Source organism: Streptomyces sp. TAA486, from assembly GCF_000426165.1.
In genome coordinates this window covers 1-175,063 of sequence record NZ_AUEV01000019.1, presented here as the reverse complement: position 1 = coordinate 175,063, position 175,063 = coordinate 1, and the positions used below count along the sequence as shown (strand labels likewise).

142 protein-coding genes and 4 pseudogenes are annotated in these 175,063 nt (G+C 69.8%); 82 read left to right on the top strand and 64 right to left on the bottom strand.

The window, feature by feature from the left end:
* The 6 genes and pseudogenes from I004_RS39645 to I004_RS37705 all read right to left on the bottom strand — a co-directional run.
* The coding region (locus I004_RS39645) for an ROK family protein (protein WP_037977701.1) at window positions 1-690 on the bottom strand (690 nt) is incomplete at its 3' end.
* 1,375 nt (window positions 691-2,065) lie between these two features.
* Window positions 2,066-2,377, bottom strand: a pseudogene (locus tag I004_RS38505) (IS1380 family transposase); the annotation flags it as partial.
* 118 nt (window positions 2,378-2,495) lie between these two features.
* The gene (locus I004_RS38500; protein ID WP_486580241.1) at window positions 2,496-3,281 is read right to left on the bottom strand and encodes a trans-aconitate 2-methyltransferase; all 786 of its coding nucleotides are present in this window, start codon (window positions 3,279-3,281) and stop codon (window positions 2,496-2,498) included.
* Entirely contained in the window at window positions 3,278-4,345 is a 1,068-nt protein-coding gene (locus tag I004_RS35895) for a PrpF domain-containing protein (RefSeq protein ID WP_051345400.1), read from the bottom strand. The genes I004_RS38500 and I004_RS35895 overlap by 4 nt, the downstream gene beginning before the upstream one ends.
* 347 nt (window positions 4,346-4,692) lie before the next feature.
* Window positions 4,693-5,553 (bottom strand): class I SAM-dependent methyltransferase, encoded by an 861-nt coding sequence (locus I004_RS0124940; protein ID WP_028437736.1) that lies wholly within the window; start codon window positions 5,551-5,553, stop codon window positions 4,693-4,695.
* A gap of 135 nt (window positions 5,554-5,688) precedes the next feature.
* Window positions 5,689-6,117, bottom strand: a complete 429-nt coding sequence (locus I004_RS37705; protein ID WP_028437735.1) for a VOC family protein — start codon at window positions 6,115-6,117, stop codon at window positions 5,689-5,691.
* 1,460 nt (window positions 6,118-7,577) lie between these two features.
* On the opposite strand from I004_RS37705, the pseudogene I004_RS40505 reads away from it, so the two are divergent.
* Window positions 7,578-7,794, top strand: a pseudogene (locus I004_RS40505) (nitroreductase family protein); the annotation flags it as partial.
* 573 nt (window positions 7,795-8,367) lie between these two features.
* On the opposite strand, the gene I004_RS0124930 reads toward I004_RS40505, so the two are convergent.
* Entirely contained in the window at window positions 8,368-9,324 is a 957-nt protein-coding gene (locus I004_RS0124930; RefSeq protein ID WP_028437734.1) for a chlorophyllase, read from the bottom strand.
* Between the two features lie 164 nt (window positions 9,325-9,488).
* On the opposite strand from I004_RS0124930, the gene I004_RS0124925 reads away from it, so the two are divergent.
* Entirely contained in the window at window positions 9,489-10,085 is a 597-nt protein-coding gene (locus I004_RS0124925; RefSeq protein WP_028437733.1) for a TetR family transcriptional regulator, read from the top strand.
* Window positions 10,086-10,686: 601 nt separating this feature from the next.
* Here I004_RS0124925 and I004_RS0124920 read toward each other — a convergent pair.
* Complete coding sequence (locus tag I004_RS0124920; RefSeq protein ID WP_028437732.1) at window positions 10,687-11,259, bottom strand: helix-turn-helix domain-containing protein; 573 nt, start codon at window positions 11,257-11,259, stop codon at window positions 10,687-10,689.
* Between the two features lie 65 nt (window positions 11,260-11,324).
* Here I004_RS0124920 and I004_RS0124915 point away from each other — a divergent pair, with 65 nt between their 5' ends.
* Both I004_RS0124915 and I004_RS0124910 read left to right on the top strand, forming a co-directional pair.
* Window positions 11,325-12,221, top strand: coding sequence for an NAD(P)/FAD-dependent oxidoreductase (locus I004_RS0124915; RefSeq protein WP_051345397.1), 897 nt, complete (start codon window positions 11,325-11,327; stop codon window positions 12,219-12,221).
* Window positions 12,221-12,877 carry a class I SAM-dependent methyltransferase gene (locus tag I004_RS0124910; protein ID WP_028437730.1) on the top strand — a complete coding sequence of 219 codons (657 nt, stop codon included), beginning with the start codon at window positions 12,221-12,223 and terminating at the stop codon, window positions 12,875-12,877. Before I004_RS0124915 ends, I004_RS0124910 begins: the two co-directional genes overlap by 1 nt.
* Window positions 12,878-14,328: 1,451 nt before the next feature.
* Here the strand turns inward: I004_RS0124910 and I004_RS0124895 are convergent.
* The 6 genes from I004_RS0124895 to I004_RS0124880 all read right to left on the bottom strand — a co-directional run bounded on the left by I004_RS0124895 (window position 14,329) and on the right by I004_RS0124880 (window position 19,339).
* Window positions 14,329-14,991 carry a hypothetical protein gene (locus I004_RS0124895; protein WP_158677090.1) on the bottom strand — a complete coding sequence of 221 codons (663 nt, stop codon included), beginning with the start codon at window positions 14,989-14,991 and terminating at the stop codon, window positions 14,329-14,331.
* A gap of 12 nt (window positions 14,992-15,003) precedes the next feature.
* Complete coding sequence (locus I004_RS39640) at window positions 15,004-15,702, bottom strand: hypothetical protein (protein ID WP_158677089.1); 699 nt, start codon at window positions 15,700-15,702, stop codon at window positions 15,004-15,006.
* A 2-nt stretch (window positions 15,703-15,704) separates the two neighbouring features.
* On the bottom strand, window positions 15,705-17,027 hold the full coding sequence (locus tag I004_RS39635; protein WP_158677088.1) for a putative T7SS-secreted protein: 1,323 nt from the start codon (window positions 17,025-17,027) through the stop codon (window positions 15,705-15,707).
* A gap of 2 nt (window positions 17,028-17,029) precedes the next feature.
* Entirely contained in the window at window positions 17,030-17,326 is a 297-nt protein-coding gene (locus tag I004_RS39630) for a WXG100 family type VII secretion target (RefSeq protein WP_158677087.1), read from the bottom strand.
* A 1,163-nt stretch (window positions 17,327-18,489) separates the two neighbouring features.
* Window positions 18,490-18,693 (bottom strand): hypothetical protein, encoded by a 204-nt coding sequence (locus I004_RS38490; RefSeq protein ID WP_078511779.1) that lies wholly within the window; start codon window positions 18,691-18,693, stop codon window positions 18,490-18,492.
* A gap of 175 nt (window positions 18,694-18,868) precedes the next feature.
* A complete protein-coding gene (locus tag I004_RS0124880) occupies window positions 18,869-19,339 on the bottom strand; it encodes a hypothetical protein (protein ID WP_028437725.1) in 471 nt (156 codons plus the stop codon).
* Window positions 19,340-20,050: 711 nt separating this feature from the next.
* Here I004_RS0124880 and I004_RS0124875 point away from each other — a divergent pair.
* Window positions 20,051-20,752 carry an HAD family acid phosphatase gene (locus I004_RS0124875; RefSeq protein ID WP_028437724.1) on the top strand — a complete coding sequence of 234 codons (702 nt, stop codon included), beginning with the start codon at window positions 20,051-20,053 and terminating at the stop codon, window positions 20,750-20,752.
* Window positions 20,753-20,825: 73 nt separating this feature from the next.
* Here I004_RS0124875 and I004_RS35885 read toward each other — a convergent pair whose 3' ends face one another.
* Window positions 20,826-21,068: a DUF805 domain-containing protein gene (locus tag I004_RS35885; protein ID WP_051345395.1), complete on the bottom strand. Its 243-nt coding sequence runs from the start codon at window positions 21,066-21,068 to the stop codon at window positions 20,826-20,828.
* Between the two features lie 410 nt (window positions 21,069-21,478).
* Here I004_RS35885 and I004_RS0124865 point away from each other — a divergent pair, with 410 nt between their 5' ends.
* Both I004_RS0124865 and I004_RS0124860 read left to right on the top strand, forming a co-directional pair.
* Complete coding sequence (locus I004_RS0124865) at window positions 21,479-22,099, top strand: L-threonylcarbamoyladenylate synthase (protein ID WP_028437723.1); 621 nt, start codon at window positions 21,479-21,481, stop codon at window positions 22,097-22,099.
* Between the two features lie 408 nt (window positions 22,100-22,507).
* Window positions 22,508-23,032 (top strand): MarR family transcriptional regulator, encoded by a 525-nt coding sequence (locus I004_RS0124860; RefSeq protein ID WP_028437722.1) that lies wholly within the window; start codon window positions 22,508-22,510, stop codon window positions 23,030-23,032.
* A 63-nt stretch (window positions 23,033-23,095) separates the two neighbouring features.
* Here I004_RS0124860 and I004_RS35880 read toward each other — a convergent pair whose 3' ends face one another.
* Complete coding sequence (locus tag I004_RS35880) at window positions 23,096-24,286, bottom strand: PP2C family protein-serine/threonine phosphatase (RefSeq protein ID WP_037977649.1); 1,191 nt, start codon at window positions 24,284-24,286, stop codon at window positions 23,096-23,098.
* A 318-nt stretch (window positions 24,287-24,604) separates the two neighbouring features.
* Between I004_RS35880 and I004_RS35875 the strand changes: the two genes are divergently transcribed.
* Window positions 24,605-25,474 (top strand): SigB/SigF/SigG family RNA polymerase sigma factor, encoded by an 870-nt coding sequence (locus I004_RS35875; protein ID WP_037977646.1) that lies wholly within the window; start codon window positions 24,605-24,607, stop codon window positions 25,472-25,474.
* A gap of 40 nt (window positions 25,475-25,514) precedes the next feature.
* Here I004_RS35875 and I004_RS0124845 read toward each other — a convergent pair whose 3' ends face one another.
* The 3 genes from I004_RS0124845 to I004_RS0124835 form a co-directional block, all read right to left on the bottom strand.
* Window positions 25,515-26,003, bottom strand: a complete 489-nt coding sequence (locus tag I004_RS0124845; protein WP_028437721.1) for an SRPBCC family protein — start codon at window positions 26,001-26,003, stop codon at window positions 25,515-25,517.
* Window positions 26,004-26,060: 57 nt separating this feature from the next.
* Window positions 26,061-26,678: a TetR/AcrR family transcriptional regulator gene (locus I004_RS35870; protein WP_037977644.1), complete on the bottom strand. Its 618-nt coding sequence runs from the start codon at window positions 26,676-26,678 to the stop codon at window positions 26,061-26,063.
* Window positions 26,679-26,858: 180 nt separating this feature from the next.
* The gene (locus tag I004_RS0124835) at window positions 26,859-27,737 is read right to left on the bottom strand and encodes an SAM-dependent methyltransferase (protein ID WP_028437720.1); all 879 of its coding nucleotides are present in this window, start codon (window positions 27,735-27,737) and stop codon (window positions 26,859-26,861) included.
* Between the two features lie 296 nt (window positions 27,738-28,033).
* Here I004_RS0124835 and I004_RS0124830 point away from each other — a divergent pair, with 296 nt between their 5' ends.
* From I004_RS0124830 to I004_RS0124775, 12 genes are all read left to right on the top strand, one after another.
* Entirely contained in the window at window positions 28,034-28,606 is a 573-nt protein-coding gene (locus I004_RS0124830) for a TIGR00730 family Rossman fold protein (protein WP_028437719.1), read from the top strand.
* A gap of 458 nt (window positions 28,607-29,064) precedes the next feature.
* Window positions 29,065-30,096 (top strand): 2,5-dihydroxypyridine 5,6-dioxygenase NicX family protein, encoded by a 1,032-nt coding sequence (locus I004_RS0124825; protein WP_028437718.1) that lies wholly within the window; start codon window positions 29,065-29,067, stop codon window positions 30,094-30,096.
* A 61-nt stretch (window positions 30,097-30,157) separates the two neighbouring features.
* Window positions 30,158-31,426 (top strand): FAD-dependent oxidoreductase, encoded by a 1,269-nt coding sequence (locus I004_RS0124820; RefSeq protein ID WP_028437717.1) that lies wholly within the window; start codon window positions 30,158-30,160, stop codon window positions 31,424-31,426.
* A 110-nt stretch (window positions 31,427-31,536) separates the two neighbouring features.
* Window positions 31,537-32,955, top strand: a complete 1,419-nt coding sequence (locus tag I004_RS0124815) for an MFS transporter (RefSeq protein ID WP_028437716.1) — start codon at window positions 31,537-31,539, stop codon at window positions 32,953-32,955.
* A gap of 128 nt (window positions 32,956-33,083) precedes the next feature.
* Window positions 33,084-33,956, top strand: coding sequence for an FAD binding domain-containing protein (locus I004_RS0124810; RefSeq protein ID WP_028437715.1), 873 nt, complete (start codon window positions 33,084-33,086; stop codon window positions 33,954-33,956).
* On the top strand, window positions 33,953-36,397 hold the full coding sequence (locus I004_RS0124805; RefSeq protein ID WP_078511775.1) for a xanthine dehydrogenase family protein molybdopterin-binding subunit: 2,445 nt from the start codon (window positions 33,953-33,955) through the stop codon (window positions 36,395-36,397). The genes I004_RS0124810 and I004_RS0124805 overlap by 4 nt, the downstream gene beginning before the upstream one ends.
* Window positions 36,394-36,987 carry a (2Fe-2S)-binding protein gene (locus I004_RS35865; RefSeq protein ID WP_051345394.1) on the top strand — a complete coding sequence of 198 codons (594 nt, stop codon included), beginning with the start codon at window positions 36,394-36,396 and terminating at the stop codon, window positions 36,985-36,987. The genes I004_RS0124805 and I004_RS35865 overlap by 4 nt, the downstream gene beginning before the upstream one ends.
* A gap of 37 nt (window positions 36,988-37,024) precedes the next feature.
* The gene (locus I004_RS0124795) at window positions 37,025-37,741 is read left to right on the top strand and encodes an SRPBCC family protein (RefSeq protein ID WP_028437713.1); all 717 of its coding nucleotides are present in this window, start codon (window positions 37,025-37,027) and stop codon (window positions 37,739-37,741) included.
* Window positions 37,738-38,430 (top strand): isochorismatase family protein, encoded by a 693-nt coding sequence (locus I004_RS0124790; RefSeq protein ID WP_486580229.1) that lies wholly within the window; start codon window positions 37,738-37,740, stop codon window positions 38,428-38,430. Before I004_RS0124795 ends, I004_RS0124790 begins: the two co-directional genes overlap by 4 nt.
* Before the next feature lie 71 nt (window positions 38,431-38,501).
* Complete coding sequence (locus tag I004_RS0124785; RefSeq protein WP_028437711.1) at window positions 38,502-39,356, top strand: alpha/beta fold hydrolase; 855 nt, start codon at window positions 38,502-38,504, stop codon at window positions 39,354-39,356.
* Window positions 39,357-39,428: 72 nt separating this feature from the next.
* A complete protein-coding gene (locus tag I004_RS0124780; protein ID WP_028437710.1) occupies window positions 39,429-39,911 on the top strand; it encodes a MarR family winged helix-turn-helix transcriptional regulator in 483 nt (160 codons plus the stop codon).
* A 170-nt stretch (window positions 39,912-40,081) separates the two neighbouring features.
* Complete coding sequence (locus I004_RS0124775; protein WP_028437709.1) at window positions 40,082-40,834, top strand: aspartate racemase/maleate isomerase family protein; 753 nt, start codon at window positions 40,082-40,084, stop codon at window positions 40,832-40,834.
* 91 nt (window positions 40,835-40,925) lie between these two features.
* On the opposite strand, the gene I004_RS0124770 is transcribed toward I004_RS0124775, so the two are convergent.
* From I004_RS0124770 to I004_RS38485, 7 genes are all read right to left on the bottom strand, one after another.
* On the bottom strand, window positions 40,926-42,104 hold the full coding sequence (locus tag I004_RS0124770) for an L-talarate/galactarate dehydratase (protein ID WP_028437708.1): 1,179 nt from the start codon (window positions 42,102-42,104) through the stop codon (window positions 40,926-40,928).
* Window positions 42,105-42,487: 383 nt separating this feature from the next.
* Entirely contained in the window at window positions 42,488-43,867 is a 1,380-nt protein-coding gene (locus I004_RS0124765) for a DUF6895 family protein (RefSeq protein ID WP_028437707.1), read from the bottom strand.
* Window positions 43,864-44,691 carry an ABC transporter permease gene (locus I004_RS35860; RefSeq protein WP_051345393.1) on the bottom strand — a complete coding sequence of 276 codons (828 nt, stop codon included), beginning with the start codon at window positions 44,689-44,691 and terminating at the stop codon, window positions 43,864-43,866. Before I004_RS35860 ends, I004_RS0124765 begins: the two co-directional genes overlap by 4 nt.
* Window positions 44,688-45,662, bottom strand: coding sequence for an ABC transporter ATP-binding protein (locus tag I004_RS0124755; protein WP_486580227.1), 975 nt, complete (start codon window positions 45,660-45,662; stop codon window positions 44,688-44,690). The genes I004_RS35860 and I004_RS0124755 overlap by 4 nt, the downstream gene beginning before the upstream one ends.
* A gap of 47 nt (window positions 45,663-45,709) precedes the next feature.
* Window positions 45,710-47,065, bottom strand: coding sequence for a lanthionine synthetase C family protein (locus tag I004_RS0124750; RefSeq protein ID WP_028437705.1), 1,356 nt, complete (start codon window positions 47,063-47,065; stop codon window positions 45,710-45,712).
* The gene (locus I004_RS0124745) at window positions 47,062-50,286 is read right to left on the bottom strand and encodes a lantibiotic dehydratase (protein ID WP_037977640.1); all 3,225 of its coding nucleotides are present in this window, start codon (window positions 50,284-50,286) and stop codon (window positions 47,062-47,064) included. The genes I004_RS0124750 and I004_RS0124745 overlap by 4 nt, the downstream gene beginning before the upstream one ends.
* A 98-nt stretch (window positions 50,287-50,384) precedes the next feature.
* Window positions 50,385-50,555 carry a gallidermin/nisin family lantibiotic gene (locus I004_RS38485; RefSeq protein WP_078511769.1) on the bottom strand — a complete coding sequence of 57 codons (171 nt, stop codon included), beginning with the start codon at window positions 50,553-50,555 and terminating at the stop codon, window positions 50,385-50,387.
* 232 nt (window positions 50,556-50,787) lie between these two features.
* Here I004_RS38485 and I004_RS0124735 point away from each other — a divergent pair, with 232 nt between their 5' ends.
* The 7 genes from I004_RS0124735 (at window position 50,788) to I004_RS40500 (ending at window position 56,382) form a co-directional block, all read left to right on the top strand.
* A complete protein-coding gene (locus I004_RS0124735) occupies window positions 50,788-51,345 on the top strand; it encodes a sigma-70 family RNA polymerase sigma factor (protein ID WP_028437703.1) in 558 nt (185 codons plus the stop codon).
* Window positions 51,342-52,244, top strand: a complete 903-nt coding sequence (locus I004_RS0124730) for a hypothetical protein (protein WP_028437702.1) — start codon at window positions 51,342-51,344, stop codon at window positions 52,242-52,244. Before I004_RS0124735 ends, I004_RS0124730 begins: the two co-directional genes overlap by 4 nt.
* A gap of 196 nt (window positions 52,245-52,440) precedes the next feature.
* Window positions 52,441-53,124: a hypothetical protein gene (locus I004_RS35855; RefSeq protein ID WP_199779458.1), complete on the top strand. Its 684-nt coding sequence runs from the start codon at window positions 52,441-52,443 to the stop codon at window positions 53,122-53,124.
* On the top strand, window positions 53,121-53,912 hold the full coding sequence (locus I004_RS0124720) for a hypothetical protein (RefSeq protein WP_028437701.1): 792 nt from the start codon (window positions 53,121-53,123) through the stop codon (window positions 53,910-53,912). Before I004_RS35855 ends, I004_RS0124720 begins: the two co-directional genes overlap by 4 nt.
* A complete protein-coding gene (locus tag I004_RS0124715; RefSeq protein ID WP_028437700.1) occupies window positions 53,909-54,811 on the top strand; it encodes an ATP-binding cassette domain-containing protein in 903 nt (300 codons plus the stop codon). The genes I004_RS0124720 and I004_RS0124715 overlap by 4 nt, the downstream gene beginning before the upstream one ends.
* 11 nt (window positions 54,812-54,822) lie before the next feature.
* Window positions 54,823-55,350, top strand: coding sequence for a DUF2511 domain-containing protein (locus tag I004_RS0124710; RefSeq protein ID WP_486580222.1), 528 nt, complete (start codon window positions 54,823-54,825; stop codon window positions 55,348-55,350).
* Window positions 55,351-55,443: 93 nt separating this feature from the next.
* Complete coding sequence (locus I004_RS40500; RefSeq protein ID WP_486580220.1) at window positions 55,444-56,382, top strand: hypothetical protein; 939 nt, start codon at window positions 55,444-55,446, stop codon at window positions 56,380-56,382.
* 118 nt (window positions 56,383-56,500) lie between these two features.
* On the opposite strand, the gene I004_RS0124700 is transcribed toward I004_RS40500, so the two are convergent.
* Both I004_RS0124700 and I004_RS0124695 read right to left on the bottom strand, forming a co-directional pair.
* Window positions 56,501-57,241, bottom strand: a complete 741-nt coding sequence (locus I004_RS0124700; RefSeq protein ID WP_051345391.1) for an ATP-binding cassette domain-containing protein — start codon at window positions 57,239-57,241, stop codon at window positions 56,501-56,503.
* A gap of 2 nt (window positions 57,242-57,243) precedes the next feature.
* Complete coding sequence (locus tag I004_RS0124695; protein WP_028437696.1) at window positions 57,244-58,047, bottom strand: ABC transporter permease; 804 nt, start codon at window positions 58,045-58,047, stop codon at window positions 57,244-57,246.
* A gap of 284 nt (window positions 58,048-58,331) precedes the next feature.
* Between I004_RS0124695 and I004_RS0124690 the strand changes: the two genes are divergently transcribed.
* The 5 genes from I004_RS0124690 to I004_RS0124670 all read left to right on the top strand — a co-directional run bounded on the left by I004_RS0124690 (window position 58,332) and on the right by I004_RS0124670 (window position 62,638).
* A complete protein-coding gene (locus I004_RS0124690; RefSeq protein ID WP_028437695.1) occupies window positions 58,332-58,640 on the top strand; it encodes a hypothetical protein in 309 nt (102 codons plus the stop codon).
* 105 nt (window positions 58,641-58,745) lie between these two features.
* A complete protein-coding gene (locus I004_RS0124685; protein ID WP_028437694.1) occupies window positions 58,746-58,970 on the top strand; it encodes a hypothetical protein in 225 nt (74 codons plus the stop codon).
* A 520-nt stretch (window positions 58,971-59,490) separates the two neighbouring features.
* Complete coding sequence (locus tag I004_RS0124680) at window positions 59,491-60,393, top strand: alpha-lytic protease prodomain-containing protein (RefSeq protein WP_028437693.1); 903 nt, start codon at window positions 59,491-59,493, stop codon at window positions 60,391-60,393.
* A gap of 251 nt (window positions 60,394-60,644) precedes the next feature.
* Window positions 60,645-62,078 (top strand): molybdopterin-dependent oxidoreductase, encoded by a 1,434-nt coding sequence (locus I004_RS0124675; protein ID WP_028437692.1) that lies wholly within the window; start codon window positions 60,645-60,647, stop codon window positions 62,076-62,078.
* Between the two features lie 68 nt (window positions 62,079-62,146).
* The gene (locus tag I004_RS0124670) at window positions 62,147-62,638 is read left to right on the top strand and encodes a hypothetical protein (RefSeq protein ID WP_028437691.1); all 492 of its coding nucleotides are present in this window, start codon (window positions 62,147-62,149) and stop codon (window positions 62,636-62,638) included.
* A gap of 19 nt (window positions 62,639-62,657) precedes the next feature.
* On the opposite strand, the gene I004_RS0124665 is transcribed toward I004_RS0124670, so the two are convergent.
* The gene (locus tag I004_RS0124665) at window positions 62,658-64,736 is read right to left on the bottom strand and encodes a hypothetical protein (protein WP_028437690.1); all 2,079 of its coding nucleotides are present in this window, start codon (window positions 64,734-64,736) and stop codon (window positions 62,658-62,660) included.
* Window positions 64,737-65,823: 1,087 nt separating this feature from the next.
* Here I004_RS0124665 and I004_RS0124660 point away from each other — a divergent pair.
* From I004_RS0124660 to I004_RS40495, 6 genes are all read left to right on the top strand, one after another.
* The gene (locus I004_RS0124660; RefSeq protein WP_028437689.1) at window positions 65,824-73,194 is read left to right on the top strand and encodes a type I polyketide synthase; all 7,371 of its coding nucleotides are present in this window, start codon (window positions 65,824-65,826) and stop codon (window positions 73,192-73,194) included.
* Between the two features lie 3 nt (window positions 73,195-73,197).
* Window positions 73,198-77,946: a type I polyketide synthase gene (locus tag I004_RS0124655; RefSeq protein ID WP_028437688.1), complete on the top strand. Its 4,749-nt coding sequence runs from the start codon at window positions 73,198-73,200 to the stop codon at window positions 77,944-77,946.
* Between the two features lie 92 nt (window positions 77,947-78,038).
* Window positions 78,039-78,293: a phosphopantetheine-binding protein gene (locus I004_RS35850; protein WP_051345406.1), complete on the top strand. Its 255-nt coding sequence runs from the start codon at window positions 78,039-78,041 to the stop codon at window positions 78,291-78,293.
* Between the two features lie 6 nt (window positions 78,294-78,299).
* Entirely contained in the window at window positions 78,300-79,136 is an 837-nt protein-coding gene (locus I004_RS0124645) for an alpha/beta fold hydrolase (protein ID WP_028437687.1), read from the top strand.
* Window positions 79,133-80,329, top strand: a complete 1,197-nt coding sequence (locus I004_RS0124640) for a glycosyltransferase (RefSeq protein ID WP_028437686.1) — start codon at window positions 79,133-79,135, stop codon at window positions 80,327-80,329. Before I004_RS0124645 ends, I004_RS0124640 begins: the two co-directional genes overlap by 4 nt.
* Before the next feature lie 33 nt (window positions 80,330-80,362).
* On the top strand, window positions 80,363-82,861 hold the full coding sequence (locus I004_RS40495; RefSeq protein ID WP_486580215.1) for an ABC transporter ATP-binding protein: 2,499 nt from the start codon (window positions 80,363-80,365) through the stop codon (window positions 82,859-82,861).
* Window positions 82,862-82,965: 104 nt separating this feature from the next.
* Here I004_RS40495 and I004_RS0124630 read toward each other — a convergent pair whose 3' ends face one another.
* Window positions 82,966-83,766: an SGNH/GDSL hydrolase family protein gene (locus tag I004_RS0124630; RefSeq protein WP_028437685.1), complete on the bottom strand. Its 801-nt coding sequence runs from the start codon at window positions 83,764-83,766 to the stop codon at window positions 82,966-82,968.
* 501 nt (window positions 83,767-84,267) lie between these two features.
* On the opposite strand from I004_RS0124630, the gene I004_RS0124625 reads away from it, so the two are divergent.
* From I004_RS0124625 to mmuM, 5 genes are all read left to right on the top strand, one after another.
* Window positions 84,268-85,527 carry a biotin transporter BioY gene (locus I004_RS0124625; RefSeq protein ID WP_028437684.1) on the top strand — a complete coding sequence of 420 codons (1,260 nt, stop codon included), beginning with the start codon at window positions 84,268-84,270 and terminating at the stop codon, window positions 85,525-85,527.
* Window positions 85,528-85,588: 61 nt separating this feature from the next.
* Window positions 85,589-85,924, top strand: a complete 336-nt coding sequence (locus I004_RS0124620) for a nucleotide pyrophosphohydrolase (RefSeq protein ID WP_037977673.1) — start codon at window positions 85,589-85,591, stop codon at window positions 85,922-85,924.
* 102 nt (window positions 85,925-86,026) lie between these two features.
* A complete protein-coding gene (locus I004_RS0124615) occupies window positions 86,027-86,500 on the top strand; it encodes a DUF6099 family protein (protein ID WP_486580212.1) in 474 nt (157 codons plus the stop codon).
* Window positions 86,501-86,546: 46 nt separating this feature from the next.
* Window positions 86,547-87,461, top strand: coding sequence for an LLM class F420-dependent oxidoreductase (locus I004_RS0124610; protein WP_028437681.1), 915 nt, complete (start codon window positions 86,547-86,549; stop codon window positions 87,459-87,461).
* The gene (mmuM, locus tag I004_RS0124605; RefSeq protein ID WP_028437680.1) at window positions 87,458-88,402 is read left to right on the top strand and encodes a homocysteine S-methyltransferase; all 945 of its coding nucleotides are present in this window, start codon (window positions 87,458-87,460) and stop codon (window positions 88,400-88,402) included. Before I004_RS0124610 ends, mmuM begins: the two co-directional genes overlap by 4 nt.
* 79 nt (window positions 88,403-88,481) lie before the next feature.
* Here the strand turns inward: mmuM and I004_RS0124600 are convergent, their stop codons facing one another.
* A complete protein-coding gene (locus I004_RS0124600) occupies window positions 88,482-90,260 on the bottom strand; it encodes a sugar-binding protein (RefSeq protein WP_486580210.1) in 1,779 nt (592 codons plus the stop codon).
* A 313-nt stretch (window positions 90,261-90,573) separates the two neighbouring features.
* On the opposite strand from I004_RS0124600, the gene I004_RS0124595 reads away from it, so the two are divergent.
* Both I004_RS0124595 and argF read left to right on the top strand, forming a co-directional pair.
* Complete coding sequence (locus I004_RS0124595) at window positions 90,574-91,806, top strand: arginine deiminase (RefSeq protein WP_028437678.1); 1,233 nt, start codon at window positions 90,574-90,576, stop codon at window positions 91,804-91,806.
* Window positions 91,807-91,913: 107 nt separating this feature from the next.
* Window positions 91,914-92,960: an ornithine carbamoyltransferase gene (argF, locus tag I004_RS35840; RefSeq protein ID WP_051345389.1), complete on the top strand. Its 1,047-nt coding sequence runs from the start codon at window positions 91,914-91,916 to the stop codon at window positions 92,958-92,960.
* A gap of 255 nt (window positions 92,961-93,215) precedes the next feature.
* On the opposite strand, the gene I004_RS0124585 is transcribed toward argF, so the two are convergent.
* The 3 genes from I004_RS0124585 to I004_RS0124575 all read right to left on the bottom strand — a co-directional run bounded on the left by I004_RS0124585 (window position 93,216) and on the right by I004_RS0124575 (window position 95,959).
* A complete protein-coding gene (locus I004_RS0124585; RefSeq protein ID WP_028437677.1) occupies window positions 93,216-94,502 on the bottom strand; it encodes a low temperature requirement protein A in 1,287 nt (428 codons plus the stop codon).
* Window positions 94,503-94,640: 138 nt separating this feature from the next.
* The gene (locus I004_RS0124580) at window positions 94,641-94,856 is read right to left on the bottom strand and encodes an EF-hand domain-containing protein (protein WP_486580247.1); all 216 of its coding nucleotides are present in this window, start codon (window positions 94,854-94,856) and stop codon (window positions 94,641-94,643) included.
* Window positions 94,857-95,134: 278 nt separating this feature from the next.
* Window positions 95,135-95,959: a sulfite exporter TauE/SafE family protein gene (locus tag I004_RS0124575; protein ID WP_486580207.1), complete on the bottom strand. Its 825-nt coding sequence runs from the start codon at window positions 95,957-95,959 to the stop codon at window positions 95,135-95,137.
* Between the two features lie 139 nt (window positions 95,960-96,098).
* Between I004_RS0124575 and I004_RS0124570 the strand changes: the two genes are divergently transcribed.
* Both I004_RS0124570 and I004_RS0124565 read left to right on the top strand, forming a co-directional pair.
* Complete coding sequence (locus tag I004_RS0124570) at window positions 96,099-96,926, top strand: enoyl-CoA hydratase family protein (protein WP_028437674.1); 828 nt, start codon at window positions 96,099-96,101, stop codon at window positions 96,924-96,926.
* Between the two features lie 38 nt (window positions 96,927-96,964).
* Window positions 96,965-99,253, top strand: a complete 2,289-nt coding sequence (locus I004_RS0124565; protein WP_028437673.1) for a bifunctional salicylyl-CoA 5-hydroxylase/oxidoreductase — start codon at window positions 96,965-96,967, stop codon at window positions 99,251-99,253.
* A 54-nt stretch (window positions 99,254-99,307) separates the two neighbouring features.
* On the opposite strand, the gene I004_RS0124560 is transcribed toward I004_RS0124565, so the two are convergent.
* From I004_RS0124560 to I004_RS35835, 3 genes are all read right to left on the bottom strand, one after another.
* Window positions 99,308-99,538: a DUF3099 domain-containing protein gene (locus tag I004_RS0124560; RefSeq protein ID WP_028437672.1), complete on the bottom strand. Its 231-nt coding sequence runs from the start codon at window positions 99,536-99,538 to the stop codon at window positions 99,308-99,310.
* A gap of 68 nt (window positions 99,539-99,606) precedes the next feature.
* A complete protein-coding gene (locus I004_RS0124555; protein ID WP_028437671.1) occupies window positions 99,607-100,437 on the bottom strand; it encodes a PaaX family transcriptional regulator C-terminal domain-containing protein in 831 nt (276 codons plus the stop codon).
* A gap of 9 nt (window positions 100,438-100,446) precedes the next feature.
* On the bottom strand, window positions 100,447-102,165 hold the full coding sequence (locus I004_RS35835) for an AMP-binding protein (protein WP_051345388.1): 1,719 nt from the start codon (window positions 102,163-102,165) through the stop codon (window positions 100,447-100,449).
* A 141-nt stretch (window positions 102,166-102,306) separates the two neighbouring features.
* Between I004_RS35835 and I004_RS0124545 the strand changes: the two genes are divergently transcribed.
* From I004_RS0124545 to I004_RS0124525, 5 genes are all read left to right on the top strand, one after another.
* A complete protein-coding gene (locus I004_RS0124545; RefSeq protein WP_028437670.1) occupies window positions 102,307-103,443 on the top strand; it encodes an acyl-CoA dehydrogenase family protein in 1,137 nt (378 codons plus the stop codon).
* Complete coding sequence (locus I004_RS0124540) at window positions 103,440-103,865, top strand: RidA family protein (RefSeq protein ID WP_028437669.1); 426 nt, start codon at window positions 103,440-103,442, stop codon at window positions 103,863-103,865. Before I004_RS0124545 ends, I004_RS0124540 begins: the two co-directional genes overlap by 4 nt.
* Window positions 103,866-104,183: 318 nt before the next feature.
* Window positions 104,184-104,681 (top strand): NUDIX domain-containing protein, encoded by a 498-nt coding sequence (locus I004_RS38475; protein ID WP_199779460.1) that lies wholly within the window; start codon window positions 104,184-104,186, stop codon window positions 104,679-104,681.
* A 395-nt stretch (window positions 104,682-105,076) separates the two neighbouring features.
* Window positions 105,077-106,039, top strand: coding sequence for a class A beta-lactamase (gene bla, locus I004_RS0124530; RefSeq protein WP_051345387.1), 963 nt, complete (start codon window positions 105,077-105,079; stop codon window positions 106,037-106,039).
* Window positions 106,040-106,156: 117 nt separating this feature from the next.
* Window positions 106,157-106,654 carry a hypothetical protein gene (locus I004_RS0124525; protein WP_486580203.1) on the top strand — a complete coding sequence of 166 codons (498 nt, stop codon included), beginning with the start codon at window positions 106,157-106,159 and terminating at the stop codon, window positions 106,652-106,654.
* A 27-nt stretch (window positions 106,655-106,681) separates the two neighbouring features.
* Here the strand turns inward: I004_RS0124525 and I004_RS0124520 are convergent, their stop codons facing one another.
* The 4 genes from I004_RS0124520 to I004_RS35830 all read right to left on the bottom strand — a co-directional run bounded on the left by I004_RS0124520 (window position 106,682) and on the right by I004_RS35830 (window position 109,961).
* Entirely contained in the window at window positions 106,682-107,500 is an 819-nt protein-coding gene (locus I004_RS0124520; protein WP_028437665.1) for an isocitrate lyase/PEP mutase family protein, read from the bottom strand.
* Entirely contained in the window at window positions 107,497-108,225 is a 729-nt protein-coding gene (locus I004_RS0124515; RefSeq protein ID WP_028437664.1) for a winged helix-turn-helix domain-containing protein, read from the bottom strand. Before I004_RS0124515 ends, I004_RS0124520 begins: the two co-directional genes overlap by 4 nt.
* Before the next feature lie 100 nt (window positions 108,226-108,325).
* Entirely contained in the window at window positions 108,326-109,180 is an 855-nt protein-coding gene (locus tag I004_RS0124510; protein ID WP_028437663.1) for a cache domain-containing protein, read from the bottom strand.
* Window positions 109,116-109,961 (bottom strand): GntR family transcriptional regulator, encoded by an 846-nt coding sequence (locus tag I004_RS35830; protein ID WP_106965434.1) that lies wholly within the window; start codon window positions 109,959-109,961, stop codon window positions 109,116-109,118. The genes I004_RS0124510 and I004_RS35830 overlap by 65 nt, the downstream gene beginning before the upstream one ends.
* 114 nt (window positions 109,962-110,075) lie before the next feature.
* On the opposite strand from I004_RS35830, the gene I004_RS0124500 reads away from it, so the two are divergent.
* The 4 genes from I004_RS0124500 to I004_RS0124485 all read left to right on the top strand — a co-directional run bounded on the left by I004_RS0124500 (window position 110,076) and on the right by I004_RS0124485 (window position 114,165).
* The gene (locus tag I004_RS0124500; protein ID WP_028437662.1) at window positions 110,076-111,116 is read left to right on the top strand and encodes an ABC transporter ATP-binding protein; all 1,041 of its coding nucleotides are present in this window, start codon (window positions 110,076-110,078) and stop codon (window positions 111,114-111,116) included.
* 86 nt (window positions 111,117-111,202) lie between these two features.
* Window positions 111,203-112,399: an ABC transporter substrate-binding protein gene (locus tag I004_RS0124495; RefSeq protein ID WP_028437661.1), complete on the top strand. Its 1,197-nt coding sequence runs from the start codon at window positions 111,203-111,205 to the stop codon at window positions 112,397-112,399.
* 10 nt (window positions 112,400-112,409) lie between these two features.
* On the top strand, window positions 112,410-113,297 hold the full coding sequence (locus I004_RS0124490; RefSeq protein ID WP_028437660.1) for an ABC transporter permease: 888 nt from the start codon (window positions 112,410-112,412) through the stop codon (window positions 113,295-113,297).
* Window positions 113,298-113,349: 52 nt separating this feature from the next.
* Complete coding sequence (locus I004_RS0124485; protein WP_028437659.1) at window positions 113,350-114,165, top strand: ABC transporter permease; 816 nt, start codon at window positions 113,350-113,352, stop codon at window positions 114,163-114,165.
* 123 nt (window positions 114,166-114,288) lie between these two features.
* Here the strand turns inward: I004_RS0124485 and I004_RS0124480 are convergent, their stop codons facing one another.
* From I004_RS0124480 to I004_RS0124465, 4 genes are all read right to left on the bottom strand, one after another.
* The gene (locus tag I004_RS0124480) at window positions 114,289-115,080 is read right to left on the bottom strand and encodes a hypothetical protein (RefSeq protein WP_028437658.1); all 792 of its coding nucleotides are present in this window, start codon (window positions 115,078-115,080) and stop codon (window positions 114,289-114,291) included.
* Between the two features lie 130 nt (window positions 115,081-115,210).
* Complete coding sequence (locus tag I004_RS0124475) at window positions 115,211-115,444, bottom strand: hypothetical protein (RefSeq protein WP_028437657.1); 234 nt, start codon at window positions 115,442-115,444, stop codon at window positions 115,211-115,213.
* 94 nt (window positions 115,445-115,538) lie between these two features.
* Entirely contained in the window at window positions 115,539-116,861 is a 1,323-nt protein-coding gene (locus tag I004_RS39925) for a hypothetical protein (protein WP_051345403.1), read from the bottom strand.
* Between the two features lie 42 nt (window positions 116,862-116,903).
* The gene (locus I004_RS0124465; protein WP_028437655.1) at window positions 116,904-118,388 is read right to left on the bottom strand and encodes a cytosine permease; all 1,485 of its coding nucleotides are present in this window, start codon (window positions 118,386-118,388) and stop codon (window positions 116,904-116,906) included.
* 823 nt (window positions 118,389-119,211) lie between these two features.
* Here I004_RS0124465 and I004_RS0124455 point away from each other — a divergent pair.
* Entirely contained in the window at window positions 119,212-121,236 is a 2,025-nt protein-coding gene (locus I004_RS0124455) for a CocE/NonD family hydrolase (RefSeq protein ID WP_028437653.1), read from the top strand.
* A 261-nt stretch (window positions 121,237-121,497) separates the two neighbouring features.
* On the top strand, window positions 121,498-121,776 hold the full coding sequence (locus I004_RS35825; protein WP_051345385.1) for a DUF5133 domain-containing protein: 279 nt from the start codon (window positions 121,498-121,500) through the stop codon (window positions 121,774-121,776).
* 153 nt (window positions 121,777-121,929) lie between these two features.
* On the opposite strand, the gene I004_RS0124445 is transcribed toward I004_RS35825, so the two are convergent.
* From I004_RS0124445 to I004_RS0124430, 4 genes are read right to left on the bottom strand one after another with little or no spacing between them, the layout of a single operon-like run.
* Entirely contained in the window at window positions 121,930-122,715 is a 786-nt protein-coding gene (locus tag I004_RS0124445) for an enoyl-CoA hydratase-related protein (RefSeq protein WP_028437652.1), read from the bottom strand.
* Window positions 122,639-124,837 (bottom strand): acetate--CoA ligase family protein, encoded by a 2,199-nt coding sequence (locus I004_RS35820; protein ID WP_078511760.1) that lies wholly within the window; start codon window positions 124,835-124,837, stop codon window positions 122,639-122,641. The genes I004_RS0124445 and I004_RS35820 overlap by 77 nt, the downstream gene beginning before the upstream one ends.
* Window positions 124,837-126,021 (bottom strand): acyl-CoA dehydrogenase family protein, encoded by a 1,185-nt coding sequence (locus I004_RS0124435; protein ID WP_028437651.1) that lies wholly within the window; start codon window positions 126,019-126,021, stop codon window positions 124,837-124,839. Before I004_RS0124435 ends, I004_RS35820 begins: the two co-directional genes overlap by 1 nt.
* A gap of 12 nt (window positions 126,022-126,033) precedes the next feature.
* The gene (locus I004_RS0124430; RefSeq protein ID WP_028437650.1) at window positions 126,034-126,597 is read right to left on the bottom strand and encodes a thioesterase family protein; all 564 of its coding nucleotides are present in this window, start codon (window positions 126,595-126,597) and stop codon (window positions 126,034-126,036) included.
* A 171-nt stretch (window positions 126,598-126,768) separates the two neighbouring features.
* Here I004_RS0124430 and I004_RS0124425 point away from each other — a divergent pair, with 171 nt between their 5' ends.
* Entirely contained in the window at window positions 126,769-127,581 is an 813-nt protein-coding gene (locus I004_RS0124425; RefSeq protein WP_028437649.1) for an IclR family transcriptional regulator, read from the top strand.
* A 167-nt stretch (window positions 127,582-127,748) separates the two neighbouring features.
* Here the strand turns inward: I004_RS0124425 and I004_RS0124420 are convergent, their stop codons facing one another.
* Complete coding sequence (locus I004_RS0124420; RefSeq protein WP_028437648.1) at window positions 127,749-129,278, bottom strand: UDP-N-acetylglucosamine 1-carboxyvinyltransferase; 1,530 nt, start codon at window positions 129,276-129,278, stop codon at window positions 127,749-127,751.
* Between the two features lie 406 nt (window positions 129,279-129,684).
* Here I004_RS0124420 and I004_RS0124415 point away from each other — a divergent pair, with 406 nt between their 5' ends.
* The 11 genes from I004_RS0124415 (at window position 129,685) to I004_RS0124365 (ending at window position 146,126) form a co-directional block, all read left to right on the top strand.
* On the top strand, window positions 129,685-132,498 hold the full coding sequence (locus I004_RS0124415; RefSeq protein ID WP_028437647.1) for an aconitate hydratase: 2,814 nt from the start codon (window positions 129,685-129,687) through the stop codon (window positions 132,496-132,498).
* A gap of 365 nt (window positions 132,499-132,863) precedes the next feature.
* A complete protein-coding gene (ngcE, locus tag I004_RS0124410) occupies window positions 132,864-134,288 on the top strand; it encodes an N-acetylglucosamine/diacetylchitobiose ABC transporter substrate-binding protein (protein WP_028437646.1) in 1,425 nt (474 codons plus the stop codon).
* Between the two features lie 50 nt (window positions 134,289-134,338).
* Window positions 134,339-135,262, top strand: coding sequence for a carbohydrate ABC transporter permease (locus tag I004_RS0124405; protein WP_028437645.1), 924 nt, complete (start codon window positions 134,339-134,341; stop codon window positions 135,260-135,262).
* A complete protein-coding gene (locus tag I004_RS0124400) occupies window positions 135,262-136,197 on the top strand; it encodes a carbohydrate ABC transporter permease (RefSeq protein ID WP_028437644.1) in 936 nt (311 codons plus the stop codon). The genes I004_RS0124405 and I004_RS0124400 overlap by 1 nt, the downstream gene beginning before the upstream one ends.
* 259 nt (window positions 136,198-136,456) lie before the next feature.
* On the top strand, window positions 136,457-137,710 hold the full coding sequence (locus I004_RS35815) for an ROK family transcriptional regulator (RefSeq protein WP_051345402.1): 1,254 nt from the start codon (window positions 136,457-136,459) through the stop codon (window positions 137,708-137,710).
* Window positions 137,711-137,922: 212 nt separating this feature from the next.
* Window positions 137,923-139,017 carry a substrate-binding domain-containing protein gene (locus tag I004_RS0124390; RefSeq protein ID WP_028437643.1) on the top strand — a complete coding sequence of 365 codons (1,095 nt, stop codon included), beginning with the start codon at window positions 137,923-137,925 and terminating at the stop codon, window positions 139,015-139,017.
* Between the two features lie 121 nt (window positions 139,018-139,138).
* Window positions 139,139-139,906: an ATP-binding cassette domain-containing protein gene (locus I004_RS0124385; RefSeq protein WP_486580244.1), complete on the top strand. Its 768-nt coding sequence runs from the start codon at window positions 139,139-139,141 to the stop codon at window positions 139,904-139,906.
* Window positions 139,903-141,216: an ABC transporter permease subunit gene (locus I004_RS35810; protein WP_051345384.1), complete on the top strand. Its 1,314-nt coding sequence runs from the start codon at window positions 139,903-139,905 to the stop codon at window positions 141,214-141,216. The genes I004_RS0124385 and I004_RS35810 overlap by 4 nt, the downstream gene beginning before the upstream one ends.
* A 738-nt stretch (window positions 141,217-141,954) precedes the next feature.
* Complete coding sequence (dxs, locus tag I004_RS0124375; protein ID WP_028437641.1) at window positions 141,955-143,865, top strand: 1-deoxy-D-xylulose-5-phosphate synthase; 1,911 nt, start codon at window positions 141,955-141,957, stop codon at window positions 143,863-143,865.
* A 147-nt stretch (window positions 143,866-144,012) separates the two neighbouring features.
* On the top strand, window positions 144,013-145,530 hold the full coding sequence (locus I004_RS0124370; RefSeq protein WP_078511757.1) for a glycosyltransferase family 39 protein: 1,518 nt from the start codon (window positions 144,013-144,015) through the stop codon (window positions 145,528-145,530).
* Between the two features lie 125 nt (window positions 145,531-145,655).
* Window positions 145,656-146,126, top strand: a complete 471-nt coding sequence (locus I004_RS0124365) for a pyridoxamine 5'-phosphate oxidase family protein (protein ID WP_028437639.1) — start codon at window positions 145,656-145,658, stop codon at window positions 146,124-146,126.
* A 141-nt stretch (window positions 146,127-146,267) separates the two neighbouring features.
* On the opposite strand, the gene I004_RS0124360 is transcribed toward I004_RS0124365, so the two are convergent.
* The 6 genes from I004_RS0124360 to I004_RS0124335 all read right to left on the bottom strand — a co-directional run bounded on the left by I004_RS0124360 (window position 146,268) and on the right by I004_RS0124335 (window position 153,253).
* A complete protein-coding gene (locus tag I004_RS0124360; RefSeq protein ID WP_028437638.1) occupies window positions 146,268-148,400 on the bottom strand; it encodes a 3-hydroxyacyl-CoA dehydrogenase NAD-binding domain-containing protein in 2,133 nt (710 codons plus the stop codon).
* Window positions 148,397-149,617 carry a thiolase family protein gene (locus I004_RS0124355; RefSeq protein WP_028437637.1) on the bottom strand — a complete coding sequence of 407 codons (1,221 nt, stop codon included), beginning with the start codon at window positions 149,615-149,617 and terminating at the stop codon, window positions 148,397-148,399. Before I004_RS0124355 ends, I004_RS0124360 begins: the two co-directional genes overlap by 4 nt.
* Before the next feature lie 182 nt (window positions 149,618-149,799).
* Entirely contained in the window at window positions 149,800-150,126 is a 327-nt protein-coding gene (locus I004_RS0124350; protein WP_028437636.1) for a hypothetical protein, read from the bottom strand.
* A gap of 55 nt (window positions 150,127-150,181) precedes the next feature.
* Window positions 150,182-151,459: a ribonuclease D gene (locus I004_RS0124345; RefSeq protein WP_037977627.1), complete on the bottom strand. Its 1,278-nt coding sequence runs from the start codon at window positions 151,457-151,459 to the stop codon at window positions 150,182-150,184.
* A 205-nt stretch (window positions 151,460-151,664) separates the two neighbouring features.
* Window positions 151,665-152,339 carry a response regulator transcription factor gene (locus I004_RS0124340; protein ID WP_028433019.1) on the bottom strand — a complete coding sequence of 225 codons (675 nt, stop codon included), beginning with the start codon at window positions 152,337-152,339 and terminating at the stop codon, window positions 151,665-151,667.
* 245 nt (window positions 152,340-152,584) lie between these two features.
* Entirely contained in the window at window positions 152,585-153,253 is a 669-nt protein-coding gene (locus tag I004_RS0124335) for a DUF3000 domain-containing protein (protein ID WP_028437634.1), read from the bottom strand.
* Between the two features lie 266 nt (window positions 153,254-153,519).
* Between I004_RS0124335 and hemE the strand changes: the two genes are divergently transcribed.
* Window positions 153,520-154,584 carry a uroporphyrinogen decarboxylase gene (hemE, locus tag I004_RS0124330; protein WP_028437633.1) on the top strand — a complete coding sequence of 355 codons (1,065 nt, stop codon included), beginning with the start codon at window positions 153,520-153,522 and terminating at the stop codon, window positions 154,582-154,584.
* A gap of 46 nt (window positions 154,585-154,630) precedes the next feature.
* Here hemE and I004_RS0124325 read toward each other — a convergent pair whose 3' ends face one another.
* A complete protein-coding gene (locus I004_RS0124325) occupies window positions 154,631-156,052 on the bottom strand; it encodes an FAD-dependent oxidoreductase (protein WP_028437632.1) in 1,422 nt (473 codons plus the stop codon).
* A 100-nt stretch (window positions 156,053-156,152) separates the two neighbouring features.
* Here I004_RS0124325 and hemG point away from each other — a divergent pair, with 100 nt between their 5' ends.
* Both hemG and hemQ read left to right on the top strand, forming a co-directional pair.
* Window positions 156,153-157,589: a protoporphyrinogen oxidase gene (hemG, locus tag I004_RS0124320; protein WP_028437631.1), complete on the top strand. Its 1,437-nt coding sequence runs from the start codon at window positions 156,153-156,155 to the stop codon at window positions 157,587-157,589.
* A gap of 4 nt (window positions 157,590-157,593) precedes the next feature.
* Window positions 157,594-158,325: a hydrogen peroxide-dependent heme synthase gene (gene hemQ / locus I004_RS0124315; RefSeq protein ID WP_028437630.1), complete on the top strand. Its 732-nt coding sequence runs from the start codon at window positions 157,594-157,596 to the stop codon at window positions 158,323-158,325.
* A gap of 127 nt (window positions 158,326-158,452) precedes the next feature.
* On the opposite strand, the gene I004_RS0124310 is transcribed toward hemQ, so the two are convergent.
* On the bottom strand, window positions 158,453-159,391 hold the full coding sequence (locus tag I004_RS0124310; RefSeq protein ID WP_028437629.1) for a helix-turn-helix domain-containing protein: 939 nt from the start codon (window positions 159,389-159,391) through the stop codon (window positions 158,453-158,455).
* 195 nt (window positions 159,392-159,586) lie between these two features.
* Between I004_RS0124310 and I004_RS0124305 the strand changes: the two genes are divergently transcribed.
* Window positions 159,587-159,748, top strand: coding sequence for a hypothetical protein (locus tag I004_RS0124305; protein WP_158677086.1), 162 nt, complete (start codon window positions 159,587-159,589; stop codon window positions 159,746-159,748).
* Window positions 159,745-160,185, top strand: coding sequence for a DUF6010 family protein (locus I004_RS0124300; RefSeq protein ID WP_028437627.1), 441 nt, complete (start codon window positions 159,745-159,747; stop codon window positions 160,183-160,185). The genes I004_RS0124305 and I004_RS0124300 overlap by 4 nt, the downstream gene beginning before the upstream one ends.
* Window positions 160,186-160,222: 37 nt before the next feature.
* On the opposite strand, the gene I004_RS0124295 is transcribed toward I004_RS0124300, so the two are convergent.
* The 3 genes and pseudogenes from I004_RS0124295 to I004_RS0124285 form a co-directional block, all read right to left on the bottom strand.
* Entirely contained in the window at window positions 160,223-161,803 is a 1,581-nt protein-coding gene (locus I004_RS0124295) for an alpha/beta hydrolase (RefSeq protein WP_028437626.1), read from the bottom strand.
* Window positions 161,804-162,101: 298 nt separating this feature from the next.
* Window positions 162,102-163,416: pseudogene (locus I004_RS38465) on the bottom strand (MbnB/TglH/ChrH family RiPP precursor modification enzyme).
* A gap of 130 nt (window positions 163,417-163,546) precedes the next feature.
* Entirely contained in the window at window positions 163,547-164,293 is a 747-nt protein-coding gene (locus I004_RS0124285) for a peptidyl-tRNA hydrolase (RefSeq protein ID WP_486580192.1), read from the bottom strand.
* A gap of 245 nt (window positions 164,294-164,538) precedes the next feature.
* On the opposite strand from I004_RS0124285, the gene I004_RS0124280 reads away from it, so the two are divergent.
* From I004_RS0124280 to I004_RS0124270, 3 genes are read left to right on the top strand one after another with little or no spacing between them, the layout of a single operon-like run.
* On the top strand, window positions 164,539-165,066 hold the full coding sequence (locus I004_RS0124280; RefSeq protein WP_051345381.1) for a (2Fe-2S)-binding protein: 528 nt from the start codon (window positions 164,539-164,541) through the stop codon (window positions 165,064-165,066).
* Complete coding sequence (locus tag I004_RS0124275; RefSeq protein WP_028437623.1) at window positions 165,053-166,042, top strand: FAD binding domain-containing protein; 990 nt, start codon at window positions 165,053-165,055, stop codon at window positions 166,040-166,042. Before I004_RS0124280 ends, I004_RS0124275 begins: the two co-directional genes overlap by 14 nt.
* Complete coding sequence (locus I004_RS0124270; protein WP_028437622.1) at window positions 166,039-168,246, top strand: xanthine dehydrogenase family protein molybdopterin-binding subunit; 2,208 nt, start codon at window positions 166,039-166,041, stop codon at window positions 168,244-168,246. The genes I004_RS0124275 and I004_RS0124270 overlap by 4 nt, the downstream gene beginning before the upstream one ends.
* Window positions 168,247-168,373: 127 nt before the next feature.
* On the opposite strand, the gene I004_RS0124265 is transcribed toward I004_RS0124270, so the two are convergent.
* Complete coding sequence (locus I004_RS0124265) at window positions 168,374-169,744, bottom strand: alkaline phosphatase PhoX (protein ID WP_037977623.1); 1,371 nt, start codon at window positions 169,742-169,744, stop codon at window positions 168,374-168,376.
* 143 nt (window positions 169,745-169,887) lie between these two features.
* Window positions 169,888-171,054: a cell division protein ZapE gene (gene zapE / locus I004_RS0124260; protein WP_028437620.1), complete on the bottom strand. Its 1,167-nt coding sequence runs from the start codon at window positions 171,052-171,054 to the stop codon at window positions 169,888-169,890.
* Between the two features lie 112 nt (window positions 171,055-171,166).
* On the opposite strand from zapE, the gene I004_RS0124255 reads away from it, so the two are divergent.
* From I004_RS0124255 to msrB, 4 genes are all read left to right on the top strand, one after another.
* Window positions 171,167-171,967, top strand: coding sequence for a pyrimidine reductase family protein (locus I004_RS0124255; RefSeq protein WP_028437619.1), 801 nt, complete (start codon window positions 171,167-171,169; stop codon window positions 171,965-171,967).
* A 116-nt stretch (window positions 171,968-172,083) separates the two neighbouring features.
* Window positions 172,084-172,551, top strand: a complete 468-nt coding sequence (locus I004_RS0124250; RefSeq protein ID WP_028437618.1) for a hypothetical protein — start codon at window positions 172,084-172,086, stop codon at window positions 172,549-172,551.
* 243 nt (window positions 172,552-172,794) lie between these two features.
* Entirely contained in the window at window positions 172,795-174,204 is a 1,410-nt protein-coding gene (murC, locus tag I004_RS0124245) for a UDP-N-acetylmuramate--L-alanine ligase (protein ID WP_028437617.1), read from the top strand.
* Between the two features lie 45 nt (window positions 174,205-174,249).
* A complete protein-coding gene (gene msrB, locus I004_RS0124240) occupies window positions 174,250-174,657 on the top strand; it encodes a peptide-methionine (R)-S-oxide reductase MsrB (protein ID WP_028437616.1) in 408 nt (135 codons plus the stop codon).
* 64 nt (window positions 174,658-174,721) lie between these two features.
* On the opposite strand, the pseudogene I004_RS35795 reads toward msrB, so the two are convergent.
* Window positions 174,722-175,063 (bottom strand): annotated as a pseudogene (locus I004_RS35795) (transcription termination factor Rho); the annotation flags it as partial.

The window sequence follows — 175,063 nt, the reverse complement described above, 5'->3', positions numbered from 1 at the left end:
CAGTGCGCCGCCGACCACGAGACCACCGCCCACGGTGCGCGAGAGTTGCAGGTACAGCACATCACTCTCCCCGGCGGCGGCGCCCCACTCCCACTCGGCCAGGGTCGCCAGTCGTGTGCTGCTGTCGAGGAGGACCTTGGCCCCGAACCGTTCTTGCACCAGTGCCGAGATCGCCGCGTGCCCGTCGGTGTCCGGGCCTCCGGAACCGGACGTGGCCACTGGCCCCATCATTCCGACTCCGATCCGGCTGAGCGCTCCCGGACCCAGGCTGCGGCCCCTCAGCGACTCCACCAGCCGGTAGGCGATGCCGACACGGTCCCTCCATGACAGGTCCGGCGGGTGCGACTGGCTGGCTGTTCCGATGATCTCGTCGACCAGGCCTACGGCCACCCGCACTGCCTGTTGGGAGAAGTCGATCCCGAGCACCTGACTGGTTTGCGGATTCAGCGCCAGTTCTTCTACTGGGCGACCGCGTTTCCGTTCGGTCGACGGTGGGACCGACACTTCGATCACGCCGTCGGCGATAAGCGAAGCGACGACGTCATACAACGTCGTTCGGGAGAGTCCGGTCATGGCAATCAACTGGCTTCGCCTCAGTGAGCCGTGCCGGCTCAGCAGCCGAATCACGAGTTCGTGGTTTTCCTTGCGAGGCCTCTGCAAGAGGTTCTCTCGACGTTGTGTGGCAATCATGACAGCTGGAGTTCCTCCGTCTCGTTCTGATCTCTCAGCTACCGGCTCCGGCTTGATGAGTCCTTGCACTGCGCCTTTCGATGCACAGCGATGCCCCTGGTCACAGGCATGTCAGCCGTCAGCGGGACCTCACCGTACTGCGGGGATGAAGAGGAACGGAGGACTTAACGTCGCCCTGGGAAGCCGGGTATGCGCTGGAACCGGAGGCGTCTGTACGGGAGTTGGCCCCTGCGGTGCGAATGGCCACGCCGGGGACCATCGCATTTCGCGCACAGTAGCCGTGAGTAAACGAAGAGTTGAGCCGGGGAATCACTGCCGCTCAGCTGCTCGAGGTGCGCTCTGGGGTGGCTCATTCCTTTGTGCCGACCAGTCTTGAGGAAGACTCGGAAGGGAGGGTCAGATCTCTGAAAGTCCGTGTGCGGTGTTATCGGAAATAACTTCGTAACCAGTGTCACGACTCTGCTACGGCAAGCCGACTAGTACGGACCTACTTTCCAATCACCATTGCGCCGAGACGCGGGGCCCGCGACCGCCCCTGCGACGGGCCCCTGACGTCCAACTCACCTGCAAAGTAGGTGTGATCGTGGCCTTGCGGGATCCAGCTGGCCGAGATACCCCATGTCTGAGGGATCCGGGTATGGCAGGCGTTGCACTGCCAGAGAACGCCTCTTCCAGGCGGATGCGGAAACGGTGAAAATCGCACATGCCGCCTGCTTCGGCCGGGTGGTCGTTCCGGTGCTCGCCCCGCGGCCGGATGTCAAGGTCACGAGTCCCTGCCCGCACCCGCAGAACTCTCCGGACATCAAGGCCGGACCCCCTGCTTGCCGGAGGAGAGCACCGGGAGCGGGTGCCGCGGTCGAGCACGAATCCGCAGAACGTCCGGTGCCGCGCGTGCAGAACGTCTCCGTGCCGTTGGAGGGTGACGGCGCGGGTGTAGCCGTGGATCTCGGACGGTCAGCGGCGCCGTGCGGGCGTCGTCGGCGCCGCGGCGGGTGCGGGAGGGTGATGGGCCTGAAGAGCGGCTGCGCGGCGGGCCTTTCGGGCGGCTGCCCGTGCGCCGTTAAGGCGCTGCTGGTGGGCTTCGGCGAGGGCTTCGCCCTGGGGACCGCTGCGTTCCTGCCTCACTGATGGGGATCTCTGAAAGCGGCCAGGTGTGCTCGACCTCCCCACTTGGTTGCCCGCTGGACGAGGTGAACGGATTCGCCCGCCAGTTGAGGGTTCGGACCGCTCCTCCCCGTCAAGGGCGCCTACGGCGTCGCTGCGCGATGGTCTTCCCCCACCCTGGACGGCTCGTCCCGGCCCAAGTTGCTGGCTGGCTGTCGGGCGAACCCGGCGGTGCGACGCTCCGCCCCAGGTCAGCAGCCCATGGGTGGGGAATCTCAGTGCGGGCGCCGGGATGCGGCCGTTCTTCGCGGACGATCAGCCGGATGCCCTTGGCCAGCCCTGGAGGATGTCCGCCGGCCAGTTCGGCGACCAAGGCTCCCCCTCACGGACCTCGCCGCTGGCCGGAGTCCAGGCCAACACGGGGATCTTGAAGACGTGGCTGTGGATGGCCTCGGTGATCACCATGCCGACCGAGTAGGAGAGCCAGCGCCCCCTCTGGGCGCCAGGCCACGAACCCATGCGTGCCGCCGGCGGAGTCGGTGCGGATGAGCGCCTGCCGCCCTCGCCGGTACATCTTCGGCAGAGACCCCGCCCACCCGACAACTTGACAGTGCCCCTCAGAACACCGGCAGCCACCAGGCGGTCGTGGGCTCTCGTCGTCGGACAGCACGACCGGCACGACGTGTCTCGCTCCGAGGTGCTCAGATGATTCGTGCCACAGCGAAGATCCGACGGTATGGCAACCACGTCGTGCCATCAGCACGGGGCGGATACGCGGCACGTAGCTCAGGTGCCAGTTGACTCTGGAAGCGCGCCCAGCATCCGTCGTCGAGCGCCGCGCGGACACGGCTCAATACGCTGCCGCAAAGCCACTGCAGCACGGGATCTCTGCCTGAGAGGCGATGCAGGTGGGTGGTTTCCCAGGTGTCCACCTCGCATCCGGCGTCGGCCAGAATGTCTGCGTAGCCGTTCGGTTCCAGTACGGCATTCGGCGGGAGAAGCACGTCAGACAGCATTTCCTGCCACTCGGGGGATTCAGCGAGTTTCCTCGGAAGGGCGTGTGACAGTGCGGAGAAATTGCCCGGCACCTGTACTGCGAGCCATGCACCGGAAGGTAGGGCAGCCGCCCATTTGACGAGTAGCTGCGGGTGCTCTGGAGCCCAGTGCAGCACGGAGTTGCTAATGACAACGTCAGTATCCGATTCAGGGCTCCAGTGGCGTAGGTCAGCCAGCTGAGCGTCGATGCCCTGTGCACGGGCGGCGGCGACCATCGCGGGTGAAGAATCCAGAGCGGTCAGCTTGGCCCGGGGCCACCGCTGGAGGAGTGCCGAGGTGACGTTTCCTGGACCGCAACCGAGGTCGACGACATGCCGGGGCTCGGCTACGTTGATCCGGCACAACATCTCGTGGAATGGTCGCGTGCGTTGCTGGGCGAAGATGAGGTATGTATTTGGGTCCCACATTGAAACTTCCTTGGTGTAATTCACGTTCCGTGGGGTGGCATCTTCAATTGCTCCGCGCGTCTGTCAGGCTGCCGGAGAACTCCCGCCAAGCCGGACAGAAACAACTCTTCTCCCAGAGCGCCGTAATAAATGACACTCTTATCGTCGATACTGGTCCATGACAGTACGTCGTCATGGCTTGTGCCAGAAACGGATGCTCTGACCGTGGTCGTTCCTCCCGGTGTGTCGATCACGAGGTATTCGGGGGAAAGACCGGCGCGTTGGGCCAATTCATGTGCGATGGTGCCTTCGATCGCCGCGGCTGCAGCCAGACACGCGCCGCCGGTGGCGGCCAGGCTGGGATGCCAATGGGGCACCGACAGCGCACGGATCGCCAGACGCTCTTGCTTGAACTGGCCCAGCAACGCGATCTTGGGGAAGGCCCCATCGGTGCGCCAACCGAGATGACGGGCGCCGACGACACGGAGATCGGTCACCCACTCGAACAGCAACGGATCATCGGAGAAAAACCGGTCGCTAGTCGATATCCCGAGCTCAGCCGCGTCAATGAAGATGTATGGGTTTCCAGCGGAGACCAGCGAGGCGGATATGTCGCCGGATCCGGTTGCCAGGCGCACTCTTGCCTGTCCTGTCATGAGCAATGTCCGCAGCGGGACCGGATGGGGCTGGGTGAAATGCATAGTGAACTTTGCGGTGGTGCGGGTGCTCTCCTCCGTCTCGCAGACGATGTGGTCTGCGGTGTTGAGCACGTTGATTCGTATTCGGGTGGCGGGAGCAAGCGGGGGAAGCCAACCAAGCTGGACAGCCGTCATGATGGAGGAAAGGATCGAGTGCCCGCAGTTGCCTTGAACGTCGAATCGGTCGCCAGGAAGAACTTGGACGAACTGGTAGTCGAGGTCGAACCACGGATGCTCCGAGGGTGCGATGAGGGCGATTTTCATGACCTCGTCCCTCCCGGTATCGACCAGCGCTGAGCGTATTTCGCTCAGTGCGATGAGCAAGTCCTTCTCATCGCATGGCTGGATCCGGCGGTCCACCACGAGAGTCGGGCACGGGGCGCCCAGGGCATAGGCGAGATGGCCGATCATTCCAGCCCTCCCTTCATGATTCCTGCCATGTCGGCGCTGAACCGACAGCGATGCACCGACTGACCAGTAGACGCAAGATCATCAATGAACATACCCTTATTGTGTGGCGGTCCTCTCGACTACTAGGCGTATCTCGCGCGGAACCACGCGGCCGGTGTTCTCCCTTATGAAACCTGTATTTCCACGCCCGGCGAACTCCGGAATTTCCGGTCAGGAGCACTCCTTACTCACATGAGCACCTCGAACAGCACGGTTGTTCATCCCCCGAGCCATTGCCGAGCACGCCGGCGCAGTGCCTGCTCCGCCGCTTGCCAACATGTCGCCGTGGGGCCGGAGGTCTTCGAGGCTCAGGCGAGCCGCCGTGCGACGGTCAACCGCCGCTCCGTACCGTTGGACACCGGTCCGCGCCCGTGCCGGACGGCGAAGTCGTCAGGGGCTACGGCCGTGACCGTCCAGCCGTGCTCAGCGAACCAGTCGCCCGGAGCGGGACCGTCCTCGTGCACGAGAGCGTCGATGTCGACGCCCCCAAGCTTCGGGAAGAACGTGACCGAGCCGACGTGGCTGTCCAGCGCGACCTGACTTCCCGGTGAAGACAGCTCGTCGATCATCCTGAGCAGCTGCTCCTTGGCACTGGCAGGCAAGTACCGCAGCACCCCTTCGACCAGCCAGGCAGTGGGTCGCGAGCGGTCGAACCCCGCCACGCAGAGTGCCTCCGGCCAATTTTCGCGCAGGTCTCCCGCGACAATGCGCCGGTCACAGCGCGGCGTTGCCTCCAGCTGACGCAGCACGGCATCCTTGAACTCCAGCACCGCAGGTCGGTCCACTTCGAACACCGGAAAATCCGGGGGCCACTCCAGACGATGTGCGCGCGTATCGAGCCCTGCGGCGAGTACTACTGCCTGAGCCGCCCCATCTGCCCACGTCTGCGCGAAATAGTCGTCGAAGAACCGCGTCCGTACGGCGCTGAGTTCGGCGACCGAGAACCACACTTCCTCTTCGGACGGAGTATCCGGCCGCCCGCTGCTCGACACGTGAGGGAGCCGAACGCGCATCGGCACCGATGAACTTGCCGCATTCACGAAATGCTCGGCGTATGGATCGTTGATCAAGGGGCGCTCGCGATGCGACTCCATCGCTCGACCTGACGCCACAAGTAGCGCGGTTACGCCGACGTCGCTGGTTATATTCCATTGCCCGTGTTCCGGCATAGTTGTTCATCTCCGATCTGCGGCCGGCGGTTTCCGCGCTACGGAAATACCTGGGGCGCGTATGGTTTCAAGCTGGCCAGCGCCCGCGGCGCCCGGCAGTGCTTCCCCGCGGCGCTGAATGTCCAAAGCGTGAGGTCAGCCATTCATTTCCCACAGCCCGATGACGGTTCCATCCGGGTCCCGGACCTTGGCGTAGCGACCGGTGAGGTGGTGTCCCATGGCCGTCATCGCCTTTTCGTTGTCAGGAAGCGGCACCGGACGAATCGGCGACTTGAGGCTTCCACCGGCGGCGGTGATACGTGCAAGAACAGTGTCGAGGTCCGCCACGCTGAAGTAGACGATGGGAACCCGCAAGCGTTGCGCATCATCGTGCTGCTCAAGGACCGCGAGCGTGTCCGCGGAGGTTTCAGTCATCAGAGAGCCGCCAGCCGAGAACTCGGTGAGCTGCCAGTCGGGAAAGAGACAACTGTAGAATCGAGCCGCCTTCTCCAGATCGGACACTGGCAGCTCGACAAGGCCCGGCCTGCTGATAGGCGGCCGGATCGCCTGCCGTTCCGGATTCATCGTCCACACTCCTTGAATTTCGTGCTGCTGCGCCGGCTGGCGTGTCCATGGTAGTGACAGCCGGGTTATCCGTGGAAGAACACCTAGCGCTGCACTAGGTCAGGAGAAAAGCCGCGTACGAAGAATTGCTTTTGCGTCTTACCGTTGGAGTACCGTACCCACGTCGGTGAGAAATACGCGAAGACCGTACACGGATCGTCTTTGTATTATGCCGAAGAGGGAAACCTGGCGTAGAACTCGTTCTGCCCCTCGTCGAGTCCGCCGCCTTGCACGATCGCCATGCGACCGTGCATCTGCAGTGCAGTCGGGACCAGCGGGTCGGTAGTGACCGTGATTTACTGCGCTTGTTGATGCAGATATACAGGCACCCGACCTCGCCCTTCGGGGCGAAATGCATCGCGGAGGCATGAGGCGAACCGTCCGGCAGTAGGGTGGAGATAACACAGACCGTGCTCGCCTGGAGAAAAGCGCATGCATCCTCTCCGACATCGTGGGATTCGCGCTCCTGATCTGCGTCTGCGAGGCGGTCGGACTCGCCGTTTGACTGCGTCTCGGGAGGGAGGCCGGGACCTCGGAGACGGTTTGCATCGCACCGCGAACGAGTTGAGACTTCACGTGCGGCGTTCATGAGTCAACTCCTTGCTGGATGATTGAATTTCGCCTCTTTGAGCACTGGGGCTGCTTTGTCATCGAATAACGAAGCCCGAAATTTGGCAGTGCGCAGAAGATTCCGCTCGAAAACTGGCGAACAACGCTGTTCCGCGACCCTCCATCAGTCGAGCGCGAATATGCCGGGCGCGAACCAGACCGTCGCCCGGGATCGGGTCACACCCGCACCATCCAAGCGCGATGTGACGGTGCCGTCGTCACACCGAGAGTAAGATCATCATCGTCAACTCCACACAGGCCAACGAACGGAGTCTGAATTGGCGTGAATCTAGATTGACGTGAGTCCCCCGTCAAGGTCTGCGGCCGCATCAAACACCGTCCGAGCTTCTTAGCAGCCCTCTCGGCGCCGACCGGCCTGGAGAGGTACCTGGAAGCGGGCCTGTGAAGTCGGCTCTCTGGCGAGCTGCGAGCCGACTGCTCGACGAATTTATCCGGAGCCCCAGTGATTTAATCCGCCTCTGCCACCTTGCGGCATGGCGGGAACACCTGCATTCTTCTCTTTCTGATAAGCCCGTCCGTGAGTGTGCCCACGCCGCACACGTTCCCGCTCTTAGACGGACGATGAGCCGGGAGCCGGCACCTTGGTGCCGGCTCCCGGCTCATCGTGTGCTCAGTCGTGGCCTGGGAGCGAAAGACAGCATCACAAGAAATACTCAGACGGATACGGCGACCACACCGTCCCCAGCGCCGCATGCGTACCTCACCGCGGTGCGGGGGATCGAGACGCTGGCTGCTCGCGCGACTCAGCACGCACTCGTCGGCGCGTCTGACCCGTACTGAGACGAGGGCCGATGACTACGGAAACCGCAACCGCTCGAGCAGCCTCCCTTCTCACGCTTGACACAGCAGCGCAGGATTTGCTGTTCAGAGAGGCTCACACGGGCAACGAGTTCGCGGACAAGCCTGTCACAGACGAACAAGTGCAGGTTGTCTATGAGTTAGTGAAATTCGCGGCCGACGTCGATGAACCAGCAGCCGATGCGTATCGTGCTGCTGCGCTCGCCCGAATTATCAGCTCCTGCATGGACTTAATCGCGCAGACCGGTAACGAGCCTCGGAGGACATGTCATTGGGTGAGTCTGCGGTAACAGATGAGAGGCCAGGAAGTGGATGGCCTTGCATTCGTAGCGGCGGTGCAGGCGGCACGCTGGGCGCCGCGCCGCAGATGAGCTAATGAGAAGGCAACTCAGGTGCTGTGTCGACGAGCTGCACAGAACATTGCAGTCCTGACGCGCATTTCTGCTCAGTCGCCCTGGCCCTCAAATAGCCCACGGCCCACAAAGCCGCTTCTCCGGGTACTTCCTAGAGCAGAACCAGTGACTAGGTGCCCCGCGGATTTCGGCGGCGAGGGTGGCGACCGCGCGTGCCAGCCAGGGTCGGCCAAGACTCGTTCGGCGAGTTCCGGTACTGCCTTGTGCACAGAGGCGGCTTGCCGTTGCCGTTTCGGTTGGGGGAGTTGGGGCCTCGGCGGTGGAGCGTGCCCATCGGGTGTCCGGCGTTCACCGGTGCGCTGTCTATGTACTGGCCGAGATCGTCTTGCAACGACGCAGACCGTCCGCTGTAGGGCTTCGCCGCGGCCGCCTACTTGGATTCGACTCGTCCGTCCGGGTCGGCCCCGGTCGTCAGCACCTCGCACGCCGCCTGCCAGGCATGGTCGCCGGGCTGGAACTGGGTGCGCAGGTAAGCCGACGTGAGGCGCGCGAGGGCGGCGACCCGCTCGGGGCTCTCGTCGGTGGTCTCGTCAGCGTCGTACCCGGAGATGCCGCCGAGCAGGTGCTCGGCGCCGAAGAGGGTGAGCAGGGACTTGGGTGCGGGGGAGAGGCGGTAGGGGTCGGTGTGCCAGTCGGGGCCGATGTCGGTGAGGTGCTTGGAGTCGTCCTGGTCGCCGGCGACGACGAGGGTGGGTGTGGTCATCGTGGAGAAGTCGGTGGTGTCGAAGAACGGCACCTTGTCGGCCATCCATCCGTTGAGGATGTCGCCGCCCCTGCCCGGTGCGGCCAGCAGCACACCCGCCTTGATCCGGGGCTCGGCCAGGTTCACTTCCTCCCCGGTGTCGGGGTCGGCGCTGCGGGCACCCAGCAGGAGGCTAGCGGTGTGGCCGCCGAGGGAGTGCCCGGCGACCGCGACCTTGTCGTGGTCGATGCGTCCGGCGAGCTGCGGCACGGTCTTTTCGATCTCGTCGAGCCGGTCGAGGGTGTGGCTCATGTCCTCGGCACGTGAGCGCCAGAAGAAGGGGGCTCCGGGAGCGTCGGCGAGCTGACGGCTCAGTGTGCTGGAGCTGAGGTGGGTGGGCTGGATGACGACGAACCCGGCTGCCGCCCAGAGATTGGCGATGGGCGCGTACCCGTTCAGCGAGGACAGGTTGTTGGAGCCGCCGTGACCGTGAGAGAGCAGGATGACGGGCAGGCCGGTCCCGGCAGCGGGCGCGGAGACACGGACCTGGAGGTCCACGGGCCGTCCGGGCACGGACAGAATCACCGGGCTATACGACAGGACAGGAGTGGGCGAGCCGAAGGCGGTGTCGGTGGATGCAGTCATGGTGAAGGGTCCCTTCTGGAGTCTGCGCCGTTGCCGGTCCCTACCGGGCGGTGGCAGGCGAGTGGTCAGGCGTGTCCGGCCTCAGCTAGCCTGAAGCGGAACACTGCTCCCTTTATTATTCGGAGCGATGTTCCGCTTTGTCAATGGTGTCGGAAGGAAGCCTCGTGTCCACCGAGAGTCCAACCGGGAAGGCGTCGGCCCGAACCAAGCGGGCCGACGCGATCCGCAACCAGCAGACGCTGCTCACCGCCGCCGCCGAGGTCTTCATCACCTCGGGCGTCGACGCGCCGATCCGCCAGATCGCGGCCAAGGCCGGCGTCGGGATGGGGACGATCTACCGCCACTTTCCGACACGGGCGGATCTCGTCACTGCCGTCTACCGTCACCAGATCGAGGCATGCGCCGAGGCGGGCCCAAGCCTGCTGGCCAGCGCCGATTCTCCGTTCGATGCACTGCGCCAGTGGATCGACCTCTTCGTCGACTTCCTGGTCACCAAGCACGGACTCGCCGACGCCCTGCAGTCGGACAGCAGCCGCTTCGCCGCGCTGCACACCTACTTCCTCGAACGCCTGGAACCCGTGTGCGCGCAGCTACTTGGCGCCGCGGTCGACGCCCGCGACATCAGGCCCGGCACGCAGCCCTACGAGCTGATGCGCGGCATCGGCAACCTGTGCATCGGACGCGACAGCGACCCGCGCTACGACCCCCGCCGACTGATCGAACTGCTCCTCCAGGGACTCCAGCAACCCCAGCCCGCCTGACAGAACGAACCGGTGCACCTCCGGCGGACGTCGGGACGCCGTTCTGAGCCTGCATTGTGCGAAGACTCGGGGTCATGACGGACCCTAACGAGCACCCGGGGGCCGACGCAGACGACGTCGAGCGCCACCCCTGCCCCGAGCTGCGGCGTCCAGCCCGCTGGGCTTGATCCGCCTTGGTGGTGCGGCGACATCACCTACGTTCCGACCAGGGCCGGCCGCGAGGGCAGGGCGTCGAGCTGCTACCGACTGCTCCCGTTCCCGTTCGGTCTTTTGCCACTCTCTGGCTCGGTTCGGTTGGCCCCTGGTGCATACCGCTGTGCTTGCGCAACCAGTCGAGCACGGCGAGGTGTGTCCGGCCGTGACGCTCCTTTTTTGACGCTCCGGATACCGTGCAGCTCGCATGCCGATTCAGAGAACCGGCACTGACCTGCTGTTTCTTTCATTCTCACTATTGCGATCTCTTCCCGATGACGCACCACCTGGAGTGCGTGGCGATCCTGGAGCCGGCCGCGAAGGCTTCCTGACCACCAGTTCCTGACCTGCCGTTCTTGGGATCGTTCCACCCTTGGGGGTGTTCCGTCGGGCGATGGCGAAGGCCGGGTCAGGTCCCGGACCTGACGTGCATCCGCTCGCCCTGCGGGCCGAACAGCGCCAGCATTTCGGTGGGTTGGTCGCCCCGGTTGGCGATGACGTGCGGGGTGCGGGTGTCGAACTCGACGACCTCGCCCGGCCCGAGGTCGAGTTCGCGGCGGCCGAGGACGAGATACAACCGGCCGGAGAGCACGTAGATCCACTCATAGCCCTCGTGGACCTTCGGCTCATACGGCCCCGGCGGATCGTGCGCCGGCACGATCACCTTGAACGCCTGCAGCCCGCCCGGCCGCCGGGTCAGCGGGATGAACGTACGGCCGTGCCGTTTGATGGGCCTGGCCCGCACTCGCGGATCACCCGTTTCCGGCGCGTCGACCAGCTCGTCGAGCGGCACCTGATGGGCCCGGGCCAGTGGCAGGAGCAGTTCCAGGGTCGGCTTGCGCTGCCCGGACTCCAGCCGGGACAACGTGCTGACCGAGATGCCGGTGTTCTTCGCCAGTTCGGTCAGGGTCGCGCCCCGCTCCACGCGCAGCGCGCGCAACCGCGGGCCGACCCCCTCGAGTACGTCGTCGAATTCCGCCATCCTCACAGTTTGCCAGACCGGCAAGAATATTTGCCGATCCGGGGCGATGTCCGCACTCTTCAGGCATGGACATCAACGAGACGTACGACGTGGTCGTGGTCGGAGGCGGAGCGGCGGGACTGAGTGCCGCGCTGGTACTGGGACGGTCGCGGCGATCGGTGCTGGTGATCGACGCCGGCGAGCCCCGCAACGCCCTTGCCGACCACGTGCACAACTACCTCGGCAGGGAGGGCACCAAGCCCGCCGAGCTGCTGGCCGTCGGACGGGAGGAGGTCGGGCGGTACGGCGTCGAGGTGCGCTCCGGCCGGGTCTCCTCCGCCGCCCGCACCGGTGGCCGTTTCGCTCTGGGACTCGAGGACGGCAGCTCGGTCCTCGCCCGGCGGCTGGTGCTGGCCAACGGTGTGGTCGACGTGCTGCCGCAGGTCCCGGGCCTGGAGGAGCGGTTCGGCCGTGACGTGCTGCACTGCCCGTACTGCCACGGCTGGGAGGTCGCCGACCTGCCTTTGGGGGTCGTGGCGAGCGGGCCGGACTGCGTCGAGCGGGCGCTGCTGTTCCGCCAGTGGAGCGAGGACGTGGTGATCCTGCTCAACGGCCGGCCAGCTCCGCAGGGGGAGGAGGCCGAGAAGCTCGCCGCCCGCGGCATCCGCTGGGTGCCGGGCAGGATCAGACGGGTGGTCGTCGAGGACGATGCCATCAGCGGCCTCGAGCTGGACGGAGGCGAGATCGTGCACCGGGCGGCGCTGGTGGTCACCACCGTGCCGACCGGCGACACCACACTGCTCGACGCCGTCGGCGGCCCGGATGCCCCAGGCCTGAAGGTCGTCGGCAACGCGGCCACGCCGTACGGCGGGGTCATCGCCTCGGCGACCGACGGCATGGTCGCCGGAACGCTTCTCAACCACGACCTCGTCCTCGAGGAGACGGCCTCGGCCGTCTCGGAGCACCGGAAGGAAGCCGCGTGATGAGTGGACACGAACACCAGCTCACCGACGAGGAAGCGGCGGCCATGTTCGAGCCGCAGAGCTGGGAGGAGCGGTACTCCAGTGAGGAGACGATCTGGAGCGGGAACCCCAACCCTCAACTGGTCACCGAAGTCTCCGAGTTGATCCCGGGCACCGCTCTCGACGTCGGCTGCGGAGAGGGTGGCGACGTGATCTGGCTCGCCCAGCAGGGCTGGAGGGTCACCGGCGCCGACTTCTCCGCCAACGGCCTGGCGCGCGCCGCCCGCCACGCCGATGAGGCCGGAGTTGCCGACCGCACCGACTGGTGGCAGGTCGACGCCCGCACGTTCGCGGCCGACGGCCGGTCCTACGACCTGGTCACCACGCACTTCCTGCACCCACCGGACGGCGGGATGGTCGAGGTCGCCGGCCGACTGGCCGAGGCCGTCGCGCCGGGCGGGCACCTCCTGGTCGTGGGCCACGCGCCGTCCGAGATGTTCCCTCATCTCACCGCGAGCCACCGCAGGGCGATGTTCCTCGCCGAGGACCTTCTGCCCGGCCTGCCCGACGGCTTCGAAGCGCTTGTCGTCGAGCAGCGGCCACGGACGACGGTTCGCGACGGCGTGACCGTCGACGTCCACGACTCCACGCTGCTGGCTCGCCGTACAACGGTGTAGTGCGGTGGACATTCGCACAGAAGACTTGCTGCGCCACCGTTCTGACGTCGCTCGGTGAATTCACACCAACGAGCCGTTCAGGAGGCCCTGTTCGTAGCACCGAGCAGCCCGCGGCCAGCTGATACGGGCTCGTGTTTCCCCGCAAACCCCACGACCGCTACGGCCCGACCTGAGCCAGGAACCCCCGCGACCCCGGTCGACGCCCCGGGACCCAACCGGACCGTGACGACCGGGAGCAACCGCTCCCCTCGGACTACGTGCTCGGAGCTGTCGGAAACTGGGACAGCAACTGCCGCCAGGTCTGGCCGATGATTACCAGGTCACCCCAGGAACCGTCCGAGAAGTGGAATCGGAGAGTGGCCCTGTGCGGCATACCCCCGGCCCACTCGAGGTGCTTGATGCTGCGGACCTGTTCCCTCGGCAGGGACCAGCCGACCTCGGAACCTAGCTCCCCGATGTACACCAGGTGGAGTCCGGTACGACCAGATACCCAGGAAACGCCGTGCGGATGTGTGGTGAGCCGCGAGCAGTGAGCCGGCGACGCTTCCCCAACCCCCATGCAACGTACGCCTCTTGCGGCGAAAGGAGATCTTGTCCAGGACCCAGTCGAAGAAGTTCCCAATCGGATCGGTCACGTAGTAGACGGGTGCGATCACAAACCAGAACAACCCGTCCAGCAAGCCCTTCTTCGGCTTTGGACCACAGCAGGGTTCGGCCACCTTCGGCGCGGCGGCGTGTTCGCACGCCCCGAGCCCTGGCTCGGTCCGATCACCACGGGCTGATCCACGCTGGCCAGCGCCGCTCGACCTGGCCGGTGACCTCCAGCGCTACCTGCTCTGCCTTGTTGCTCATCACGCTCGCTACCTCATCACGTCAGCCGAAGTCGCTCTCGACTTTCTCATTGGCCGAGAGACCGTCGTTCATGCGGTCCTCAGCGGTCGGCCGGGTGGCAGAGGAGCGCGGCCCTGCTGCGTGGGAGGGCGGCTGTCTGTCAGGGGATCGGCGGGACGGTCGGCCCTTCCTGCGCGAGCAGGCCGCGGGCGAACTGTTCCCACCGTGGCCGGGCAGGGCCGGTGCGCGCAGCGCTTACCGGGAAGTGATCCGAGGTCGATATCGACTCCCTGATTTCGATGACCTCGTGGAGCAAGGGCGCCTTCTGGGCCTGGGCATTACGGGTCTCGCTCTCCTTCTGGCGGCGGGTGCGCGCCGTCGCTGTGGGAGACGGACAGGGGTCTCGCAGGGGGCACTACGTGTTCTGATTACCCCTTAGGATATTGTCCGGCACCTTCACGGTTCTCGCATGTCCGGGAGCCGTCAACTCGCACCGCTAATTGCACAGTTGAGACAAAGAGCCGACCCCTCGAAATCCGACCACAGGGGGCGGGCCGGGGTGTGCTGCCGCTACCCGGGACTACGCCGCCACCGGCGTGGAGGGCAGCGGTAGTGCTGAGTCAGGTCGGTCGGCCGGCCTTGAGTAGCTCGTCTTCAGCGACGGTCAAGACGCGTTTGATGAGGGCCACCTTGGGAGCGTGGACTTCCCGGTAAAGGCGCATGGCCGCGCGGGTCTTGCGCAGGAAATACAGGCCCAGTGTTACTAGACCTACTGCGAGTACACTCATCACGGTCAGGCCTGTAACCTCATCAGATGCGCTTGCACCCTCAGACGCGAGGTAAATTGCGCCACCCAGGCAGAAGATGGCTGGAATCCAGCTGAAGACCACGCCGATGATGGGCTTCTGCGACCGCGCAGCTGTTTCACCGGCAGCGCGCTCAACCTCCAGGCACGTGTCCGCGTCGAAAACATCGAATCCGGTTTCCTTGCGGACCTCCTCCGCTTCGGCGCGTGCGGCGGGAACCTTGCGCGCGATCTTTCGGGACGGTCCACCGACCACGTCTTGTGCAGGCGCATCATCTCGTTGGAACAACCACGTGACGGTTCCCGTGTTGTTCCTCCCCCTATATACATAACCCCAGCGAGAAGCCAGGCTCTGTGCCTTCCCGTCTTTCCATCCGCTGAAGTTGGAGACAGGAACAGTCACTGCTTTACCTGCTGTGCTTGGCATAAAACGCGAAGCGCGAAAATAGCACAGGAAGCGTACCTCTTCATCATTCACTAGGGTCACCTATCATCCGAATTCATTTCTTGCCCAATCGTTGACTGCTGCTCGCAGCTCGTTCTCGGTCGAATCGACTTGCTTCTTAGGGGGCTTGAAGGAGACGCCGTTCAGGGCTTCGGCAAATACTGGGAGCAGGTCTTCCCACGCCTCAATATCTGTGGTGGTGAACAATAGTTGAAGGACTGACCTGCCATGCGGAAACGGGACGTACGCTTCAAGTTGGCGCTGTGTGGAAACAGCCTCACGTTGTGCTGCATCCCCGAGCAGTGAAGCAAAATCTGGTGTTTGAGTGTCTCGGGAGGCCAGCACGACTGGCCCAATAGTCAAGTTGATGATTCCGCATTCGAGATCATCAGCTGTTCCCGTCAATTCACCGAGAAGTCTTTCGCCAAAAGAAGAAATCGGTTGCACGTTCTCCTCGATGACAAACGCGGACAGCATCCCGCTGCACAGCTCACCGTCTGCGCGCTTGTACATGAATGTTGAGACACTGATTGCTCCCTGCGCGAGCAGCTCTTGAATCGTGATCTCGGTAGCTGCGACAGCAGTCAGCTTCTCGAATACGGGCGCTGAGGGGTACACGTGGTGGAGGGTTTCGCCCAGTTGAGCCGCCCTGTCTTCAGGCTTCGCATCGAGAGCTATCTCTGTAAAGCCTTCCGGGAGGGTGAACCAAACAGGTACAGGAATCGTAGCCGAAGCAAGATTCATGGCTAGTTGGCGCCCCCTAGTACCGCCCCCACGCCCAGTGCACTGCTCACTCCGATGATTGTGCCACTCACTTTGGAGCCTGAGATTCCTGGATTGACGCCACCGACGACATTGCTGGTTCCACCGCCGACGCTGTTCGCCGTTCCTGCACTGGATGAATCCGTGAAGAGAGACGGGACCTGCGCCCCGGTCGTTGCTGATCCAGTGCCCGCTGTCGCATAGCGAGCGGCGCTACGTGCCACATCGTCCGTGGCTCCCATTTTTGATGCCGCAGCCCCAACAGTCTTATCTAGCAGCCACGGAGCTGTTGATGCCTCCAGCTTCATGGTCCGTACCCCACGACTGACCGCCGTGCTGCCCGCTCGCATGCCTTGTGCGACTTTGCTGCCAGAGGCTGCGAAGCGCGCCCCCTTGGCTCCGGAAATGATCCCACGACCGGCCACACCGACCCCTGGAATCGACCCCAGCAGGTCCCCCCCAAGGGTAAGGTAGTTGCCGACGTTCTTCTGCGGCGGCCACAGCTTTCCCGCGCTGGCGTACTCCGCCGTGTGAGTTGCGAGCGCTGCCAGGCTGAGGGCTACTGCGAAAGGGGCGAGAATCGGGCAGAACAGTGCTGCGACGCCCAAGACTCCGGAGAGGGTCCCAAGGATGTCGCCCTTGTTTTCGTCCAGCCAGTTGACGAAAGAATCCCAGCCACTTGGCGGGGCAGACTTGTCTGCTGCCTCTCGTACTGCTTTGGCCCGAGCGTTGGCCACGGACTTGTGATCGGTCTCCAGTGCTTCGGCACGTTTAATGAGTTCGTCGATGGTCGACCGCGCCCCGTTGAGCCGGGAAGTCGCCTCGTCTAGCGCGTTATTGGCGTGGTCCAGACGTCGCTGTGCGTTTTGGCGGGCCGTTTCGTCAAAGTACGTGGTGCCCGCGAGGTCGAGGTCTGGATTGTTGCTCGCCTGGCTGTGTTCGGACTCTGCCCGGCGGACGCGAGTCCTGGCCTCTTTTGCCTCCGCTTCAAGGCGCCACGCTTTGGGCTGGTTTTCGGTGAGAGTTTCATGCCAACTGTGCAGGGCGCGCTTGGCGCCCGTCATCGCGTCACCCGCGTCTTGGAGGTACTTGGGCAGCTTGCCCACCCGGTCAGCGAACGACTTGGCTGCTTCGCCACTCCAAGTGCTCGATTTCCCTTTGGTGATCTCGTCCAGCACCGCGTGGACCTCTGTGAGGTGCTTTGCCACCTTGCCGAGCTTCACACTCAGGTTGTCCACGACATGCTGAGTTCCGGGTGCCGGATCGAATCCCAGACCCGACCAGTCCTGAGGCTTTCCAGTGGTCATAGTCAGTTTCCCCCGGTGGAATTCATTGCTTCCGCTACGTTGTGTTCGTTCTTCTCGTAGTTGTCCGTGATCTGCTTCAGGCCGCTCTTCAGGTCGTCCACGGAGTCACGGATTTCATCCAGGCCGTTCTCCCACTTGTCCTGAAAGTGCTCGCAGGCCTCGTCGAAGAAGTCGAATCCCAAGCCTTTCGGCCCGATATCGCGCAGAGCGTTTAGTCCACTCTCCAACTCGCCGGCACAGTCCTGGAGTCGTGCGACGAGCTTCCTCAGTTCTCGAACTTCCACTGCGAAACCGGACACAGTGCCCCCTCTTGTTCCCCGTTACTTCGCGAAGCAGCCTAGCAAGGCGACGTGGAGCCAGCCATGCTGCCCAGCGTCGTCCGGGTCAAGGATGCAGAGTCGAAGTGCCGAAGCGCACACGGTTCTTGGGTTTCGTAAGAGAGAAGTGCAGGAGTAGAGGATGGGACGTGCACGAGTGGTGGCTGATCAGGAGATTTTGGTGGACGAAGGCCACAGGCCCGGTGGCTTGAGTCCCGGCCGCCGGGCAGGCGCTCGATCTGCAGGTTCGCGGGCCCTGCAGGCGGGGTGCAATTCCTCCCGGGTCAGGGTCTCGGCGTGACCGTACCGGCTAGTGGGGGGCGGAGGACTGAGGGACTTGGGCGGAGGTCCGCCGTTCTCTTGGATGGCGAGCGCGACCGCGTATGGCCAGCCGGGGATCAACTTGTTTGTGCTACGGCCCCGTCGGTTCTATGTGGCACAACAGCAACGCAGGGCTGGTCTGGGTATCTGGCTCGCAGTCAGGTGCTCACGACGACGCCGAGGACGACCCGCTCTTGTCGGAGCGGGAAGGCCAGCAGGTGACGGAAGCGCGATGGTGCCAGCCAGCAGGACGAGTCGTGTTTCGATTCGTGTCCGCGCCGCGCCTGGCCGCGAAGAGAGGCGCCCGCCCGCACGAGGTCGAAGAGCCCTCGGCATGGAGGTAGGGGCAGTCGTAGAACTCGACCCGAAAGTGCAACAGTTCGTAGTGCTGCTCGACTGCCGGACAGTCGAGGATGTGCCCGAGGGTTTGGATGAGTGACGACTTAGTCTGGACCGCGCAACATCGTCCTTCCTTTACTTTCTGAGTACTCAGAATAGTCATTGGAAGCAGAGCGCCTGGAGGCTTCTCTCTACGGGGCGACCCGCAGTTTCGTCCGGAGGACGCGCAACAAGAGGGTATTCACGGGTAAGCACCTTTCGAATGTCGAAGCCATCCGGTGGGTGGTGCGCGCGGCGGAGGACGACCTGCTCGCGGGCTGGCGGCCGACCGGGCTTGCGAAGTAAGGACGCAGTTTGAGCCGCCCAGTACGAACCACGGGGGCGTGGTCCTCGGCCACCCGCTTCGCGGCTGTCCCGGTGAACCGTTGAGGTCGAAGCCCGTGCGGCTGCGCGCGTTGGTTTCAGCTACGTGGGCGCTCAACAGCTCAGCGGGGCTGAGGGGTTGAGGGGTTGGATGTGCCCGGGCGGGCATCCCATTCGCGTCCGCCGCTGAGTGGGCGGAGCTGGAGGTAGGGCCCTTCGTGGCCCACGACGATGCCCACGCGGTCTCGGGTGGTGTCCTGGACGGCGCTTCCGACGACGGGTGCGGGCAGCGGGCCGCCCGCACCCGGTCGTGGGCCGTCGGTCACCGGCCGGCTCCCTTGACGATCACGGCGGCCGGAGCGATGGCGACGGGCGCGGAACAGACGCCGAGGTGGACGAGGGCATAGCGGGCATGCGGTTCCGGGCCCGGGGAAGGAGGCGAGCGGCGCGGCGTCCGACGCCGCCGCCCCGCTCACCGGGCGGACAGGGTGCTCAGCCGCCTCAGAAGGTGAACGGTCCAGGTGTCTGGGCCGAGGTGGCGGTGCAGTTCACCGTGATGACCCCGAAGATGACGAGTTTCACCGACTTCGCCTCCATGACGTCGCCCGCGGCGACAGTCCCGTCCAGGGGGCCGGAGTTGACGTCGTCACCGGCTGACATCGCGGGGTTGGACTTCCCCGTGAAGGTCGCGGTGTCGCTGCCGTTCTTCGTCATGGTGAGCGTGGTCTCGACCGATCCCGCGGCGACGTCGATCGGCGCCTTCACGGCCGAGGAGGAGAGCGTGATCGTCGCCGCGGTGCCGTCCTGTGTGGCGGTGAGGGTGGCCTCGCCGGAACCGGCGCTGCCGCAGTCGGCGCTCACGGTGGCAATCGTCGGGTCGACGGCGGACGCGGTCGGCGCGAACGCCAGGGCGCCCGCTGCCAGTAGCGCCGTACCCAGTGCTGTTCCCAAGGCTGATCTGCTACGTCCCATGGAAGTGCCTTCCGTGTGTGGGGGAGTTGCATGACCACCGCAGTCGTCGCGCCACGTCTGACGCTCGGGGGACGGTGTGGGGGTGCGGTGCGTGCCGCGGTGTCCGGGAGTGCGAAGGTCCGCGGCTCAGGCCGCACTCCGGGGTGCCGCGGGTCTGGCTTGCAGGTCAGTCCACGCGCTGCTTATTGATGCGCCTGGCGCGGGCGAGCGCAAGAGCGCCTGAGGTTGGTCGGGGGGTGTCTGTGGTGGGTTTGAGCCATCGTGACGACGCGTCCCGTGCGGGTGGTGGTCCGGGCTTCGCGCGAACAGGTCGGAGCGAACCCCCAGTTCCTGGACTGCGAGGTGACGAAGCGGGCCGCGTCCTGCTCCGGATTCCCCTTCATTGCTGAAGGCGATCGGCCCGTCCTTCGCGGCGACGTACTCGGAGACGGCCGGCGGTTCCGGGCCGCGGGAGTCCAGTGGTTCATGCCCCGGCCTGCGGGGATGTCGCGGGAGCCGTCCCGTTCGGGACGGTCCGACGCGTCCGTCGTGAGGGAGAACGGACGCTCGTCCGGGGCGCGTTCAGATGTCTTGGAACACACCAATCACTACCGACCGGTAGCCGGAAGTTTCCACTCCGGCCATGATGAGACGTGAGCATGCCACGGGCTCTTCGTCGATCCGGCGACGGGCCGTCCCGTGTCGGATCTGCGACTCAGGAGTGAACCCCCCATGCATGTACGCAAATTGACAACTCGGATAGCGGTCTCCGCCGCCGGTGCGGCAGTGGTGACCGTGACGGCGGTCGGCGCGACATCGGCCACCGCCGCCCCGGCGCCGGCCGATTCGCAGGCCGCACGCACGGCTTCGACCGCTCCGGCTCAGCAGCAGGCCGAACACGGCAGCAGCACGCGCGAAGACGTCGGCACGCGTGCAGACGTCGATTACGAGACCTGGAAGCGCGACGTCAGCGCCGTGACGGGCGAAGCCCGCCCGTACCTCGAGGAACGCATCTCCCAAGGCGCCGGCGAGAAGATGGCGATCGTCCTCGACATCGACAACACCTCATTGGAGACGCACTTCCACCCCATTTGGGAGTTGCCGACGCCTCCGGTCGAGCAGACGCTGGATCTCGCCCGTTACGCGGACTCCCGTGGTGTGGACGTCTACTTCGTCACCGCCCGTCCGGGGATCATCTACTCGCTGACGAAGGACAATCTGGAGAAGGCAGGATTCCCGATCGACGGGCTCTATCTGCGCGACCTGCCGGACATCTTCGACGAGGTCAGCAAGTACAAGACCGCCAAGCGGGCCGAGATCGAGTCCAAGGGCTACAAGATCATCGCCAATATCGGCAACACCCCGACCGACATGGTGGGCGGGCACGCGGAAAAGACGTTCAAACTCCCGGACTACGACGGCGCGTTGTCCTGACGCCGCACCGGTGACGGAATGTGGAGGGCGAACGGCCGGGGTGCGCGAGACCCGGGCCGTTCGCCCGGCTGCGTCAGCCCGGCCGCCGCGCGTGATGGAGCCGCCGGGCCCCCAGGGCCAGTGCGGGTATGAGCATCACGCCGACGTAGAAGGCGGCAATTGCCGAGGCGGGCAGGCGCACTTCACCGGCTTGCTCACCGACTCGGAGCAGTGAGGACGTGACGGTGCTGATCAGGGTCGATATCCAGAACCCCCTGCGGCGTGCCTTTCCGGCGAATTCCGCGTAGTCCTTCAGGGCCTTCAAGAACCGGTGCATGTCTTTCTCCTGCGGTGCGGGCCACGCCGCACCCCCCGTTTCGTAGTGCTGCCGGATGGACCGTGTCCGCGGAACGGGCGGCGTTCCCCCTGTCGCCCGGTCCGCGTCCACGGTCCGTCCGGATCTCACTTCATTTCTGCCGCACCACCGGTGCGGCCGGCTGTCGGCGGCCGCGGACAACAGGGCACGTGACCCGGAGGTCCGCGGTGCCACGTACTCCGTGGACGGCTGGTCGAACCGGCCACGGCTGCTGCCTCGGACAATCAACGCCGACGCAGAGTGATGATCGGTGCGTGAGGGAAGCGGGCGCCTGAGTAGGCGCTACTCAACTTCGCTACGCAGTGTGTTCGTTACCCGGGCGGCCATGCCTCACCTGGGCGCCGGTGCCGCAGGTCGCATAGGGTCGGCGGATGGCGAAGTACTTCGACGTGCACCCGGACAACCCGCAACCCCGCACCATCAGCGCCGTGGCCGACAGCCTCCGCAACGACGCGCTCGTCGCGTATCCGACGGACTCGTGCTTCGCACTGGGATGCCAGCTGGGAAGCCGCGACGGCATGGACCGGATCAGGTCGATCCGGAACCTGGACGACCGTCACCACTTCACCCTTGTGTGCCAGAACTTCGCGCAGCTCGGTCAGTTCGTCCACGTCGACAATGACGTGTTCCGTGCGATCAAGGCGGCCACGCCCGGCAGTTACACCTTCATCCTCCCCGCGACCAAGGAGGTGCCGCGCCGGCTGCTGCACCCGAAGAAGAAGACGGTCGGGGTCCGGATCCCCGACCACGCCGTCACCCAGGCGCTGCTCGCCGCAGTGGGCGAGCCGGTGCTCTCCAGCACCCTGCTTCTGCCCGACGAGGAAGAGCCGATGACGCAGGGCTGGGAGATCAAGGAGCGGCTCGACCACGTCGTGGACGCGGTGGTCGACTCCGGCGACTGCGGCACCGAGCCGACCACCGTCATCGATTTCTCCGGCAGCGCCCCCGAGATCGTGCGCAGGGGTGCGGGCGACGTCGCACGGTTCGAGTAGGCGGACCGCCGGTTCTCCGGCCGGGTTCTCCGACCGGGTTCTCCGACCGGAGAAGCTCGGGAAGGAGCTCACGGCCGCCTGGAGATCGCGGCCCGTGGATCACGGCACCGGTGGCCACAGCCTCCCGAGCACTCTGGGCCTGGCACCTTCGCCGCGTAGGCGGGGGAAGGTGTACGGACAGCCGCCGCCGGGCAAGCAAGTCCCGGAGTACGATTGTCGTCCGACAAGGGTCAGCTCGGGGCTCTTCGGCAGCACCGTCCGGCGGTACATCTCGCGACCGGCGCGCTTCCGCGAGCGCCTGCCGCCGGGCGCCGATGACCCCCCTCTCGGGACTTGAAGGCGTGGGAATGAAGCGTTGGGCCTGGATCGCATCAGGGGTCGGTCAACCGGGGTCGGAGTGCCTCTGTGATGGGTGAGAACCGCTCGCCGTCCGCACAGCCACGGTCACGGGACCGCGGGTCGCAGGAAGCTGCCCGGGCGGCCCGCGAGGTCATCGAGGTGCTCGAGGTGCTGTGGGAGCGGGGCCGGGACGCCGTTTCGCCTTCGCCCGTGTCCGCCTCGCAGCTGAAGGTGCTCTACTGCCTGGAACGTGACGAGGGAATGAACCTGCGGGCGCTGGGCCAGACCCTGGGCTCTGCGGCGTCCTCCGTCAGCCGTCTGTGTGACCGCCTCCAGGCGCTGGGCTTTCTCGAGCGCACGCCGAGCCCGGTCAGCCGCCGGGAGCTCGAACTGCATCTGACGCGGCAGGGGAAGGACTACCTGCGCGATCTGCGACGCCGGCGCGAGGAGGCATTGACGGCGACTGTCGCCGCCATGCCGCCCAAGGCGCGTGCGGCACTGATGGAGGGCCTCAAGGGATTCCAGGACGCCGCGGAAGGCGCCCTTCCCGAGCTCGGCCTCAGCGGCAGCGAACAGGTGGAGAGCTCCGCCTGACCGCGGCCGTGGCGGCGACGCTCGTACCTCTTCGGCCGCCAGTCCCGCGCCGGTCCGCGCCGGTCAGTGTGCGGGAAGTCCGTTGGCGGCTCCACGTCCCTGCCAGTCGACGCAGAGCACCAGGGCGTCGTCGTCGAGCGGGGCGATACCCCGGTGGTCGGCGAGATCGCGGAGGACGGCCTGGGGGACCTGCTCCGCAGGCAGCAGCCGGTTGGCGTTCAGGGAGCGGGTCAGGGAGTGCTGACCGTAGTTCTCGCCGCTGCGTGAGAGCGCGTTGTAGACGCCGTCGCTCGCGAACAGGAGCCGGTCGCCCGGCTGTACGTCGAAGCGCTGGGCCACGTAAGGGGTGTCCTCGAACATCCCGAGGGGCAACTGGTCCTCGAAGCGCAGAGCCTCGGTCTTGCCCTCCCTGATGCGCCAGGCGCGGGGCGAGCCCGCCTCGACGACCTCCACCCGTCCGGAGATCAGCTCGAAGCGCAGGAGCAGCATCGATACGTACGTCGCTCCGCGGTGCCGCCCGTAGATGGCCTGGTCGGCGAGGCATGCCTGGTCGGCGAGGGTGAGGCCCGCGCGGCGCGCGTTGCGCATGGCGTTGACGGCGAGGTTGGTGAGCAGCGCGGCTTCGATCCCCTCGCCCATGCCGTTGGTTATGGCGAGGGTGAGGTGGTCGGCGGAGGCGGACCAGTCGTAGTTGTCGCCGAAGATCGCGTACGCCGGTTCCAGGTGGGCGCCGAGGGCGAATTCGGACCGCCGGCAGGAGCGTCCGGGCAGCAGCTGCCACTGCATCTCGGCGGCGAGGGTGAGCCGTGCGGCCCTGCGCGCCAGCAGATAGATGTCCGTGTCGCGCTCGGCGACCATGATCTCGTGGCCGAGCGCCATGCTGAGCTGTTCCAGCTGGGTCAACAGCTCTTTGACGTCGGCGTCTTCGGGAAAGACGACCGACAGAACCCCGACGCGGTCGCCGCGGACGCTCACCGCCAGGTGCACGGTTGTCGTGTGGGAGGCCGGATCGAGCTCCACCACCGGCTCCTGGGCGCCGAAGGCGCGGCCCTCAGGACTGTCGTGTATGGGCACCGGCTCGGTGGTGAGCGGCACGGCCTCCACCGCCTGCAGTGTCCGGACCCCGTAGTCCGCCATGCGCAGCCGTACGTCGAGCGCGTCGTAGTGCTGCCGCATCGCCTTGGTGACGACGTCGGGCAGCTCGTGCGGAGCCGCGGCGCGCAGAGCGCGCTCGACCACAGCGAATCTGTCCACTTGTCCTGCTTCTTGCCGTGCCGGCTACGAGGTGTCGGCTCGGCGCTGGTGAGCGCTTCACCGCTTGTGCTTGTCGCGGTCAGCGTACGCGACACCAAACCTTCACTTGTATGTCGGAACTGTGAACGAACCCACAGGCGGAATTCTGGCGTCCGCCTGCTTGGGGCGACGCGGGGACTGTGGGCAGGGGTGATGCGCATTCGGTGCCGACTGCAAACACTTGCGCGTCGACAACTTTCTGCTGCATGGGTGTGGTGCCCCGCCTCCGGGGCAGGTAGAAAGATGCAGAACGACAACAGTTGCCGTACGGAGGCTTTCATGGGCAGCAGAACCGCGCCGCGGAGCAGAGCGGCGGATGCGAAGGCCGAAACGGCTGGTGAAACGCGGGCCCCGCGGATCGACGCCCCGCAGTCCGTGCCACCTCAGGACGCGCGACGGCTGACGGCGGTCTTCCTCCAGCGGCTCCAGGAGCTCGAGGAAGGCACCGCCGACTACCAGTACGCGCGCAACACGCTGATCGAGCTGAGCCTGCCCCTGGTCGGGTTCGTCGCCAGGCGGTTCCACGACCGGGAGGACCAGTACGAGGACATCCGCCAGGTCGGGACGATCGGGCTCATCAAGGCCATCGACCGGTTCGACCTGAGCCGGGAGGTCGAGTTCTCGACCTTCGCCATCCCGTACATCGCCGGTGAGATCAAGCGCTTCTTCCGCGACACCACCTGGGCGGTGCACGTCCCGCGACGGCTGCAGGAGCAGCGCATCGCCCTGGCGCGCGCCACCGACGAGCTCGAGGGCCGCCTGGGCCGGTCGCCGACGACGGGCGAACTGGCCGAGGAGATGACGGTGTCCGTCGACGAGGTCACCGAGGCGATGGTCGCCTCGAACGCCTACTCCACGCACTCCCTCGACCTGTCCAGCGACGAGGACGGCGAGGCCAAGGAGGTCAGCACGCTGCTCAACCGCCTGGGCCGCCGGGACCCGGCCCTGGAGAAGGTCGAGGACCTCAACTCGCTCAAGCCGCTCCTGGCCGGACTGGAGGAGCGCGACCGCCGCATTCTCGAGATGCACTTCGGTGAGGAGCTCACGCAGCAGCAGATCGGTGACGTCCTCGGGCTTTCCCAGATGCACGTCTCGCGCCTGCTGCGCAGGTGTCTCGGCGAGCTCCGCGCCGCCATGACTCAGGGCTGAGCAGGCCCCCGGTCGGCGGGCCGTTGGGGCCGGCGCGGCGCTAGACCGGAGCGGTCTCCAGGTGCGACCTGAGGCGTTCCAGTGTGGTGGTGATGTTGGCGTTGTTGGCGCCCATGCGATCGAAGACACCGGTGACCAGGATCGCGAAGGGGATGAACCACAGCGGGACGCGCAGCCAGTTGGTCTCGGTGACGGTGCAGCCTTCGTGGGTGGGCTCGATGTCGTACTGCCAGCGGGAGACCGGGATTCCGAGGGGCGCCTTCACCTCGTAGGCGAAGCGCCGGCCGACGTCGGCGTCCGTGATGCGGCAGGTGGTCGTCCAGCGGCGGAGGCCGTTGCGGTTGTAGCCGCGGAAACAGGCGCCCACCGCCGCGGCCCGGGCGCCGCGCAGCCAGCGGGCGCGATGGGCCTCTTCCGTGAAGCGGGCCATGACGGGCGGGTCGCTGATGATGCGGTACGTCTCGGCCGGGGTCGCCCGGATCGACACCGTGCCGGTGGCGGCGGCCTCCGGGAATCGGGGTATGTGCATCCGGATGCTCCCTCCATCAATGTAAGCGCTGATTACATCAACGCGGCATGACGATGGTCAAGACCGGCGGAACCCGGGGGAGTTGGCGACGCCCAGGCCGAAGGTGTCCAGGACCTGTTCGGCGAGCTGCTCCGCCTTCGCCGGCGGCAGATACCCGTCGACGATCATCTGTGACAGGCCGTAGATCAGTGCTTGACCTGCGAGGCCCACCACGGCGGGGTCCCCGGCGCGCAGCTCACCCGCTTCCTGTCCCGCGACGATGATCCCGGTCACGGCCTGCTCGATGCCGCTGAGGTGCTCGTGCAGTTCGGAAGGCCGGCTGCTGCCGAACACGCTGGACCTGATCAGACCGAAGCGGTGCGGGTGGCGGATCGCGTAGCGCACGAAGCCGAGCCCGAAGGCGCGCATCGCCGGACCTCTCTCCTCCGGGACCGCGGCCTTCTGCCACTCCTCGAAGTCGCCCAGAATGCGTCCGGCCACGGCTGTCAGCAGCGCCTGCCGGTCGGCGAAGTGCCGGAACGGCGCGCCCGGTGACACCCCGGCACGGCGTGCGACTTCGCGCACGGTCACCTTCTCCGGGCCCCGTTCGTCGAGGAGATCGAGCGCCGCCGTGACGAGTGCTTCGGGGAGGGAGCCGTGGTGGTAGCCGGCGCGTTCGGCTGGCTGGTCCTTCATGAGCGCAGTGCTACCACAGACCGGGGCGGGCGGCTGGTGGCCCGTGCGTTGAGCGCGCGAGAGTCCGCGCTCAACGCATGCTCGGGGGCGTCGCGTTGAGGTGGTGCGGGTGGCAGGGCGCGTTCCGGAACGGGGCTCCCGGCCGACCGGGGTCCGAGGCCGGCCGGGAGCCCCGGACCGTCAGGCGAGCCGGGCGATGGTGTGCGTGACGTGTTCCCTGAACATCGACGGGCCGTCCTGCGGGCGTTCGAAGGCGGCGGCGCTCTCGGCGACGGGGTGGTCCGTGAATTGCCAGCCCAGGCGGGTCAGTTGCTTCTCGACGGGCTCGCGTTCCCCACCGGGGAGGAGGGAGGGCAGGTCGAAGCCGACCGAGTCGGCACGCTCACGCACGAGTGGATCGTCGAGCAAGTGGTGCATGTTGTCGATCCGTTCGAGGGCGAAGCGGCTGTCCGCCGCCGAGAGGTGGCTGACCTCCTCGAACAGGCGGACCTCGGCCTCGGGCGGCAGATACGGCAGCAGTCCCTCCGCCAGCCAGGCGGTCGGCCGGGACCGGTCGAAGCCGCGGGCTTCCAGCGCGGCGCCCCAGTCGTCCCGCAGATCGACGGGCACGGGGCGGTGGTCGCAGCCGGGGGTGGCGCCTTCCTCGTCCAGAGTGGCCGTTTTGAAGCCGAGCACGGCCGGCTGGTCCAGTTCGAAGCAGACGGTGCCGGAGGGCCAGGGCAGCCGGTAGGCACGGGTGTCGAGCCCCGACGCGAGGATCACCACCTGCCTGATGCCGTCCTCGGAGGCGCGCAGGAAAAAGTCGTCGAAGACCCGCGAGCGCAGACCGATGTAGTCGGATGCGCCGGACCACAGTTCGTCGTTCGTGCCGTCTGTCAGGGGCATTCCGTCGGAGAAGGACACCGGTGCCGACGGCTTTGCCGCGGCCACGAGCCGGGAGGCGTAGGGATCGGTCATCAGTGCGTCGGGCCGCTCCGACTCCGCCGCTCTGCCGGCGGCCACCGCCAGGGCGGTCAGTCCGACGCCGGTGACGATGTCCCACTGCTGGTCCGTGCTCAAGGGACGACCTCCGAGTTCGCTTGGTGCACAGGTCGGTGCGACTCGCGAGCGTGCGACAGGAGACGTCCGGCGTCCTCGCGAGAAGCACCGGGACGGCACCCTAGTAGGTGGTAGCCCCAAGCAACTACCAAGATTTGCTTGGGAGTTGGCATCGGAGGTGCGCCGGCTGTGCCGGCCGAACCGGTCCGCCGGCCCGTCCTGCCGACCGCGGAACTGTCCCCAGGGGAAACGCGTGGTCAGCGCCGGTGCGCCTGTGGTACACCGAAGGACCCTTCCCAGCTGTCCCGGAGGTCCCCGTGCGCCGCCTTGCAGTCTTTCTCGCCTCATCCGACGGGCGCGATCCGGCGTACGCCGAACTGACCGCCGACGTGGGCGCGGAGCTGGCCCGGCGCGGGATCGGCCTCGTCTACGGCGGCGGTCGCAGGGGCCTGATGGGAGTGCTGGCAGACAGCGTGCTCAAGGCGGGCGGCGAGGTCATCGGTGTCATGCCGCGCAGCATGGTCGAGCGGGAGTGGGCTCATGAGGGCGTGACGGAGCTCCTCATGTGCGATTCGATGCATGAGCGCAAGGCGCTGATGGCCGAGCACGCGGACGCCTTCATCGCCCTGCCCGGCGGGCTCGGCACGCTGGAGGAGATCTTCGAGGTGTGGTCATGGCGCCAACTGGGCTTCCACTCCAAGCCCGTGGGCCTTCTGGACGCCGGGGGTTTCTGGACGCCGCTGCTCGACGCCCTGCGCGGCATCGCCGGCTCCGGCTTCCTCCCCGCGGCCACCCTGGACGATCTCGCCGTGGAGTCCGGGCTGTCCGGTCTGCTGGACGCGCTGGAGGAGCGGCTGCGCAGTGCCCCGCAGCCCGCGCACGGAGACTGAGGCGCCCGTGTCGCCCGGCGGTGGTGGCAGGCGGTGGGCTGGCCCTGCTTCTCGTGTCGGTCCGGCATCGCCCCATCGGTAGTCGTGTTCCCCCGTCGGTCCCGGAACGTAAGGCAACGTTGCCCGCGCGTCGGCGGTTCCATCTGCGCGTTCCGGCGCTTCCGAAGCGTGTCCTGAGAGCGATCGCGATCAACCGAGGACGTTCCAAAGCGGTCAAAGACGATCAAGAGTCGACGAAAAATCCGCGTTAACTCATGGCTCAACCCTTGCCAACCGAAGTTAGTACGTGTTCGGATTAGTTTCGTCCAGACGCCCAGCGCCTGCCCATTTCTGCTGGTCAGAGCCTATGTGGTGGGCCGATTTCGGCCTGCGCTCGCGACGGTCCCGACGGTCGGTCCACGCGGTGAAGCGCCGCACGAAGTCCCCATAGCTGAAGCGAGCCTCCTGGAGGAACATCCATGTTCGATCTGTCGTCCGTCGATCTGCTCGACGCGTTCACCCGTGAACTGGAGCTGTGCAAGGTGAAGAAGGACGAGCACGTCGTCGTTCTCACCGAGCCCGACAGCCGAGGTGACTACGTCGCTGCCGCCTTCGGAGCCGCGAAGTCCCTGGGAGCCCACGTCATCTCCGCGACCGTGCCCGGTGGCAGCCCCGCCCCGATGGACAGCACCCACACCGGTGCCGGCCCCGGCCTGACCTCCGTGCTCAACGACTCGGTCGCCCAGGACCTGCTGAAGTCGGCCGACCTGGTCGTCGACCTCACGCAGGAGGGCTTCATCCACGCCCCCGTCCAGCAGGAGATCCTCCAGGCCGGCACCCGCATCATCTTCGTCTGCGATGCCCCCGACGTCCTGATACGCAACCTGCCGCAGGCGAGCGACAAGGAGCGCGTCCTGGAGGGGTCCGGCCTGCTCGCGCGCTCGGAGATCATGCGCGTCACCTCCGGCGCCGGCACGGATCTGACCGTGCAACTCAAGGGATCCCACCCGGAGTTCCAGGTCGGCTTCGCCGACGACCCGGGCCGCTGGGACCACTGGCCGAGCACGATGGTGATGTGCTGGCCCGAGTTCTCCGACGGTCAGCTGGTGCTGGCCGAGGGCGACATCCTGCTGCCCTTCAAGGAGTACGTCCGCGACCCCGTCACGCTGCACATCGCCGACGGACACATCGAGAAGATCTCCGGCGGCGCCGAGGCGAAGCTCCTGGAGACCTTCTTCGAGGACGCCGACGACCAGTGGGGACGCAGCCTCTCCCACATGGGCTGGGGCCTGATGAAGACCGCCGACTGGTTCGCCACCGCCCTCTACGGCAAGGGCGACCTGATGGGCATGGACGCCCGTGCCTTCGCCGGGAACTTCCTCTGGTCCACCGGGCCGCACCCCGTTCTCGGCCGTGAGTCCTACGCCCACGTGGACATCGCGATGCGCGGCTGCACCGTCTCCGTCGACGGCACCGACGTCGTCGTGGACGGCCGACTCGTCGAGCGCTGACCCTGCCGCACCGCCGGCCTGGCCGCAGACCTTGATGTCCACCCCTCGTCCTGGAGGAGCCTTGGCGCCCAGCCAGTCTTTCGAAGTCATCGTCGTCGGCGGTGGATTGGGCGGTCTGACCGCCGCGCTCGCCCTGCGCCAAAGGGGCATCCGGGTCACCGTCCTCGAACAGGCCCCCGAGCTGGGAGAGGTGGGGGCCGGGATTCAGACGGCGCCCAACGCCAGCCGCGTGCTGCTCGGACTCGGACTGCGCCGGCAGCTGGAGGAAATCCACACCGAACCGCAGGATCAGGTGCGGCGCAGGTGGAAGGACGGCAGCGTCGTCGCCCTGACCAGGCTGGGCGAGTACTGCAAGAGCACGTACAACGCCCCGTACTGGCACTACCACCGCGCCGATCTGCACCGGGTGATCCTGGAGGCCTGCACGGATCCGGACGGCCCGGGCCCCGTGATCACCCTTCACACCGACAAGAAGGTCACCGGCCTGGACCGGACGGACCGCCGGCGTCCCGCCGCCCTCACCGGCGACGGCTGCCGGTACGAGGCCGACGCCCTGATCGGGGCGGACGGCATCCGCTCACGGGTGCGCGACGAGATGGGTGCCGACGACACCCTGCACTTCTCCGGCGAGATGGCGTACCGGGCCCTCATCCCGGGCGACCTGATCGCCGCCGACCCGGCCACGAGATGGCTGGTGGACCGCTTCCAGAGCACCATCTGGTACGGCCCCGACCGCCACCTCGTGCACTACATGATCCGCGGCGGCGAGTATCTGAACGTCGTCGCCTGCGTTCCCTGCACCGACGAGGTCGCCGAGAAATGGGTGGTGCCCTCCAGCGCGCAGGAACTGGCCGACGCCTTCCCCGGCTGGGACGACAGGGTCCCGGCGATGCTCTCCAAGGCGAAGGAGGACGTGTCCTGCTTCGCGCTGCACTACCGGCGTCCCGACCCCGTATGGATGGACGATCACGTCGCGCTCCTCGGCGACGCGTGCCATGCCATGCTTCCCTACCAGGCACAAGGCGCCTCACAGGCGATGGAGGACGCGGCCGTACTCGCGGAGGAACTGGGCGCCGTCACCGCCGACGGCATCCGGGGAGCGCTGCGCCGCTACGTGGACCGGCGGGCCAAGCACGCCGGCATGGTGCAGCAGGCCTCGCTGCGGAACAAGACCTTCTACCACTACCCCGACGGACCCGAGCAGCGGCAGCGCGACGAGAAGCTGAAGCGCTTCGACGGGGAGTCCGACGTCTCCTACGACTGGCTGTGGAGCGGCACGCCGCTCAACGACCCCGACCTGGGGGCCTTCTCCTACCAATTCCCCCGGTGAGCCGCGCGGGCACGTCGATGCGACGTTCCCGCTGACCGGCGAGCGAACCGGCGTCGGCGTCGTCCTTGAGGCGACGCGCACGAGCCCATCACCGAACCGTGGAGCGAACTGTGAAGACAGGCGATCAGATAGTCCAGGAACTCCCATGGAAATGGGGCGTCCAGGGCAGGATTTTCATCATCGGTGGCCTCGGCTACCTGTTCGACGCGTGGGACATCGCGCTCAACGGCTTCCTCATGCCGCTGCTGTCCAAGGACTTCGGCCTCACCGTCGGCGAGAGCGGTCTCGTCGCGACGGCCAACCTGGTCGGCATGGCGGTAGGAGCCGTCGTCTGGGGTGCCATCGCCGACCGCATCGGGCGCCGCAGGGCGTTCAGCGCGACGCTGCTGATCTTCGCGGTGTTCTCCGTGCTCGGCGCGCTCTCGCCCGACTACTCGGTATTCCTCGTGCTGCGCTTCCTCGCCGGCGTGGGCCTGGGCGGATGCATTCCCGTCGACTACGCCCTGGTCAGCGAGTTCTCACCGAGGAAGTACCGCGGCCGGATCCTGACCGCGCTCGACCTGTGGTGGCCTGTCGGCGTCACCCTGTGCGGCCTGGTGGCGACCATGATGGTGCCGCTGCCGGGCAACTGGCGCTGGATGCTCGCGACCATGGTCCTGCCCGCGCTGCTGCTGTTCTGGGTGCGCCGTGGCGTGCCCGAGTCGCCGATCTACCTCACCCGGGTCGGCAGGGAGGCCGAGGCGCGTCAGGTCATCGACAGCCTCGCCGCCCGCACCGGAGCCCTTCCCGAGCAGTACGAGATACCCGCGCCCGCGGCCGGTGACGGTTCCGACCGGCCCGGCGGGGTGCGCGCCGGCGTCGAGCAGTTCAGGCGGCTGTGGAAGTACAACCCCCGCATCACCTCGGTCTCCTGGCTGCTGTTCATCACGATCATGCTGGTCTACTACGCGGCCCTGACCTGGATGCCGTCGATCCTCAAGGACGAGGGCTACAACGACACCGCGTCCTTCATGGGTCCCACGTTGATGAGCGGCGTCGGCATCCTCGGCGTCCTCGTCTCGACGTGGCTCGTCGACATCGTCGGCCGCAAGTGGCTTATCGGCGTCGCCGCACCGGTCTCGACCGCAGCGCTGGTCGCCTTCGCGATGGTGCTGAAGGTGGAGACCGCGGCGATGGTGGCGATCGCCGCCTTCGGCTTCCTGATCCAGCTGACCATCCCGGTGCTCTACGCCTACGCCGCCGAGCTGTACCCGACGACGCTGCGCGCCAGCGGCTTCGGCTGGGCCTCGTCCGTCAGCCGGATCAGCACAGGATTCGCCCCGATGCTCTTCGGATCGCTGATGTGGCCGCTGCTCGGACTGCCCCTGACCTTCGCGGTGCTGGGCGCGGTCGTGGTCCTCGCCGTGATCTGGATGGCCTTCGGCGCCCCGGAGACGAAGGGCAAGGACCTCGACGACATCGACGATGAGCCGGTGGCCGAGCCGATGACTGTTCCACGGCCCGCTGAGAAGACGCCCGTAAAGGGCTGAGGCCGTCCTGCCGGCACGGATGCGTGGGCCCTCGCATCCGTGCCCGCAGGACTCCCCGCGGATCACCCGCGCGTCCGCCGTCCGGGCCGCCCCGTGCGGCCGGAACGCCGCAGCAGGAGAGGAGTGAGATGAAGCCCGCCGCCTTCACGTATCACCGTGCGCGCGACGTCGAGGGCGCAGCACGCCTGCTCGCCGAACTCGGGGACGAAGCGAAGATCATCGCGGGAGGCCAGAGCCTCGTGGCGATGATGAACTTCCGCCTGGCGCGGCCCGAGCACCTCGTCGACATCGGCGGGCTGGACGGGCTCGACGGCGTCCGCACCGACCCCGACGGAAGCCTCCACATCGGAGCGCTCGCCACGCATCACGCCGTGGAGACCGCGCCGCCCGAGGCCGTGGGGCCCGGCTTCGCCGTCGTACGGGAGGCCATGCGCTGGATCGGGCATCTGCCGATCCGCACGCGCGGAACCGTCGGCGGCAGCCTCGCGCACGCCGACTCCACCGCCGAGTGGTGCCTGCTGGCGGTGCTCCTCGACGCCGAGCTGGTGGCCCGGGGCCCGTCGGGGGAGCGACGCATCCCGGCCGGCGACTTCTTCCACGGCTACTACACGACCGCGCTGGCACCCGACGAGATCCTCGTCGAGGTGGACTTCCCACGGCCCGCGCCCAATGCCGCGCTCACCGAATTCGCCGAGCGCCGGGGCGACTTCGCCGTCGTGGCCGCCGCCGTAGACCTCCGGCTCGACGGGGACGGCCGCAGCGTCACCGGGGGCCGCGTCGCGCTGGGAGGGGTGGCGCCGCAGCCCGTGCGGGTCCCCGAGGCGGAGGCGGTGCTCGGACGGGGAGGCCCGGTGGGGCCCGGACTCTTCGCCGGATGCGCCGAGTCGGCGGCCGCCGCGGTCGAATCTCCCCCTGCGGACGCCAACGGCAGCGCGCGCCATCGGCGCAGGCTCATCCGCACGCTTGTGGAGCGCGCGTGCGAGGAGGCGACGGCCCGATGACGCAGGATCACGGCGGTCACCGTCCAGGCGGTGACAAACCCCGCCTCGGCAACGACGGTGACCACGGCGGCCGCAGGGACGGCGCCTGGATCGGCGCCTCCGTCGGACGCCGCGAGGACCCGCGGCTGCTCACCGGCCGCGGACGCTTCACCGACGACCTGGAGGTGCCGGGCACACTGCACGCCCAGTTCGTGCGCAGCCAGGTCGCCCACGCCATCGTCACCTCGCTCGATCTGTCCGCCGTACGGCAAGTGCCGGACATCGTCGCGGCGTTCGACGCGGCCGACCTCGAACTCGCCGACATCACAGCGCGGTTGGGCCGTCCCCTCACCGAGTTCGTGCCGACCGGCATGCCGGTGCTGGCTCGGGACCGCGTCCGCTACGCGGGGGAGCCGCTGGCGGTCGTGGTCGCACGCGACCCGTATGCGGCCGAGGACGGCACCGAGGCGGCGAAGGTCACCTACGAGACGCGTCCGCCCGTCCTCACCGAGGAAGCGGCGCTCGCCCCCGGCGCTCCGCTCGTGCACGACGAGGCGAGCGCCAACACCCTGCTCGACGTGTCGATGTTCGCCACCGAAGGCATCGACGACGTCTTCGAGGAGGCGTCCTGCGTCGTCAGCGTCGACACCCGTACGGGACGGCAGAACGCCCTTCCCCTGGAGACCCGCGGCGTCCTCGCCGACTGGGACGACCGTGAGGACCAGCTGCTGCTGCGCACTTCCACGCAGGTGCCGCACCAGGTGCGCACAACTGCCGCCCGCTGCCTGGGACTCGACGAACGGGCCGTCCGCGTCGTCGTGCCCGACATGGGTGGCGGCTTCGGCCTGAAGTGCGTCGTCGGACGCGAGGAGATCGCCGTGGGCGCGGCCGCGCTGCGCCTGGGACGCCCGGTGAAGTGGATCGAGGACCGCAAGGACGCGCTCAGTGCCTCCTTCCTCGCTCGTGAACAGCACTACGACGTGCGCGCCGCCTTCGACGCCGACGGGCGCATCCTCGGGCTCGACGCCGCGATCGTCTGCGACATGGGCGCCTACTCCTGTTATCCCTTCACCGCCGGCATCGAGCCGCTGATGGCCTCGGCGGAGATGCCCGGCGTGTACAAGGTCCCCGCCTACCGCGTACGGGCGCGCGCCGTGACCACCAACAAGGCGCCCACGGCGCCCTACCGGGGTGTGAGCCGTCCGCAGTACGTGATGGTCATGGAGCGGATCTTCGAGCGTGCCGCACGCGAACTCGGCCTGGGCGCAACGGAGATACGCCGCCGCAACCTGATCACGCAGTTCCCCTACACCGGCGTCAACAACGTGACGTACGACCCCGGCTCCTATCTGGAGTCACTGAACCTGTGCGAGAGCGTGCTCACGGAGGAGGGCTGGTACACGGCCAAGGTGGAGGCCGCAGCCGAGGGCCGTCACATCGGCATCGGCTACTCCTGCTTCAGCGAACGCACCGGCTACGGCTCCGCGGCCTTCGCGCAGCGCAAGATGGAGGTCGTCCCCGGCTTCGACATCTCCGAGGTGCGGATGGACACCAGCGGCGCCCTCGTCGTCACCACCGGCACGATGAGCCACGGCCAGAGCCACGAGACGACGATGGCCCAGATCGCTGCCGACGAACTCGGCCTCGACATCGCGCATGTGCGCATCCACCAGGGCGACACCGACCGCATCACCTACGGTTGGGGCACCTTCGCCAGCCGCTCCATCGCCATCGGCGGCAGCGCGGTGCGGCTGGCGGCCGGAAAGCTCGGCGAGAAGCTGAAGACGATCGCCGCCTCCGTGCTCGAAGTGCCCGCCGAGGAACTGGAGTTGGGTGAAGGGCTGGTCGCCCACCCCGCGACCGGCGGCTCGGTGCCCCACCGCGAACTGGCGGACATCGCCTACCTCAGGTCGCATCTGCTGCCCAAGGGCGTCGAGCCGGGGCTCACCGCGACCGCCACCTTCGACGTCTTCAACGACGGCACCTTCTCCAACGCCACCCACGGTGTCGTCGTCGAACTCCACGAGGGAACGGGACGCGTCGGGATCCTCCGCTACGTCTGCGTCGAGGACTGCGGAGTGGCCATCAACCCGAAGGTGGTGGAGGGCCAGACCCGGGGAGGCATAGCGCAGGGCATCGCGGGCGCGCTCTTCGAGCAGGTCACCTATGACGAGCAGGGCGCACCGTCCGCGGTCAGCTTCATGGAGTACAAGGTCCCCACCGCGCTCGAGATCCCCGACGTGAGCATCCACCACCTCGAGACTCCCTGCGCGTTCACCGAGACCGGCGCGAAGGGCGTGGGGGAGGGCGGCACCATCGGCGCGCCCGCCGCCGTGATCAACGCCGTCAACGACGCGCTGCTCCCCACCGGCGTCGAGCTGAACAACACGCCCATCACGCCCGAGACGGTGGCCGACGCGCTCGAAGCGTCACCCGCGCGAGCACTGGAGCACACCTCATGACGGGAACGGCGCACTCCTCCCACTCCCACGATCCCCGGCACCAGCAGCTGATCACCCTGCGCGTCAACGGCGAGACGTACGAACTGCTCACCGAGGCCCGCCGCACCCTCGTCGACGTGCTCCGCCACGACCTGCGCCTGACGGGCACCCACGTCGGCTGCGAACACGGCATCTGCGGCGCCTGCACGGTGCTGCTCGACGGCCGGCCGGTGCGCGCCTGCCTGATGTTCGCAGCGCAGGCGGAGGAACGGGAGCTCCGCACGGTCGAATCGCTGTCGGAGGGACGCGAACTCAACGACCTGCAACGGGCGTTCAGCGAGCGCCACGGACTGCAGTGCGGCTTCTGCACACCCGGATTCCTGATGCTCGCCGAGGGGTACCTCGCCGAGCGGCCGCAGGCGACGAAGGAGGAGATACGCGAGGTCGTCGCTTCCAACCTGTGCCGCTGCACCGGCTACCAGACCATCGTCGAGGCGATCGACGACTGCGCAACGCGGCGCCGCGAAGCATTCCAGCAGCGCCTGGACGAGGCACGGCCGGTCGAGGCGCAGCCGGACCGTGAGACATCCGCACGGCACACATCCGGATGACACGCCCCGACGGCACAGAAGAGCAGGAGGAGGTTCCATGCGGATCGACAACGCGGTCCCGGTGAAGGCATCACCCGAGGAGGTGTTCGCGCTCGTCAACGACGTGGAGCGCGTCGCGGGGTGCATGCCGGGAGCGACGCTGGAGGGCCGGGACGGCGACGCCTGGACGGGCAGGGTGAAGGTGAAGGTCGGCCCCATCACCGCCGCCTATGCCGGCACGGTGCGGTTCCTGGAGGTCGACGAGGAGAAGCGGCGGCTGCGCGTACAGGCGCGGGGCGCCGACACCCACGGCAGCGGCGACGCCGAGGCGGAAGTCGGCCTGGAGGTCGCGGAAGCACCGGAGGGCGCAGAACTTCGGATGACGACGGACCTCGTCATCCGCGGAAAGATCGCGCAGTTCGGCAAGGGCGCGGTTGCCGCCGTCTCCGACAGGATCCTCAAGCAGTTCGCGGTGAACCTCGGCAGCCTGCTCGACGAGGAGCGCCGAGGCACGGCACCGGCCATGGCGGGTGACGGCCCGAGGGCCGCCCGAGCGCCCGCCTCCGCAGGGGAGTCGGAGCCATCCGTCGCACAGACCGGGACTGCCCCCGATGCCGAACTGGACGGCCTCGCCGTGCTCTTGGGCCCGGCCGCGGCCAAGTACGCACCAGTGGTGGGAGCGTTCGCGTTCGGTCTCTTCGAAGGATGGCTGCTCAGCCGGGCGTTCGGCGGCGAACGGTACCGGTGCGGTGCGGCTGCGAGGAGGTCCCGTTGAGCGAGCCCCTGCAGGCAGGCCGCTACGGCGAGGAGACCGACCGCACCTACGAGCGGGCCGGCTTCGGAGCACCGGTGCGGCGCGGCAGCAACCCGGCGCTCGTCGTCGTCGACCTCACGCGCGGATTCACCGAGGACTCCTACCCGTCAGGCGCCGATCTGACGGACGTCGTGGAGGCGACCGCGACTCTGGTGGACGCGGCGCGCGCCGCCCGCGTCCCGGTGATCTGGACCGCGATCGCCTACAGCCGGGCCGAAGCGGAGGGCCACTCGGTGACCTGGCTGGAGAAGGCGCACGGCATGCGGGCCCTCGTCGAAGGCAGCCAGGCCGTCGCGCTCGACCCGAGGCTGCCGCGCAGCCCTGAGGACCAACTCGTCGTGAAGAAGGGCGCGTCGGCGTTCTTCGGCACGTCACTGGCCGCCACGCTCGTCGCCCTCCGATGCGACACCGTGCTGGTCTGCGGTGCCACCACCAGCGGGTGCGTACGGGCCACCGTGGTCGACGCGGTGCAGTCCGGCTTCCCCGTGCTCGTGCCGCAGGAGTGCGCCGGCGACCGTGCACAAGGACCGCACGACGCCGCGCTGTTCGACATCCAGGCCAAGTACGGCGACGTCGTACCGCTCTCCGATGCCGTCGCGTATCTCGGCAAGCTGCCCGACTCCACCGTGTCCGACCGTCCGTCCGGCTGACCGGTGGCGCGCGCTGCCGAATCCCCATCTGTTTCCCGCCCGTTCCGTACCACCCCAGCGAGGAACCACCCATGACAGACCGGTTCATCACCCAGCCCGCCCTGGCCGACCTCGCCGATGTGCCGGCCCGCAGCCGCTGGGTGCGCTCCGGGGCGCTGCGGCTGCACGCCCTCGACTACGGCGACGACCTCGCGGGCGGACGCGTGCCGATGCTGCTGCTGCCGGGAATCACGAGCCCCGCTGTCACGATGGACTTCGTCGCACGCAAGCTGACCGATCTCGTGCGCCCGATCGTCCCCGACATCCGCGGCAGGGGCCTCTCCGACGACGGGGACAGCTACTCGTTGGAGGCCTACGCCGAGGACTCCGAGGCATGGATCAACGGACTCGGCCTCGAACGCCCGGTGGTGGCCGGCCACTCGATGGGCGCCCGCATAGCGGCGGTCACCGCCGTGCAGGCAAAGGCGCCGCTCCTCGGCACGGTGCTGGTCGACCCGCCCATGAGCGGCCCCGGAAGGGACCCGTACCCGACGACGCTGGCCGCCTTCCTCGGCCAGCTGGAACAGGCGCGGCGCGGCACGGACGCCGACGAGGTCGCCCGGGCATGGCCCCGCTGGCCCCGCCGTGAGCAGGAGCTGCGGGCCCGGTGGCTCTCCAGCTGCGGTGAGGAGGCGCTGCGCGCCACGCACCACGGCTTCGAGGCCGAGGACTTCTTCGACTGGTGGCCCTCGGTGCCCACACCCACGGCGCTGCTCTACGGGGAGGACAGCCCGGTCGTCCCCCCGGCCTGCGTCGAGGAGGCAACTCTCAAGCATCCACAGGCCCGGCTGACCTGCATCCCCTCCGCCGGCCACATGGTCTTCTGGGACGCACCGGACGCCGCCCTCGACGCTCTGCGGGAGACGCTGCGGGCCATGCTGGCGTGAACGGGCCGGTGTGTGAGCGGGGCCGCGGGAGGCGCGGAACACGGCGTCACGTCGCCGTGCTTTAGTGGGCCCATGGCTGACAAGACCTCACCGGCCTCGGGTACGGCTGCCCCGCCCGCGGCGCTCCTCGCCGCGCCCGGATATCAGGTGCGCCGTCTCTACCAGGCATACCTCGCGGCATGGGTGCGCAGCGTCGATTCGACCCTGACAGGCCCGCAGTTCGCCGTGCTCACCGCGGTGGACGCCGCGCCGGGCCACGACCAGAGCGCGATGGCGTCGGCGGTGGCGCTGGACACCTCGACGATGGCGGACGTCGCCCGGCGCTTGGAGAAGCGCGGACTGATAGTGCGCCGCACGGCAGCCGACGACGGGCGCCGCAAGCTGCTCTTTCTCACCGAGGACGGGGAGAGGGCACTCCGGGAGGCCGACGACCGGGCGCGGGCCCTGGACGAGCGCCTGCTGGAGCACTACGAATCCCGCGCGGACCGCAGCCAGTTGATGCGGGAGCTGACAGAGCTCGCCGACCACTGGGAAGGGCTCTCCGGGGACGCCTGAGCGGGTTCCCGCTCTGGGCAGGAGCGTGTCGCGGGGGAAAGTGACCGCGCGAGGGTCTTGCTCCCCCAGCTACCGCTGGGAGATGCTCTAGGCCAGATAGTACGTGTCCGGATTAACTCTGTGTGCGGCCGTCCCCGTCGGCCATGCCGCCCGAAATGCTGGAGGCTCTCATGGCAGACCACCACATAGGCATGATCGTCCCGAGCTCCAACCTGACGATGGAGACCGAACTGCCGCGCATGCTGCGGGCCCGCGAGGAGGCCCTGCCGGAGGACCGCTTCGTCTTCCACAGCAGCCGGATGCGGATGCAGAAGGTGACGCCGGAGCAGCTGAAGGAGATGAACGCGCAGACCGAGCGCGCCGCCCTCGAACTCGCCGACGCCCGGCCCGACGTCGTCGCCACCGCCTGCCTGGTGGCGATCATGGCGCAGGGCCCCGGGCACCACTGCACGGCCGAGGACGAGATCACCGCCGTGCTCACAGGGCAGGGTGCGGAGGTTCCGGTCGTCTCCAGCGCCGGTGCGCTGCTGAGCGGGATCGAGGCGCTCGGCGCGAAGCGCGTCGCGGTCATCACCCCCTATATGAAGCCGCTCACCGAGACTGTCGTGAACTACATCGAGAACGCCGGGACCGAGGTCGTCGACTCACTGAGCCTCGAGGTCCCGGACAACCTGGCCGTCGCCCGTCTCGACCCGTCGGGTCTGCGGGAGCACTGGCGGCGTCTCGACCTCGCACGGGCCGACGCGATCGTGCTGTCCGCGTGCGTGCAGATGCCGTCGTTGCCGGCCGTCCAGCACGTGGAGGACGCCTCGGGGGTGCCGGTGCTGACCGCCGCGACGGCCACGACGTACCGCATCCTGACCGAGCTGGGCCTCGACCCCTCAGTGCCGGACGCCGGGTCCCTGCTCGGCGGCGGGCGCTGAGCGAACGGAGGGGCGGCGGCCGCGCGGCCAACGAGGCTGTGTGATCGGAGAGTTGAGCCGGGCGACTTCGCGAACGGGTGCCGTCCATCTGTCACGGACGGTCGGTGATCTCGCACTCTTCCCGCGTCCATTCACGAGCCTGCGCGGAAAGGGTGATCCCGAGGCCCGGGCGGAACGGCACGTGCATGCGTCCGTCGCCGATCTCCAGGCGCTCGTTGAACAGGGGCTCCAGCCAGTCGAAGTGCTCGACCCACGGCTCGTACGGATAGGCCGCCGCGAGGTGGAGGTGGATCTCCATGGCGAAGTGCGGTGCGAGCTGTAGATGTTGGTGCTCGGCGAGAGTGGCGAGCCTGAGGAACTGGGTGATGCCGCCGATGCGGGGCGCGTCCGGCTGAATCACGTCCGCCGCGCCGGCACGTATCAACTCCCAGTGCTCGGCGACGGACGCCAGCATCTCGCCGGTCGCCACCGGTGTGTCCAGCGAGGCCGCGAGGGCGGCGTGACCCTCGGAGTCGTAGGCGTCGAGGGGTTCTTCGAGCCAGACCAGTCCGAAGTCCTCGAGGGCACGGCCCATGCGACGGGCCGTGGGCCGGTCCCACTGCTGGTTGGCGTCGGCCATCAGGGGCACCTCGTCACCCAGCTCCTCGCGCACGGCGGTCAGCCGCCGCAGATCCTCCTTGTGGTCGGGATGGCCCACCTTGATCTTGATTCCGCCGATTCCGCCGGCGAGGGAAGCGGAGGCGTTGTCGAGGAGTTCCTCGACAGGAGTGTGCAGAAAGCCGCCTGAGGTGTTGTAGCAGCGCACGGAATCGCGGTGCGCACCGAGGAGCTTGGTCAGCGGCAGACCGGCACGCTTGGCCTTCAGGTCCCACAAGGCGACGTCGAAGGCGGCGATCGTCTGTGTGGCCAGGCCACTTCGGCCCACGGAGGCACCCGCCCACACGAGCTTCGTCCAGAGCCGGCCGATGTCGCTCGGGTCCTCGCCGATCAACTCGGGCGCCACCTCCCGCGCATGGGCGAACTGCCCCGGCCCGCCCGCGCGCTTGGAGTAGCTGAAGCCGATCCCCTCGTGCCCGTTGTCCGTTTCGATCTCGGCGAAGAGGAGGGCCACTTCGGTCATCGGCCGCTGGCGTCCGGTGAGCACCTTCGCGTCGCTGACGGGTGTGTCGAGAGGGAGGCGGACGGAGGAGACCTTGATCCGCCGGAGCCTGTCGGGTGTCACGTCGTCCGCCCGGTGAGCGGTATGCGGGCCGCTGTGCGTCGTGTTCACGGCTGTGTCCTGGTGTCGGGAGCGATGGGGGCCGAGGGCGGGGCGTCCGGTTTCGCATCGGCGGCCGCACGCCCGATCGACCTTCCTGGCCACAACCATAACCTCAATTCGTATACATGGACATCGTCCTTGTATGGGGACGCGGTGGTGGCGGGGTGGGGCAAGGTGAAGAAGGTGCTCGCATTGGATGAGCCTGGATGAACGCTTGGTCCTGCGTACGGGAGCCCGATGCTGCGGCACCGGTGCAACAACTCGGCCCGCGCGCCGTGGAGTTCACGAACTTGAATGCATCGAGGACTCTTGGATCACTCCACGGAGCCGCCGTACCCCTGACCACCGCTCAACGGGCCAGCCCAGGCGGGGCCGTGCTTGCGCGACCGACCTCAGTGGCTCCAGGCCGCCAGCAGGGCATTCGCCGAGCGAACCAGCAAGTCGCCGCTCTGGCCCTGCCGGTCGGCGGCACGCAGCACTTCCGCCAGTACGTCCGGGTCACGTGCCTGGACGGCGAGGACGAGCAGGGGGCCCAGATGCCCACGGCAAGCCCCGGGTTCGCCGGCCCTCGCGGGCCCGGGAACCGTGGATGCCGCCCGCGCCCATCGCCGGATCTCCTCGGGCTCGGCGCGGGGCATCGGGACACGCGGGGGTGTGCAGGACCTACCGGCTCGATCAGCCCGGGAGCCCTCCGGGACAGCGGCTCGTGCAACACCCGCAGCCAGGGCCGCCGCCAGGGTGGTGTGGTAGCACGTTCCGAATACGTAGGCGGCGGCCTTGTCACCGGTGAGGCCGGCCAGGATGTCGGGACGGTGCACGGGGCTGGGGACCGAGCCGTCCGCGCGGGCTGCCCGGACCAGCGCGTTCCAGCCGGCGCTCACCAGGAACTCCGAGCCGTCGCCCGAGTCGCCGCCCTGGCCCGGCTCGGGGCGGCCGTTCTGGACACCCTCTTCGTCCGACGACAACGCCGAGTCGCAGAGCAGAAGTTCGGCCAGCAGATCGAGACTGCCGCGCGCCAGATGGACGCCGAGCAGTACCCGTACGGTCTCGTGCAGACTCGCCAACTCCTCCGGGTCGCCCAGGAGATCGCGGCGCTGCCCGAAATCGGTCACGTAGAACAGGACGTGCGTGAAGGCGTAGATCTCGCTCTCGGTCAGCTGAAGTACGTCGGGGCCGAGTGCGGCGATGCTCTGCCGGTGCAGCGTGCCGAGGCCCGGCAGCGCCGAGGGCGCGGTGAAGCCCGCACGGTCGATGAAGTAGCGCAACTCGATCCTGTTGAGCACGGGCTTGTACGGCAGGGCGTGGCCGCCGGAGCCGGCGGCCAGGAGCGCCTGGCACCGTGTCCGGAGCTCGCGCTGCGGATGCCCCAGGCACTCCAGCAGTCCGATCAGATTGAGGTGATATGGGAAGAGTTCGTCGCCCCTTTCCATCCCGCGCGCGAAGTCATCGGTGTGCGCGGCCTCTTCGGCGAGGTCGAGCGCCCTGAGCCGCAGCGGAGCATCCAGGGGCATGAGGCCCGAGCGCTCCAGCACCCGTATCAGGCTGAGAAGTTCGAGAAGTGGACCTGGCCCGAAGGGACGCGGCGGGAGGTACTCCTGCCAGCGTTGCGGTGCGAACCATTCCAGATTCGCCTCGGTCCAGCGCAGGGCCCCGGACAGCACCCGGCCCGCGGCCTCCTCGTCGGTGAGCGGTGCCCCGGGCGCGGCATGTTCCTCTGCGCCGGCGTGTGCGGGGAGCGCGGGCCAGGAGGGTGCGTCGGTCGTCGGGCTCATCGTCCGCTCCGGATGCGCAGCAGCGCGAGGACGACCGCGAGGATTGCGCCGAGCGTGCACAGGTCCGCCCACCAGGGCAGCAAGCCTCCACCGCCCAGCAGGGTCTGGCGGGACAGGTCGACGGCGTACGTCATCGGGTTGGCGTGCATGATCCAGGCCAGCCACTCGGGTGCGTCGCCGGGGGCGAAGACCGAACCGGACAGGAACAGCATCGGGAACATGGCCATCTGCACGGTCGCCTGAAGCGTCTGGACCCGCTTGATGAGGGTGGCCAGCCAGAGTCCGATGACGCTGAAGACCGTGGCGGCGAGCGCGTAGGAGCCGACCGCGGCAAAGAACCGTGCCGGAGTCAGCGGCACACCCATCAGCGGGGAGAAGGCGAGCATGACGATGCTCTGGAGCGTCACCATCCCGGCGCCTGCCAGTACCTTGCCCAGTGGCAGGCAGATCCGTGGCACCGGTGCCACGAGGAGTTCCCGCAGCACGCCGTACTCCCGGTCCCACGCGTAACTCTGTCCGGAGGCGATGCCGATGGAGACGACCTGGATGGCGATGATCCCGGGGAAGACGTACGCGCTGAACGGCAGAGAGCCGACGGATCCGACCATCCCGTCGAAGCCGACCGCGTAGACGAGGACGAAGAAGAGGATCTGAACGGCCTGACTGCACAGCACACCCAGCTTCTTCACCTGCCGCAGCAGGTCGCGGTGCGCGATGACAGCGACGGCGCGCAGGGCGACCCGCAGCTGCCCGTCCTCTGCGGGGTGGGAACCGCCCGTGGCCGGAGCGGGGGAGGAGGCGGGGGCCGTCGTTGTCGCGGTCATGGGGTGCTCACACTCTCCCGCTCCTGCGGTGCCCCGTCAGCGGCCGCAGCAGCCAGATAGACATCGTTCATGGAGGGGTGGTGCACCGATACCGTCAGACCAGGAACGTCGAGCGCCCGTACCACGCGGGCGAGTTGGGCCTCCGGATCGGGGCAGTGCACGGCGACCCCACCGGGCTCGCTCAGCGGTTCGAAGCCTGCTGCGAGCAGCTGGCGCTCAGCTGCGTCCTCGTCCGCGCACGTCACCACGACACGGGAAGAGTCCAGGCTGCTCTTGAGCTGCTCGATGCTTCCCTGCCGCACCACGCGGCCCTGTTGAAGGATGACGATCTCGTCGGCGAACTCCGCCTCGTCCATGTAATGCGTCGAGTACAGGACGGTGACGCCGAGTTCGTCACGGAGCCGGAGCAGGTCGGTCCACACGGCGGCCCGCGCTGTCGGGTCCAGGCCGTTGGTGGGTTCGTCGAGGATGAGCAGCCCCGGCCGGTGCAGCAGGGCGCGGGCGATCTCCACCCGGCGGGCCAGCCCGCCGGAGAGCTCCTCCACCGGCTGCCGGTGACGGTCCGTGAGCCCGAGCAGGTCCAGCATCAGACGTGTCCGTGCCCGTGCGTCGTCGCGCTTCATGCCGAACAGGCGCGCGTGGAACCACAGGTTGCGCTCGATGGAGAGTTCCTTGTCGAGGGTGCGTTCCTGGAAGACCAGGCCGAGGCGGCGGCGCGCGGACATGGGTGACTTCCGCACGTCGTGGCCGAAGATCCGCACCGTGCCCGCGTCCGGCCGGGCCGCCGTCGACAGCACGCCCAACATGCTGGATTTTCCTGCCCCGTTGGGCCCGAGGAGCGCCGTGATGCGGCCGGGTGGTGAGCTGACCGACACGCCGTCCACCGCGGTGACCTTGCCGTAGCGCACGACGAGACCGTTCATCTCGAAGGCGGGTGTGCCGCTTCCGGACGGCTGCCTCGCCTCGCTCACTTCCGTCACCGTCGCCATCCGCGTAGCGCCCGTCCCCCGTGGCCCCGTCATGCCAGGCCCAGCGTTCGGTCCCACGGCAGCGGGCCGGTGCCGGTGGGCAGCAGCGACAGCGCCACGCCGGCGGCGCCCTCGAGCATGCCCGCGGTGTCGACTGCCCGGTGGGGAATGGGTGAGCGGGCCGCGGCCGGGAAGCGCATGAGGTGACGGAAGCCGAACGGCGCCTCCTCGTCGGCGCACTCGAGCAACTTGCCGGTCAGGCGGCGACAACCGGCGAGCAGCTCCGGGTCCTCTGCGGACTCGTTCACGCGCGTCAGTACGCGCAGCAGCCCGGCATAGCCGTGGCAGACGGTGGCACCCTCGATGGCCCAAAGAGACTCGTCCCGGCGCAGTGCCGCCCGAAGTGCCTTCGTCGCGGCGGCGCACCACTGCGGACGGTTCACGATGCTGCCGGCGCGGTACAGGGCGGCTGCCACCCCGGGGGTGCCGTAGCACCAGGCAGTTCGTGTGAAGAGGGCGCCCGGGCGGTCCGGGGCCGTCTCGTCGTCCCATCCGGCGCGGGCGGGCCAGTACGGGCCTGCCTCGTCGTGGAGCGTCCAGCCGATGAGCCAGTCAGCGATGCGGTGGATCGCCTCGCGGGTTCCGGGCACCTCTCGTCCGCTCTCGACGGCCGAGCAGAGGACGGCGAGGGGACCGGCGATTCCGTGTGCCATGCCCAGGTTGAAGTCGCCACGGGGATAGGTCTCGCGGTCCCGTTCGCTGATCTGCCGCTCGACGGGGACCCACCACCCCGGAACGTCGTGGCCGTCCACGCGCGCCGGCTCGGTGATGCGGACCAGATGGCGCAGCGACGCCTTCAGGGCGGCCTCCACTTCCGGCCCGGCCTCCGCCGGATCGGCCGCGGAGTCGAGGAGCAGCCGCGCTGTTCCCGAGAGCCCGTTGACGATGTCGTAGGCGGCCCAGTCGACTCCGGTCCGGCCCGAGCGTGCTTGTTCGGCGAAGACGTGGAGCCGTTCCGTCTGGTCCTGTGCCACCCAGGCGGCCAGCTTGCGGCGCAGCGAGCCGTAGTGTCCCTCCGGACCGGCGCAGGTCTGAGCCGCTGCCAGCAGGGCGGCCGGACCGGAGAAGAGCCCGCGACTGGGTGCCGAGTTCATCGCCTGCCCCGCCGCCGTGATGTGCCGGTGCGCGACCTGACGCCACGTCTCGTCGGTGCGGGCGAGTTCGCCGTAGAGGAGCGCGGTGCCGGGCAGCCCGTTGGCGAGGGTCAGCGGCCCCCACATCACGGCGTCGTAGATGGGGTCGCGGTTGTCGTCGCGCGAGGCGACGGAGGCGACGTGTTCCGGGTCGGCGAGCCGCTGGGCGACGAGTGACACGGCTTCCTCGCCGCGTACGAGCGTGTCGTTCATGACTGGTGCCTCCGGCGGTTGAGGTGGTCCTGTACGGCGCCCCGTGCGATGCCGAGCACCGTCAGCTCACGGGCGCTCTCACCCCCGAAGAGGCGGTTGCAGACCATGTGCAGCAGGCTTCCCACGACCCGGCCCTCCGGGGTCTCGCCCGATTCCCTGATGAGAGTGGCCAGCTCGCGCACGGCCTCGTCCCGGGGGCGCAGTGCTTCCAGCGCACGCGCTCCTGCTGTCTCCTGCGATATGGCCGGCCAGCCGCGGTAGGGGTCGATGAGTCGGCGCCAGCGGGCCGATCCGGCACGGAAGGCCGCGGGCAGGTCGCGTCGCGAGCCGGTCATGGACAGCCATGCGGCGGCGCCGTCGTCACCGCAGTTCTCGGTGACGAGGGGATTGCCGGGTGACGGCGGCCCGAAGGCATGAGCAAGGGCCGCGCACGAGACGACGGCCAGGTCGTCGATGCCGTACTCGTTGGAGGGGTCTTTGGCCAGGCGCAGCAGCTCGATCGCTGCTTCGCTGTCGTACCTGAAGACCTGCTCGGCCAGGTGCTGGGCCCCCGGGCCTCCGTAGCGCTCGGTCTCCGGGTCGTACTGGGCGAGGGCGTGGCTGCGCAGGATGCCCTCCATCTGCCAGCGACGCAGCAGTTCCCCGACGGCCGGAGCGACCTCGCCCCACAGGTCCCCGGGGCGGGGGCCGTGCAGCCGCAGTCGCAGGTGGTGGCCGCCGTCGTCCGTGTAGCGGATGAAGAACCAGCCGTCGGCCCCCTTCTCGCCTGCCAGGCCGACCAGTTCGGGGATGCGGTCGCGCAGCACGTCGTCCTGTGTGCGGGCCGAACCGTGCAGTTTGAGGTAGAGCCACTCGCCGCCCAGGCCGTGCACGGTCCGTGCCGGCTGGAGGTGTCCGGCGTACGGGCGCCGGCCGGCGGTGTCGTCGCGCCGGACCAGCGGGACGACCAGTTCGGTGGTGTGCCCCGCGAGCGGGCCGTCCATCCAGTTCTCGTGCTCGCCGGGGACTTCCTGGGCGATGAGATCCGGGTGACGGATCACCTGATCGAGAAGCAACTCGCGGTGCCAGGCCAGCTCCAGGTCGAGCAGCAGCCGCTGGTCGGCCGTGACGGCGAGGACGTGACGTGGCACGTCCCAGTCGCTGCGCCACTTCGCGACGAGGGAGTCCCGGTCCGCATCCGCGGAGCCGCTCCGTCCGTCCTTTCCCTCGCCGCGTTCTCGCAGCTCCTCGGCGTCGGCCCTCAGCACGTCCGGACGCCACACGGCGCAGGCCAGTACGAACCGTCCGTACCGCACGCGGGGCACGAACGGAGCGTCGGCCAGCGGACCCCAGTTCCACGGCTCCCACAGTCGCTGCCCCTCCAGCCCGACCTCCCACAACAGTCGGACGGCGTTGGGTGCCTGCGCCGGAGCGCTGACCATGTTGCCGAGGACGGGCACGACTTCACGGCCCGTGGGGATGTGCACGGCGGTGAGTCGGTCGAGGGTGGCACCGACGCCGATGTCGCTCAGTCGCAGCTCTTCGGTTCCCGGGGCGTCGGGAAGGCCGACGGTGATGCGCCGCCCGGTCGCCGGCACGGTGTGTGCGAGGTTGGCCGCACGGCCCGAGCGCGGCATGAAGGCGAGGTCGACGGGCTGGGCCGCCTTCACATGAACGGGATTTTCGCGGTGCAGAGCCGTGAACTCCTCGCGCCAGTGCGGGTGTTGGTCGGCGAAGCGGGCGAAGGTCGAACCGGCGCGGTGGGAGCCGGGGGAGGGGGAGAGGAAGACGCGGAAGTCACCCTCGTCCAGGGCCTCGACGGACGGGGCCGCGACCTGCACCGTCACCTCGCAGGAGTTGGGAAGGTCGGCCGGGTTCGCGGTGTCGTGACACAGCTCGTCGATGTCCGCGTCGCTGAGCACGACTTCGCGTTGCCCGCGCCGCTGTGCTGCGGCCACGAGTCGCGCCATCGTGCGGTCGCGGCGAACGGTACGCGGGTCGTCGGGGGTCACAGGCGCGGCCTCGCTGTTGGGCCAGCCGTAGCCTGCCGGCGCGCCGATACCCGTTGCCTCGTCGAGGAGTTCGAGAACGGGGACCAGTCGGTCGGTCCCGTAGACGTCGAGGAAGCGACGGTGGTGGTCGCGCAGGGCGAAGAGCCCGAGCTTGCTGCGCGACAGGCGCCACATCACGCCGGTGGCCTCTTCGATGACCTCGCGCACCTGGTACGGGAGATGCAGCGCGGCATCGAGGCGTGTGTCGATGTGCACGGGGGTGTCGTCCGGCTCCACCGAGCGAGCGGCCGCAAGCAACCGGCCGAGCTGAACACCGCCCTCGCCGACGGGGCGCTCGTCGTACGCCTGCCGCTCTCGCTCCACCGTCAGCAAGGCGTCGTGGATGGTTCGTGTGTCCCCGGAGGGGGCCTCCACCCGCGCCAGGATGCTCAGCACGTGGGTCAGCGGATCACCGCCGTCGAGCGGTGGCCGCAGTCCGGTGATCAGGATCTCCTGGCGGATCAGTTCGGCCAGGAGGGCCCGCACCCGCTCCGCCGGTGCCCCGGGGAATGCCGCGGTGGTGAGCCGGACCAGTTCCCCGTAGGGCAGAGGAGCCCGGGATTCGGCAACTGCCCGCTCCACCACGGGCGTTCTGCGCACCGACACCACGGAGCGGCCCTCTCCGCTGTCGCCGGGACGCACTCCCTGGGTGGAGGGCGAGGTGAGGACCAGCCGGTCACCGCGGTGCACCAGGGCCTGATGCGCCTGGACGGTGAGCGTGGCGAGCACGGCGGGGTCGGACTCGAGACGGTGGACGATCCGGGTGAGCCACTGCATGTCGGCGTGGGTCCTGGTGCTGTGCGCCGTTCCCCTCTCGGCCTTGGCAGCGGAGTCGAACTGCCCGGTCGCGACGCCCGCGAAGAGACCGAACGGGGTGGGCCGGGTCCGCATCCGGATGTCGTAGCGCAGCACCGCGAGCGCTGCCCGGCGGAGCTGGCCCGCCTTGATCGCCCCGGCGCCGCGTTCCGCCACGCGGCGGATCATGGCGCTGAGGCTCGGCGAGGCCAGGTCGAGTGCCTCGCTCAGCGCGCTGTCGCCGGGAACGGACGCGAGCAGCTGGGCACAGGCGGACAGATCTCGGGGCCCTCCTTCAGGGCCGCGCGGCAGGGGGAGTCCCTCAGCTCCGGGTGCCAGCGGCGCCCGGAGCAGGAAGATGTCCCTAGCCTCGAACGGTCTCGCAAGTGACGGCATCCCCACGTTCCCCCTTCTTGTGCGCCGGTCTGTGCGCCCGCCTGCGCGGTAGAACCCGTGGGGCCGGGCGGGCCCGCCCGGCCCCACGGTGAATCAGGTCAGCAGCAGTGGCTGCAGCCGGAGCCGCCGCCCTCGCTGGTGCAGCCCGGGGTGCAGTACGAGATGCTCGTGATGGCCGGGCCTGCGACGGACTTCTCCACGCCGACCTCCAGGTCGAGATCGAAGAGGTTCGCCTCGTTGTGCGTCTGAGCAGGGGCGATGTTTCCCATGCTGACTACTCCTCCCGTTTTGGAACGAATGAAAGTTCGTGGGTCGCGATCCGGGAATTACCGAATCACGCCGTTCAGCGGCGATCAACGGATTCCAACCGACGTGGCAGGAGTGGCAGTTGAGTGGCAGATATGGGGGAGGACGATGCCTCACCGATGCTTTCCGGCCTGAATCGGTGATTCCTCCCGGCGACACGTGAACCGGACCGGGCTTTCCTGATACGTACGTGATGTGTGTTCGGACGAAGCCCTGCTTACCGCCGTCGCCGACGGCGACCAGACCGCCTTGCGTGCCCTCTATGAGCGGCATGCCTCTGCCACGCTCCGCCTCATCCGCAGGCTCACCTCGGACCAGGGGGTGGCCGAGGAGATCCTCCAGGAGACGTGGCTGGCCGTCTGGCGCTCCGCGAAGGGATTCCGCGGCGAGTCCTCCGCGCGCGGCTGGCTCATGGGCGTCGCCCGGAGGCAGGCGCACAACCAACTCCGCAAGTCGCGCCCGCAGTTGGCGGATCTCTCCGAGGCGCACGACGTGCCCGACCCGGCGCCGGGCATCGAGGAGCAGATCGTGAGGGAGGCCGAACACAGCGAGTTACTCGCAGCCGTGCAGGCTCTTCCCGGGCATCTGCGGGAAGTGCTCGCCCTGGTGCTGGTGGACGAGCTGGCATACACGGAAGTCGCCACCGTGCTCGCCATCCCGGTGGGCACCGTCAAGAGCCGGATGTCCCACGCGCGCAGGCGACTGGGCAGCATGCTCGCCGCCACGCGGCTGGAAGGATCGGGACGATCATGACCGAACACATCACCGACGACGTCCTGGCCACGCTCGCCCGGTCCGACAGGGACGGCGGGAGCGGACCGGAGCACCTGGCAGGGTGCGTGGACTGTCGCACGCGGATGGCAGTGTGGCAGAACATCGGCTCGGCAGTGCGTGCGGAAGCGGACGAGCGAGCCGTCACACCGCCGTCCTTCGACGCCCTGCTCGGCCCCGCACTGGCCGGGGCGGCGGTTCCGTCCCGCCGCCAGGCCGCCGCCACCGTCCCGGCGGCCAAGCCGGACAGGCGGGACATGTCATGGCGCACCGCCTGGCAGTTGACGCTGCGCCAGGCAGCGCTGATGCCGCGGGTGTGGGCTCCGCTGAGCGCCGCCGGGTTCGTCGGCGCGGCTCTGATCGCTTCGGCACGAGTGCAGGACGGCTTCGGAGTGCGGCTGTTCGGAGCGGTCGTGGTGCTGCTGGTGATCCTCGGTGCCCTCATGGTGGCCTCACCCCGCAGGGACCCCCGCCGGGAGTTGCTGTTCACGCTTCCGGTGCCGCCCGCCGCCGTGTTCCTCGCCAGGCTCACGGTGGTGCTCTTCGCGGACGTCGCGATGGCGATGATCTGCTCCGCCCTCGTGGACGGGCCCGGTTGGTGGCCCGTGGTGACGAGCTGGCTCGGTGAGTCGCTGCTGGCGGCCTCGCTGGCCCTCGCCCTCGCCGTCCGGTTCGCGCCCGCCGCCGGGGCCGCGGCCGGTGGGGCGCTGTGGCTGCTGGGAGTGGTGGGAGGCCCGCGGGGGCTCTTCTCCACGCCGGCCGACGCGCTGCTGAACGCACTGCTGTCGACGACGCCTTGGACCCTGCTGCTCGCGCTCGCCCTGCTCGGATGGGCCGCCGGCGCCATGAGGAGCCGCGTGACCGCGGAGTCGGTGTCGTAGCCCGCACACGAACGGCACGGGTGGAGGACAGCGCGGCAGTGACGCGAAGAATAGGCAGCCATGCGTGAACCATCCGTCTTCGCCGGGCTACGTACTGAGTGCACCACTGCTCACCGGCCGGTTTCCCCCGTTGCCGGCCGGGGGCGGTGGTGCCCCGGGCCTTCGGAGGCAGGGGATCGACGGGAGGAGCTGAGAGATGACAATCGCGACGTGGTTGCCGCACGAGGTGCGCCGCTGCGGGAAGCAGGCCGTCGTCCTGCCGGTGCTGGCAGCGCTGCTGTCATGTCTCGCGATGCTCACCGGACCCGGCGGCGGGACGCTGCTGGGGCGTTCGCTGCTGACCAGCGCCCTTCCGGCGGCCACGGCGCTGGCCTGTGCGGCGGTGGTCGCCCGCGAGCGGCTGCTGGAACTCCATCTGTCGCTGCCCACGCCCTATCCGCGGACGGTCGCCCGCCGTCTCGCCTGGCCTGCGGCCGTCACCGTCGTCTCGGCCCTCACCCTGGTCACGCTGGCACGGGCGGCAAGGCACTCACTGGACGTGGGGGCAGCTCTCCTGGAACTGGCCGGACTGACGGTGCTGCTGGCCGGCGGTGCCATCTGGGCGACGGTGCGGTCCGGGTCGGCCGCGCCCGCCACCGGTCTCGTGGTGGCAGCCGTCCTGGCCAAACTGCTGATCGTCGACCGCGTGGTGCCCGAGGGGGCGGGGCAGGGCGTGCCCGCACTGCTGGCCGGCTCCGTGCTCCTCCTGCTGGCCCTGCGCTCTCTCGGCGATGCGGGGCGTGCAGGCAGCGAAGCGACCATCAGAGAGAGACGACCAGGGGGCGGTGACCCGTCCGGAGACGCCGCCGGGCGGCACTCGAAGAACGGGGAGGCAGGATGACGTCGCTGCTGTGGACACTGCGGTACGAGGCCCTGATGGCGGCCCGTCGCAAGGTCGTCTGGGGAGCGGTTCTGCCACTGGCGCTGCTGAGTCTGCTGCTGGCAGCCACGTCGCCCGTGGTCACCGGACACAGCGACCCTGCCGCGAGAGCAGGCGCGGGTGCGGTGCTTGTCAACACCCTCTGCACCCTCGGCGTGGGTCTCGCCCTCGCTGACCGATTGCGCCGGGGCCTGGAAGCGCGCGGAATGCCGGAGTTGCTGGCTGCCACTCCCGCCCGGGCACTGTCGCGCACGGCCGGGACGCTGGCAGGTCCGCTGGTGACCGCCCTCGCGCCGGTCGCCGTTCTCTTCCTGCTGGCGGGCGCGGTGCTCGCCGGCACCTCGGGTTCCGCGGCACCTCTGGTGTCCGCGGTCGTCTCCCTCGTGGCGGTCGTCCTCCCGGCGACACTGCTCGTCACCGCCTTCGCAGGGCTGCTGGGCGTGCTGATGCCGGTCGCCGCCGCGCGCGCCGTCACCGTCGTGGTGTGGCTGTGGGCCTGTCACTTCCCGCCGGAATTCTCTCCCTTGCCCACAGTGACCGGCACGGTCCTGTCACCACTCGGCGGCTATGCGCTCGTGGCATGGGCCCACGCACCTCAGGTGTGGGCGGCGCGCGAGGGCGGCGGTGCGCTGCGTCCCGACGTCAGCGACGCGGCCGCGCTGATGAACGTTCTCCTCGTGCTCGCCATGGCCGCCGTTTGTTACGCCCTGGGTCACCTCCTCGTCCGCCGTCGAGACGGAGCAACATGAACATCAGCACTGAGCAGTTGACGAAGGTCTACTCCGGCGGCCGCCGCGCGCTGGACGCCGTGGATCTGCATATCGAGAACGGCACGGTGGGCCTTCTGGGAGCCAACGGGGCCGGAAAAACAACCCTGTTGCGCATCCTCACCGGTGTGCTGCGGCCGACCTCCGGTCGCGTGACCGTGGGCGGGCACGACCTGTCGACCAGCGCCGGGCTCACCGCCGTCAAGAGGATGCTGGGCTATCTGCCGCAGGAACTCTCCCTCTACCCCGATCTGACCGCCCGTGAGTTCCTCGACTACATCGGGGTGCTCAAAGGCATCCACGATACGCGGGACCGGCGACGCCAGGCGGAGAAGCGGATCGCCGAGGTGGGCCTGGAGGAACGGGCCGGCGAGCGCCTGTCGGGGTTCTCCGGCGGCATGAAGCGTCGGGTCGGCATCGCGCAGGCCCTGATGGGCGACCCGTCCCTGCTGGTCGTCGACGAACCGACCACCGGACTGGACCCGCACGAACGCATGCGGTTCCGGACGCTGCTCGCCGGGCTCGGAAGGGGACGCACCGTTCTGCTCTCCACCCACATCCTCGACGACGTCGCGCAGACCTGCCCCGCGGTGGCGGTGCTCTCCGGCGGCCGGCTGGTCTTCCACGACGCCACCACGGCGCTGGTCAACCAGGCCGCCGGGTGCGCGTACGTGTGCGAGGCCGAGGGTCCCGCAGGAGGGCCCCCGTCGGGAGCGGAGGTCGTGAGCGCGGTGACCACGGCGCAAGGAGCCCAGTACCGGGTCATCACCAACGATCCGCCGTCCGGCGCCCGTCCGGTCGAGCCGTCGCTCGAAGACGGCTATGCCGCGCTGCTCGGCGCCCACGGCGCAGCCCGATCCATCAGTCCGGTCCAGCAGTGAGGCAATTGCACGTGACTTCGCAGAACCACAGCTCCGCGCACATCGAGACCACCGACGCCACCACCATCAACACCTCGACGCCGACCGCCACTTCGCCGGTCATCACGCCACCTACGACCACTCCTTCCAGCGTTTCCCGCCGGCCCCGCGGCCGTACCCGGGTGGTGGCCATGGCGTCGACTGTCGCCGGGCTCGTACTGCTCGGGGCGTCGGCCTGCGGCGGCGGAGGCAGGACGGACCCCGACACCAAGGACCCCAAGCCGCTGCCCAGCCCGACCACGACGAAGCAGGAGATGAGTGAGAAGAACCTGGGCTACACCTGGCCGCTGAAGACCGACCACGGCACGGCGGAGTGCCGTGAGGGTGACCAGGCCGTGTTCACGGTTCCGGACGGCACCACGTACGCGCTCAACGACCGTGCGCGGCAGGCCGGTTACCGTGATATCGGGCAGGTCAGGGCATCCGGGGACGACGGAGACAAAGTGAGCCTCGGCTCGCTGCTCAGCAGAACCATGAAGCTCTGTCGGCTCGCACGGTGACCGGTACCGGATCACTCAGTGCCGGCAGGGGTGTGATCCGTGATCGTCGACCACGACCGGACGATCACGGGGATGAACAACGGGGGAAACACGATGCATCAGCAAGAACAGCAGCACGTTTCGAACTCCAGCGAACTCCATGTCCTGGTCCACTCGGGCCTCAAGGCTCACTTCGAATCGCCTCAGGCACCGCTCGGCAGAATCCGTTCCGGCCTCGACCGGGTCGGTTTCGTCGATGACGAGGATCTGACCGCACCCGGTGGAGCGCTCGACCTGCCGGTACTGATTCCGGTCACCAGCGAATTCCAGGCCGAGGGACTACGCGTCGTCAGGGTTCGGCATCCTCTGGCCCTGCTCGTGGCCGTCACCAATGATGTCTCGGGATTCCGTACCTACTACGCCATCCGTTCGGGCGCGGACTTCGTCTTCAACATGGCCATTGCCGGCGCGAATCAGGTCGACATGCTGTACGCACAGCTCCGTTCGCATTGCACCGCCGCCTCTCCCGAGTCGGCGGATTCACGAATCCAGCCCTTCTCGGTGGCACGCGAGGCCGTACCCGCCGAGGAAGAGCACCGGCAGGCCCCTTCAGGGCACTTCGAGGAGAGTGCGGCCAGACCGGGCAGCGCGTGGAAGGAACGCGGGCTGGAACATTCAGCCGCCGCGGGCCGCCGTGCCCTGCAGCCCGAGCACGGGCTCCCGCCCCACTCTCCGTACCCAGCAGGTCCTACGTCCGGTGAACACGATTCAGCTCGCCCGTCGGATCACGACCCGGCGCACGCACTTCGGACCGTTCCGGGGATCGACACCGGGCTGATGCGGATGCTGTGTTCGTCCATGACGGTGTGCGAGATCGCGCGGCGCTACTACTGCTCGGAGCGCACGATGTACCGCCGCATCCGCAAGCTGTACGACGACGTAGGCGTGAGCAGCCGTGCCGAGCTGATTCCGCTGGCTTCGGTACTGACTCTGAATCAACCGCGCGCCGCGGCGCAGGTGCCCTCGCAGCGCGACCGCAGACGGGCCTCCTGAGGTCCGAGCGGACGGTTCGACCTCAGTCCGACGCCTCTCTCGTCCTCCGAAGATCCTGGCTCGCCGCCGGTGCCCTCGTGACCGCTCGTCACGGAGCCACCGGCGGCGGTTCGGCCGCTCAGCGGATGCCGGCATCGGCCGTCTCCAACAGGCGGAAGAACCCCGCCTCCACATCGCCGTCGACGGCAAGGCCCTCCAGCGACCCCTCGTACTGGGTGCGACCGGCTGTCAGCACCTGCACCCGGTCGCATACCTGTGCCACCTCGCCCAGTTGGTGACTCGCGATGAGCACTGCCACGCCTTCGCCTGCCAACGACCTGATGATGCCGCGCATTTCGCGGATGCCGACCGGGTCGAGGCCGTTGGTCGGTTCGTCCAGGATGATCAGCCGGGGCCTGGCGAGCAGAGCGATGGCGATGCCCAGACGCCAGCGCATGCCGAGCGAGTACGCCCCGACCCGGCGACTGCGCGCGTCCGTCATCTTGACCAGACGCAGCGCGCCCTCGATCCAGTCCTGAGGTACTCCACGCAGTTTGGCGTGCACCTTCAGCGTCTCGTCCGCCGTCAAGGTCGGCCACAGGCCTGGCACTTCGATGAGGGCGCCGACCTCGGCAAGCGTGTCCCGGCCGACGGGTCTGCCGAAGATCTCGATGCTGCCGGACGTCGGCCGCTGCAGCCCCAGGAGTGCCTTCATCAGCGTCGTCTTTCCGGCGCCGTTCGGCCCGAGGAGGCCGTAGACCTCGCCGGTCTTCACGGTGAGATCCGCACCGTCCAGCGCACGGTGCGTCCCGTAGTGCTTGTGCAGCTGACGGATCACCAGTGCGTCCGTCGTCTGTGTGCCGGGTGTTCCCACGGACATGGTCAGATCTCCTTACGGATCATGTGCAGGCGGCCGAGGAAGAGCAGGACCACGGTGAGCACCGCGGCGAGGCCCAGGGCGAGGGGGATCGCGGACATCTCGGTGACGGGACTGTCCTTCGGCAGTGGCACCCCGTTGGGCCCGATGCCGGCGAGCGGCAGAACCACCCGCATCGGCCAGGCGAAGGGGACGGCGAACCAGAAGACCTTGTCCGAGACGAGAGCCCCGCACAGCAGGCCCGCGACCCCGACCCCGATGCTGGGGCCCATGCCCCACATGACCGCCACGAGGACGGCCAGCGCCGTCATGGACAGGCCGACCAGCCACGGCAGGTAGACCGCCGCGACCACCGTCCCCATGCCTTCGGGGAAGCGTCCGCTGATCACCGAGCCGAGCGAGAGCATCACCAGGAGGACGGTGGAGGAGACGAACCCCAGGACGCCCAGCGCGGCGACCTTGCCGACGAAGTAGCGCCCGCGCGGCACGCCGTAGGAGAGCAGCAGCCGCCAAGGGTCCTGGTCCGCGCGGACGGCGAGCGCCGCCGCGAGCCCCGCCGTCATGGGCACCAGGACGCCCCAGAACTCCAGGGTGACGTTGCGGAACACCTCGAAGGTCTGGCCGGCCTTCGCCTCGGAGGAGCCGAGAGCGCCGAGGAAGAGGGGAACGGTGATGATCACGGGGGCAAGCAAGTGGTACCAGAAGATGAACCCCCGCTTGTTGCGGGCGAGTTCGGTGCCGGTGACGGTCGCCAGTGAAGGATTGTCCCGCTGCCCCGCCCTGAGGGGGACAGCCGTTTCGTGCGCCATGTGATCTCCTGCGGGCCGCTGTGTGTCTGCTCCCTGTACGTAGCGGGGCGGGGGGCTTCGGTTCACGGACGCGGTGACGAGCCACCCCGCTGGGTGCCGCCGGGACCCTGCCGTGGCAGGCATGTCATGGCTGATGCCGCAAGTCGGCAGCCGACTGACGGAGACCTGACGCAGGACTGCCGATGCCCTGACAAAGGCCTCACTCCGGGGTGCGCCGGTGCGAAGGTCATCTGGCACCGCCGGACACGCATGGTCCGGCTTCACCACCGTCAGGGAGGAATTTCATGAAGACGCTCCGCCGCGTGCTCGTGCCCGGAGTCATGGCCCTCGCACTGGGCGGCCTGGTGGCGCCGTCGGCCTCGGCCGCCGGCAGCTCGCACGAGGTCGCCGCGCACAGCGCCGGAATTCTGCGGACGTGGCACGCCACCGTGCAGTGCCAGATCGTCCGTATCAGTGACAACAACGTCGTCGGCTACGACCGGGCCGACGGTTCCGGCAACTCCAAGGAGAACGCGATCAAGGCCGCGAAGGCCAACGTCCCCGTGCCTCAGGGCCACTACAAGCGGCACTGCGACGCAAAGCGCGTCTGGTAGCGTGCAAAGGGAGGCGAGTGAGAGCTCGCCTCCCTTTTTCTTTTCTGTCCGGTTCCGTTTTCTTATTCATTCCGAAGGAATTCTTTCCGACGAGGACGGTGGGTTTTGCCGGACGAGCCGAGTGTCTGGGAAGTGCGGCTGGGCATCTACGCGACCGAGAAACAGGCGGAGGAAATCAAGGAGCGCATCACCCGGCTCCTCTGCCCCGACCCGGACCACGCTCCGCCCTGCCCCGTCCCCTGGTCGGCGCTGCTTCTGCACGGATCCGATCTCGATGACGCCGAGTCTTATTCCGACCTCGTGGAGCAGGCCCGTATCGAGAGGCGCTGACCGCAGGCGTCCGCGTCCGACCGTCGGGTTCTGAAATCCGGCGGGAGCACAGAGCATGATCAACGGCCTCCCGTGCTGCGCGTACCGCCCGGGTGCGCCGCGTCCCGGCCGCTCCCGGGGGAGCGGTGCCGGTGGCGCTCGCAAGACCCGTCGCCAGGTGTGCCGTCCCGGAGCCCGCACGCCCAACTGGCCGCCACAGAGCGGTGATCCGCGTGCCTCAGGAGCGAGTGCCGCGCGCCGGACGTGCCGCGGCGCGGGCTCTCCCAGAACCGTGTGGCAGGGGCATCTACTCAGCCTATGTCCACTTACAGCTGTTATCGCATGGATCAATCTGACATTTCGTCCCCGCTCGTATCTTTCACTTTTTGAACTTTGAAACAGCGTCTTGCGTGGACCGGTGGCCTGGGCAAATATTCCGTTCAGCGCTTGTCAGGGACACGGCGGCCCCACCGGCGTGCCCTGACTGCTGCGCCCCATGGGCCCCCACCCAAGGGCCCCCGTTCTCTTACTGGAGGAATCAGTGAGGATCACGCGCACCACCCCCCATCGCACCTTTGCGAGACGCGCGCGGCTGATCGCGGTCACCTCCGGCTTCGCGGTCGCCGCCGCACTCGCCCTCCCGGCGAGCGGCGCCTCGGCAGCCGAACCTGCTCCCACGAAGTTCAGTTCCGCCGCGCTGAGCGACGCGAGCCAGGCACTGCGCTCCGCGCACGTCGGCGGCGCCGCCTGGTACACCGACGCGAAGGCCGGCAAGGTCGTCGTGACGGTGGACAAGACCGTCTCCAAGGCCGACCTGGCCAAGATCAAGAAGGAAGCCGGCGTGAACTCCGGTGCCTTCGAGATCAAGCGGACGGCGGGCAAGTTCTCCAAGTTCATAGCCGGTGGCGAGGCCATCACCACGGGCGGCGCCCGCTGCTCGCTCGGCTTCAACGTGCAGGACAGCGCGGGCACCAAGTACGCCCTGACTGCCGGTCACTGCACCAACATCGGCAGCTCCTGGTCGATCGGAACGACGGCCGGCAGCAGCTTCCCCGGCAACGACTACGGCATCATCCGCCACTCGAACCCGAGTGCGGCTGACGGCCGTGTCTACCTCTACAACGGCGGCTACCAGGACATCACCAGTGCCGGTAACCCGTCCGTGGGCCAGTCCGTGCAGCGCAGCGGCAGCACGACCGGCTTGCACGGCGGCACCGTCCAGGCCCTGAACGTCTCCGTGGACTACGGCCCTGACGGCATCGTCAACGGTCTCATCCAGACCAACGTCTGCGCCGAGCCCGGCGACAGCGGCGGCTCGCTCTTCGCCGGCAGCACGGCCCTCGGCCTGACCTCCGGCGGCAGCGGCAACTGCTCCTCCGGTGGTACGACGTTCTTCCAGCCGGTCACCGAGGCGCTGAGCGCCTACGGCGTGAACGTCTTCTGATCCACCTCGCCACGCGGCAGGGACGCACTCCCTGCGTGAGGTGAGCGCCGGCCTGCGCACCCCGACGGGTGCGCAGGCCGGCTTCGTGCTGTGTCTGCTTCGTGCTGCGTGGCTCCGTGCCGTGTGGGCGGGGCCGGAAGATCGAACGGTCCGGTGACGTGGCGGTCGCCTTCCGTGATCCGGCCTGCCGCGCGCCTTACCGTCGATGTGACGGGCCGTCCGGTCGTCGTCGCAGCGCACGGAGGACGAAGATGCAGGCCGAGCAGCACACGGCTGACACCGACGCGGAGGAAGGGCGCAGGCCCGGACCCGGCCACGGCTCACGCCGCGCCTCCGAACGGCCGGGCGGACGCGGACGGTTCGCCCGTATCCGGGGCGGCGCCCGGAAGGGCGGGAAGGGCGGCTCGCACTCGAGCCCGCCGCCGGGACCGACGCGGCCGGGCTTCTGGCGCAGCCCGATCCGCGGACCGTGGCTGACTTCGGTCTTCGGGCTGGTCCTACTCGTCGGCATCATCGTGCTGTTCGTGACGGGACTGCTCTCGTACGCCGCCTACAACCCGGGCCTGGGACCGCCCAACGACAAGACGCCGGACAAGGGCTGGCTCGGCTTCTACCTCTTCCCCTGGCCGACGGACCCGCCGTGGCTGTACCGCCTCAACCAGGGAGTGCACGTCACGCTCGGGATCGTCCTCGTGCCGGTCCTGCTGGCGAAGCTGTGGTCGGTCGTGCCGAAGCTGTTCACCTGGCCACCGGTCCGCTCGCTCAGCCACGCGCTGGAGCGGGTGTCGCTGCTGCTGCTCGTCGGCGGAGCGCTCTTCGAGTTCGCCACGGGGCTGCTGAACGTGCAGCTGGATTACATCTTCCCCGGCTCCTTCTACACCCTCCACTTCTATGGAGCCTGGGTCTTCATCGGAGCCTTCGTCGTCCACATCGCCTTCCGCATCCCCCTCATGATCCGTGCCCTGCGCAGCCGCGATCTGCGCGCGGAGCTGCGCACCCCGGCCAGCCGCACCGAGCCCGAACCGCCCGACGAGACCGGCCTGGTCACCCCCGATCCGGCACCGGCGACGATGTCCCGGCGCGGCGCCCTGGGCATGGTGGGTGCGGGCTCACTCGCGCTGTTCGTGGTGACGGCGGGTCAGAGCATCGGCGGGTCGCTGCGGGAGACGGCGGTCCTGGCGCCGCGCCACACCGACCCGGGCACCGGACCCAACGGCTTTCAGATCAACAAGACCGCCGAGGCGCGCGGCATCCGCGCCGCCGACATCGGTGACGACTGGCGGCTGACGGTGCGCTCCGGCGGACAGGAGAAGGTCCTCACCCGGCAGCAGCTGCTGGACCTGCCCCAGCACAGCGCCGCGCTCCCCATTGCCTGCGTCGAGGGGTGGTCCACCGAGGACCAGGAGTGGAGCGGCGTACGGCTGACGACGCTGGCGGCGCTGGTCGGAATCCGCCAGGACCCGCCGGACGTCTTCGTCGAATCGGCGCAGCGCAGCGGCTCGTTCCGCTCGGCGGGACTGCGCGACAACCAGGTCCGCGACCCGCGGTCGCTGCTGGCTCTCCGCGTCAACGGAGCGGATCTGTCCCCGGACCACGGCTATCCCGCGCGGGTGATCGTCCCGGCCAACCCCGGCGTGAACAACACGAAGTGGGTCACGCGCCTGACCTTCGGAGCGCGGTCGTGACGGGCGACCGGAGGGAGGACCGGAGAGAGAGGGGCCCCAAGGAGGGCGGCGGGGAGCGGCCGAGGGCGATGGCTGCCCTCCGCGCGCGGTACGGGACATCGCCGCTTCATCTGATCCTGGTGCTCGGCTCGTTCGCACTGGCCGGGTACGCCGGGGTCCGGCTGCTGGAGGGGGACACGCCCGGCGTCGTCCTGTGGTTCGTGGGCGCGGCGGTCGTGCACGACCTCGTCCTCGTGCCCCTCTACTCGGCGGCGGACCGTGCGCTGCGTGCCGTCGCGGCGCGGCCACGCAAGGGCCATGGGCGCGACGCGGCGGCGTGGCGGGAGCAGATCAACTACGTACGCGTGCCCGCGGCCGTCTCGCTGCTGCTGCTTCTCGTCTGGTATCCGCTCATCCTTGACCGGGTCGGCCACTACGCCTCGTACACGGGCCTCGAACCGGGCGTCTTCATGGGGCGCTGGCTGCTGGTCACCGCGGCGCTGTTCGCCGTCTCCGCGGTGTGCCTGGTGGCGAAGGCACTACGGGGACGGCGGCAGGCGCACCGGGAGGACGGGACGTAGTACCGGCCGGTCCTCCCCATCACTTCTGCCGCGCGGCGCCCCGCCGTACGACGGCGAACCCGGATGCGGGCACGGTCACCTGAACGTCCGGGCCGGTGGCGGTCCGGCGCCCGCGAAGCCGCGCCCGCACGTTGTAGAGCTCGATCGTGACCGGGCCCTGCCCCGGCATGCTCACTCCGGTGGTGTGCGGCTGCCCGTCGCCGTTGTGGAGCAGGGCGATGCTTCGCTCCGGCCCATGGAGCACCCGTCGGGCCACCGTCGGACGCACCATCACGGCGTCGACCCGCAGCGGATGCTCTCCCACCCCGTCGGCTCGCGCCCGCAGCCGTCCGCCTGGTGAGAACGTGCCCGGCAACGACACCGGAGTCAGCGCACCGGGCGCCGCGGTGATGCCCTGTGCGCCTGCCGTGCCGTGGTCGACGCGGGTCGTGTCGGTGCCTCGGGTGTTCCAGAGCGTCGCACCCGCGTCCCGGTCGGAGACCAGGTTCACGACCGGCGAGGCGAGCAGCGGTCCTTCCGCGTCGTCCGGCAGAGTCCACGAGACGCCTCCGCCCTCGCGCAGGGCGACGTACGCGTCGCCGCTGTACTGCGACTCCCCGGTCCAGGCCGAGTCGGGGCGCACCGGCTCGGCGGCTCCCGTCAGTTCGCCCTTCTCCGCCTCCAGCACGCGCAGTCCGTCACGTTCCCCGGTGCCGCCGAGGCCCAGCGGGGAAGCGGCGGCGCGTGCACCGCCGCCCTCGGTCAGGGAGTCCAGCGCGAGCATCGAGAGCAGGCCGTGAATGGTGGACTCGGCGCCGGAGTTGCGATTGATCTTGCCGTCGGGTGCCACGCCGTCGAAGGTGACGCCGGTGGCAGGGTCGTAGACGGCTTCCCCTGCCGCGTTGGCCCCGAAGTACCAGGCGGCGGTGAGCGCCGCCAGCGGATAAAGGCCCGGTGCGCCGCCGTTGTCCGCCACGGCGAGCAGCGCGCGCAGGCGCGAGTCGACGCCGTACGCGATCTGGGTGCGGTCGACCGGCGCGGGCAGCCAGCCGTTGTCGCATCCGCCGGCCGTCAGCAATTCGGGGGTGAAGCCTGCCGTGTCGGCGAGCGCAGTACGGAGCAGGCCGGGCCGCGAGAGCACGGCCGAGGCGGCAGCGAGCGCCGTCGGCATCTGCGCGGCCCAGGCATGCCACTGCGAGATGGCCGCGGCGCTGGGCAGCACCGCCCCGTAGGGCCACTGCCCGGGACCGCCCGAGGCCAACGCTGCGATGCCCTCCGCCAGTTGGTCCGTGGCCCGTCGGGCGCGGGTGCCGCCGCCCGCCCGCACATACGCGGCGAGTCCGAGCACCGCCTCCGAGGAGGCGTCCGCGCCATGGGTGATGAGCCAGCCCGGCACACGTCGGCCGTCGGCGGTCTCCCATGTCCCGTACAGGCTGAGCACGTCGCGTTCCAGGGCGGTCAGGGCGAGTTCGAGACGGTCGCGGAGGAACGCGGCGAAGCCGGGGTCGGGGCGGCGGAATGCCTCGAAGCCCTCACCGAGCGCCCAGACGAAACGGGCCAGCCAGTAGGAAGGCCCGGAGTCCGAGGGGTCGGGCTTCTCGGGCGGGTAGGCGCTGCGGGTGAGGGTGCCGTCGGCCTGCTGCCACAGGACGACGTTGCCGGCGTGCGGACCGTCGGTGGTCTGGAGATAGCAGATGCCGCGCAGAAGTTGACGCGCCGAGCGCCGGCTGCGATCGGAGCCGGTGTGCGTCCAGTGCCGCAGGTGCACGACGGCGGCACGGGCCATGTCGTCGGCGTTGAAGGCGCCTTGCTCGTAGTGCCCGGTCTCCGGATCGAGCTTTCCGCCGCCGATGCGCTTGTAGGAGCCGTCCTCCTGCCGATCCGCGTAGGTCCACAGCGTGCCGAGCGCGGGCTCCTCGCGCAGGCGGTACGTGTCGTGCCCCGGGAGCGGTTCCGGCTCGACCGTGTCACCGAGGAAGCGCAGGTGGGCGAGGTTTGTCAGGCCGGAACGGCCGCGACGGGTGCCGACGGAAGCGGCGCGTGCGGGCGCTGCACCGAGGAGGGACGAGGCCGGTACGGCGGCTCCCAGGGCGAGGAGTCTTCTGCGGGGCACGCTCATGTTCGGCTCCTCTTCCCTGTCTTCTTCGACGTTCCGGTCCGTGTCCTGGTCGGCACCTCGGTCGGCGCCGTCCGGCTCGGAGGATCTCGCACCCTGCCCGTTTAAATCGGTTTAGACAAGCCTGTGAACCGGACTTGGGTGCTCCGCGCCTAGCGCCGGATCGCCGTCCTGTCGAGTCCTGGGTACGAACAGGCGGGAAACAGAGGGTGGTTGCGACCCGGTCGACCGACGAGTGTGGCCGGATGAGGTCACGACGGCCGAAAGCGCACCTTCATGCCGCGGCAGGGAGCTGAAATCGCACCGCACGGGTGTCGGCACACATGATTTCGTGGCAGGTAATTGCCATTGTGTGTCCGTCTCTTGTGACTCACGAGTATCCCGACGTACTTTCTCCGCGCGTAGACATTCCGCCCCCACCGGGACAGTCGCCAAGGAGACCGCCGTGATCGCCAACCACCTTGCCCCGAGGGTGAGATCGAGCAGACGTATGCCGATGCCAGGACGGGCCCTCGTGCCCGCACCGGCCGCCGGCGCCGCGCACGCGGAGTCGTCCGTCCACCGGACCGCCACTGACGTGGCCTCTCTACCCGCGCCCTTCGACGGGTGACGGGTGGTCCAGTCCCGGAGTCCCCTCCCGGTCGCGTATTTGCGCGTTTGCTCAATGGCGGCCGCGGGTGCGGGGACCTGGGGCACAATCGCGGGACAACCGGAATCCGCCCGGCGCAACCCGCCCCGGGCCACCGGCAGGCCGACCCCCTGCCGCACAGGTGGCCCGTCGCGGCCGCCGGTTGATCCGGAAATCCCCGCTTCAATGCTGTGATCTGCCACACAGTCCCCGTGTGGCACGTAAGCGGACGGTTACATGGCCATGACAAACGTAATGACCCCTGCGTTTTGTCTTCATGACGTGCGTGTCAAGGCCCTGCTCGGTGTGCCACGGAGGGCGAATTGCCCGGTCGTGGGCGGCTCTCCGACGGTTGACGGAGAGTGACGTGCAGCCGGACAACCATCGGTTGACCGCACAGTAACCGTCCCGTCTACTACGCATGGTCAGCTGACCGAAGCGATCGTGCAGTCGGGAGAGCCCATGAGGATGCTGGATACGGACGCGTCCCACGTGTCCTCGCGATCCAACCCGGTCATCGCGATCAACCCCCTGCACAGGCCGTCACCGCGGCTCACCGCCGGCGCCTGCGCCGCGGGTGCACTCGGTGTGCTGGAACTGCCCGCCGGTGACGGCGCGCTGCGCGAGGCGGCCGAGCATCTCGACCGCACGAACCGCTGGGCGGCACGCCCGTTCGGTGTCCGTATCCGCCCCGGGTGCCCGGTGACGGACGGCGACCTTCCCGACGCCGCGGAGACCGTGCTGATCGCCGACCCCGCGCGCTCTCCGGGGGAGTTCGGCGGACGGCGCGTCCTCGTCGAGGTCACGGGGCTGGACGAAGCGCGCCGTGCCGCGGCGTCCGGAGCGCACGGCCTCATCGTCCGCGGCACCGAAGCGGGCGGCCGCGCCGGGGAGTTGAGCACCTTCGTGCTGCTGCAGCAGGTGCTCGCGGCCCTCGGCGGCGGAGGCCGCGACGGGCTGCCCGACGGGATGCCCGTGTGGGCGTGCGGTGGCATCGGGCCCCACACCGCTGCCGCGGCCGTCGCGGGTGGAGCGGCCGGTGTCGTACTGGACACGCAGCTGGGCCTTCTGGACGAGGCCGGCTTGCCGCTGGAGATCACCGAGGCCCTCTCCGGGCTCGACGGCTCCGAGACGGTGCTGCACCACGGCATGCGCGTGCTGCGGCGTCGCGGTCCCGGCGCACCCGAACTGCCCGAGGACGCCGGGGAGTTCATCTCCCGCATCGGCGGCGACGATCTGCGCTCACAGTTCCTCCCCGTCGGCCAGGACGCCTTCCTGGCGGCGTCCTTCGCGCGCCGGTGGAGCTCCGTCACCGATGTCGTACGGGGGATACGCGAAGCCGTCGCGGCCGCCGTCCAGGACGACCAGGCGGCCACCGCACTGGGCCCCGGAGCTCCCGGCGCCGCCGCCCTCGGCACCCGGCTGCCCGTCGCGCAGGGGCCGATGACCCGCGTCAGTGACCAGCCCGACTTCGCCGCCGCCGTCGCCGCGGACGGCGCACTGCCCTTCCTCGCGCTGGCGCTCGCCGGTGCAGGCCAGACCAGGACGATGCTGGAGGCCACCAAGTCCGCGCTGGGCGAGGCCCCTTGGGGCGTGGGCATCCTCGGATTCGCCGACGAGGAGATCAGGGCGGCCCAGCTGGAGGCCGTACGCCAGGTGCGGCCCACCCACGCGATCATCGCCGGCGGCCGTCCCGCACAGGCGGCCGCGCTGGAGGCGGAGGGCATATCCACCTTCCTGCACGTGCCCTCGCCGGGGCTGCTGCGGCAGTTCCTCGCCGCGGGCGCCCGCAAGTTCATCTTCGAGGGCGCCGAGTGCGGCGGGCACGTCGGCCCGCGCAACAGCTTCCCGCTCTGGGAGGCGCAGGCCGAGATCCTGCTGGAGTTCGTGGCGAAGGAGAGACCCGGCGCTGCCGGTGAGATCACGGTCCTCTTCGCCGGCGGCGTGCACGACGAACGTTCCGCCTCGATGGTCGCCGCTCTCGCCGCACCCCTGACCCGCGCCGGGGTCGCCACCGGCGTACTGATGGGCACCGCCTACCTGTTCACCCAGGAAGCCGTGGACGCAGGTGCCATCCTTCCCCGCTTCCAGCAGCAGGTCGTCGCCGCCGAGCGCACCGACCTGCTGGAGACCGCGCCCGGACACGCCACCCGATGCGCACACAGCGCCTTCACCTCCCACTTCGCCTCGCTCAAGGACCAGTTGCGCGAGGCCGGCGTACCCGAGCGTGAGATCTGGGAGCAGCTGGAGAAGTTCAACGTCGGCCGGCTGCGTGTCGCCAGCAAGGGCATCGAACGCGTCGGGCCCGAGCTGCGCGGAGTGGACGAGCAACGCCAGGGCGACGAGGGCATGTTCATGGCCGGTGAGGTCTGCGTGCTGCGCAGGAACGTCACGACGGTCGCCGCCCTCCACGAGTCCGTGGGCGAGCGGGCCGCCGCCCTGCTGCGCGTACGCGCACACCGGCTGCGGGACGAACTGGGCCTCGCGACGGGCGGATCCGGGGCCGAGGAGGAGAACCGGGCCGAACCGCTGCGCATCGCGGTCGTCGGCATGGCGGGCATGTTCCCCGGCGCAGAGGACCTCACCGCCTTCTGGGCCAACGTGCTGGCAGGCAAGGACTGCGTCACGGAGGTGCCCGAGGAGCGCTGGGACCCGGAGCTGTACTACGCGCCTGACGGCGACGGGGAGCGAACTCCGTCACGCTGGGGAGGTTTCCTTCCCGAAATACCCTTCGACCCGCTGAGCTTCGGCATCCCGCCCGCCTCGCTGGCCAGCATCGAGCCCGTGCAGCTGCTGGCCCTGGAGGCCGCGCGGCGCGCCCTGGCCGACGCCGGCTGCGAGGGACGGCCCGTCGACCACTCCCGTACATCCGTCGTCTTCGGGGCGGAGGCCGGCAGCGACCTGTCCAACGCCAGCGTCCTGCGCACCGTGCTTCCGGCGTACCTCGGCGGTGATCTGCCCGCCGCCCTCGACGAGCAGCTGCCGCACCTGACCGAGGACTCCTTCCCCGGTGTCCTGGCCAACGTCATCGCCGGGCGGATCGCCAACCGGCTCAACCTCGGCGGGGCCAACTACACCGTGGACGCGGCGTGCGCCTCGTCGCTGACCGCCGTGGACGTCGCCTGCAAGGAACTGGTCACCGGCACAAGCGACATGGTGCTCTGCGGCGGCGCGGACCTGCACAACGGAATCAACGACTATCTGCTTTTCTCGTCCGTCCACGCCCTCTCGCCGACCGGGCGCTCCTCCACGTTCGACGACGGCGCCGACGGCATCGCGCTCGGCGAGGGCGTCGGCTGCGTCGTGCTCAAGCGCCTCGCCGACGCCGAGCGCGACGGCGACCGCATCTACGCGGTGATCGACGGCGTCGGCAGCGCGAGCGACGGCCGCGCACTCGGCCTGACCGCGCCGCGCCCCGAGGGCCAGCGCGCCGCGCTCACCCGCGCCTACCGCAACGCGGGCGTCACACCCGCGCAGATCGGTCTGGTCGAGGCGCACGGCACCGGTACCGTGGTGGGCGACCGTACGGAACTGACCACGCTCACCGAGGTGTTCACCGAGGCGGGAGCGTCACCCGGCAGTTGTGCCATCGGATCGGTCAAGTCGCAGATCGGGCACACCAAGTGCGCCGCCGGTCTCGCCGGGCTGATCAAGACGACGCTGGCCCTGTACCACGGTGTGAAGCCCCCGACGCTGCACATCGAAGAGCCCAACGCCGCCTGGAACCAGGACAGCAGTCCCTTCTTCTTCCACTCGGCGGCCAGGCCGTGGGCCGCCGAGGCTTCTGAACGTGTCGCGGGTGTAAGCGCATTCGGCTTCGGCGGCACGAACTTCCACGCCGTGCTGCGTGCCTACGACCAGGCGCCCTCCGTGCACTCCAGCGACGAGTGGCCGGTCGAGCTGTTCACCTTCCGCGGCAAGGACGACGCCTCGGCGCAGCGTGCCGTCCGCCGGCTCCTGGAGAAGGTCGAACAGGCCGGGAACGGCGGCACGTGGCGGCTGCGGGACTACGCGCTCGGCGCCGCCCGCGTCAGCGACTCGGCCGCCGTACGGGGCGAGCCCGTGCGCATCGCCCTCCTCGCCCAGAGCGTCGCGGAACTGCCAGGACTGCTGCAACGTGCGGCCGAGGGTGCGCACGACCCCGCGGCGGGCATCTTCGCCGCCGGGGGCAGCACCAGCGGGGCGGGAAGGGCCGGGAATCCTCCCCCTCGCTCATCCCCCTGGCTGCGCCGGGAGGTGCCCCCAGGGGGGACCCCCACCGGGACGGAGCCCGGGGAAGGCGCCGTCGCGTTCCTCTTCCCCGGACAGGGCAGTCAGCGCCCCGGGATGCTCGCCGACCTCTTCGTCGCCTTTCCCGAACTCCAGCGCTACCTGCACATGGGCAGCCGCTGGGCGGACGCGCTCTACCCCCCGACCGCCTTCGACAAAGCGACTGCCGACGCGCAGCTCGCCCGCATCACCGACACCGCCGTCGCGCAGCCCACCCTGGGCATCGTCGAACTCGCCGCGGCCGACCTGCTCGCCTCCCTCGGCATCCGCCCGGACATGGCGGCCGGTCACAGCTACGGCGAACTCGTCGCGCTGGGCGTCGCGGGGGCACTGTCTCCCCAGGACGTGCTCACGGCGAGCGCCGCACGCGCCGAGGCGATACTCGACCAGATCCCGGACGAGGGCGACGCAGGCGCCATGGCCGCCGTCACCGCGCTGCCCGAGAAGGTCGATGAGGTGCTGGCCCTGGCGGGCCTGGACGGCGAGGTCGTCACCGCCAACCGGAACTCGCCGAGGCAGACCGTGATCTCCGGACCGACTCCGGCCGTCACGAAGGCCGTCGGCCACCTCAAGGACGCCGGCCTGTCCGCCAAGACGCTGCAGGTGGCGTGCGCCTTCCACAGCCCGCTCGTGGCAGGCGCCGGTGAGGCGTTCGCGCGGACGCTGCAGTCGATGTACATACACGCGCCCGGACTTCCCGTCTGGTCCAACAGCACGGCCGAGCCCTACGACGCCGTCCCCCATGCGGTGCGCGCAGGGCTCGCCCAACAGATCGGATCCCCGGTCCGGTTCGCCGAACAGATCGAGTCCATGTATGCCGCGGGCGCCCGCGTCTTCACAGAGGTCGGACCTGGCAAGGTCCTGACCAGGCTCGTTTCGGCGATCCTGGGGGATCGTCCGCACAGTACGGTCACATTTGAGGACGCCAGGCGCGGGGGACTGTACGGTTTTCTCGCCGGTGTCGCACAACTTGCCGTCGCCGGCACAGACGTGCGCACCGGAAAGCTCTACCAGGGGCGGGACGCCGTCGACCCGGAGAGCGCCACCCCCGGCAAGCCCGCCGGCTGGACCGTGGACGGTCAGCTCATCCGCCTCGCCGACGGCACCATTCCGCCCAACGCCCTTCGTCCCCCACGTCCAGTCACGGAGCTGATCGTGCCGGAACCCCCCACGCAGGACAGCCCCACGCTGTCCGGTCCGGACGCTCTCATCGCCGAATTCCTGCGCTCCAGCAGGGAGATGGTCACAGCGCAGAGAGATGTGCTGCTGCGCTACCTGGGAGCCACCGACCTTCCCCCCGCTCCCGCCGGTCCATCGGCGCTGCCCGCCCCATCCGTCGCGCTGCCTGCCGCGGCTGCCCCCGTGGCGGCCGCGAGCACGCCCGCCGCCCCTGCCGAGTCCGTTCCCGCGGCCGCTGCCGTGCCGGTTCCGGCCGGTGCCGTTCCCGCTGTGCTGTCGGCGGAGGCGGTGCTGGAGTCGGTGTTGTCGGTGGTGGCGGAGCGTACGGGTTATCCGGTGGAGATGATCGAGCCGGGCTTGGATCTGGAGGCGGATCTGAGTGTGGATTCGATCAAGAGGGCTGAGATCGCTGGTGAGTTGGCGGTGCGGTTGGGTCTGCCTGTGGGGCAGGACGCCGATGTGGAGGAGCTGAGTACGGCCCGTACCGCGGCCGGGATCACCGAGCTCCTCGTCGCCAGGATCGGCTCCGCGGCCCCCGCGTCCGTTCCCGCGGCCGCTGCTGCCGCCCCCTCTGGGCCGGCCGCTGCGCTGTCGGCGGAGGCGGTGCTGGAGTCGGTGTTGTCGGTGGTGGCGGAGCGTACGGGTTATCCGGTGGAGATGATCGAGCCGGGCTTGGATCTGGAGGCGGATCTGAGTGTGGATTCGATCAAGAGGGCTGAGATCGCTGGTGAGTTGGCGGTGCGGTTGGGTCTGCCTGTGGGGCAGGACGCCGATGTGGAGGAGCTGAGTACGGCCCGTACCGCGGCCGGGATCACCGAGCTCCTCGTCGCCAGGCTGGCCCCTGCCGCCGGGACCGAGGCTCCGCAAGCCGCGACGCCCGGAACCGCGCCCGCACAGGCGGAGAGCGGTGCCTCCGAAGAGCCCGCCGCGGGCGGCGCCGTCGTCGTGGCGCCGCAGCGGCTGGAGTTCACCGAGGTCGAGCTGCCCACGCCGCCCGCCCCCACCCTCGCCGCGGGAACCACCGTGACCGTCCTCGGCGGCGGCGCGCTGGGCACCCTCGTGGCGGAGAGGCTGCGGGAGGTGGGCGCGCTGCCGCACACCGTGCCCGACGGGCAGCGGCTCCCCGAGGAGCTCGGAGAGATCGTCTTCCATCTGCACTTCCTTCAGTCGCCGGAGGTCACGCTCCCGGAGACCTTCCCGCTCTTCCAGGGCGTCCTGGCCTCCGGGCCCGCACGCCTTATCGGGGCGGAACGCCGCGCCGAGGGCGCAGCGTCCGGCCTGCGGGGCTTCTTCCGCAGCGTCGCCCGCGAATACGAGGACGTCGCCGCGACACTCGTCGAGGTCGGCGCGGACGACGCCCCGGAGACGGTCGCCCGCGTTCTCGTGGCCGAACTCGGCGCCACGGAGCGCGAACCTGTCGTCCTCGCCGAGGGCGGACGCAGGCGGGCCCTGAAGCTCGCGCCCAAGGACCTGGGTGCCGTCGCCGCGACGGGCGCCGGCCCGGCCGGCGACGGCGTGTCCGAGGCGGCCGCCGCCGGACTCGACCGCGACTCGGTCCTGCTGCTGGTCGGCGGAGCCCGCGGCATCACCGCACGCTTCGCCCGCACGGTCGCCGCCGCGAGCCGCTGCCGGATCGAACTGCTGGGCCGCACCCCCGTGCCCCCGCAGTCCGAGGACCCGGTCACTGCCGCGGCGTCGGGACGCGACGAGCTGCGCACGGCCTTCATCGCGTCCGGCATGAAGTCACCCGCAGAGATCGAGCGTGCCGTTTCCGCCGTCCTCGCCGAACGCGAAGTGCGCGAAACCCTCACCGCGCTACGGGAGTCGGGCAGCCAAGCGCGCTACCGCTCCGTCGACGCGCTGGACGAGGAAGCGGTACGGGCCGCCGTGAAGGAGATACACGCGGAGCACGGCAGGCTCGACGGAGTCGTCTACGCGGCAGGTGTCATCGAGGACAAGCTGATCGCCGAGAAGTCGCCCGAGTCCTTCCGCCGTGTCTTCTCCACGAAGGCCGACGGTGCCCGCGTACTGCTCGACGCGCTCGGCGCGCTGCCCGAATCCCCGCGCTTCGCCGTGCTGTTCGGCAGCATCGCCGGAGCGCTGGGCAACCGCGGACAGGCCGACTACGCGGCCGCCAACGACGCCTTGGAGGAGCTGGGGCGGCGCTGGTCGACCGAGGACCGCCGTGGCCTGACCGTCCACTGGGGTCCATGGGCCGCGTCGGAGACCAACAGCGGCATGGTGACGCCCGAACTGATGCGTTCCTACGCGGCTCGTGGCATCGAGCTCCTCGACCCCGAAGAGGGGCCGCTGAGTCTCCTGCGCGAACTCGCCTGGGGAGCGCCCACGGTGCACGCGGTGGTCGCCGCTGCATCCGGCTGGTGAACCATGTCCGCCCCTGAGCGGGGTTCGCCCCGCACCCCCGTCGCGATCGTCGGCATGGCCGCTCTCTTCCCGGGCGCCGGCGATCTGGACCGCTACTGGCAGAACATCGTCGGCGGCGTCGACGCGATCACCGATGTGCCCGAAGGCCGCTGGGACGAGGAGTTCTACGCGGCCGACGGGCCGCGGCGCGCCGACCGCGTCTACTGCCGACGCGGCGGATTCATCGACGACACCGCCGAGTTCGACCTGACGCGGTTCGGCATCATGCCCAACTCGGTGCCCGGGACCGAGCCCGACCAGCTGATCGCCCTTGATGTGGCCAACCGCTCCATCGAGGACGCCGGCGGGGACGGTGTGCTGCCGGAGGACCGGCAGCGGGCAGGCGTCGTACTGGGTCGCGGCGGATACCTCACGCCCGGCCTGGTCCGGCTCGACCAGCGCGTACGTACGAGCAACCAGGTCGTGCGCACACTCCGCGAGCTGGTGCCCGAACTGGGCGAGGACCGGCTGGAAGAGGTGCGCTCGGCCTTCGCCGCCCAACTCGGGCCCGAGGCACCGGAGTCGGCCATCGGCCTGGTGCCCAACCTGGCGGCCTCACGTGTGGCGAACCGTCTCGACCTGCGCGGCCCCGCCTACACCGTCGACGCCGCGTGCGCCTCGTCGCTCGTGGCCGTCGACCACGCGGTACGCGAACTCGACGCCGGACGCTGCGACATCATGCTCGCCGGCGGCGTGCACCACTGCCACGACATCACCCTGTGGTCCGTCTTCAGCCAACTCGGTGCGCTCTCGAGGAGCCAGCGGATACGCCCCCTGCACCGCGGCGCGGACGGCGTCCTCATCGGTGAGGGCACCGGAATCGTGGTGCTCAAGCGCCTCGCGGACGCCGAACGCGACGGCGACCGGATCTACGCCGTGGTGCGCGGCACGGGCGTGGCCAGCGACGGCCGTTCGGCCAGCCTGTTCAATCCCGACCCCGGCGGCCAGGTGCGTGCCGTGCGTCAGGCGTGGGACGCCGCCGGACTCGACCCGCGCGCACCCGGCGCCATCGGGCTGCTGGAGGCGCACGGCACCGCGACACCCGCGGGCGACGAGGCCGAACTGACCACGCTCGCCGAGGTGTTCGGCACCGGCACGGCGCCCGGGGGCACGGACGCGGAGCAGAGCAGCAGCCGCGCGGCCATCGGCTCGGTGAAGTCGATGATCGGGCACACCATGCCCGCCGCGGGCATAGCCGGACTCATCAAGGCCGCACTCGCCGTGCACCACAGGGTGCTGCCCCCGACGCTGCACTGCGACGACCCGCACCCCGCCCTGGCCCGCACACGGTTCGCGCCGCTCGCCGAGGCACGCGCCTGGGAGGAATCGGCAGACGGCACCCCGCGCCGGGCGGGCGTCAACGCCTTCGGCTTCGGCGGCATCAACGCGCACGTCGTACTGGAGCAGCCGGCGACGCGCCCCGCAGAGGGGAAGTCCTCTGCCCACACGGCCCCCACGGCCACGGCGCAGGTCGAGGAACCCGAGCGGGTGCTGCGGCTGGCGGCCGACGGCCCGGAGGCGCTCGCGGACCTGCTGGAGCGCGACGACGCGTCGGTTCTGGCGCTCGGCCTCGACGAACTCACCCCCGTGACCGCACGGTGCCGGCTGGGCATCGTCGACCCGACAGCCCGCCGACTGAAGCTCGCGCGCAAGGCCGTCGCCAAGGGTGTGCCGTGGTCCGGCCGCAGCGACGTGTGGTTCAGCCCCCGCCCGATACTCGGTCCCGCGGGAGGGCGCACAGCGTTCGTCTTCCCCGGACTGGAGGCCGAGTTCGACCCCAGGGCGGACGGTCTGGCGGAGCGGTTCGGGCTGGACTTCTCCTTCGGCAAGGACGCGGAGGTCGGCGACGTCGGCCGGCACGGCGCCGCCGTCTTCCAGCTCGGCAGGATCCTCGACGCCGCACTGCGCAAACTCGCCGTCGTCCCCGACGCTGTCGCCGGGCACAGCGTGGGCGAGTGGACGGCGATGGCGTGCGGCGGCATCCATGCGGCCGACGAAGTCGACGCGTTCCTCGCCGGGTTCGACCCGGACGCGCTGCGCGTGCCGGGAGCCGTCTTCGGCGTGCTCGGGATGCCCGCCGAGGATGTTCTCGCTGAGCTCCACGGACGCAACGACGTCGTGCTCTCCCACGACAACGCCCCGAACCAGTCGATGATCTGCGGCGCCGAGGAGGCCGTCGAGGCGATCGTGCTGCGCATGCGGTCCCGCGGAGTGATCAGCCAGGTGCTGCCGTTCCGCTCCGGGTTCCACACCCCGATGCTCGCCCCTTACCTCGGACCGATCCGCGGCGCGGCGGAGGCCTACCGCCTGCATCCGCAGACGACACCAGTGTGGTCCGCGACCACGGCCTCGCCCTATCCCGAAGACCCCGACGAGATACGGGAGTTGTTCGTACGGCACCTGCTCGAACCGGTGCGCTTCCGGCAGATGATCCTGGCCATGTACGACGCCGGGCACCGTGCGTTCATCACGCTCGGAGCCGGGCAGCTGGGCTCCCTCATCGACGACACCCTCTCCGGATGCGACCGCCTCGTCGTCTCCGCACACGCCGGCACCCGGGACAGCCTCGCCCAGCTGCGCCGGGTCGTCACCGCGCTGTGGGCCGAGGGCGCCTCACCGGACGTGCGGCCGCTGCTGGGCTCCGGGGACGCCGATCGGAGCGAGGCGAAGCAGGCCAAGCCCTCCGCACGCCGCCCGGGCATGCGGCTGGACCTCGACGGGGCGCTGGTGTCCCTGCCCGAATCGGTTCACGGAAGCCTGTCCGGAGTGGTCGGTGCGGCGGCAGCGATCGCCCCCGCGGAACCGGTCACCGCGGCGTCGGCCCCGGTCGCGGCGCTCGCCTCCGCCTCGATGGCGCGGCTGGACCGGGCGGGCTCGGGCAATCCGCTGGCTGCCGAACTCTCCGCGCTCCTGCACGACACGGCCTCGGCCGCCGCCGACGTGATCGGTGCCGGAGCCCGCCGCCGAGTACCGGCCGCACGACCCGCACACCGAGGTCACGCGGGCGGCCCGGCCGCGCGGCGCGGTCCGGCGCCTGCACCGCCCTCGCGCCCGCAGGGCCGGGAGCGCACGGCGCCGCCCGCGTCCACCACCTCGCCGGCGCCCCCGGTACCGGAACCCCCGCAGCCCCAGGTGGCCTCGGTGCCGTCCGTGCTCCGCGTGGGCGTGGAGGAGATGCCGTACCTGGTCGACCACTGCTTCTTCCGGCAGCGGCCCGGCTGGCCCGACATCGCCGACAGCTGGCCGATCGTGCCGGCCACCACCGTGATCAAGCACCTCATGGAGATCGCGGAACGCGCCGTGCCGGGCATGCGCGCGGTGGGTCTGCGCGACGTGCGGCTGCTGAAGTGGATCGAGGCCGTCCCCGCTCACGACGTCCCGGTCGCCGTCCGCCGGACCGCACCCGCCGAGTTGGAGGTCGAACTGACGGGCTCCTCGCGCGCCGTCGTCGAGCTCGCCCCCCGCCACGACCCTCCCCCAGACTCCGTCCGGGGGGTCCCCCAGGCGCCATGGCCGGTCGACCCGTCCGCGGACCGCACACCGGACATGCGTGCCGAACAGCTCTACACGGAGCGGTGGATGTTCCACGGCCCGCGGTTCCAGGGCGTCACCGAACTGACGGCCATCGGTGACCGGCACGTACGAGGCGTGATCACCGCGCCCGAGGCGCCGGGTTCGCTGCTGGACAACGTCGGCCAGATCCTGGGCTACTGGATCATGGCGACGCTCACCGAGCGCACGACCGTCTTCCCGGTGAGCGTGAACCACATCCGCTTCCACGGCCCCGAGCCCGGCGTGGGCGAGCGCCTGACCTGCTCCATCCGCATCACCGGCGTCACCGACAGCTCGCTCACCGCCGACATGCAGCTGCTGCACGAAGGCCGTGTGTGGGCGGAGTTGAGGGGCTGGACGGACCGCCGCTTCGACACCGACCCGGGCATCCGCGCCGTGGACCGCTTCCCCGGCTGCAACACGCTCTCGGCGCAGCAGCCGGAGGGCTGGTCGCTGGTGCACGAGCGCTGGCCGGACCTGGCGACGCGCGAACTGGTGATGCGCAACATGCTCGGCGGTGAGGAGCGTGCGGGCTACGCGGCGCTTCCTCCCGTCCGCAGACGGCAGTTCCTGCTCGGCAGGATCGCCGCCAAGGACACCGTGCGCGGACTGCTGTGGGCGGAAGGCGCCGGCGACGTCTACCCGGCGGAGGTCTCCGTGCACAACGACGACGAGGGCAGGCCCTTCGTCCGCGGCGTGCACGGGCGCACCGTCGGGGAGATGACGGTCTCCATCGCGCACCGCGGCGAGTGCGGTGTCGCGATCGCACGCCGCGGCCCGTGCGGCATCGACGTCGAGGAGATCACCGCACGTCCGCAGGCCACCGTCGAGGCGGCGTGCGGTGCGGAGGAACTCGCCCTGCTGCGGGGCCTGTCGGAGGACGGGCCGGAGCACGGCGCGGAGAGTTCCGGAAGTGAGGCGGTCTGGTTCACGCGCATGTGGGCGGCGAAGGAAGCCGTCGCGAAGCTGCGTGGCACCGGGCTGAAGGGCCGTCCGTCCGACTACCGCGTGGTCTCGGCGGACAACGACCGGCTCCGGGTGTGTCACGGGGGCGACTCGTACGAGGTGCGGGTGCGGGAAACATCGAATCCGCCGGGCTTGCCCGAGCGGCGGTATGTGGTCGCCTGGGCGGCCGCCTACGAGGACAGGAGTGCGAGATGACCACTGACGCGACCGGGTTCGCGCCTGCGCAGCCGCACGACCAGGCGCAGGCCGGAGCCGAACCGGGGGACGTCCTGGCGGACATCGCCGTTATGCTGCGCGAACTGCTCGAGGAGTACGGCTTCGACGAGGCCGAGATCGGGAGGGAGACCACCTTCCACGACGACCTGGAGCTGGAGAGCATCGACCTGGTGACGCTCTCGGGTTCACTGCGCGAGCACTACGGGGACCGCGTCAACTTCGCCGAGTTCGTGGCCGATCTCGAACTCGACGAGATCATCGCGCTCACCGTCGGGCAGTTGGTGGACTTCGTCGTCGCGTCGCTGCGCACCACGGAAGCGGGCTGATCCGGGATGAAGATCCGTACCGGAGAGATCACCACCCATGTGCAGCGGCTCCCCGCCGCCGCGCGCGAGGGGCAGCAGGGGGAGCCGCCTGTCGTGGTGTTCGTGCACGGGCTGCTGACCGACAGCCTGGCCAGCTACTACTTCACGCTCGGGCCCGCGTTCGCGGCGGCCGGCATCGACGTGATCATGTACGACCTGCGTGGGCACGGCCGGAGCGAACGGCCCGAGAGCGGCTACCAGGTGGAGTGCTTCGTCGACGACCTCGTCGCGCTGCTCGACGCGCTCGGGGAGCACCGGCGGGTGCACGTCGTGGGCAACTCCTTCGGAGGGACGGTCGCAGCCGGTGCGGCCGCCTGGTACCCGGAGAGGATCTCGACCCTCACCCTGATCGAGGCGGAGCCGCCGGTCCCCAGGTGGACCGAGCACATGGCCAACGGGCTCGCCCTCGCCAAGGAGCACCTCGTCAACGAGGACGTCATCGACTGGATCAAGGAGAACCGCGGTGCGCAGACCGCGCGGCTCTCGCGCGTCGCGGGCCGCATCCTCAACTCCACCACGCTGGGCGCGGAGGTGTGGAGCGGACGCGTCATAGACGACGACCTGTCGGCGATCACCTGCCCGGTGCTGGCCATCTTCGGTGAGGAGTCGGGGCTCGTCGCCCAAGTCCCCCTGTTCGAGAGCGCGCTGGAACGCTGCCGCACCGTCGTGCTGCCCGACCAGGGCCATTCCGTCCTGGTGGAGCGCACCAAGGAGACGCGGGACCTGCTTCTGGACTGGATACTCGAGCACGACGAGGCCGAGAAGAGGGCGGCCGGGCACGAACTGGCAGAGGCCGTACGGTGACTCGGTTCCTCTTCGTCGTCCCCCCGCTGGTCGGGCACACCAACCCGCTGCTGGGGGTCGCCGATGAACTCACCGGCAGGGGCCACCGGGTGGCCTGGGCCGGGTACGGCGACCTGATCCGGCGCCTGGCCGGTGCGGACGCCGAGGTCCACGAGACGCGCATGCCGGACAGCGACATCGCAAGGCCGCCGAAGCTGGCCGGGCCCGCGGCCTTCCGCTTCCTGTGGGAGGACTTCTTCGCGCCGCTGGCCGGGCTCATGGCGCCCGGAGTCGACGCCGCAGTACGTGAGTTCGGCCCGGACGTCGTCGTGGCGGACCAGCACGCCGTCGCCGGCGCGCTGGTGGCCGAACGGCACGGCATCCCATACGTGACGTCGGTGACCACCTCGGCCGAACTCACCGACCCGCTCTCCTCGATGCCGAAGGTGGACGCGTGGCTCAAGGGCATCTTCGCCTCGCTGCGCGCCGAGTTCGGAGACGTGCGGCGCAGCGACGACCCCCGCTTCTCCCGGCACGGCATCGTCGCCTTCACCGGCCGCGCGCTGCTCGGCGACGCCCCGCTGCCCTGGGACGGCGTGCACATGGTGGGCCCGGCGATCGCCCCGCGGGCATCGCAATGCGACTTCCCCTACGAGGAGTTGGACCCCCGGCGGCGCAAGGTTCTGGTCACCCTGGGCACGGCAAACGCGGACGCCGGCGGGCGGTTCCTGGGGGAGGCCGCTGCCGCGCTGGAGAGCATGCGCGAGACGGTGCAGGGCATCGTCGTCGACCCCGGCGGCCTGCTCGAAGGGCCGGTGAAGCGGCCCGATTCGGGGCTGCTGGTGCGGGAGTACGTGCCGCAGCTCGATCTGCTTCCCCACCTCGACGCCGTCGTGTGCCACGGCGGCCACAACACCGTGTGCGAATCGCTCTGGCACGGCGTACCGCTCGTCCTCGCACCGATCCGGGACGACCAGCCGATCGTCTCGGGGCAGGTCGTCGACGCCGGTGCCGGTGTGCGGGTGCGCTTCAACCGGGTCGACGCTCCCCGGCTGGCCGCGGCGATCACCTCCGTACTCGATCCGGCGGGCGGCCACATGGCGGTGGCCGAGTCGATCGGCCGCTCCTTCCGTGAGGCCGGTGGTGCGCGGGCTGCCGCGGACCACCTCGACCGCGTCGCCGCACAGGCGGCGAACTACCAGGCAGCAGGCTGACTCCCGCCCGAACAGCGACCTGTAGGACGGAACATGACGACGGCTCCCGGACCCCACGAGCCCTTCGGGTTCTTCAAGGGCTCCCAGCCCCAGGCTCCGCCACCGCAGTATCCGACCGCGCCCGAGCGGCCTGGCGACCCGCGGGCGAGCGTGCTGCGGATCGACCACCGCAAGCGTGCTCCGCTGCGTGTGCTGATGGGGTACGCCCGCCCCCACCGTCTCGTCCTGTTCGCGACGCTGGTCCTCGTGCTCGCCTCCAGCGGAGCGGGCCTGATGCAGCCGCTCGTCGCGCAGCAGGTCCTCACCTCCCTCTCGGGCGAGGGCGATGTGAAGGGTCCCGTCATCCTGCTCGGTGCCCTGGTGGTGGCCGGTGCCGGGCTGACGGGCCTCCAGTCGTGGTGGCAGCAGCGCACATCGGAACGGGTCGTGCGGCGCGTGAGGCAGGACCTGGTCTTCCGGCTGATCAGGCTGCGCGTGCCCGAACTCGACCGGCGTCCCCCGGGCGACCTCATCGCCCGTGTGACCTCCGACAGCACACTGCTGCAGAACGCCGCCACCGAGGGCCTGGTGATGATCGCCAACGGCATCCTCAGCATCGCCGGTGCCGGAGTCCTCATGGGGATAGTGCACCTGCCGCTGCTCGGCGTGACGGTGGGCGTGCTGGTGGCGGTCGGCCTGATCATGGGCGGCATCCTGCCGCGCATCCGCAAGGCGGTCGCCCGCGCCCAGGAGTCGATCGGTGCCGTCGGTTCGGCGCTGGACCGCACGCTCGGCGCCGCCCGCACGGTGAAGGCCAACGGCGCGGAGGACCGGGAGACGGAGGTCGCCGACAAGGCCATCGACGGCGCCTACAAGGCGGGCCTCGTGGGGGCCAAGTACGTCGCGCTCGTCAAGATCCTCTCCGGTGTCTCCATCCAGGCGGCGTTCCTCGCGGTGCTCGGCGTCGGCGGTGCGCTGGTGGCCTCCGGGGACCTCAAGACGCCCCAGCTGATCGCCTTCTTGCTCTACGTCTTCTACCTGGCGAGCCCGATCGGCTCCCTCGTCGCCGGACTGGGCATGCTCCAGCAGGGGCTGGGCGCGGTGGGGCGCATCGAGCAGATCAAGCGGATGGGCGTCGAGGCCGACGTCGACGAACTGCCCCAGGACCACATGCCGCCGCAGGTGGCCCAGGACCACATGCCGCGGCATCCGTCGAGCCCCGGCGCGAACGGCAGGGCGAACGGACGGCCCAACGGCCATGCGAACGGCCTCGCCGACGGCTACATGGACGCGGAAGCGGGACCGCAGGGAAGCCCGTCCTCGACGATGAAGCTGAAGGTCATCGGCGCGCGGGCCGCGGGTGTGCGCAGGCCGCCGACCATCGAGTTCCGCGACGTGCGCTTCGGCTACCCCGGACGCGGCATGGCGCTGAAGGGCATCTCGTGCACCATCCCCGGCGGTACGCAGACGGCACTCGTCGGTCTCTCCGGTGCGGGCAAGACCACCATGTTCGCGCTGCTCCAGCGCTTCTACGACCCGACGGCCGGCCAGATCATCATCGACGGCGTCGACATCGAGAGCATGCGGCGGGCCGAGGTGCGCCGCCGCATCGCCTACGTCGAGCAGGACTCCCCGGTGATGGCGGGCACGCTGGAGGACAACCTCAAGTACTCGGCGACGAACGCGTCCCCTGCGGACATCGCCGAGGCCCTCCGCGTGACGCGACTCGACGCGCTGATCAACCGCCTGCCGGACGGGCTGCGTACCGAGGTCGGCAACCGCGGCGTCTCCCTCTCGGGCGGTGAGCGTCAACGGCTCGCGATCGCACGGGCGTTGCTGCGCAAGCCGGAGGTGCTGCTGCTGGACGAGGCCACGGCGCAGCTCGACGCCCGCAACGAGCAGGCGCTGCGCGAGGCGGTGGACCAGGCGGCCCGGCGGTGCACCGTCATCCTCATCGCGCACCGGCTGTCCACGGTGACCCACGCCGACCAGATCGTGGTGATGGAGCACGGTGAGATCCGGGCGCTCGGCAGCCATGAGGAATTGGTCAAGTCCGACCCGCTGTACCGCGAACTCGCCGCGTCCCAGATGCTCGTGGGCGAAGAGGGCGGGGCGGACACGAAGGGCGGCGCGAAGCCGGGCGGACCTGCCGGCGGGGGAGCGCCCGTCGGAGGGCAGGGCACCGGCACGGGCGGCACTGGCGGCCCTCACGTGCTGAATGGCACGCAGGGCGGCGGGCCGGGTGTGCCTGGTGGCCCGGGTGCCGGGCGTCCCGCTGACCAACAAGGTGCAGGTATGCCGGGTGGCGCGCAGGGCGGTGTGCCGGGTGGCCCCGGTCCTGGGCGTCCTCCCGCTGATCAAGGCGGTGCTCGCATGCCCGGTGGTGCGCAGGGCGGCAGGCCGGGCGCCGCGCCCGCGGGCGCCCCGGGCGGTGGTGGCGGTCAACGGCCCGTGCAGGGAACGGGTCCTGTGCAGGGAACGGGTCCGGGGCCATCGGCGGGTCCTCCGCAGGAGCGCCGTGTCACTTCGCCGGGCGGGCCGCCGCACCGCTGATCGCACGAGCAACTCCAAGCTCCGCGCCGGCACTTCGAACGTGAAGGGCGCCCGCCGAGTACGACGGACGCCCTTCCCTTCTCTGCCGGGGAAACTCCGGCCGGTCAGCCCATGAGCGGGTTCAGGGCGGCGAGGTAGCCGTCCCGGTGTCCTGCCGCATTCGGGTGGTAGGACTCGTTGAGCTTGTCCCACTCCAGGCTGGTGACCCATTCATCGCCGTTCGAGCAGATGGTGTGCGGGTCGAAAACCGGCCGCGCGTCCAGGAAAGTGAATCCAGCTTCCTTCGACCGCGCGGACATGATCTCGGCGAGTGTGTCGGCAGCGGAGTTCAGGGCAGTCCGCTCCTTGTCGCTGAGGCCGAGAATGCCGCAGTCACCTCCAATTGTGTAAAGACGCGGATATCCGACGACGATCACTTTCGCGGACGGTGCCGCGGCACGCACGGCCGAGTACGTCTGGGAAAGCGCCGGCGACAGTGTGCTGTTGGCCGCAGCCTTCGCCGCCTCGACACCGGCAATGCAGTCGGCGTCGTCCGCGGTGAGGATGCAGTTCTTCAGCACGTCGACGAACCCGACGTCGTTACCGCCGACCTGCACCGTCACCAAGGAGGTGTCCGGCGTCAACTGGCCGACCTGCGAATTGATGACATCGGCCGTGGTGGCGCCCGAACACGCCGCTTCCACGAATCCGACGTCCTGATGCGCGGCTGCCCAGAGCCTCGGGTAAGAGGTGGGACCACGGCGGCAGGCGTCGTCCGGATTGTCGTAGGTCCTCGTTCCTACAGCCACGGTGTAGGAATCACCGAGGGCCACATATTTGCCCGCGGCAGCCTGTGATCCCGGAGCGACGAAGGCAATGGCCACCATCGCAAGCAATGCGGCGAACAGCAGCTTCAACGAGCGCATGAAGTTGTCTTCTCCGAAGGTGGGGGATGAGAACAGAACATCATAGAAATAGCAGCAGCCCTGCTCGCGGGGTACGCCCGGGTACGTAATTTTTGATCACGTTTCGATAAACTCAAAGATTTTCGATCATGTTTCAGTGATCCACTGCAGGTGGCAATACCGGCAAATGCGGGCGACTTTCTTTGTGGATTTCACCGCGTGCGTGAAGGGAAATTGCGGACGCGATTACCGGTGCCGGAAGGCGGTGGCCGTGCCCGCGCGCCGATGCTTCCGCGCCCCCTGACCCGGTCGGCCCCGCTGTCTGCTGTGAAGGCCCTTCACCGATGCATCACTTGATCCAACGTCTTCTGTCACGACGCCAACAACCCCTCGTCGGCTTCGCGTTCGCAACCTGCGTGCTGCTCCGCCCCTGGGTCACCGTGGCCGCGCACATCGCTCGTTCGGGGGAGAGGGGGCAAGACGGAACGGTTCCGCTGCCGCGACGGTGCTTACGGTCCGGGCATGCACGTCACGAAGAACCGCACGAGGGACGGCTCGCGCACCGCCCCGGCCGCGGAGGGTCCCGAAGAGGCAGCCGCCGCGGCCCCGTCGAGAGCGGCGGTTGTGACCGGCCTGCACCTCTCCTCGTTCCGCACGCTGCGCGACCGCGCCGTCCCCCTCGCGCCGGTCACCCTGCTCACCGGGCCGAGCGGCAGCGGCAAGTCGGCGGTCCTGGAGGCGCACGAGGCGTTGGCGCGGCTCGGCGGCGGAGAGGCACTGGGCGAGGTCTTCGGACGTGCGTCCGGAGGCGCGAGCGCGTACGTGCCACGCCGGTCCCGTCCCGACGCCGAGGGGCGGCGCGGCTTCCGCCTCGGCTGCACCGTCGACGGCCCGGCGGGGCCCGTACGGTTCGATCTCGCGGTGCAGGCCGAGCCCGAACTGTGCATCGCGGGAGAGCGGTTGTCCGTGCCCGGCGGGCGCACCCTGCTTGCCACGGCTCTGCGCGACCCGGCCCGCCCCGCCGTGCAGGCCGAGTGGCACAGCGCGGGCGCCGGACGCGTCACGCGGGCCCGGCTTCCCGCCGACAGGCTCGCGACGGCCCTGCTGCCCCTGCGGGTCGCCGGCGGTACGGAGGAGGAACGCCGGGTGCTGGAGGCGGCCGAACAGGTTGTGGTGGCGCTGCGTTCGGCCTTCGCCTGCGATCCGCGTCCGGAGACCATGCGCGATCCCGTCTCCGCCGCCGACACCCTGCTGCGCGGCGGCTGCGACAACCTGGCGGCCGTGCTGCGCCGTACCCGCACGGAGTGCGCCATCCGGCACGGCCATCTGATCGACGCCCTGAGTGCCGGCTTCGCGGGCCCCGTCGCGGATCTTGTCGCCGACCTCCCGGCGGAGCGATCCGACAGGGGCCGCGTCCGCGCACTGATCGTCGGCCCCGACCGCGGACCCGGCCACACACGCGCCCGCACGCCCCTGGAGTGGCTGGGCGACGGCGAGTTGCGCTACGCCGCGCTGGCCGTGGTGCTGCTGACCGGTCCCGGAGTGCTGTCGATGGACCCCGTGCAGGAGGTGCTTCCCGCACGGCAGGCCATGACGGTGCTCGCCGACGGGCTGGACAGGGCGCTGGACGCGCGGCAGACGGCCCAACTGATCGCGCTTGCGGTGCGGATGGGGGAGCGGGGGCACGTGAGACTGCTGGCGGCAGTGAGCGATACCGGGAGTGCGGCGGACGAGGCCGCGCGGCATCCGGGCGTGTCCCTGGTAGACCTGGGGGGTGAGTGAATTCCCCCCTTCTTCCCCGTCCTCCGGCGACCGGCCCTCGCAGCCCAGCCCGCAGGAGCCCCTGTCTCTGTCCCAACTCCAGTGCAGGCTCGCGGAGTTCGCGAAGGCGCGCGACTGGGAGCAGTACCACACGCCGAAGAATCTGGCGGCGGCCTTGAGCGTCGAGGCCGGTGAACTCGTCGAGATCTTCCAGTGGTTGACGCCCGAGGAATCGAGCCGCGTCATGGAGCGTCCGGAGACCGCCCACCGGGTCGAGGACGAAGTCGCGGACGTCCTCTCGTATCTGCTGCAGTTCTGCGAGGTCTTGGGTGTCGACGTGCTGAAAGCGCTTGCCGCGAAGATCGAGCGCAACGAGAAGCGTTTCCCGACTACCGGAAGCGGTCACTCTATGAAGTGACAGAGGTATTCACGAGAGGCGGTATGCCCGGATAAGCACCAATTTGCCTGGCTTGCTTGCCTATTGGGCGTCACTCTCCGTAGTGACGCGTGGAGGGAGGTGGTGAAGTTGGATGCGGTGCATCTCATCAAGGCCACCCGCCACGCGCTCGCCGAGTGCGAGTCCGTGGAAGAGATCGTCGCCGAATCATGGCAGGTACAGGCTCTCGTCGGGGCGATCGGAAGTCTTCTCGCGGCGAGCGGACCGCAGTCGGTGCGGGCCGACGCGCTCGGACTGAGCGAAGCGGGCCTGCAGGCCTGCCACTCCTCGTTGGGTCCCGGGCTGCGCGACAGCGCGACGCGCGAGGTGCGGGCCGACCGGCTCTCCCAGATCCAGGACCCCAAGTGCGCCCTGTCCGACCTGAGCGGGCTGCTGGCGGAGGCCGGTGTGGCGCTCGTGCTCGTGGCCGTCTCGGCAAGGGAGGAGGGGCTCTACTGGCGGTGCATCGAGGCCATCGACGCCGCCGACGAGTCAGGGGACCGGGTGGCGGGCATTCTGCGCAGGCTGGAGGCACAGGAACACGGTCCGGCGGCCTGACGCGAGGGGAGGGGGACTCCGTTGGGGTTGAGGCAAGATGGGCGTCATGAGGCTGCGCGTATTCACGGAACCCCAGCAAGGAGCGAGCTACGAGACGCTGTTGCGCGTCGCGAAGGCTGCCGAGGATCTGCAATTCGACGCGTTCTTCCGCTCGGACCACTATCTGGCCATGGGCGACTCCGACGGCCTGCCCGGCCCGACCGACGCCTGGACCACCCTCGCCGGACTGGCCCGCGAGACCAGCCGCATCAGGCTGGGCACCCTCATGACCGCGGCGACCTTCCGGCTTCCCGGTCCGCTCGCCGTCCAGGTCGCCCAGGTCGACGAGATGTCGGGCGGCCGGGTCGAACTGGGGCTGGGAACCGGCTGGTTCGAGGAGGAGCACAGCGCGTACGGCATCCCCTTCCCCGCCGAGAAGTTCGGACGGCTCGAGGAGCAGTTGGAGGTCATCACCGGGCTGTGGTCCACCCCGGCCGGTGAGAAGTTCGACTACCGCGGCAGGTACTACACGCTGAAGGACTCGCCCGCACTGCCAAAGCCGGCCCAGCCCAAGGTGCCCGTGCTCATCGGCGGCCACGGCAAGGTCCGCACTCCCGCTCTCGCCGCGCGCTTCGCCGACGAGTTCAACATCCCCTTCGCCTCCGTCGAGGACAGCGAGCAGCAGTTCGGACGGGTACGGGCGGCCGCGGAGAAGACGGGGCGGGACATCGTCTTCTCCAACGCGCTCGTGGTCTGCGTCGGCAAGGACGACGCCGAGACCGCCCGGCGCGCCGCGGTCATCGGTCGGGACGTGGAGGAGCTGAAGGAGAACGGTCTCGCCGGCTCGCCCGCCGAAGTCGTCGACAAGATCGGCCGCTACCAGCAGGCCGGTTCCTCCCGGATCTATCTGCAGTTCCTCGACCCGCACGATCTGGATCACCTGCAGCTGATCTCCGAGCAGGTGCGCCCCCAGCTGTCGTGACCCGTCCCGCAACTGCTCTGAGCACCGCCCTCGCCCGCGGCCCGCTCGTCCTGGACGGCGGGCTCTCCAACCAGCTCGAGGCCCAAGGCTGTGACCTGGCCGACGAGTTGTGGACGGCGCGGCTGCTGCGCGACGACCCCGGGCAGATCGAGGCCGCACATGCGGCGTACGTACGGGCGGGGGCGCGCGTGCTCATCACCGCCAGCTATCAGGCGTCCTTCGAGGGCTTCGCGCGGGCTGGAGTGCGGGGCCGGGAGGCGTCGGAGCTCTTCCGCCGCAGCGTGGACCTCGCCCGCCGGGCGGCCGAACGCTCCGGCGCGGGCGAGGACGTGTGGGTCGCGGGCTCGGTCGGCCCCTACGGCGCGGTCCGCGCGGACGGCGGCGAGTACAGGGGCAGGTACGGGCTGAGCGTGCGTGAACTCGCCGCCTTCCACCGCCCGCGGATCGAGGCCCTGGCCGAGGGGGAGCCGGACGTACTGGCGCTGGAGACCGTCCCGGACGTCGTCGAGGTGGAGGCGCTGCTCCAGGCCGCGGCCGGGTGCGGCATCCCCGTGTGGCTGAGCTGCACGATTGCCGGTGACCGCACCCGCGCCGGGCAGCCCCTCGACGAGGCCTTCGCGCCGGCGGCCGGCCAGGACCAGGTCGTCGCTGTGGGTGTCAACTGCTGTGCGCCCGGCGACGCGGACCGGGCTGTCGGGACGGCGGCGACGGTGACGGGCAAGGCGGTCGTCGTCTACCCCAACAGCGGCGAGGAGTGGAGCGCCGCCCCCGGCCGTGCGTGGCACGGCTCCCGCTCCTGGTCGGCGGACCGTGCCGCCGGCTGGGTCGAGCGGGGCGCGCGCCTGGTCGGCGGCTGCTGCAGGGTGGGCCCTGACCTCATCGCGGAGTTGGCAAGCGAACCCTCCATGAGGGCCCGCGGGCAGGCGGCGTCCGACGACTGAACCTGCCGCGGACGGCGGTCGGTTGACGGACACAGCGTTGAAAGCTCAGTGCCGTCCGCGGTGATCGCCGCCGTCGGAGTCAGCGGCAGGGGCGCGGGCCTCCGCCGAGCGGGACGCCGGTGCGCCGTGCCTGTTCGACGGACGCGGGAGAGTCCTCGCTGCGTGCCGCCTCCGTCGGGATCTCGGGTTCGGCGGGGACAGTCGGACGGTCCTCCGGCGGTGTGTACCCCTCGAGGCGGGCCGTGCCCCACACATAAGGGTCGGCCTGGGCGCTGCCGAACGGCGACCACGCGAGCCGGGTCTGGCCCGTCTTGTCCTGGGTGTCGGAGTCGTAGACGAGGATGTTCGCCGCGAACCGCTCGGGATCCGCCGCGGCGGGCAGTTCCCCGAGCGGGATCTTCGCCTCGACCATGTAGCCCTTGTACGGTTCGCCGACCGCGGCCGCGACACGCATGCCGGGCGCGGTCTTCTCCGCGGGACCCTGCCGGTTGTCGGCGTCCCGCTCCGCCACCGGCCCGCCGTCTCCCTCCGTGAAGGGGAAGATGCCGGTCTTGAACGTCACCGAGGTGTCGTCGCCGTTGCCGCGGGGGTCGAGCGTGATCTCGACGGAGTCCGTCCGCCAGTGCCTCTTGGCGTCCTCCTTCTCCAGGCGGGTGCCCTCCCGGTCGTCCGTGACGGAGACGAGCACGTAGAGGTCGTCGCCGTGCCGGGACATCTTGGCCGTCGCCGAGCAGTCGGCGGCCGGCACCTCGTCGCCCTCCCAGTGGCGCAGGCGCAACTCGGGGCCCGGGTACTCGCCTTCGCCCTCGACGCCGTTCAGGACGGGAGCCACGGCCACTTCCGGAATGGTCGTGGACGGCGGCGCCGGGTAGTCGGGCTGTGCGTCGTTGGCCAGCCACGGCAGCCCCACCCGCCGCGTCCACTTGCGGAACTCCGCGTACACGGGCCGGAGTTCGTCCTGCTCGCGCACGGGCGCGCCGACGGCGCGGCCCTTGTCCGCCAGCACGCTGAACCAGTCCGAACCCAGCTCCTCGGGGTCCGTGGGAACCTCGGGCGGCATCGCGGCCCAGCCCTGGCTGCGGTACATCCGGCTCGCGTGCCGCTCCACCTGAGCCCAGGTCTTCCCGTGCCTGCGGGAGGTGTGCCCGGACCAGACGCCGATGACGGGAAGGCCCGTGTCCGGGTCCTTGCGGCGTTTCTTGGGCGCATCCGGCCCGAGAAGCTCCGAGAAGCCGTAGTTCTGGGACAGCAGCCGCCGCGGGTGCCACGGCCTCAGTCCTTCGCACGACATCTGGTCGGGGAAGGCCCGTGCGTCACCGGCCAGGAAGAACGCCTCGATCGCCAGCCGCGCCGACATCTGGTGCCCGCCGTGCTGGTTGAACGGACGCGGATCCATCGTCACGACGGTGTGCGGCGTGGTCATGCGCAGCAGCCGGACCATGCGCTCCAAGGTGTCCCGCGCGTGCCAGATCCGCTCGGTGAGCGGGGCGGAGAGCGTGTACCAGAAGTCGGGCTTGTCGAGGTAGAAGATGTTCTCGATGCCCGCGAGCGCGGTCGCGGAGCGCTCCTCGCCCTCGCGCAGCATGCCCAGCGGTGCGCCCTCCTCCGGACCGACGGCGTTGCCGCCGCCCTCACCGCGGGTGATGGTGACGACGCCTGTGCGCAGCCCCAGCCGCTCACGCCACAGACCGAAGGTGGACAGGTTTCCGGCCTCGTCGTCCGGGTGCGCGCTCACGAACAGCACGTCGTGGTGGGCGGGGTCGCGGCGGCCGGCGGACGGACGTTCGGCGGCTTGCGCGACGGGGATCCCCGCCGAGTACACCGCGCCCACCAGACCGGAGGCCATGGCGGCGGTCACGAGCCGCCGAGGGGGTCCTGCTGCGCCGGTTCGCCCGTCCGGATCGACCACGATGAAACCGCCTCTTCTTCGGCCGTATTCGGCCCGCGGATGTTACCGGCCGCAACCCTTCGGCATCTTCCCGGTTCGGGCAAGCGTCCCGCAGGCCATATCCGCCGCCCGCAACAACCTGCCCAGGACCGGTCACCGGGACCGCCGGACATAGCAGCGGGCCGTACCCGTACGGCACGGCCCGCTGCGTCCCGCCCCTCCGGCGTGGAGACCTTTGCGCAAACACTACGCGCGTCACGTCCACCTCGGCGAGGATGGAGACATGGGTTTCCATGTCGATTCAGAGGCCGGACGGCTGCGCCGCGTGATCCTGCACCGCCCCGACCTGGAGCTGAAGCGCCTCACGCCGACGAACAAGGACGACCTCCTCTTCGACGACGTGCTGTGGGTCCGCCGTGCCCGCCAGGAGCACGACGCGCTCGCGGACGCGCTGCGCGACCGCGGGATCGCGGTGCATCTCTTCGGTGATCTGCTGGCCGAGACGCTGGACATCCCCGAGGCCCGCACGCTCGTCCTGGACCGCGTCTTCCACGAGAAGGAGTACGGGCCGCTCGCCACGGGCCATCTGCGTGCCGCCTTCGACCGGTTGCCGACGAAGGAGCTGACCGAGGCGCTGGTCGGCGGCATGACCAAGCGCGAGTTCCTGGAGGGGTACGAGGAGCCGGCCTCCGTCCGCTTCCACGTGATGGATCTGGACGACTTCCTCCTCGCACCGCTCCCCAACCACCTCTTCACGCGCGATACCTCCGCGTGGGTCTACGACGGCGTCTCCATCAACGCGATGCGCTGGCCCGCCCGTCAGCGCGAGACCGTGCACTTCGAGGCGATCTACCTCCACCACCCGCTCTTCGCCGGGCCGGACAGCCCCGCCTTCAACGTCTGGTCCGAGGGCCAGGGCGCGTATCCGTCCACCATCGAGGGCGGCGACGTGCTGGTCATCGGCTCGGGCGCCGTGCTGATCGGCATGAGCGAGCGCACCACGCCGCAGGCCGTGGAGATGCTGGCACGCGGACTCTTCGCGGCGGGTTCCGCCCGGACGATCGTGGCGCTCGACATGCCCAAGCGCCGCGCGTTCATGCATCTGGACACCGTGATGACGATGGTCGACGGCGAGACTTTCACCCAGTACGAGGGGCTGGGCATGCTCCGCTCGTACACCATCGAGCCCGGCAGCAGCACCCACGAGCTGAAGGTGACGGACCACCCGCCGGAGCACATGCACAGAGCGATCGCGGCGGCCCTCGGGCTGGACCACATCCGCGTCCTCACGGCCACGCAGGACGTGCACTCGGCCGAGCGCGAGCAGTGGGACGACGGGTGCAACGTGCTCGCCGTCGAACCGGGTGTCGTGCTCGCCTACGAGCGCAACGTCACCACGAACACCCACCTGCGCAAGCAGGGCATCGAGGTCCTGGAGATCCCCGGCAGCGAGCTCGGACGGGGAAGGGGCGGACCGCGGTGCATGAGCTGCCCCGTGGAGAGGGACCCGGTCTGAGCGCTGCCGCGACGGTACGAGACAGGTGCACTGTATAGAGATTCGAACGACGGTATAGAATTCCAGGTCGATATCAGTCAGCCTCTGTCAGCGACCTAGGAGCCCTCATGGCGACAGACCTCACGGGCCGCCACTTCCTCAAGGAACTGGACTTCTCGCCCGAGGAGTTCCGTTACCTGATCGATCTGGCCGCCGAGCTGAAGGTGGCCAAGAAGGCGGGCGCCGAGCAGCAGAGGCTGCGAGGCCGGACCATCGCGCTGGTCTTCGAGAAGACCTCCACCCGCACCCGCTGCGCCTTCGAGGTCGCCGCCGCCGATCAGGGCGCCGGTACGACCTATCTGGATCCCAGCGGCTCCCAGCTGGGGCACAAGGAGTCCGCGCGGGACACCGCACGCGTCCTGGGCCGCATGTACGACGGCATCGAGTACCGGGGCAGCGGACAGGCCGTCGTCGAGGAGCTCGCCGCCTACGCCGGCGTCCCCGTCTACAACGGCCTCACCGACGACTGGCACCCCACGCAGATGCTCGCCGACGTGCTCACCATGACCGAGCACTGCCCCAAGCCGCTTGCGGAGACCTCGTACGCCTACCTCGGCGACGCACGTAACAACATGGGCAACTCCTATCTCGTGACCGGTGCGCTGCTCGGCATGGATGTGCGCATCGTGGCCCCCCGCGCGCTGTGGCCCGAGGAGCCCGTCATCACGCAGGCACACGCCCTCGCGGCCCGCACCGGTGCCCGCATATCGCTCACCGAGGACGTCGAAGAGGGCGTGAGCGCCACCGACTTCGTCGCTACCGACGTGTGGGTCTCGATGGGCGAGCCCCAGCACGTCTGGGACGAGCGCATCGGACTGCTGCGGCCCTACGCCGTGACCATGGAGGTGCTGCGGGCCACCGGCAATCCGGACGTGAAGTTCCTGCACTGCCTGCCCGCCTTCCACGACCTGGGCACGGCCGTGGGACGGGAGATCCACGCACGGCACGGCCTGGACTCCCTCGAAGTGACGGACGAGGTCTTCGAATCGGCCGAGCACTCCGTCGTCTTCGACGAGGCGGAGAACCGGATGCACACCATCAAGGCCGTGCTCGTCGCCACCCTCGCGGACGGGACCGCCGATCATCTGCTCGACCTCGCTACCAGGGGACGCTGACCCTCCGGGTAGCAGAGGAAGAGCGTGCAGCGCGAGGGGGAAGCGGGACAGCTGACGCAGCCGGATCCCGGGGCCGGGCACGCCGCCCTCCTCGCGCGCCACATGGTGACGCCTCCGCAACGTGACGCCGGCCAGGCACAGTACGCGACGGCCCCACCGCCCGGGCGCCTACCGGCGGGCGTTCCGGATCCCGTGACCGACGGGGACCCCCGGCAGGTCCCAGGTCCGGCCCGTCGACATGCGCTGAACGGGCCGTCAGTCGCCGCGCACCGCGAGACCGTCCAGCATCTGCCGCTGATGCCGGTGGCCGATCGTCTCGTAGCCGAGCACGGTGACGAACGGGGCGAGCATCACCACCAGCAGGCATGCCGCGACCCCGACGCCGGCTGCGGACAGCGCCACCGCGACGGCCAGCACCGCGAGCGTGACGGAGATCAGCAGCAGGTGGAACGGGTCGCCCGCCGACAGCAGCAACGTGTGCAGCAGATAGACCATCAGCAGGTAGAGGCCGACCGGGACGGCCAGGGAGAGAACCACGGGGACCGGTCCCAGCTCCGAGTGGTGCTCCAGATACAGGCCCGCCACGTGCAGCCCGGCGCCGGCACCGGCGATCCCCATGAAGAGCGGGATGTGCCCGTAGCCGAAGAGGTATCCGCGGCGCCGGCGGTAGACCAGGATGTCGCCGAAGGGCGTGAGGAAGTACGTCCACCACATGCCGAAGGTCAGCCCGACCCCGGCGACGACGACGGCGATGGCGTCCCCGCTCCAGTGCGTCCCGACGGCTCCTCCGAAGAGTTCGCCCGAGGAGGCGACGGTGCCGACGACGCCCTCCCCGAGGGTGATGATCGCGAACAGGCCGTACCGCTCGGCGACATGGTGGGGATGCCAGGGCGTCCCGCCCGCGCTGCCCTGAGTGAAAACGGGCAGCAACAGCTCCAGCGCCCCGAGGGCGATGATGGCGATGATCACGACACCCAGCGGAAGAGGCGCGAATCCGAGCGCGACCCACCCGATCTGCGCGGTCGCCGTCCAGCGGATGTTCGCCGTCCCGACGCTCTCGAAATCGCTGGACCCCCGGGCCACGCGCCACCACTGCACCACCATCGCGATCCGCATCACGACGTAGCCGAGCACCATCATCCGCAGCTCGAGGTGTCCGCCCACCTCGACCGAGTGGAACATCCCCGGAAGACCGAGCGCGAAGACGACCACCCCGGTCATCTGCACCATCGTCAGCACGCGGTGGAGCCAGTCGTCGGTGCCGAACGCGGAGGCGAACCAGCTGAAGTTGATCCAGGCGACACTGATGGCGAACATCGCCAGCGCGAACGCGGCGAGCGCCTCCAAGGGGTGTCCCTCGGCGAGCAGCTCCGCGAAGTGGGTCGCCGCGGTGCCGACGGCGACCACGAAGGTCAGATCGAACAGCAGCTCCAGGGGTGTTGCCGACCGTCCGCTTTCCCCGGGGTCCCGGCCGGTCACCGGAACGAGGCTGTGTGCCACCCGGCCCTTGCGGTCGCTGTCGGAGCGTTCAGAGTTGCCCATGCGCCGCATGATGCCCCATCGGGATGCGCGGCCTCCCGGTCACGGCGGCGGCACACCCCATCAGCGTGGGACGGGCAAGAGCGACTGGGCCGTAACCGCCGACGGTTCGATCCGACGGGGTCACCGGAACGCTCGTGGTCAGTCCGCGCTGCCCTGCATCGGGGCCCAGAACTCCTCGAAGGACATCGTGCCGTCGCCGTCCGTGTCGAGTACGTCGATGAATTGCTGCGCCTGCTCTTCGGTGAGGTGCTCGCCGCGCAGCTCGGCGACAACCTGCTGGTATTCCTTGGCGGTTATCTGCCCGTCGCCGTCGAGGTCGTATGCATCGAAGACCTTGCGCGCGGCCGCTTTCATGTCCACCACGTGAGTTCGCCTTTCCTCGTTGGATGTTGTGCGATGTTACTGCGCGATGATCGCTTGCAGCACGCCGAAGCGGGAGGTGCGCCGGACGCCCGGATGGCTGCCAAAACGCTGATGGCCAGGGAGCAGGGCGAGCCCGTGCCCACGGCAGGATCTTTCGTGCGTGTTCAGCCTGTTGCCGCCCGCCACATCGCCGGTTGAGTCAGGCGAGGAAGACGCCGGAGCCGATGCGGACAGGCGCAACCCGGCCGGCCTGATCCGCCGGACAGACCTCAGCCGTGCAGCGCCAGGTAGGGCGCGAGCGCCAGGAGCGTGCCGGCGAGGGCGAACTTGAGCTTCCGTACGGGCACGGCATGGGCGATCTTCCAGCCGATCACGACGCCCGCCAGCTCCGGGATGCCGACCAGCGCGGCGAGCGCCCAGTCGATCGAGCCGTGCACGAGATACGCGGCGGTCCCGACGCTCGCGATGACCACGGACTGTGCCTGGGCGGCGGCCAGAGCGGGCAGCAGCGGCAGGCCGCAGATCACCAGCAGGGGCACGCTCAGCATCGGGCCGCCGAGGCCGAAGAGTCCCGCGGCGACGGCCACCAGAAGACCGACGGCGCCCGTGACCACCGGTGAGAGGAGCTTGCCGTCGTCGTCCTCGGGCGCGGAGGTGCGGCGCTCGCGCACCCATACCAGGATGCCCGTCGTGGCGACGGTGGCCGCGAGCAGGATCCCGAACACCCGCCCGTCGACAAGGGTGTTGAAGAGCACGCCCAGCGGCGAGCCCACCAGTGCGGCGCCCGAGAGGATCAGCGCGATGCGGCGCGTGCGGGCGTCGCGCAGCTGGCCGGAGCGGGTGTAGGCGGCGGTGCCGAGGGCGCCGGTCGCGATGTGCGTGGCGATGGCGGTGCCCGCGACACCCGAGGGCGAGAGTCCCGTCAGCAGGAACATCCCGATGGTGGGCAGCACGCCGCCCGGACCCACCGCCGTGATGCCGATGCCGCCCACCAGCCCGAACAGCGCCAGCAGCGCGAGTATCAGCGGACCGTGCTCCATCAGCTTCTTCCCTCCCGCGACCGGCCACCACGCTATCCGGTCACGCTTGGGCACCCACCCGCGTCTATCGCGCACCCGTGACGGCAGTCACGAACCGGTGATACGTTCAGCGTGTGCCGTCGCCGGCGTCTCGAAGGAGGCCTTGAGCCATGAGTGAGCCCACCAGCGAGGACAACGCCCCGGGAGCATCCGCATGAGCCCGTACACGGGCTCGGCCCGTCCGACCGGCGAATGGCGGCACATCCGCGTCACCGAGGACGACGGCGTCGTCACCGTGACGCTGGCCCGTCCGGAGCGGCTCAACGCCCTTACCTTCGGGGCCTACGCCGATCTGCGCGACCTCCTCGCCGAGTTGTCGCGGGAGCGCCGCGCACGCGCGCTCGTACTCGCGGGCGAGGGCCGCGGCTTCTGCTCCGGTGGCGACGTCGAGGAGATCATCGGCGCGACCCTGGACGCCGACACCGCCGAACTCCTGGACTTCAACCGCATGACGGGCCAGGTCGTACGCGCGCTGCGCGAGACGCCGTTCCCCGTCGTCGCGGCCGTGCACGGCGTCGCGGCGGGCGCGGGCGCGGTGCTCGCCCTGGCGTCGGACTTCCGTGTCGCCGACCCCACGGCCCGCTTCTCCTTCCTCTTCACGAAGGTCGGCCTCTCCGGCGGCGACATGGGCGCCGCCTATCTGCTGCCGCGCGTCGTCGGCCTCGGTCACGCCACCCGCATCCTCATGCTCGGTGAGCCCGTGCGTGCCGAGGAGGCCGAACGCATCGGTCTCCTCAGCCAGTTGACGGAGGAAGGCCAGGCCCAGCACGCCGCTGCCGAGCTCGCCCGCACACTCGCCGACGGCCCCGCTCTCGCCCTCGCGCAGACCAAGGCGCTGCTCACGGCAGAGCTCGACCTTCCGCTCTCGGCGGCCGTCGAGATGGACGCGTCGACGCAGGCGCTGCTGATGCACAGCGACGACTACGCCGAATTCCACGCGGCCTTCAGCGAGAAGCGGCCACCGAAGTGGCGGGGGAAGTGAGCGGGCGCACCGCGGCCGCCTCCGGGGACGGGGCGGGCATGCGCGTCGCGGTCGTGGGCGGCGGACCCGGCGGACTGTACGCGGCCGCCCTCCTCAAGCGCCTCGACCCCTCCCGCAGCGTCACCGTCCACGAACGCAACGCCCCCGACGACACGTTCGGCTTCGGCGTCGTCCTCTCCGACGAGACCCTGGGCGGCATCGAGCACGCGGACCCGGCCGTGTACGCCGCGCTCCAGCAGGAGTTCGTGCGCTGGGACGACATCGACATCGTGCACCGCGGCCGCACTCTCACCTCCGGCGGCCACGGCTTCGCCGCACTGGGACGCCGCCGTCTCCTGGCCGTACTGCACGAGCGCTGCCGCGAGTTGGGCGTGGACCTGCGATTCCGCAGCGAGGCACCCGCGCCGGCCGAACTGGCCGCCTCCCACGACCTGGTGGTCGCCGCCGACGGGGTGCACAGCGCCACACGGGACGCCTTCGCCGACGTCTTCCGTCCGCACGTGACCACGCACCGCTGCCGCTACATCTGGCTCGCCGCCGACTTCGCACTCGACGCCTTCCGCTTCGAGATCGCCGAGACCGAGCACGGCGTGCTGCAGCTGCACGCCTATCCGTACGAGCGCGCGGACGAGTCGGGCCCCGGCGCCTCCACCGTCATCGTCGAGGCCCGCGAGGAGGTCTGGCGGGCCGCGGGGCTGGACCAGCTCGACGAGCGTGCCTCGGCCGAGCGGTGCGCCAAGCTCTTCCCCGAGACCCTCGGCGGCAGCCCCCTGCGCGGCAACAACTCGCAGTGGATCGCCTTCCGTACGGTGCTCAACGAGCGCTGGTCGCACGGCAATGTGGTGCTGCTCGGCGACGCCGCGCACACCGCGCACTTCTCCATCGGCTCCGGCACCAAGCTCGCCGTCGAGGACGCCCTCGCGCTCGCGGCCTGCATCGAGGAGCATCCCGACCTGCCCGCGGCGCTGGCGGCGTACGAGGAGGAACGCCGGCCCGTGGTCCTCTCCACGCAGCGCGCGGCACGCGGCAGTCTGGAGTGGTTCGAGGATCTGGCCACCTACACGGACCAGCCGCCCCGGCAGTTCGCGTTCAACCTGCTCACCCGCAGCCGCCGCGTCACCCACGACAACCTGCGGTTGCGCGACGCCGGATTCGTCGCCGGGGTAGAGGCCGAGGCCGGCGTTCCCGAGGGCACCCCGCCGATGTTCACGCCCTTCCGGCTGCGTGAACTGACCCTGCGCAACCGGGTCGTGGTCTCCGCCATGGACATGTACTCGTCCGACGGCGAGGCCGGCACCCCCGGCGACTTCCACCTCGTGCATCTGGGGGCCCGCGCGCTGGGCGGAGCGGGTCTCGTCATGACGGAGATGGTCTGCGTATCACCGAACGGCCGCATCACGCCCGGCTGTACGGGCCTTTGGACGGGCGAGCAGGAGGCGGCCTGGAGCCGCGTCACCGGCTTCGTGCACGCGCAGTCGCCCGGCACCGCCGTCGGCGTGCAGATAGGGCACTCCGGCCGCAAGGGCTCGACCAAGGTGATGTGGGAAGGCATCGACGAGCCGCTGCCGGAGGGGAACTGGCCGCTCGTCGCCCCCTCACCCCTGCCCTACCGCGAGGGCGTCAACCAGGTGCCGCAGGTCCTCACGTCCGCCGAACTGGCAGAGATCCGCGAGGAGTTCACCGACGCGGCACGGCGAGCGGCACGGGCCGGTTTCGACCTGCTCGAACTCCACTGCGCCCACGGCTACTTGCTCTCCAGCTTCCTCTCACCGCTCACCAACCGCCGCACCGACGCCTACGGCGGCGGCATCGACGCCCGCCTCCGCTTCCCGCTCGAGGTCTTCGACGCGGTGCGCGAAGTGTGGCCGCAGGAGCGGCCGATGACCGTACGCGTCTCCGCCACCGACTGGGCCGAGGGAGGCATCACACCCGAGGAGGCGCTGCACGTGGCTGCCGCGTTCGGCGAGCACGGCGCCGACGCCATCGACGTCTCCACCGGCCAGGTCGTCGCCCACGAACGGCCCGACTACGGACGCTCGTATCAGACGCCGTACGCCGACCGCATCCGCAACACCATCGGCATACCCGTCATCGCGGTCGGCGCCATCTCCTCGTGGGACGACGTCAATTCGCTGCTGCTCGCAGGGCGTGCCGATCTGTGCGCGCTCGGACGACCGCACCTGTACGACCCGCACTGGACACTGCACGCGGCGGCCGACCAGGAATACCAGGGGCCCGGAGCACCCTGGCCGCTGCCCTACCGTGCGGGCAGCCGCAAACCCCCGACGGGCCGGACCGACGCGCCCAAGCAGCGGCTCACGCTGTAGCGCCTGCCTGTCACAGACGGTACGTACGGTGCCTGCCGGGCGTCTTCCGCCGCGTCACCTTCGATAGGTGTCCCTGTCGGGGTTCCAGTCCTCGTCGAACCAGCGGTCGTCCGGCTCGCGCCGGTTGCCGACGATCGCCGCGATGGGCGGAATCACCAGCGCCGCCACGCACAGCCCGACCGCGGCCGGAACCGAGATCAGACGCACGAAGCTCCACGCGCTGACGAAGAGCACCAGGCAAACAGCCATCAGCACGAAGTAACGCCTGCGCCGTCGTGCGTACATACCTCAAGGGTATTGCGGTCCGGCAGCTGCCGGGAGGTCCTGCTGGTGCGCGGCCGGGCGTATGCGGGTCAGCCTTGTGCGAAGCCCACCGCGTAGTCGCGTCCCGGCTCCCGCAGCTTCTCGTGCAGCGCGAAGAAGACCTCCGCGGAGCGCTCGCCGGGCCAGTCCGCGGGCAGCAGGGCCGCCGGAAGCCCCGGATCGGCGTAGGGGAGACGCCTCCAGGCGTCGAGGGCCGGCAGATAGTCGCGGTACGCCTCCTCCGGCGGCACCTGCCGACGCCGCGACCAGGAACGCAGCACCGGCTCGTGCACGTCGAGGAAGGAGCGGTGCAGCGCCGCCAGGGACTTCAGGTCCCACCAGCGCGCCACCGCGTCCGCGGTCGGCTCGAAGCCCTCGTGCGTGCCGGTGAAGAGATCCACGTACGGGGTGAGACCGAGCCGTCCCAGACTGTGACGCGTCTCCTCCTCCAGGTGGGAGGGGGCGATCCAGATGCCGGGAGCGGCGTTGCCGAAGCCGAGCCGTGCGAGGCGTGAGCGGAGTATGTGGCGGCGGCCCCGCTCGCTCTCCGGGACCGAGAAGACGGCCAGCAGCCAGTGGCCGTCCGCCACGGGGCGGGCGTAGACGCGGCGGTCGCCGTCGTCGAGGAGCTGCCGCCCGGCCTCCGAGGGCGCGTACCCGGCCGCCTTGCTGCCGGGCCGGTCCGCGCTGAGCAGACCGCGCCGCTTCAGCCGCGACACGGCGGAGCGGACCGACGGCGCGTCCACGCCTACCGCGCCGAGCAGCTGGATCAGCGCCGCGACCGGCACGGTGCTGTCGGGGAAGGCACGCCCGTACGCCCCGTAGAAGGTGAGGATGAGCGAACTCGGCGACGGCCTGGCGGCGGGCTGCTGCTGATTCACGCGGTCACTCTAGGCGGGGAGGCCGTCCGCGGCCTGACCCGCTTCGATCTGCTGCGGCTCGGCCTCTTCGGGGCCGGCTTCCCGCAGCAGGTACCGCTGGAGCTTTCCCGTCGGTGTGCGCGGCAGGGAGTCGGCGAAGACGAATTCACGCGGGCACTTGTACGGCGTGAGCTGGCCGGTGGTGAACTCGCGCAGCGTCTCGGCCGTCCCTGCTCCCGCCTCGGTCCCCTCCCGCAGCACCACATGGGCGACGACGACCTGGCCGCGCCGCTCGTCGGGGCGTCCCACGACGGCCGCCTCGGCCACGCCGGGATGCCGCAGCAGGGCCTCCTCGACCTCCGGGCCCGCGATGTTGTAGCCGGCCGAGACGATCATGTCGTCGGCGCGTGCGACGTAGCGGAAGTAGCCGTCCGCCCCGCGTATGTAGGTGTCGCCGGTGAGGTTCCAGCCGTCGCAGACGTACTCGCGCTGCCGCGGGTCCGCGAGATAGCGGCAGCCGACGGGGCCGCGCACCGCGAGCAGTCCCGGTTCACCGTCCGGCACCGGAGTCAGATGACCCTCCTGGTCCTTGCGCACCACTCGGGCCTCGAAGCCCGGCACGGCCACACCCGTGGTGCCGGCGCGGGCGGCCTCGTCGGCGGCGGAGACGAAGATGTGCAGCATCTCCGTCGCCCCGATGCCGTTGATCATCCGCAGTCCGGTCCTCTCCTGCCATGCCTCGTGGGTGGCGGCGGGCAGGTTCTCTCCGGCGGAGACGCAGCGGCGCAGCGAGGATATGTCGTACGTGCGCTCGCCGTTCGCAGCCCCCGAGGAGGCGGTGCCGATCTTGGAGAGCATCCCGCGGTAGGCGGTCGGAGCCGTGAACAGCACGGTGACACGGTGCCGTTGGACCGCCGCGAGCATCTGCTCGGGGCCGCTCCACTGACCGAGCAGCGCCGACGCGCCGGCCCTCAGCGGGAAGATGACCAGGCCGCCCAGCCCGAAGGTGAAGCCCAGTGGCGGGCTGCCCGCGAAGAGGTCGTCCGGCGTCGGACGCAGTACGTGCGCGGAGAAGGTGTCGGCTACGGCGAGCACGTCACGGTGGAAGTGGACGCAGCCCTTGGGTTTTCCGGTGGTGCCGGAGGTGAAGGCGATCATCGCGACGTCGTCCGCGGCGGTGGCGACGGCCTCGTAGCGGTCGGGCTGCGACGCGCACAAGGTCAGCAGATCCTCCGGGCCGTCGCCGCCGAACGCCGTCACCCGCAGCCCGGGTATGTCCGCCTTCGTCAGCTCGTCCAGGAATGCCGCGTCGCACAGCGCATGGCTGACCTCTCCCATCGCGCACACCGTGCGAAGCTCGTGCGCGCGCTGCGCCGCGAGCACCGTCACGGCGACCGCTCCCGCCTTCATCACCGCGAGCCAGCAGGCCGCCAGATGAAGGGAGTTGGGGCCGCGCAGCAGCACCCTGTTGCCCGGGACGACGCCCAGCACGTCGGTGAGGACATGGGCGATCCGGTCCACGCGGGCGCGCAGTTCGCCGTAGTTCCAGCACTCGCCGTCGTCGCTACGGAAGGCCGGCCTCTCGGCGCCGTACCGCTCGGCGGAGCCGTCGACCAGCTCGGCGCCGCAGTTGACGCGGTCCGGGTAGCGCAGCTCGGGCCGGTCGAAGACCAGTTGTGGCCAGTCCTCGGGCGGGGGCAGATGCTCCCGGGCGAAGGTGTCGACGTGTGCGGACGGGCTCAGATGCATCGCAAGCCCCCTCAGGGGTGTGCCGTGTGCCGGTGTCGCCGGTCTGCCGTTGAGCGTAACGTGTTGGTGACGACAGTCAACGGTCCGCGATAGAGGATCAGCGACTGCGAGCACCAGCCGCCATCAGGAGGAGGCCCGCCGATGCCCGCGTTCGCGCTGGAACCGGAGCAGCACAAGTGGTGTGAGGAGCTGCGCACGCTCGGAGTCCGTGAGCTGCGGCCCCTCGTCGAGGCCGGGCAGGACGGCCGCATCAACCGCGAGTTGCTCGCCGCCCTCGGTGAACTCGGCCTGCTGGGCCGCCTGTTCGCATCGGACGGGCGCCCCGCGAGCGCCCTCGACCTGTGCCTGTTGCGCGAATCCCTCGCCTACTCCTGCACCGAGGCCGAAACCGCGCTCGCCCTTCAGGGCCTCGGTGCCGGCCCGGTCGCCCTCGCGGGCACGGACACGCAACGCGCACGCTGGCTCGGCGAGGTGACCGCAGGACGTGCTGTGGCCGCCTTCGCGCTGAGCGAGCCGGGCGCGGGCAGCGACGCGGCGGCCCTCACCCTCCGCGCCGAACCGGACGGCACCGGCGACAGGCACGGATGGCGCCTGACCGGAACCAAGACCTGGATCTCCAACGCCCCGGACGCCGACGTCTTCACCGTCTTCGCCCGTACGACGGAGGGCACCGGCTCCCGCGGCGTGACCGCCTTCCTCGTACCGGCCGGGCGGCCCGGACTCGGCGGCGAGCCGCTGGAGATGATCTCCCCGCACCCGATCGGCACGCTCACCTTCGACGGCGTCCCCGTCTCCCGCGAAGACCTCCTCGGCGAGGTCGACGGCGGCTTCGGCGTCGCGATGCGCACGCTGAACCTGTTCCGGCCCAGCGTCGGCGCGTTCGCGACCGGCATGGCGCAAGCCGCCCTGGACGCGGCCGTCGAACACGCCGGAACACGGCCCGCGTTCGGCGGCAGGCTCAGCGATCTCCAGGCCGTCTCGCACCAGTTGGCGGAGACCGCGACCCGCATCGAGGCGGCACGTCTGCTCGTCTACGCGGCCGCAGCGGCCTACGACCGCGGTGAGCCGGACATCGCACGCCGCGCCGCCATGGCGAAGCTGCTGGCCACGGAGACCGCGCAGCAGGCCGTGGACACCGCCGTGCAGATCCACGGCGCCGCCGCGCTCCAGCGCGGGCACCTCCTGGAACACCTCTACCGCGAGGTGCGCGCGCCCCGCATCTACGAGGGCGCCAGCGAAGTGCAGCGCTCGATCATCGCGAAGGAGCTCTACCGGTGACCGACGCCGACTTCCGTCCCCATCCCCACCTCCAGCGCACCAACCCGCCCGAACTCTCCCCGCCCACCGGCTTCTCGCACGCCGTCACCGCGACCGGTTCGCGGATCGTCTTCCTCGCCGGCCAGACGGCGCTGAACGGCGAGGGAGCCATCGTCGGCGGCACGCTCACCGACCAGTTCGAGCAGGCGCTGGCCAATCTGCTGGCGGCGCTGTCCGCGTCCGGCGGAAGCCCCGCGGACCTCACCCGTGTGACCGTCTACACGACCGACGTCGCTGCCTACCGGGCCGTCGCCCGCGACCTGGGCGCCGTGTGGCGCCGCCACGCCCGCCGCGACTACCCGGCGATGGCGGTCATCGGCGTCTCCCGCCTGTGGGACGAGGAGGCGATGGTGGAACTGGACGGCATCGCGGTCCTGCCCTAGCGGTCTCGGTGGCGGAGTCCGACCGCGTGGTGCGGCGCCCTGTGCGTCACCCGAACTGGTGACGCGGACTGGATAGAGCCTCTTGCGGTGTTCGAACTTCTGGTACCAGACAAGCGGTCGGTGCTCACCGGACGGAGACCCCTGGGGTTCTGCTCGTCGTAATCATTCCCGGCTTCCGGCCTTAGAAGGCTTCTGCTTACCGATCAACGGGCTTGTCTGGTCGAACAAGGGCCCTGATCGGGAGCTGGAGACTTGGCAGTCCAGCATCGAGGGCTGCTGTCAGTGGGCCCTGCGATCGTGTGCGTCGTGGATGAGGTCGTGGAACGTGTCGATGCACAGGACTGTGTGCTGGGGCCAGTGAGTCGGAGAGATGCCGTCCGGGAGGGCTGGCTGCACCGGATTGCCGTGGTCGTGTGTCTCGACCGGCAGAGTCGGATCCTCGTCCATCGGCGTGCTGAGCAGGTGCCCCGATTCCCGGGGCATTACGAGGTCGGAGTGGGTGGAGCCCTGGTGGTCGGGGAGTCTTATGAGCAGGCAGCCACCCGTGAGCTGGAGGAGGAACTTGGGGTGTCGGCGGCAGTACGCTTTCGGTTCAAGTTCCTTAACCGAAGCGGGCTGAGCCCTCACTGGCTTGGGGTGTGCGATGCCGTCGTTCCGCGGGCTGTCATGCCGAACTCAAATGAGGTCGCCTGGCACAGCTGGCTGAGTGAGTCTGACCTGCCGCGGATCCTTCAAGAGTGGACTTTCACTCCCGATAGTCCGGAGATTCTGGATCGGTATTTCGCTGGTCGTGCTGATGGGACGTCTGCGCAGTGACCGTGCTTTTGAGCTGGGTCAGAAGGATTCTGCTTACCGATCAACGGGCTTGTCTGGTCGAACAAGGGCCCTGATCGGGTGATCGCGCCGGAGGGGGTGCATGACGGCAGGGCCTCTTGGCCGACGTCACAGACGTGTGACTGTCTCGTGCACCAGTTCGGGAACGTGGCGGACTGGCCGGACCGCATCCCGTGTTACGGCTCGGAGACGGCGTGGCAGGTGGTGCGGGAATCGCTGCCTGTTCCTATGGCTGGAGGGGCGGGGCGGCCGACCGGATGGCTGCTGCAACCGGCAGATGGTCGATGCCGTGCGCGATGTGGTCGACAACGGTGTGAAGTGGGCGAACCTTGTGGCCGGAACCGGCCGGGGCTCCCAGGATGTCTTGATTCACTGGTATGGAGTCCGAACACAGCGAAAGAGGCGTCGAGTTGAGCGTGTCCGCGTCCCGGCCCGCCCGCCGCACACTGCTCGCCGCCGGCGCGGGGAGCATGCTGGCCGCCTGCACATCCGCTGCCGGTGACAAGCCTGCGGCTCCCTCCCCGCACCGGTCGCACGACGCCGCGGTCACCGGCCGGTTGAAGAAGCTGGAGCGTGAACACGGGGCACGCCTGGGGGTGTTCGCGCACAACACCAGGACGGGGAGGTCGGTCGCGCACCGCGCGGACGAGCGTTTCCCCATGTGCTCGACATGGAAGCCCCTCGCGGTGGCGGCACTTCTGAAGGACCGCGACCGTGACGGCGGCGACCGTCTCGCCGAGCACATCCGCTACTCCCGGTCCGACCTGGAGGACCACTCGCCGATCACCGGCACCCGCAGCAACCTCGCCGACGGAATGACCGTCCGGCAGCTCTGCGACGCCACGCTCCGCTACAGCGACAACACCGCGGCGAACCTCCTCCTGCGCGAACTCGGCGGCCCCGCCGCCGTGACACGCTTCTGCCGTTCCGTCGGGGACGACGTGACACGCCTCGACCGGTGGGAGCCGGAGCTGAACTCGGCGGAGCCCGGGAACGTGAGGGACACGACCTCGCCGCGGGCCGTCGGTCGGACCTACATGCGCCTGGCCCTGGGCGACGTCCTCGGGCGCGCCGAGCGCCTGCAGCTGACCGACTGGCTCAAGGGCAACACCACGGGGGGCGAGGGGCTGCGCGCCGGACTCCCCGAGGGCTGGACCCTGGGGGAGCGGACCGGCGCCGGCGACTACGGAACCGACAACGACGTGGGCGTCGCCTGGACAGCGGGCGACCAGGTGCCGATCGTTCTGGCCGTCCTCACCACGAAGAGGTCCGCCGACGCCGAGCCGGACCACCCGCTGATCGCGAAGACGGCCCGGATCCTTGCCGGCGCACTGGCCTGAGACGGCCCGGTGGAGCGCGTGGGAGGTCTTCACGGGACGCGCAGCACGGCCGTCGGACGCGGGGCGTGATTCCGCCAACTCCCCCCGTAATCAGCCCTGTTCTGCGACGCTTCTCGCGTGGTCGCTTCTCGGAACGGCATTGATACCGACGATGACGACGGCGATCGTTCGCTGACTCTGGCGGCCCGCTTCCGCACCGAAGTCGAGGCTCTGCGGTGGGAAGCGGCCGGCCGGGTGCGCATCGCCCATCGCAGGGTGCAGCTTTGGGCCTACATCGATGTCGCGCTGGGTTTCCCGGCAGCCCTCCTCGCCGGAGTGTCCGGAGCGGCCGGGCTGGCGACGGAGAACGCACGGGTGCCCGCCGCGGTGCTGGCACTGCTGGCCGCGGGGTTCGCGTCGGGCGCGGGGTTCCTGCGCAGCAGTGTGCGGATCGCCGCCAACAAGCGCGCGCGGCACGCGTGGGCGGCGACGGAATCGGAGGCCCGCATCCTGCTGGCGCGTGAGGCGCACGACGGGGAGTTCGACTCCGATGCGGCCGAGGAAGCGCTCCGTTCGCTGTTCGCCCGTCGTCAGGCCGCGCTGGCGGCGTACGAAGCGGACGGTGCGGAGATCTGAGTCCCGAGTGAGCACGGCCCCGTGTGCCTACGGCCGCGGCGCGAAGTCGGCGTGGAGGGCCTGCACTTCGGCGTAGCCGGGCACCGGCGAGGGAGCCGCAGGGCCGCGGTCCGAGGCTGCGATCGACGCGGCCAGGTCTGTCGCCCGCTGCAGTGCCGCGCGGAAGAGCAGCGAGCCGAGGCTGATGCGGCGGACGCCGGCCCGCGCGAGCTCGTCGCAGCGCAGATGGGCGGGGGAGTAGAGCACGTTCAGCGGCATCGTCCCCAATTCCGCGACGAGAGCGGCGATTTCACCGCTCTCCACCAGCCCGGGCACGAACACGCCGTCCGCCCCCGCCTCGACGTATGCCGCGCACCTGCGCAGGACACCTTCGAGCGTGGCGTCGGTGCCCAGCCAGTGTGTGTCGGTGCGTGCGTTGACGAAGAGGTCCGGTGCGGCCTCCTTGAGTGCCGACACCTTCGCCGCATGACGTGCCGGATCGGCGAGCGTGCCGTCGGGCAGCCCGTCCTCGACGTTCACGCCGGCCACGCCCGCGCGCGCCAGCTCCGCGCCCAGCGCGGCGACTTCGGCAGGGTCGTCGCTGAATCCGCCCTCGATGTCGACGCTCACCGGCACCGGCAGTCGCGCCAGCCCTCGCCCCAGGGCCAGCGTCTGCGCCCGTGCGGCGCCGCTTCCGTCGGACAGCCCCGCGGCCGCGGCGACGCCGAGGCTCGTCGTGCCGACCGCTGGGAAGCCGGACCGGTGCAGGGCCGCGGCCGAGGCGTGGTCCCACGCGTTGGGCAGCAGCAGAGGGCGCTCGCCGTGGTGCAGGTCGCGGAAGGTCCCACTCGTCCCGTGTGTGCTCACGCCGCCGCCTCCACCCGCATGCCGATCAGCTCCCCGAACGCGTCCCTGCCCTTGCGCGTCACCCTCAACGCCCGCTGGCTGCCGATGCGTTCGCACCAGCTCTCTTCGAGTGCATGGGTGCACAGGGCGGCGCCCGCGCGTCCCGCCAGGTGCGGCCGGCGTTCCGTCCAGTCGAGGCAGCTGCGTGCCATCGGACGGCGGCTGCCCGAGCGCGGTGCCAGATCGATGCCCAGCTTCCCGAACCAGGCGAGCCCTTCGTCGGTCACGGAGAAGCCCGTCGACTGCTGGAGCAGCCCCCGCTCCAGCAGCGCGTCCGTGACACCCACACCGAGGGCGCCCGCGAGGTGGTCGTAGCAGGTGCGGGCCCGTGCCATCGCCGCACCGGCCGACGCTGCGCGCAGGCCCCGCGGGGCGGGAGGAGGCCCGGCGTGCGCCGCAAGATCCTCGATGAGCTGCGAGATCTGCGGCCCGGCGATGTGCACGTACCGGTGGCGCCCCTGCCGCACCTCCTCCAGCAGGCCGCCCGCGACGAGCTTGTCCAGATGCGTGCTCACTGTCGCCGCCGTCACCCCCGCGTTCTTCGCCAGCTCGCCCGCCGTCCACGCGCGCCCGTCCTGCAGCGCCAGGCAGACGGAGGCACGCGTGCGGTCGGCGAGCAGCCCGGCCAGCTCGGCGACCTGCTGCCCGCTCCGGTCGGCTCGCGACGGTCCTGTCTTCGGCTCCATACGGCCATGATGCTGCCGCGACACTTCGACGGGTGCCGAAGTGTCGCGGGGAGGGCAGGCCGCGGCACGCGTGCTGGGCGAGCACGCTTGGCCCGTCGAGTCAGTCCTCGCCGGTCACCAGGATGAGCGGGATGTCGCCGCAGGCGCGCAGCTCCAGCCCCTCCTGGACATGGGGGACGGGTTCGCCGGTCCCCGGCCCGCCGCTCTCCCCGGCCGCGCCACCGCCGTCCGCGGGCACCGCCGGAACCGCCGCGAAGTCGGGCCCCTTGAGCAGGGAGCCCGCCAGATGGCCCACGTACGTCGAGACGGCAACGCGGCCGCGGGAGTTGACCAGACAAGCCGGCCCCGGCAGCCGTTGCAGCACGGGCATGACGGCGGCCTCGAAGTCCGGGAGGTAGACGTCGGCGGCGGCGACGCCGGTAAAGCGGCCGTCGAGGGTCACCGGCATCGAGAGCGTCAGGCTGTACTCGTCGGAGCACAGATAGTCCACGTACGGTCCGGCGACCGCGCGCTGTCCCGTGTCACGCGCCAGCGCGTACCACTCCCAGTGCGTGTAGTCCGAGTACGCCGAGTGCTGCGGATCGAGGTCCAGCAGCAGCGGACGCACTTCGCCGCCCGGCCCCGTCTGCCACCACTCCAGCCACGCCTCGGCGTCGGCGAGCAGCCCCGGCGCCGCGACGAACCCGGCGCCGGACATCAGCGCGAGCCGGGTGAGCCGCTCCTTGAGTCCTGGGCGCAGGCCGGCGAGGTCGGTGGTGGTGGGCTGTCTGTCCTCGGCCGAGGCGGCCGCGAGGAGCATCAGGGTGTCCGTACGGATCTCGGTCACGGCGTCGAAGACGCACTCCAGTGCGTCACGGACGCCCGCCGCCGCGACTGCTGCCGCCGCGTCGTCAACGAGCTGTGTTCCGCCCTTCGCGGGACCGGGGCGGTGACTTGGACGAGGACTGCTGCCCACGGTTGCCCTCCTTGGTGTGCGGGCCGCCGGCCGGGCCGGGGGTGCCGAGGCGGAGTTCCACCAGGCGCCCCATGGAGACGTGAACGCACTCCTCGGCAAGGGCTCTTGCTTGCTCCGCCGCATCATCCTGCACCGCACAGATCACGGCGCGGTGACGATCACAGACGTCTTTCAGATGCCTTTCCTCGCCGAGGACGAGGCAGAGCAGAGCGCCCGCCTCGGCGTGTACGCCCACCAGTTCCCTCGTCAGCCGTGCCGACTGCGCCGCGGCCGCCAGCTCGACGTGGAACCGGCCGTGCAGGCGGCTGCGCGCGGGCGCGTCCGGGGCGTTCTCCAACTCCTCGACAGAACGGTGCAGTTGATGCAGATCGTCAGGGTCGGTGCGCTGCGCGGCCAGGCGGGCTGCGGCACCGGAGACAGCCGTCCAATAGTCCCCGAGTTCGCGCAGCTCCTCCAGGCTCCAGCTGCCCAGGTGGGCCAGCAGCCGTTCCTCGACGGGCCCTTCGGGGATGGTGACGAAGCTGCCGCCGCCGCGCCCCCGCCGTGTGGTGACGAGACCGCGTTGTCGCAGCGCCATGAGGGCTTCGCGCAAGGTGACCGTCGAGACGCCGAGCTGCGCGGCGAGTTCGGCTTCGCCGGGCAGCTGCTCGCCGTCGGCGAGCAGGCCGAGCTCTATCGCGTCACCGAGACGCCGCACGACGGCCTCGACGCGTGCCTGCGTCCCGATGGGCGTGAAGACCGTTCTTCGAGCGCCGTCCTGATCTCTCTTCACGGCCACCACCTTGTCAGTTGGCTCAGGCTTTACCTGAAGAGGGCTTGGGGCGGTCTTGAACCTTGAACTATGACTTCATATATTTACCCGCCAACGACCACTGCACCAGAAAGGTTCCCGTTCATGGAGGGGAATGCCATCCGGCTGCGGAGCCTGCGCAAGGTCTTCGGCAGGACCGAGGCCGTCGCAGGCGTCGAACTGGCCATATCGGACGGCGAGTTCTTCTCCATGCTCGGGCCATCGGGTTCGGGGAAGACGACGGTGCTCCGACTCATCGCCGGCTTCGAGACGCCTACGAGCGGAACTGTCGAACTCGACGGGAAGGACGTCACCCGGCTCGCGCCCTTCGAGCGCGATGTGCACACCGTCTTCCAGGACTACGCCCTCTTCCCGCACATGTCCGTCGAGCAGAACGTCGCCTACGGCCTGAAGGTTCAGAAGGTACCCAAGGCCGAACGGCTGCGCCGGGCGGCCGAGGCGCTCGAGAACGTCCGCCTCGGAGGGTTCGGCAAGCGCCGCCCCTCCCAGCTCTCGGGAGGCCAGCGGCAGCGCGTCGCCCTCGCCCGCGCCCTCGTCGGCCGCCCCCGCGTGCTGCTGCTCGACGAGCCGCTGGGAGCCCTCGATCTCAAGCTGCGCGAGCAGATGCAGATCGAACTCAAGGAACTCCAGCGCGAGGTCGGGATCACGTTCGTCTTCGTCACCCACGACCAGGACGAGGCGCTCACGATGAGCGACCGGATAGCGGTCTTCCAGGACGGCCGCATCGAACAGACCGGCACGCCCGCCGAGATCTACGAACGTCCGGCGTCCCCCTTCGTCGCGGGCTTCGTCGGCACCTCCAACCTGCTCACCGGCGAGACCGCCGAGCAGGTCGTGGGCAAGCCGGGCACGTTCAGCGTGCGCCCGGAGAAGATCCGGGTACTCAAGGAGTCGGCGACCGGTGAGGACGAACCGGAACACACCGCCGCCAAGGGCTCCGTCGCCGAGGTCGTCTATCTGGGAGACACCACGCGCTTCCTGGTCGACCTCGACGCCGGAGGACGGCTGACCGCCGTCCAGCAGAACCTGGAGACCTCATCCGAGGACGTCGCCGCATTCCGTGGCTCACGGGTGAGGCTCCAGTGGCACCACCGACACAACTTCCGGGTGGAAGAGACGCCTTGAGCGACGCTTCCGCCTCCCGCTCCCATCCCCGTCGACCGACTCCGCCGCACCTACGATTCGCCGCCCCTCCAACTGTGGAGATCTCCGTGCGTATGTCCCGAACCCTCAAAACCCTCGCCGCGGCAGGTGCCTTGCTCCTGGCCACCGCCTGCGGCTCCTCCGGCTCCTCCTCGTCCTCCCAGGGAGCCGTTGATCCACCCGATCTCAAACCGCAGAAGAAGATCGGCAAGGCGGAGAAGTCGGTGAACCTCATCGCCTGGGCCGGCTATGCCGAAGACGGCAGCAACGACCCGAAGGTCGACTGGGTCACGCCCTTCGAGAAGAAGACCGGCTGCAAGGTCAACACCAAGACGGCCGCCTCGTCCGACGAGATGGTCAGCCTCATGAAGACGGGCCAGTACGACGCCGTCTCGGCGTCCGGCGACGCCTCGCTGCGCCTCATCGCCTCCGGCGACGCCGAGCCCGTCAACACCAAGCTCGTGCCCAACTACAAGGACATCTTCAAGGGCCTGAAGAACAAGGACTGGAACTCCGTCGACGGGAAGCCCTACGGCATCCCGCACGGCCGCGGCGCCAATCTCCTGATGTACAACACCGAGAAGGTCAAGCCCGCTCCGGACTCCTGGTCCGCCGTCTTCGACAAGGGCGACAAGTACAAGGGCAAGGTCACCGCGTACGACTCCCCGATCTACATCGCGGACGCCGCCCTGTACCTGATGAAGCACAAGCCCTCGCTCGGCATCAAGAACCCCTACGCCCTGGACCAGAAGCAGTTCGACGCCTCTGTGGACCTGCTGAAGAAGCAGAACGCCAACATCGGCGAGTACTGGAGCGACTACCTCAAGGAGATCTCCGCCTTCAAGAGCGGCGACTCCGTGGTCGGCACCTCGTGGCAGGTCATCCTCAACACCGCGCAGGACGAGAAGGCTCCGGTCAAGGCCGTTCTGCCCAAGGAGGGTTCGACGGGCTGGTCCGACACCTGGATGGTCGCCTCCAAGGCCAAGCACCCCAACTGCGCCTACAAGTGGCTGGACCACATCGTCTCGCCGGAGGCGAACGCCCAGGTCGCCGAGTACTTCGGGGAGGCGCCGTCCAACGAGAAGGCGTGCAAGCTGACGGCGGACAAGAACCACTGCCGCACCTACCACGCGGACGACGAGCCCTACTGGAAGAAGGTCCACTACTGGACCACGCCCACCCAGCAGTGCCTCGACGGCCGCAAGGACGCCAAGTGCGTGCCGTACGCCAAGTGGGTCCAGGCCTGGACCGAGATCAAGGACTAGGACCACACCGATGAGCAACACCGAGCCGGCCGCCGGGCACACCGCCCGGCGGCTAGCCGGGACCCTTCACCGCCGTCCCCGGCTGCAACTGTCCCTGCTGCTGACCGCGCCGCTGACGTGGCTGATCCTGGCCTACCTCGGCTCGCTCACCGCGCTGTTCATGTCCGCGTTCTGGACCACGGACACCTTCACCTCGAACGTCGTGAAGGTCTGGTCCCTGGACAACTTCACGACCCTGCTCTCCAAGGACGTCTACCAGCAGGTCGCCCTGCGCAGCGTGGGCGTCGCCCTCGCGGTCACCGTCATCTGCGTCGTGATCGCCTTCCCCGTCGCCTTCTTCACGGCACGCATCGCCTCTCCCCGCTGGCGGCCCCTCCTCGTGGTCGCCATCCTCACGCCGCTGTGGGCCAGTTACCTGGTCAAGGCGTACGCGTGGAGGCTCATCCTCGCCGAGGGCGGACTGCTGGACTGGCTGCTCTCACCCCTCGGCCTCGACGGGCCCGGCTTCGGACTCGTCGCCACCATCCTCGTGCTGACGTACCTGTGGCTGCCGTACATGATCCTGCCGATCCACACCGGGCTGGAGCAGATACCCCATAGCGTCCTCGACGCCTCCTCCGACCTGGGCGCGCGGTCGGGCCGCACCTTCCGCTCCGTGGTGATGCCGATCCTGCTGCCGTCCATCGCCGCCGGATCCGTCTTCACCTTCTCCCTCAGCCTCGGCGACTACATCGCCGTGCAGATCGTGGGCGGCAAGACGCAGCTCATCGGCAATCTCATCTACTCCAACATCACCCTGGACCTGCCGCTGGCCGCCGCGCTCGGCACCGTCCCCGTGGTGATCATCGTGTTCTACCTGCTCGCGGTGCGCCGCACCGGCGCCCTGAGCAGCCTCTGACCGCACCGTCCGGCGCAGCCGCCGACGGCAAGAGACGCGAAGGCATTCGACGATGAAACTCTCCCGGCCCGCACGAATCACGCTGGGCGTCGCCGCGGTGGTCGGCTTCGCGGTCATCTACGTCCCGCTCTTCCTCGTCCTGATCAACTCGCTGAATCCGGACCGCAGTTCGAGCTGGCCGCCGCCGGGAATCACCTTCCACTGGTGGGCGGACGCGTGGGGCAGCGCGGGCGCCCGGCACGCTCTGGTCACCTCACTCAAGGCCGGTGCCGGTGCGACGGTCGCGGCGCTCGTCCTCGGCACGCTCATCGCGTTCGCCATCCAGCGCTTCCGGTTCTTCGGCCGGGAGGCGCTCTCCTTCGTCGTCGTGCTGCCGATCGCGCTGCCCGGCATCGTCACGGGTGTCGCGCTCAACACGGCCTTCCGTACGGTGCTCGAACCCTTCGGCGTCGGGCTCGGCCTCTTCACGGTCGTCGTCGGCCATGCGACGTTCTGCGTCGTGGTCGTGTACAACAACGTGATCGCCCGGCTGCGCCGGATGCCGGGCAGCTACGAGGAAGCGGCCATGGACCTGGGCGCGAACACGTTCCGTGCCTTCGTCGACGTCACCTTCCCGCTGGTGCGTTCCGCCCTGGTGGCGGGCGGCATGCTCGCCTTCGCGCTCTCCTTCGACGAGATCATCGTGACGACCTTCACCGCGGGCCCGAACACCCAGACGCTCCCCATCTGGATCTTCTCCAACATGGCGCGCCCGCAGCAGGCACCGGTGGTCAACGTCGTCGCCGCGGTCCTCGTGCTGCTCTCGGTCATCCCGATCTACATCGCGCAGCGGATGTCGTCCGACACGGCCTCGGGCGGCCGGATCTGAGGCCCCCGGGCCCTGGGAGCCCGCCGGGACTCGGCCCGGTCGAAGCGCCTGCCAGGATGGACAGCCACCCGGCCTGACCGGGCACCGGGCCCGTTCCTGGCGGGCGGCCCGCCAGGGTGTGTCCTAGAGGACGGGTGTCGTGGCGATGTCGGCCGGTCCACCGAGTGCGTCCAGCCTCTCCGGCATCGTCAGGTTGGCCATCTTGCGCCAGCCGCCGAACCGTTCGAACTGGTACATGCCGTGGATGCCGGCGGCGAGCGAAGCGGTCTTGATGGCGGGCCAGTCCAGCAGACGCCCCATGTGGGACATCACGGCGAGGGAGACCTCGCGGTGGACGACGATCTCGGCGCGGGCGCACTGCCGCAGACTGCGGCGGATGGTTCCCTCGTGGCCCTGCGCCGCCAACCGCAGCAACTCCTCGTGGCAGTAGGCCAGATGGTTGTCCTCGTCGTTGCTGATCATCCTGATGGCGCGGCCGGTCTCTGCATCGTCGCCGCAGCTGTCGAGCAGCATCGCCATCTGGTCGGAGGCCCGCTGTTCGGTGACCCTGCTGTGCGCGAGATAGACGATGATGTCGTGCTCGGTGAGCCGCTCGTCGCGCCGCAGCTTCTCGTGCATCAGCCCGATGCCGCGCCGCTCCAGGAGCATCGTGTAGTCGGTCTCCTGCGGGACGGGGACGGGCTTGAGGCCGCGCTTCTTCAGCAGGGCGTTGAAGATCCGTCCGTGCTTGTCCTCGTCCGCTCCGTGCTTGGTGATCTTCGGGGCGAGATCACGCAGGCTCTCCGGCACGAGGGCCGCGATCCGGGCGTTCTCCCAGCCTCCCTGCGCCTCCCCGCTGGCAGCGATGGAGCAGAAGAGCTGGAAGGAACGGTCGTTCTCCAGGATCTCCCGGAACAGGCTTCGGGACGAGAGCATCAGTGCCACCTCCGTACGGCGTCCACACAATCGAGTCAAAGGTGACGCCGGGCAACCGGCAACAGCAGGGGCGTTTGCCTGTGCCAAACGAAGTAAGGCGAGCCTGACCGCCGGCGTCGGGGGCAGGCGGTCAGGTGAGGGTCAGGGGGCGGCCGGGGGAGCCGGCAGGGCTGCGGACCGGCGTGCTCGGGGCGCCGGGATCGTCGACGGTCTCGGGGCCCGCGCACCGGCGGCCGATGCGCACGTGCCGCCGGCCGGCGTGCCGGTCGTAGAGCGCGGCGAGCGCCTCGGCCTCTCCGGCGGCGACGGCGCGCAGCAGCTGCGCGCCGCTCCGGTCGGCCCACTCGGTCCTGAAGAGATTCACGCCCCTCTATCGCTCCCGGGCACCCGTTCGGTTCACGCACGGGCACCCGGCAGCTCAAGGGGTTCTCAACTCCCGTCCGGACACGGGCCGTTGATCAGAAGCCCCCTCCTCCGAAGTCCCCGCCTCCGAAGCCGCCTCCGTCGAAGCCGCCGCCTCCGTCGCCTCCGTCGAAGCCTCCGTCGAACCCGCCGTCGCCGAAGCCGTCACCGTAGCCCCAGGACCCCAGTGAGCTGCCCAGCAACGTACCGACGAGCAGGCCGGGAAGGATGGCGCCGCCGAAATAGCCGCCTGCCCAGGGTGCGTAGACCGGCCCGGCCTCCCAGTAGGGCCGCCGCCCCTCAGGCGTGTCGACGTTGCGGGCCATCGGTTCGGCACCGTCCCTCAGCCGCGCCGCGTCCGCCGCGCAGACCGGCACGGTCCGTTCGGTGCCGCCCTGGGGTGCCCAGCGCATGTCCTCTACGGAGGGGCCGTGTCGCGGATCGAAGAAGCACGGCATCCGGCGTTCCGGGAGCGGCTCGGCGTTCCGTCTGGCTTCGAGGGTCGCCAGCGCGAAGCGCCCGTCCTCCACGGCCTCCGTGACAGGGCGGACGTGCCCGGGTCCGCGGGCGCCCTCCATCTTCTGCTTCGCCTCGTCGTACTTGTCGATGGCGTGGGTGTAGTCCCTGCGCATGGCGTCGTCCGACTCCGGGGCCTGCGGGTCGAAGCCGATGCGGTCGAGTTCCTCGCCGAAGGCGGTGATGTCCTCGTCGACCACCGGGCGCAGCTTCTCCAGCTGTTCGCGTTCCCGCTCGGCCTGCTGCTTGCGTGCCCGGTTGCGTACGAGGAGGGCGCCTCCCGCGAAGACGACGAGCAGTGCCAGGAGCGCGACCAGGGCGAAGCCCCCACCCGTTCCCCGGGACTGGGCGCCGTCCCACGAGGCGGGTGCGCTGCCCCTGGCCTCCTTGGTCGCGCCGTCCACGAACCTGTCGAGCTTCGCCCGTGTGTCACCGCCGGCGTCCACGGACGACCGGCGCAGACCGTCGACCGCGCTCCGTGACATGACGGAACGGTCGGCGCCCGCAGCGAAGCCGTCACCGAGCGTGACAGCGTAGACGCCCCTGTCGCCGACCTGGGCGCGCAGATCCCGGAGCAGGTTGTCCGGCGGGAATTCGCGGGCCTTCGGCAGCACAGCCACGAAGACCGGCCTGTCCTCGTCCTTGATCTTCTGCGTGAGGTCCCTGGCATCGGCGCCGGACAGCCGGTCCGAGGCGCGGGGATCGACGTAGACGGGGCCCTCTCGCAGCGCCGCGGCCACCTCGCCGACGCTGTCCGCCTTCCCGGCCGCCTGCGCGCCCGGGGCAACGGCGAACACCGGCAGAAGGACGGCCACGAGAACGAGGAGCAGCCTCAGGAATCCTTTATGCCGTATTTGATTCATATGCACCGTGTACCCCGGATCGGCCCGGGGCTGCACGGCTTCTCATGCCGCCATGACGGGCTCCGTCTCCGCTTCCTTCGACGGAACCAGCCGGGGACCGCGCGGCCCGAAGACGGCACGCGGCTCCGGGAAGGCGAACAGCAGCAGAACGTAGATCACCGCGGCAACGGCGAGCGTCACCACGAGACTTATGTCGACGCCGCCTGCGGTGTTGCGCCAAGGCCCGGAGATCAGCGGGGTGTTGGCGAACATCAGCCCCGTCACGGTCGCCGGCAGCCAGGCACCCATGCCTCGCCAGTTGACGCCGCGCGTGAACCAGTAGACGCCGCCCCGCTGGCCCCTGTTGAAGACCTGGATGTCGTCCGGGAAGTAGTGACCGCGGCGGACGAAATAGCCGATCATCATGATCGCCATCCAGGGCGAGGTGCACAGCACGATCAGCGTCGCGAAGGCGTTGATGCTGGAGACGATGTCGAAGACGAAGTTGCCGACGAAGATGAAGGCCACGGAGAGTGTTCCGATGAGCACGGTGGACTGGACGCGGCTGAGCCTGGTGAAGATCGACGAGAAGTCCAGGCCCGTCCCGTACAGCGCCGTCGTCCCCGTCGACAGCCCGCCCACCAGCGCGATCGCGATGAGCGGAGCCGCGTACCAGAGCGGTGCGACGCGGGAGAGCCCGGCGACGTAGTCGTTCGGGTCGGGGACGAGCGTGGCCGTGGCGACGCCGAAGAGGAACGGCAGCAGGCTGGCGGTCTGCGCGAGGAAGGGCGCAGCCATCAGACGCCGGGCGCGGTGCCGGTCGGGTATGTAGCGCGACCAGTCGCCGAGGAAGGCGCCGAAGGAGACCGGATTGGCCAGCGCGGCCAGCAGTGCCAGCGTCCACGTGGGCCAGAAGCCGCCGAGGGCGTAGTGGCCCGTGCCCGGGTACGAGGCGTCGAAGTCGCCTGCGAAGGCGAAGATCCCGAGCAGCATGACCAGCGAGCCCGCGACCACCGCGATCTTGTTGATGAGCAGCATGAACTGGAATCCGTACACGCACACCACGAGGACCGCCGTCGCGATCACCCCGTAGGAGGCGGCCCGCAACGGGTCGCCCCCGGCGAGGCCGAAGAGCCGGTCCGCTGCCCCGACGATCGCATCACCGCTGACCCACACGGAGATCGAGAAGAAGGCGATCGCGGTGAGCAGCGAGAGGAAGGACCCCACGCACCTCCCCACGACGCCGAAGTGCGCGCCGGACGAGACCGCGTTGTTGGTGCGGTTGCGCGGCCCGAACAGCGCCATCGGCATCAGGATCAGCGCACCGGCGACGACGCCCGTGACCGTCGCGGACGCGGCCGCCCAGAAGCTCAGACCGTACGCGACGGGCAGCGTGCCCAGGATGATCGTGGCGAAGGTGTTGGCGCCGCCGAAGGCGAGCCGGAAGAGATCGAGGGGAGTGGACGTCTGCTCCTCGACGGGGATCGGCGCGACACCGTGGTGCTCGACCTCGGTGACGCCGGGAGTGCGGCCGGACGTTTGGGACATCGGGGTTCCTTGCGCGGGGACCTGCGTGTACCCGGGTCACGGTGTCGGTCGCGTGCAGCACCACGGCACCCGCCGCAGTGGAGTACGCGGCGGACCCGTGTGTACGAAACGGCTGTGTACGGCGGTGTGTTCGCGAGCCGCGCGTCCGCGAGCGGTGCGTTCACGAGCGGTGCGTCCGCGAGCCGCGCGTCAGGAGCGCGGCGGTGCCGTCGTCCCGCGCACGACGAGTTCGGGTGCGCTCGAGGCGCGCATCGAGGCGTCCGCTCTTGGACTGCCGGCCGCCTCCGCAGGCGATCGGCGCGGCAGAGCGCGGGCCCGTCCGGGAGGAAGAGGTGACACGGTCCGCCACGGGCCCGGTGCCCCCAACGCCGGGTATGTCCAACTGCGATCCGGCGCCCGCATTGCCGAGCCGGCTGTGTGCGATGCCGTGCGAGGCCGTACGACACGGGACGGCGGAGGCCGTAGGCCCGGAATGTTGCGACAGGCCACGGCAGCCGGACCGAACAAGGGGCAGCCGGACTGAAGAAGCACGTCATGGGTACCCCGGTGCCATGGCCGGCCAGCCGGAGACGTCCTCTGTGCCCGGACTCGACGGGCGCAGCCGGGAGTTCCTGAACGATCTTCCCCGTCCGGCGGCGCACTGCTTCCACGTGCGCCGGTCTCCCGGCTCTCGGGACATCTCCCGCACCGAGAAGGAGATGGCGGACGCGCCCGTCGACGTCGTCGAAGAGGGCGGGGCCGAGTTCGGAGGACGTACCTGCGCCGTCCGGAAGCGATGCCGTTCGAATGCGACGAGTAGGAGAGCCGAATGCGGGCTTCTGCAATGAAGGAGGTCAACTCCGGGCCGAACACGGTCAAGGAGGAGGAGCACGTCTGGCTCCCCATGCGGGACGGGACGCGGCTGGCCGGGCGCATCTGGCGGCCGGTCGCCTCCGACACGGAGCCGGTTCCGGCGATTCTCGAGTTCATCCCGTACCGCAAGCGCGACCTGACCGCGCTGCGCGACTCGGTCAACCACCCCTACATCGCCGCCCACGGTTATGCCTGCGTACGCGTGGATCTGCGCGGCAGCGGCGACTCCGAGGGCCTGCTCGCCGACGAGTACCTGGAACAGGAATTCTGTGACGGCGAAGACGTCCTCGAGTGGATGGCCGATCAGCCCTGGTGCAACGGCCGGACCGGAATGATGGGCATCTCCTGGGGCGGCTTCAACGCCCTCCAGCTCGCCGCGCGTCGCCCCCGCGGTCTCGGCGCCGTCGCCGCGCTCAGCTTCAGCGACGACCGCTACGCCGACGACGTGCACTACATGGGCGGATGTCTGCTGAGCGACAACCTCTCGTGGGCCTCGACGATGTTCGCCCACACCTCGTGCCCGCCCGACCCCGAACTCGTCGGTTCCCGGTGGCGCGACATGTGGTTCGAGCGGCTCGACGGCATGGAGCCGTGGATCGCCGAGTGGCTCACCCACCAGCGGCGCGACGAATACTGGCGCCACGGCTCCGTGTGCGAGGACTACTCCGACATCGATTGCCCCGTGCTCGCCGTCAGCGGCTGGGCCGACGGCTACTCCAACGCCGTCTTCCGCGTGCTGGAACACCTCGACGTGCCCCGCAAGGGACTGATCGGGCCGTGGTCGCACAAGTACCCCCACCTCGGCGTCCCGGGCCCTGCCATCAACTTCCTGCGGGAACTCGTCCGCTGGTGGGACCGCTGGCTCAAGGACGAGGACAACGGCGTGATGGACGAGCCCATGCTGTGCACGTGGATGCAGGAGAGCATGCCGCCGTCCACCGCGTACGAAGAGCGTCCGGGCCGCTGGGTGGGGGAGCCGGAGTGGCTCTCGCCGCACGTCGAGCGGGTCCGGCACCCCCTGGGCGACGGCCGGATCGGGCGTGCCGACGAGAAACTCGAATCACCCCCGCTGTACGTGGAATCGCCGCTGTCGGTGGGCCAGTTCGCCGGGAAGTGGTGCTCGTACAACGCGCCGCCGGACCTGCCCTACGACCAGCGGGAGGAGGACGGCGGTTCGCTGGTCTTCGAGACCGAGCCGCTGGCCGAACGCTGCGAGATCCTCGGCGCACCGGTGCTGCACGCGACGCTGGAGGTGGACCGTCCCGTTGCGATGGTGGCGGTCCGGCTCTCCGATGTGGCACCGGACGGACGCGCCACCCGGGCGACATACGGGCTGCTCAACCTCACTCACCGGAACGGGCATGCCGAGCCCGAACCCCTCGAACCCGGTGAGCGCTACCCGGTGCGGATCCAGCTCAACGGCGTGGCGCAGGCCTTCCCGGCGGGACACCGCATCCGGCTCGCGCTGTCCACGTCGTACTGGCCGTTGGCATGGCCGCCGCCCGAGCCGGTGCGTCTGACGGTGCACCCGGAGGAGAGCGAACTCGAGCTGCCGATCCGCCCGATCAGGGAGCCCGACGAGCTGCCCACGCCGCTGTTCGGAGAGCCCGAGGGAGCCCCGCCCCTGCCGAGCGAGACGATCCGTCCCGGCGAGCAGCGCTGGACGGTCTCGCGCGACCTCGTCGACTACCGCTCGGCGCTGGAGGTGGTCAAGGACCTCGGTGTGACGTACATGGAGGACATCGATCTGGAGGTGACCTGCCGGACCAACGAGCGCTACAGCTGGACCGGAGACGACTTCGACTCCGTGAAGGGCGAGATCGACTGGGTCATGGGATTCGCCCGCGGCGACTGGGACGTCTCCGCCACGACCCGCACAGTACTCACCTCCGACGCGTCGAACTTCTATCTGCACGCCAGGTTGGACGCCTACGAGGGCAACCGCAGGGTGCGCTCCCGGAATTGGAACTGGACGATTCCACGCGACCACGTCTGAGCCCGACGAGCAGGCACAGCACGGGTCCGCACCGGCCGGCAGGACGTGCCGACCGGTGCGGACCGTGCGTCTTTCCTCCGCGAATCGGCGGGTCCCGGAAGGCCGGGAAGCATCGCGGACGTGGAGATCCCGTGACGAGGCGGCTGTCCGCTTCCGCCGACGCATCGATCCGGACGAAGGGGTACCCGTGAACGGCCAACGGGCAGTGCGCGGTTGTCTGCCGTGCAGCTGGATCCGGAAAGCAATCCATGGAGGCCGGTCATGCTGATGGCACACACCGCAGTCCTGAACAAGCTGCTCCAGCAGTACGAGACTCTCCACGCAGTCAACGCGGAGGAAGGCGGTCCCGAAGCCCGGCGGCGCCTCGACGACGTCGAGTACAACCTCTGCATCGCCACGGGCACCAACGACGTCGACGCGGCGCTGATAGCCGCCCGTCACCGGCTGCCAGGTGCCCGCACGCACGACGACTCCGTCCTCGCCGAACAGGACACGCACCCCAGGGCGCCGCAGGACCGCGCCCGGCCCTCGGCCGTGTGAGCCGGAACCGGCCGACGCGCGATGCGAACAGATGCCGCGGAGAGACCAGTCAACACCGTGACCAGGCCGGTTGAAGTTCGGCGTTGCTGGCGACGGCACTTGGTGCGGCATCCGGGAGCGGTGCATACCGCGTTCGTGGTCTGCCAGGGGTGTTCAACGGTGGTTCCACCTTGGCGCGCGCTTCTCCGCAAAGGCCCGGGGCCCCTCCTGCGCGTCCTCGGAGGTCAACATGGCCCGGTAGCGGTTCATGTCGGTCCCGCGCATCCGGGTGTAGGCGTCCTCGATCCCCAACTGCTCCGTCGCGCGCAGCACCTCCTTCACGGCCGCAATCGCAAGCGGTGCACCCTCCCGGATGGTGTGTGCCAGGCCGAGCGCCATCTCAAGTGCGGCGGAGGGACGTTCGGCGACCTGGTTGACCAGACCCCATCGTGCGGCTTCGGCCGCGCCCAGCCGCCGGCCGGTCAGAAGCAGCTCCGTTGCCACGGCGCGCGGCACCCTGCGGGGCAGCCGCAGTGATCCTCCGGAGTCGGCGATCAGGCCGACCTTCACCTCGGGGAGGGCGAATTCCGCGTGGGCATCGGCCACAATCAGGTCCGCGGCGAGGGCGAGTTCGAAACCGCCGCCCAGCGCGAGTCCGTTCACGGCGGCAATCACGGGCTTGTCCAGGTCGAAGAGCTCGGTCAGTCCGGCGAATCCGCCGGGACCGTGGTCGGCGTCTATTGCTTCGCCTCCGGCCGCGGCCTTCAGGTCCCAGCCCGCGGAGAAGAACCGCTCCCCTGCCCCGGTGACCACTGCGGCCCGCAGCGTGCCGTCCGTGCGCAGCCGGTCGAAAGCCTCGTACAGGGCGTGGCTCGTGGCGGAGTCAATGGCGTTGGCTTTGGGCCGGTCCAGCGTGATCACCAGCACGTCGTCGTTTACGTCCAGTCGTACGGGGTCCATGGTGCTCCTCTCCGTCATTCCCGTGTTTCCGGTCGTTCCGAGGTGGCGCGAGGCGCCTGATCAGTACGTCCACGGCGACCGCGCCCCGGCCCTCGGGCAGCACCAGCAGCGGGTTGACGTCCAGTTCGGTGACCTCGGGGTGGTCCTGTACGTAGGCGGCGACGGCCTCGACCGCGTCGGCGGCAGCCCGGACGTCGCCCGCGGGCCGGCCCCGGAAGCCGCGCAGCAGCGGCCACATGCGCAGGGAGGACATCGCCGCTTCGATCTCCTCACGCGTGGTGGGCAGCAGCAATGTGGTGGTGTCCCGGACCAGTTCCACCAGTACGCCGCCCGCTCCCAAGGTCAGCGCGGGCCCGAAAACCGGGTCGTGGTGCACGCCGACGAGAAGTTCGCCGACTGCGTCCTGCACCATTCGTTCGATCAGGAACCGGTCGGCGAGCTCCGCCATGGCTGAGACGGCCTCCTCCACTTCCGCCTCACCGGTCAACCCCAGACGCACGCCGCCGGCCTCGCTCTTGTGCGCCAAGCCGGCGGCGAGAGCCTTGGCGACGACAGGGAAACCCAGACCGCGAGCCGCAGGCGCGGCCCCGTCCGAGGCCGTCACGGCGCTGTCCGGGACGAGCAGGCCGTACTCGGCCAGCGCGCGCTTCCCCGCGTCCTCGGTCAGCAACTCGCCTCGTCGGGCGACCTGTTGAGGTGCCGGACCGCGTGGCAGCACCCGGTCGGCCGAGTGCTGGGCGGCGCCGATCCGCCGGGCCGCGGCGATAGCCCGTACGCCGTCCGCCAGCCCCTGGAGCGGAGCGATGCCCTCCGACAGCAGCCGGTGCGCGACCGGTTCGGGCAGCCCTTCGGGGAGCGAGCCGACGACGCACGCCGGAGCGCCGGTTCGGCGCTGCGCCGCCACGTAGGCGTCCAGCGTGGTGGTCCAGGCGTCGTCCTCGCACCTGTCGGCGCGTGGCATGTCGAGCAGCAGAAGGTTCGCGTCGCAGTCCGTCCCGAGGAGTGCGGTGAAGCACTCCCGCTGTGCGGTGAAATCTCCCCAGATGTAGGTGTGATAGTCGAGCGGGTTGCGTACCTGCACCTGTTCGCCGAGGACTTCGCGCAGCCGTACCGCCGACTGCTCGGGTAGGGGCGGGAGTTCGACTCCGTGCCGCTGTGCGGTGTCGGCGAGCAGGGCGGCCTCGCCGCCCGAGCAGCTGGCCGAGGTGATCCGGGCAGGCGCCGCCGGGTCCGGATCAGCGCTCAGCGGTCCGTGGGCGTGCAGCAGCTTCAGCGTCTCCACGAAGGTGCCGATCTCCTCCACCCGTGCGACGCCTGTGCGCCGGAACAGTGCGTCGCACAGCACGTCCGGTCCGGCGAGAGAGCTGGTGTGACTCATGGTGGTCTGCGCGCCCAGCTCCGAACTGCCCGTCTTCAGCGCCACGACGGGCACCCCACGCCGCAGCGCGGACAGCGCGGCGCGGGCGAACGCGGCGGCGTCCGCGATCCCTTCCAGGTGCAGCCCGATGGCGGTCACCCGCGGATCTTCCAGCAAAGCCTCGATCAGCTGCGGCGTCCCCGTGACCGCGCCGTTCCCCGAGGTGATCACGTACGCGACGGGGAGGGCGCGGCGCTGCATCGTGAGGTTCTGGCCGATGTTGCCGCTCTGGGTGATCACGGCGACGCCGCTGTTGGTGCGGGTTCCGCCGTGCTGGTCTGCCCAAAGAGCCGTACCGTCCAGGTAGTTGAGGACACCGATGCAGTTGGGGCCGATCACCGGCATGTCACCCGCCGCGGCACGTAGCGCGTCCTCCAGCGCGGCGCCGCGCGGCCCGTCCTCGGCGAAGCCGGACGCGTGGCACACGGCCCCACCCGCACCGCGTCCTGCCAGTTCCGCGAGGATTTCCACCGTGGTCTCTCCGGGGACGGCGAGGAAAGCAGCGTCCGGTGCTGTGGGGAGCTCGGCCGTGCTGCGGTGGCAGGGCAGGCCCTCGATGTGTCCCCGTCGCGGGTGGACGGGCCACAGCTCGCCCTCGTATCCGACGGCGCGACTCTGGCGTATGGCCTCCGCCGCCGACTCACCGCCGTACAGAGCGATGTGACGGGGAGACAGCAGACGCTCCAGGTGATGGGCGCCCGCCATCAGGCACCCATCGGACGCAGCAGGGAGCGGGAGATGATGTGCCGCTGGATCTCGCTCGTGCCGTCCCAGATGCGTTCGACGCGGGCGTCGCGCCAGTAGCGCTCGATGGGCAGTTCGGTCATGAGCCCCATGCCGCCGAAGGTCTGGAGGGCCTGGTCGGTGATGCGGCCCAGCGCCTCCGAGGCGTACAGCTTGGCCATCGCCGCGTCGCGGTCGGTCATGGTGCCCTGATCCTGCTTCCAGGCGGCGCGCAGGGTCAGCAGTTCGGCGGCCTCCAGTTCGGTTGCCATGTCTGCGATCGGGAAGCTCACACCCTGGAACCGGCCGATGGGCTGCCCGAACTGTTCGCGTTCTGCGGCCCAGTCGAGGGTGAGGTCGAGGACGCGGCGAGCTCGGCCGATGCTGGTGGCCGCGACCTGGAGACGGCTGGCGCCGAGCCACTGCCCCATCAGCGCGAAGCCGCGGCCCTCCTCGCCCAGCCGCTGCGCCACACGGAGCCGGACGTCGGTGAAGGTCAGTTCGCACTGGTGGTAACCGCGATGCGACACGCACTCCGAGCCGCGCCGCACCTCGACGCCGGGCGCGTCGAGGTCCACCAGGAAGGCGGTTATGAGGTTCTTCGTGCCGCGTGGTGTCTCCTCGGTGCCGGTGGCTGCGAACACGATCGCGAAGTCGGCCATGTCGGCGTGCGAGATGAAGTGCTTCGTGCCGTTCAGCACGTAGTCACCGCCCCTGCCATCGCGGGTTGCGCTCTCGCCGCGTACGGCCCGGGTCCGCATCGAGCGCACGTCGGAGCCGGCACCCGGCTCGGTCATCGCGAGGCAGTCGTGCCGCTCCCCGCGGACCGCGGGGAGGAGGTAGCGGGTGCGCTGCTCGCCCTCACACGCTTCGAGAATGTTGCTGGGGCGGGCGACGAGCATCTGGAGGGCGAAACTGGTCTTGCCCAGTTCGCGTTCGACGAGGGTCATGCTGACGGCGTCGAGCCCTCCACCGCCGATCTCCTCAGGCATGTTCGCCGCGTACAACCCGGCACCGATCGCCTTCTCCCGGATGGTGCGGGCCAGTTCGGGCGGCACGTCGTCGAGCTTTTCGACCTCGTCGGCGTGCGGGTCCAGTTCGGCCGTCACGAACTTGCCGACCGTGTCCACGATCATGCGCTGCTCGTCGGTGAGCGCGAACTCCATGGCCTTCCCCCCTCACCTGGTCCGGCTGTGGTCGCCGGGTATGCCCATGGGCCTGCCGACCGCGTCGGGAACCGGCAAGGCGTCGTGCGCGGCCTGGATCACGCCGAGTCGGCGCAGCAGCTCGCGGGGGAGCGGGTGAGCTCGCCCTCGCTCCGTGTCGACGTGCAGCAGCATCTGTTCGGCGGTCGCCAGCAGGGTGCCGTCGGTGCCGTGCCGCATCTCGTGGAACAGGTGCACGCGCTTGGTGTCGTGGTCGAGCAGCCGCAGTGTGAGCCGGAGTGGTTCCCCCTCGGCGACCTCGCGCTTGTTGTGCAGGTGTGTCTCGACCGTGTAGAGCGACGCGCCGTTCGCCCGGTACTCCTCGTCGATGCCGAGGAAGCGGAAGAAGGCGTCGGAGTCGTCACCGAAGACGAGCAAGTAGCACGACTCGCTCATGTGCCCGTTGTAGTCCACCCACTCCGGCCGAACCGGAGTGCTGTGCAGCGCCAGGGGCGCCGGTACGGGCGCCTCGTCGTCCCATGGCCGGTGGCCCCTCCCCTCGTACGGGGTGACCACGTGTGCCCTGCTCTCTGCCATCTGCCCACCCTGAGATCATCGCTGCATCGCACATAATGCGGTGTGCGTTCGTAATGTGCGACGCTACGAGTGGGGTTTCCGGCTCGTCAAGGGTCCCGACCGCCCGTACGGCCCGGGTGAGGTGGACGACTACGCTTCCCCGGCAGACCAAGACAGCGGAGGCAATGGAAAATGGACGCGGCGCACGCCTCGGTCGCCGACGGCGCAGAACAGGACGGGACACGCCCGTACGGAGGCCGGGTACAGGCACTGGAGCGGGCCATCGCCCTGCTCAACGCCGTGTCGGCGAGCGCCCCAGACGGCCGCCCTGTCGCCGAACTCGCCACCGAATGCGGCCTCAATCGGGCTACTGCGTGGCGGCTGTTGGCCACCCTGGAACATCACGCGATGGTCGAGCGGGATCCGGCCGGCAACCGCTACACCATCGGTTCGGCGATCAGCCGCATGGCCTCGAGCGCGAGCGTCGAAGGACTGATCCGCCGCTCGCACGACGTACTGCAGCGGCTTTGCCGGGACACCGGCGAAACGGCGAACCTCGCAGTGGCACAGCGGCTCGGCCTCACATACGTCGACGAGGTGGTCCCGTCCGCGGTGCTCAGCGCGCGCTGGCTCGGCCGGCAGGTCCCGATCCACGCCACGTCTGCCGGCAAGGCGCTGCTGGCCTGGCAGACGCCGGGGGAAGTCGACGCCCTGCTGTCCGGCCCGCTGGCCGAGTACACCGAGACCACTCACACCGACAGGCAAGCCCTGCACGCCGAACTCGCCGAGGTCCGCACGCAGGGCTACAGCGTCAGCGTCGGCGAACTCGAACCCCAGCTGTACGGGGTCGCCGCCCCCGTGCTCGACGCGGGCGACCATCCCATCGCCGTCATCAGCGTCTGGGGTCCGCAGGACCGCGTTCCCGAATCCCGGTTCGCGGAACTCGGCGGGCAGACACGACAGGCGGCGCGCGAAATCCGCGAACGCCTGACGCCGGGGACCTGACCGCATGAGCGATGCGGGCGGGGTCGTCGACAACCCGGCGTGCCGCGCCGCACGTCTGCGGGGCTGCCACGGCGGGTCAGGTGGTCAGGTGTTCTATCCACAGCGGCCCTTGGCCCGGGACGACGACCTCGCCACCCGCGCCCACGTCACTCGGCGACATCCGTCGCTCAGATGTCGCGGAACGTCTCGATCTGCGCGCCGACTTCGTTGAGCCGCTCGGCGAGGTCCTCGTAACCGCGGTTGATCACATAGACGTTGCGCAGCACGGAGGTCCCCTCCGCCGCCAGCATCCCCAGCAGCACGACGACCGCCGGCCGCAGCGCGGGCGGGCACATCATCTCCGCCGCACGCCACCGTGTCGGGCCCTCGACCAGGACCCGGTGCGGGTCGAGGAGTTGGAGGCGCCCGCCGAGGCGGTTCAGGTCGGTGAGGTAGATGGCGCGGTTGTCGTAGACCCAGTCGTGGATGAGCGTCTGCCCCTCCGCGACGGCGGCGATCGCGGCGAAGAACGGGACGTTGTCGATGTTGATGCCCGGGAAGGGCATCGGGTGGATCTTGTCCGCCGGCGCCTCCAGCTTGGAGGGGCGCACGGTCAGGTCGACCAGGCGCGTACGGCCGTTGTCCGCCGCATACTCCGGGCTGCGGTCGGTGTCGAGGCCCATCTCGTCCAGCACCGCGAGTTCAATCTCCAGGAACTCCACCGGTACCCGGCAGACGGTCAGTTCGGATCCGGTGACGACCGCGGCCGCCAGCAGGCTCATCGCCTCCACCGGGTCCTCGGAGGGGGAGTAGTCGACGTCGACGTCGATCTCCGCCACACCGTGCACCGTCAGCGTCGTCGTGCCGATGCCCTCGACCGTGACGCCGAGCTGTTCCAGGAAGAAGCACAGGTCCTGGACCATGTAGTTGGAGGAGGCGTTGCGGATCACCGTGACGCCCTCGTGCCGGGCCGCGGCCAGCAGAGCGTTCTCGGTGACGGTGTCACCGCGCTCGGTCAGCACGATGGGCCCCCCGGGCGTGACGGAGCTCTCCACCACCGCGTGGTACAGGCCCTCGGTCGCCGTGATCTCCAGACCGAACCGGCGCAGGGCGATCATGTGAGGCTGGACGGTCCGCGTGCCGAGGTCACAGCCGCCCGCGTACGGGATGCGGAACTGGTCCACGCGGTGCAGCAGCGGACCGAGGAACATGATGATGCTGCGGGTGCGGCGCGCGGCGTCCGCGTCGATGGCCTCCAGGTCCAGCTCCGCGGGGGGCACGATCTCCAGATCGGCGCCGTCGTTGATCCACCGGGCGCGGACGCCGATGGAGGAGAGCACCTCGAGGATGCGGAAGACCTCTTCGATCCTGGCGACCCGGCGCAGCACCGTACGTCCGGAGTTGAGCAGCGAGGCGCACAGCAGGGCGACGCACGCGTTCTTGCTCGTCTTGACGTCGATGCTGCCGGACAGGCGGCGCCCGCCGACGACGCGCAGGTGCATGGGGCCGGAGTAGCCGAGCGAGACGATCTCGCTGTCGAGCGCCTCGGAGATGCGCGCGATCATCTCAAGACTGATGTTCTGGTTTCCCCGCTCGATCCGGTTCACCGCGCTTTGGCTCGTGCCCAGGGCTTCGGCGAGCTTCACTTGTGTCCAGCCCCGGTGCTGCCGGGCGTCGCGAATGAGTTGCCCGATGCGGGCCAGGTAGTCATCAGTCATGCGTTGAGAATATCTCACATGTGAGATGTCTTCGCACCGAGGATGTATCCGTGCGGTTGACGTGCGGTGCAGTACGGCGTGAGGTCGGCCCGGTACGGAGCGCAGTGCCGGGTGCCGGCCGGTCTCCGGCGCGGACTCCCGGATCGCGGAATCCCGTGTACGCCCCGGGCGTGGCGGCAATCGCTTCCCGCACCCCGCATGACCCTGCGGCGCTCGTGTACTAGAGTTATCTCGACATCGAGATAACTTGCCGGAGTGCGCACAGCATGAGCACGCGCACCACATTCGACCGCAGCCGAGCAAGGCTTGCACGGCACGCCCGCCGCTTGCCCACAAGCTTCGCCCGCTGAGGGGTCTCCGGTCGCAGGGCCAGGGGACGGATGCCAACGCACTGAAGGAGACTGTCGTGTCGGCGAACAGCTTCGACGCCCGCAGCACGCTGCAGGTGGGCGACGAGTCGTATGAGATCTTCAAGCTGGACAAGGTGGAGGGCTCCGCGCGCCTCCCGTACAGCCTGAAGGTCCTGCTGGAGAACCTCCTCCGCACCGAGGACGGCGCAAACATCACCGCCGACCACATCCGCGCCGTGGGCGGGTGGGACCCGAACGCCAAGCCCAGCCAGGAGATCCAGTTCACGCCCGCACGCGTGATCATGCAGGACTTCACGGGTGTGCCCTGCGTGGTGGACCTCGCGACCATGCGTGAGGCCGTCAAGGAGCTGGGTGGCGACGCGGACCGCATCAACCCCCTCGCCCCCGCCGAGCTGGTCATCGACCACTCCGTGATCGCCGACAAGTTCGGCACGGCCAACGCCTTCGCCCAGAACGTCGAGCTGGAGTACGGGCGCAACCGCGAGCGCTACCAGTTCCTGCGCTGGGGCCAGACCGCCTTCGACGAGTTCAAGGTCGTCCCGCCCGGCACCGGCATCGTCCACCAGGTCAACATCGAGCACCTCGCCCGTACGGTCATGGTGCGAGGCGGCCAGGCCTACCCCGACACCCTCGTGGGCACCGACTCGCACACGACCATGGTCAACGGCCTCGGCGTGCTCGGCTGGGGCGTCGGCGGCATCGAGGCGGAGGCGGCCATGCTCGGCCAGCCCGTCTCGATGCTGATCCCGCGCGTCGTGGGCTTCAAGCTGACGGGCTCGCTGCCGACGGGCACCACCGCCACCGACCTCGTCCTCACGATCACCGAGATGCTGCGCCAGCACGGGGTGGTCGGGAAGTTCGTCGAGTTCTACGGCGAGGGCGTCGGCGCCGTGCCGCTGGCCAACCGCGCGACGATCGGCAACATGTCACCGGAGTTCGGCTCCACCGCCGCGATCTTCCCGATCGACGGGGAGACCATCAACTACCTGAAGCTCACCGGCCGTTCGGATGCACAGCTCCAGCTCGTCGAGGCGTACGCCAAGGAGCAGGGCATGTGGCACGACCCGGCGCACGAGCCCGAGTACAGCGAGTACCTGGAACTGGACCTCGCCAGCGTCGTGCCGTCGATCGCCGGCCCCAAGCGCCCGCAGGACCGCATCGCGCTCTCCGGGGCGAAGCAGCAGTTCCTGGCGGACCTGCCGAACTACGTCGCGGACGCCGGCACCGCCGCGGGCGGGGCCCCGAAGACCTCGGCGTCCCCCGTCGACGAGGCGAGCTCCGAGTCCTTCCCGGCGAGCGACGCTCCTGCCTACGGCCACCTGGAGAACGGCAGCGGCAAGCCGCAGCACGCCACCATCGGCGCGGACGCGGACAGCGGCCCCACCAAGCGCGTGCAGGTCACCGGCCCGGACGGCAACTCGTACGAGATCGACCACGGCGCCGTCGCGGTCGCCGCGATCACCTCCTGCACCAACACCTCCAATCCGTACGTGATGGTGGGCGCCGCACTGGTGGCCAAGAAGGCGGTCGAGAAGGGCCTCACCCGCAAGCCGTGGGTCAAGACCACCCTGGCCCCGGGCTCCCAGGTCGTCATGGACTACTACGACCGCGCGGGCCTCACCCCGTACCTGGACAAGCTCGGCTTCAACCTCGTCGGCTACGGCTGCACGACCTGCATCGGCAACTCCGGCCCGCTGCCGGAAGAGATCTCGCAGGCCGTCAACGACAACGACCTCGCCGTGGTGTCCGTCCTCTCCGGAAACCGGAACTTCGAGGGCCGGATCAACCCGGACGTGAAGATGAACTACCTCGCGTCCCCGCCGCTCGTCGTCGCCTATGCCATCGCCGGCTCGATGAAGGTGGACATCACCACCGAGCCGCTCGGCACCGACCAGGACGGCAACCCCGTACACCTCGCCGACCTGTGGCCCTCCGAGCAGGAGGTCGAGGAGGTCGTGGCCTCCGCCATCGGCCAGGAGATGTACACGAAGGGCTACACCGACGTCTTCGCGGGCGACGACCAGTGGCAGGCGCTGCCGGTGCCGACCGGGAACACCTTTGAGTGGGACCCGGAGTCCACCTACGTGCGCAAGCCCCCGTACTTCGACGGCATGGGCACCGAGCCCGCCCCGGTCGAGGACATCTCGGGTGCGCGCGTGCTGGCCAAGCTGGGCGACTCGGTGACCACCGACCACATCTCGCCGGCCGGTGCGATCAAGGCCGACACCCCCGCCGGCAAGTACCTCACGGAGCACGGCGTCGAGCGGCGCGACTTCAACAGCTACGGCTCGCGGCGCGGCAACCACGAGGTGATGATCCGCGGGACGTTCGCCAACATCCGGCTGCGCAACCAGATCGCGGAGGGCACCGAAGGCGGCTACACCCGTGACTTCACGCAGCAGGACGCGCCGGTCTCCTTCATCTACGACGCCTCGCAGAACTACCAGTCGCAGGGCATCCCGCTGGTCGTTCTCGCGGGCAAGGAGTACGGCTCCGGCTCGTCCCGCGACTGGGCGGCCAAGGGCACCGCGCTGCTGGGTGTCAAGGTCGTCATCGCCGAGTCCTACGAGCGCATCCACCGCTCGAACCTGATCGGCATGGGCGTGCTGCCGCTCCAGTTCCCCGAGGGGCAGAGCGCCGAGTCGCTGGGGCTGACCGGGGAGGAGACCTTCAGCTTCTCCGGGATCACCGCCCTCAACGACGGCGGCATCCCCGCGACGGTCGGGGTCAGCACGGAGACGGGCGTCTCTTTCGACGCGACCGTACGCATCGACACCCCTGGTGAGGCCGACTACTACCGCAACGGCGGGATCATGCAGTACGTACTGCGCTCGCTGATCGGCGCGTAGTACCGGGCCGCCCGCCCCGGGCAGGGGCGGGCAACGAGGGCACAGGCGGGTGCCGGGAAACGACCCCGGCACCCGCCGCTTCGTGTTCCCATGGCCGTCGGCCTTCCCCGTACCTCCAGGAACCCGCCAGGTCTCAACTCGGGAAAGACTCACCATTCGGGTTGTTTTGATCTTGCCCTGTTGACGGCAAGTGGACTATACCTGTCGGCACCTCACGAGGGCCCGTGCACGCGGCGCTCCCGGCGGTAGCGAAAAAGACCAACTCAGCTTCAACTGACCCGCGGTGTCGGGCTGTTCGCCGGTGGGCGAGTCCTCGGGAGACCCCGGAACACCGCCTGAGTCCTGGAGAAGGCGAGGACTTGAGCATGGGATCCAACCACGTCAACCGCCGCAATTTGATCAAGCAGGCAGCCGCAGCCGGCCTGATAGCCGTCCCCGCCGTCGGAGCGCTCACTTCCTGCGCCAGCGGAAGCGGTGAGGACAACAAGGTCGAGAAGGGCAAGAAGACCAAGGACAACCCGCTCGGCGTGAACAAGAGCGCCGCGCTGGAGATCTACATCTTCGACGGGGGCTTCGGCACCAAGTACGCCGAGGACGCACAGGCCGTCTACGAGAAGAACTTCCCCAAGGCCAAGACCAAGCTGAAGTCGACCCAGAAGATCCAGTCCGTACTTCAGCCCCGCTTCAACGGCGGCACCCCGCCGGACCTGATCGACAACTCGGGCGCCGAGCAGATGGACATGGGCGTCCTGGTGGGCAAGAAGCAGCTCACCGACCTCACGGACCTGCTGGACGCGCCCTCCATCGACGACCCGGGCAAGAAGGTGCGCGACACCCTGCGCCCCGGCGTGGTCGAGATGGGCCAGTTCGACGGCAGCCCGGTGTGGATCATGTACTACGCCTACACCGTGTACGGCGTCTGGTACTCACAGAAGGCGCTCGACAAGCTCGACGCGGAGTACCCGGAGAACTGGGACGACATGCTCGCCGTCTGCGCCAAGGCGAAGAAGAAGGGCATGGCGGGCTGGACGTACGCGGGCAAGCACCCGTACTACCTGCCCTTCAGCCTGTACCCCTTCATGGCCAAGATCGGCGGCCCGAAGGTTCTCGAGGCCATCGACAACCTGGAGCCCGGCGCCTGGAAGCAGCCGGCGGTGAAGGCGGCCCTCGAGGCGTACTACGAGCTGTACAAGAAGGGCTACATCCTCGACGGCACCCCGGGCCTGGACCACATCGAGTCGCAGACCGCGTGGAACGAGGGCAAGGCGCTGTTCATCCCGAACGGCTCCTGGGTGGAGAACGAGGCGAAGAAGACCACCCCGAAGGACTTCGAGATGCGCGTGGCCGCGCCCTCCGGCCTGGACAGCGGCGACAAGCTGCCCTTCGGCACGCTGTGGGCCTCCGGCGGCGAGCCGTTCATCGTGCCCGCCAAGGCAAAGAACCCCGCAGGCGGCATGGAGCAGTTGCGGATCATGCTCGGTGAGGCGTCCTCGAAGAACTTCACCAAGCAGGTGTCCTCGCTGACGTCCTTCGACGGCGGCACCGAGGGCCTGACACTGCCCCCGGGCCTGCAGTCGGCCGTGGACGCCCTGGACACGGCGGGCAAGAACATCGTCAACCCCCGCATCCAGGACTGGTACGTGGCCCTGCAGAAGGAGAAGATCGGGGTGGCCTGCCTGGGCGAGATGATGGCGGGACGCATGACCCCGGCCGAAACGATCAAGAAGGCCCAGAAGTACACCGACGAAGCGCGCGAAGACGACTCCATCACGCACTACAAGCACAACTGAACAATCGTCACCAGCGGCGGCAGGCCACAGCGGATCGGAGTCGGTGAGTAATGGAGCACGGCAAGTACCGGTTCATCGTGGGGTTCTTGATCGTTCCCCTCACGATCTACGCGGTCTTTGTCATCTGGCCGTTTGCCCAGTCGATCTACTACTCGTTCACCGACTGGACCGGACTGAGTCCGGACTTCAAGATGGTCGGCTTCGACAACTACATCAAGCTGTTCAGCGACGAGGTCTTCTGGCAGTCGCTCCAGCACAGCTTGCTGTTCCTTGTGCTGCTGCCGCTGGTGACGATCAGCCTCGCGCTGTTCTTCGCCTTCATGATCAACGTCGGTGGACGGCGGCGGAAGAACTCCGCCGTCTCCGGCGTACGCGGATCCGGCTTCTACAAGATCGTCTATTTCTTCCCGCAGGTGCTGTCGATCGCCATCGTCGCCCTGCTCTTCCGCTTCGCCTACAACCCGCGCAGCGGCTCGCTCAACGCGGCGCTGGACGCGGTGGGTCTCTCCGCGCTGAAGACGGCGTGGCTGGGCGACCCGGAAACGGCGCTGTGGGCGGTGATGGCCGTCATGGTCTGGAGCACGGTCGGCTTCTTCGTCGTGCTCTTCTCTGCCGCCATGACGTCCATACCTCGTGACTACTATGAGGCCGCGCTGCTGGACGGCGCCGATCGGATCACCACGTTCTTCCGGATCACTCTGCCCCTGCTGTGGGACACCGTGCAGTCCGGCTGGATCTACATGGGAATCCTGGCGCTGGGTGCCGAGGCATTCGCGGTGGTGCAGATCATGACCACCGGTCCGGGCGGTCCCGCCTACTCCACCACCGTGCTGCCGCTGTACGTGTACCTGAAGGCATTCCGTGACGGGCAGGCCGCCTACGCCACCACGATCGGCGTGGCGCTGCTCGTGGTCACTCTGGCCTTCGCGGCCGTCGTACTGAAACTCGGTCGCCGCGAGAGGCTGGAGTACTGATGAAGAGCACCGGCACCCTTCCCGAGGACCGTGAGACCGAGACGGTGAGCACCGTCCTCACCGGGGACCCGCTGCGCGGCACCGCCGACGAGGAGAGCAAGAAGGGCACGGAGGGGAAGACGCTCAACGTCTTCTCGCACGGAATGCTCGTGCTGTGGGCCGTGATGGTGGTGATGCCGCTCCTGTGGGCGGTGATGACCTCCTTCAAGGACGACAAGAGCATCTTCACCTCGCCGTGGTCGCCGCCGTCCACGCTCAACTTCGACAACTGGTCGCGCGCCTGGAGCCAGGCGCACATGAGCGAGTACTTCTTCAACACCATTCTGGTGGTGGGCGGTTCACTCGTCGGCACCATGCTCCTCGGCAGCATGGTGGCGTACGTGCTGGCACGGTTCGACTTTCCCGGGAACCGCTTCTTCTACTTCCTGTTCATCGGCGGGATGAGCTTCCCGATCATCCTGGCGCTGGTGCCGCTGTTCTACGTGATGAGCAACACCGGGCTGCTGAACACCCGGCACGGCCTGATCCTGGCGTACATCGCGTACTCCCTCCCGTTCACCACGTTCTTCCTGACCTCGTTCTTCCGCTCGCTGCCGACCTCGGTGGCGGAGGCGGCGCTCATCGACGGTGCCTCGCACACCCGGACGTTCTTCCAGGTGATGCTGCCGATGGCGAAGCCGGGTCTGATCAGTGTGGGCATCTTCAACTTCCTCGGGCAGTGGAACCAGTACATGCTGCCCACGGTGCTCAACACCGATCCCGACCAGCGGGTGCTCACACAGGGACTGGTCGAACTGGCCGCCAGCCAGGGCTACAAGGGTGACTGGTCGGGTCTGTTCGCCGGTCTCGTGATGGCGATGCTGCCGGTGCTGGCGGCGTACATCATCTTCCAGCGGCAGGTGGTGGCAGGACTGACAGCGGGTGCGCTGAAGTAGGGCTTCGCGGCGGGGCGCCGTCAAGTAATCCACTCAGCACGGGCGGGACGGCCGGGTCCGTGCCCGGGTGAGGGCTGTCCGCTCACACTCCGTAGAATCCCCCACATGTGAGCGCCCACCTCGTTCAAGGTCTTGACGGGAGAGAACCGCTCGGGCTCTGCTTGGAGTTCAGGTGTTGGAGACATGCCGTTTCCCGAAGACTCGGTACGGCGGAGGGTCCGATGGTCGCGTCGGCCGTCGAGGCGGGAGTGGATCAGTGGTGGAGACTCCGGGGTCGCAGTCATCGCTGCACCGGGCGAACCTCGAGCGGGTCGTGCGGGCGGTACGCATGGCGGGCTCGCTCACCCAGGCGGAGATCGCCCGCACCACGGGCCTGTCCGCGGCGACGGTCTCCAACATCGTCCGGGAGCTCAAGGAGAGCGGAACCGTCCAGGTCACGCCCACCTCGGCGGGCGGGCGCAGGGCGCGTGCGGTGTCGCTGAGCGGCGACGCGGGCGCCGTCGTCGGAGTCGACTTCGGGCACTCGCACCTGCGCGTCGCCGTGGGCAACCTCGCGCACCAGGTGCTGGCCGAGGAGGCCGAGCCCATCGACGTGGACGCCTCGGCCGACGAGGGCTTCGACCGGGCCGAGCAGCTCGTCCACCGACTCATCGCCACCACCGGCATCAGCCGCGAGAAGCTGATCGGCGTGGGGCTCGGCGTCCCCGGGCCGATCGACGTGGAGACCGGTGAGCTGGGATCGACGTCCATCCTGCCTGGCTGGAGCGGCACACACCCGCGTGAGGAGCTGGCCTCGCGGCTCGGCGTGCCGGTGTACGTCGACAACGACGCCAACCTCGGCGCCCTGGGCGAGCAGGTGTGGGGCAACGGCCGCGGCGCGACGGACCTGGCGTACATCAAGGTCGCCAGCGGCGTCGGCGCCGGACTCGTCATCAACGGGCAGATCTACCGCGGCCCGGGCGGCACGGCGGGCGAGATCGGCCACATCACCCTGGACGAATCGGGCCCGGTCTGCCGCTGCGGCAACCGCGGCTGCCTTGAAACCTTCACAGCGGCCCGCTACGTACTGCCACTTCTGCACTCCAGCCACGGCACCGACCTGACCATGGCGCGGGTGGTCCAGCTGGCGCGCGAGGGGGACCCCGGGTGCCGCAGGGTCGTCGGCGATCTCGGCCGCCACGTCGGCAGCGGCGTCGCCAACCTCTGCAACCTGCTCAACCCCAGCCGCGTCGTCATCGGCGGCGATCTCGCCGAGGCGGGCGACGTGGTGCTCGGGCCCGTGCGCGACTCCGTCGCGCGGTACGCGATCCCCAGCGCCGCACGCCAGTTGACGGTGGTGCCGGGCACGCTCGGCGGCCGCGCGGAGGTGCTGGGGGCGCTGGCCCTGGTGCTCAGTGAGATGGGCGACGCGACGCTGCTGGAGCCCTCAGCCTCCGTCCCGGCGGGACGGACCGCCGGCGACGTCGACGGTGAACGCAGAGCCCCGGTCGGGGTCGTCGCGGCGTCCGTCTGACGAACGGGGCGGCAGGCGGAAACTGCTGGCCCTTCGCCTCCGCTCCGGATCCGTGCGGATACACAACGTGGCCTTCTGGGTTCATGGAGATAACGGATGGCATCGTTGCCGTCTCGTTAATGATTTACTTCTTGACGCCTGGCTGACCTGGGAGTTGACTTCCGACCACCTCGGCCGCAACGACGCGGCCTCGTCAGGGAGGTTGGAACCCCATGAACGCAAAGCTGCGTCGCGTCGTCATCGGTACGGCAGCCATATCGATGGCCGTGTCCCTCGCGGCCTGTGGCAAGGCCGGAGGCGGTGACGACGGCAACGGTGGTGACAACAAGACCATCGGTCTGCTGCTGCCGGAGAACAAGACGACTCGTTACGAGACCTTCGACCGTCCCCTCATGACGGACAAGATCAAGTCCCTCTGCAAGGACTGCAAGGTCAAGTACAACAACGCCAACCAGGACTCCGAGCTGCAGAAGAAGCAGTTCGACGCGCTCATCGCCCAGGGCGTCAAGACGATCATCCTGGACGCCGTCGACGCCCAGGCCACCAAGTCGTGGGTGGACCGCGCGGCGAAGAAGGACGTCAAGGTCGTCGCGTACGACCGCCTCGCCGAGGGCGACATCTCCGCCTACATCTCCTACGACAACGAGCGGATCGGCGAACTGCAGGGCCAGGGCCTGGTCGAGGCGTTGGGCGACAAGGCCAAGGACGCCAACGTCGTCATGATCAACGGTTCGCCGACCGACCCGAACGCGCCGCTGTTCAAGAAGGGCGCCCACAGCGTTCTCGACGACAAGGTCAAGAAGGTCGTCTACGAGCAGGACATCCCGGACTGGTCGCCGGACGAGGCGAACAAGAAGATGGGCGCCGCCATCACCAAGCTCGGCAAGGACGGCTTCGACGGCGTCTACGCCGCCAACGACGGCATGGCCGGCGGTGTCTCCACCGCCATGAAGAAGCAGGGCGTCAAGGACGTTCCGCTCGGTGGCCAGGACGCCGAACTCGCCGGTCTGCAGCGGATCATCAAGGGCGACCAGACGCTGACGATCTACAAGGCGATCAAGCCGCAGGCGGAGACCACGGCCGAGATCGCGGTGGCCCTGCTCCAGGGCAAGAAGATCGACGAGTTCACGCCCAAGAAGGTCGACAGCAAGAGCAAGAAGGGCGTCCCCGCCCAGCTGTACGACGCCAAGATCGTGACCAAGGACAACATCCAGGACACGATCATCAAGGACAAGGTCTACGAGGTCGGTCAGATTTGCACCCCGCAGTTCGCCAAGGCCTGCGAATCCGCCGGTCTGAAGAAGTGATCACCGGGGCCGCCGGTCCGCGGTCCCCTCTCCCTGAATGAATCGCAGGCCGCCGCCCCCGCCGTGAGCGGGGGCGGCTCCTGACGGAAAGATCGGAGTTGGCCCAGTGGCGAAGGAAACCGTGCTGGCGCTGCGCGGGATCTCCAAGCGGTTCGGTGCCGTCCAGGCACTCACCGACGTAGATCTGGAAGTACAGCCCGGCGAGGTGGTCGCCCTCGTCGGCGACAACGGCGCCGGCAAATCGACCCTCGTCAAGACCATCGCGGGCGTTCACCCCATCGACGAGGGCGGCATCGAATGGGAGGGCCGGCCGGTCACGATCAACCGGCCCCACGACGCCCAGGACCTCGGCATCGCTACCGTGTACCAGGACCTGGCGCTCTGCGACAACCTCGACGTCGTCGCCAACCTCTTCCTCGGCAACGAGGCCCGCCACGCCTCCATCCTCGACGAGATCGCGATGGAGAAGCGGGCGATGGAGCTGCTGGACACGCTCTCCATCCGCATCCCGAGCGTCCGCATCCCCGTCGCCTCGCTCTCCGGCGGTCAGCGGCAGGTCGTCGCCATCGCACGCGCGCTCATCGGCGACCCGAAGGTCGTGATCCTGGACGAGCCGACCGCGGCACTCGGCGTCGAGCAGACCGCGCAGGTCCTCGACCTCGTCGAGCGGCTGCGGGAACGCGGCCTCGCCGTCATCCTCATCAGCCACAACATGGCCGACGTGCAGGCCGTCGCCGACCGTGTCGCGGTGCTGCGCCTCGGCCGCAACAACGGCGTGTTCGACGTGGCGACCACCTCCCACGAGGAGGTCATCGCGGCGATCACCGGCGCCTCCGACAACGCGGTCACCCGCCGCCAGGCCCGTACCGAGAAGGAGGCGGCGCAGTGAGCGACACCGTCGACAAGGAGCGCGGCAGCGAGGCCGCCGACGCGAAGGACTCGGCACCCGCGAACGGCGACGCCGGGAACGGCGGCGCGGACCGCGTGGTCGACCCCCGCCTGCTCGTGCGCGAACAGGGCTTCGCCGGCTATCTGACGGAGTTCAAGCGCAAGGTCCGCGGCGGTGAGCTCGGCTCGCTGCCCGTCGTCCTCGGCCTGATCGCCATCGCCGTCATCTTCCAGTCGCTGAACGAGAACTTCCTCTCCGCGGGCAGCCTCAGCGACATCAGCATCTACATCGCCGGTACGGGGATCATGGCCACCGGCATCGTCTTCGTCCTGCTCCTGGGGGAGATCGACCTCTCGGTCGGTTCCGTCGCGGGCGTCGGGGCGGCCGTGTGGGCGGTGCTGAGCGTCACGCACGACGTCAACGACTGGCTGGCGGTGCTGATCGCCATCGTCTCCGGTCTGGCCATCGGCGCGCTGCACGGCTTCTTCTTCGCCAAGGTCGGCGTTCCCGCATTCGTGGTCACGCTGGCCGGGTTCCTCGGGTGGAGCGGTCTGCAGATCTGGCTCATGGGCCAGGAAGGCAGCATCAACACCCCCGAGAGCAGCGTCGTCGAGGACCTGACCGGCTACTACTTCGAGGACATCGCCGCCGCGTACGGACTGGCCCTCGTCGCCGTACTCGCCTACGCCGCCGCCCTGTTGGTGGACGCCAAGCGGCGCCGGTCGGCCAAGCTGCCGTCGCGTCCGGTCAGCGAGATCGTGGTGCGCACCGTGGTGGTGGCGCTGGTGGCCTTCGTCGCCGCGTACGTGCTCAACCAGTCGCGGGGCCTGCCGCTGGCGCTCGTGTTGTTCCTGGCGGTGCTCGTCATCGCCGACTTCGCGGTGCGGCGCACGACGTACGGACGGCAGATCTTCGCCGTCGGCGGCAACGCGGAGGCGGCCCGACGGGCCGGTATCAACGTGGAGCGGGTCCGCATCACCGTCTTCGGCATCGCGGGCATGCTGGCCGCGTTCGGCGGACTGTTCATCGCCAGCCTCTCCGGCGGCGCCACCAAGAGCCTCGGCGCCGGCAACACGCTGATGAACGTCATCGCCGCGGCCGTCATCGGCGGCACCAGCCTCTTCGGCGGGCGCGGCAAGATCTGGTCCGCGCTGCTGGGCATCCTGGTCATCCAGTCCATCCAGCAGGGCCTGAACCTGCTGGGCATGGCCAGCGAGATCCAGTACATGATCACCGGCGCGGTGCTGCTGGCCGCGGTGGTCATCGACTCCGTGTCGCGGCGTACGCAGAAGACGGCCGGACGCACCTAGAACGGCCGGCCGCATTCGCAGCCGCTCCGAAGCGGCGGAGGCGGGTTCTCCGGACCCGCCTCCGAAACGCTTCCGCCCGGGACCACGGTCCCGGTACCGCCTCTCCTGGGCCCGGGGCGGTGGGGCCTCCGCGGACATGTTCCGCAGGGGCCCCGCGGCGTGCGGCGGGTGCCCTCGCGGAACGACGTGGACCCGTTGAGGCGGGGTGCCCCTCGCCTCAACGGGGCCGCGGGCCGGGCCCTCTGTCGGCCTGTTCGGGGCATCCGGCCTTCCGATGTGCGCCCGAATCCCCTGGGCGGGGACAACTCCGGCTGAGCCCGTGGGCTTTCCCCTGAGGGCAACCGCGCACGCTCCGGGAGCGTCCTGCCCGGTGGGAGGCACCGGCCGGCCGTCACGCCGCGGCCGGGTCACCGTTCCGCGGGAGGGGGCGCCTCCTGAGCCGCCGCGCCCGGAAGGACGCCTCCGTTCCCCGGAAAGGGGGCTCTCCGGCGTGTGCCGGACTTGCTTTTCGCCCGGCAGCCGGGCCCGGCCGCCACTTGTGCCGCGTCCAGACGGGTGATCGATCTCGCACGGCCAGGAGACCCCGTCTGCGGTAGGAACATTAGACTCGTCGGATCGGCACAGCTCGATCACGCTCGAAAGCAAGGAGGCACCGTGGATAAGGGGCCGCGCCCAGCGCGTCATCCCGGGTCGGGGGCGGTGGAGTTCCCCAGGGCACAGCGCCGTGGAAGGTGGGATCTGCTGACCCGCGTCGAGGGACCGCGCGACCTCGACCAGCTTTCACCTGAGCAGTTGGAGCAGCTGGCCGGGGAGGTCCGCTCGTTCCTCGTCGACTCGGTCTCGAAGACCGGCGGACACCTCGGGCCGAACCTGGGCGTGGTGGAGCTGACCATCGCGCTGCACCGGGTGTTCGACTCCCCGAAGGACAAGATCCTCTTCGACACCGGGCACCAGTGCTACGTCCACAAGCTGCTGACCGGACGTCAGGACTTCGCCAAGCTCAAGAGCAAGGGCGGCCTCTCCGGCTACCCCTCGCGTGCCGAGTCCGAGCACGACGTCATCGAGAACAGTCACGCCTCAACCGTCCTCGGATGGGCGGACGGCCTCGCGAAGGCCAACGAGCTGCGCCACAAGGACGACCACGTCGTCGCCGTCATCGGTGACGGCGCCCTCACCGGCGGCATGGCCTGGGAGGCGCTGAACAACATCGCTGCCGCCAAGGACCGCCCGCTCGTCATCGTCGTCAACGACAACGAGCGCAGCTACGCGCCGACCATCGGCGGCCTCGCCAACCACCTCGCCACGCTGCGCACCACCGACGGCTACGAGCGCTTCCTTGCCCGCGGCAAGGAGGTCCTCAACCGCACGCCCGTCGTCGGCAAGCCGCTGTACGAGACGCTGCACGGCGCCAAGAAGGGCCTGAAGGACTTCATCGCCCCGCAGGGCATGTTCGAGGACCTCGGCCTGAAGTACGTCGGCCCCATCGACGGTCACGACCTCGCCGCCGTCGAATCCGCCCTCCAGCGCGCCAAACGCTTCGGCGGCCCCGTGCTGGTGCACTGCCTGACGGAGAAGGGCCGTGGCTACCAGCCCGCTCTGGAGGACGAGGCGGACCAGTTCCACCAGGTCGGCATCATCCACCCCGACACCGGTCTGCCCGTGAAGTCCTCTGGCGCCGACTGGACTTCGGTGTTCGGCGAGGAGATGGTCAAGCTCGGGCGTGAGCGCGAGGACATCGTCGCCATCACCGCCGCGATGATGCGCCCCGTCGGACTGCACGGCTTCGCCGAGGAGTTCCCCGACCGCGTCTACGACGTCGGCATCGCGGAGCAGCACGCCGCCGTCTCCGCGGCGGGCCTGGCCACCGGCGGGATGCACCCCGTCTTCGCCGTCTACGCCACGTTCCTCAACCGTGCCTTCGACCAGCTGCTGATGGACGTCGCGCTCCACAAGTGCGGCGTGACGTTCGTACTGGACCGTGCCGGCGTCACCGGCTCGGACGGCGCCTCGCACAACGGCATGTGGGACATGTCGGTGCTGCAGTGCGTGCCCGGCCTTCGGCTGGCGGCACCGCGCGACGCCGACCAGGTGCGCGCGCAGCTGCGCGAGGCCGTCGAGGTGGACGACGCCCCGACGGTGGTGCGCTACTCCAAGGGCAAGGTGGGCCCGCCCGTTCCGGCGGTCGGCCGCGTCGGCCGGATGGACGTGCTGCGCAGGCCGGCGGACGTCCAGCACCCCGACGTGCTGCTGGTGTCGGTGGGCGCGCTCGCCCCGATGTGCCTGGAGATCGCCGACCTCCTCGACAAGCAGGGCATCTCGACGACCGTCGTCGACCCGCGCTGGGTCAAGCCGGTCGACGAGGAGCTGGCGCCCTTCGCCGAGCAGCACCGCGTCGTCGTCACCGTCGAGGACAACGGCCGCTCGGGCGGCGTCGGTTCGGCCGTGGCGCAGGCACTGCGGGACGCGAACGTCGATGTGCCGCTGCGTGACTTCGGCATTCCCGAGCGCTTCCTCGACCACGGCTCCCGCGCCGATGTGATGACCGAGATCGGGCTCACCGCGCCCGACATCGCACGTCAGGTGACGGGCCTCGTCGCGAAGCTGGACGGCCGGTACGAGACGGAGACGGCCGAAGCCGCACGCGACTGACGCGCGCACGACCGCCGTTCGCAGGCAGTCAGCCAGGGCTGACGGCGGAACGACAATCAGCCGGCCGGCAGGGCCGGACCGGACCACTCGGGGTTCCGGTCCGGCCCTGCCGCATGCCGTCCCATGCGTCCCGCTAGCTTTGGTGCCATGCCGCCCCCGCGTACGACCACGGTGCCCGGACCCGGGGTCAGTGCTCACGCTCCCACCGGTCACGCGCCCCTCACGGGCATCCATGGCGGGGGCCGGCGGCAGTTCTGGGCGCGTCTGCTGCCCTTGCTGGCGCTGCTGACCGCGGTGACCCGGCTGCCGTCCTTCGCGCGGCCGCTGTGGAATCCCGACGAGGGGTATCTGGCCACGCAGGCACGTCAGTTGGCGGCCGGCGGAACGCTCTACGAGACCGTCGTGGACCGCAAGCCACCGCTGCTGCCCTGGCTGTACCGGGGCGCGTTCGCGCTCTTCGGTGACCGTTCGCTGTGGCCGCTGAGGGTGGCAGCGGTACTCGCCGTGCTGGCCGGTGCGGTGCTGCTCGCCTCCCTCGCGCGCCGCCGCTGGGGTGACCGTGCGGGACGTCTCGCGGGCGTCTGCTACGTCCTCACGTCCGTCGCCCTCGTCCCCGAGGACACGCAGGCGGCCACGTTCGAGGTCTTCATGCTGCCGTGGACGGTTCTCGCCATGTGGTGCGCGAACCGCGGGCGTTGGACGTGGGCCGGCCTCGCGGTCGCGGGAGCGGTGCTCACCAAGCAGACCGGCGGGGCCGTGCTGCTGCCCGTGCTGTGGCTGCTGTGGTCGGCACGGGCCGGATGGTGGCCCCTGGTGCGGCTGTCCGCCGGGACGGCACTTCCCGTACTGGCGGCGGCGCTGCTGTACGGTCCGGCACGCTTCCTCTTCTGGATGGCCACCGGCTCACAGAGCTACCTCTCGGCGGACGGCTCGGTGGGCTACGCGCTGGTGCGGGCCCTGGCCAACTGCGGTCTTCTCGTAGCGGGTTGCCTGCCCATGATGCTCGCGGTGCTCCACGCGGCACGCTCCGGCCGCATGCCGCCCCGGATGTCCGACGTGTGGGTGTGGCTGGCGGCCTCGGCGGTGGCGGTGACCGCGGGTTTCCAGTTCTTCGGCCACTACTTCCTCCAACTCACCCCCGCAGTGGCCCTGTTGGCGGCAGCCGCCCTGCAGCACCTCACCGTCCGCCCGCTGATCACCCTGCTTGCCGTCAACGCCCTGGTCGCCGCGAGCTTCCTCGCCTGGGGGCTGTTCCTCTTCCCGCGCGGCGAACTCGCCCACCAGCAGCGGCTCGCCGCCGAGGTCCGCGCACGGACCGCGCCGACCGACGGTGTGCTGCTGTGGGGCATGCACCCGGAGGGCTACTGGTTCGCCGGACGGACCCCCGCGTCCCGCTATCTCACCGCGGGCTTCCTCACCAACTTCAGCGGCGGACGCACCGGCGCGCGGGTGGGGGAGCGGTATGCGACGGAGGGGGCCTGGCCGCATCTCCGGCGCGAACTGCGAAGCAGGCCACCGGCGTTGATCGTCGACGACTCCCGGGGGAAGCCGTACGCGCTGCCGCGCACGCCAACCCTGCGGTCGTACGTTGCCCTTCACTACGAACGGGTGGGAACGGTCGACGGCGCGGTCCTGTACGTCCGTTCGGCCCCCGCAACCGGTTGAGCGCGGACGCGGGGCCCTCCGGGGTGCCTGGCGGCAAGCTGGTCCGCTACGAGGCGAGTGTCCGCCTTGCGACGTAGATCCGGCGCCGGATGTGGGCCGGGGGCCCGCCGTCATAACCTCCCCGCATGACGGCACCCGACTCTCCCTCCGGCGGACCCCGCAGCCCCCAGCGGCGCAAGCGCGAAGCGCTCGAACGACTGGCGAAGGACAACGACCTGTGGGCTGCCACGGCCGACGCCACAGGTGAACCGTGCCTCGTCCCGCTGGCCTTCTGGTGGGACGGCGAGGCGGTGTGGCTCTCCACCCGGGAGACCAATCCGACCGGACGCAACATGTGCGCCTCAGGCCGGGTCCGGCTCAGTCTCGGCCATACACGGGACGTCGTCCTGGTCCACGGCACCGCGCGCATGCTGACCCGCGACGAGCTTCCGGCCGAGGTGGGCGACGCCTTCGCGGCCAAGGATGGCTGGGACCCCCGCGAGAGCCACTTGTCGTACGTGTTCTTCCGGGTCGTCCCGCAGGTGCTGCAGGCGTGGGGGACGGCCGCGGAGATGACAGGACGGACCTTGATGCGGGATGGGAAGTGGCTGGTCTGAGGCCTGTCCAGAGACCCGATTCCCCTCGCGGCCCCTCCGCCTCCTTCGCCGTCGCGCGGGTGGCGCGGCCCGCGACGGCGAACGGCGCCCGCCCGCAAGTGCGTTGCGGACGGGCGCCGTTCCGGTTCTTTCGCCTGCCGGTCAGGCGGGGACGCTGGCGATTCCCGGCTCCAGGAAGCGGCGCCCGGTGGCCCGTTCGCTGACACCCTCACGGTCCAGGTACGGGGTGATGCCGCCCAGGTGGAAGGGCCAGCCCGCGCCGGTGATCAGGCACAGGTCGATGTCCTGCGCCTCGGCGACGACGCCCTCGTCGAGCATGAGGCGGACCTCCTGCGCGATGGCGTCCAGCGCCCGCTCCCGCACCTGCTCCTCGGTGAGCACCACGTCGCCCGTCTGGAAGAGCGCCTCGACCTCCGGGTCCAGCTCCGGCTTCGCGGCGCCGGGGATGTAGAGGTTGCGCTTGCCCGCGTCGACGACGCGTCCGAGGTTCTCCGAGACGCCGAACCGGTCGGGGAACGCGGCGTTCAGCGTGCCCGAGACATGGTGCGCGACGGCCGGACCGACCAGCTCCAGCAGCACGATCGGCGACATCGGCAGCCCCAGCGGAGCCAGCGCGCGGTCGGCGACGTCGACGGGGGTGCCCTCGTCGATGGAACGCAGCACCTCGCCGAGGAACCGGGTCAGGACGCGGTTGACGACGAAGGCCGGGGCGTCCTTGACCAGAACGGCCGTCTTCTTCAGCGACTTGGCCACGGCGAAGGCTGTCGCCAGCGAGGCGTCGTCCGTGCGCTCCGCCCGCACGATCTCCAGCAGCGGGAGGATGGCGACCGGGTTGAAGAAGTGGAAGCCGACCACGCGCTCGGGGTGCTTGAGCTTCGAGGCCATCTCCGTGACCGACAGCGATGAGGTGTTGGTGGCGAGGATCGCGTGCTCCGGCACGACCGCCTCCACCTCGGCGAAGATCTTCTGCTTGAGGCCCATCTCCTCGAAGACGGCCTCGATGACGAAGTCCGCGTCGGAGAAGGCGGCGGCCTTGTCCAGCGACCCGGTCACCAGAGCCTTCAGCCGGTTGGCCTTGTCCTGGTTGACGCGGCCCTTCAGCAGCAGCTTGTCGATCTCCTCGTGGACGTAGGCCACTCCCTTGTCCACGCGCTCCTGGTCGATGTCTGTCAGCACGACCGGCACCTCAAGACGGCGCGCGAAGAGCATCGCCAGCTGCGAGGCCATGAGCCCGGCGCCCACGATGCCGACCTTGGTGACGGGACGTGCGAGGGACTTGTCCGGAGCGCCCGCCGGCCGCTTGGCGCGCTTCTGCACGAGGTTGAACGCGTAGATGCCGCTGCGCAGTTCACCGCCCATGATCAGGTCGGCCAGCGCCTTGTCCTCGGCGTCGAAGCCGGCACGCAGGTCGCCGCTCTTGGCCGCGGCGATGATGTCGAGCGCGCGGTAGGCGGCCGGGGCGGCGCCGTGCACCTTGTCGTCGGCGATCTGCTTGCCGCGTGCCACGGCCTGGTCCCACGCCTCGTCGCGGTCGATCTCGGCGCGCACAACCTCGATCTCGCCCTTGAGGACGGCAGCGGTCCAGCGCAGCGACTGCTCGAGGAAGTCCGCGCCCTCGAACAGGGCGTCGGCGATGCCCAGTTCGTACACCTGCGGGCCCTTGAGCTGCTTGTTCTGGTTGAGGGAGTTCTCGATGATGACCGAGACCGCCCGGTCGGCACCGACGAGGTTCGGCAGCAGCGCACAGCCGCCCCAGCCGGGCACCAGCCCGAGGAAGACCTCCGGCAGCCCGAACGCGGGCACGGCCTGCGAGACGGTGCGGTAGTTGCAGTGCAGCCCGACCTCGACGCCGCCGCCCATCGCCGCGCCGTTGTAGTAGGCGAAGGTCGGCACACCGAGGTCGGCCAGGCGCCGGAAGACCGCGTGGCCGCCCTGGCCGATGGCGAGGGCGTCCTTGTGCTCCTTGAGCAGCTCGACGCCCTTGAGGTCGGCGCCGACGGCGAAGATGAACGGCTTGCCGGTGATGCCGGCACCGACGATCTCGCCCGCCTTCGCCTCCTTCTCCACCTCGTCGATCGCGGCGTCGAGGTTGGCCAGCGAAGCCGGCCCGAACGTCGTCGGCTTGGTGTGGTCGAAGCCGTTGTCCAGCGTGATGAGTGCGAAGCGGCCCACGCCGCCCGGCAGGTCGAGGTGGCGCACATGCGCCTGCGTGACGACCTCGTCCGGGAACAGTTCGGCCGCGCCCTTCAGCAACTCGGCGGTGTTGGTGCTCACTTGCCTGCCCCCTTGTGGTGCGGGTTCTCCCAGATGACGGTTCCACCCATGCCGAATCCGACACACATCGTCGTCAGCCCGTAGCGCACGTGCGGCTGCTCCTCGAACTGCCGCGCCAGCTGGGTCATCAGACGGACGCCGGAGGACGCCAGCGGGTGCCCGTAGGCGATGGCTCCGCCGTACTGGTTGACCCGCGGGTCGTCGTCGGCGATGCCGTAGTGGTCCAGCAATGCAAGCACCTGCACGGCGAAGGCCTCGTTGACCTCGAAGAGGCCGATGTCGTCGATCGACAGCCCGGCCTTCGCCAGCGCCTTCTGGGTGGAGGGAACCGGCCCGACGCCCATGACCTCGGGCTCGACACCGGCGAACGCGTAGCTGACCAGCCGCATCCTGACCGGCAGGTCCATCTCCTGCGCGAAGTCCTCGGCGGCGATGAGCGAGGCGGTCGCACCGTCGTTGAGACCGGCGGCGTTGCCCGGCGTGACGCGGCCGTGCGCGCGGAAGGGGGTCTTCAGCCCGGCGAGGCTCTCCAGCGTGGTGCCCGGACGCATCGGCTCGTCCTGCGTGGCCAGGCCCCAGCCGGTCTCCCCGCCCTCCTCGTTGGTGCGGCGGACCGAGATCGGCACGAGGTCCTGCTGGATCTTGCCGTTCGCGTAGGCCTTGGCGGCCTTCTCCTGGCTGCGCACCGCGTACTCGTCGGCGCGCTGCTTGGTCAGGTGGGGGAAGCGGTCGTGCAGGTTCTCCGCGGTCATGCCCATGAACAGCGCGGACTGGTCGACCAGCTTCTCCGAGACGAAGCGCGGGTTGGGGTCGACGCCCTCGCCCATGGGGTGACGGCCCATGTGCTCGACACCGCCCGCGACCACGACGTCGTAAGCGCCGAAGGAGACGGAACCGGCGGTGCTCGTCACCGCGGTCATCGCGCCGGCACACATGCGGTCGATGGAGTAGCCGGGGACGGTGTTGGGGAGTCCGGCGAGGATCCCCGCCGTGCGGCCCAGGGTCAGGCCCTGGTCGCCGATCTGCGTGGTGGCGGCGATGGCCACCTCGTCGATGCGCTCGGGCGGCAGGTCCGGGTTACGGCGCAGCAGTTCGCGGATGCACTTAACGACCAGGTCGTCTGCCCTGGTCTCGTGATAGATGCCCTTGGGGCCCGCCTTGCCGAACGGTGTGCGGACGCCGTCGACGAAGACGACGTCCCTAGCGGTACGAGGCACTTTGGCTCTCCTCCAGTGCGGTGCAGTTACGCCGTGCGGCGCGCTTCCCACGGGTCATGCTACCCGTGGGTAACTGAGGAGCAAGGGCCGTTCCCCGGGAGGGGCACACGTCACACCGCGGCCGTGCCACAGGCGTGTCCCATGGCCCCTGGACCACAGTCGCAACTCGGGTGGACGGCCGGTCAGCGGCGTCCCGGCCGGCGCTTCCCGAAGCGCAACCTCCGCCGCCGGGCGCGCGGTCGCGGTACGAACGGCAACGGCCGCCGCCCCGCGCCACCCTCCCTGCCACCCGGCGAAAGCACCGGCGCCTTGCGTTCCGCCTGTGCCTGGACCTCGTACGCGGAGTCGTGCGCGGTCACATGGAAGGCCTCGTCGTGCGCGGCCAGTGCGCCCCGCACGGCTGCTCCGGCGATGCCTCGGCGGCGCACGACGGCCGCCAGCCATGCGAAGAAGCCGATGACGGTCGCGAGGACGGCGGCGACCACGAGGTAGGGGAAGAGCTCACCCATGGACCGGGCCCGGGACCGGGGCCGGCGCCGTTCCGCCGATGTCGGCCATGGCGCGCTACTCGGTCGGAGCGGGCTCGGCCAGCGCCTCGGTCAGGAGCGACGCCGTCTGCTCGATCTGCCACTCACGGGCCCCGAGAGCCCGCAGCGCCGAGACGACCTCCGGCTCCGTGCTCGCACTGGGCGGCTGCCAGCACAGCCGCCGGACCGAGTCGGGCGTCAGCAGGTTCTCCTGCGGCATGTGCAGCTCCTCCGCACGCGCCGTCACCGCCGCACGCGCCGCCGCGAGCCGTGCGGCGGCCGCCGGGTCCTTGTCGGCCCAGGAACGCGGCGGCGGCGGACCGTTGGGCGTCTGGCTCTGCTGCGGAAGAGCCGAGTCGGGCAGCGCCTTCGCCCTGTCGACGGCCGCCTGCCACTGCTCCAGCTGCTTGCGGCCCATGCGGTGCCCGAAGCCCGGCAGGGCGGAAAGGGCCCGCACGTCCGAGGGCAGCGCAAGCGCCGCCTCGACGATCGCCGAGTCGGAGAGCACCTTGCCCGGTGACACGTCCCGCTTCTGCGCGATCTTGTCGCGGGCGGCCCACAGCTCCCGTACGACGGCCATCTGACGCCGCCGCCGAACCTTGTGCATGCCGGAGGTACGGCGCCACGGGTCCTTGCGGGGCGGAGCGGGGGGTGCGGAGGCGATGGACTCGAACTCCTCCCGCGCCCAGGCCAGCTTGCCCTGCTGCTCCAGCTCCTCCTCCAGGGCGTCCCGCAGGTCGATCAGCAACTCGACGTCCAGAGCCGCGTAGTGGAGCCAGGGCTCGGGAAGCGGACGCGTCGACCAGTCGACGGCGGAGTGGCCCTTCTCCAGCGAGTATCCGAGCAGGTTCTCCACCATCGCGCCCAGGCCCACCCGTGCGTACCCGGCGAGGCGTCCCGCGAGCTCGGTGTCGAACAGCCTCCGGGGCACCATGCCTATCTCACGCAGACACGGCAGGTCCTGCGTGGCGGCGTGGAGCACCCACTCCGAGTCGGCCAGGACGGAGCCCAGAGCCGACAGATCCGGGCAGCCCACCGGGTCGACCAGCGCGCTCCCCGCGCCCTCGCGCCGCAGCTGCACGAGATACGCCCGCTGCCCGTAGCGGTATCCGGAAGCTCGCTCGGCGTCCACGGCGACCGGGCCGCTGCCCGACGCGAACGCGGAGACGATCTCGGCCAGTCCCGCCTCGTCGGCAGTCACGGGTGGAACGCCCTCGCGGGGCTCGAGCAGGGGGACCGGCGCCTGACCAGGGTCTTGGCCCTCGGTCGTGGTCTTAGCGGGGTTTGCTGATGCGGTGTCTCGGGCGTCGGTCACCGGTCAAGGGTATCTGCGGAAGGCCCGTGGTTGTCCGAATGTCCGGGCAGATCGTTGCCCGTGGCACCGGAATCTTCGCGGGGTCCCGCCGGCGGCTTCCACGCGGCGGCTTCCGCAGCGCACACACGAGGCGCCCGCCTGCGGACAGTGTCACCGGCGGGCGCCTCGAGGTGGGGGAGCGGAAGCTCCGTGAAGGAGCGGGTGATCAGTGGATGATGCCGGTACGGAGTGCCACGGCGACCATGCCCGCGCGGTCCCCGGTGCCCAACTTGCGGGCGATGCGGGCCAGGTGAGACTTCACCGTGAGAGCCGAGAGGCCCATGGAGACGCCGATGGCCTTGTTGGACTGGCCCTCCGCAACCAGCCGCAGCACCTCGACCTCGCGTCCGGACAGCTCACGCTGGCCGCCGGGGTGCCCCGGGCCGCCGGGGCCGCCGCCGGGCCGGCGGTGCATACGCGCGGCGGCGGCACCGATGGGGGCCGCACCGTGCCGGGTGGGCATGGCGCCGAGGTTGTTGCGGGTGCCGGTGACGACGTAGCCCTTGACGCCGCCCGCAAGGGCGTTGCGTACGGCGCCGATGTCGTCGGCCGCCGAGAGGGCCAGGCCGTTCGGCCAGCCCGCGGCTCGGGTCTCGGACAGCAGGCTGAGGCCCGAACCGTCCGGGAGGTGGACGTCGGCCACGCAGATGTCGCGTGGATTGCCGACTCGGGGACGTGCCTCCGCGATGGACGACGCCTCGATCACGTCCCGTACGCCGAGAGCCCAGAGATGTCGGGTCACGGTGGAACGGACGCGGGGGTCGGCCACGACGACCATGGCCGTCGGCTTGTTCGGGCGGTAGGCGACCAGGCTTGTGGGGTGCTCAAGAAGAACAGACACCGGGCCTCCGAGGGCTGGCTGCGGACGGAACGATTCCGGTGACCGTGCGGGCTGGCCGGGGAGTTCCGTGTGGAAGGGTCATAGACTCCTTCGGCAGGTCGGGGGCCCTGCTTTAGGGAATGATCACCAATTGATGACCGATATTTCCTGAATCGGACAGCCGCTCGACCTCGCCCCGCGCGGCCTCGCGCGCCGCGGAGCGCGAGGCGGAACCGGCGGCGGGTGCAGGGGCGGCCGGTGCCCCTTCAGAGGGGCTGAGGGCCCCGCCGCTTCGGCAGGGAGACGACGGAGCTTCCGTCGCCGGGGTCGGGCGGCAGCCCCGCGCACTGGCACAGAAGCTCCGACCACGCGATGAGGTGGACGGCCATGTCGGGCAGGGCGTCGACTGCCGCCGCCTCGTCGGTGCGGGGCGTCCAGCTGGCCCGGATCTCCAGTTCCGTCTGCGGTGGGCGCTCGTCCAGGCCGCCGAAGTAGGAGGAACCGGACCGCGTCACCGTCCCGCTCGAGTCCGAGTACGCGGCCGACTGAGCCTCCAGTGCGCCCGTCAACCAGGACCACGTGACCTCGGGCAGCAGCGGATCGCCTGCCATCTCCGGTTCCAGCTCGGTGCGGGCCAGGGTGACCACGCGGAAGGTGCCCTGCCAGGACTCCTGGCCCGACGGATCGTGGAGCAGCACGAAGCGGCCGTCGGCCAGCTCGGCCGACTCGTCCTCGGGGTCCATGACCGCGGCGGACAGCGCACAGGAGAAAGGGGCCAGGCGCTTGGGCGCGGGCAGCGCGGAGAGCTGCACCTCGGGCCTGGTGTGTGCGGAGTTCAGGGCCGCCATCGCCTGCTGGAAGGGCACGGGGGCGCCGTCGCCCCCGCCGCCCGAGTCGCCGGAGCCCTCCGTCGTCGTTGGTCGCGCCGCTGCCATGGGGCGCAAGAGTAGGGCGAGCCGGGGGCACAGACCGGTAGGGACACTCGCAAGTGGCCGAAGAACGGTGGGTGTTGAAGATTCCCGCGGGCTGGCAAGGCAGTCAGGGAGCGGGCGACGGCCGGTCGTCCGTCGAGAATGGCCGACAAGCGACGGCGCTCGTGGGAGAGTGCTCCGCCCGCCGGAGCGGGACGGGCGAGAGCCCGCAACCCACTGCGCCACCTCGCCGGTGAGGAGCCCCTCCTGGGCGTGGGAGACTGCCGTGCGTGAGTGCCGAAGAACCCCAGCCGGGCAAGCCGACCGACCCGCACGACTCCGCATTCCTCAGGGCGTGCCGCAGGGAGCCCGTGCCGCACACCCCGGTGTGGTTCATGCGGCAGGCGGGGCGCTCGCTGCCGGAGTACCGCAAGGTGCGTGAGGGCATCGGCATGCTCGACTCCTGCATGCGTCCGGACCTGGTCACGGAGATCACGCTGCAGCCCGTACGACGCCACGGCGTCGATGCCGCCATCTACTTCAGCGACATCGTCGTGCCGCTCAAGGCCATCGGCGTGGACCTCGATATCAAGCCGGGAGTCGGGCCGGTCGTGGAGCAGCCGGTGCGTACACGCGCGGACCTGGACCGGCTGCGGCCCCTCGAGCCGGAAGACGTCGCCTATGTGACGGAAGCGGTGCGACTGCTCGGCCGCGAACTCGGCGACACCCCTCTCATCGGGTTCGCCGGCGCACCGTTCACGCTGGCCAGCTACCTCGTCGAGGGCGGCCCCTCACGCAACCACGAGCGCACCAAGGCGCTGATGTACGGCGACCCCGAGCTGTGGGCCGCGCTGCTGGACCGCCTTGCCGTCATCACCGCCACGTTCCTGAAGGTGCAGATAGAGGCCGGCGCCTCGGCCGTGCAGCTCTTCGACTCCTGGGCCGGCGCCCTCTCCGAGACGGACTACCGTCACTCGGTTCTGCCCGCCTCGGCGAAGGTCTTCCAGGCCGTGGCGCACTACGGCCTACCCCGAATTCACTTCGGCGTCGGCACGGGCGAACTGCTCGGGGCCATGGCCGAGGCGGGAGCGGACGTCGTCGGTGCGGACTGGCGGGTGCCCCTGGACGAGGCGGCCCGACGGATCGGTCCGGGCAAGGCGGTGCAGGGCAACCTGGACCCGGCGGTCCTGTTCGCGCCGCGCGAGGCCGTGGAGGTTCAGGCACAACGCGTGCTGGACGCGGCGCACGGGCTCGAGGGCCACATCTTCAACCTGGGGCACGGAGTGCTGCCCGATACGGACCCGGACGCGCTGACGCGGCTCGTGGAGTACGTGCACGAGAAGACGGCGGGCTGAGGGGCCGTCCACGCCGCTCCAGCTCAGCCCGGGCCGTCTCGTCCCGTCATCGTGAGACGGCCGCCGTCGCCTTCCGCGCCGCCACCAGCACCGGGTCCCACACGGGGGAGAACGGCGGCGCGTACCCCAGGTCGAGATACGTCATCTGCTCGACGGTCATTCCTGCGGTCAGCGCGACCGCCGCGACGTCGACGCGCTTGCCCGCGCCCTCACGTCCCACGATCTGCGCGCCCAGCAGCCGTCCTGTGCCGCGCTCCGCGAGCATCTTCACCCGCATTGGACGGCTGCCGGGGAAGTAGCCGGCGCGGCTCGTCGCCTCCGCCGTGACCGTGACGAACTGCAGCCCCACTTCGCGGGCCTGCTTCTCCAGCAGTCCCGTACGGGCGATCTCCAGGTCGCAGACCTTGCTGACGGCGGTGCCGACAACCCCTGGGAAAGTCGCGTACCCGCCGCCGATGTTGGTGCCGATGACCTGCCCGTGCTTGTTGGCGTGCGTGCCGAGGGCGATGTGCCGCGTCCGCCCGGAGATCAGGTCGAGGACCTCGACGCAGTCGCCGCCGGACCAGATGTTCTCGCTTCCGCGCACGCGCATCGCCAGGTCCGTCAGCAGGCCGCCCGATTCCCCGAGGGGCAGCCCGGTCTCGCGAGCGAGCGAGGTCTCCGGTGCGACGCCGAGTCCCAGCACCACGACGTCGGCCGGGTGGGCGGCCTCCTTGGTGGTGACGGCGCATGCCCGGCCGGAGTCGTCCGTCTCGACGGCGGTGGCCGGTGCTCCCGTCACCACCTCCATGCCCATGCCGCACATCGCGTCGCGCACCAGCTCGCCCATGTCGGGGTCGAGGGTCGTCATCGGCTGCGGGGCACCGTCCAGGACCGTCACCTCGAAGTCCCGCCTGACGAGGGCCTCGGCCATCTCCACGCCGATGTAGCCGGCGCCGATCACGACCGCCTTCAGGCGGTCCCCGCCGTTCCCTGCCCCTTTCCGGTCCGGGCGTTGCAGCGTGCCCAGACGTTCCAGAAGGGCCTGCCCGTCCTCCAGGGACTGCACGCCGTGCACGCCCTCGGCGTCGATGCCCGGCAGTGGCGGGAGCACGGGCCGGGCGCCGGTCGCGAGGACGAGGTCGTCGAACTCCGTCCAGTACTCCGGCCCCGGAGGCGCGTCCCGTGGGAGTTCACGGGCACGCACCCGCCCGCGGTCCGGGTCGATTGCGGTGACCTCGGTGCGCATCCGAACGTCGATGTCGCGTTCCCGGTGCTGCTCCGGCGTACGGGCGATCAGATCGTCCCGTTCCCCGACGTCGCCGGCGACCCAGTACGGGATGCCGCACGCGGAGTAGGAGGAGAAGTCGCCCCGTTCGAAGGCGATGATCTCCAGCTCGTCCGGCCCCTGGAGCCTGCGGGCCTGCGACGCGGCCGTCATCCCTGCCGCGTCACCTCCGACGACGACCATGCGGCGGGCAGCGGCCATGTCCCGAGTCCTTCCGTCGTGGGCGGGGCTCCCTCGTGCCCGGGATTCCCGCCGTCGCCCTGGATACGCCGGGCGGTACCCGTCCTGGGACGATGGACACATGCATGTGATCGTGATCGGCGGGGGCATCTCGGGTCTTGCGGCGGCCCTGCGGCTCTCCTCGAGCGGCGCCTCGGTGACCGTGCTGGAGGCGTCAGCGCGTGTGGGCGGGAAGCTGCTTCCGGGCGACATCGCCGGCTCGGCCGCCGTCGATCTGGGCGCGGAATCGATGCTGGCGCGCCGCCCCGAAGGCGTGGACCTCGCGCGGGAGGCGGGCCTGGCGGACGCGCTCGGGCCGCCGACGTCCGCGAGCGCCGCGATCTGGTCGCGCGGCGAGATGTGCCCGATGCCCAAGGGGCATGTGATGGGTGTGCCCGGCGATCCCGAGGCTCTGCGGGGTCTGCTCTCGGAGGAGGGAATCACCCGTATCGGCGAGGACGCCTCGCTCCCGCCCACCGAGATCGGCGAGGACGTCGCCATCGGCGAGTACGTGGCGAAGCGGCTCGGGCCCGAGGTCGTGGACCGCCTCGTCGAGCCGCTGCTGGGCGGCGTGTACGCGGGCGACGCGTACCGCATCTCCCTGCGCGCCGCCGTGCCCCAGCTCTACGAGGCCGCACGCGCCGGGACGTCGCTGCTCGCCGGTGTGCGCGGCCTGCAGGAGCGGGCGCCCGCCCCGGCCGCCGCTTCGCCCGTCTTCATGGGCGTCGAGGGAGGGATCGGGCGCCTGCCGGGAGCGGTGGCGGACGCCTGCCGTGCCGCGGGTGCGGTGATCCGCACGGGCACTCCCGTACGGACCGTGCGGGCGCACGCCGCCGCTGACGAGCCGTCACCGCACCGGCCCGCGGCCCCCGCACGCTGGACGGTGGTCATCGACGGCGGCGAGACGCTGGCGGCCGACGCACTCGTCGTGGCCGTGCCCGCCCCGCAGGCCGCGCGGCTCCTCGCGGACCAGGTGCCGGCCGCAGCGGGGGAGCTGCGCGCAGTGGAGTACGCGTCGATGGCGCTGGTCACCATGGCCTTCCGTCGCGCGGACCTCGATCACGTGCCGGGCGGCAGCGGCTTCCTCGTGCCTCCGGCCGAGGGCCGCACCATCAAGGCGTCCACCTTCTCCAGCAACAAGTGGGGCTGGGTCGCCGCGCAGGACCCGGACCTGTTCGTGCTGCGGACCTCCGTCGGGCGGTACGGCGAGGAGGCGGTCCTCGAACGCGAGGACTCCGAGCTCGTGGAGCTGTCCCTGCGCGATCTGGCTGCCGCGACGGGGTTGTCCGCCTCCCCGGTGGACCGCGTGGTCACCCGCTGGAACGGGGGCCTGCCGCAGTACCCGGTCGGCCACACGGCGCGCGTCGCCCGTATCCGTGAGGCCGTGGAGCAGGTGCCGGGCCTGGCGCTGTGCGGAGCCGCGTACGAAGGGGTGGGCATCCCCGCGTGCATCGCGAGCGGTGAGCGTGCGGCCCGGGAGACCCTGGCGCCGGCGACGGCCGGCAGCGCGCGAGAATAGGTGCATGACAGCTGCACCGGAGCCTACGAGCCCCGAGAAGACGCCCAACGCGGGCAAGAAGGCCAAGGACCTCAACGAGGTCGTCCGATACGCCCTGTGGTCGGTCTTCCGGCTGCGGGACGTCCTGCCCGAGGACCGCGCGGGATACGCGGACGAGGTGGAGGAGCTGTTCGGGCAGCTCGCCGCGAAGGACGTGGTGGTGCGGGGCACTTACGATGTCTCGGGGCTGCGCGCCGACGCCGACCTGATGATCTGGTGGCACGCTGAATCCTCCGACGCCCTGCAGGACGCCTACAACCGCTTTCGCCGCACCCGGCTGGGACGGGCCGTGGAGCCCGTCTGGTCGAACATGGCGCTGCACCGCCCGGCCGAGTTCAACAAGTCGCACCTGCCCGCCTTCGTGGCGGGTGAGGAGCCGCGGGCGTACGTGAGCGTGTACCCCTTCGTGCGTTCCTATGACTGGTATCTGCTGCCGGACGAGGACCGCCGACGCATGCTCGCCGACCACGGAAAGATGGCCCGCGGGTTCCCGGACGTACGGGCCAACACGGTGCCCGCCTTCTCCCTCGGTGACTACGAGTGGATCCTCGCCTTCGAGGCCGACGAACTGCACCGCATCGTCGACCTGATGCGTCATCTGCGGGGCTCGGAGGCGCGGATGCACGTACGGGAAGAGGTGCCGTTCTACACGGGGCGGCGCAAGCCCGTGGCGGAGCTGGTGGCCGGGCTGGTCTAAGGCCGGTCCAGGGCTGGTGGGTCCAGCAGGTCGTGCAGGCGCGCGTGGCTCTGGTCCGGTGTCACAAGGCAGCCTCCCTTTGCCGTTTTTCCCACGGCGAAGCTGTATCCGGTTCGGTGACCACGACTCAGCTGAACGTGCGCCGGTAGGTCTGCGGGCTGACGCCGGTCGTGCGTTTGAAGCGGTCACGGAAAGTGGTGGCTGAGCCGAATCCGACCTGGGTCCCGATGCGTTCGACGGAATGCTCCGTGGTCTCGAGCAGGTGCTGGGCCTGGCGGATGCGGGCTCGATGGAGCCACTGGAGCGGGGTGGTGCCCGTCTGTTCGCGGAAGCGGCGGATCAGGGTCCGGGTACTTGTCCCGGACTGCGCCGCGATGTCAGCGAGGGTGAGGTCGCGGCCCAGGTTGGTCCGCAGCCATGTGAGCAGAGCTTCGAGGTCGGACCCCTGCGGGGTGGGAGCGTGGTCGTGCACGATGAACTGCGCCTGTCCGCCCTCTCGTTCGAGAGGCATCACTGACAGCCGGGCGGCATCGGCGGCGACGGCCGAGCCGTAGTCACGGCGGATCATGTGCAGGCACAGGTCCATTCCTGCGGCTGCGCCGGCCGATGTGAGGAACTGACCGTTGTCGACGTAGAGGACGTCGGGGTCGACGTCGATGTCCGGATGGGTGGCGGCCAGCAGCCCGGCCGCAAGCCAATGGGTGGTTGCCCGCAGCCCGTCGAGGAGGCCGGTGGCGGCAAGCGGGAAGGTGCCCGTGCAGATCGACGCGATCCGCGTGCCGTCGGCGGCGGCCGACCGCAACGCCTCGCGTACCGGGGGAGAGAGCAGGGCCGCGGGATCAGCGACACCCGGCACGATGATCGTGTCCGCGTCCTGGAGGCCCTCCAGACCCCAGGGGGCACGCAGAGTGAAGGTGCCGGCGTCGATCTCCTCGTCCTCGGCGCACACACGGATCTGGTAGCCAGGTCGCCCATCGGGCAGGCGGGTCCGTGTGAAGACCTCGACCGGGGTGGACAGGTCGAACGGGATCACCTGATCCAGCGCGATGACGGCGACAGTGTGCATGGCAGGAACGTACCTCTTCGACGGTTTACGCCTCCGGTCGAGCGTCCGGGCAGAGCCATGCCACTCCAGGTCTCAGCTCTCACCGACGCGGTGGCGTTATCCCGTTGAAAGGTGTCACTCGTGCCACTGGGCGAACGTGGCGGCAGCGCATTGACTTCGGAACGTCCGACAGAGATCGACATCCGAAGGACCTTCATGCACATCCAGGTTGCTCTGCTCGACGGCTCCGACCGGCTCGATGTCATCGGGCCCTGCGAGGTGCCGCACGCCCTGCGAGGTGGGCAGCGGCGCAGCAGTGCCGGCGCCGCCCCTGTCGGGACGGTGCGGCCCGAGTGGGAAGAGGTCGTCCCGTCATGAATTACGTGTGGCCGATCCTGGTCGGCGTCGTCTACTGCCTGCTGATGTCCCTCATCAGGGAACCGCACCGACGCCGCTTCAACGCGATCATGGTGGGGGGAGCCGGCGCGGCCTATCTGAGCGGGGGCGGCTTCGGCGCCTGGGAGCTCCCGGTCGTCGCCATCATGACCTACGTCGCCTACCGGGGCCTGGAATCCTGGACCTTCATCGGCGTCGGCTGGCTGATACACACGGCGTGGGACCTGGTCCACCACCTCAAGGGCAACCCGATCCTGTCCTTCCAGCACGACTCCTCCCTGGGCTGCGCCATCTGCGATCCCGTTATCGCCCTGTGGTGCTTCCGCGGAGGCCCCTCGCTGATCACCTTCGTCCGCGACCGGTTGAGGCCCCGCCGGGCGGCGGACCAACCGCCGCACGATGCCGCTGCGCCCTGCTAGCGGACTCCGCCGGAATCTGGGTGGTCACCGACAGGGTTCAGGGGCGCGGCGCGGGACGTGCCGGGCACGCGGCCGCGCGGCCCGGCGTCCTGCCTTCCAACAGGTAGGCGGCGAGATGCCGGTCGGCGCATCTGCTGCCGCCGGCGATGCCGTGCGTGCCCGCGCCCCGCTCGGTGACGAGGGAGGAGCCGGGCAGCCGCTTCCAGGTCTCCACGGCGCCCTCGTAAGGGGTCGCGGCGTCGCGGGTCGACGCGAGCAGCAGCACCGGCGGCAACTGACCGGGCGCGGCGCCCACATCGACGGGCCGGGCGGGCCTGCCCTGCCAGTAGGCACACGGCAGGTTCGCCCGCAGGTTCTCCCAGGTCTGGAACGGCGCCTCCCGCGCGAGCGCGGTGTTGTCGCGGTCCCAGCGCGACCAGCCGCGCGGCCAGTGCCCCTCGGAGCACTGAACGGCGCGGTAGACGGAGTCACTGTTCATCCGCTGCGCCGCGGCGCGTGGGCCGGGAGCGGCCAGTTCGGCCAGTGCACTCGGGTCGCCCTCGCGGAAGTCCGCGAGGGCGCCGGCCAGCCGGGGCCAGCTCTCGTCGCTGTAGCCGGCGTCGAGGTAGCCGCGCAGCAGCTGCCGTGAGCCGACGCGGCCGCCGGTCCAGCCGCCCACGCTCCCGTGGTCGAGGGCGTCGCGCGCCCGGTCGAAATTCCGCTGGACGGTGCGCGCCGTGCGGCCGAGTCCGTAGGCGGAATCGTGCTCGGCGACCCAGGACGTGAAGTCTCCCCAGCGGCGCTGGAACGCCCTGTTCTGTTCGAGGCCGTTGCGGTACCAGATCCTCTCCGGGCGCGGATCGACGACGCTGTCGAGCACGAGGCGGCCCACGCGGTCCGGGAAGAGCGTGGCGTACACGGCGCCGAGGTAGCTGCCGTACGAGGTGCCGATGAAGTCGGTCCTCTCGCGGTGCAGGGCTGCACGCAGGACATCAAGGTCGCGGGCGTTGTCGGCGGTCGTGAAGTGGGCCAGCCGCGCGCCGTGTTCGTGTGCGCATTCCCTGGCGAACGCGGCGGCCTGCCGCTGCATCTCCCTCTTGAACGCCTCGGACGGCACACGGGGCGAGCGCGACGGGCCGCTGTCCACCTCGTCCGGATCCGCGCACAGCAGCGGTCCGGAGCGTCCGACGCCGCGCGGCGCGTAACCGACCAGGTCATAGGAGCGGTTGAGCTGCTTCCACACGCCGCCCGCGAGCGTGGCGTAGAGCGGGAAGTCCATGCCGTCGGCGCCCGGTCCGCCGGGGTTGTGCATCAAGGGGCCGCGCCTGAGGGCCGCCGGGCCGGTCGCGCGCTTGCGGCTGACGGCCAGCCGGAACTTCTCCCCGTCCGGTTCGGCGTAGTCCACGGGGACGGTGACTCTGCCGCACTCGGTGGACGCCGGAAGCTCCTCGGCCGCGGGGCACTTGCTCCAGCCGATGCCGTCGGCTTCCGCCGCTTCGGCCGCCTTCGCCGCACCGACTGCCTCGCGCGCCTCGCGGAGCGGCAGGGGCAGGCCGCCGGGCGTGATGTCGCCCGGGAGGACGGCGGCGGCCGTGAGGGCCAGGGCACCGAGCGTGGCGTGGATCGTGGCTGAGCGCACGGTGGTGCCTCGTTCCTGTTGTGCTGTGGCGGGGCGCCGGCGACATGCGTTCGTTGTGTGCTGTGTGTGAGCGCCCATGAACGGTGTGTGACAACGGGCATGCTGGGTGCGGGAGTTGGCGAAGTAAAGAACCGGCGGCAGGTGTCGGCGGCGATGCGCCCGAAGCGGCGACGGCAAGCGCGGCCGTACGAAATCCGCCCGTACGCAGGGGAGTCCGGGGACGATCAACGGCCGTCACGTCACCCGGCGATCACCGGTGACCGCAACCGGGCGCGGATCCGGCCGGGCGCGGCCTTCGTCAGCGGGCGCGCATCAGGCGCAACGTGCGGGCCAGCCGCCCCCCGGGAAGGGGCTCCGGGCCGGAACGCTCCAGCCACCACGAGCGCAGCCTCCTGCGCGCGCGGCGGTCGCCGGCGAGGCCCTCATCCAGTACGTGCGCCGCGAAGTCCAGCGCGTCGCGCCGGTAGCCCCCGGCCATGGGTCTGGCCCGCGCGTACGAGGTGAAGGCGGCGCGGAAGGCCGTCCCGCCCAGGATCTCCGGCAGTTCCGGCGCCACCTTCGCGACGACGCCGGCTCGCTTTCCGACGAGCGCGCGGCTCTGCACGGCCAGTCGCTCGCGGTCGAAGCCCTCGGGCGCCGGCGCGCCCGCGACGAGCGCGGCCAGCAGCCCGGCCTGGGCCTGCGCGAGCCGTTCCCGTGCGTCGGCCGTTCCGGTGGTGTCATCGGCCGCCACGGGTGCTCAACTCCCTTGTGCGCACGCCCTGTTCGACCACCCTGCGGATGCTGTCGAGTTCGCCCGCGAGTTCGCTCACGGGCGGAAAGTTCTCGTCCCGCTCCAGCAGCACGCCCGGTGGCTCCGTGCGCGCGCACAGCTGCGCGAGAACGTCCAGCACGGGCTGCGGCACGGGATGCCCGTGGCTGTCGTGCCAGACCCCGTCCCGCTCGAAGCCGCCCGCCACATGCACGTAGGCCAAGGCGTCCAGGGGGAGTTCGTCCAGCGCCACCGCAGGTTCCTCGCCGCGGTTGACGTGGTTGGTGTGCAGATTGGCGACGTCGATCAGCAGGCGCACGCCGGTTCGCTCCACGAGTCCGGCGAGGAATGCCCCCTCCGTCAGCTCCTCCCCGGGCCACTCGACGAGCGCCGCGATGTTTTCCAGCGCGAGCGGCACGGGCAGCGCGTCCTGCGCGATCCGCACGTTCTCGCACAGCACGTCCAGGGCGTCCCGGGTGCGCGGCACCACCAGCAGATGGCCCGCCTCCATCCGCGGGAGCCCGGTCGGCGGGCCGCCTGCCCTTACGAATGCGATGTGTTCGGTGACGAGCGGGGTTCCGAGCGCCTGGGCGCACTCGGCGAGCGCCGACAGCCGTGCCGGGTCGGGCGGTTCGGCGCCGCCGAGCCCGAGGGAGACGCCGTGGGGGACGACGGTCGTGCCGCGCTCCCGCAGCCGCTCCAAGGCGTCCGGCAGATGGTCCGGGCAGATGTTCTCCGCCACCACCTCGACCCAGTCGATGCCCGGCAGCGCCGCGATCCCGTCCGCGATCTCAGGCCGCCAGCCGATGCCGGTGCCCAGCCGCACCGAGGTGCCCGCCGTCCGTGTCAGCCCCGTCCCCATGTGCCCTCCCCCTCCGTCTTCCTCGCTCCTGCCACGGAACGGGCGGACGAATCCACCCCGGCCCGGATTCAGAGGAGGACTTGAGGTTCGTGCCCGTGTGCGACCGCTGCGGACCGGGGCCGTGGCCCGGTCAGGTTCGCAGAGCGGGATGGTCCGCCACCACCGTCACGGAACCCGCCGCGACCTCGGTGAAGCCCGCATCGCGAACGACCGGGAGCCCGCTGCGGACCAGACCGGCCCACTGCCCCGGCCCGTCGGCCGTACGCACGGCGAGGGCGAAGTCCGCCTCGCGCCACCCCCCGCGTGCCACGGCGGACAGCTCCCACCAGGCCAACTGCGCGCCGTGTCCGCCCTGTGCCATGGCCTTGCCCGCCGACATCTCCAGACGAGGAGCCAGCCACATCACCGGTACTCCGTGAGGCGGGTCCGCGGGCGGCTCGGGATCGGTGAGTTCGGTGCCGGAGACCTGCAGCCGTGCCAGATCCTTCGGCCAGTCATCGACGGGCACGGGCGGATAGACCCTCACCGCGGCCGTCCGCCCCGTCACGGTCACGCCGGGCAGCGCCTCCGCGCGCCGCCACTCCGCGCCGCGCGCCCGTCGCACCACCTTGCGGATCGCGCTGTCCTCCCACAGCCGCACACGCTCGCCCCACTCGCCGTCCTTCGCCGACCGTTCGTCGGAGAGGAGGGTGAGTACCGCTCGCGCCGCCGTCTCCAGCGCGTCGGTACGCTCCGGCGGCGCGTCCCGCTCCACCCGGACGACCAGTGGCAGCGCGTACTCCTGTGCGTCGTTCACCCGGTGAGTCTGCCAGCCGGCGGAAACCGTCAACTCGTGCAGGAGGGGACGGAGTCGGCCGCCCGGCCCGCTGCCTGTCATGGCCGAGGGCGCAGGCCGTCCGGTTCGCAGGCGTATCGGGGGAGCGGAGCCGGAGCCGCGCCGGGTGGGCGTACACCTCTCTGTGTGATCAACCGAATTATGCTGAATGCCGGTTTGATCACATCCGGTTCTCCGTGAGCGAGTAGCCACTCGGACCGACCGTGCGCGAGGGAACGACCAGCCCTTCGCCATGCTCGCCGACGAGTGCCGGTCTCCCGCGTTCCCGCATATCTGAGGAGAAAGCGATGGCCAAAGCGCTGAGTCAGCGACGCGCGGCACGTTCCGTGCCCGATGCCCCGGTGGAGCTGCACGTCAACGGCCGACGGCACAAACTGCACCTCGACGTGCGGGTGACCCTGCTCGACGCGCTCCGCGACAGGCTGGGTCTGACCGGGACGAAGAAGGGCTGCGACCAGGGAACGTGCGGGGCGTGCACCGTGCACGTGGAGGGCCGCCGCGTTCTGTCGTGCCTGACGCTCGCGGCCCAGTGCGACGAGCGGGAGGTCACCACCATCGAGGGCCTGACCGCGCCCGACGGGGGACCGCACCCGCTCAAGGAGTCCTTCGTGCGCCACGACGCCTTCCAGTGCGGCTACTGCACGCCCGGTCAGATCATGTCGGCGGCGGCCCTGCTGGAGGAGGGACGAGCCGGTTCCGACGAGGACATCCAGGAGTTCATGAGCGGCAACCTCTGCCGCTGCGGCGCGTACGTCAACATCGTCGCCGCCGTCCGCGACGTGGCATCGACCGGGGGTGCTGATGCTTCCCTTTGAGTACGCGCGCGCGGCTGACGTCGACGAGGCCGTGAACCTCCTGGCCGGGGACCCCTCGGCGTCCTACCTGGCCGGCGGTACGACCCAGCTCGATCTGATGAAGGACGGGGTGCTCGGCCCCGAGCGGCTGGTCGACATCACCCGGCTCCCTCTCCGCGGCGTGACCCGTGACGGCGACGGCCTGCACATCGGCGCCCTCACCACGATGGAAGAGCTGGCGGCCGACCCAACGGTGACCGAGGAGCTGCGCATCGTCCGCCAGGCGCTGCTCCTCGGAGCCTCGACCCAGCTGCGCAACATGGCGACGATCGGCGGCAACCTGCTGCAGCGGGCGCGGTGCCGCTACTTCCGGGACCCGAGCGTGCCCGACTGCAACAAGCGCGAGCCCGGCACCGGGTGCGCGGCCGTGAACAACACGGCGAGGATGCACGCGATCCTGGGCGTCAGCGAGCGGTGCATCGCCGTGCACGCGTCCGATCTCGCCGTCGCCCTGGTCGCGCTCGACGCCGTGGTGCATCTGAAGGGGACGTCCGGCAGCCGCAGCGTGCCTCTCACGCAGTTCTACCGGGAGGCCGGCAGCAGCCCCGACGTCGAGAACGTGCTCGTGCACGGTGAGTTGATCACCGGGATCACCATCCCGTTCCTGCCGCCCACGGCGGCCTCCGGCTACCTCAAGGTCCGCGACCGCGCCTCCTACGAGTTCGCCCTCGCGTCTGCCGGGGTCGCGCTCGTCGTGCAGGACGGCGTGATCAACCAGGCCCGTGTCGGACTCGGCGGTGTCGGTTCGAAGCCGTGGCGGTCGCTGGAGGCCGAGCAGGTGCTCACCGGTTCGCGGGCGGGCGAGGAGACGTTCCGCGAGGCCGCGGCCGCCGCTGTACAGGGAGCCTGGACGGTCTCCGGCACGGCCTTCAAGGTCGAACTCGCGCAGCGCACCCTCGTACGGACCCTGCGGACCGTCTCAGGAGTGACCTCGTGACCGCCGCGGAAGCCGAACCCGTCATCGGGCCGGGAATCGACCGCGTCGACGGTGCCCGCAAGGTGGAGGGTTCCGCGGCCTACCCGAGCGACGTCCAGGTACCGGGGATGGTGCACGCCGTCCTCGTGCAGAGCACCGTCGCCGCGGGACGCATCCGGACGCTCGACACGGGCGCGGCGGAGGCGTCGCAAGGTGTCCTGGCCGTCATCACCCACCGCAACGCGCCCCGGCTGCCCGGCGGTCCGATGACCGCGCTCGGCGCGACGCCCCCGGCGCCCCTCCAGGATGACCGGATCCTCCACCACGGGCAGCACGTCGCCGTCGTGGTCGCCGAAACCCTGGAACAGGCCACCGCCGCCGCACGGATGGTGCGCGTCGTCTACGAGGTGACCGACGCCGTTCTCAGGCTCGATGATCCGCGTGCCGAACGGCTGGAGAACCCGTGGGGACTCGACACCGACCGCGGCACCGCCGGGGCCGCGCTCGAGGCGGCGGAGGTGAAGCTGTCGGGCACCTACACGACGGCGGACAACACCAACAACCCGCTGGGCTGCTTCGCGACGGTGGCCGTGTGGGAGCGGAACGGCCTGACCGTTCACGACGCCACACAGTGGCCGACGATGGTGCGCTCCACCCTCGCGAGGACCTTCGACCTGCCCGAGAGCGCCGTGAGAGTGCTGGCACCGTACGTCGGAGGCGCGTTCGGGGCCGGACTGCGGGCGTGGCCGCACGTCGTGCTGGCGGTTCTCGCGGCGCGGATGCTCGGGCGGCCCGTGAAGCTGGTCCTGACCCGGCCTCAGATGTTCACCTCGGTCGGGCACCGTCCCCGCGGCGTCCAGCACCTGTCGATCGGCAGCGGTCGGGACGGCGAACTGCTCGCCCTCGACCACCGATCCACCTCCACCGTGGCCATGGAGGACGAGGACTTCGAGCCGGTCGCCGCGCTGTCGGCCCTCTCCTACGCCTGCCCCAACGTGATCACCCGGGACAGCCAGGCACGTCTGAACATCCCCGACCCCACCTCGATGCGCGCACCCGCCGAGGCGCAGGGGAACTTCGCCCTCGAATCGGCGCTGGACGAACTCGCCCACGCCCTGGAGATGGACCCCGTCGAACTCCGGCTGCGCAACTACGCCGAGACCCATCCGGGGAACGGGATGCGCTGGTCGAGCAAGGCGCTCAGGGAGTGCTACGAGGCCGGGGCCGAGCTGTTCGGCTGGTCACGGCGCACGCCCGAGCCGCGTTCCATGCGGGACGGGGACTGGCTCGTCGGATACGGCATGGCCGGCGTCAGCTACCCCTGGTACGCGCAGCCCTGCAAGGCGCGGGCGACCGTGAACCGTGACGGCAGCGCGCTGGTGCGCAGTGCCGCGACGGACATCGGGACCGGCACGTACACGGTGATGACGCAGGTGTCCGCCGACGCCCTGGGCATCCCGGTGGGCCGGGTCCGCTTCGACCTCGGGGACTCCGACATGCCGCAGGCCCCGCAGGCCGGCGGGTCGGGACTCACCGGTGCCCTGGCGCCCGCCGTGCAGGACGCGTGCCGCGGAGTGCTGCAGCGGGTCCTCGACCTGGTGCGGGACGACGCCGATTCACCGCTGCGCGGGTGCACGCTCGAGGACGTCACCGTGAGGGGCGGCCGCATCCACCGGCGGGACCGGCCCGGAGAGGGGGAGTCCTACGCCGACATCCTCGAGCGGCACGGCCATCAGGAGCTGTCGGCGGACGGTGCCAGCACTCCGGCGGATCCCTCCGTGCTGGGCATGGCTCCGGCGGGGGCGTTCGGCGCCAAGTTCGTCGAGGTGCGTGTCGACGCCGAACTCGGCATCATCCGGGTCCCGCGTGTGGTCTCGGCGATCGACGGCGGCCGGATCCTCAACGAGAAGACGGCCCGCAGCCAGATCATCGGCGGGACCGTCGGCGGCATCGGGCAGGCACTGTTCGAGGAGACCATCACGGACGACGACACCGGACGCATCGCCAACGCCACGTTCGGGGACTACCTCGTCCCCGTGAACGCGGACGTGCCTGAGATCGACGTCGTCTTCGTGGGAGCGCCCGACCCCGCGACTCCCCTCGGCACCAAGGGAGTCGGGGAGATCGGGCTGGTCGGCATCGCCGCGGCCGTCGCGAACGCCGTCCACCATGCGACGGGAACGCGCATCCGGTCGCTGCCGATCACCCTGGACCGGCTGCTGTGACCTGCCCTGCGGTGACCTGCCCTGCTGTGACCGGCCCTGCTGTGACCGGCCACCGGTGAAGCCAGGAAGGGCCCGGCGTCCCCGTGGGGACACCGGGTCCTTCCTGCGAGGCCGGTGAGATGACCGGTCAGTGCTTCCAGGGACCCGTCACGGCGAACGTCGTGCCGGGCTCGTAGCAGTTGACGTACATCGTGCGGCTGTCCGGCGAGAAGGCCACACCCGCGAACTCGCCCCATGCGGGTTCGTCCTCCGAGCCGGTGTTCTGCCGGTTCTTGGCCATCGGGTAGACCGAACCGTGCTTGGTCAGGCCGAAGACGTGCTGGGCGCCCTCGCCGTCCTCGCTGACCATCAGGCCTCCGCTCGGCGCGAGGCAGATGTTGTCCGGCTCCTCGCCGGGAAGCTGGACGTCGGTGTCGGGGCCGAAGACCACGACGAGCGTGAGCTGCTTGCGCTTGGGGTCGTAGCGCCAGACCTGACCGAAGTGGTCGGCCTTGGAACCCTCGTCCTTCTTGGCGAAGCTGGAGACGAAGTAGACGGACTTGCCGCCCCAGTAGCAGCCTTCGAGCTTCTGCGCGTGTGTGATGCCCCCCTTGCCGTAGTCCTGGAGGCGGGTCGGGGTCTCCTTGGCCAGCGGGTCGGGCACATCGACCCACTCGACGCCGTCGAAGGTCTTGCCCGGCTCCTGCACGATCGACAGGTCCGGCACGTCCGGCACCCGCATGGCCTGGAGCTTTCCGCCCGCGTGCAGTGATCCGTGGCCGCCGAGCGGCTTCTCGGGCAGGAAGCGGTAGAAGAGACCGAACGGAAACTCGAAGGCGTCCTCGGTCTCGTACACCACGCCGTTGCGCGGGTCGAACGCGATGGCCTCGTGCTGGAAGCGGCCCATCGCGGTCAGCGGTTCGACGGAGGTGGGCCGCTCGCGGGAGAAGCCGACCTCGAAGATGAAGCCGTGGTCCTTGGAGTAGCCCTCCTCGCCGGCCTTGAACTCGGTCTCCTCGCAGGTCAGCCAGGTGTCCCAAGGGCTGGGGCCGCCCGCGCAGTTCGTCGAGGTGCCGGCGATGGCCACCCGCTCGTCGAGGACCTTGTTCTTGCCGTCGAGTTCGAGGGACGTGCAGCCGCCCTTGGCGTCGGGGTCGTAGGTGAGGCCGTCGACCGTGGGGACGGCCTGCTTGGCGTCCTGGCGGTTCTCGTGGTTGCGCACGAGCCACGTGTGGCCGCCGCGCCGCGAGCCGAAGGCGGCCATTCCGTCGAAGTTGCTCGGAACCTTGCCTTCACCGGACGGCAGATCGTCGCCCGTGCGGGAAAGGATCTTGTACTTGAAGCCCTTGGGCAGATCGAGCATGCCCTTCGGGTCGGGCACGAGCGGCCCGTAGCCGGAACGGCCTCCGGTGCCCTGGGCGGCGGCGGTGCCCGTGAACAACTCCGAGAGAGCGCCCGAGAAGGCGATGCCTGCTCCCAACGCGCCCGATCTTGCCAGCACTTGACGTCGTGTCGTCATACGGAAACTCCCAGTCGGCGGGCAGATACCTGGTGTGTCTACCACGCGGACGGGCGTACGAGCACTAGCCACGACAGCTGTCGTCTACGCGCGTGCGGTCCGGGACCGGCCGACTCGCCGGTGCGGCGGGCGGGGGAGTGCCCTCAGCCGGAGGCGAGCCGGGCGCCGTCCCGCGCGAGCGAGGTGAGGCGGGAGATCGCGCGGAAGTACTTCTTCCGGTAGCCGCCTTCGAGCATGTCCGGCCCGAAGAGCCCGTCGAAGGGCGCGCCCGAGGCCACCACGGGCAGGTCGCGGTCGTACAGGCGGTCCGCGAGCACCACGAGCCGCAGCGCCGTGGACTGGTCGGGCACCGGTCCGACCCCGGTCAGGCACACGGCGCCGAGGCCGTCGACGAGGGCTCCATAGCGGCTCGGGTGGACGTCGGCCAGGTGCGTCAGGAGGGCAGGGAAGCCGTCGAGCGAGGCGCCGGGGGTGAGGTTCGCGATGCGGATGACCTCGTCCTCGGCGAGCGGCGCGGGAGCGGCGGGAAGACCCCGGTGCCGGTAGTCCTCGCCGTCGATGCGCAGCGTGCGGAAGTGGGCGGAGAGGCCCTGGATCTCGCGGAGGAAGTCCACGGCGGCGAAGCGTCCTTCCCCGAGCTTCCCGGGCAGCGTGTTGGAGGAGGCGGCCAGCGCCACACCCTGCTCGACGAGGCGGCTGAGGAGGCTGGAGACGAGGACGGTGTCTCCCGGGTCGTCCAGTTCGAACTCGTCGATGCACAGCAGCCGGTGACCCCCGAAGGTCCGCACGGTCTGCTGGAAACCGAGGGCCCCGACGAGGTTGGTCAGCTCGACGAACGTGCCGAACGCCTTGCGCTCCGGGGGCGCTTCGGTGGCGTGCCAGAGCGAGGCGAGCAGGTGCGTCTTGCCGACGCCGTAGCCGCCGTCGAGGTAGACGCCACGGGGAGCGTCGGGGTGGGCGGCACCCCCGCCCCGCCGGAACCACCGCTTCAGACCGCCGCCCGGGCTCCCCGACCGCGGGGCCTCGCCGATGCCCTCCGGGGGTCCCTCCCGGCGAAGCGTGGGGGAGAAGGAGGCCAGTACCCGTACAGCCTCCGACTGGCTGGGCCGGTCCGGGTCCGGTACGTACGTCGAGAAGCGGACGGAGTCGAATCGCGGGGGCGGCACCATCTCGGCGACGAGACGCTCGGCCGGCACATGGGGCTCCCGAGCGGTCAGGGAGAGCGGTGCGCTCCCCTCGCCGGAGACACCGTCGGGGCGGGCCGGGCCGGAACGGCGGGCGGAACCGTGCGAGTCGAGGGAGCTGGACACGCCCCCCATGCTAAAGGGGCGGCCGGGCCCGCACGGAATGCGGTTTCGCAGGCCCGTAAGGGTGGATGGCGCCGATCGGCAGGCGGCGACGGTCGTGCCACACTGCCGTCCCATGCGACGTCTGTTCCCACTCCTGGCCGACGAGCGTCCCGAAGCCGCCCCCGAGGGGGGCCGGTGGAGCATCGACGACCTGGCCGACGCATACGCCTATCCGGGGCCGGCCGCCTCCGGCCGCGGGGTGTGGCTGCGCGCCAACATGGTCTCGTCGCTGGACGGCGCCGCCCATCACGAGGGGCACTCGCAACCCCTCTCGTCCGAGGCCGACATGCGGATCTTCGGCGTGCTGCGCGGCCTCGCGGACGCGGTCGTGGTGGGAGCGCAGACCGTGCGTCAGGAGGGCTACGGTCCGGCGCGCGAGCGCGAGGTCTTCGCCCGGCGGCGTGCCGCCGCGGGGCAGGGCCCGGCACCGGCGATCGCCGTCGTCAGCGAGGGCCTCGACCTGGACTTCTCCGACCCGCTCTTCATACGTCCCCTGGTGCCCACCGTGCTGGTGACGGGGGCGGCGGCACCGTCGGACCGGGTCGAGGCCGCGCGGGACGCGGGCGCCGAGGTCGTCTTCGCGGGTGAGGGGGCCGCCGTCGATCCCGCCCGGCTGACCGGTGCCCTGGCGGAGCGGGGCCTGCGGCGGCTGCTGACCGAAGGGGGCCCGCGGCTGCTGGGGCAGCTGGTCTCCGGCGGCGCGCTGGACGAGCTGTGCCTGACGGTCGCCCCGCGCGTCACCTCCGGTGAGGCTCCGCGGATCGTGGACGGGCCCGGGATGCGGGTGCCGGTGGACTTCCGGCTCGCCGGGGTACTGGAGGAGGACGGGTTCCTGTTCACGCGGTACCAGCGGACCGGGCCGGCGGCGGAGTAGAGCGATCCGGATGCATTTGCCGGGGGCCGGGGTGCGTGAGTTGCGTCTGGGCGGGCAGCCGTTGGCTGGATGATCGTCTCGGAGCCCCGGGCTCCACGTGGAGGAAGGGCGCCGCAGTGTTCACGACCGTGCTGATGATCGAGAAGCCGCTGGTGTCCGACGATGTGGAACTCGTCACGACGCTGCACGGTGACGAGGCTGTCTCCTTCGTCGTACTGATACAGCCGCGAGGTGACCAGGACCGCCTGCTGCGGGCCCTGGACGATGTCGCACTCGGAGAGTTCGACCAGGCCGTCCGCGAGGGCAGCGAACCGGAGGACCGCGACACGCACCCTCCGGCCGTCCGGGCCCTCGAGCACTCACTCGCGCTGCTGCGCCAGGCGGGTGCCCAAGCCGAGGGTGAGGTCATCGAGAACCATCCGCTCGATGTGCTGACCGCGACGGTGGAGCGGCACAAGGCGGACGAGGTCATCGTGCTGACGGCCCCGCACCTGGTCGAGGAGTTCTTCCACCGCGACTGGGCGACCAGGGCCCGGCACAAGGTGGGCGTTCCGGTGCTGAAGCTCTTCGCCCACACCCCCTAGTCGGCGCGGCGACCTGCCGGATCTCTGCAGGATCTCCTGGCGGACCCTGCCGGATCTCCTGGCGGACCGTGCCGACCCCTGCCGAGTGGCCTCGCGGAGGGCCGGACGCGGTGCCGCGGAGCCTGAGGCGGGGCCGCCGCCGCGTAGCGCATAGGCTGAGCGGGCGCGTCGTGCATGCCCCGGGATTCCCCGGAGCTGCGCAGCGCGCCCGTTCGTGAGAGTACGAGTCATGGAGGCGCCCGCATGGCAGCCGACCTGTCCACCCCGACCGTCCCGGCGGACCTCGCACGCCCGCACTTCATCGGCATCGGCGGCGCGGGGATGTCAGGCATCGCGAAGATCCTCACTCAGCGCGGAGCGCGGGTGCAGGGCAGCGACGCCAGGGAGTCGGTGACGGCGGCGGCGCTGCGCGGGCTGGGCGCGACCGTGCACATCGGCCACGACGCCACACATCTCGCTCAGGACGCCAGCTGCGTCGTCGTCTCCAGCGCCATCCGGCCCGACAACCCCGAGCTGGCCGCGGCCGCGTCACGAGGTGTCCCCGTCGTGCACCGCTCGGACGCGCTCGCCGCGCTGATGGACGCCTGCAGGCCGCTGGCCGTCGCGGGCACCCACGGCAAGACCACCACCACCTCGATGCTCGCGGTCGCCCTGGGCGCCCTCGGTCTCGACCCGTCGTACGCCATCGGCGGCGACCTGAACGAGCCCGGCTCCAACGCCCACAACGGGCGCGGCGAGATCTTCGTCGCCGAGGCCGACGAGTCGGACCGCAGCTTCCACAAGTACGCGCCCGAGGTGGCCATCGTGCTCAACGTGGAGCTCGACCACCACGCCAACTACTCCTCCATGGAGGAGATCTACGAGTCCTTCGTGACCTTCGCCGACCGGATCCGTCCCGGCGGCGTGCTGGTCGTCTCCGCCGACCACAAGGGCGCCCGCGAGCTGACGCGCCGCGTGCGTGAGCGCGGAGATGTACGGGTCCGCACCTACGGCGAGGCCGCCGACGCGGACGTGCGCGTCCTCGACATCACCCCGCACGGCCTGACCAGCGAGGCCACCGTCCGGCTCGACGGGGACGAGCTGACCTTCGCGGTCTTCGTGCCCGGCAGGCACTACGCGCTCAACGCCGTCGCCGCCCTCGTCGCCGGCTCCGAGCTGGGCGTACCGGCGGGCGAGCTCGCGAAGGCCCTGGGCACGTACACCGGCGTCCGCCGCCGGCTCCAGCTCAAGGGCGAGGCGAACAGCGTGCAGGTCATCGATTCCTACGCGCACCACCCGACGGAGATGACAGCCGACCTGGACGCCATCCGGGGCGGCGCGGGCGACGGGCGCATCATCGTGCTCTTCCAGCCGCACCTCTTCAGCCGCACGCAGGAGCTGGCCACGGAGATGGGGGAGTCGCTGGCCCTGGCCGACGCCTCCGTCGTCCTCGACATCTATCCCGCCCGTGAGGACCCGATTCCGGGCGTCACGAGCGAGCTGATCATCGACGCGGCACGCGCCGCCGGCGCCGATGTGCGCCACGCGGCGGCCGGCACGGCCGGCGCGGAACTGGTCGCGGGAATGGCGGAGCCCGGTGATCTTGTTCTCACCATGGGAGCAGGTGATGTGACGGAGCTGGGTCCCGAGATCCTCGCCCGGCTGCCGCACTGACCATCACGGGGACGCCCCGGGACCGACGAAGGAGGCCGAGCGGCCGTGACGTACGAGATCGAGAAGCCGGAAGAGCAGTGGCGGGCCGAGCTCAGCTCCGACGAGTACCGGGTGCTGCGCGAAGCCGGTACGGAGCCCGCCTTCACCGGCGAATACACCGACACCAAGACCACCGGCGTCTACAACTGCCGGGCCTGTGGCACGGAGCTCTTCCGCTCCGACACGAAGTTCGAGTCGCACTGCGGCTGGCCCAGCTTCTACGACCCGGCGCAGTCCGATGCCGTCGAGCTGATCGAGGACCACTCGATGGGCATGCTCCGCACAGAGGTCAGGTGCTCACGCTGCGGTTCGCACCTCGGCCACGTCTTCGACGGTGAGGGTTACCCGACTCCGACCGACCAGCGCTACTGCATCAACAGCATCGCCGTGCGTCTGGTGCCCTCGGAGTCCTGAGACCCGCTGTTCCGCCGGGCACCGGCCACGGGCCGGGGCCCGGCGACGCCGTGTGCGCCGCCGGTCAGTCGCCGCCGTTGCCGGGGGTGGGGGTGGTCTTCTGGATCTGGAGCAGGAACTCGGTGTTGGACTTGGTCTGCTTCATCTTGTCCAGGAGCAGTTCGATGGCCTGCTGCTGGTCCAGGGCGTGCAGGACCCGGCGGAGCTTCCAGATGATCTGCAGCTCGTCGCCCGCCATGAGGATCTCCTCCTTACGGGTGCCGGAGGCGTCCACGTCCACGGCGGGGAAGATCCGCTTCTCCGAGAGCTTGCGGTCCAGCTTCAGCTCCATGTTGCCGGTGCCCTTGAACTCCTCGAAGATCACCTCATCCATGCGCGAGCCGGTCTCCACCAAAGCGGCGGCCAG

Bases quoted from the DNA above. Each gene is read 5' to 3' on its own strand.
- I004_RS35895 (WP_051345400.1), bottom strand. From the start codon at position 4,345: ATGATCGGCCATCTCGCCTATGCCCTGGGCGCCCCGTGCCCGACTCTC.
- I004_RS0124940 (WP_028437736.1), bottom strand. From the start codon at position 5,553: ATGCCGGAACACGGGCAATGGAATATAACCAGCGACGTCGGCGTAACC.
- I004_RS37705 (WP_028437735.1), bottom strand. From the start codon at position 6,117: ATGAATCCGGAACGGCAGGCGATCCGGCCGCCTATCAGCAGGCCGGGC.
- I004_RS0124930 (WP_028437734.1), bottom strand. From the start codon at position 9,324: ATGACTGCATCCACCGACACCGCCTTCGGCTCGCCCACTCCTGTCCTG.
- I004_RS0124920 (WP_028437732.1), bottom strand. From the start codon at position 11,259: ATGGCGGAATTCGACGACGTACTCGAGGGGGTCGGCCCGCGGTTGCGC.
- I004_RS0124915 (WP_051345397.1), top strand. From the start codon at position 11,325: ATGGACATCAACGAGACGTACGACGTGGTCGTGGTCGGAGGCGGAGCG.
- I004_RS0124910 (WP_028437730.1), top strand. From the start codon at position 12,221: ATGAGTGGACACGAACACCAGCTCACCGACGAGGAAGCGGCGGCCATG.
- I004_RS39640 (WP_158677089.1), bottom strand. From the start codon at position 15,702: ATGAATCTTGCTTCGGCTACGATTCCTGTACCTGTTTGGTTCACCCTC.
- I004_RS39635 (WP_158677088.1), bottom strand. From the start codon at position 17,027: ATGACCACTGGAAAGCCTCAGGACTGGTCGGGTCTGGGATTCGATCCG.
- I004_RS0124880 (WP_028437725.1), bottom strand. From the start codon at position 19,339: ATGGGACGTAGCAGATCAGCCTTGGGAACAGCACTGGGTACGGCGCTA.
- I004_RS0124875 (WP_028437724.1), top strand. From the start codon at position 20,051: ATGCATGTACGCAAATTGACAACTCGGATAGCGGTCTCCGCCGCCGGT.
- I004_RS35885 (WP_051345395.1), bottom strand. From the start codon at position 21,068: ATGCACCGGTTCTTGAAGGCCCTGAAGGACTACGCGGAATTCGCCGGA.
- I004_RS0124865 (WP_028437723.1), top strand. From the start codon at position 21,479: ATGGCGAAGTACTTCGACGTGCACCCGGACAACCCGCAACCCCGCACC.
- I004_RS0124860 (WP_028437722.1), top strand. From the start codon at position 22,508: ATGGGTGAGAACCGCTCGCCGTCCGCACAGCCACGGTCACGGGACCGC.
- I004_RS35875 (WP_037977646.1), top strand. From the start codon at position 24,605: ATGGGCAGCAGAACCGCGCCGCGGAGCAGAGCGGCGGATGCGAAGGCC.
- I004_RS0124845 (WP_028437721.1), bottom strand. From the start codon at position 26,003: ATGCACATACCCCGATTCCCGGAGGCCGCCGCCACCGGCACGGTGTCG.
- I004_RS35870 (WP_037977644.1), bottom strand. From the start codon at position 26,678: ATGAAGGACCAGCCAGCCGAACGCGCCGGCTACCACCACGGCTCCCTC.
- I004_RS0124825 (WP_028437718.1), top strand. From the start codon at position 29,065: ATGTTCGATCTGTCGTCCGTCGATCTGCTCGACGCGTTCACCCGTGAA.
- I004_RS0124810 (WP_028437715.1), top strand. From the start codon at position 33,084: ATGAAGCCCGCCGCCTTCACGTATCACCGTGCGCGCGACGTCGAGGGC.
- I004_RS0124805 (WP_078511775.1), top strand. From the start codon at position 33,953: ATGACGCAGGATCACGGCGGTCACCGTCCAGGCGGTGACAAACCCCGC.
- I004_RS35865 (WP_051345394.1), top strand. From the start codon at position 36,394: ATGACGGGAACGGCGCACTCCTCCCACTCCCACGATCCCCGGCACCAG.
- I004_RS0124795 (WP_028437713.1), top strand. From the start codon at position 37,025: ATGCGGATCGACAACGCGGTCCCGGTGAAGGCATCACCCGAGGAGGTG.
- I004_RS0124785 (WP_028437711.1), top strand. From the start codon at position 38,502: ATGACAGACCGGTTCATCACCCAGCCCGCCCTGGCCGACCTCGCCGAT.
- I004_RS0124780 (WP_028437710.1), top strand. From the start codon at position 39,429: ATGGCTGACAAGACCTCACCGGCCTCGGGTACGGCTGCCCCGCCCGCG.
- I004_RS0124775 (WP_028437709.1), top strand. From the start codon at position 40,082: ATGGCAGACCACCACATAGGCATGATCGTCCCGAGCTCCAACCTGACG.
- I004_RS0124765 (WP_028437707.1), bottom strand. From the start codon at position 43,867: ATGAGCCCGACGACCGACGCACCCTCCTGGCCCGCGCTCCCCGCACAC.
- I004_RS35860 (WP_051345393.1), bottom strand. From the start codon at position 44,691: ATGACCGCGACAACGACGGCCCCCGCCTCCTCCCCCGCTCCGGCCACG.
- I004_RS0124750 (WP_028437705.1), bottom strand. From the start codon at position 47,065: ATGAACGACACGCTCGTACGCGGCGAGGAAGCCGTGTCACTCGTCGCC.
- I004_RS0124745 (WP_037977640.1), bottom strand. From the start codon at position 50,286: ATGCCGTCACTTGCGAGACCGTTCGAGGCTAGGGACATCTTCCTGCTC.
- I004_RS38485 (WP_078511769.1), bottom strand. From the start codon at position 50,555: ATGGGAAACATCGCCCCTGCTCAGACGCACAACGAGGCGAACCTCTTC.
- I004_RS0124730 (WP_028437702.1), top strand. From the start codon at position 51,342: ATGACCGAACACATCACCGACGACGTCCTGGCCACGCTCGCCCGGTCC.
- I004_RS35855 (WP_199779458.1), top strand. From the start codon at position 52,441: ATGACAATCGCGACGTGGTTGCCGCACGAGGTGCGCCGCTGCGGGAAG.
- I004_RS0124720 (WP_028437701.1), top strand. From the start codon at position 53,121: ATGACGTCGCTGCTGTGGACACTGCGGTACGAGGCCCTGATGGCGGCC.
- I004_RS0124715 (WP_028437700.1), top strand. From the start codon at position 53,909: ATGAACATCAGCACTGAGCAGTTGACGAAGGTCTACTCCGGCGGCCGC.
- I004_RS40500 (WP_486580220.1), top strand. From the start codon at position 55,444: ATGCATCAGCAAGAACAGCAGCACGTTTCGAACTCCAGCGAACTCCAT.
- I004_RS0124700 (WP_051345391.1), bottom strand. From the start codon at position 57,241: ATGTCCGTGGGAACACCCGGCACACAGACGACGGACGCACTGGTGATC.
- I004_RS0124695 (WP_028437696.1), bottom strand. From the start codon at position 58,047: ATGGCGCACGAAACGGCTGTCCCCCTCAGGGCGGGGCAGCGGGACAAT.
- I004_RS0124690 (WP_028437695.1), top strand. From the start codon at position 58,332: ATGAAGACGCTCCGCCGCGTGCTCGTGCCCGGAGTCATGGCCCTCGCA.
- I004_RS0124675 (WP_028437692.1), top strand. From the start codon at position 60,645: ATGCAGGCCGAGCAGCACACGGCTGACACCGACGCGGAGGAAGGGCGC.
- I004_RS0124670 (WP_028437691.1), top strand. From the start codon at position 62,147: ATGGCTGCCCTCCGCGCGCGGTACGGGACATCGCCGCTTCATCTGATC.
- I004_RS0124665 (WP_028437690.1), bottom strand. From the start codon at position 64,736: ATGAGCGTGCCCCGCAGAAGACTCCTCGCCCTGGGAGCCGCCGTACCG.
- I004_RS0124660 (WP_028437689.1), top strand. From the start codon at position 65,824: ATGAGGATGCTGGATACGGACGCGTCCCACGTGTCCTCGCGATCCAAC.
- I004_RS0124655 (WP_028437688.1), top strand. From the start codon at position 73,198: ATGTCCGCCCCTGAGCGGGGTTCGCCCCGCACCCCCGTCGCGATCGTC.
- I004_RS35850 (WP_051345406.1), top strand. From the start codon at position 78,039: ATGCTGCGCGAACTGCTCGAGGAGTACGGCTTCGACGAGGCCGAGATC.
- I004_RS0124645 (WP_028437687.1), top strand. From the start codon at position 78,300: ATGAAGATCCGTACCGGAGAGATCACCACCCATGTGCAGCGGCTCCCC.
- I004_RS40495 (WP_486580215.1), top strand. From the start codon at position 80,363: ATGACGACGGCTCCCGGACCCCACGAGCCCTTCGGGTTCTTCAAGGGC.
- I004_RS0124630 (WP_028437685.1), bottom strand. From the start codon at position 83,766: ATGCGCTCGTTGAAGCTGCTGTTCGCCGCATTGCTTGCGATGGTGGCC.
- I004_RS0124625 (WP_028437684.1), top strand. From the start codon at position 84,268: ATGCACGTCACGAAGAACCGCACGAGGGACGGCTCGCGCACCGCCCCG.
- I004_RS0124610 (WP_028437681.1), top strand. From the start codon at position 86,547: ATGAGGCTGCGCGTATTCACGGAACCCCAGCAAGGAGCGAGCTACGAG.
- I004_RS0124595 (WP_028437678.1), top strand. From the start codon at position 90,574: ATGGGTTTCCATGTCGATTCAGAGGCCGGACGGCTGCGCCGCGTGATC.
- argF (WP_051345389.1), top strand. From the start codon at position 91,914: ATGGCGACAGACCTCACGGGCCGCCACTTCCTCAAGGAACTGGACTTC.
- I004_RS0124585 (WP_028437677.1), bottom strand. From the start codon at position 94,502: ATGGGCAACTCTGAACGCTCCGACAGCGACCGCAAGGGCCGGGTGGCA.
- I004_RS0124580 (WP_486580247.1), bottom strand. From the start codon at position 94,856: ATGAAAGCGGCCGCGCGCAAGGTCTTCGATGCATACGACCTCGACGGC.
- I004_RS0124570 (WP_028437674.1), top strand. From the start codon at position 96,099: ATGAGCCCGTACACGGGCTCGGCCCGTCCGACCGGCGAATGGCGGCAC.
- I004_RS0124565 (WP_028437673.1), top strand. From the start codon at position 96,965: ATGCGCGTCGCGGTCGTGGGCGGCGGACCCGGCGGACTGTACGCGGCC.
- I004_RS0124560 (WP_028437672.1), bottom strand. From the start codon at position 99,538: ATGTACGCACGACGGCGCAGGCGTTACTTCGTGCTGATGGCTGTTTGC.
- I004_RS35835 (WP_051345388.1), bottom strand. From the start codon at position 102,165: ATGCATCTGAGCCCGTCCGCACACGTCGACACCTTCGCCCGGGAGCAT.
- I004_RS0124545 (WP_028437670.1), top strand. From the start codon at position 102,307: ATGCCCGCGTTCGCGCTGGAACCGGAGCAGCACAAGTGGTGTGAGGAG.
- bla (WP_051345387.1), top strand. From the start codon at position 105,077: ATGGAGTCCGAACACAGCGAAAGAGGCGTCGAGTTGAGCGTGTCCGCG.
- I004_RS0124515 (WP_028437664.1), bottom strand. From the start codon at position 108,225: ATGGAGCCGAAGACAGGACCGTCGCGAGCCGACCGGAGCGGGCAGCAG.
- I004_RS0124500 (WP_028437662.1), top strand. From the start codon at position 110,076: ATGGAGGGGAATGCCATCCGGCTGCGGAGCCTGCGCAAGGTCTTCGGC.
- I004_RS0124490 (WP_028437660.1), top strand. From the start codon at position 112,410: ATGAGCAACACCGAGCCGGCCGCCGGGCACACCGCCCGGCGGCTAGCC.
- I004_RS0124485 (WP_028437659.1), top strand. From the start codon at position 113,350: ATGAAACTCTCCCGGCCCGCACGAATCACGCTGGGCGTCGCCGCGGTG.
- I004_RS0124480 (WP_028437658.1), bottom strand. From the start codon at position 115,080: ATGCTCTCGTCCCGAAGCCTGTTCCGGGAGATCCTGGAGAACGACCGT.
- I004_RS39925 (WP_051345403.1), bottom strand. From the start codon at position 116,861: ATGAATCAAATACGGCATAAAGGATTCCTGAGGCTGCTCCTCGTTCTC.
- I004_RS0124465 (WP_028437655.1), bottom strand. From the start codon at position 118,388: ATGTCCCAAACGTCCGGCCGCACTCCCGGCGTCACCGAGGTCGAGCAC.
- I004_RS0124455 (WP_028437653.1), top strand. From the start codon at position 119,212: ATGAAGGAGGTCAACTCCGGGCCGAACACGGTCAAGGAGGAGGAGCAC.
- I004_RS35825 (WP_051345385.1), top strand. From the start codon at position 121,498: ATGCTGATGGCACACACCGCAGTCCTGAACAAGCTGCTCCAGCAGTAC.
- I004_RS0124445 (WP_028437652.1), bottom strand. From the start codon at position 122,715: ATGGACCCCGTACGACTGGACGTAAACGACGACGTGCTGGTGATCACG.
- I004_RS35820 (WP_078511760.1), bottom strand. From the start codon at position 124,837: ATGGCGGGCGCCCATCACCTGGAGCGTCTGCTGTCTCCCCGTCACATC.
- I004_RS0124435 (WP_028437651.1), bottom strand. From the start codon at position 126,021: ATGGAGTTCGCGCTCACCGACGAGCAGCGCATGATCGTGGACACGGTC.
- I004_RS0124430 (WP_028437650.1), bottom strand. From the start codon at position 126,597: ATGGCAGAGAGCAGGGCACACGTGGTCACCCCGTACGAGGGGAGGGGC.
- I004_RS0124425 (WP_028437649.1), top strand. From the start codon at position 126,769: ATGGACGCGGCGCACGCCTCGGTCGCCGACGGCGCAGAACAGGACGGG.
- I004_RS0124420 (WP_028437648.1), bottom strand. From the start codon at position 129,278: ATGACTGATGACTACCTGGCCCGCATCGGGCAACTCATTCGCGACGCC.
- ngcE (WP_028437646.1), top strand. From the start codon at position 132,864: ATGGGATCCAACCACGTCAACCGCCGCAATTTGATCAAGCAGGCAGCC.
- I004_RS0124405 (WP_028437645.1), top strand. From the start codon at position 134,339: ATGGAGCACGGCAAGTACCGGTTCATCGTGGGGTTCTTGATCGTTCCC.
- I004_RS0124400 (WP_028437644.1), top strand. From the start codon at position 135,262: ATGAAGAGCACCGGCACCCTTCCCGAGGACCGTGAGACCGAGACGGTG.
- I004_RS0124390 (WP_028437643.1), top strand. From the start codon at position 137,923: ATGAACGCAAAGCTGCGTCGCGTCGTCATCGGTACGGCAGCCATATCG.
- I004_RS0124370 (WP_078511757.1), top strand. From the start codon at position 144,013: ATGCCGCCCCCGCGTACGACCACGGTGCCCGGACCCGGGGTCAGTGCT.
- I004_RS0124365 (WP_028437639.1), top strand. From the start codon at position 145,656: ATGACGGCACCCGACTCTCCCTCCGGCGGACCCCGCAGCCCCCAGCGG.
- I004_RS0124350 (WP_028437636.1), bottom strand. From the start codon at position 150,126: ATGGGTGAGCTCTTCCCCTACCTCGTGGTCGCCGCCGTCCTCGCGACC.
- I004_RS0124335 (WP_028437634.1), bottom strand. From the start codon at position 153,253: ATGGCAGCGGCGCGACCAACGACGACGGAGGGCTCCGGCGACTCGGGC.
- I004_RS0124325 (WP_028437632.1), bottom strand. From the start codon at position 156,052: ATGGCCGCTGCCCGCCGCATGGTCGTCGTCGGAGGTGACGCGGCAGGG.
- hemG (WP_028437631.1), top strand. From the start codon at position 156,153: ATGCATGTGATCGTGATCGGCGGGGGCATCTCGGGTCTTGCGGCGGCC.
- hemQ (WP_028437630.1), top strand. From the start codon at position 157,594: ATGACAGCTGCACCGGAGCCTACGAGCCCCGAGAAGACGCCCAACGCG.
- I004_RS0124310 (WP_028437629.1), bottom strand. From the start codon at position 159,391: ATGCACACTGTCGCCGTCATCGCGCTGGATCAGGTGATCCCGTTCGAC.
- I004_RS0124305 (WP_158677086.1), top strand. From the start codon at position 159,587: ATGCACATCCAGGTTGCTCTGCTCGACGGCTCCGACCGGCTCGATGTC.
- I004_RS0124300 (WP_028437627.1), top strand. From the start codon at position 159,745: ATGAATTACGTGTGGCCGATCCTGGTCGGCGTCGTCTACTGCCTGCTG.
- I004_RS0124285 (WP_486580192.1), bottom strand. From the start codon at position 164,293: ATGACAGGCAGCGGGCCGGGCGGCCGACTCCGTCCCCTCCTGCACGAG.
- I004_RS0124280 (WP_051345381.1), top strand. From the start codon at position 164,539: ATGGCCAAAGCGCTGAGTCAGCGACGCGCGGCACGTTCCGTGCCCGAT.
- I004_RS0124275 (WP_028437623.1), top strand. From the start codon at position 165,053: ATGCTTCCCTTTGAGTACGCGCGCGCGGCTGACGTCGACGAGGCCGTG.
- I004_RS0124265 (WP_037977623.1), bottom strand. From the start codon at position 169,744: ATGACGACACGACGTCAAGTGCTGGCAAGATCGGGCGCGTTGGGAGCA.
- I004_RS0124255 (WP_028437619.1), top strand. From the start codon at position 171,167: ATGCGACGTCTGTTCCCACTCCTGGCCGACGAGCGTCCCGAAGCCGCC.
- murC (WP_028437617.1), top strand. From the start codon at position 172,795: ATGGCAGCCGACCTGTCCACCCCGACCGTCCCGGCGGACCTCGCACGC.